At 43.9% G+C, this 230,686-nt stretch carries 211 protein-coding genes, 5 pseudogenes, 1 riboswitch and 1 other annotated feature (1 of these 218 running past the window's edge); of the genes and pseudogenes, 166 read left to right on the top strand and 50 right to left on the bottom strand.

Annotation, left to right across the window (positions count from 1 at the left end):
- On the top strand, nucleotides 1–341 hold the final stretch of the coding sequence (locus tag LRC_RS09200) for a glycosyltransferase family 2 protein (RefSeq protein ID WP_014074154.1). Its footprint begins 676 nt before the window's first position; 341 of the gene's 1,017 nt are visible here — the last part of the coding sequence; the start codon falls outside the window, past its left edge; the stop codon is at nucleotides 339–341.
- A gap of 100 nt (nucleotides 342–441) precedes the next feature.
- On the top strand, nucleotides 442–918 hold the full coding sequence (locus LRC_RS09195) for a flavodoxin (protein ID WP_225354954.1): 477 nt from the start codon (nucleotides 442–444) through the stop codon (nucleotides 916–918).
- A 55-nt stretch (nucleotides 919–973) separates the two neighbouring features.
- Here LRC_RS09195 and celB read toward each other — a convergent pair whose 3' ends face one another.
- From celB to dhaK, 6 genes are all read right to left on the bottom strand, one after another.
- The gene (gene celB, locus LRC_RS09190; RefSeq protein WP_014074152.1) at nucleotides 974–2,329 is read right to left on the bottom strand and encodes a PTS cellobiose transporter subunit IIC; all 1,356 of its coding nucleotides are present in this window, start codon (nucleotides 2,327–2,329) and stop codon (nucleotides 974–976) included.
- Nucleotides 2,330–2,717: 388 nt separating this feature from the next.
- Nucleotides 2,718–3,197 carry a hypothetical protein gene (locus LRC_RS09185; protein ID WP_014074151.1) on the bottom strand — a complete coding sequence of 160 codons (480 nt, stop codon included), beginning with the start codon at nucleotides 3,195–3,197 and terminating at the stop codon, nucleotides 2,718–2,720.
- A 616-nt stretch (nucleotides 3,198–3,813) separates the two neighbouring features.
- On the bottom strand, nucleotides 3,814–4,518 hold the full coding sequence (locus LRC_RS09180; protein ID WP_014074149.1) for an MIP/aquaporin family protein: 705 nt from the start codon (nucleotides 4,516–4,518) through the stop codon (nucleotides 3,814–3,816).
- A gap of 16 nt (nucleotides 4,519–4,534) precedes the next feature.
- Nucleotides 4,535–4,903, bottom strand: coding sequence for a dihydroxyacetone kinase phosphoryl donor subunit DhaM (gene dhaM, locus LRC_RS09175; protein ID WP_014074148.1), 369 nt, complete (start codon nucleotides 4,901–4,903; stop codon nucleotides 4,535–4,537).
- Nucleotides 4,900–5,487, bottom strand: a complete 588-nt coding sequence (gene dhaL / locus LRC_RS09170) for a dihydroxyacetone kinase subunit DhaL (protein ID WP_014074147.1) — start codon at nucleotides 5,485–5,487, stop codon at nucleotides 4,900–4,902. Before dhaL ends, dhaM begins: the two co-directional genes overlap by 4 nt.
- A 5-nt stretch (nucleotides 5,488–5,492) precedes the next feature.
- Nucleotides 5,493–6,497, bottom strand: coding sequence for a dihydroxyacetone kinase subunit DhaK (dhaK, locus tag LRC_RS09165; RefSeq protein ID WP_014074146.1), 1,005 nt, complete (start codon nucleotides 6,495–6,497; stop codon nucleotides 5,493–5,495).
- 161 nt (nucleotides 6,498–6,658) lie between these two features.
- On the opposite strand from dhaK, the gene dhaQ reads away from it, so the two are divergent.
- A complete protein-coding gene (gene dhaQ, locus LRC_RS09160) occupies nucleotides 6,659–7,618 on the top strand; it encodes a DhaKLM operon coactivator DhaQ (protein ID WP_014074145.1) in 960 nt (319 codons plus the stop codon).
- A 57-nt stretch (nucleotides 7,619–7,675) separates the two neighbouring features.
- Here dhaQ and dhaS read toward each other — a convergent pair whose 3' ends face one another.
- Together dhaS and LRC_RS10895 are read right to left on the bottom strand one after the other, a co-directional pair.
- A complete protein-coding gene (dhaS, locus tag LRC_RS09155; protein WP_014074144.1) occupies nucleotides 7,676–8,200 on the bottom strand; it encodes a dihydroxyacetone kinase transcriptional activator DhaS in 525 nt (174 codons plus the stop codon).
- Between the two features lie 226 nt (nucleotides 8,201–8,426).
- Nucleotides 8,427–9,875 carry a flotillin family protein gene (locus LRC_RS10895; RefSeq protein ID WP_258414309.1) on the bottom strand — a complete coding sequence of 483 codons (1,449 nt, stop codon included), beginning with the start codon at nucleotides 9,873–9,875 and terminating at the stop codon, nucleotides 8,427–8,429.
- Between the two features lie 303 nt (nucleotides 9,876–10,178).
- On the opposite strand from LRC_RS10895, the gene adhE reads away from it, so the two are divergent.
- From adhE to glmS, 3 genes are all read left to right on the top strand, one after another.
- Nucleotides 10,179–12,875 (top strand): bifunctional acetaldehyde-CoA/alcohol dehydrogenase, encoded by a 2,697-nt coding sequence (adhE, locus tag LRC_RS09145; protein WP_014074142.1) that lies wholly within the window; start codon nucleotides 10,179–10,181, stop codon nucleotides 12,873–12,875.
- Nucleotides 12,876–13,098: 223 nt separating this feature from the next.
- Nucleotides 13,099–13,803: a glucosamine-6-phosphate deaminase gene (gene nagB / locus LRC_RS09140; protein WP_014074141.1), complete on the top strand. Its 705-nt coding sequence runs from the start codon at nucleotides 13,099–13,101 to the stop codon at nucleotides 13,801–13,803.
- Nucleotides 13,804–15,654: 1,851 nt separating this feature from the next.
- Nucleotides 15,655–17,472 carry a glutamine--fructose-6-phosphate transaminase (isomerizing) gene (glmS, locus tag LRC_RS09125; RefSeq protein WP_014074138.1) on the top strand — a complete coding sequence of 606 codons (1,818 nt, stop codon included), beginning with the start codon at nucleotides 15,655–15,657 and terminating at the stop codon, nucleotides 17,470–17,472.
- Between the two features lie 439 nt (nucleotides 17,473–17,911).
- Here the strand turns inward: glmS and LRC_RS09120 are convergent, their stop codons facing one another.
- Complete coding sequence (locus LRC_RS09120; protein WP_049780082.1) at nucleotides 17,912–18,370, bottom strand: MATE family efflux transporter; 459 nt, start codon at nucleotides 18,368–18,370, stop codon at nucleotides 17,912–17,914.
- Between the two features lie 55 nt (nucleotides 18,371–18,425).
- On the bottom strand, nucleotides 18,426–18,599 hold the full coding sequence (locus LRC_RS12155; protein ID WP_167317016.1) for a hypothetical protein: 174 nt from the start codon (nucleotides 18,597–18,599) through the stop codon (nucleotides 18,426–18,428).
- 123 nt (nucleotides 18,600–18,722) lie between these two features.
- On the opposite strand from LRC_RS12155, the gene LRC_RS12080 reads away from it, so the two are divergent.
- Together LRC_RS12080 and LRC_RS12075 are read left to right on the top strand one after the other, a co-directional pair.
- Complete coding sequence (locus LRC_RS12080; RefSeq protein ID WP_241531276.1) at nucleotides 18,723–19,025, top strand: MerR family transcriptional regulator; 303 nt, start codon at nucleotides 18,723–18,725, stop codon at nucleotides 19,023–19,025.
- A gap of 46 nt (nucleotides 19,026–19,071) precedes the next feature.
- A complete protein-coding gene (locus LRC_RS12075) occupies nucleotides 19,072–19,347 on the top strand; it encodes a hypothetical protein (RefSeq protein WP_046922649.1) in 276 nt (91 codons plus the stop codon).
- Between the two features lie 337 nt (nucleotides 19,348–19,684).
- Here LRC_RS12075 and LRC_RS09105 read toward each other — a convergent pair whose 3' ends face one another.
- Nucleotides 19,685–19,885 carry a hypothetical protein gene (locus LRC_RS09105; RefSeq protein WP_014074136.1) on the bottom strand — a complete coding sequence of 67 codons (201 nt, stop codon included), beginning with the start codon at nucleotides 19,883–19,885 and terminating at the stop codon, nucleotides 19,685–19,687.
- 258 nt (nucleotides 19,886–20,143) lie between these two features.
- Entirely contained in the window at nucleotides 20,144–24,391 is a 4,248-nt protein-coding gene (locus LRC_RS09100) for a 2-hydroxyacyl-CoA dehydratase (protein WP_014074135.1), read from the bottom strand.
- Nucleotides 24,392–24,596: 205 nt separating this feature from the next.
- Between LRC_RS09100 and LRC_RS09095 the strand changes: the two genes are divergently transcribed.
- The 8 genes and pseudogenes from LRC_RS09095 (at nucleotide 24,597) to LRC_RS09060 (ending at nucleotide 33,800) form a co-directional block, all read left to right on the top strand.
- On the top strand, nucleotides 24,597–25,208 hold the full coding sequence (locus tag LRC_RS09095) for a TetR/AcrR family transcriptional regulator (RefSeq protein ID WP_014074134.1): 612 nt from the start codon (nucleotides 24,597–24,599) through the stop codon (nucleotides 25,206–25,208).
- A gap of 486 nt (nucleotides 25,209–25,694) precedes the next feature.
- Complete coding sequence (locus LRC_RS09090) at nucleotides 25,695–26,759, top strand: ABC transporter ATP-binding protein (RefSeq protein WP_046922652.1); 1,065 nt, start codon at nucleotides 25,695–25,697, stop codon at nucleotides 26,757–26,759.
- Entirely contained in the window at nucleotides 26,756–27,712 is a 957-nt protein-coding gene (locus LRC_RS09085; RefSeq protein WP_003692124.1) for an ATP-binding cassette domain-containing protein, read from the top strand. Before LRC_RS09090 ends, LRC_RS09085 begins: the two co-directional genes overlap by 4 nt.
- 2 nt (nucleotides 27,713–27,714) lie before the next feature.
- Nucleotides 27,715–28,674: an oligopeptide ABC transporter permease gene (opp4B, locus tag LRC_RS09080; protein ID WP_014074132.1), complete on the top strand. Its 960-nt coding sequence runs from the start codon at nucleotides 27,715–27,717 to the stop codon at nucleotides 28,672–28,674.
- A 19-nt stretch (nucleotides 28,675–28,693) separates the two neighbouring features.
- Nucleotides 28,694–29,629 carry an ABC transporter permease gene (locus LRC_RS09075; protein WP_003692121.1) on the top strand — a complete coding sequence of 312 codons (936 nt, stop codon included), beginning with the start codon at nucleotides 28,694–28,696 and terminating at the stop codon, nucleotides 29,627–29,629.
- A gap of 70 nt (nucleotides 29,630–29,699) precedes the next feature.
- Complete coding sequence (locus LRC_RS09070; RefSeq protein WP_014074131.1) at nucleotides 29,700–31,472, top strand: oligopeptide ABC transporter substrate-binding protein; 1,773 nt, start codon at nucleotides 29,700–29,702, stop codon at nucleotides 31,470–31,472.
- 237 nt (nucleotides 31,473–31,709) lie between these two features.
- Nucleotides 31,710–31,973, top strand: a pseudogene (locus tag LRC_RS09065) (zinc ribbon domain-containing protein); the annotation flags it as partial.
- Nucleotides 31,974–32,171: 198 nt separating this feature from the next.
- Nucleotides 32,172–33,800, top strand: coding sequence for a putative polysaccharide biosynthesis protein (locus tag LRC_RS09060; RefSeq protein ID WP_014074130.1), 1,629 nt, complete (start codon nucleotides 32,172–32,174; stop codon nucleotides 33,798–33,800).
- Nucleotides 33,801–34,214: 414 nt separating this feature from the next.
- Here LRC_RS09060 and LRC_RS09055 read toward each other — a convergent pair whose 3' ends face one another.
- From LRC_RS09055 to LRC_RS09040, 4 genes are all read right to left on the bottom strand, one after another.
- Nucleotides 34,215–34,808 (bottom strand): histidine phosphatase family protein, encoded by a 594-nt coding sequence (locus tag LRC_RS09055; protein WP_014074129.1) that lies wholly within the window; start codon nucleotides 34,806–34,808, stop codon nucleotides 34,215–34,217.
- 96 nt (nucleotides 34,809–34,904) lie between these two features.
- A complete protein-coding gene (locus LRC_RS09050; RefSeq protein WP_014074128.1) occupies nucleotides 34,905–37,274 on the bottom strand; it encodes a phosphoketolase family protein in 2,370 nt (789 codons plus the stop codon).
- A 335-nt stretch (nucleotides 37,275–37,609) separates the two neighbouring features.
- Nucleotides 37,610–37,738 carry a hypothetical protein gene (locus tag LRC_RS12070; protein WP_258414305.1) on the bottom strand — a complete coding sequence of 43 codons (129 nt, stop codon included), beginning with the start codon at nucleotides 37,736–37,738 and terminating at the stop codon, nucleotides 37,610–37,612.
- Between the two features lie 749 nt (nucleotides 37,739–38,487).
- Nucleotides 38,488–39,216 carry a GntR family transcriptional regulator gene (locus tag LRC_RS09040; RefSeq protein ID WP_041820153.1) on the bottom strand — a complete coding sequence of 243 codons (729 nt, stop codon included), beginning with the start codon at nucleotides 39,214–39,216 and terminating at the stop codon, nucleotides 38,488–38,490.
- Between the two features lie 201 nt (nucleotides 39,217–39,417).
- On the opposite strand from LRC_RS09040, the gene galE reads away from it, so the two are divergent.
- Complete coding sequence (gene galE / locus LRC_RS09035) at nucleotides 39,418–40,416, top strand: UDP-glucose 4-epimerase GalE (protein ID WP_041820150.1); 999 nt, start codon at nucleotides 39,418–39,420, stop codon at nucleotides 40,414–40,416.
- Between the two features lie 202 nt (nucleotides 40,417–40,618).
- Here galE and LRC_RS09030 read toward each other — a convergent pair whose 3' ends face one another.
- Nucleotides 40,619–40,918 carry a hypothetical protein gene (locus LRC_RS09030; protein ID WP_003695014.1) on the bottom strand — a complete coding sequence of 100 codons (300 nt, stop codon included), beginning with the start codon at nucleotides 40,916–40,918 and terminating at the stop codon, nucleotides 40,619–40,621.
- 284 nt (nucleotides 40,919–41,202) lie between these two features.
- Here LRC_RS09030 and LRC_RS09025 point away from each other — a divergent pair, with 284 nt between their 5' ends.
- The 10 genes and pseudogenes from LRC_RS09025 to LRC_RS08980 all read left to right on the top strand — a co-directional run bounded on the left by LRC_RS09025 (nucleotide 41,203) and on the right by LRC_RS08980 (nucleotide 51,650).
- Nucleotides 41,203–42,240, top strand: a complete 1,038-nt coding sequence (locus tag LRC_RS09025) for an aldose epimerase family protein (RefSeq protein ID WP_014074126.1) — start codon at nucleotides 41,203–41,205, stop codon at nucleotides 42,238–42,240.
- Between the two features lie 958 nt (nucleotides 42,241–43,198).
- Nucleotides 43,199–44,266 (top strand): AI-2E family transporter, encoded by a 1,068-nt coding sequence (locus LRC_RS09015; protein WP_014074124.1) that lies wholly within the window; start codon nucleotides 43,199–43,201, stop codon nucleotides 44,264–44,266.
- Nucleotides 44,253–45,446: a MalY/PatB family protein gene (locus tag LRC_RS09010; RefSeq protein ID WP_014074123.1), complete on the top strand. Its 1,194-nt coding sequence runs from the start codon at nucleotides 44,253–44,255 to the stop codon at nucleotides 45,444–45,446. Before LRC_RS09015 ends, LRC_RS09010 begins: the two co-directional genes overlap by 14 nt.
- Before the next feature lie 81 nt (nucleotides 45,447–45,527).
- The gene (locus LRC_RS09005; RefSeq protein ID WP_014074122.1) at nucleotides 45,528–46,214 is read left to right on the top strand and encodes a 2,3-diphosphoglycerate-dependent phosphoglycerate mutase; all 687 of its coding nucleotides are present in this window, start codon (nucleotides 45,528–45,530) and stop codon (nucleotides 46,212–46,214) included.
- Nucleotides 46,215–47,085: 871 nt separating this feature from the next.
- Entirely contained in the window at nucleotides 47,086–48,246 is a 1,161-nt protein-coding gene (locus LRC_RS09000; RefSeq protein WP_014074121.1) for an MFS transporter, read from the top strand.
- The gene (locus LRC_RS12060) at nucleotides 48,243–48,416 is read left to right on the top strand and encodes a hypothetical protein (RefSeq protein WP_241531277.1); all 174 of its coding nucleotides are present in this window, start codon (nucleotides 48,243–48,245) and stop codon (nucleotides 48,414–48,416) included. Before LRC_RS09000 ends, LRC_RS12060 begins: the two co-directional genes overlap by 4 nt.
- A 413-nt stretch (nucleotides 48,417–48,829) precedes the next feature.
- Nucleotides 48,830–49,490: pseudogene (locus LRC_RS08995) on the top strand (amino acid ABC transporter permease).
- Nucleotides 49,471–50,154 (top strand): amino acid ABC transporter permease, encoded by a 684-nt coding sequence (locus LRC_RS08990; protein WP_014074120.1) that lies wholly within the window; start codon nucleotides 49,471–49,473, stop codon nucleotides 50,152–50,154. Before LRC_RS08995 ends, LRC_RS08990 begins: the two are co-directional and overlap by 20 nt.
- Before the next feature lie 9 nt (nucleotides 50,155–50,163).
- Nucleotides 50,164–50,812 (top strand): annotated as a pseudogene (locus LRC_RS08985) (amino acid ABC transporter ATP-binding protein).
- 58 nt (nucleotides 50,813–50,870) lie between these two features.
- Nucleotides 50,871–51,650, top strand: coding sequence for a transporter substrate-binding domain-containing protein (locus LRC_RS08980; protein ID WP_241531283.1), 780 nt, complete (start codon nucleotides 50,871–50,873; stop codon nucleotides 51,648–51,650).
- Nucleotides 51,651–51,738: 88 nt separating this feature from the next.
- Here the strand turns inward: LRC_RS08980 and LRC_RS08975 are convergent, their stop codons facing one another.
- Complete coding sequence (locus LRC_RS08975; RefSeq protein ID WP_014074118.1) at nucleotides 51,739–52,287, bottom strand: TetR/AcrR family transcriptional regulator; 549 nt, start codon at nucleotides 52,285–52,287, stop codon at nucleotides 51,739–51,741.
- Nucleotides 52,288–52,773: 486 nt separating this feature from the next.
- Here LRC_RS08975 and LRC_RS08970 point away from each other — a divergent pair, with 486 nt between their 5' ends.
- The 8 genes from LRC_RS08970 (at nucleotide 52,774) to LRC_RS08935 (ending at nucleotide 59,896) form a co-directional block, all read left to right on the top strand.
- A complete protein-coding gene (locus LRC_RS08970) occupies nucleotides 52,774–53,322 on the top strand; it encodes a SagB/ThcOx family dehydrogenase (protein ID WP_014074117.1) in 549 nt (182 codons plus the stop codon).
- Nucleotides 53,300–54,172: an ABC transporter ATP-binding protein gene (locus LRC_RS08965; protein WP_014074116.1), complete on the top strand. Its 873-nt coding sequence runs from the start codon at nucleotides 53,300–53,302 to the stop codon at nucleotides 54,170–54,172. Before LRC_RS08970 ends, LRC_RS08965 begins: the two co-directional genes overlap by 23 nt.
- A 3-nt stretch (nucleotides 54,173–54,175) precedes the next feature.
- Complete coding sequence (locus tag LRC_RS08960; protein WP_014074115.1) at nucleotides 54,176–54,916, top strand: ABC transporter permease; 741 nt, start codon at nucleotides 54,176–54,178, stop codon at nucleotides 54,914–54,916.
- A 108-nt stretch (nucleotides 54,917–55,024) separates the two neighbouring features.
- Nucleotides 55,025–55,113, top strand: a riboswitch (TPP riboswitch).
- Between the two features lie 99 nt (nucleotides 55,114–55,212).
- Nucleotides 55,213–55,782 (top strand): ECF transporter S component, encoded by a 570-nt coding sequence (locus LRC_RS08955; RefSeq protein ID WP_039121326.1) that lies wholly within the window; start codon nucleotides 55,213–55,215, stop codon nucleotides 55,780–55,782.
- Nucleotides 55,779–57,173 (top strand): ATP-binding cassette domain-containing protein, encoded by a 1,395-nt coding sequence (locus LRC_RS08950; protein ID WP_014074113.1) that lies wholly within the window; start codon nucleotides 55,779–55,781, stop codon nucleotides 57,171–57,173. Before LRC_RS08955 ends, LRC_RS08950 begins: the two co-directional genes overlap by 4 nt.
- Nucleotides 57,170–57,829, top strand: a complete 660-nt coding sequence (locus LRC_RS08945; RefSeq protein WP_014074112.1) for an energy-coupling factor transporter transmembrane component T family protein — start codon at nucleotides 57,170–57,172, stop codon at nucleotides 57,827–57,829. The genes LRC_RS08950 and LRC_RS08945 overlap by 4 nt, the downstream gene beginning before the upstream one ends.
- A gap of 336 nt (nucleotides 57,830–58,165) precedes the next feature.
- Nucleotides 58,166–59,284, top strand: coding sequence for a 5-methyltetrahydropteroyltriglutamate--homocysteine S-methyltransferase (locus tag LRC_RS08940; RefSeq protein ID WP_014074111.1), 1,119 nt, complete (start codon nucleotides 58,166–58,168; stop codon nucleotides 59,282–59,284).
- A gap of 159 nt (nucleotides 59,285–59,443) precedes the next feature.
- A complete protein-coding gene (locus tag LRC_RS08935) occupies nucleotides 59,444–59,896 on the top strand; it encodes an ASCH domain-containing protein (protein ID WP_014074110.1) in 453 nt (150 codons plus the stop codon).
- A gap of 339 nt (nucleotides 59,897–60,235) precedes the next feature.
- Here the strand turns inward: LRC_RS08935 and LRC_RS08930 are convergent, their stop codons facing one another.
- Together LRC_RS08930 and LRC_RS08925 are read right to left on the bottom strand one after the other, a co-directional pair.
- Nucleotides 60,236–61,849, bottom strand: coding sequence for an APC family permease (locus LRC_RS08930; RefSeq protein ID WP_014074108.1), 1,614 nt, complete (start codon nucleotides 61,847–61,849; stop codon nucleotides 60,236–60,238).
- Nucleotides 61,850–61,986: 137 nt separating this feature from the next.
- Nucleotides 61,987–62,967 (bottom strand): NAD(P)-dependent oxidoreductase, encoded by a 981-nt coding sequence (locus LRC_RS08925; protein WP_014074107.1) that lies wholly within the window; start codon nucleotides 62,965–62,967, stop codon nucleotides 61,987–61,989.
- A gap of 237 nt (nucleotides 62,968–63,204) precedes the next feature.
- Between LRC_RS08925 and LRC_RS08920 the strand changes: the two genes are divergently transcribed.
- The 15 genes from LRC_RS08920 to LRC_RS08855 all read left to right on the top strand — a co-directional run bounded on the left by LRC_RS08920 (nucleotide 63,205) and on the right by LRC_RS08855 (nucleotide 77,166).
- Nucleotides 63,205–64,809 carry a M20/M25/M40 family metallo-hydrolase gene (locus LRC_RS08920; RefSeq protein ID WP_241531278.1) on the top strand — a complete coding sequence of 535 codons (1,605 nt, stop codon included), beginning with the start codon at nucleotides 63,205–63,207 and terminating at the stop codon, nucleotides 64,807–64,809.
- Nucleotides 64,810–64,823: 14 nt separating this feature from the next.
- The gene (locus LRC_RS08915) at nucleotides 64,824–65,660 is read left to right on the top strand and encodes a dimethylarginine dimethylaminohydrolase family protein (protein ID WP_041820145.1); all 837 of its coding nucleotides are present in this window, start codon (nucleotides 64,824–64,826) and stop codon (nucleotides 65,658–65,660) included.
- Nucleotides 65,661–65,701: 41 nt separating this feature from the next.
- Nucleotides 65,702–65,899: a hypothetical protein gene (locus tag LRC_RS12210; RefSeq protein ID WP_338034081.1), complete on the top strand. Its 198-nt coding sequence runs from the start codon at nucleotides 65,702–65,704 to the stop codon at nucleotides 65,897–65,899.
- Nucleotides 65,883–66,821: a histidinol-phosphate transaminase gene (gene hisC / locus LRC_RS08910; protein WP_338034080.1), complete on the top strand. Its 939-nt coding sequence runs from the start codon at nucleotides 65,883–65,885 to the stop codon at nucleotides 66,819–66,821. Before LRC_RS12210 ends, hisC begins: the two co-directional genes overlap by 17 nt.
- 404 nt (nucleotides 66,822–67,225) lie before the next feature.
- Nucleotides 67,226–68,047, top strand: coding sequence for a transporter substrate-binding domain-containing protein (locus LRC_RS08905; protein ID WP_014074104.1), 822 nt, complete (start codon nucleotides 67,226–67,228; stop codon nucleotides 68,045–68,047).
- Nucleotides 68,048–68,079: 32 nt separating this feature from the next.
- A complete protein-coding gene (locus LRC_RS08900) occupies nucleotides 68,080–68,769 on the top strand; it encodes an amino acid ABC transporter permease (protein ID WP_014074103.1) in 690 nt (229 codons plus the stop codon).
- 20 nt (nucleotides 68,770–68,789) lie between these two features.
- Nucleotides 68,790–69,521, top strand: coding sequence for an amino acid ABC transporter ATP-binding protein (locus LRC_RS08895; RefSeq protein WP_041820142.1), 732 nt, complete (start codon nucleotides 68,790–68,792; stop codon nucleotides 69,519–69,521).
- A 34-nt stretch (nucleotides 69,522–69,555) separates the two neighbouring features.
- Entirely contained in the window at nucleotides 69,556–70,833 is a 1,278-nt protein-coding gene (locus LRC_RS08890) for an aspartate aminotransferase family protein (protein WP_014074101.1), read from the top strand.
- A 4-nt stretch (nucleotides 70,834–70,837) separates the two neighbouring features.
- Nucleotides 70,838–72,199, top strand: coding sequence for an aldehyde dehydrogenase family protein (locus LRC_RS08885; RefSeq protein ID WP_014074100.1), 1,362 nt, complete (start codon nucleotides 70,838–70,840; stop codon nucleotides 72,197–72,199).
- Nucleotides 72,200–72,357: 158 nt separating this feature from the next.
- The gene (locus LRC_RS08880; RefSeq protein WP_003692063.1) at nucleotides 72,358–72,507 is read left to right on the top strand and encodes a teichoic acid D-Ala incorporation-associated protein DltX; all 150 of its coding nucleotides are present in this window, start codon (nucleotides 72,358–72,360) and stop codon (nucleotides 72,505–72,507) included.
- Nucleotides 72,508–72,518: 11 nt separating this feature from the next.
- The gene (gene dltA, locus LRC_RS08875) at nucleotides 72,519–74,039 is read left to right on the top strand and encodes a D-alanine--poly(phosphoribitol) ligase subunit DltA (RefSeq protein ID WP_014074099.1); all 1,521 of its coding nucleotides are present in this window, start codon (nucleotides 72,519–72,521) and stop codon (nucleotides 74,037–74,039) included.
- On the top strand, nucleotides 74,039–75,235 hold the full coding sequence (gene dltB, locus LRC_RS08870; RefSeq protein ID WP_014074098.1) for a D-alanyl-lipoteichoic acid biosynthesis protein DltB: 1,197 nt from the start codon (nucleotides 74,039–74,041) through the stop codon (nucleotides 75,233–75,235). The genes dltA and dltB overlap by 1 nt, the downstream gene beginning before the upstream one ends.
- Before the next feature lie 16 nt (nucleotides 75,236–75,251).
- Entirely contained in the window at nucleotides 75,252–75,482 is a 231-nt protein-coding gene (dltC, locus tag LRC_RS08865) for a D-alanine--poly(phosphoribitol) ligase subunit DltC (protein ID WP_003692058.1), read from the top strand.
- Nucleotides 75,483–76,748 carry a D-alanyl-lipoteichoic acid biosynthesis protein DltD gene (gene dltD / locus LRC_RS08860; protein WP_014074097.1) on the top strand — a complete coding sequence of 422 codons (1,266 nt, stop codon included), beginning with the start codon at nucleotides 75,483–75,485 and terminating at the stop codon, nucleotides 76,746–76,748.
- A 130-nt stretch (nucleotides 76,749–76,878) separates the two neighbouring features.
- On the top strand, nucleotides 76,879–77,166 hold the full coding sequence (locus LRC_RS08855) for a hypothetical protein (protein ID WP_014074096.1): 288 nt from the start codon (nucleotides 76,879–76,881) through the stop codon (nucleotides 77,164–77,166).
- A gap of 316 nt (nucleotides 77,167–77,482) precedes the next feature.
- On the opposite strand, the gene LRC_RS08850 is transcribed toward LRC_RS08855, so the two are convergent.
- The 4 genes from LRC_RS08850 to LRC_RS08835 form a co-directional block, all read right to left on the bottom strand.
- Nucleotides 77,483–79,606 (bottom strand): peptide cleavage/export ABC transporter, encoded by a 2,124-nt coding sequence (locus tag LRC_RS08850; RefSeq protein ID WP_080876857.1) that lies wholly within the window; start codon nucleotides 79,604–79,606, stop codon nucleotides 77,483–77,485.
- The gene (locus LRC_RS08845) at nucleotides 79,539–80,303 is read right to left on the bottom strand and encodes a LytR/AlgR family response regulator transcription factor (RefSeq protein ID WP_014074092.1); all 765 of its coding nucleotides are present in this window, start codon (nucleotides 80,301–80,303) and stop codon (nucleotides 79,539–79,541) included. Before LRC_RS08845 ends, LRC_RS08850 begins: the two co-directional genes overlap by 68 nt.
- A gap of 4 nt (nucleotides 80,304–80,307) precedes the next feature.
- On the bottom strand, nucleotides 80,308–80,940 hold the full coding sequence (locus tag LRC_RS12055) for a GHKL domain-containing protein (protein ID WP_241531279.1): 633 nt from the start codon (nucleotides 80,938–80,940) through the stop codon (nucleotides 80,308–80,310).
- Between the two features lie 625 nt (nucleotides 80,941–81,565).
- The gene (locus tag LRC_RS08835) at nucleotides 81,566–81,763 is read right to left on the bottom strand and encodes a bacteriocin-like protein (protein WP_041820139.1); all 198 of its coding nucleotides are present in this window, start codon (nucleotides 81,761–81,763) and stop codon (nucleotides 81,566–81,568) included.
- 228 nt (nucleotides 81,764–81,991) lie between these two features.
- Between LRC_RS08835 and LRC_RS08830 the strand changes: the two genes are divergently transcribed.
- Genes LRC_RS08830 through LRC_RS08820 form a run of 3 tightly spaced genes read left to right on the top strand, consistent with a single transcriptional unit; the run spans nucleotide 81,992 to nucleotide 82,977 of the window.
- The gene (locus LRC_RS08830) at nucleotides 81,992–82,171 is read left to right on the top strand and encodes a leucocin A/sakacin P family class II bacteriocin (RefSeq protein WP_014074090.1); all 180 of its coding nucleotides are present in this window, start codon (nucleotides 81,992–81,994) and stop codon (nucleotides 82,169–82,171) included.
- A gap of 22 nt (nucleotides 82,172–82,193) precedes the next feature.
- On the top strand, nucleotides 82,194–82,673 hold the full coding sequence (locus tag LRC_RS08825) for a PedC/BrcD family bacteriocin maturation disulfide isomerase (RefSeq protein ID WP_014074089.1): 480 nt from the start codon (nucleotides 82,194–82,196) through the stop codon (nucleotides 82,671–82,673).
- Nucleotides 82,674–82,689: 16 nt separating this feature from the next.
- Nucleotides 82,690–82,977, top strand: a complete 288-nt coding sequence (locus LRC_RS08820; protein ID WP_014074088.1) for a hypothetical protein — start codon at nucleotides 82,690–82,692, stop codon at nucleotides 82,975–82,977.
- A 767-nt stretch (nucleotides 82,978–83,744) separates the two neighbouring features.
- Here LRC_RS08820 and LRC_RS12050 read toward each other — a convergent pair.
- Nucleotides 83,745–83,867: an ABC transporter transmembrane domain-containing protein gene (locus LRC_RS12050; protein ID WP_338034078.1), complete on the bottom strand. Its 123-nt coding sequence runs from the start codon at nucleotides 83,865–83,867 to the stop codon at nucleotides 83,745–83,747.
- A 123-nt stretch (nucleotides 83,868–83,990) separates the two neighbouring features.
- Nucleotides 83,991–84,245: a binding site (T-box leader), on the top strand.
- A 56-nt stretch (nucleotides 84,246–84,301) separates the two neighbouring features.
- Here LRC_RS12050 and LRC_RS08815 point away from each other — a divergent pair.
- The 13 genes from LRC_RS08815 to LRC_RS08750 all read left to right on the top strand — a co-directional run bounded on the left by LRC_RS08815 (nucleotide 84,302) and on the right by LRC_RS08750 (nucleotide 98,958).
- On the top strand, nucleotides 84,302–85,135 hold the full coding sequence (locus tag LRC_RS08815; RefSeq protein ID WP_014074086.1) for a MetQ/NlpA family ABC transporter substrate-binding protein: 834 nt from the start codon (nucleotides 84,302–84,304) through the stop codon (nucleotides 85,133–85,135).
- A gap of 29 nt (nucleotides 85,136–85,164) precedes the next feature.
- Entirely contained in the window at nucleotides 85,165–86,181 is a 1,017-nt protein-coding gene (locus LRC_RS08810; RefSeq protein ID WP_014074085.1) for a methionine ABC transporter ATP-binding protein, read from the top strand.
- Nucleotides 86,181–86,840 carry a methionine ABC transporter permease gene (locus tag LRC_RS08805; RefSeq protein ID WP_014074084.1) on the top strand — a complete coding sequence of 220 codons (660 nt, stop codon included), beginning with the start codon at nucleotides 86,181–86,183 and terminating at the stop codon, nucleotides 86,838–86,840. The genes LRC_RS08810 and LRC_RS08805 overlap by 1 nt, the downstream gene beginning before the upstream one ends.
- A gap of 30 nt (nucleotides 86,841–86,870) precedes the next feature.
- Nucleotides 86,871–88,055 carry a pyridoxal phosphate-dependent aminotransferase gene (locus LRC_RS08800; protein ID WP_014074083.1) on the top strand — a complete coding sequence of 395 codons (1,185 nt, stop codon included), beginning with the start codon at nucleotides 86,871–86,873 and terminating at the stop codon, nucleotides 88,053–88,055.
- Nucleotides 88,056–88,480: 425 nt separating this feature from the next.
- Nucleotides 88,481–89,719 (top strand): IS256 family transposase, encoded by a 1,239-nt coding sequence (locus LRC_RS08795; RefSeq protein ID WP_014074082.1) that lies wholly within the window; start codon nucleotides 88,481–88,483, stop codon nucleotides 89,717–89,719.
- A 464-nt stretch (nucleotides 89,720–90,183) separates the two neighbouring features.
- Nucleotides 90,184–91,308, top strand: a complete 1,125-nt coding sequence (locus LRC_RS08790) for an ABC transporter ATP-binding protein (protein ID WP_014074081.1) — start codon at nucleotides 90,184–90,186, stop codon at nucleotides 91,306–91,308.
- On the top strand, nucleotides 91,259–92,206 hold the full coding sequence (locus LRC_RS08785) for a carbohydrate ABC transporter permease (RefSeq protein ID WP_014074080.1): 948 nt from the start codon (nucleotides 91,259–91,261) through the stop codon (nucleotides 92,204–92,206). The genes LRC_RS08790 and LRC_RS08785 overlap by 50 nt, the downstream gene beginning before the upstream one ends.
- Entirely contained in the window at nucleotides 92,206–93,030 is an 825-nt protein-coding gene (locus LRC_RS08780) for a carbohydrate ABC transporter permease (RefSeq protein WP_014074079.1), read from the top strand. Before LRC_RS08785 ends, LRC_RS08780 begins: the two co-directional genes overlap by 1 nt.
- Nucleotides 93,030–94,367, top strand: a complete 1,338-nt coding sequence (locus LRC_RS08775) for an ABC transporter substrate-binding protein (protein ID WP_014074078.1) — start codon at nucleotides 93,030–93,032, stop codon at nucleotides 94,365–94,367. Before LRC_RS08780 ends, LRC_RS08775 begins: the two co-directional genes overlap by 1 nt.
- A gap of 11 nt (nucleotides 94,368–94,378) precedes the next feature.
- The gene (locus LRC_RS08770; protein WP_014074077.1) at nucleotides 94,379–95,077 is read left to right on the top strand and encodes a glycerophosphodiester phosphodiesterase family protein; all 699 of its coding nucleotides are present in this window, start codon (nucleotides 94,379–94,381) and stop codon (nucleotides 95,075–95,077) included.
- A gap of 863 nt (nucleotides 95,078–95,940) precedes the next feature.
- Nucleotides 95,941–96,705 (top strand): tyrosine-protein phosphatase, encoded by a 765-nt coding sequence (locus LRC_RS08760; protein ID WP_014074075.1) that lies wholly within the window; start codon nucleotides 95,941–95,943, stop codon nucleotides 96,703–96,705.
- 263 nt (nucleotides 96,706–96,968) lie between these two features.
- Nucleotides 96,969–98,123, top strand: a complete 1,155-nt coding sequence (locus LRC_RS08755) for a hypothetical protein (RefSeq protein ID WP_041820130.1) — start codon at nucleotides 96,969–96,971, stop codon at nucleotides 98,121–98,123.
- A gap of 67 nt (nucleotides 98,124–98,190) precedes the next feature.
- Nucleotides 98,191–98,958, top strand: coding sequence for a DUF6574 domain-containing protein (locus LRC_RS08750; protein WP_041820129.1), 768 nt, complete (start codon nucleotides 98,191–98,193; stop codon nucleotides 98,956–98,958).
- Nucleotides 98,959–99,021: 63 nt separating this feature from the next.
- Here the strand turns inward: LRC_RS08750 and LRC_RS08745 are convergent, their stop codons facing one another.
- Complete coding sequence (locus LRC_RS08745; protein ID WP_014074072.1) at nucleotides 99,022–99,801, bottom strand: carbon-nitrogen family hydrolase; 780 nt, start codon at nucleotides 99,799–99,801, stop codon at nucleotides 99,022–99,024.
- Nucleotides 99,802–100,274: 473 nt separating this feature from the next.
- Here LRC_RS08745 and LRC_RS08740 point away from each other — a divergent pair, with 473 nt between their 5' ends.
- The 5 genes from LRC_RS08740 (at nucleotide 100,275) to LRC_RS08720 (ending at nucleotide 104,863) form a co-directional block, all read left to right on the top strand.
- Nucleotides 100,275–101,462 carry an ABC transporter substrate-binding protein gene (locus tag LRC_RS08740; RefSeq protein ID WP_014074070.1) on the top strand — a complete coding sequence of 396 codons (1,188 nt, stop codon included), beginning with the start codon at nucleotides 100,275–100,277 and terminating at the stop codon, nucleotides 101,460–101,462.
- 71 nt (nucleotides 101,463–101,533) lie between these two features.
- Nucleotides 101,534–102,412, top strand: a complete 879-nt coding sequence (locus LRC_RS08735) for a branched-chain amino acid ABC transporter permease (RefSeq protein WP_014074069.1) — start codon at nucleotides 101,534–101,536, stop codon at nucleotides 102,410–102,412.
- A gap of 9 nt (nucleotides 102,413–102,421) precedes the next feature.
- Nucleotides 102,422–103,387, top strand: coding sequence for a branched-chain amino acid ABC transporter permease (locus LRC_RS08730; RefSeq protein ID WP_014074068.1), 966 nt, complete (start codon nucleotides 102,422–102,424; stop codon nucleotides 103,385–103,387).
- Entirely contained in the window at nucleotides 103,384–104,166 is a 783-nt protein-coding gene (locus LRC_RS08725) for an ABC transporter ATP-binding protein (protein WP_014074067.1), read from the top strand. The genes LRC_RS08730 and LRC_RS08725 overlap by 4 nt, the downstream gene beginning before the upstream one ends.
- Nucleotides 104,159–104,863, top strand: coding sequence for an ABC transporter ATP-binding protein (locus tag LRC_RS08720; protein WP_174519779.1), 705 nt, complete (start codon nucleotides 104,159–104,161; stop codon nucleotides 104,861–104,863). The genes LRC_RS08725 and LRC_RS08720 overlap by 8 nt, the downstream gene beginning before the upstream one ends.
- Before the next feature lie 573 nt (nucleotides 104,864–105,436).
- On the opposite strand, the gene LRC_RS11600 is transcribed toward LRC_RS08720, so the two are convergent.
- Entirely contained in the window at nucleotides 105,437–105,700 is a 264-nt protein-coding gene (locus tag LRC_RS11600; RefSeq protein WP_167317002.1) for a hypothetical protein, read from the bottom strand.
- A 57-nt stretch (nucleotides 105,701–105,757) separates the two neighbouring features.
- Entirely contained in the window at nucleotides 105,758–106,168 is a 411-nt protein-coding gene (locus LRC_RS08715) for a peptide deformylase (protein ID WP_014074062.1), read from the bottom strand.
- A 155-nt stretch (nucleotides 106,169–106,323) separates the two neighbouring features.
- Here LRC_RS08715 and LRC_RS08710 point away from each other — a divergent pair, with 155 nt between their 5' ends.
- From LRC_RS08710 to LRC_RS08690, 5 genes are all read left to right on the top strand, one after another.
- Nucleotides 106,324–106,857: an FIVAR domain-containing protein gene (locus LRC_RS08710; protein WP_014074061.1), complete on the top strand. Its 534-nt coding sequence runs from the start codon at nucleotides 106,324–106,326 to the stop codon at nucleotides 106,855–106,857.
- Between the two features lie 162 nt (nucleotides 106,858–107,019).
- Nucleotides 107,020–107,736 carry a response regulator transcription factor gene (locus LRC_RS08705; protein ID WP_014074060.1) on the top strand — a complete coding sequence of 239 codons (717 nt, stop codon included), beginning with the start codon at nucleotides 107,020–107,022 and terminating at the stop codon, nucleotides 107,734–107,736.
- On the top strand, nucleotides 107,720–109,048 hold the full coding sequence (locus LRC_RS08700) for a HAMP domain-containing sensor histidine kinase (RefSeq protein WP_014074059.1): 1,329 nt from the start codon (nucleotides 107,720–107,722) through the stop codon (nucleotides 109,046–109,048). The genes LRC_RS08705 and LRC_RS08700 overlap by 17 nt, the downstream gene beginning before the upstream one ends.
- Nucleotides 109,049–109,435: 387 nt before the next feature.
- Nucleotides 109,436–110,032: a hypothetical protein gene (locus LRC_RS08695; protein ID WP_014074058.1), complete on the top strand. Its 597-nt coding sequence runs from the start codon at nucleotides 109,436–109,438 to the stop codon at nucleotides 110,030–110,032.
- A 220-nt stretch (nucleotides 110,033–110,252) separates the two neighbouring features.
- Complete coding sequence (locus LRC_RS08690) at nucleotides 110,253–111,629, top strand: aldehyde dehydrogenase family protein (RefSeq protein WP_049780081.1); 1,377 nt, start codon at nucleotides 110,253–110,255, stop codon at nucleotides 111,627–111,629.
- Nucleotides 111,630–112,026: 397 nt separating this feature from the next.
- Here LRC_RS08690 and LRC_RS08680 read toward each other — a convergent pair whose 3' ends face one another.
- The 4 genes from LRC_RS08680 to LRC_RS08670 are packed head-to-tail and all read right to left on the bottom strand — an operon-like array spanning nucleotide 112,027 to nucleotide 114,890.
- The gene (locus LRC_RS08680) at nucleotides 112,027–112,917 is read right to left on the bottom strand and encodes an alpha/beta hydrolase (protein ID WP_014074055.1); all 891 of its coding nucleotides are present in this window, start codon (nucleotides 112,915–112,917) and stop codon (nucleotides 112,027–112,029) included.
- A 41-nt stretch (nucleotides 112,918–112,958) separates the two neighbouring features.
- Nucleotides 112,959–113,372 carry a hypothetical protein gene (locus tag LRC_RS12045; RefSeq protein ID WP_338034077.1) on the bottom strand — a complete coding sequence of 138 codons (414 nt, stop codon included), beginning with the start codon at nucleotides 113,370–113,372 and terminating at the stop codon, nucleotides 112,959–112,961.
- Entirely contained in the window at nucleotides 113,281–113,589 is a 309-nt protein-coding gene (locus tag LRC_RS12305) for an amino acid permease (RefSeq protein ID WP_049780079.1), read from the bottom strand. The genes LRC_RS12045 and LRC_RS12305 overlap by 92 nt, the downstream gene beginning before the upstream one ends.
- A 23-nt stretch (nucleotides 113,590–113,612) precedes the next feature.
- Nucleotides 113,613–114,890: an O-acetylhomoserine aminocarboxypropyltransferase/cysteine synthase family protein gene (locus LRC_RS08670; protein ID WP_014074054.1), complete on the bottom strand. Its 1,278-nt coding sequence runs from the start codon at nucleotides 114,888–114,890 to the stop codon at nucleotides 113,613–113,615.
- A gap of 527 nt (nucleotides 114,891–115,417) precedes the next feature.
- Here LRC_RS08670 and LRC_RS08665 point away from each other — a divergent pair.
- Nucleotides 115,418–116,746, top strand: a complete 1,329-nt coding sequence (locus tag LRC_RS08665; RefSeq protein WP_014074053.1) for a M20/M25/M40 family metallo-hydrolase — start codon at nucleotides 115,418–115,420, stop codon at nucleotides 116,744–116,746.
- Nucleotides 116,747–117,661: 915 nt separating this feature from the next.
- Here LRC_RS08665 and tnpC read toward each other — a convergent pair.
- From tnpC to brnQ, 4 genes are all read right to left on the bottom strand, one after another.
- A complete protein-coding gene (gene tnpC / locus LRC_RS10830) occupies nucleotides 117,662–119,221 on the bottom strand; it encodes an IS66 family transposase (RefSeq protein ID WP_014074052.1) in 1,560 nt (519 codons plus the stop codon).
- Nucleotides 119,222–119,250: 29 nt separating this feature from the next.
- Nucleotides 119,251–119,583: an IS66 family insertion sequence element accessory protein TnpB gene (gene tnpB, locus LRC_RS08650; RefSeq protein WP_014073767.1), complete on the bottom strand. Its 333-nt coding sequence runs from the start codon at nucleotides 119,581–119,583 to the stop codon at nucleotides 119,251–119,253.
- 1 nt (nucleotide 119,584) lies between these two features.
- Nucleotides 119,585–119,785: a hypothetical protein gene (locus LRC_RS08645; protein WP_014073217.1), complete on the bottom strand. Its 201-nt coding sequence runs from the start codon at nucleotides 119,783–119,785 to the stop codon at nucleotides 119,585–119,587.
- A 162-nt stretch (nucleotides 119,786–119,947) separates the two neighbouring features.
- The gene (brnQ, locus tag LRC_RS08640; RefSeq protein ID WP_014074051.1) at nucleotides 119,948–121,312 is read right to left on the bottom strand and encodes a branched-chain amino acid transport system II carrier protein; all 1,365 of its coding nucleotides are present in this window, start codon (nucleotides 121,310–121,312) and stop codon (nucleotides 119,948–119,950) included.
- A 550-nt stretch (nucleotides 121,313–121,862) separates the two neighbouring features.
- On the opposite strand from brnQ, the gene LRC_RS08635 reads away from it, so the two are divergent.
- Together LRC_RS08635 and LRC_RS08630 are read left to right on the top strand one after the other, a co-directional pair.
- Nucleotides 121,863–123,053 (top strand): aminotransferase-like domain-containing protein, encoded by a 1,191-nt coding sequence (locus tag LRC_RS08635; RefSeq protein WP_014074050.1) that lies wholly within the window; start codon nucleotides 121,863–121,865, stop codon nucleotides 123,051–123,053.
- 225 nt (nucleotides 123,054–123,278) lie between these two features.
- The gene (locus LRC_RS08630) at nucleotides 123,279–124,244 is read left to right on the top strand and encodes a ribose-phosphate diphosphokinase (protein WP_014074049.1); all 966 of its coding nucleotides are present in this window, start codon (nucleotides 123,279–123,281) and stop codon (nucleotides 124,242–124,244) included.
- A gap of 1,312 nt (nucleotides 124,245–125,556) precedes the next feature.
- On the opposite strand, the gene LRC_RS11595 is transcribed toward LRC_RS08630, so the two are convergent.
- A complete protein-coding gene (locus tag LRC_RS11595; protein ID WP_041820118.1) occupies nucleotides 125,557–125,736 on the bottom strand; it encodes a hypothetical protein in 180 nt (59 codons plus the stop codon).
- Nucleotides 125,737–126,146: 410 nt separating this feature from the next.
- Here LRC_RS11595 and LRC_RS08620 point away from each other — a divergent pair, with 410 nt between their 5' ends.
- The 7 genes from LRC_RS08620 (at nucleotide 126,147) to LRC_RS08590 (ending at nucleotide 138,895) form a co-directional block, all read left to right on the top strand.
- On the top strand, nucleotides 126,147–127,463 hold the full coding sequence (locus LRC_RS08620; RefSeq protein ID WP_014074048.1) for a C1 family peptidase: 1,317 nt from the start codon (nucleotides 126,147–126,149) through the stop codon (nucleotides 127,461–127,463).
- Between the two features lie 363 nt (nucleotides 127,464–127,826).
- Nucleotides 127,827–131,339, top strand: coding sequence for a PD-(D/E)XK nuclease family protein (locus LRC_RS08615; protein WP_014074047.1), 3,513 nt, complete (start codon nucleotides 127,827–127,829; stop codon nucleotides 131,337–131,339).
- A gap of 1 nt (nucleotide 131,340) precedes the next feature.
- The gene (addA, locus tag LRC_RS08610; RefSeq protein WP_014074046.1) at nucleotides 131,341–135,075 is read left to right on the top strand and encodes a helicase-exonuclease AddAB subunit AddA; all 3,735 of its coding nucleotides are present in this window, start codon (nucleotides 131,341–131,343) and stop codon (nucleotides 135,073–135,075) included.
- Nucleotides 135,076–135,087: 12 nt separating this feature from the next.
- Nucleotides 135,088–135,741: a class A sortase gene (locus tag LRC_RS08605; RefSeq protein WP_014074045.1), complete on the top strand. Its 654-nt coding sequence runs from the start codon at nucleotides 135,088–135,090 to the stop codon at nucleotides 135,739–135,741.
- Nucleotides 135,742–136,433: 692 nt separating this feature from the next.
- Entirely contained in the window at nucleotides 136,434–137,081 is a 648-nt protein-coding gene (locus LRC_RS08600; protein WP_014074044.1) for a ribose-5-phosphate isomerase A, read from the top strand.
- Nucleotides 137,078–138,061 carry a Gfo/Idh/MocA family protein gene (locus tag LRC_RS08595; RefSeq protein ID WP_014074043.1) on the top strand — a complete coding sequence of 328 codons (984 nt, stop codon included), beginning with the start codon at nucleotides 137,078–137,080 and terminating at the stop codon, nucleotides 138,059–138,061. The genes LRC_RS08600 and LRC_RS08595 overlap by 4 nt, the downstream gene beginning before the upstream one ends.
- Before the next feature lie 9 nt (nucleotides 138,062–138,070).
- On the top strand, nucleotides 138,071–138,895 hold the full coding sequence (locus LRC_RS08590; protein ID WP_003691954.1) for a MurR/RpiR family transcriptional regulator: 825 nt from the start codon (nucleotides 138,071–138,073) through the stop codon (nucleotides 138,893–138,895).
- Nucleotides 138,896–139,272: 377 nt separating this feature from the next.
- Here the strand turns inward: LRC_RS08590 and LRC_RS08585 are convergent, their stop codons facing one another.
- Nucleotides 139,273–141,942, bottom strand: coding sequence for a cation-translocating P-type ATPase (locus LRC_RS08585; RefSeq protein WP_014074041.1), 2,670 nt, complete (start codon nucleotides 141,940–141,942; stop codon nucleotides 139,273–139,275).
- A gap of 783 nt (nucleotides 141,943–142,725) precedes the next feature.
- On the opposite strand from LRC_RS08585, the pseudogene LRC_RS12300 reads away from it, so the two are divergent.
- Nucleotides 142,726–142,934 (top strand): annotated as a pseudogene (locus LRC_RS12300) (hypothetical protein).
- 362 nt (nucleotides 142,935–143,296) lie between these two features.
- Here the strand turns inward: LRC_RS12300 and LRC_RS11585 are convergent.
- Both LRC_RS11585 and LRC_RS08580 read right to left on the bottom strand, forming a co-directional pair.
- On the bottom strand, nucleotides 143,297–143,437 hold the full coding sequence (locus LRC_RS11585; protein WP_003697267.1) for a hypothetical protein: 141 nt from the start codon (nucleotides 143,435–143,437) through the stop codon (nucleotides 143,297–143,299).
- A 76-nt stretch (nucleotides 143,438–143,513) separates the two neighbouring features.
- Nucleotides 143,514–144,461, bottom strand: coding sequence for an AEC family transporter (locus LRC_RS08580; protein ID WP_014074039.1), 948 nt, complete (start codon nucleotides 144,459–144,461; stop codon nucleotides 143,514–143,516).
- 102 nt (nucleotides 144,462–144,563) lie between these two features.
- Here LRC_RS08580 and LRC_RS08575 point away from each other — a divergent pair, with 102 nt between their 5' ends.
- The 3 genes from LRC_RS08575 to LRC_RS08565 all read left to right on the top strand — a co-directional run bounded on the left by LRC_RS08575 (nucleotide 144,564) and on the right by LRC_RS08565 (nucleotide 148,386).
- The gene (locus tag LRC_RS08575) at nucleotides 144,564–146,108 is read left to right on the top strand and encodes an ABC-F family ATP-binding cassette domain-containing protein (RefSeq protein WP_014074038.1); all 1,545 of its coding nucleotides are present in this window, start codon (nucleotides 144,564–144,566) and stop codon (nucleotides 146,106–146,108) included.
- A gap of 88 nt (nucleotides 146,109–146,196) precedes the next feature.
- Nucleotides 146,197–146,931, top strand: a complete 735-nt coding sequence (locus LRC_RS08570; protein WP_014074037.1) for a L,D-transpeptidase — start codon at nucleotides 146,197–146,199, stop codon at nucleotides 146,929–146,931.
- A gap of 690 nt (nucleotides 146,932–147,621) precedes the next feature.
- Nucleotides 147,622–148,386, top strand: a complete 765-nt coding sequence (locus tag LRC_RS08565; protein ID WP_014074036.1) for a hypothetical protein — start codon at nucleotides 147,622–147,624, stop codon at nucleotides 148,384–148,386.
- A 417-nt stretch (nucleotides 148,387–148,803) separates the two neighbouring features.
- Here LRC_RS08565 and LRC_RS08560 read toward each other — a convergent pair whose 3' ends face one another.
- Nucleotides 148,804–149,538, bottom strand: coding sequence for a L,D-transpeptidase (locus LRC_RS08560; protein ID WP_014074035.1), 735 nt, complete (start codon nucleotides 149,536–149,538; stop codon nucleotides 148,804–148,806).
- A 154-nt stretch (nucleotides 149,539–149,692) separates the two neighbouring features.
- On the opposite strand from LRC_RS08560, the gene LRC_RS08555 reads away from it, so the two are divergent.
- The 9 genes from LRC_RS08555 to guaB all read left to right on the top strand — a co-directional run bounded on the left by LRC_RS08555 (nucleotide 149,693) and on the right by guaB (nucleotide 160,290).
- Nucleotides 149,693–151,111 (top strand): C69 family dipeptidase, encoded by a 1,419-nt coding sequence (locus LRC_RS08555; protein WP_014074034.1) that lies wholly within the window; start codon nucleotides 149,693–149,695, stop codon nucleotides 151,109–151,111.
- A 20-nt stretch (nucleotides 151,112–151,131) separates the two neighbouring features.
- Nucleotides 151,132–151,605: a hypothetical protein gene (locus LRC_RS08550; RefSeq protein ID WP_041820115.1), complete on the top strand. Its 474-nt coding sequence runs from the start codon at nucleotides 151,132–151,134 to the stop codon at nucleotides 151,603–151,605.
- Nucleotides 151,606–151,607: 2 nt separating this feature from the next.
- A complete protein-coding gene (locus tag LRC_RS08545) occupies nucleotides 151,608–152,402 on the top strand; it encodes a putative ABC transporter permease (RefSeq protein WP_014074032.1) in 795 nt (264 codons plus the stop codon).
- A gap of 1,335 nt (nucleotides 152,403–153,737) precedes the next feature.
- Nucleotides 153,738–154,781: a methionine ABC transporter ATP-binding protein gene (locus LRC_RS08535; protein ID WP_014074031.1), complete on the top strand. Its 1,044-nt coding sequence runs from the start codon at nucleotides 153,738–153,740 to the stop codon at nucleotides 154,779–154,781.
- Nucleotides 154,774–155,460 (top strand): methionine ABC transporter permease, encoded by a 687-nt coding sequence (locus LRC_RS08530; RefSeq protein ID WP_003691919.1) that lies wholly within the window; start codon nucleotides 154,774–154,776, stop codon nucleotides 155,458–155,460. Before LRC_RS08535 ends, LRC_RS08530 begins: the two co-directional genes overlap by 8 nt.
- Before the next feature lie 25 nt (nucleotides 155,461–155,485).
- Nucleotides 155,486–156,307: a MetQ/NlpA family ABC transporter substrate-binding protein gene (locus tag LRC_RS08525; protein WP_014074030.1), complete on the top strand. Its 822-nt coding sequence runs from the start codon at nucleotides 155,486–155,488 to the stop codon at nucleotides 156,305–156,307.
- 140 nt (nucleotides 156,308–156,447) lie between these two features.
- Entirely contained in the window at nucleotides 156,448–157,776 is a 1,329-nt protein-coding gene (locus LRC_RS08520; RefSeq protein WP_014074029.1) for a hemolysin family protein, read from the top strand.
- 39 nt (nucleotides 157,777–157,815) lie between these two features.
- Nucleotides 157,816–158,601, top strand: a complete 786-nt coding sequence (locus tag LRC_RS08515) for a tyrosine-protein phosphatase (protein ID WP_014074028.1) — start codon at nucleotides 157,816–157,818, stop codon at nucleotides 158,599–158,601.
- A 198-nt stretch (nucleotides 158,602–158,799) separates the two neighbouring features.
- On the top strand, nucleotides 158,800–160,290 hold the full coding sequence (gene guaB, locus LRC_RS08510; protein WP_014074027.1) for an IMP dehydrogenase: 1,491 nt from the start codon (nucleotides 158,800–158,802) through the stop codon (nucleotides 160,288–160,290).
- 338 nt (nucleotides 160,291–160,628) lie between these two features.
- Here guaB and LRC_RS08505 read toward each other — a convergent pair whose 3' ends face one another.
- Nucleotides 160,629–161,066 carry a MerR family transcriptional regulator gene (locus LRC_RS08505; RefSeq protein ID WP_014074026.1) on the bottom strand — a complete coding sequence of 146 codons (438 nt, stop codon included), beginning with the start codon at nucleotides 161,064–161,066 and terminating at the stop codon, nucleotides 160,629–160,631.
- 138 nt (nucleotides 161,067–161,204) lie between these two features.
- Here LRC_RS08505 and LRC_RS08500 point away from each other — a divergent pair, with 138 nt between their 5' ends.
- On the top strand, nucleotides 161,205–161,990 hold the full coding sequence (locus LRC_RS08500) for a carboxymuconolactone decarboxylase family protein (protein WP_014074025.1): 786 nt from the start codon (nucleotides 161,205–161,207) through the stop codon (nucleotides 161,988–161,990).
- 520 nt (nucleotides 161,991–162,510) lie between these two features.
- Here LRC_RS08500 and LRC_RS08495 read toward each other — a convergent pair.
- The gene (locus LRC_RS08495; protein WP_014074024.1) at nucleotides 162,511–163,350 is read right to left on the bottom strand and encodes a YitT family protein; all 840 of its coding nucleotides are present in this window, start codon (nucleotides 163,348–163,350) and stop codon (nucleotides 162,511–162,513) included.
- A gap of 98 nt (nucleotides 163,351–163,448) precedes the next feature.
- Here LRC_RS08495 and LRC_RS08490 point away from each other — a divergent pair, with 98 nt between their 5' ends.
- The 8 genes and pseudogenes from LRC_RS08490 (at nucleotide 163,449) to LRC_RS08450 (ending at nucleotide 171,558) form a co-directional block, all read left to right on the top strand.
- Nucleotides 163,449–164,639, top strand: coding sequence for an MFS transporter (locus LRC_RS08490; protein WP_014074023.1), 1,191 nt, complete (start codon nucleotides 163,449–163,451; stop codon nucleotides 164,637–164,639).
- 271 nt (nucleotides 164,640–164,910) lie between these two features.
- Nucleotides 164,911–166,246, top strand: a pseudogene (gdhA, locus tag LRC_RS08485) (NADP-specific glutamate dehydrogenase).
- Nucleotides 166,247–166,829: 583 nt separating this feature from the next.
- The gene (locus tag LRC_RS08475; RefSeq protein WP_258414296.1) at nucleotides 166,830–167,510 is read left to right on the top strand and encodes a TVP38/TMEM64 family protein; all 681 of its coding nucleotides are present in this window, start codon (nucleotides 166,830–166,832) and stop codon (nucleotides 167,508–167,510) included.
- A gap of 443 nt (nucleotides 167,511–167,953) precedes the next feature.
- Nucleotides 167,954–168,520: an aggregation-promoting factor gene (gene apf, locus LRC_RS08470; protein WP_014074018.1), complete on the top strand. Its 567-nt coding sequence runs from the start codon at nucleotides 167,954–167,956 to the stop codon at nucleotides 168,518–168,520.
- A 144-nt stretch (nucleotides 168,521–168,664) separates the two neighbouring features.
- A complete protein-coding gene (locus LRC_RS08465) occupies nucleotides 168,665–168,880 on the top strand; it encodes a hypothetical protein (protein WP_014074016.1) in 216 nt (71 codons plus the stop codon).
- A 54-nt stretch (nucleotides 168,881–168,934) separates the two neighbouring features.
- Nucleotides 168,935–169,408, top strand: coding sequence for a hypothetical protein (locus LRC_RS08460; protein ID WP_014074015.1), 474 nt, complete (start codon nucleotides 168,935–168,937; stop codon nucleotides 169,406–169,408).
- 180 nt (nucleotides 169,409–169,588) lie between these two features.
- The gene (locus LRC_RS08455) at nucleotides 169,589–170,275 is read left to right on the top strand and encodes a C39 family peptidase (RefSeq protein ID WP_225354938.1); all 687 of its coding nucleotides are present in this window, start codon (nucleotides 169,589–169,591) and stop codon (nucleotides 170,273–170,275) included.
- Nucleotides 170,276–170,994: 719 nt separating this feature from the next.
- Nucleotides 170,995–171,558 carry a hypothetical protein gene (locus tag LRC_RS08450; RefSeq protein ID WP_041820109.1) on the top strand — a complete coding sequence of 188 codons (564 nt, stop codon included), beginning with the start codon at nucleotides 170,995–170,997 and terminating at the stop codon, nucleotides 171,556–171,558.
- Nucleotides 171,559–172,281: 723 nt separating this feature from the next.
- Here LRC_RS08450 and rbsR read toward each other — a convergent pair.
- Complete coding sequence (gene rbsR / locus LRC_RS08440) at nucleotides 172,282–173,289, bottom strand: ribose utilization transcriptional repressor RbsR (RefSeq protein ID WP_014074009.1); 1,008 nt, start codon at nucleotides 173,287–173,289, stop codon at nucleotides 172,282–172,284.
- A 200-nt stretch (nucleotides 173,290–173,489) separates the two neighbouring features.
- On the opposite strand from rbsR, the gene LRC_RS08435 reads away from it, so the two are divergent.
- The 42 genes from LRC_RS08435 to flgL all read left to right on the top strand — a co-directional run bounded on the left by LRC_RS08435 (nucleotide 173,490) and on the right by flgL (nucleotide 210,985).
- The gene (locus LRC_RS08435) at nucleotides 173,490–175,595 is read left to right on the top strand and encodes a methyl-accepting chemotaxis protein (RefSeq protein ID WP_041820103.1); all 2,106 of its coding nucleotides are present in this window, start codon (nucleotides 173,490–173,492) and stop codon (nucleotides 175,593–175,595) included.
- Nucleotides 175,596–176,145: 550 nt separating this feature from the next.
- Complete coding sequence (locus tag LRC_RS08430; RefSeq protein ID WP_014074007.1) at nucleotides 176,146–176,913, top strand: MotA/TolQ/ExbB proton channel family protein; 768 nt, start codon at nucleotides 176,146–176,148, stop codon at nucleotides 176,911–176,913.
- 11 nt (nucleotides 176,914–176,924) lie between these two features.
- On the top strand, nucleotides 176,925–177,728 hold the full coding sequence (locus tag LRC_RS08425) for an OmpA/MotB family protein (RefSeq protein ID WP_014074006.1): 804 nt from the start codon (nucleotides 176,925–176,927) through the stop codon (nucleotides 177,726–177,728).
- Nucleotides 177,729–178,546: 818 nt separating this feature from the next.
- Nucleotides 178,547–178,912: a flagellar basal body rod protein FlgB gene (gene flgB / locus LRC_RS08420; protein ID WP_014074004.1), complete on the top strand. Its 366-nt coding sequence runs from the start codon at nucleotides 178,547–178,549 to the stop codon at nucleotides 178,910–178,912.
- Between the two features lie 12 nt (nucleotides 178,913–178,924).
- Entirely contained in the window at nucleotides 178,925–179,344 is a 420-nt protein-coding gene (gene flgC / locus LRC_RS08415) for a flagellar basal body rod protein FlgC (protein ID WP_014074003.1), read from the top strand.
- Between the two features lie 15 nt (nucleotides 179,345–179,359).
- Nucleotides 179,360–179,674: a flagellar hook-basal body complex protein FliE gene (fliE, locus tag LRC_RS08410; protein WP_014074002.1), complete on the top strand. Its 315-nt coding sequence runs from the start codon at nucleotides 179,360–179,362 to the stop codon at nucleotides 179,672–179,674.
- A gap of 24 nt (nucleotides 179,675–179,698) precedes the next feature.
- Nucleotides 179,699–181,309 (top strand): flagellar basal-body MS-ring/collar protein FliF, encoded by a 1,611-nt coding sequence (fliF, locus tag LRC_RS08405; RefSeq protein ID WP_014074001.1) that lies wholly within the window; start codon nucleotides 179,699–179,701, stop codon nucleotides 181,307–181,309.
- A gap of 19 nt (nucleotides 181,310–181,328) precedes the next feature.
- Nucleotides 181,329–182,333 (top strand): flagellar motor switch protein FliG, encoded by a 1,005-nt coding sequence (gene fliG / locus LRC_RS08400; RefSeq protein ID WP_014074000.1) that lies wholly within the window; start codon nucleotides 181,329–181,331, stop codon nucleotides 182,331–182,333.
- The gene (locus LRC_RS08395) at nucleotides 182,317–183,075 is read left to right on the top strand and encodes a FliH/SctL family protein (RefSeq protein ID WP_014073999.1); all 759 of its coding nucleotides are present in this window, start codon (nucleotides 182,317–182,319) and stop codon (nucleotides 183,073–183,075) included. Before fliG ends, LRC_RS08395 begins: the two co-directional genes overlap by 17 nt.
- A complete protein-coding gene (gene fliI, locus LRC_RS08390) occupies nucleotides 183,062–184,417 on the top strand; it encodes a flagellar protein export ATPase FliI (RefSeq protein WP_014073998.1) in 1,356 nt (451 codons plus the stop codon). Before LRC_RS08395 ends, fliI begins: the two co-directional genes overlap by 14 nt.
- 27 nt (nucleotides 184,418–184,444) lie before the next feature.
- Entirely contained in the window at nucleotides 184,445–184,870 is a 426-nt protein-coding gene (gene fliJ / locus LRC_RS08385; RefSeq protein ID WP_014073997.1) for a flagellar export protein FliJ, read from the top strand.
- Nucleotides 184,871–184,899: 29 nt separating this feature from the next.
- Nucleotides 184,900–186,273 (top strand): flagellar hook-length control protein FliK, encoded by a 1,374-nt coding sequence (locus LRC_RS08380; RefSeq protein WP_225354884.1) that lies wholly within the window; start codon nucleotides 184,900–184,902, stop codon nucleotides 186,271–186,273.
- Nucleotides 186,274–186,287: 14 nt separating this feature from the next.
- Nucleotides 186,288–186,761, top strand: a complete 474-nt coding sequence (locus LRC_RS08375) for a flagellar hook capping FlgD N-terminal domain-containing protein (RefSeq protein ID WP_014073995.1) — start codon at nucleotides 186,288–186,290, stop codon at nucleotides 186,759–186,761.
- Nucleotides 186,762–187,115 (top strand): flagellar protein, encoded by a 354-nt coding sequence (locus LRC_RS08370; protein WP_041820101.1) that lies wholly within the window; start codon nucleotides 186,762–186,764, stop codon nucleotides 187,113–187,115.
- 78 nt (nucleotides 187,116–187,193) lie between these two features.
- On the top strand, nucleotides 187,194–188,099 hold the full coding sequence (locus LRC_RS08365; RefSeq protein WP_014073993.1) for a flagellar hook-basal body complex protein: 906 nt from the start codon (nucleotides 187,194–187,196) through the stop codon (nucleotides 188,097–188,099).
- Nucleotides 188,100–188,129: 30 nt separating this feature from the next.
- A complete protein-coding gene (locus LRC_RS08360) occupies nucleotides 188,130–188,387 on the top strand; it encodes a flagellar FlbD family protein (RefSeq protein WP_014073992.1) in 258 nt (85 codons plus the stop codon).
- On the top strand, nucleotides 188,380–188,922 hold the full coding sequence (locus tag LRC_RS08355; protein WP_041820099.1) for a flagellar basal body-associated FliL family protein: 543 nt from the start codon (nucleotides 188,380–188,382) through the stop codon (nucleotides 188,920–188,922). The genes LRC_RS08360 and LRC_RS08355 overlap by 8 nt, the downstream gene beginning before the upstream one ends.
- Nucleotides 188,923–189,039: 117 nt before the next feature.
- The gene (locus LRC_RS08350) at nucleotides 189,040–189,384 is read left to right on the top strand and encodes a flagellar biosynthetic protein FliO (RefSeq protein ID WP_014073990.1); all 345 of its coding nucleotides are present in this window, start codon (nucleotides 189,040–189,042) and stop codon (nucleotides 189,382–189,384) included.
- Nucleotides 189,384–190,190 carry a flagellar type III secretion system pore protein FliP gene (gene fliP / locus LRC_RS08345; protein ID WP_014073989.1) on the top strand — a complete coding sequence of 269 codons (807 nt, stop codon included), beginning with the start codon at nucleotides 189,384–189,386 and terminating at the stop codon, nucleotides 190,188–190,190. Before LRC_RS08350 ends, fliP begins: the two co-directional genes overlap by 1 nt.
- 12 nt (nucleotides 190,191–190,202) lie before the next feature.
- Nucleotides 190,203–190,466: a flagellar biosynthesis protein FliQ gene (gene fliQ, locus LRC_RS08340; protein ID WP_014073988.1), complete on the top strand. Its 264-nt coding sequence runs from the start codon at nucleotides 190,203–190,205 to the stop codon at nucleotides 190,464–190,466.
- A 10-nt stretch (nucleotides 190,467–190,476) separates the two neighbouring features.
- Nucleotides 190,477–191,235 (top strand): flagellar biosynthetic protein FliR, encoded by a 759-nt coding sequence (locus LRC_RS08335; RefSeq protein WP_041820094.1) that lies wholly within the window; start codon nucleotides 190,477–190,479, stop codon nucleotides 191,233–191,235.
- 21 nt (nucleotides 191,236–191,256) lie between these two features.
- Entirely contained in the window at nucleotides 191,257–192,324 is a 1,068-nt protein-coding gene (gene flhB / locus LRC_RS08330) for a flagellar biosynthesis protein FlhB (protein WP_014073986.1), read from the top strand.
- 18 nt (nucleotides 192,325–192,342) lie between these two features.
- Nucleotides 192,343–194,421: a flagellar biosynthesis protein FlhA gene (gene flhA / locus LRC_RS08325; protein ID WP_014073985.1), complete on the top strand. Its 2,079-nt coding sequence runs from the start codon at nucleotides 192,343–192,345 to the stop codon at nucleotides 194,419–194,421.
- A gap of 38 nt (nucleotides 194,422–194,459) precedes the next feature.
- Nucleotides 194,460–195,173: a sigma-70 family RNA polymerase sigma factor gene (locus tag LRC_RS08320; RefSeq protein WP_014073984.1), complete on the top strand. Its 714-nt coding sequence runs from the start codon at nucleotides 194,460–194,462 to the stop codon at nucleotides 195,171–195,173.
- The gene (locus tag LRC_RS08315) at nucleotides 195,170–195,874 is read left to right on the top strand and encodes a flagellar hook-basal body protein (RefSeq protein ID WP_014073983.1); all 705 of its coding nucleotides are present in this window, start codon (nucleotides 195,170–195,172) and stop codon (nucleotides 195,872–195,874) included. The genes LRC_RS08320 and LRC_RS08315 overlap by 4 nt, the downstream gene beginning before the upstream one ends.
- Nucleotides 195,875–195,888: 14 nt before the next feature.
- Nucleotides 195,889–196,659 carry a flagellar hook-basal body protein gene (locus LRC_RS08310; protein ID WP_014073982.1) on the top strand — a complete coding sequence of 257 codons (771 nt, stop codon included), beginning with the start codon at nucleotides 195,889–195,891 and terminating at the stop codon, nucleotides 196,657–196,659.
- A gap of 19 nt (nucleotides 196,660–196,678) precedes the next feature.
- Nucleotides 196,679–197,389 carry a cell division ATP-binding protein FtsE gene (locus tag LRC_RS08305; protein ID WP_014073981.1) on the top strand — a complete coding sequence of 237 codons (711 nt, stop codon included), beginning with the start codon at nucleotides 196,679–196,681 and terminating at the stop codon, nucleotides 197,387–197,389.
- A 348-nt stretch (nucleotides 197,390–197,737) separates the two neighbouring features.
- On the top strand, nucleotides 197,738–199,009 hold the full coding sequence (locus tag LRC_RS08300) for a methyl-accepting chemotaxis protein (RefSeq protein ID WP_014073980.1): 1,272 nt from the start codon (nucleotides 197,738–197,740) through the stop codon (nucleotides 199,007–199,009).
- Between the two features lie 9 nt (nucleotides 199,010–199,018).
- Nucleotides 199,019–199,543: a chemotaxis protein CheW gene (locus LRC_RS08295; RefSeq protein ID WP_049780078.1), complete on the top strand. Its 525-nt coding sequence runs from the start codon at nucleotides 199,019–199,021 to the stop codon at nucleotides 199,541–199,543.
- On the top strand, nucleotides 199,536–200,030 hold the full coding sequence (locus tag LRC_RS08290) for a chemotaxis protein CheD (RefSeq protein WP_014073978.1): 495 nt from the start codon (nucleotides 199,536–199,538) through the stop codon (nucleotides 200,028–200,030). Before LRC_RS08295 ends, LRC_RS08290 begins: the two co-directional genes overlap by 8 nt.
- 16 nt (nucleotides 200,031–200,046) lie before the next feature.
- Entirely contained in the window at nucleotides 200,047–201,087 is a 1,041-nt protein-coding gene (locus tag LRC_RS08285; protein WP_014073977.1) for a protein-glutamate methylesterase/protein-glutamine glutaminase, read from the top strand.
- Nucleotides 201,088–201,092: 5 nt separating this feature from the next.
- Entirely contained in the window at nucleotides 201,093–201,863 is a 771-nt protein-coding gene (locus LRC_RS08280; RefSeq protein ID WP_014073976.1) for a CheR family methyltransferase, read from the top strand.
- Between the two features lie 26 nt (nucleotides 201,864–201,889).
- Nucleotides 201,890–203,941, top strand: a complete 2,052-nt coding sequence (locus LRC_RS08275) for a chemotaxis protein CheA (RefSeq protein ID WP_014073975.1) — start codon at nucleotides 201,890–201,892, stop codon at nucleotides 203,939–203,941.
- A gap of 11 nt (nucleotides 203,942–203,952) precedes the next feature.
- Nucleotides 203,953–204,552, top strand: coding sequence for a chemotaxis protein CheC (locus LRC_RS08270; RefSeq protein WP_014073974.1), 600 nt, complete (start codon nucleotides 203,953–203,955; stop codon nucleotides 204,550–204,552).
- 15 nt (nucleotides 204,553–204,567) lie between these two features.
- Entirely contained in the window at nucleotides 204,568–204,930 is a 363-nt protein-coding gene (locus LRC_RS08265) for a response regulator (protein WP_014073973.1), read from the top strand.
- Nucleotides 204,931–204,948: 18 nt separating this feature from the next.
- On the top strand, nucleotides 204,949–205,374 hold the full coding sequence (locus LRC_RS08260) for a chemotaxis protein CheW (protein WP_003691832.1): 426 nt from the start codon (nucleotides 204,949–204,951) through the stop codon (nucleotides 205,372–205,374).
- 58 nt (nucleotides 205,375–205,432) lie between these two features.
- A complete protein-coding gene (gene fliM, locus LRC_RS08255; RefSeq protein WP_014073972.1) occupies nucleotides 205,433–206,443 on the top strand; it encodes a flagellar motor switch protein FliM in 1,011 nt (336 codons plus the stop codon).
- Nucleotides 206,440–207,681: a flagellar motor switch phosphatase FliY gene (gene fliY / locus LRC_RS08250; RefSeq protein WP_014073971.1), complete on the top strand. Its 1,242-nt coding sequence runs from the start codon at nucleotides 206,440–206,442 to the stop codon at nucleotides 207,679–207,681. The genes fliM and fliY overlap by 4 nt, the downstream gene beginning before the upstream one ends.
- Nucleotides 207,682–207,850: 169 nt before the next feature.
- Nucleotides 207,851–208,138, top strand: coding sequence for a flagellar biosynthesis anti-sigma factor FlgM (gene flgM / locus LRC_RS08245; RefSeq protein WP_014073970.1), 288 nt, complete (start codon nucleotides 207,851–207,853; stop codon nucleotides 208,136–208,138).
- A 2-nt stretch (nucleotides 208,139–208,140) separates the two neighbouring features.
- Entirely contained in the window at nucleotides 208,141–208,500 is a 360-nt protein-coding gene (locus LRC_RS08240) for a flagellar motor switch protein (RefSeq protein ID WP_014073969.1), read from the top strand.
- A gap of 14 nt (nucleotides 208,501–208,514) precedes the next feature.
- Nucleotides 208,515–210,059 (top strand): flagellar hook-associated protein FlgK, encoded by a 1,545-nt coding sequence (flgK, locus tag LRC_RS08235; protein WP_014073968.1) that lies wholly within the window; start codon nucleotides 208,515–208,517, stop codon nucleotides 210,057–210,059.
- A gap of 5 nt (nucleotides 210,060–210,064) precedes the next feature.
- Nucleotides 210,065–210,985 carry a flagellar hook-associated protein FlgL gene (flgL, locus tag LRC_RS08230; protein WP_014073967.1) on the top strand — a complete coding sequence of 307 codons (921 nt, stop codon included), beginning with the start codon at nucleotides 210,065–210,067 and terminating at the stop codon, nucleotides 210,983–210,985.
- A 43-nt stretch (nucleotides 210,986–211,028) separates the two neighbouring features.
- Here the strand turns inward: flgL and LRC_RS08225 are convergent, their stop codons facing one another.
- A complete protein-coding gene (locus LRC_RS08225) occupies nucleotides 211,029–211,826 on the bottom strand; it encodes a hypothetical protein (protein WP_014073966.1) in 798 nt (265 codons plus the stop codon).
- Between the two features lie 292 nt (nucleotides 211,827–212,118).
- On the opposite strand from LRC_RS08225, the gene LRC_RS08220 reads away from it, so the two are divergent.
- The 3 genes from LRC_RS08220 to LRC_RS08210 all read left to right on the top strand — a co-directional run bounded on the left by LRC_RS08220 (nucleotide 212,119) and on the right by LRC_RS08210 (nucleotide 214,163).
- Nucleotides 212,119–212,664, top strand: coding sequence for a sigma-70 RNA polymerase sigma factor region 4 domain-containing protein (locus LRC_RS08220; protein ID WP_041820092.1), 546 nt, complete (start codon nucleotides 212,119–212,121; stop codon nucleotides 212,662–212,664).
- Nucleotides 212,665–212,776: 112 nt separating this feature from the next.
- Nucleotides 212,777–213,160, top strand: a complete 384-nt coding sequence (locus LRC_RS08215) for a hypothetical protein (RefSeq protein WP_014073964.1) — start codon at nucleotides 212,777–212,779, stop codon at nucleotides 213,158–213,160.
- Between the two features lie 166 nt (nucleotides 213,161–213,326).
- Entirely contained in the window at nucleotides 213,327–214,163 is an 837-nt protein-coding gene (locus LRC_RS08210; protein ID WP_014073963.1) for a flagellin N-terminal helical domain-containing protein, read from the top strand.
- Here the strand turns inward: LRC_RS08210 and LRC_RS12025 are convergent.
- From LRC_RS12025 to LRC_RS08195, 4 genes are all read right to left on the bottom strand, one after another.
- Nucleotides 214,160–214,315 carry a winged helix-turn-helix transcriptional regulator gene (locus LRC_RS12025; protein ID WP_241531271.1) on the bottom strand — a complete coding sequence of 52 codons (156 nt, stop codon included), beginning with the start codon at nucleotides 214,313–214,315 and terminating at the stop codon, nucleotides 214,160–214,162. The genes LRC_RS08210 and LRC_RS12025 overlap by 4 nt on opposite strands.
- A gap of 79 nt (nucleotides 214,316–214,394) precedes the next feature.
- Nucleotides 214,395–214,625: a tetratricopeptide repeat protein gene (locus LRC_RS08205; RefSeq protein ID WP_046922116.1), complete on the bottom strand. Its 231-nt coding sequence runs from the start codon at nucleotides 214,623–214,625 to the stop codon at nucleotides 214,395–214,397.
- Nucleotides 214,604–215,101, bottom strand: a complete 498-nt coding sequence (locus LRC_RS08200; protein WP_041820087.1) for a hypothetical protein — start codon at nucleotides 215,099–215,101, stop codon at nucleotides 214,604–214,606. The genes LRC_RS08205 and LRC_RS08200 overlap by 22 nt, the downstream gene beginning before the upstream one ends.
- 70 nt (nucleotides 215,102–215,171) lie before the next feature.
- Nucleotides 215,172–215,432 (bottom strand): glycosyltransferase, encoded by a 261-nt coding sequence (locus LRC_RS08195; RefSeq protein ID WP_049780077.1) that lies wholly within the window; start codon nucleotides 215,430–215,432, stop codon nucleotides 215,172–215,174.
- Between the two features lie 189 nt (nucleotides 215,433–215,621).
- Here LRC_RS08195 and LRC_RS08190 point away from each other — a divergent pair, with 189 nt between their 5' ends.
- The 13 genes from LRC_RS08190 (at nucleotide 215,622) to LRC_RS08125 (ending at nucleotide 229,814) form a co-directional block, all read left to right on the top strand.
- Entirely contained in the window at nucleotides 215,622–216,458 is an 837-nt protein-coding gene (locus LRC_RS08190; RefSeq protein WP_014073962.1) for a flagellin N-terminal helical domain-containing protein, read from the top strand.
- Between the two features lie 86 nt (nucleotides 216,459–216,544).
- Nucleotides 216,545–218,728: a glycosyltransferase gene (locus LRC_RS08185; RefSeq protein WP_241531270.1), complete on the top strand. Its 2,184-nt coding sequence runs from the start codon at nucleotides 216,545–216,547 to the stop codon at nucleotides 218,726–218,728.
- A 164-nt stretch (nucleotides 218,729–218,892) separates the two neighbouring features.
- Complete coding sequence (locus LRC_RS08180; RefSeq protein WP_143454950.1) at nucleotides 218,893–219,351, top strand: flagellar protein FlaG; 459 nt, start codon at nucleotides 218,893–218,895, stop codon at nucleotides 219,349–219,351.
- 8 nt (nucleotides 219,352–219,359) lie between these two features.
- Nucleotides 219,360–220,829 carry a flagellar filament capping protein FliD gene (gene fliD / locus LRC_RS08175; RefSeq protein ID WP_014073959.1) on the top strand — a complete coding sequence of 490 codons (1,470 nt, stop codon included), beginning with the start codon at nucleotides 219,360–219,362 and terminating at the stop codon, nucleotides 220,827–220,829.
- A 21-nt stretch (nucleotides 220,830–220,850) separates the two neighbouring features.
- Nucleotides 220,851–221,183: a hypothetical protein gene (locus LRC_RS08170; RefSeq protein ID WP_014073958.1), complete on the top strand. Its 333-nt coding sequence runs from the start codon at nucleotides 220,851–220,853 to the stop codon at nucleotides 221,181–221,183.
- A gap of 14 nt (nucleotides 221,184–221,197) precedes the next feature.
- Nucleotides 221,198–221,572, top strand: coding sequence for a flagellar export chaperone FliS (fliS, locus tag LRC_RS08165; protein ID WP_014073957.1), 375 nt, complete (start codon nucleotides 221,198–221,200; stop codon nucleotides 221,570–221,572).
- 170 nt (nucleotides 221,573–221,742) lie between these two features.
- The gene (locus tag LRC_RS08160) at nucleotides 221,743–223,293 is read left to right on the top strand and encodes a glycosyltransferase family 2 protein (protein WP_014073956.1); all 1,551 of its coding nucleotides are present in this window, start codon (nucleotides 221,743–221,745) and stop codon (nucleotides 223,291–223,293) included.
- Nucleotides 223,294–223,311: 18 nt separating this feature from the next.
- Entirely contained in the window at nucleotides 223,312–224,373 is a 1,062-nt protein-coding gene (locus LRC_RS11280; protein ID WP_014073955.1) for an NAD/NADP-dependent octopine/nopaline dehydrogenase family protein, read from the top strand.
- A 16-nt stretch (nucleotides 224,374–224,389) separates the two neighbouring features.
- Nucleotides 224,390–225,226: a LicD family protein gene (locus tag LRC_RS08145; protein WP_014073954.1), complete on the top strand. Its 837-nt coding sequence runs from the start codon at nucleotides 224,390–224,392 to the stop codon at nucleotides 225,224–225,226.
- Nucleotides 225,227–225,251: 25 nt separating this feature from the next.
- Nucleotides 225,252–225,875, top strand: coding sequence for a DapH/DapD/GlmU-related protein (locus tag LRC_RS08140; protein WP_041820368.1), 624 nt, complete (start codon nucleotides 225,252–225,254; stop codon nucleotides 225,873–225,875).
- A 14-nt stretch (nucleotides 225,876–225,889) separates the two neighbouring features.
- Nucleotides 225,890–226,963 (top strand): pyridoxal-phosphate-dependent aminotransferase family protein, encoded by a 1,074-nt coding sequence (locus LRC_RS08135; RefSeq protein ID WP_014073952.1) that lies wholly within the window; start codon nucleotides 225,890–225,892, stop codon nucleotides 226,961–226,963.
- An 11-nt stretch (nucleotides 226,964–226,974) separates the two neighbouring features.
- Nucleotides 226,975–228,426, top strand: coding sequence for a hypothetical protein (locus tag LRC_RS08130; RefSeq protein ID WP_014073951.1), 1,452 nt, complete (start codon nucleotides 226,975–226,977; stop codon nucleotides 228,424–228,426).
- A gap of 65 nt (nucleotides 228,427–228,491) precedes the next feature.
- Nucleotides 228,492–229,814: an adenylyltransferase/cytidyltransferase family protein gene (locus LRC_RS08125; protein ID WP_014073950.1), complete on the top strand. Its 1,323-nt coding sequence runs from the start codon at nucleotides 228,492–228,494 to the stop codon at nucleotides 229,812–229,814.
- Nucleotides 229,815–229,951: 137 nt separating this feature from the next.
- Here the strand turns inward: LRC_RS08125 and LRC_RS08120 are convergent, their stop codons facing one another.
- A complete protein-coding gene (locus LRC_RS08120) occupies nucleotides 229,952–230,575 on the bottom strand; it encodes a hypothetical protein (RefSeq protein WP_014073949.1) in 624 nt (207 codons plus the stop codon).
- Between the last annotated feature and the right edge of the window lie 111 nt (nucleotides 230,576–230,686).

Here is a 230,686-nt window from a genome sequence, read left to right as displayed (position 1 = left end):
TCATGATTGGAAGAATCGATCAGCAGATTTTTGTCAACAAGCGAATGATTGATTATTACACGGATAACGTCGAGATGAAGTCGCATATCGGCAAGTATATGGAAAAGTATGTTGAAGTAATTACTTCCGTTTCGTCGATTTTGCTGATCAGAGACGGATCAAGGGAAGCGTTGAATAAGAAAAAGGAGCTTTGGCACTACATCAAAGAAAAGAACCCTAAGCTGTATCATAAACTGATGCGCGGAGCTTTGGGCATGGGATTGCATCTTCCGGGCAAGTTGGGCAGAAGAGCTGCTGTTGACGTTTACCGCATGGCCCGCAAAATCTACGGATTCAATTAAGACAGTATTGAAGAACAGTCTCGCATCGAGGCTGTTTTTAGTTTATTTAAAAAAGAAATTATGCTATCATAATCAATATCTAAGCTATGGAGGGATCGTTTTGGGAAAGTTAGTGCTTTATTTCTCTGAATTCGGGAATACAGAGTCGATAGCCAAGCGTATTGCTGAAAAGACGGGAGCGGACATCTGCAAAATAGAGCCGATTGAACCGTACCCGGAAAATCTCCAGGAAGTGATGGAAATCGGACAAAATGAGACGGACAACGAGACTATGCGGCCGATCAAACAGCTTGAAGTCGATTTGTCAAAGTATGACAAGGTGATTTTGGGGATGCCGACTTGGTGGTATCACGCTCCTCCTTGCGTCGAGTCCTTTTTGAAAAATGCAGCGCTTGAAAGGATAACTGTTTTTGTGACAGATTCAGGAATCCCGCTCAACGTCGATGATGAGATGAAGCGCATATCACCCAATACATATGTTGAAAGTTCCGAAATTATCGAATTTACGCCGCTCGTTGAACCAAGCAGGCTGGTTACACCGCTTGAGGAAATTGATGCATGGATTGAAACTTTATAAAAAAAAGCCTAAGTTCTCAAAAATTGAGATCCTAAGCTTTTTTGGTATTTTGGCGTTAAGCTTCCGTTGCTCCTTCTGCCTCTTTTTTAGCAAGTTTCAAGTCATAGCTGCGGATGAACGGGAACCAGATTGCTGCGGCGACAACTGTGGCAAGAACCGATACAAGTGCACCTTGCCAGCTTTGCGTTGCGATGAAACCGCTCAGACCAACGGGCGTCGGCCATGGTTGTTGGGCAGTAATTTTTGGAACGAAGTGCGTTGCAATTGCAAGGTAGCCGACCATGGCACTTGCCATTGGTGCCAAAACGAACGGAATGACCAAATTAATATTGTAGACGATCGGCAAACCGAAGAGCAAAGGCTCGTTGATGTTGAAAATGCCAGGAACGACTGCCACTTTGCCGAGTTCACGAATTTGGCGCGACCTGGCCATGAAAGCCATGTACAAAGCTGTACCAAGCGTAGCACCTGAACCACCGACCGTGATGAAAGAGTTGATGAAGTCACCGGCAAAGACATGGAAACCACCGTCAACGTTGGAGACCATATTTGCCAAAGCGAATGAGCCCGTGAAGCTCGTAATGATCGTTGCGCCGTGGATACCGAAGAACCAAAGGAAATGAATCAAGAAGACGATGATCAAAACGCCCCACCATGTATCGACCAATCCTGATACGAATGAGAACGGAATGTAAAGCAAGTTGAAGATGTCAGTATGGCACATGATCAAAATGGCATCGATGATCAAAACGACGAATGCAATCACGAAACCTGGAATAAGCGACGTGAACGAATCCGCAACGCCCTTTGGAACAGAGTTTGGCATCTTGATCGACCAGCCCTTTTTTACGCAGAGACGGTAGATCTGAACTGACAAGATGCTGATGATGAGTCCTGTGAAAATACCGGTTGCACCGATGCGCGTAAGACCGGAGCCACTGACCGCGTAGCCGGAGAAAACGGCATTTTTCGTGTCTGTCAAAAATTGTGCAGAGCCGTTTTTCCAAACAAGCTGCGGAACGGTGACGAACAATGCGAACAATGAAAGAAAGGCACCGCTCAACGGTGAAATATCAAGGTTTTCTTCTTGTTGATAGATTTTCGTGTAGCTGTAAGCAAAAGATTCCGTAAAGAAGAGGGCGGTGATTCCTAGCGTAGCATTATAGATAACGGTAAAGAGATTATTGAAGCGCCCAAGCGTGCTGTTGTAAAAATCAACGAAAGCCGGGACCGTGATGACCTGAGTGAGAACGCTCAGGACGAGGAACATCGATCCGACGATCGTGAAGGCGATGATGCTGTAGCCGGCACCCATGACGGCGCGGACAAAACGTGTATTGGCGAATTTGCCGACTTTTGGAAGAATCTTCTCATTAAGCCAGCCTGTGAAGTTGCTTTCTTTTTCAGCCATAATAAAGATCTCCTTAGGACCGGCATCCGCATTTAATGTACGAATGAATAATTGCAGTTTGATACGCACAGACTAACTGCGGATGCAGTGAATGATTGATGATTGTAAATAGTAAGCGCTTCCCTTATTACATTTTCCAGTATAATCGGTTGGAATCATTTTGTAAAGGGCTTCCAACAAGAAATTGTACCAATATTTTCACGAAGATAAGTATATACAATTATTTTGGCTAAAAATATGCAAATACATTAGATTTTTTAGAATCAATTTAAAGTTTGAAAAATATAAATTTGTAAAATGCAGTGTTGGCTGACAATTTAACGGGGAAAATAAAAAGCAGGGCGGAAGTGCTTAAAACGCATTCTGTCCTGCTTTTTTCAAATTTTGTCTAATTTGTTTTCTCAAACATTTTGATGACTTTGAACTGTCGGTCCTGGTCGTTGGCGATTTTTTTGATCTTCAAGAGCACCATGACGGACATCAGAATTCCAAGCAAGGCAATTCCGATGACATAAAACTGGCCCTTACCGTTCAAGAACGGAAGAAACAAAGAATATGCCGGCGTCATCGAAATCAGGATGATTGCAAGGTTGACCGAAATCTGTGCAATGTAATAACCTTTGCTGACTGGAACAGCACTCTTTTTGGTATGAAGCTTGGAAGTCAGTTCCAGTGTTACGGCAATTCCGCCAATCATCAGCAAAAACGGCAGGACTGCTGACCAGCTTCTGCATGTCAGGGCCATTCCGAACCAGTAGAGATTTGTAAAGAACATGAATGCCGTGAAATATCGCAGCATCAGGAAACGATTGAAGTACATAAAGCTCAGGCTCTGTTCCTTTTTAATGTCATCTGCTGTTTTTTTCATAAAATGCCTCCGTTAATTTTGAGTAAACGTTTTCTTTATACGACATTTTAATATATTGGTACTAATTTGTAAAGTGGGTACAATAATTCGGGCTTGGAGACTTGCTATCGTTACCAGCTTGTTCTTTCAAATATCAGATCATAAATTAAAACGTTCTGAAAAGTCGGAACGAAATTTCTTTTTCATATGAAGGTCAACAGACTCTCTGCCATTATATCGAAGCGAGTCTTGAATTGCACATTTTTGAACCAGTGAAACGGGCGCGTTAAAGTGCCCGTTGATACGATTGAATTCGAAAGGTTTCGAGGATGGGAAAACCGTGGCTCAAACCAAAAATGGGAATTGTCCTTAATCTTGCATAGACGTTCTGACTGAGCGAGCGCTGCATTCGACAAAAACACTGTAGTTTACGGACAAAATGGTCAAAAATGGCAGTTTGTCCGTAAAAATTCAGATGTTTCATACCCAGTTTTACGGACAAATGCTCTAAAAAGCCGGCTTTGTCCGTAAATCTGGATGAAATTTTTGCTGAATTGGTTGAGCAGCGTTGCCTTTTTAAAAAGATGCTTTGTTCAAGTTTTTTGTCACAATCTTCGGATTAAGCAGAAAAACATCTTTAAAGAAGCATTTGCAAAAATGCTGCGGCAATTCCGCCCGAAATCGGGCCAAAAACGGGTACCCACGCATATTCCCAATTGGCATCCCCCTTGTTTGGAACGGGAAGAATCGCATATGCCAGCCTTGGCGCAAAATCGCGGGCAGGGTTCAAGGCAAATCCAGTGGTTCCGCCTAAAGCCTGCCCGATGACCATGATTAGCAACCCGACGATCAGTGGCTGGAGCCCCTTTGTAAAATCACCAAGATTAAGCAGACAGAAAACGAACGTAAACGTTGCAATCATTTCGCTCAAGAAATTATAAAGCGGATTTTTGATTGCTGGACCTGTTGCAAAAATACCGACGCTGTTGCCTTCAGCACTGGATTTGGCGGCTTGAAAATGTGGTTCATAGTGAATAATGACGATTGCCGCACCGACAAATGCACCGAGGAATTGACCGAGAAGGTACGGAAGAACCGATTTTATCGGAAAGAATCCAAATGCTGCAAATCCTAAAGTAACGGCGGGGTTGAGATGACCTTGAGAACCGAAGTTTCCGGCAACGTAAACTCCGAAAGTAACGGCCATGCCCCAAGCCAAGCAGACAAACGTCCAGTCTGATCCCTTGGCATAGCTTCCTTTGAGGTTGACGCCTGCACAACATCCAACGCCAAGAATGATTAAAACCATTGTTCCTAAAAACTCACCTGTAAATCCTAACATGATCGACACCCCCAAATTATTTTATTTTCAATTCTTCAAGCTGCTTTTCAATCTCCGGCAATGCAACGTTTGCCTGAAGCAGCGTTGCGGCCGTATATGCTCCTTCGATAAAAGCCGTATCGTAAAGATGAATCTTTTTTGCAGTCATCTCGCTAGCCAATTCAAGATTCATTTTTGAACTGCCTAAATCATAAAATGCCAAAATCTCATCAGCTTCATTGTTTTCAAAAGCCGCAAGAATTTTTTCCATGCTCGTGCCGACGTCTCCGTCAGAGGTCCCGCCGGCAAACGTGATCGGAACTTCTTGTGCGACCTGCTTCAGCAATTTCGGCAATCCATAAGCGATTTCTTCAACGTGCGAAACAAGCGTTATCCCATATTTCATAATGATTCCTCCGCTTCAAGAAGCGCTTCGAAGAGGTATCCGCTTGAAACGGCACCGGGATCGAGGTGCCCGACCGAGCGCTCACCAAGATAAGAAGCGCGTCCTTTTTTGGCCACCATGTCTTTGGTCGATTCTACGGCAGCTTCGATGTCCGCATTTGTCAAAGATGAATCATCAGCCTTTGAAACGACTTTATTCCAAACGTCAACCATCGTCTTGTCGTTTGGCTGTGCTCCGCCGCGCTTTTTGATGCCCGAAAGCGCCTCTTGCAAGAGTTCGCCGAGATCTTTGGTATCGTTGCTTGCCTTGGCCATTTCGAGAAATGCAGTGCCGTAAAGAGGTCCGGAAGCACCGCCGACTTTGCTGATCAAAGACATGGCAATCAGTTTCAGACTCTGAGTCGTATCAGCGGTTTCGTTTTTTTCAAGACTTTCCGTAACGGCCTGCATGCCGCGAGCCATGTTGTTTCCGTGGTCGCCGTCACCGATTGCAGCATCCAGATCGCTCAGATATCCTTTGTTGTTTTGGATTTTTTCAGAAAATCGACTGATCCATTCTGCAAGCAATTCTTTTGTGAGTTCCATCAAAATCATCCTTTCTGCCATGCGATTGTTTCGGCCGGGGCATTCAATGCCTCAAGCCACTTGTCATCCTTAAGTTCAAATAGCGTCAATGAAATGCCCGCCATGTCAAGCGACGTCATAAAGTTTCCAACCTTTGAAAAGACCGGCACGATGCCTTTTTCATTAAGCAAATCTAGCACGTCGTGACTGAAGATGTACTGTTCCATCAAAGGAGTTGCGCCCATGCCGTTGACTAGCATCGCATATTTTTTCTCTTTGTTCAGCGACAGTTTTTCGTCGAGTTTTTCCAAAAGTTCGGCTGCCAATGCGCGCGACGGCTGAATCTTTTCTCTGCGATAGCCAGGTTCGCTGTGGATGCCGACTCCGAATTCGATTTCGTCTTCTGCAAGTTCAAACCCCGGCCGGCCGACTTCCGGAACGGTTGCAGCGGATAGTGCAACTGCGATCGTTTTGATGTTTGGCAAGACAACGTGTGCGATCTTGTCAATTTCATCCAGCGAGGCACCGTTTTGTGCATAGTAGCCGAGAATCTTGTGCATAAAAATCGTACCGGCAACGCCGCGTCTTCCTTGCGTATACAAACTGTTTTCAACAGCGATATCGTCATCTACAACGATTGACTTGACTTTGATGTCGTCCATTTCGGCCATGTCCTTTGCCATGTCGAAGTTCATCACATCACCGGAATAGTTTTTGACGACCATGAAGACTCCGGCTCCGCTATTTGAGGCTTTGATGGCTTCGTAAATCTGATCAGGGGTAGGGGACGTAAAGATTTGACCGCAAACGGCCGCGCTGAGCATCCCTTTTCCGACGAAACCGGCATGAGTCGGCTCGTGCCCGGAACCGCCTCCGCTGACGATGCCGACTTTTCCTTTCATGGATGCCTTGTCGCTTCTGACGACTGCTTCCGTGTCGGAAATTTGTTCAACGATCTGTGGATAAGTTCTGACCAAGCCGTCCACCATTTCGGGGACGCAGTCAGCAGGGTTGTTGATAATTTTTTTCATGTCAATTACCTCCGATGAATGTTCTGATTTATCTATCGCTTATATTCTAAAATGTTCGCGTTTACAAATAAAGCGGACGGTTTTGTAGAATTGTCCGTGAATTTCTCGGTTGGAAATGTATAATTGGGTTAGAGATGCTATTTTCTGAGAAGGTGAGTGTCATGAAATTAACAAATGGGAAAAAAACGATGCTTGACGATCTTCAAGAAGGTATCAAACGGGCGTATCCAATGTTAAAGCACGTCGAAAGCACGCGGGGGTTCATCAATCGAAATTTTAAAGACGAAATCGTGCCGTTGATTTCCGGCGGAGGGTCCGGACATGATCCGGCACATTGGGGATTTGTGGGCGACGGAATGCTGGCAGGGGCAATTTCAGGCGAATTGTTCGTTCCGCCGACCGCAAAAGAAATTGTCGAAGTCACGCAGAAATTGACAAGCAAAAAACGTGTCTTCTACATTGTGAAAAACTTTGAAAAAGATGTGGATGAATTCTGCAAAGCACGTCTTTTTTTGGAAAATGCAGGGTGGAAAGTCGGGGTGGCGATTGTCAAAGACGATATATCGGTGGACGCTGCATCATTTGAAAAAAGACGCAGAGGCGTTGCCGGCACTGTATTTTTCCACAAAATTTTGGGAGATTATGCGAGAAAAGGCGCCTCTGTCGAAGAACTGCAAAAGGTTGCGGACAAACTTTCAGAAAACGTCAAAACGATTGGAGTGGCTTTTTCAGGCGACAATTTTTTGCTCAAAGAAAACGAGATCTATTACGGAATCGGGATTCACGGCGAAGAAGGCTATCGCAAAGAGCGCTTTGAGTCGTCAGAAATGCTTGCACGCGAGCTGATTTCAAAGCTCAAGCTGAGTTTTGGCTTCAAGTCTCAAGACACGTATGCAGTGCTTGTCAACTCTCTTGGAGAAGTGACGAAAATGGAGCAGATTGTTTTCAACAATGACGTTTGCGAACTGTTAGAGGCTGAAGAAATCGGCATCGGGTTCGACAAGGTGGGGACGTTTTTGACTTCGTTCGGTATAAAGGGCATTTCTCTGACTCTTCTCAAAATTAAGGACGAAAATTGGTTGAAGGCATTGAAAACAAAGGTCGATGCACCGGAATGGTAGTTTTTTGGAGGTCAGACCGTTTTGAGGCGGCATGCGTTCCGATTGCAGACATTGATGCTAGGAAACGTTGAAGGAAAACTCCACCGCATAAATGGCTTGCACAACCAAAAGTTCATAATCGACGGGCTCGTTGGAAAGCGTGTTGTGGATAATCGAATTGGAGATCCCAAGGCAGGTTATCCACATACTTGCACGAGCTTTTTTGTTTTTGTTCAGTTTTTTTCGGTCCATGATATGAGCCAGCAAAACCGTCAGATGAAGGGCGAAGAGGTCTGAGACGTCAATTTCATGCTGACTCAGGCATTCAAAATAGTATCTGCGATTAGCATCGACTTCATAGATGAAAAGTTTCATGATGCTTTGCCACGGCAAATAGTCAATGTTGTTGTCGATGACTTCTTCTAGCGTATCGTTGACTTGCCAACGCAGCAGATCGTATTTATCCAAGAAGCATTCGTAAAACGTTTGGCGCCTGATATTTGTTGCGCGCATGATCGAGCTCACGGAGACATGATCGAAGCCGTTTTTTGACACTTGCTTTTTGAAAACATTCGCAATCTTTTTTTGAATTACGTAACTCATGTTAAGTCCCCCTTGCAAATACAGTTTAGCATATGTTTTGTTTGACGTGAAAAATGACTACCCGGCTTTCGTTCGGAACAAATTGAGCGTTTAAACCGATGGACGAAAAAAGCTTCATGTCTTTTTGGGTCGAAAAGACAGTGTAAAGACGAGCTATGCATTTTGCGAGAAAAAAGACGCGACAAAAAATCCGTGCTGCAAAACAAGCACGGATCGCTGATTTTTGTTATTTATCTTCTTCAATGGGAACCGGACGATTCAAAGTCGTCGTGCCATCAGCTCGCTTGTTGACGAGTTCGGCCACGTCGATGCCGGTCGCGTCCTTGATGAATGCCAAAGATTGGGCCAATCCTTCGTTGGTTTGGCCTGAAACTCCGGCAGCACCGTCGAAAACGGTCAGCTGATCGATGCTTGCGACTGCTTGCGCATAGGATGCGGAAATTTCCGGCAGTTTATCGATGATTGCCATGGCAAGAGCGACTTGCCCGTTTTGTTCAAGCGCTTTGGCGATGGCCTCCTGCGCTTTGGCATTTGCCTGACCTTCGACCTGGATCTTGTCAGCGCTGGCCTGACCTTGTTCGCGAATCGAATAGGCGTTGGCATCGGTGCTGAGATTTTGCGCGTCCTTGTCAGCCTGAGCCTTGATGCGCAAAGCATTGGCATCTGCTTCTGCTTTGATCTGGACTGCCTGTGCTTCAGCATTTTGCTGCGCGATTACGGTTGATTTCAACTCGTTTTCGCGAACGACAATCTCCTTTTCCTTAAGCGTCTGCTCCTGGATTGCCTTTTCAATCGCATAGGCCTGCTCTGCCTTGGCTTTTTCGGTTTGAACCTGGGCATCGTTTTGGGCAATTGCCACGTCCGTTTCCTTGGTCTTGTCTGAAATGTAGCGTTTTGACTGCAGCTGTGCTTCCTGTGCTTCCTGCTTGTTTTTGACTTCGACAAGCTGTGCTTCTTTTTCGGCTTCAGCCTTGGCTTGGCGCGCATAAGAACGCTTATCGGCAATTTCCTTGGCGCTCAAAGATTCGTAATAGCCATTTTTGTCGCTGATTTTTGTAATTTGAAGCGCCGTGATTTCAAGGCCGAGATTGGCAAAGGTTTCTTCGATGCTCTGTCTGACCTGATTCTGGAATTCGGCCCGATCATTTGCCTGTTTCGGTGTCAGTCCTGACAAAACTTCGCGAACGCCGCCGCGAACGACTTCGATCATTTGGCTTTGGCGTTCTTCTTCGCTCAAACCGAGCGTTTTTTCAGCAGCTTTGGCGATCAGTTCCGGCGTTGAGCCGACGCGAAGCAAAGCGTTGGCAGACGCATCGACCGGAACCGCATCGATCGTCATGATGTCTTCGACCGAAACGTCGACGTTGAACGTGTCGAGCGTTTGAAATTCGGCTTGCTGAATGAACGGAATGACAAAGGCGCCCCCGCCCTTGACGACTTTGACGCGCGTATGCGTTTCGGGATCTTCAATCAAGTAAGGTCCCTTTTTTCCGAGACATCCACCGGTGATGATCAAGACTTCATTTGGACTGGCTTTCTTATATGAAGCAATCAGGATCGCAAGGATGATGATAATAATAAAGATGGTCAGACCGCTTGACAACAACACATTGAAAAAATCAGAGATAATCATTTTTTCTCCGCTCCTTTCTTTTTGGTAGTTTAATATTAGCATAAATTTTATGGCAAATACAGTATTCATTTTTCATGCTTTTTTGTGAATTTTGCACAATTGGAATGTGATTGATCAAAGTTTTTTTACGATTACAATCAATATAAATAACATTTAAAAATGCTTATATAATCTAAGGTGTTGAGATTATGCCAAAAAGCGCCGATAAAAAAATTGTAAAAAGTTGCCAAAAAGGCTTGAAATCGCTCTCATAAAGATATATTATAATTAGTGAAGTTTTTCACATTGCAAAAATCTTGCATACATGCTGAAAGTGTAACCAGTGATTTTTGGGAGGTATTATAAATGGAAAAAGAAGCTACGAAGCCAAAGAAAAAAGTTTTGACTGAAGAAGAAAAAGCAGCACGAATGGAAGCTGCTCGCAAGTATACCGATACCCTCGTTGATAAAGCAGCAGCTGCTGAAAGCGAATATGCGCATTTTACGCAGGATCAAGTTGACAAAATCGTTGCTGCAGCCGCGCTTGCTGGTTCTGAGGCGGCTTTGATGCTTGCTCATGAAGCGGTTGAGGAAACAAATCGCGGCGTCGTTGAAGATAAGGATACCAAGAATCGTTTTGCAACCGAAAACATCTATAACGCAATCAAGGATGAAAAAACCGTTGGAATCATCGCTGAAGACAAAATCAAAGGAGAAGTTCAAATTGCCGCACCGCTTGGCGTTTTAGCCGGCATCGTCCCAACGACGAATCCGACGTCGACGGCAATGTTCAAATCTCTGATGGCGCTTAAGACGAGAAATGCGATTGTCTTTGCTTTCCATCCGCAGGCTCAAAAATGTTCCGTTCATGCTGCACAAATCGTTTATGAAGCAGCCGTTGAAGCCGGAGCTCCGAAAAACATCATTCAATGGGTCGAGACTCCGTCAATTGAAAATACGACGGCGCTTATTCAAAACAGAAAGATCGCATCGATTCTTGCAACGGGCGGTCCCGGAATGGTCAATGCCGCACTCAAGTCGGGCAACCCGTCAATGGGTGTTGGCGCCGGCAACGGTGCAGTTTTCGTTGATCATACGGCTCATCTTGACCGTGCGGTTGAAGACTTGCTTTTGTCCAAGCGTTTCGACAACGGGATGATTTGTGCAACCGAAAATTCGGTCGTCATCGAAGCACCTGTTTACAAGGATTGGATGAAGAAGATGGAAGAAAAGGGTGCATACTTGCTGCCTAGAAAAGACTACGAGAAGCTGGCTGATTTCGTCTTCAATGACAAGCACGGCGTCAACGGACCGGTTGCCGGCAAGCCCGCTCGTTGGATTGCCGAAAATGCCGGCATTGATTTGCCTGAAGGAAAAGACGTCATCATGTTTGAACTCGATTCGAAGAACATCGGCGAAAAGCTCTCATCAGAAAAGCTTTCTCCGCTCCTTTCGGTTTATAAGGCAAAAGACAGAGAAGACGGCATCAAGATCGTTGCCGCACTGCTCGACTACCAAGGCGCTGGTCACAATGCGGCCATTCAGATTGGTTCTCAGGCAGATCCGTTCTTAAACGAATTTGCCGACAAGACAAAGGCTGCTCGCATCTTGGTAAATCAACCGGATTCAATCGGTGGTATTGGCGACATCTATACGGATGCGTTACGTCCATCTTTGACGCTTGGAACCGGTTCATGGGGGAAGAATTCATTGTCACACAACTTATCAACTTCAGACCTGTTGAATGTCAAGACGGTCGCAAAACGTCGCAATCGTCCTCAATGGGTTCGTTTGCCAGAAAAAATCTACTACGAAAAGAATGCCTTGTCATACTTGACGGACGAAACGGAGCACATTGATCGCGCAATGATCGTTGCCGATCCTGGAATGGTTAAATTCGGCTTCGTTGACAAGGTTTACGATGAGCTTGAAGCACGCGAAAATCCGGTAGAGACATCCCTTTACGGAACTGTTCATCCTGATCCGACGTTGGGACAGACGATGGAAATCGCACGCCAGATGGAAGAATTCCAACCGGATACCGTTATTGCCATCGGTGGCGGTTCCGCAATGGATGCTGCCAAGATTGCGCGCTACATCTATGAATACTCTCTTGAACAAGAACCTGGCTTCCTTGAAAGCTACGAGAAAGTCAGCGAACTGTTCACTCGTCTGCAGCAAAAATTCGTTGATATCCGCAAGAGAATCGTCAAGTTCCATCACGGCACGCACACGAAACTTTTCTGCATCCCGACAACTTCAGGTACCGGTTCCGAAGTTACGCCGTATGCGGTTATTACGGATGACAACACGCACGTTAAGTATCCGTTGACCGACTACGAAATGACGCCTCAGGTTGCAATCGTCGACCCTGAATTTGTCATGACGGTTCCGAAGAGAACAGTTGCATGGTCAGGTCTCGATACACTGTCACATGCGCTTGAGTCATACGTTTCCGTAATGGCTTCAGACTTCACGCGCCCATGGTCGCTTCAGGCAATCAAGCTCGTATTTGAAAACCTTGAAAAATCCTACAATTATGACCCTAAGAATCCTACGCTTGAAGGCGAAACTGCTCGCGAAAACATGCACTATGCGGCTACTCTTGGCGGCATGGCCTTCGCAAATGCTTTCCTTGGCATCAATCACTCGCTTGCTCACAAGACTGGCGGCGAATTCGGACTTCCTCACGGTCTTGCGATTTCGATTGCGATGCAGCACGTGATTCGTTTCAACGGTGTATCTGGCAAAGTCAAGAGAACACCGTTCCCACGCTACGAAGTTTATCGTGCTCAAAAGGATTATGCAGACATTGCGCGTGCGCTTGGATTGAAGGGCAGAACAGATGCTGATTTGGTCGAATCATTGTGCAACAAGATTGAAGAACTGATGAAAGCCGTTGGCGTAAAGCCTAAGCTTTCGGCAAACGGGGTTACTAAAGAAGCCTTTGACGGCGCTTTGGACAAATTGTGCGATTTGGTTTACAACGATCAATGCACGACGGCAAACCCTCGCCAACCAAGCTTGGAAGAGATTCGCCAGTTGTTGATTGATCAATTCTAAAGATAATTTCCATATAAATACTTCCTTGAAAGGACCGAGTTTTGCTCGGTTCTTTTTTTACGTTCCGCGTTATTAAAAAATAAAGTGTGATTAACCCGTTTTCTTCGCGATGAGAGTGCAATTTTTGAAGATGTTATGAAAGCTGTTGCAAGTTTCGAAGTTATGGTATATAATTGGTCTATACCAATATGGGCGTGACAGTTTTTTCGAGGAGGAATTCAAAATGAAAGTTATTATTGTTAAAAATGCAGCAGAAGGCGGAAAGAAAGCGTTTGAAATTTTTAAGAAAAAACTTGACGAAGGAGCAACCGTTTTTGGCCTGGCAACTGGTGGCACGCCTGAAACGACCTATCAGGAATTATGCGATAGTGACCTCGATTTTTCGAACTGCATTTCAATAAACCTTGACGAATATGTCGGCTTACCGGCTGATAATCCACAAAGCTACCATTATTACATGAAAAAGCATCTGTTTGAAAAGAAGCCGTTCGCTCATTCATATCTTCCTGACGGCCAAAATGATGATGCAAAAGTCGAATGTGAACGCTACAGCAGGATTATCGCAGAAAATCCGGTTGACTTGCAGCTGCTTGGAATCGGTCGCAACGGACACATCGGGTTTAATGAGCCGGGGTCTGCTTTTGACGGCAGGACGCAAAAGATTCGCTTGACGGAATCGACGATTGCAGCAAATGCGCGCTACTTCGAAAACGAAAATGACGTTCCGAAGTATGCATATTCGATGGGAATCGGCGAAATCATGCAGGCAAAGACCGTTTTGCTTGAGGCATACGGCAAGGATAAGGCGGATGCAATCAAGAAAATGGTTGAAGGAGAACCGACCGAAGAAGTTCCTGCAAGCGTTCTGCAAACTCATGATGATGCGATTGTTATCGTGGATGAGGATGCGGCGAGCTTGTTAAGGTAAAAGGTGTGGAGCCGAGCGGTCATGACCCCGTACGCAAGCTTTGGGCGACCGAAGGCGAGCTCGTCTCGTCCAGGGAGTCCTTGCTTGCGATAGGGGGAATGCGAGCTGGAACCCGATTATGACAGGGAGTGGAAGCGAGCGGTCATGACCCCGTACGCAAGCTTTGGGCGACCGAAGGCGAGCTCGTCTCGTCCAGGGAGTCCTTGCTTGCGATAGGGGGAATGCGAGCTGGAACCCGATTAGGACAAGGTGTGGAAGCGAGCGGTCATGACCCCGTACGCAAGCTTTGGGCGACCGAAGGCGAGCTCGTCTCGTCCAGGGAGTCCTTGCTTGCGATAGGGGGAATGCGAGCTGGAACCTGATTAGAACAAGGTGTGGAAGCGAGCGGTCATGAGCCCGTACGCAAGCTTTGGGCGACCGAAGGCGAGCTCGTCTCGTCCAGGGAGTCCTGCTTGCGATAGGGGGAATGCGAGTTGGAACCCGGTCCAAAACAAGGTGTGGAAGCGAGCGGTCATGAGCCCGTACGCAAGCTTTGGACGACCGAAGGCGAGCTCGTCTCGTCCAAGGAGTCCTTGCTTGCGATAGGGGGAATGCGAGCTGGAACCCGATTATGCAAGGTGTGAAGACCAGCCGCAACTGAATATTGATTAAAATTCGTGCCGTGATGGCGCGAATTTTTTCTTTTTTGGGCAGCGCCCCAAGATTTCACTCGGATTTACGGACAAAGCCGGCTTTTTGGAGCATTTGTCCGTAAAACCGGGTCCGAAACGTCTGAAGATTTACGGACAAACGGCCATTTTTGACCATTTTGTCCGTAATCGCCATTTTTGGGACAGTCCATTTACGGACAAAGCGTCCATTTTCATCGATGTGTCCGTAAATGACAATGATTTTGCCAAATGCAGTGCTGCGCATCACCTGCTCAATCACTGCATCTGACTTCGATTATGGGCAAAACGTTGATTTCTGAGATTTGCCCGTAATTTTAGTCCACACTGCTTTGACGAAGGTAACCGAGTAGAACATTTTTCAAAATTTTGGATATTTTGTTCTACTTTCGGAGCCGCGCGAGCTGAATTTGGAGTCAGCGGTAGAACATTTTTTCAATTTTTTGATATTTTGTTCTACTTTCGGAGCCGCGCGGGCCGAATTTGGAGTCGGCGGTAGAACATTTTTTCAATTTTTTGAGATTTTGTTCTACTTTCGGAACCGCGCGGGCCGAATTTGGAGGTAGCGGTAGAACATTTTTCAAAATTTTGGATATTTTGTTCTACTTTCGAAGCAGCGCCCCCCGATTTTGGAGAGTCCGGTAGACAAAAATGAGGCATTCATCCCGTTTTTTGTCTACTTTTGTTTCCGCGCACCTCAAATTTGAATGCGGCGGTAGAACATTTTTTCAACCCCTCCGAGCAACAAGGAGTGATTACGGGCAAAATGTCGTTTTTGAAGATTAGCCCGTAAATGCCAGTCGTCGATTATGAGACAAAATGTCGATTCCCGGAATTTGCCCTTAAACGGTAAATATGCTGCAGCGATTTTTCCAAATTCAAGAAGTCGATTGCCATCGGACACCCTGGATTTTACCAAAAGCACGTTGCATCGAAAGATTTAGTGCGTATAACACTTATCATAAGTATATTTAAGGAAATAATGCAGCAACAAAAGGGTGCATATGTTTCATCACAATTATTGGTCTATACCTGTACCAATTTTGATGTTTTTGTTGACATCATTTTATAGAAGCGGTATATTATACATGCTGATTGGGTTTCCGAGAAAAATAATGGAATATACCAATTTTAAATGATAACAACCAATCTAAAGAAAAAGACAAAAGGATGGAAACTTAAAATGTGTGGAATTGTTGGAATTACAGGCAAGGACAATGCGGTTGAAATTTTGATCAACGGCTTGGAAAAACTTGAATATCGCGGTTATGATTCGGCAGGCATCTATGTAAACAACGGCAACGGAAATGATTTTCTCGTTAAGGTCAAAGGACGCATCGCTGATTTAAAGGACAAAGTAACGGCTGACGTAAAGGGAACTGCCGGCATCGGACACACGCGTTGGGCTACGCATGGAGTTCCGAGTGAAACGAATGCGCATCCGCACATTTCGGAAAATGGACGCTTTTATCTCGTCCACAACGGCGTCATCGGCAATTTTAAGGAATTAAGGGCGAAGTATCTGTCGGACGTGCATTTTGCAAGCGAAACGGATACTGAGGTCATCGTTCAGATGGTTGAACATTTTTCAAACGAAGGACTTGAAACGAAGGAAGCTTTCAAAAAGACGATCAGCGTACTTGACGAGTCTTCTTCGTACGCATTTTTGCTGATGGATCGAGAAGATCCCGAAACCTTGTATGTCGCAAAATCAAAAAGTCCGTTGTTGATCGGCGTTGGCGAAGGTTTCAATGCGGTTTGCTCTGATTCGATGGCAATGCTTAAGGAAACGCACGAGTTCATTGAGTTGACGGACGGAGACGTTGTCGTCGTCAAGCCGGACAGCATCGAAATTGAAGACAAGAACGGCAAAAAGATTGAACGAAAGCCTTTTTACGTCGATCAAGATGCAAGTGCTTCTGAAAAAGGCGCTTATGAGCATTATATGTTGAAAGAAATTGATGAGCAACCAGCCGTCATGCGCAAACTTGCAACGGAATATTTCGATGAAAACGGCAATATCAAAATTGAAGCCGACTTGCTGAAGGCAATCGAAGCAAGCGACCGCATCTACATCGTTGCTGCAGGCACGAGCTATCATGCGGGACTTGTTGGTCACGAATTGTTCGAAAAGCTGGCTAAGATTCCGACGGAAGTACACGTTTCGTCAGAGTTCGGCTACAATATGCCTCTTCTTTCCGAAAAACCCTTCTTCATCTATCTGACGCAAAGCGGCGAAACGGCCGACAGCCGTCAGGTCCTTGTTCAAACGAATGAGATGGGTTACCCGAGCCTGACGATTACGAACGTTCCGAACTCAACCTTGTCGCGCGAAGCAAGCTATACGCTGCTTTTGCATGCCGGTCCGGAGATTGCCGTTGCTTCGACAAAGGCATATACGGCCCAAATTGCAGTCGAAGCGATTTTGGCCAAGAAACTGGGTGAAGAGCGCGGAATTGAGGCTGCCAAAGATTTTGACATTCATTTGGAACTTGCCAAAGTTGCAAACGCGATGCAAACGATGGTTGACGAAAAGCATGAGATCGAAGAACTGGCTGAAAAAAATCTCAAGACGACGCGCAATGCATTTTACATCGGACGTTCAATCGACTATGATACGGCAATTGAAGCGGCGCTCAAGCTCAAGGAAGTTTCCTATGTCCAAACTGAAGGTTTTGCGTCCGGTGAACTTAAGCACGGTACGATTGCTTTGATTGAAGAAGGTACTCCGGTGATTGCAATCATTACTGACGAAAAAACCGCAGCGCACACGAGAAGCAACGTTCAGGAAGTGATTGCTCGCGGGGCAAACGTCATCACGATCGTTTCACGATCTCTGTCAAATGCAGGGGATCAAATCGTGTTGCCGGATGTTCATCCGTTGCTGACGCCGCTGGTTTCGATCGTGCCGGCTCAGCTGCTCGCATACTATACGAGCAAACAGCGCGGATATGACGTCGACAAGCCTCGCAACCTCGCAAAGAGCGTGACGGTAGAGTAAAAACGTTTTTTCAAAATATACTTTGCCTTAACGAATTTCTAAATAATAAAAAGAGCGTTTTTTCCTAATTGATGATTCGGAAAAGACGCTCTTTTTCATATCTGTTTTTTATTTCAAATAAGAAACCGGCTTTTTGACCTCGACTTTCGTATGATCGAACTTTTTGCCGACGTATTCATGAATTTCTTTTGAGATGCGAGAAATGTTGTCTCCGGCAAATTTCAGGTAAAGCAGGTGTCTGATTTCGCTCCAATCGTTAAACCGCTTGAGGATTCGCTCAATGGCGATACCAACGTTTGTTGAGCTTTCAATGAAATCTTTAGAAAGAGCGGTCTTTGAATGAAAACTTCGGAAACAGGACCTGCTTCAATGATTTTGCCTGAGTCCATCACGGCCACGTTCTTGCAGATCGATTTGACGACCTGCATCTCGTGGGTAATCAGGACGATCGTGATGCCGAGTTTGCGATTGACTTTTTGAAGCCTGAAAACTGTCTGGCCGAAATGAGCTGGGCCCCGTAAACGGTCAAGGTTTGTGCCAGTCCCACCCAAACGATTCTGAAAAAGTTCATGATGCGAAGAATTGCGACGTAGCCGATGATGACTTCTCGTCCGAACGGATTGACGAGACTTTGAATGAATACGCCGCCAAACGTTACGACGAACTGCTGGAAAGTCGCCGGCAAAGCGATATGAAGAACGTTTTTGATTTGTTTTGCATTGAAAATTCTGCCGCTGTATTTTGCAAAATGAAATTTGTCTTCCAAAAGCTTGAGAGTCAAAAGCGCACCGATGAGCTGGGCCAAAATGGTACCCATGGCGGATCCGGCCACGCCGAGCTTGAGTCCGACAATAAAAAGCAAATTAAAAATAAGATTTATAACAGTCGTCGTCAGCATCAGATAAAAGCTTTTTTTCGTATCTTCTGCAGCGGTCAGAATTGCACGGCCTCCGTCATAGACGTGAATCAGAAAAATAGATTCTGCCGTAAATCAAAGCGTAGCGCATCAGGTTGTCCGGGACGCTGATCAGGCGAAATACAGCGGGCAAACAGAAGATGCCCAAAATGGCGACGATGATGCCGCATATGCCGTCAAAAGCCAGCACCGTTCGCGTCGTTTGTGCCAAAGAGTCCTGATTTTTTGTCCGATAAGCTGCGAAATGATGATTTCAACGGCCATCTCAAGACCGCCGGAAATAGCCAAAAAACCATGATGACGTTGGCGGCATTTCCGACTGCGGCCAGTTCGTTTGCGCCCCAAAAACGGCTATCGCTTCTATGACGTCATGCAGTGCGACAAGATGGCAACGATTAAGATGCTTCAGGAATTGGGGGCATCGCTTGATGAGATCCAGAGTTTTTTCAGAAAGGACGTGCTTGTTGAACAGGCTGAATTCATGCGAGAAAAACGCCTGGCTTTGGATGAAAAAATGAAACTGTTGGAAAAACGGAAATGCGAACTTGATTTTTTTATCAAGCGCATTAACGAATTTATAAAAATCGGCGCAGGGACGGTCTTTTTCGAAACAAACGAAGCGATACGGAATCATTGATCAAAAACTAAAAAAACACTTCGTCGTCAACTCGATTGAGCTCGGGATGCAGTACGGAGTCATAATTGATGAAGAAAAACTTAAGCCTGCAGCGATTTTTTATCGCGACGATGCCGGCGAATTCATAAAAGAAGCGGGCGAGTACGTTTGCATGTTCCAAACGTTGGAAGACGGACGGATGCTTGAAAATCTGGCTGAAACTGCGGCTGCCTTTCAAAAGTTCGGCGGATCGGGCTTTATTTATCATGAAGATTATGCCAATACGATTCCGGAAGCAAACGGAAAACGCGTTATCAAGCTTTTGCAAAAAATCGGTGCCTGAAATCAAGGCTTTTGGCGTTCTGCTTAGCAAGATGAGAAAAAATTGTCTCAAATTGAAAAAAATTATGTTTCAAATTAAAAAATCGGATGCTTTGCATTCAATTGCAAATTGGATCCGGTTTTTTGCGTATGCAGGACGATTGCCTTCCGTGACGGAAATATCCCGAAATAATTTGGCGACAAATTGGCTGAGAGCTTGGTGCGATGATTCATCAGGCGCAGCATTTGGCAAAATATGTATCAAAATCGAAAAATGCCGAACAAAAGCAGCCGACTTGCGTCCGACTTTGTTCGACATTTAATGCAATTCAAGAGGAAAACATTTTTTCGCCTCTTCTTTATTGCAATTCCGTTGTGGCAATCGCCTCTTCGGCAGTTGTTTCAGCTTTGTCTTCGCTCTTTGGATCAATGTTGCAAGCAACTGATGCGATTACGAAATAAAACGCAGCCCATCCCCACATGTTGCTGATCAGAAACATTGCAAAAAGAATCCACAAGAACCATGTTAAACCTGTTAACCAAATCTCAGCAAATTTCATCCGTTCTTAAACCCCCAAATAATTATATTGTCATTTTATCACGTTTTTGAAGAAATTGGGAATATTTTTGTGACTTTTTGAACTAAAGGTGATATAAAATGAAGGGTTTGTAGCAGATTCAGAAATCATTTTCGTCAAAATGAAATTTAAAAAATGCCCCTTACCGTCAAAGCCTGATTTAAGACTTCGACGGTAAGGGGCATTAAAGAAAAAATCCAGCGATATTTTTTGCCTGATCGACGACGAGCGACAATCAGATTATTTAACGATTTCAGTCATGTTTTTCTTGGCCGTTGCCAACATCAACCGGATCCGGTTGAGCTGGTTGACGAATGACAGACTCGGGTCGTAATCAACCAAAGCAATGTTTGCCATCGGGTACTTGGAACGAAGCTCTTTGACGACGCCCTTGCCGACAACGTGGTTTGGCAAGCATCCGAACGGCTGCATGCAGACGATGTTGTTGACGCCGTTTTGCAGGCTTTCGACCATTTCGCCGGTAAGGAACCAGCCTTCACCGGTCTGATTGCCCAGACTTAAAATATCCTGGGCACCGTCTGCGATTTGTTCGATGGCTTCGATGCCATCGAAACGCTCGGAATTTTTCAGTGCTTCGTTCATCGGCTTTTCGCAAAGGCGGATCAACTTGATGGCCAGCTCGGCCAAAACCTTGTTCTTCTTGGAGCCGCCAAGATGGTTATATTTGTAAACCTGGTTGTAAAGAGAGTAGTTCATGAATCCGACGATGTCCGGACAAACGACTTCTGCACCTTCGTTTTCAAGCACGCGAACGATATTGTTGTTTGCAATCGGTGAATATTTGACGAGAATTTCGCCGACGATGGCAACGCGCGGCTTCTTTTCAGCGGTCAACGGAATGTTGTCGAAATCTTCGACGATTTTTGCAACGTTGCGCTTAAATTCGTGGAAACTGCCGTTTTTGACGTTAGGCTGAATTCTGTCAAGCCATTCTTTGTGAAGGGCATCAACTGCTCCTTCTTCCGTTTCATAAGGCCTCGTGCGATATACGACGCGCTCGAACAGGTCTCCGTAAAGGAAGGCCAAAGCAACGCGCTTGACAAGCGGAAGCGTCAGTTTGAAGCCCGGTGACTTTTCGGTGCCCTTGGCGTTAAGCGACATCGAGATGACCGGAACCTGCGGGAAACCGGCATCCTTGAGTGCTTTTCTGATCAAAGGAATGTAGTTTGTCGCACGACATCCGCCGCCTGTCTGTGTCATCATGACGGAAACGTTGTCGAGGTCGTATTTGCCGCTCTTCAGTGCTTCGATCATTTGTCCGATCGTGATGATTGCAGGGTAGCACGCATCATTGTTGACGTACTTGATTCCTTCGTCAACCGAATGCCGTCTTTCAACCGGCAAGTTGACAACGTTGTAGCCGGATGCTCTTAACGCAACGTCAACCAGATTTGATTGGTGAATCGGCGAAAGCATCGGCATCAGCAAGGTATGCTTTTTGCGCATGTCCTTCGTAAACTGCTTCGGACGTTCAAGGTCGTAAAGCTTTTCCGGAATGATGTGGCGTTCGTCGCGTTCCAAAACGGCCGCTTTGAGCGAACGGATTCGGATGCGAATTGCGCCGATGTTCGTTCCTTCGTCGATCTTGAGCACGGTGTACAAACGATTGTAGCGTGAAAGAATTTCTTCGACTTGATCGGTCGTAATGGCATCGATGCCGCAGCCAAAAGAATTAAGCTGAACGAATTCCAGTTCAGGAATCTTTGCGGCAACTCTTGCGGCTGCAAACAAGCGCGAGTGATAAGTCCATTGGTTGACGATGCGCAGTCCTTCGACGTTGCCCATGTGCGAAATACTGTCTTCTGTCAAAACGTTGAACCCTTCTGCACAGATGATCTGCGAAATTCCGCGGTTGATTTGCGGATCGAGGTGGTACGGACGTCCGGCCAAAACGACCCCGTGCTGACCGTTTTGACGCATCATCATCAACGTGTCTTCACCACGATTTTGGATCCAGCGTTTAAAGTTGTCCATTTCTTTAAATCCAGCGCTCAAGGCATCTTCGACTTCTTTTTGCGTCACGCCGAAATCTTTGAATGTTTCGTAGAGGTTCTTTGCGGTTGATGAAAAATCTGCCAGATTCAGGAACGGATTCCTGTAGTCGAACTGGCCGTTGCGAATTTCATCGACGTTCATGCGAATGACGTCAGGATAAGATTGGACGATCGGGCAGTTGAAGTGGTTGTTGGCAGCCTTTGCTTCTTGACGTTCGTAAACGACGCAAGGATAGAAAATAGTCTTAAAACCCTTGTCGATCAGCCATTGAATGTGTCCATGAACCATTTTGGCAGGGTAGCATGCCGTATCCGACGGAATCGTTTCAATCCCTGATTCATACATCTCTTCTGATGAACGGGTTGAAATTTCGGCTCTGATGCCGAGTTCTTTAAAGAACGTTGCCCAAAGAGGATAGTTTTCGTACATGTTGAGCACGCGCGGAATTCCGATCGTGCCGCGCGTTGCGAGCTTCTTTCTTAACGGACGGTACGAGAAGAGCTTATGATATTTTTCTTTAACAAGGTTGACGCGCTGATCTTTTGGAGCAAGTTTGATCCGCAGACCTTTTTCGCAGCGGTTGCCCGTAATGAAGCTGCGACCGTCATTGAAGTGCGTGATGGTCAACAGACAGTTGTTTTCGCAGCGACCGCAGTGTTCAAACGTCTTGTCGCAAGTCAAACCTGCCATTTCTTCCGTCGTCATGATCGTTGAAACGTCGCCTGGTTTTGAGTGTTCTTCGGCAATCAGAGCAGCGCCGTAAGCCCCCATCAAGCCGGCAATGTTTGGCCTGATGACGTTTTGACCGCTAAGCTTTTCAAATGAGCGCAAAACGGCTTCGTTGTAGAAAGTTCCGCCTTGGCAAACGATGTGCTGACCGAGGTCTTCGGCGGAGTGGGCCTTGATGACTTTGAACAAGGCGTTTTTGATGACGGACATTGAAAGTCCGGCAGAAATGTCACCGACAGAGGCGCCCTCTTTTTGAGCCTGCTTGACGCGCGACTGCATGAAAACGGTGCAGCGAGAGCCGAGATCGGCCGGATTTTCAGCGAGCAAGGCTGCTTTGGCGAAGTCCTTGACGTCGTATTTAAGCGACTGCGCGAACGTTTCAATGAAGGAACCGCATCCGGATGAGCATGCTTCGTTTAATTGAATCGTTGAAAGCGCACCGTTTTTAACGTGCATGGCTTTCATGTCTTGTCCGCCGATGTCCAAAATAAAATCGACGTTTGGCTGGAAGTAGTGTGCTGCCTTATAGTGAGCGACCGTTTCGACTTCTCCGAGATCGGCTTTCAAAGCGCTTTTGATCAGATGTTCACCGTATCCGGTCGTGCATGCTTTGGCAATCGTGACGTTTTCCGGAAGATGCTTGTACATTTCCGTCAAAATATCAATCGTCTTTTGAAGAGGATCACCGTCATTGTTGCCGTACCACGTATAAAGAATTTTCTTGTCTTCGCTCATCAAAACGATTTTGGTCGTCGTCGAACCGGCATCGATTCCCAGATAAGCGTTGCCGCAATATGTTTCAATCGGACGAAAGTCAACTTTGGCTTTGGCATGGCGATCGCGAAATTCTTTCAGCTCTTCTTCGTTGTTAAAGAGAGGATCGAGAGATTTTGTCGGTTGAAGAGCAGAACCGATGTGGGCGAGCGAGTCAAGCAGTTTTGCGATGGTCGTCGGTTCTTCTTCGCCTGCGTAAAATGCAGCGCCCTTGGCCACGAAGAGCTGCGGATTTTCAGGAAAGACGACGTTTTCTTCTTTAAGATGCAGCGTCTCGATGAATCTTTGACGAAGTTCGCTCATGAAGTAAAGCGGACCGCCCAAAAAAGCAACGTTGCCCTGAATCTTATGGCCGGATGCAAGACCTGCAATCGTCTGATTGACGACAGCCTGAAAAATCGAAGCAGCGAGGTCTTCTTGACGCGCGCCATCGTTGATCAGCGGCTGAATGTCAGTTTTGGCAAAAACGCCGCAGCGCGAGGCAATCGGATAAATGTGCGTATATCCTTTTGCCAGTTCGTTCAGACCATTGGCATCGGTTTTCAGCAGACTTGCCATCTGATCAATGAAGGCACCGGTTCCGCCGGCACACGATCCGTTCATTTTTTGTTCAAGCGATGCGCCGAAAAACGTGATTTTGGCATCTTCGCCGCCAAGTTCAATGGCAACGTCGGTTTGCGGACAAATGACTTCGACCGTTTTGGTGCAGGCGATAACTTCCTGGATGAATTTGAGGTTCAAGACGTCGGCCAAGCCCATGCCGCCTGAGCCGGTAATCGTAAATGAAATCGGCGTATTCAAACCAACCGCTTCTGCTGCCTCGCGCAAAACTTTTTCACTGGCTTTTTTGACGTCAGAGAAATGGCGCTGATAGGTTTGGTAGACAGAATCATTGTTTTCATCCATGATAACGACTTTGACGGTTGTTGACCCGACGTCAATGCCGCCTCTTAATGATTTTGGCTCCATAAAAAATCTCCTTGATAAAACTCCGAAATAAACAAGCAGTGTTGAATATGCAACACTTGTTGATTATACTAAACATAGTTAATTTTATATCAAATCGAATGAAATTCAATGCTCAAAATCAGCGACATTGTATTTTAAACAACATATCGTAAAAATATGTTGCTGATTTTACGGATTTTTTGATCCTACAAGAGGTACATATAATATGAGAAAAACAAAAAAAGAAGATTTGCGAGTAATCAGAACGAAGAAGCTGATTTTTACTGCATTTATCAATCTGATTCAGGAAAAAGACTATAATTCGATTACGGTTCAGGATATTTCTGACAGAGCAATGATCAATCGATCGACGTTTTATAATCACTTCAAGGATAAGCAGGACGTGTTGGATCAGGTTTTTTCTTATGCCCTGACACCGATGTTTAAAAATATTGAAAGCGATATTTTAGAAGAGGGATGCATTATTAGGAAAGAGCGTCTGGTGAAGATTTTAACCAAGATTTTTAAGATGGTTGCCAAAAATCGGGCTTTTTACGTTATGGCACTCGAGGGACAGAATAATTTCGTCATGGCTGATTGTTTTAGAAATTTCTTGACGGAACATTTTTCGAACATCTTCAGCAGGATGCGCGTCAAAGACGGTGAGGACGTTATTCCGATGGACTTTATCATCCTTTATATCGTGACGACCTTTATGAGTTCTTTGAAATGGTGGATCGATACGAATTGCAGCATGTCTGCGGAAAAGATGGCACGACTTTTGATGAAAATCATTTCCAGCGCAGGACTGCAGGTTTGCGATGTCAAGGTGATCTGAAGCACGACCGGTTTTAATTATAAGAAAAAAACGTTTGCTGCTGAAAAGTATGTAAATTGCCCATTTTATTAAAATGATAAAGTAACATTTAATGTAATAAGTGAAAAACAACTTATACTAGCACTGAAAAATATGATACTATTTTTGAAATAGCTGCAATCTTTTTGAAGAAGAAGCTTTGGCCAGCAACAAAACACAAAAAATAATTCATGAATATTTTTGAATATACGTTAAAAAATGACGTATAATCAATCGTAAATAAGGAATGTTTGTGTTACAACGTGTTTTCTTGATTCATGACAATTGCTAGGGCACGTTTGAAATCTCTTAATGGTATATTTATGCAAAAATAACGCTCACAAAGACTATTTATGAATAAATAATAATGCCTTGAAGTTTGCAGACGGCCTTTTTTCAAAAAAAGTATTTGAAAATTTTGAAAAATAGCATATAATGACAATAAGAATTTTAATAATCATTTAATAAATGGGGTTTGTTATAGTGAGTGAAAATTCCTTGTTAACGATTCAGCATGTAGATACTGCCTTTAAAGTAAACGGTCAGTTCTATAATGCGATCACAGATGTCTCGCTTGATCTCTATCCTGATGAGATTCTCGCTATTGTCGGCGAATCAGGTTGCGGCAAGAGTACTCTTGCCACTAGCGTGATTGGTCTGCACAATATGAGTTCGACTGAGATCAGCGGAAGCATTGTTTATCACCAAAGAGTCGTCAAAGAAGACGGTTCGATTTCGATTAAAGATCATGAACTTGTCGGAATGAGCGCGGATGAGATGAATGCTCTTCGTGGAAACGACATGGGCATGATTTTCCAGGATCCGTTGGCAGCTTTGAATCCGTTGATGCGGATTGGAGACCAGATTAAAGAAAATCTGGATTTCCATACGACGATGTCTGAAGAAGAAAAGCGGGCTCGCGTAATCGAACTGCTTGATCAGGTCGGGATTCCGAAGCCGGAACGCGTTGCCAAGATGTATCCGCATGAGCTTTCCGGAGGGATGCGCCAACGCGTGATCATCGCGATTGCCATTGCCTGCAAGCCGGACGTCATTATCGCTGACGAACCGACTACGGCGCTGGATGTTACGATTCAGGCGCAGATTCTTGATTTGCTTCGCGACATTCAAGAAGAAAAGCATGCCGGCGTAATCTTGATCACGCACGATTTGGGCGTCGTTGCCGAAACGGCCGATCGCGTTGCCGTGATGTATGCCGGACAGATCGTCGAAGTCGGATCAACAAAACAGATTTTTGAAAATCCGAAACATCCATATACTCGTTCGCTTCTTCGTTCAATGCCTCAGGCTGACAGTGAAAACGATGATCTTTACGTGATTGACGGCATGGTTCCTTCTTTGAAGAACATGCCGCAAAAAGGATGCCGATTTGCACCCCGCGTTTCATGGATTCCGGTATCAGAACATGAAGAAGATCCTGTCATGCATGAAGTTGAACCAGGACATGAAGTACGTTGCACGTGCTATAAGAATTTCAAATTTCCGGACGAAGAGCAGGTGGATGAACAATGAGTGAGTCAAAAGATTTAATCACGATTAAAGATCTCTGCGTCCATTATCCAATTCGCTCAGGGTTCTTTAATCGGATCACGGATTACGTTTATGCCGTTGACGGCGTAAACTTTACGATTAAGGCAGGTCAAAGCTACGGAATCATCGGTGAATCCGGTTCCGGCAAATCAACGATCGGCAAAACGATCGTCGGTTTGGAAAAAGCAACGCACGGTCAGATTATTTATGACGGCTATGACGTGACTAAACGAAAGAATCGCAAAAAACATAAATATAACAAAGACGTTCAAATGATTTTCCAAGATTCTCTTTCAAGTTTGAATCCCAGAAAAAAGATTTTGGACATCATCGCTGAGCCGATCAGAAATTTCGAAGATTTCACCGAAGATCAGGTCAAGGCTCGCGTTGCAGAGTTACTTAACATCGTCGGTTTGGAGGAAGAAGCAATGTACAAGTTTCCGCACCAATTTTCCGGCGGTCAGCGGCAGCGCATCGGTGTTGCGCGAGCAGTTGCTTCCAACCCGAAGCTGATTATTGCCGATGAACCCGTTTCTGCGTTGGATCTGTCGGTTCAGGCTCAGGTTTTGAACTATATGAAGAAGATTCAAAAAGATTTGGGCATCAGTTATATGTTTATTTCTCATGACCTCGGGGTCGTTTATCACATGTGCGACAATCTTGCAATCATGCATCGCGGCAAGTTTGTCGAAATCGGTTCAAGAGATGATATTTATAATCATCCTCAGCATATCTACACCAAGCGTTTGCTTGCAGCCATTCCGCAAGTCGACGTTGAACATCGTGATGAGCACCGCGCATACCGCAAACAAGTCGAAAAAGAATTTACCGAAAATCAGGACAAGTGGTATGACAAGGACGGTAAGGTTTATGACCTTCGTCAAATATCCGAAACGCACTGGGTTGCGTTGCCGGACGCAGGGGAGGAGAAGTAATTATGTGGAAAACAGTTTTGCGTCGTGTTCTGATCATGATACCCGAAATAATCATTTTGAGCGTATTCGTGTTTGTTTTAGCCAAAATGATGCCGGGTGATCCGTTTACGGGTTCCATCACGCCTCAGACATCTCCTGCCAGAATTCATGAATTGAAGGTTCAAGCCGGACTTTATGATCCGTGGTACGTTCAGTACGGTCGCTGGATTACGAACCTGTTCCATGGCGACTTGGGCGTTTCTTACCAATTCAAGACACCGGTTGCCGACTTGATTGCATCTCGTGCAGGCAATACGTTATGGTTGTCTCTTGTCATTGTTGTTTTGAGCTATTTGTTTGCGATTCCTTTAGGGATTATCGCTGGCCGTTTTGAAAACAGCAAGTCTGACCGCGTGATTCAATTGTATAACTATATTTCGTATGCAATTCCAGGTTTCGTATTTTACTTGCTTGGCCTGTGGCTTTTTGGCTACGTTTTGGGTATTTTTCCGACATCAGGTTCCGTTTCCATTGGAGCAGGCAGCGGCTTTGGCTACGTTATGAGTCGAATATATCACATGATTTTGCCAGCTTTGCTTGCGGCGCTCATCTCAACTACAAGTACCTGTCAGTATCTGCGAAGCGAAATCATCGATTCGAAGACGCAGGATTACGTGAAAACGGCCCGTGCCAAGGGTGTTCCTGAAAAGACCGTCTTCAATCGACATATCTTGCGCAATTCGCTGCTTCCGATTGCGGCATTTGCTGGATATTCGATTACCGGCCTGCTTGGCGGATCGATTTTTATTGAAACCGTCTTCTCTTATCCTGGGATGGGATTGTTGTTCATTAACTCGCTGACGAACCGTGATTACTCGGTTATTACCGCATTGGTTCTTTTGTTCGGGATACTTAACTTAATCGGAACGCTCCTTTCGGATATTATTTTAAGTATCGTTGATCCGCGTGTCAGAATCGAGTAATTGAAGGGAGCGAAGGTCGATGTTTAAGAAAAAGACAACGGAAAAAGCATACAGCGGACAAGAAGTCGTTGAAAATATTCAAAAAAAGAATGAAGAAGCATCCGGTTTGAAAGTTTTGGCCCGTGAATTTGCCAAAGACCGTGGTGCATTAGGCGCATTGATTTTACTGATTATTTTGTTTCTAGGGATTTTTATTGGAGCTTTGTTCCTCAATACGGACAAGGTTATGACGGTTGACATCTTCAAGCAATACAACCATCCTGGCGCTGACGGAATGTTGCTCGGCGGTGACGAAGGCGGCCGCGACGTGTTCAAGATGCTGATTCTCGGAGCGAGGAACTCGCTTCTGATCGGGATTGCGATTACGGTCTTGATTGAAGTAATCGGAACTGTTTTTGGACTTGTCGCCGGTTACTATGGCGGAAAAGTTGACAATATCATGATGCGTTTTCTTGATTTTATGATGGTTTTGCCGACATTGATGATTATCATCGTCATCGTTACGATTATTCCAAAATATACGATGTGGTCGTTCGTTTTAATCATGTCGGCTTTTTACTGGGTCGGAACGGCACGTTTGATTCGGTCCAAGGCATTGTCAGAATCAAAAAAAGACTATATCAGTGCTTCAAAGACTTCGGGCAGCAGCGATTTGAAGATTATTTTAAAAGAGCTGTTGCCAAATCTGAGTTCAATCATCATCGTTGACGCAACTTTGATGCTTGCCGGCAATATCGGGATTGAAGTTTCGCTGACGTACCTTGGTTTTGGGTTCCCGGACAGTGTTCCAAGTCTTGGGACGCTGGTCGGATATGCTAACGATCCGTCCGTTTTGACCTTGAGGCCATGGGTTTGGCTTCCGGCTGCATTATTGATTTTAGTAATCTGTGTCGGCATCAGCTATGTCGGCAACGTTTTGCGACGCGCAGCCGATGCGCGTCAGCGTCTGGGTTAATTTTTCTGTTTTAATTTAGGGTATAAACTTTTTAAAATATCATACCAATTCAATACTAGGGGGTTTCTTTATGAATACCAAAAAAGTTTTCGTAGGTGCAGCGGCAGGTTTGTCCCTTTCGGCACTTACACTTGCTGGTTGCGGAAATAACAGCAGCAAAGAGGGTAGCAACAGCAGCAGCACTCAAAAGGCTTCGTTGCCGATTGCGTACAACAACAAGAAAGCTAGCGTCAAGGGCGGCACTTTAAAAATCGGAATGGTTTCCGATTCTGCTTTCAAGGGGATTTTTGCACCCGAGCTTTCACAGGATAATTATGATTCTGAAGTTGGCCAATTTGCTTTGCAGTCTTTGTTTAAATGTGATGACAACTATAAGTTCATTAAAGGCGGTGCTGCAGATATTTCCTTTAACGATAAGGCCAAGACGGCTACGATCAAGATCAACAAGAAGGTCAAGTGGTCAAACGGCAAGCCTTTGACTTCAAAAGACGTTGAATTCGCATACGAAATCATCGCCAATCCAAAAGCCAGCGGCGTTCGCTATACTGATTCTTTGAAGAACATCAAAGGCATGGAAGAATACCACAAAGGCAAAGCTGACACGATTTCCGGAATTGAAATGAAGGATGAACACACCGTTGTGCTTCACTTCAAGCAGATGACGCCAGGCATGCGGACGTCAGGTTCCGGTTATATCTGGGAAAGTGCTGAACCATACGAATACTTGAAGGACGTTCCGTTCGACAAGATCGAATCCTGTGACCAAGTGCGCAAGAACCCTGTAACGTTTGGTCCATACAAGTTCAACAAGATTGTTTCCGGTGAATCCGCAGAATTTGTTCCTAATCCATATTACTGGGGCAAGAAGCCATCATTGGATAAGATCACGATTCAAACGGTTTCCTCAGCAACTGCAGGGGCTGCTTTGAAGTCAAAGAAGTATGACATCATGTTTGATGAACCAACGTCTGTTTACGGTGACAACAAGAAGCCAAAGGGCTACACGATGGTCGGCAAGCCTAAACTTGCATACAGCTACATGGGCTTCAAGGTCGGCAAGTTCGACAGCAAGAAGGGCGTAAACGTCGAAAACAAGAATGCCAAGATGAACAACAAATCATTGCGTCAGGCAATGGCATACGCAATGAACGTGCAACAAGTTTCAGACAAGTTCGGTTATGGTTTGAAGACGCGTGCAACCTCCTTGATTCCTGGCGCCTTCAAGGAATACAAGAATACGGAACTTAAAGGCTTCCCTCAAGACGTTGACAAAGCAAATAAGCTGCTCGACAAGGCCGGCTACAAGAAGGGCAAGGACGGCTACCGCAAGACTCCGGACGGCAAGAAGCTTACGATCAACGTTGCCGCAATGTCTGGCAGCGCAAACCAAGAAGCTATCATGAAGAATTACATCCAATGCTGGAAGAAAGTCGGTCTTCGCTGCAAGCTTACGAACGGTCGCCTGCTTGACTTCAACAACTTCTATGACAAGGTTCAAGCCGATTCCAAGGATATCGACGTCTTCTTCGGCGCATGGTCTCTTTCATCAGAACCTTCTCCTGCAGACCTTTACAGTGAAGCAGCTCCGTTCAACATGACGCGCTTCGTTTCCAAGAAGAATACTCAATATTTGAAGAACATCGATTCTCAAAAAGCAGTTACGGACCACAAGTGGCGCGTAAAGCAGTTCAAGGAATGGCAAGCATGGATGAACGAACAAGCCTACGTTGTTCCTTTGCAAGATTACTATGATTCCGTACCTGTCAAGAACAATGTCAAGGGCTTCACGGAACAGACGTCCAAGGGATACACGCTTTGGGAAAACGTTTCTCTTACAAAGTAGTTTCATAAAATGCGAAAAGGTTTGGAATTTGATTCCGAGCCTTTTTTTGTTGCATTTTTTAGACAAAATTTGAAAAAAACAAGCTTAAAGTGTTATATAATTAATTTGTGTTGTCTTTTATTGAAAGTCAAATATATAACTGGAGCAACTTAACTGTTAATTAATTTGTAGAAAAAGACAGAATTGCATGGAATTATATAGCAAAAAGCAAGTCGATAATCCTTTGATAGGTAGTGAAAGCGGTCGTTGTTTGGCTGTTTCAGACAGGTTTTAGCTTATAAATGCCAATGGTACGGCAGAGAATTATTTTTAGCCGACAAATTCTATCCAAGCACGCAACGTTGTTCTCGATGCGGATTCGTCAAGACTGGTGACGATAAAATCAGTCTTGACGGCAACATGAAACATAAAACCAAGTATAACGAATACGTTTGTTATGAATGCGGTGCCATCATGGACAGAGATGAAAATGCGGTCATGAATTTATTGTCATTGATATAAGAAAATCAAAAGGGGCGGGCTACGTCCTTAAGCTGCAAGAGACGGTCACTGTCATTACCCTCACGTTAGGATATGGGAAGACTGGTGCTGACGGCAGCAAATAAAATTAGGAAAGGAAAAGCTATATTCTTTCTGATAATGTGGAAAAATATTTTATGTTTCTATATTATTCTATATTTTATATAGCAGAAATTATGGATGAAAAACAAATTATTATCCGGAGCGTTTTGGATGATGCTTGGGAGTATCCTTTCCCGCATCCTCGGAATCGTTTATTTGATACCATGGCTGATAATGATGGGAAATCCTCAGCATCAAAATGCGGCACAGGCAATCTTTAATACGGCTTACACGCCATATGCGCTGTTTCTTTCGCTTGGAACCGCCGGATTTCCGACCGCAATCGCCAGGCAGGTCGCCGAGTATAACGGCCAAAACAAGTTTAAAAACAGCGTCAGAGTTTTTAAGTTTGCTTCACTGTTCATGCTGTTTACCGGGATCATGTGCGGTGGTCTGTTGTACTTTTTTGCGCCGCTCATTGCGCAAAAGAGCGCCGTCGTGTCGACTGACGTTGCGACGGCAGCGATTCGCGTCATGGTGCCGACGTTGGTGATTTTGCCGCCGATGAGTCTGATGCGCGGCTTTTTCCAAGGAAATGCAGATATGCGTCCTTTTGGTATTTCTCAGCTTTGGGAACAGTTTGCCCGCGTCATTTTTATCCTGGTTTCAACTTTCGTCATTATGTACATGCAAGGCGGTGACTATGTTAAGGCCGTAAACTACAGTACGTTTGCAACGTTTATCGGAGCGATTGCAAGTTATCTGTATTTGTTCTGGTACGCGTCAAAGAAGATTCCGCAATACCGGGAACTGTACCAGGAAAGCGAACCTGTCGACAATCTGCAGATCGTGACGATTTTCAAAAATATCGTCAAGGAAGCTTTGCCGTTTATTTTCGTTGGATCTGCCGTGACGATTTTTCAATTTATCGATCAGCTGACTTTTAAGGACATTATGGTTGATTTGACAGGGATGCCGACCGTCAAGGCACAAAATCTGTATACTTATTTTTCGGCCAATCCAAACAAAATTACGACGGTCGTGATTTCCTTGACGATTGCGATTTCTGAAACGTCATTGCCATTGTTGGCATCGCTTGCCAAAAAGAACGATCGACGACAAATTGGAACGACGATTGCCCAAAACATTGAACTGATGCTGCTTGCGCTGATTCCAAGCGCAGGTCTGCTCTCGATTCTTGCTTGGGAAGTAAACGGCGTCTTCTTTCCGTTTGACAAGGAAGCTGCCGGTTTGATGGGCTTTGCTTTGATCAGCTGCATGGCGCTTGCGATTTTTACTGACTTCTTTACGGTGATTCAGTCGCTTGGCAAGCACGAATATGCCGTCAAAAAACTTGCTTTGGGAATTATTTTAAAACTTGTGCTGCAAGTGCCTTTGACCTATCTTTTTGGGCCATACGGAACGATTCTTGCCACAACATTTGCATTCGGCATTATTTCTTTGATGGTTTACGCGCACATCAAGCATAATTATCTGAAAGGCATTCGCTTGCGCAACATCAAGAAGATTTTGGTGATCAATGTTTTGGTCTTGGGAGTTGCATTTATTTCAAATGCAGTAATCAAAATGGCGTACGTTCCCCAAGGAAAGCTTTCAGCATTTGTTTATGCTGCACTGTTCGGCGGCATGTTCATGCTGTTGTATCTGCTGCTTCTCAATAAGTCAGGAGTAATGAAGGCAGTCTTTGGAGTCAACGTGAAGATTCCCGTTTCCCAAAAAGAAAGGGGAAAACACTTCAAAGCTTAGAACAAGAGATTAGGAAAAATATTCCTCAATAAAAAAACGGATGCTTTGCGATTTATTGCGAATCAACGGTGGATGTCACGCAAAGTTAGACGGAAACGAAGGTGGGAATGATAGATTCAGCTGCATTTGTATAGTTTCATTTTATAGCATTGCGAAGATATTTTGTGAATACAAAAAATGGTGTTGAAAAATCATCATCAACACCATTTAGTATAGACCCGGAAAAAAGGGGCGGGACTACCCGTAACCGAGGGCTGGCATTTACGGGCAAATTTCAAAAACGTCATTTTGCCGTAATCCAATCCTGGCGCGCTGATTGTGAATGCGATGCGCAGCACTGCATTTGGCAAAAAAGTCATCCGTAAAAAAACAGGACTCTTGAAACGTTGTTGGTTTCTAAAGTCCTGTTTTCGACTATCTGTTGAAATAAACCAGCGTGCGAGCACCGTTTTTAAGGATGAATTTCGTAATGCCGGCATTTGTCGGTTCATTGAGATTAACAAGATTTCCGATATTTAAGAACAGATCGAGAATCAGTTTGATCGTAAAGCCGTGGCTGACGACAAGGACGTTTTCATCAGGATGTTTATCCGTCAATTCATTGAAGAATTGCTGCAATCTTTCTTTGACTTCGTCATAGGTTTCTCCGCCGGTAACTTCCCATGAATTCGGAAGAAGATTTTCTGAAGCATCGAAAAATTCACTGTATCTTTCAAGGATGTCTTGCCAATACATGCCGTCCCACATGCCGTAATCGAATTCTTTAAGCCGCGAATCAAACGTAATGTTTTGATTTGGAGCAATGATCCCGGCCGTTTCTCCGGCACGAAGTAGGGGACTTGAATAAACTGCAGAAAATACTGCGCCTTCTTCTTCAAGGTGCTTTTTGGTATTTTGAGCCTGAGTTCGACCGAGTTCGGTCAACGGCGTATCGATTTGCGCGCCTTGCCAGATTCCCTTGGCATTGGCCTGACTTTGACCATGGCGAACAAGATAAATCACAGTCATAAATAGTTCCTCCGTTAAATTCGTTAATTCAACTTAATCATTTTGAATATCAAAAGTCAAGCAAAAAAGAGCCCGAAAATTCGGGCTCCGCGTCAATTATTCAAGGGGTTTCCATGTCCAGTTTTCGACTTCCGGAAGATCTGCGCCCTCGTCTCTGATATATTGATTGTGTTTGGCAATGATGCTGTCCATCTCAGCAGCGATCTGACCATATTTGTCAGCATCCGGCAGATTCAAGACAACGTCTTTGACAAGATCGAAACGATCCATCTGATTTAAAACGCGCATGTCAAACGGTGTCGTGATGTCACCGTTTTCGCGGTAGCCGTGAATCATGACGTTGTGGTTGTGACGATCGAAGAACAGGTCGCGAACGAGACCTTCATAGCCGTGGAAGGCAAAGAGAATCGGCTTATCTTTCGTGAAGAAGGCATCAAATTCTTCGTCGCTCAAACCGCGAGGATCATGTTTTGGCGATCGTAATTTGAGCAGATCGACGATGTTGATGAAACGAATCTTCAAATCAGGCAGCTTTTCGTGCAGAATCGAAACGGCAGCCAATGATTCAAGGTTCGGTTCGGTTCCGCAAGCAGCAATGACGACGTCAGGTTCAGCATTGTGATCCGTCGAAGCCCAATCGATGATTTTGAGACCCTTGTCAACAAGTTCTTTGGCTTCAGCGGCCGTATAGAATTGCGGACGCGGATGCTTGGAAGAAACGATCAGATTGATTTTTTCGCGATCGTTCAGGACTTTGTCAAAAACAGCGAGCAAGGTGTTGGCATCGGCCGGCAAATATTCGCGGATAAATTCAGGCTTTTTATCTGCCAAGTGTCCCAAAATTCCAGGGTCCTGGTGCGTATAGCCGTTGTGATCCTGTTGGAACACGGTTGACGTCGAAACGACGTTGAGTGAAGGAATTTCGCTGCGCCAAGGCTGTCCCTTTGCTTTCCTGAGCCATTTGAAATGCTGCGTCAGCATTGAATCGACAACGCGCAGAAAAGCTTCATACGATGCGAAGAAACCGTGGCGACCGGTCAAGACGTAGCCTTCAAGGAAACCTTCATCCTGGTGTTCGGACAGCTGCGAATCAATGACGCGACCAGAATGTGCCAAAAATTCGTCATTTGGTTCTTTGATATCTTGCATCCATTGACGTTTTGTTTCGTCAAAAATCGGTGCCAAGCGGTTAGACATTGTTTCGTCAGGTCCAAAAATTCTGAAGTTGCGATTTTTGGCGTTAAGCTCGATTACGCGTTCGAGGTATTTGCCAAGAACGGTCATGTCTTGAGCGACAGTCTTTCCGTGCTCTGCATTTTCCAAAGCAAATTCTCTGAAGTCAGGAAGGATAAGATCGCGAATCAGGTTGCCGGGGTTCGTGTGCGGGTTTGCCGCCATGCGCTTGTCGCCTTTTGGAGCGATTTCGGCAAATTCAGGCTTCAGCTTGCCGCTTTCGTCAAATAGTTCTTCCGGACGGTAGCTCTTGAGCCAAGCGACCAGTTTGTCGGCATGCTCCATGTCGTTTTGGTCAACCGGGATTGGAATCTGGTGAGCTCTGAATGAGCCTTCGATCGGCTTGCCGTCCCATTCCTTCGGACCCGTCCAGCCCTTTGGCGCACGGAAGATGATCATTGGCCATGTCGGCAGCGAATCATCACCGGTTTCTCTTGCATGCTTTTGAATCGCCTTGATTTCTTCGATTGCTTCGTCCATTGCCCGGGCAAGTTCCGGATGGAGTTTTTCAGGGTCTTCTCCTTCAACGATAATCGGATGCCATCCGAGACCTTCGAAGTACTTCGTCAGCGTTTCGTTTGATTCGCGCGAAAGGATCGTCGGGTTCGAAATCTTGAAGCCGTTCAGGTCAAGAATCGGCAAAACGGCCCCGTCATGAATCGGATTAATGAACTTGTTTGACTGCCAGGAAGTTGCCAACGGTCCAGTTTCTGCTTCACCGTCGCCGACGACGGCTGCTGCAATCAAATCGGGGTTGTCAAGGATGGCGCCCGTAGCGTGTGAAAGCGAATATCCGAGTTCCCCGCCTTCATGAATGGATCCCGGCGTCTCTGGAGCAGCGTGAGAAGCAACGCCGCCAGGGAACGAGAAACGCTTGAAGAGCTTCTTCATGCCTTCTTCATCTTCAGTGATTTCAGGGTAGATTTCAGTATAGCTTCCGTCAAGGTAGGAATTTGAAACCATTACTTGTCCGCCGTGACCAGGACCTTCGATGTAAAGCATGTTCAGGTCATATTTGTTGATGACGCGGTTAAGGTGTGCATAGATGAAGTTTTGTCCGGCAATTGTGCCCCAGTGTCCGATTGGCTTTGCCTTGACGTCGGATGATTCAAGCGTACGTCTCAGCAGCGGATTGTCTTTCAAATAAAGCTGCCCCACCGAAATATAGTTGGCAGCGCGCCAGTAAGCATCAAGTTTTGCGAAATATTCTTTTGATGAGTAATCTTTGGCCATGTTGACGATGACTCCTTTACGATTTGTCTTTATAGTTATATTCTATCAATTTTTTCTTTGGAGTCAACTAATTTGATAATTGGAACGGTCCAAAACAAGGTGTGGAAGCGAGCGGTCATGAGCCCGTACGCAAGCTTTGGACGACCGAAGGCGAGCTTGCCTCGTCTAGGGAGTCCTTGCTTGCGATAGGGGGAATGCGAGCTGGAACATGATTATGCAAGGTGTGGAAGCGAGCGGTCATGAGCCCGTACGCAACTGAATAATGATTAAAATCATTGCCGTGATGGCGCGAATTTTTCTTATTCTGGGCGGTGCACCGAGATTTTACTCAAATTTTACGGACAAAGTGCCCATTTTGGCCCGATTTGTCCGTAATCAAAACGCATTTTACGGACAAACTCCCAATTTTCATCGATTTGTCCGTAAACGGCAGTGATTTTGACAAATGCAGTGCTGCGCATCATCTGCTCAATTACTGCACCTGATCTCAGTTACGGGCAAAACGTTGATTTCTGAGATTTGCTCGTAATCTGAGGACACACTGCTTTGGCAAAGGTAACTGAGTAGAACATTTTCTCAATTTTGGATGATTTTGTTCTACTCTCAGGGCAGTGCGGGCCGAATTTGGAGTCAGCGGTAGAACATTTTTCAAAATTTTGGAGATTCTGTTCTACTTTCTGAGCCACGAGGGCCGAATTTGGAGTCAGTGGTAGAACATTTTCTCAATTTTGGATGATTTTGTTCTACTCTCAGGGCAGCGAGGGCCGAATTTGGAGTCAGTGGTAGAACATTTTCTCAAAATTTTGGAGATTTTGTTCTACTTTCTGAGCCGCGCGGGCCGAATTTGGAGTCAGCGGTAGAGCATTTTTTCAATTTTGGTGAATTTTGTTCTACTTTCGAGCCCGCACGCCCTGAATTTGGACCAGCCGGTAGACAAAAATCACATATTTTTCTCGGTTTTTGTCTACTTTCGAGCCCGCACGAGCCGATTCAGACGTACTGCAGAGATTCCGACAAAGCAGGAGACTTTGAGACGATGTTTGATGACAGCGGCTCTGCATTTTAATGCGTTTTGAAAATTTTTGAATCCTTATCACGGAAGCTTTCTCGTTTCGTTGCCGTCCGCGCTTTATCCAAAGCATTGCATTATCAACGATAGAAAAGCGACCCGCCACTTGCCGTTTCGGACTTGGACGCGTCGCTAAAACAATATCTAATTTTCCACGCTGACGAACGTGTTGAATTTCAAGTAGCGGTAGTGGAACCTCATGCTGGAGAATTCGAACGGAGTACCGTTGTCAAGAAAGAAAATGCCTTCCATGATGCCGGCCGGCTCCGTATCTTTCAGACCAAGAAGTTCCTGGTCACGGGTTGTGGACGGCTCGGCAAAAACGGAGAGAAATGATTTGGTTACGGAAAGGTTTTGTTCGTTTTGCATATAGTTGAAGATTGAGCCGGAAATAATCTTGGGCGTGAGATCCGGCACGAGTTTGATGGGTATGTACCCCGTTTCGATCATGAAAGGCTCGTTTTCGAAGAGTCGCAACCGGACGATTTTGTAAACGAAATCTGTGGGTTTCAAGAAGAGGTCGCGCTGAAGTTCTTCAGTCGGCTTTTCAACTTCGAATTCGAGGACTTTGATTTGAGGCTTTTGACCGTTCATTTTGAAGTTGTCGGTGACTCCGAGATTCTTTCCTTCTTCATAGTTAAAAACTGATTCGTTTTTCAAATACAGGGGATTGATGAAGGTGCCTGACCCTCGCTTCTTGAAGATGATGCCATCGCTTGCCATGCGTGTCAATGCGCGTTTGATCGAACTGCGGCTGACTTCGTATTCAAGTGCCAGCGTGCGTTCGTCAGGGAGACGCATTTCCTTGAATTCGCCGGAGAAGATTCGTTTCTTGAGATCGGCGATGATTTGTTTATAGATGAGTTCTGCCATGGGAACACCTCTTTTCGCTTGAATCATACTTACTCAATTTAAGCATACTGTAGCGTTTTAAGCAAGAAAAGGTTAAAATGAAAGGGACGGGGAAAAACGTTTAGGAAATATTACTATTTTTCAGTAAATTTTAGTTACATTCCCGTCAATCTATAGTAAAATATAAAAGGAGAAATTTTAATTCCTGAACAGGAGGAAAGAATATGGCAGGTTTTAGTATTAGGCGGTGCCGGCTACATCGGTTCCCACACAGTTGATCGTCTGGTCGAACAAGGCCAAGACGTCGTCGTTGTTGACAGCCTGGTAACGGGGCACAGGGCAGCCGTTAGACCGGAGGCAAAGTTTTATCAAGGGGATTTGGCTGACAAGCCGTTCATGCGCAAAGTCTTTTCTGAAAATCCAGAGATTGATGCGGTGATTCATTTTGCTGCATTTTCATTGGTTGCAGAATCAATGAAGGATCCGTTGAAATATTTCGACAACAATACTGCCGGAATGGTCAAGCTGCTTGAAGTCATGCATGAATTCAACGTCAACTACATTGTCTTCTCATCAACGGCTGCAACGTACGGAATTCCCGAAAAGATGCCAATCAAAGAAGACGATCCGCAAAATCCGATCAATCCATACGGCGAAAGCAAGCTGATGATGGAAAAAATCATGCGTTGGGCGGATCAGGCATACGGTGTCAAATTCGTTGCTTTGCGCTATTTCAACGTTGCCGGTGCCAAGCCGGACGGCTCGATCGGCGAAGATCACCATCCTGAAACGCACTTGCTTCCGATTGTTTTGCAAGTTGCTCAAGGAAAGCGCGAAAAGCTTCAAATTTTCGGCAACGACTATAACACGCCTGATGGCACGAACGTTCGCGATTACGTTCATCCGTTCGATTTGGCGGATGCGCATATTTTGGCCGTCGACTATTTGCGCAAGGGCAATGAATCAAATGCCTTCAACCTTGGTTCTTCGACTGGATTTTCCAACCTTGAAATCGTTGAAGCTGCACGAGACGTTACGGGCAAACCGATTCCGGCCGAAATGGCACCTCGTCGCGGCGGTGATCCGGACTCGTTGATCGCATGCTCCGACAAGGCTCGCGAAGTTTTGGGATGGAAACCGCAATTTGACGATATTCACAAGATCATCGAAACGGCCTGGGCATGGCATTCCACGCATCCGAACGGCTACGATGACAAATAATAATTAAAAATGCAGTGCTTTGAATCGTCACGTGGCGGAACGAAGCCCTGCATTTTTTAATGTCATTTTGTTTTTGAACTTTGCTCTGCAACGCAGGGAAAAATCTGCTTTGTTTCATATGCTGTGAAACGAAGCTCTGCATTTTTCAGCATGCAAAAACTTCTGAATCTTGATCTGCAACCGTGCATGGAAAGAAACATAATCAGACCAATTTCATCAATGGTTGCGCCTCTTCTGACCCAATCGGCAGGAAGGCCAGTCCGACGGCTTCCTCGTCAATCGTCAGACGGTAGTCGTCTTGCAATGAAGGGATGATGCTGCTGAGTTTGTTAAGCTGTTCTGATTCAAAACGCGCAAATGAGAAGTTTCTGTGCGAGCGTAATCTGTTTTCGAGATCGATGCTGAAGATTACGTCGAGGAAATGGCCGTTTCCGTTTGACATTCTCCACTCTTTGCTTTTGCTTGAACGCGATTCGCGTTTTTCAATAACCGTATCATTCATAATAAATTGACCTCCTTGATTTGCTTATGGATATACCATACTCTTGAAAAAAGAGAATTGCAAGCGTTTAATTGTAAAAAATAAGCAAATAATTAAAAATAGGTGTTTATAATGCTTATATAAGCACAAAACCCATAAGGATATGCAAAAATAAGGATTGAAACCGGAATATACCAATTTGTTATGATAAAAAAATATTAATTTATTTGATTGCAAGCGCTTTTATTTTCGGACTTGATGAGATAAAATAAAAAGGTAGGAAAAAGCATCTGGAGGGAAAAAGCATGGATATCATAAAAAAAGAACTCGATAGCTACGATGGTCATAAGGTAACGAAAATTACGCTTATCAACGATAACGGCGTTGAAATTTCGTGCCTGACGATGGGCGCAATCTGGCAAGAATTTCTTGTTCCGGCTGGAAATTCCAAAAAGAACATGCTCTTGGGGTTTGAACATACTGAAGAGTATTATAAGAATGAGCAATGCGTCTGCAAATCGATCGGACGCGTCGGCGGTCGAATTGCCAATGCTAAGTGCGTCATCAACGGCAAGCAGGTTTCTCTTCCTGCAAATGATCATGGAAATACGCTTCACGGCGGCTTCCATGGATTTACTGAATGGAATTGGAACTACACGACTTCACAGAATAAAAACAGCGTGAGCGTCATTTTCCAAAAGAAAATCACGGAAGAAATGGATGGTTTCCCAGGTGATATTTTGGCAACTATTATTTACACGTTGAACAATAATAACAAAGTAACGATTGCATACAGTGCTTTGGGCGGGGAAGTCGACACGCTCTTTAACCCAACGATGCACGTTTACTTCAATCCGAGCGATCGACCCGATTTGAGCACGCTTTCTCTAAAAATCAACAGCCACGAATTTCTTGATCTTGGCGAGAACAACATTCCGACGGGACGCATTCGCGAAGTGGAAGGAACGCCATGTGATTTCAGAGACTTCAGAAATCTTAAGGATGCTGATGAAGAAAAAGGCGGGTTTGACGATGTTTTCGTTGTAAACGAACCGGGACACGCAGCTTTGCCGATTGCCGTCTTGCGCGATGAGGAAAGCGGCCGTCAGATTACGATCAATTCTGAAAGAAACGGTCTTGTAATGTATACGATGCCAGAACTTGATGCCGAAATGCGCTTTACCCGCGATAAGGGTGCGCTTGCCAAGCCTGGGGAAGGCGTTGCGCTTGAAGCTCAGACTCTTCCGGACGCAATCAATCAGGAAAACTTCGGTGACATCATCTTGCCACGTCAAGGAAAGCGCACGTATCGGATTCAGTATGCGTATGACAAGATAAAGTAAGGGTGTGAAGACCAGCCGCCTAACAAGGCGGTAGATAAGGAGGGGCGCTCATGACACCGTACGCAAGATTTGGACAACCGAAGGCCACAACTGAATGATGATTTTAAATCCGTGCCAGTGATGGCGCGGATTTTTTATTCGTTCTGGGTGGTGCACCGAGATTTCACTCAAAATTTACGGACAAAGCCGGCTTTTTGGAACATCTGTCCGTAAAACAAGGTCCGAAACACCTTAATTTTTACGGATAACCGGCCGTTTTTGACCATTTTGTCCGTAATCGCCATTTTTCGAGCAGGCCATTTACGGACAAACGGCCCATTTTCATCGATGTGTCCGTAAATGACAATGATTTTGCCAAATGCAGTGCTGCTCATCACCTGCTCAATCGCTGCACCTGACCTCGGTTACGGGCAAAACGTTGATTTCTGAGATTTGCCCGTAATCTGAGTCCAAACTGCTTTGGCGAAGGTAACCGAGTAGAATATTTTTTCAATTTTTCGAGATTTTGTTCTACTTTCAGGGCAGCTCGGGCCGAATTTGGACTAGCCGGTAGACAAAAATCAGACGTTTCACCGGTTTTTGTCTACTTTCGGAACCGTGCTCCCCAATTTCAGAGTGTCCGGTAGACAAAAATCACACATTTATCCCGTTTTTTGTCTACTTTCGGTTTCGCACGCCCCGAATTTGGAGAGTCCGGTAGACAAAAATGAGGCATTTGTCCTGTTTTTTGCCTACTTTTGGTTCCGCACGCCCTGAATTTGGACCCAGCCAGTAGACAAAAATCAGACATTCACCCCGGTTTTTGTCTACTCGCGTGACCAGATTCGACGCGCGCACACAAAATCAGAGTCTGCCTCATCAAAACCAGCCCTCATTTCTGTCTTTCTCTAAATTCTTAAATATAGTAAAATTGACGTATCGACTTGTTGTTGCTGGAATATTTAGGGAGGTATTTCCTTTGAACTTATGGAATAAATTTTTGGAAAACGTCCGCTTGAGACGTTTCGTCGTCTTACTTGGGATTATCGGAATCCTGTACGTTTCACGAAGCATCATCAGCGTGATTTTGCTGACGTTCATCTTCACGTTTTTGATCACGCGCCTGATAATGTCGATTCATCGACACGTCAAAATTCCGTCACAGCTGATTGTGATTGCCGTATATCTGGCGCTGATCGGACTAATATATTTGGCAGTGACCGTTTACGTGCCGAAACTGATCAGTCAGTCGGAAGCGATGGTTGCTTCAGTGCTTCAGTTTTACCAAAATCCTCCAAAAGGGGCAAATGAGGTCATCAACTTCATCAGCGGATACGTTGGCAAGCTTGACGTCATGAATCAGGTCAAAGGAAGTTTTGGAATCGTGATGAAGTATGTTACGAGCATTGGTTCGATGGGATTCACGCTGTTCATGTCACTTCTTTTGAGTTTCTTCTTTACGATTGAGGAACGTCAGATGGCGGAATTTTCGAAAAGCTTTTTGACGAGCGGACCGTTTGCATGGATTTTCCAGGATATTTATTATTTTGCAAAGATTTTCGTGAATACGTTCGGCGTCGTGATGGAAGCGCAGTTCATGATAGCAATCATAAATACAGTGATTACGACCACATTTCTCGGATTCATGAAGATGCCGCAGCTTTTCAGTTTGAGCCTGATGATTTTCGTGCTCAGTCTGGTTCCCGTTGCCGGCGTTATCGTTTCTGCAGTTCCGCTTTGCTTCATTGGCTATACCGTTGGCGGTTTAAGAGATGTTTTTTACATCATTATTTTGTTGATCGTGGTTCATGCAATCGAGTCTTACGTGCTTAATCCGAAACTGATGTCCAGCCGAACCGAATTGCCGATTTTTTACACGTTCGTCGTTTTGTTCATTTCGGAACATCTTTTTGGAACGTGGGGCTTGATCGTCGGCATCCCGATTTTCACGTTCATGCTTGATGTTTTAGGAGTTAAACCCGTTCACACGAAACACAATAAACTTGAAAAATTAAGAAAGCAGGAAAAACAAAATGAACAAGGATGAGTTTTTAAGCGAATATGCCGTTGACAGACGCAACACTTGCTGCGTCAAGTGGGATGATTTAAAAGAAAGCTTCGGCGAAGATGGCTTATTGCCTTTTTGGATTGCTGATACGGAATTCAAGATTCCGAAACAGGCTCAAAAGGCGTTGGAAGAACGCGTCAAGCATGGTGTTTTCGGTTATTCGCTGACACCGAAGGAATATTATGAAGCATACATGAATTGGCAAAAGAAACGTTACGGCACTGAACTTCATCAAGAGTGGATGCGCTTCGGTTCGGGCGTTGTTCAGTCAATCAGCACATTTGTGCAAATTTTGACGCAGCCAGGGGATTCCGTAATGATTCTGCAACCGGTCTACAATCCGTTTGCTGAAGTTGTCAAAAATACCGGACGCAGGCTCGTTGTTTCTGAGCTTAAAAACGAAAACGAGGTTTACTCGCTCGATTTGGCGGACATGGAACGAAAAATCGGTGAAGAAAATGTCAAATTATTGATTTTCTGTAGTCCTCACAATCCTGTCGGAAGAGTCTGGAGCGCAGAAGAACTCGAAGAAATGCTTGAGCTTTGCAGAAACAAGCAGGTCCGCGTGATTTTTGACGAGATTCATCACGATCTGATTGTCGGGAAAAAACCGTTCGTGTCCGGACTTTCAATCAGAGACGGTTATTATCGCGACAATCTCGTCGTGCTTGATTCGACTTCAAAAACATTCAACATGGCGGCCTTTGACAACAGTCACGTGATCGTGCCGAATCCGCAGATCATGAGAAAGTACGATCGTTTTGTCGAAATGCAGAAAACGCCGAATGGAAATCTGCTTGGAAAAGTTGCCGGGGAGGCCGCTTACCGGAACGGTGAAGAATGGCTTGAAGGCTTGCTCGAAGTCGTGCGCTCAAACTATGCATACGTCAAGGAGCAATTAAGGTCTGCATTTCCTGAAATCATCTGTTCAGAACTCGAGGGAACATATCTCATGTGGATCAATCTTGAACCGGTCGTTTCAAGCGCAGACGTTGAGGACGTCATCAAGCGCGATGCAAAACTTGCCGTTGATTTTGGCGATTGGTTCGGAAAAGGCGGGGCAGGACACATCAGATTCAATTTGGCAACGACGCCTGAAAACGTCAAAAAGGCGACTGAAGCCATGATTTCTGCAATCAGACGCTATAAGCAACAATAATTTTTGTAAAAAGCTACCAATTTTCGCGTTTTCAGTGTAAAATATGGTTGTATCATATTCTAAGAAAGAGGTTTGTACTAAATGGCAAAATTAGTATTTATCCGTCACGGTCAAAGTGAATGGAACTTGAAGAACTTGTTCACTGGCTGGGTTGACGTTAATTTGAGCGAAAAAGGCGAACAAGAAGCAAAAGAAGCAGGTCGCAAGCTTAAAGAAGCTGGCATCGAATTTGACCAAGCTTACACGTCAGTTTTGACGCGTGCTATCAAGACGCTTCACTTCGCACTTGAAGAATCAGGCCAACTTTGGGTTCCTGAAACAAAGACATGGCGTTTGAACGAACGTCATTACGGCGCATTGCAAGGCCAAAACAAGGCTGAAGCAGCTGAAAAGTTCGGTGAAGAACAAGTTCACATCTGGCGTCGTTCATACGATGTATTGCCTCCGCTCTTGAGCGCAGACGATGAAGGTTCTGCAGCAAACGATCGTCGTTATGCAAACCTTGACCCACGCATCATTCCTGGTGGCGAAAACTTGAAGGTTACGTTGGAACGCGTTATCCCATTCTGGGAAGATCATATCGCTCCAGATTTGTTGGCCGGCAAGAACGTTATCGTTGCTGCACACGGCAACTCATTGCGTGCTTTGACGAAGTACATCGAACAAATCTCTGACGAAGACATCATGAACGTTGAAATGGCAACTGGTCAACCAGTTGTTTACGACTTGGATGACAAGTTGAACATCGTTTCAAAGGAAAAGCTTTAAGATAAAGCCTTTCGATAAAGCCTTTCGATAAAAGCGTGATCTCCTGAGTGAGGACCACGCTTTTTTTTTACATATCGTGACGATTCATGACGAATACATGACGACTTGTGCCAAATGTTAGATGAGTTGAAATATATACCCTAAACTCCCCAATACCCCTATTATCTTCTTAATGAATATAACAAAAGAATCAGTAAAGATGAGGCTCAAAATATAATAACAGAATCAAGTAAATTACTGAGAAAAGAAATTAGTTTAGTTGTTAAACAAGTTTTTGACGATAACTGGATTAATTGGGAAAATTCTGGACATTATGGGCAAAGATCATTTTCCAGCTACACTACCCATCCATATATAAAAATATCATGGGATGGAACCTTAGACAGTCTGTTTAACTTAGCACATGAAATATTAGGAGCCGTTAATCAATACTATAATGGCCTAACTGAGTCTTTTTTTACTCAGAGTTATCAATCTTAAAAACCGAGTTTGTTTCTTATTTAGGTACATGGTCTCTATATGAATATCTAAGAAAACATCCAGAAATAATCGATCTAAATTTATTGATTTTATTAAAGATGTGTTTATATCCTCATATTCTTACACATATATAGAATACACATTGTTTTTAGAAAGTCAATTTGAAAAGTTATCAAATGTGCGAATATCCGACATATGGTATGAATTTATATATGACTATCATGATTGTAATCAGTTTAAATATTTAGAAATAAATAGATATAACTGGGCTAGAAATGAACATTTTTATTTAAAGGGATATGATTTTGATTATATTATCGCATTTGCTCTAAGTTTAAATTATTACTTACTCTATAGAATTTTGTAGTAAGTTTTTGCACAGGGAGGTACTATGAAAAGAATATTTTTCTATAACAGTTTTTCAAATATAATGTTGGAACTAGTTGTTTGGATGATTTATCTCAAAGAACAAGGTTGGTCACTGGCCGAAATTGCGATGTTAGAAGGTATTTTTACTATTTCACAAGTTATTTTTGAGTTTCCTTCAGGTGTGATCTCAGATAAATTGGGACACAAAAAAACTTTGCTACTAGGTGAAATATTTTGCATACTCTACTTACTAACATACTTTTTTCCTCATACTCATATTATCGTATACTTGGGTTTTATTATGTTTGCGCTTGGTTTGGCGTTTATTTCAGGGACGGACATCTCCCTGCTTTATGAATCTATTTCCGAAGAAGAAAAAAATAGCTATTTAAAATATTCAGGTTATTTTAATGCAATTGCAGCTTTTTCAGTTGCGATTGGCAATATCCTTGGCGGTTGGATTGCACAAGTTTCTTGGAATTTACTATTTATTTTAGCAATTCTTTTTAGAACTACTGCACTCATCATCGACTTTAAAATTAAAGAACCTGATATCAAAAAGCAAGTTGATACATTATCTCTAAAATCAATTATTATTGAGCTATTTAATTTTATCAAGCATCAAAAAAATTATATTTGCCTCGTCGCTGGACTAGGTTTTTCTACTGCTGCAGTTGACTTAAGCTATCAGTATGGGCCATTAATAATGCAAAAATTTTCCTTTGATACTGGAATGATATCAACTGTTTTTGGAAGTCTATCCTTATTGGGCGCAGTTGCGGGGTTACTAACTTATAAGCTCACTCAAAAGGTATCTGAAAATATATTGTTAATTATCTTGTTGTTATTTGGTTTAACACTACTCTTAAGTCTATTCATCCATAATATGTTAATTGTACTGTTTAGCCTTATCACAGTGAACGTTATTTTTGAGATGTGGAATATTATCTTTGAAAATAAAATCCAAGAAGTAGCATATGCTGACATTAGAGCAACTGTTATTTCGACGGGAAATGTTTTCATTTCAGGTTTACTAGCTCTTAGTTCTGGTTTAATCAGTCTTGTTGGTGAAAAAATATCTCTTGTCTGGATAATTGGAAGTATTGGAAGTATATTTTTAATTATTGCATTGATAAGCACTCTTTTCTACATTAATAACAAAAATAAGGAGATTATATTATGAATAAAGATATCCAAAATGAAAACTATGATTTGAATTTTTCGGAATTTTATGAGTTGTATTTAAATGCAGTGGATATTCCGAAAGGCGTCAAAAAAAGTCGGACGGACTTTCAGACTATACGCAGTATAAAGCAATTATCAATCTTGACGATCAATGCTATTATTTTATGAAATATGGCGATGCGGCCTTTATGAAAGCGTGTCTTGACAGCAACAGTGATGAAGTCGAGGAATTTTAGCATTAAAAACTTTTTCGACGATTTTAGGAAAACATTTGACAAACTCTAATGATAAGCGTGTGTCATAGCACATAAACAAATTTCGGGAAAAGGAGATACGATCATATGTCAATCAGCAATTTCAAAATGATGAATATTGCTTGCTGCTGCGCATGTCCATGCTGCGGCCTTTTTGACATACGCATAAATAAGATTCGTATCACTATTGCTAGCTAGGATTCTTTTTTGAAACCTTAAGGAAACCAGGTCTTGTGATTCGTGCGAATCAAAGGGCCTGTTTTTTTGTTTATTGATTTAAGAATTTTCCAAGGCGCCTGGAAAATTTTCATGAGGGAGTTGTTTGAAATGAGTTTTGAAGTCGTCAAAGCAAGCCTGCCGATGTTTTTTAGCGGGTTGAAACTGACGCTGCTGTATTCGTTTTTTGGAATTTCGGGTTCAATCGTCGTCGGTTTGGCATGCAGCCTGGTGAAGTATTTTAAAATTGCCGTCTTGAAACGGATCGTTTCGGCGTACGTCGAGCTTGCGCGCAATACGCCGCTTTTGATTCAGCTGTTTTTTTCTTTATTACGCCTTTCCCGTCATTGGGCTAAAAATGAGTGCCTCAACTTGCGGTATCGTCGGCTTGATTTTTCTTGGCGGAGCATATATGGCGGAAGGGTTTAACGGCGGGCTTGATGCGGTTCCCAAAAGCCAGATCGATTCGGGAAAAGCAATCGGAATGTCGAAAGCACAACTTGCATTTTACGTCGTTTTTCCACAGGGACTTGCGTTGAGCGTTCCTGCACTGTCGGCAAACATCTTTTTTTTGATCAAGGAAACGTCGATTTTTTCCGTGATCGCCATTCCGGAACTGACGAATACGGCGCTTGATCTCATCGGACTCTATTACAGATCAAACGAGTATTTGCTCATGTTGGTCGTCTTTTATGCGTTGATTCTGATTCCGTTGATATTGCTGCTTGATTGGCTTGAAAGGAGGGTTCGTTATGGCACATTCGGGAATTGAGGTCTTGTTTCAGGGGAAAAATTTTCTCAGACTGATGGGAGGCCTTTGGACGTCCGTTTGGATTGCCGGCGTATCGCTTGGGTTCGGACTTTTGCTGGGGACTTTTCTTGGCGTTTGGCGGACTTTGAAAAATGCAGTGCTTCGAGTCGTCCTGCGCTTGTATCTGGAATTTTTCAGAATCGTTCCGACGATCGTGCTGCTCTTTTTGGTTTATTACATTTTGCCGCGGCAGTTTCATGTCGAAGCTTCGGCTGAGTGGATGGCCGTTTTGGCATTTTCGCTTTGGATTTCGGCAGAATTTTCGGACATTGTTCGCGGAGCGATGGAATCAGTTCCGAAACACCAAAGAGAAGCCGGACTCGCGCTTGGATTGACCAAAGGCCAGCTGTTCGTTCATGTCTTGATGCCGCAAGCATTCATGCTTGAACTTCCCGCTGCCATCAACCTTGCGACGCGCGTCGTCAAAACGACGTCCCTGCTGATGATCATCATCGTGATGGACGTCATCAACGTTGGTCAGCAGATCATCGAGGCAAACAATCAGCAATATCCGAGCGGAGTTTTTTGGATCTACGGATTTATTTTCATGCTGTATTTCATCGTTGACTATCCGTTGTCTTTAATCTCAAAGATGCTGCAGCAAAAATTTTCAGCGAACCTTTAGGAGGAGAATATGGCAGAAGAAATTTTACGAGTTGATATTCTTGACAAGTTTTACGGAGACTGGCAGGCATTGCACGAAATCAGTTTTTCGATTGAATGCGGTGAAGTTTTGACGCTTCTTGGTCAGTCCGGATCCGGCAAAAGCACGCTGATTCGCCAAAAAATCGGGATGGTGTTTCAAAGCTATGATCTGTTTCCGAATCTGACGGTAATGGGCAATATTTTGCTCGGACCGACAAAGGTTCAAAAAAGGCCCGAATCAGAAGTGAAAAAAGAAGTGCTTGATCTGCTTGAAAGGGTAGGGCTGAAAGAATATGCGGATGCCTATCCGAGACAGCTTTCCCGGTGGTCAAAAGCAGCGCATCGCAATCGTCAGGGCGCTGGCTTTGAAACCGGAACTGATGCTTTTTGACGAAGTCACGGCCTCGCTTGATCCGGAAATGGTTCGCGGAGTTTTGGAAATTATCAGGGAATTAGCAGAAGAAGACGACATGACGATGATTATCGTGACGCACGAGATGAATTTTGCGGAAAAAATTGCCGACAAGGTCTTGTTTTTAGAAGATGGCAAGATTTTAGAGCAAACGGACGGCAAAACGTTCTTCAGAAATCCGCAAACTGATCGTGCCAAAGAATTTTTGGAATCAATGGACTTTTAACGGGGAAATTTATCATGAAAAAACAATTATTAAAGGATTGACGGTTTTAGGCGTAGCATTGACATTTGCAGCGTTTGGACAAAACACGACGGTCAAGGCGGATTCTTCGGTCACGACCATTAAGAAACGCGGAACCGTCAGAATCGCAACCTTTGGCGATTTGCCGCCATACGGATGGGTCAACAAGGACGGAAAGCGCGTGGGGTATGACGTGGCACTCGGCCGCAAAATTGCAAAAGATCTTGGCGTCAAAGCCAAATTCATCCAGGTAAATGCCAATAATCGCGTCGATGCCTTGAATTCGGACAAAGCAGACATCGTGCTTGCCAATTTCACGGTGACGCCTGAAAGAAAACAGGTCATCGATTTTGCCAAGCCGTACATGAAGGTTTCGATTGGTGTCGTTTCCAAGAAATCTGCACCGATTACGAAAGTTTCGCAGCTCAAGGGAAAGAAACTGATCGTCAATAAAGGGACGACTGCCGAAATCTATTTTACGACGAAACAAAAAGGCGTGGATCTTTTGAAATTTGACTCCAAAACACAACAGTTCAACGCTTTGAAGAATGACCGCGGCGTGGCCTTGGCAGACGATAATTCATACCTTTATGCATGGGTCAAGAACCATCCAAAGTATACGGTCGGCATCAAGACGCTTGGACCGAACCAGTTTATCGCTCCAGAAATCAAGAAAGGCAACAAGTCTTTGCTGAAGTGGACGAACAGGGAAATAACGAAACTCACGAAGAAGGGTTTCTTCAAGGATGACTTCAATAAGGAGCTCAAGCCTTACTTTGGCAAGGAAATCAAGGCATCCGACATCGTCATCGACAAATAGGCGCAGGTCATCACGGGGCCGTCCGGTAATGGGCGGCCTCTTTTTGCATTCATATCAGTAATTACACAGGAGGTGACTGTCTTTAATGTCACAATAGTTGACTGATTGGAACGGAAAACAATGAATGAAAGATTTTCATGAATTCTGCTGGTGTTTCCGGAACCGGCTTTGAAACCCATAGTTCGATTATTGAAAAAAAGAACAGATAGGTTAAGTTCTCAGCGTAGTATGATGGAACAGTTCGACAATCATATTCTGACTTGAAGGATGAAACCCATTTGCTGTAGTTTGCCTTCAAGTAATCAATCCAGTATGGCTGCAAGGGGCTGGTATATAGTATTTTCAGAATTTCACGATTCTCGTAGATTAAGGGAAGTATCTCATTGGAAATGACATCAATGAGTCCAATCCCTTTGGTAACGCCATTGGGATGGTTATTGATGCATTCCAATATCTTTGCATCGACACTTTCTTCTATGCAGGAAATAACATCTCCGACAGAATTGAAGTGATTATAGAAGGTGGCTCTTGATACGCCGGCAACATTGGTTATGTCACTGACGGAAATTTCAAGCGAGTTGTGCAGGTCCACAAGATATAAATATGAATCCATGATTTTCTTTACTGACTTGTTCATGTGCTTCTCCTGAAAACTTTTTAGTTCATTATACACCCAGTTGTGACACCGATGGTAAAAGTGTCGTCAAAGGTGATTTTATTATCGTAAACGGTAGATTAGTTGACTTTTACTTTAATAGATTCGGGCCACCCTTGGTTAATAGTTATATCATGATTTTTTAACGTATTCATCATATACAGAAAAAATGATATATTTGTGAAATTGACACAAAAAACTTAAAAGTAATAGTTATATTTCGCCAAATTGCTATTGAAAAATATGTTTACACTGCATATGATGGATCGTTATGATTTGTGATCTGGAAAAATATTTAAGAAATCATTGAAAAATATTTAAGAAAGCATTAAATTAATACATTCTTTTTTGACACAAGAGTATAGAATACAAACGGGATGTAGTATGTTAGCAAGGAAATGCTTTTGGCGCTTAGACAAAGTGTCCAAATTGAATTAATTAGGAAAAGTAGTTAGTATATGCTACATAGTGTGGGTCACTAATAAAATTAAAGTCGAAAATGGTACGCTGGATGTCAGGGCGTATCCATCAGCGGGTGCTCTATATCCTATCAAGGTTTATGTAGTAGCAAATAATGTTGAATATTTGAAAAAAGGGGTTTACCACTATAACGTGACAGAGAATTGTTTAGAGTATATTTTAAATTTAAGTGAAAATGATTTGACAAATAAATTTAATATTCGCGATCAGTCAATTGATTGTGCACCTATTACAATTCTCTTAACAGCAATGTTTCGTAGAACTATATATAAGTACGGAAATCGTGGTTACCGTTTCATACTCACTGAATCAGGACATCTATTACAAAATATTGCGCTGTTGTCAACTTCATATGGAATGGGAACGTGTGATATCGGTGGATATGAGTATGACGAAATTAATGAAATGCTTGGTATTGATGGCATGACTGAATCCGTGATAGGTGAAGTGGCATTAGGATTATGTGGAGATAATGGTAATGAAATGCCGGGTATTTATGGAAAGGGAAATGAAGATGGCGGATTTAGTAAAAGTTGAAGACGTTTCCTTCAGGTATGGGAGAGATGAAGAATATGCATTGCAAAACATCACCTTTTCCGTTCGTGAAGGAGAGATATTAGGGATTGTAGGTCCAAACGGAGCTGGAAAAACGACACTGTTGTCCTTGTTGGAGGGATTACATCAGCCTGAAAGCGGCCGGATAATTGCCGCTCCGAATTTAAGGACAGGGATTCTCTTTCAAGTCAATGGTTATTTTGATAATTTGTCTGTTTTTGAAAATATTGATATGTTTCAATCCATGTATCACAATGCTTATGATTTTGAAGAGCTTGACAGGATTGTTGATCTGGAGGATATAAAGGGCAAGAAGGTAACGGAATTGTCTGGTGGTCAGCGCCAGAGATTTTTTTTGGCGCTGAGTGTTTTAAATCGGCCGGATATTCTCATTTTGGATGAACCGACTACAGGGCTCGATCCCAATGCTCGATTGATGTTGTGGAATCTTATTCGGAAAGTGACCGGGACGGTAATTGTAACTTCTCATTATATGGATGAGGTGGAGAATCTATGTGATCGAGTCTGTTTTGTTGACAAGGGAAGACTCTTTGCTGTAGATAGCCCGAAGAAGCTGATTAAGCTGAGTCATGTCAAAGGATATGTTACTTTTTCCTGCAAGGATAGGGATGTTATTGATGAATTGTCTGAAAGTGAGGAAATCTCCCGTTTGGACGTCGATACCTATCGCATAGGTACTGAACGGGTTGATGACCTGATTGAGACTTTGGTCGGTAAATATGGTGGTAATGTTTATAATATCAATTCCAGGAAACCCGGATTGGCAGACGCTTATTGTGAAATAACCGGCGGAGTCATCGAGGAGGGATGACAAGTGAAGACATTGAAAATAGTGGTATATATTTTAAAAAATGAATTTCGCAACAAGCAGGCAGTGATATTCTCGCTGATGCTGCCGATTGTTCTTTTGATACTGATGGGAACTACCGATAAAGCTCAAGTTGGTTATTTTTATCCGGGGATAGTGGCAATTGCATTTGGAACCATGGGGTTAGTAGGCATTTCGTCTCAGATTACCGGATATTTGGAACGGGGCGTGTTCAAGCGCATAATTGTAACTGATCAGCGGATAGGAAGCTTCATTCTTATGGATTGTATGGCCCAGGTTCTGTTCATGAGCATTCAATTCATATTGATTACGGTAGTGGCCAGGTTGGGATATAACGCTAAGTTTGACATTGATGCAAGGTATTTTTCGCTTATGATAGTAGAAATTGTCCTGGGAATGATTTCGTTGATGTCCATAGGGGTGATTATTGGAGGAATAGCTAAAAACACCAAGACAGCTTCAACTATAGGCAATGCAGTTATGGTGGTAATGCTCTTTGTCGGAAATACTCTTTTCCCATCCGATGGTTGGCCGAAAATCATACGTGTTGCCGCCAAATATCTTCCGATGAACAATTTAACGGATGCAATGCGAAGAACATTGATTTTACACACGCAGTCCGTTCATCAGGCATTTTTCCAAATATCATGTCTCTCAGTCTGCGCCATAGTCGGACTTTCGTTAGGCATCCTTCTGACAGGCAGGAATGCAGTTGCGACGCATTGAATCCAGCGTGGCTCCGGGTGTCGGATGCCGGCGCCGGTGATTATCGTGAGGCTTATTTTTTCACCAAGTCTTTTCTTTTCATTCTCATTTTGCTATAATTGGACCGAATAATAAAAGCTGGGGTGCCGTTTGGCTGAGATGATACCCATTGACCTGATCTGGACAGTGCCAGCGTAGGGAGCTTTGACGATCAAGAATTGGTGCGCTTATTGGCGTTTATTTGAATTGCTGATTTGTCGAAAAAAGTCGAAGTCAACCCCCTTGCTTTTATTTTAAAAGACAAGGGGGATTTTTTTATGCAAACCTATGATGCAAAGAAGAAAAAGAAGACTTGGGCGCTTAAGGACGTCATTTTTTTGGCAGTCATCGGAATATTTTTCGGAATTATTTACCAAGTGTGGAGCTACGCATATTACGCAATGGCCGCAACTCCGCTCAAACCGTTCGCAAATGACGCAACGCTTGGCGTCTGGATCATGGCTGGCCCTTTGGCCGGTGTTTTGATTCAAAAAATCGGCTCGTCGGTCATCGGCGAAATGCTTGCTGCCGCAGTTGAGATGCTGCTGTTCTCAAGCTGGGGCGCTTCGACTTTGATTTCAGGATTTGTTCAAGGCATCGGCAGCGAACTTGGCTTTGCGGCAACCGGCTATCGCGATTGGGGCAAGCGCAGTCTGTTCCTTTCGACGCTGTTTACGACGATCATCACTTTTGTATGGGATCTTGCCCAGTCAGGATACATGGAATATCATTTGCCGCTCTTGACGGTGCTGTTTGTCGTCCGCTTCATTTCAATCGGCTTTTTTGCCGGCGTTTTGGTTGCAATGATTGCCAAAATGGTTGACAAGGCTGGTGTCTTGAAGAAATGACGAGCCTCAGACTTGCTGACGTGACGTTTTCGTATGATGATTGCGAAGGCCCGATCGTGGAAAATTTTTCATATGAGCTCGACGAAGGCACGATCAGTCTGATCAGCGGACCGTCCGGCTGCGGCAAGTCAACGGTTTTCAAGCTGATGGCCGGACTTTTGCCGCAGTACGGCGGCAAGATCTTATCCGGCAAGGTTCTTTTGGAAAATGCAGAGATCGAATCCGTCGTGCCGTTTGAACGTGCCAAACGAGTTGCGATGCTGTTTCAAAATCCGAATCGTCAATTTGCGATGAAAACCGTCTTTTCACAATTCGTCTTTGCGTTGGAAAATCTTCAGCTTGATCATCAGGAAATCGAAGAACGAATCAACGATGCTTTGAAGCGTTTTGAGCTTGAAGATTTCAAAGACCGAAATCTGCAGGAATTATCCGGCGGAGAACAGCAAAGAATTGCTTTGGCATTGGTCTATTCGCTTAAAAGCCCAGTTATTTTGCTTGACGAGCCGTTTGCAAACGTTGATCCCGAAAACAGGAGCAAACTTCTTGAAGATTTGAAAAGACTGCAAAAAGAACAACGAAAGACGATCCTGATTTCCGATCATGATTCGAGCGGATATTTTGGAATAGTCGATCATTGGTATCGTTTCAGTTCACAAGGCTTTGTCGAAAAAGACGTCAACGAGCTGAAAACAAGAGAACAACAGCCAAAAGTAATTGGAATGCCGAAGAATGACGCAAGACTTTTCTGGGATGACCTTGGCTTTGAAGTTTCCAAAAGAAAATTGCTCAGCAATTCTTCTTTTTGCCTGCCGACTGGTCAGATCGGACTTCTCTCCGGAAAAAACGGCTGCGGCAAATCAACGCTTTTTGCCTGTCTGTGTAAGCTGCATGAAAAAACTGGCAAAATAACGTTTGATCAAAAAGATTCAGATAAAATCAAGATCTCAAAATGGGCGAAAAACGTCGGCTGCGCATTTCAAAACAGTCTTGATCAGTTCATCAAACTGACCGTTGAAGAAGAAATTTTGGCTTCAAGGAAAAATACGCGGCATAAGGATTATTGGAGCGAAGAAAGAATACAAAAGGCAATCAAAGCTCTGAATTTGACAGGCATCATGAAACATTCGGTCTATCGGATTTCCGGCGGACAGCAAAAGAAACTGCAGCTGTTGGTCATGCTGATCATGGCTCAGCCGATTCTGTTGATTGATGAGCCTTTTGCGGGACTCGATCAGGAGTCGCTTGAAGTTTCGTGCTCATTGCTGAAAGAAACGGTCAAAAATCTGCAGCTGAGCGTGCTGTTGATTTCGCACCAGCGCGTAAGAGTCGTTTCATTCATGGATTATGAAATTTCTTTGGAAAACGGAATTTTGAAAGAGGTGAGCGCATGAATCCGGCAGCAGTTTTTATTTTGATGCTTGGCATCGGCATTCCGTTGACGTTCATCAAAAGCGTGATCTTAAACGTTGTCGTCAGCAGCGTTTGTCTGGCTTATCTTTTATTTTGCAAGGTCAAGCCCAAAACTTTGCTGACCATGCTGCTGGTGGCATTGCCGCTTGCTTTTGGCAGCTACGTTTCACAACGCTTTTACGCATCGCACGATCAGGTTCACATGGCCTGGATCTATGCTACGAGAATCATTGCTTATCTGACCCTTGGAGCAACGCTGACTTTGCCGAATTCGGTCGAAAATATTTTGTTTAATTTGGCGGATCACCTGCATTTTTCAGAAACGTTCGTTTATGGGATGCTGTCATCGTTCAATATGATTCATACCATCAAAGTTCAATGGAAAAGAATCAGGTATTCTGCTTTGGTCAGAGGGGAGCGATACCGTCTTTTTCAGCCGGCGCTTTATTTGCGGATCATCGTCGTTTCGCTGAATCTTTCCGGTGACCTGGCACAAGCGATGACGTCGCAGGGATTTTCGGAAGGTTTTTCCAGATCACGCTATGAAAAAGATGAACTGCCTGTTTGGCAGTGGCTTTTGGTTTCAATATTGACTGTCTCATACGTGGCATGCGCAATTATTTTCAAGCCCTGGTAATTTGTTATTGACAAATGCAAATCATGAGCATAAAATGAGGACAATTAATAAATGATGATAACGTTGAAGAGAAGAGTAGGCGAAACGCGACACGAAGAGAGTCCCGCATGGTGAGAAGGGATTGTCGGCGTCAGCTGAAGATGAGCTCTGAGTCAGACTGGCGGTGCAAGCCAACAGTCCGTTTGGATACGATATAATCCTAGGCATGTCAGTGCTGAATTGAGGCCTTTTTGGCAAAAAATGGGTGGTACCGCGAATGACTTTCGCCCCTGAACGAAGCTAAGCTTTGTTCAGGGGTTTTTTTGACGCTATCGAAATATCAGGAGGAAAATTATTATGACAGAATTAAAATCACCGTTTCGTTATGACTATGTGGGAAGTTTTTTACGTCCGGCCGCTGTTAAAGAAGCTCGTGCCAAATTCGCAAAGAACGAAATCACGAAAGAACAGCTGACTGAAGTTGAAAATGAAGAAATCAAAAAATTGGTTGAAAAACAAAAAGCAGCAGGTTTTCATGGCCTGACTGACGGCGAATTCCGTCGCAGCTACTGGCATCTTGATTTTATGTGGGGGTTTGGCGGCATTGAGCATATCGAATTGGATCACGGATACTTCTTCCATGGTGAAGAAACTACTCATGGTTCAATCAAGGTAACGGGCAAAATTACGGGCGAAAATCATCCGTTCGTCGAACACTACAAGTTCGTAAAACAGTTTGAAGACGAAAAAACGGTTGCGCGCCAGACTTTCCCGGCACCTGCGCAATTGTTGGCAGAACTTTTCCGCGAAGACAACGGCAAAGATACCGTTGCGGTCTACCCTGATGAAGACAAGCTGATTGAAGACATTGCTGCCGCATATCGTCAGGTCATCAAAGATCTTTATGATGCCGGATGTCGCAACATCCAATTTGACGACTGTACATGGGGCATGTTTTGTGACAGGAAGTACTGGGAAGCTCGTCAAAAAGACGCAAGCGTCACGTTTGAGTCAGAAGCTGAAAAGTATCTGCGCGTAAACAATCTTGCGCTTCAGAATCGACCGGAAGGGCTGACGATTACGACGCACGTTTGTCGCGGAAATTATCATTCCACATGGGCCAGTCGTGGCGGCTATGCGCCTGTTGCACCGTATCTTTTTGCCAAGGAAAACGTTGATGCGTTTTATTTGGAATTCGATGATGAACGTTCCGGTAATTTCGAACCGCTCAAGTATGTTCCAGAAGACAAGAAAGTCGTTTTGGGTCTGATTACGACCAAGTCTCCTGAACTTGAAGATGAAGAAGAAGTCAAGAATAGAATCAATGAAGCTGCGCAATACCATCCATTGGACAAGCTGTGCCTGAGTCCTCAATGCGGTTTTGCTTCATGCGAAATCGGCAATAAGCTCACTGAAGAAGAACAATGGGCAAAACTTGCTTTGGTCAAGAAAATCGCAGAAGAAGTCTGGGGCTGATTTTCAGTCACTGGAAAAACTGAAGGTCATTGAAGTCAAGGATCCGGGGTATGGTGAATTCTCCGGATCTTTTCTTTGACTGAGCAGATTAATGGCAGAAGCCAGTGGAAAATGATATTCTGTCAGAAGAAGTAAAAATCAGAGAAGGGGAATTTTGAAATGGATAAAGAGGTCAGAGAATATTGGGAAGATTTTTGTGCAGAACACGGAATTGAAAAGGATGTCCCGGTTGAGGCATGGGCTTTTGGCATCGGCGGAAAACAGGCGAATTACCTGGCTGAGCTGGTCAATCGGGGAAAAAAGACGGCCACGACTTCTGCATATGAGCCTTACGGTCTTGACGGAGAAGAGATTCCCAGGCCGGGTGAGTACAATATTATTCTGGACGGACGGGGCAATCCGGTTTGCGTCACGCAGACCAAGGTCGTCGAAGTCATTCCGTTTGCGCAGATTTCTGCCGAACATGCATGGCATGAAGGCGAAGATGACCGCTCGTATGAAAGCTGGCGCAAGGTGCATGTTGAATTCCTGAGTGAGCAGCTTAAACAATATCGGCTCGAATTAACCGATGATACGCCATGCGTCTGTGAGGTGTTTGAAAAAATCGGGTGACGATGAAAGTAAAAAATCTGCCGAAGTCAGGCGAGAACGGAAAAAGTACTTTTCCCGCTTGAATTAAATGAAATGTGACTGGGAAAAAACTATGGCTCTAACAAAAGTCACGGATGAAATTTGCAGTTAACTGCAAATCATCTGGGACTTTGTTTGTGTATGCGGCGCTAAATGTGTGCTTTGACCGCAACCGAGGGCTGCCATTTACGGGCAAATCCCAAAAATCGTCGTTTTGCCCGTAAATTCCAGTCTTCGTTAAAAATCATCTGGGGCTTTTGTTCGAGACATATTTTTTGCACAAAAAACCAGCATCCGCACGTTGCAGATACTGGACAAAAGTTAATTCGATTCAGGTTTCCTGCGTCCGATCAAGAAGACCAGGCAAAGCGCAACGGCGGATTCGATGATGATCATGAGTCCGCGCCATGCAATCTTTGTTCCTCCGAGCCAGACGTTTAAAATGATTGAGCCGATGATGAGAGCGAAAATTGCGGTCCATTGCTTTTTATCAAAGGCAATGCCGTATTTTTCTTCACGCCGCCTGATCGATGGCAAAATTGTGCCAAGTCCGATTAAGACAACAATGGCGACGATGTTGATGATTAATTCGTACCACCACGTGTGGCTGAACTCTTTGACGTCTTGCGGAGCAATTCCGAGCATGGTTGCAAGAGCCGTGACGAGCAAAAGCAAAAGCCCGGCAAGGTAAGCAAGCTTGTCGTTTTTGATGAAGACGTACTCTGACGGATACTTCTTCGAATTTTTACGAATCTGCATGAAAGCAAAGAAGATCCAGCAGGTAACTCCTGGAGAGATGATGCCGTTCAGGTTGAGCAGCCAGTTGAAGATGTCATTCATCTCAGGCAAGAAGACGCCAAGCAGCATGATGAATGCCGAAAGTCCGCAAGTCAGCAGGTAACCGTTGATTGGAAGCCCGTCTTTGTTCGTTTTGCGCAAAAACTTCGGCATGTATTTTTCACCGGTATCAGAAATCAGCATGCGCGTCATCGCATCCAGCAAAACTGCCAGCAAAGCACACATGTAAAGGACGGACGTCCAAGCGTAAATGTACATGAACAGGTTGCCGACGCCGAATTGCTTTCCAAGCGCGCTGAAGGCATAATAAGAACCGTTCATCTTCAAGTCGTTCGGCAAGTGGTAAGCATTGAAATAGATTCCGAGCGCAAAAGATCCAAAAATCGTCAAGAAAGCAGTCATGACGGACAAAGCAATCATTGCTTTAGGAAATTCACGGCGCGGATTCTTCATTTGAGTAACGTACGGTGCGATCAGCTCGCAGCCGTTGACGGCATAAATCAGCATTCCGACCGTTGACCAATACTTAAGATCAAATTTAGGTATGATCGTGTGCCACGTCATTGGCTGCGTTGCCATGTGACCGCCGGATTTGGCCAGACCGAAGAAAGCCAGAATAACGAAAAGGATGGTCATGATGAACATCATGCCGCCGCCGATCGTGCTTAAGATTTCCATTGAATTCTTTAAATGATGCTGAATGAAAATGAAGATGACGAAAGTAACGAATGTCCAGAAAGTGAAACTGGCATTTGACATCGTGTCTTGGAATTTATTTGAACCGGTAAAGGCCCAACCGAAACCAACGACAACGGAGTTAGCGGAATCGACAACATAGGGAACTGAAGCGGCCCAGTAGGTCCAGGCGGTGAAGTATCCCAGGAATTCGCCCTTCGTACCGCGAATCCAGGAACTGAGTCCGCCGCCTTCCTGATTGAAGACGCTGCCCAAGTGGCCGACCATCAAAGAATAGGGAATAACATATAAAAAGAGCATCAGGATCCAAGAGGTGATCACCGTCATCCCTTGGTTTTGAAAATTGTACATGATGTCATCGAATCCGATAACCGTAACAAATGCCATTAATGTCAAGATTGGCCAAGTAATATACTTGCCATGCGTTTGCATATCATCCATGGTAAAAAGTCCTCCTAAAAATAAATCAATACAACAGATACTAGATTAGCCCAAATTGAAAATTTTTTCAATGAATATTTAATCAAATGTAATATAGGAAAATACGAAGATTCGCACTGAATTTTTCATGAAAAAAATTAATCAACGAACCAATCGACGTCATCGAGTCTTTTTTCAAAGAAACTGACGATGTTTTGGCAGGCGATTTCTTCAAGCATTACCATGGACGTTTGTGAATAAAAGGCGGCATGGGGGCTTAAAAGCACGTTTTTGCGTCCGACGAAAGGACAGCTTTCAAGATCCGGATGTTCGCTTTGGAGCACGTCCAGGGCGCACCCTTTGATAAATCCTTTGTCAAGTGCTTCGAGCAGTGCTTTTTCGTCAACTGATTCGCCCCTTGCAACGTTGATGAAATAAGGCTTTTTTTCTTTCATCATGAAAAATTCAGAGCTTGAAAAAAAGTTCTTGGTTTCAGCGGTCAAGCGCATGTGATTGATCAAAAGATCGCATTTTTTGAGCGTCTCTTCTTTTGAAAGCAGCTTGACGTCAAGATTTTTGGCGACTTCTTTTGGAAGATAAGGATCGTAGGCGACGACTTTCATGCCTAAGCCGCGTGCGAGCCTGAGCGTTTTTTGCCCGATTCTGCCCAGTCCGAAAATGCCCAAAACGTGTTCCGACAAGCGTTTTTGCGGGGATGCTTTTGAGTAGTCCCAGATTTTTTGGTCATCGATTTGGCAATTGTAGGTCTTGATGTTTTTGACGAGCGCACAAGCCAAAGAAATCGCAAATTCTGCCACATCGTCAGAGCAATAATCACGCACGGCGCAGACTCTGACGCCGTGGTTCTTGGCGGCATCAAGATCGATTGCGTTGTAGCCCGTGGCATCAACGGAGATGATTTTAAGTTTTTTCGCATGATTCAGGACTTCATCATCGATTTTGAGAAATGCAGTGACCAAGGCATCGGCGTCTTCCAAAACTCGGTAAAATTCCGTTTGGTTGTCATCGTATTCAAAAAAGACGGTCTCCCAGTCCGGGTGATTCTTTTTTAAGACTTCTTCTTCATGTTTGCGGCCGGCCAACAAGCCCGTTTCATAATCGGCAAAGAGGATTTTCATGAGATCCAGCTCCTTTTAAATAAGTGTGTTATAAAATATAACATAAATTTCGCGAATAATCTCTGTTGTAAGATACGATGCTGGACGTGATGGTATGCGATTTTTGAATATTCACTCAAAAAAACGCTCTGTAACAAGGTTGATAGTCCATGTTAGAAATGTTGACATGAATTCAAAGTGAAGGTAAACTTTGATTAAAAGTTTCAAATGATTCGCCAAGAGAGGAAGCTGATGTTCATGAGTGAATTTGATGAAGCAAAATATATCGAAAAAACTGCAATCGAACTCGTTGAAACCAAAAGCGTCAACGGAACGTCGGGCGAAGTTGACGAAGCAGAAAAAATCGTTGAGATTTTACGACGGATTCCTTACTTTCAAAAACACCGGGATGCAGTTTGGACAAAAGAACTGCCAAACGACCCTCTTGGACGCAAAAACGTCTTTGCGTTTTTGAAAAAGAAAGGCACGCAAAAAACAGTGCTGTACCATTCTCATTTTGATACCGTCGGAACCAAGGATTTCGGGCCGCTTGAAAGCGATGCGACTCATCCGGACGTGCTGGCAGAGCGGTTCAAATCTTTTGAAGATGACGAAGGAGTCAGAAACGATGCAAAGTCAGGCGACTGGGTTTTCGGACGCGGAGCATTGGACATGAAGAGCGGGGATGCGGTCAACATCGCAAATATTCGTTACTTTGCCGAGCATCAGGATGAGCTTGAGGGCAACCTTTTGTTTATGGGAAATTGCGTTGAAGAAAACGATCATCTGGGGGTCATTGCCGCGCTTGATGAGCTGGAGCGTCTGAAAGATGAAGAAGGACTTGAATATACGGTTGCGATCAATACCGATTTTATCAGTCCGAAGTATCCTGGAGACAGACAAAAATACATCTATTACGGTGCTGCCGGCAAAATTTTGACCTGTGTCTATGTTCGCGGAATCGAGACCCATGTCGGAAATACATATGACGGACTGAATTCGACGGTGATTGCCAGCCGGCTTAATTGTCTGCTCGACAACAATCCGGAATTGGTCGAAAAATTTCCGGGAGAAGAAATTTTGCCATCGACCTGTTTGATGATCAGAGATCAAAAAGATTTCTACAACGTGCAGACTCCCAAAACGACGCACATGTACTTTAATACGTTTACTTATCAAAAGCCTGCATGCGAACTGTTGGATTCGTTTAAAAAAGAAATCAAGGCAGAATGCCTTAAAATGACTGATCTTGCCAAAAGAAGAAGGTCCGCTTACCTTTCAGGACTTGGCTTTCCGAAAGACAAGGATGATCGTGCGATCGACGTTTACACTTTTGCGGAATATGCCGAAATGATGAAAAAACGGATGGACTTTGAAGCAGAATGTAAACGTTTTGCGGAGCAACGCTCTGAATTTGACAAGCGCACCGCCGGGTTTGAACTTCTTGATCATCTTGAAGAACTTGCCGGTGACGGGCGGGCCAAAATCGTCTTGTTCATTGCTCCGCCGTTTTGCCCGCACAATGCGATTTCTGAGGATTCAAAAGCGTACCGTGCTTTAAAGAAAACGTTTTTTGAACCGGAATACGTCTTGAAAAAATATTTCCCGTACTTGTCGGATTCAAGCTACATCGCGGTCGATGAAACGACGGAAGAGCTTGAGCGGATGAAAGACGACTTCCCTTTGGAAGATTTTTTGTATCCTTTGCCATACGAGACGATGAGAAAACTGTCGATTCCTGCCGTTGATCTTGGTGTTTTTGGCAAGGGAGCTCATACGTTCAAGGAACGGGTCTATAAACCTTATTCATACGGGGTTTTGCCTGAAAAAATCAGAACATATACCAAACTGATGTGGAAATAATGGAGGAATTGAAAATGTATGTAAAAGATGGAACTTCAACCTTGAAACGCGTTTTGACGTGCCCGCCGACCTTTTTGAAAAAGGCGGCTCCGATCAACGAAATTTCAAAGCTTCATCCGGAACCGCTCAATTCGGAACTGCTTGCTTCCGAATATCAACGCGTGCTTGATGCTTATGAAGAAGCAGGGGTGAAAGTCGAAAAGCTGACGCCTGATGCTTCGATGACGAATTCGATTTTTGCCCGCGATTTTGGAGGATGCGTCAAGGAAGGCTATATTTTGGGACGTTTCAAAAAAGAACTGCGCTTCCCGGAACGAAAGGCTTATGAAGACAAGATGAAGGAACTGGGCATTCCGAAGATTGCGGAAGTGGAAGACGGTTATTTCGAAGGCGGCGATTTTGCCTTCTTAAGAGAAAACGTGATTGCAGTCGGCATGCTTGACAGAACCGATGAAAAAGGATTTGAGACGATCAAAAACGCGCTTGAACCGCTTGGATACGAGGTTCATCCGGTGCCGGCCGATCCAAGGTATCTGCACCTTGACATGTGTTTCAATCTGGTGGACGAAAATCTGGCGGTTGCTTATCTTGACGGTCTTCCTGATGATTTTAAGGCTTTGCTCAAGCGTTTGGAAATTGAAGTCATCGAAGTTCCTGAGGATGCGATTTTTCATCATGGCTGCAACCTTGAAAGTTTGGGCGATCACCGCGTGCTTTCGCTCAAGCAAAATGAAGAGGTCAATCAAAAATTGCGGGAACACGGAATGGACGTCATTGAGCTTGACGTCGTTGAAACACTTAAAGCAGGCGGCGGTCCGCACTGCATGACGTTCCCGCTTGCGCGCGGCTGAAAAGCTCTGCATTTGAAAAAGACGATGGAGGAATTAAGATAATGGAAGATTTGAGATTTCGCAGACAGGTAGACGATTGTCAGCCGTACGTTGCGGGCGAATCGGAAGCGTCCGTTTTGCGCCGCTATGATTTGGAAAAAGTCGTCAAACTGGGTTCAAACGAAAATCCGTTTGCGCCATATCCACATGAAAAAGAGGCGATGCAGGAAAGCTTGAACTTTTTTGAATCGCTATCCTGAAGATGATTATCTTGAACTGACGAAAACGATCGCAAAACAAAACGGGGTCGAACCGGAAAACGTTGCGCTGGGGAGCGGGGCAGGCAACGTCATTGAGACGGTCTCGCGCCTTTTTCTGGACGAAGACGATGAAGCGATGATTGCCAGACCGACCTATCGGCTTTACCGCGAAGTTTCCAGACTGATGGGCGCAAAGGTAATCGAAGTTCCGGTCAGAGATGACTTTTCGTACGATTTTGATGCGATGAAAGCTGCGATTACCGAAAAAACCAAGATGATTTGGCTGTGCAACCCCAACAACCCGACCGGTGCAATCAACGATCCTGCTGAGATTGAAGAATTTATTGACAAAGTCGGCGATAATGTCTGGATCGTGGTTGACGAAGCGTATGCTGATTTTATCGAAGATGGGATGCGTCCTGACCTTGTTTCGAGGATCAAACACAAAAAAGTAGCGATCATCCGGACATTCTCAAAATTTTACGGCTTGGCCGGAGCTCGCGTCGGCTACGTGATTGCGCGTAAAGAAGCAATCAGAAGATACGACACCATCACCGAGCCGTTTTGTGTCAATCGAACGGGACTGTTTGCCGCAATTGCCGCTTTGACGAAAGACGTTGAATACTGTCGTGAAATCAAGGAAGTCATTTCGGCAGAACGCCATCGCGTTGAAAACGAGCTGCTCGGATTATCGCTGGAATTTGTGCCGTCGCATTCTAATTTTATTTTTGCTAAGCTGCCGGATGGGCACGATTCTGACGTCGTTTGTGAGAAGATGATGTCAAAAGGCGTCATCATTCGTTCCTGCAGTGCCTGGGGATATCGAGACTGCGTGCGCATTACGGTCGGAAAACCATCAGAAAATACGGAAATGGTACGCGTTTTGGGGAATGTTTTGGAAGAAGAAAAGGTTAGAAGCTGAGATTCGAATCAGAAAGCAAGGATTTTCATTTTTGGAAATTCTTGCTTTTTTAGATACTTTTTTTGTCAAATGCAGAGCAAAATATTCAAAGTGGAACTGGTTGTGTCACAAAAAGTAACAATTGAAATCTGTTTGAGTTGTTTTTGTGATTAATAAAAGAAAGAAATTTTTGCAATTTGTTTGAAAAAGAAAAGTAATGCAATGATATTCATTGAATAACGAATATAAAAGGCTTATTTTGAATAAATATCGTGTTATAAAATTTGACATTAAAAACAACCTAGAGTAGACTTACATTAACTTTTGATTTTCTAATTGAAACATAGGCAAGCAGAAAGCTTGCAAATAAAGGATATCCTGAATGTCACAAAAGGTTACGCAAAGAAAGGGCAGGTTGATGAATTATGAAGAACAGATTAGCAAAAATCTTTTATTCGCTCGCAGCGGTTGGTGCAGCGATTTTTCTGATAAGCGGCTGCGGTTCAAAGAAAACGGGCGCAGTTGACACGATCAAGGACAAGGGAACCTTGGTTGTCGGAACAAGTGCTGATTATGCACCGTTCGAATTTCCAATCGTAAAAGACGGCAAGAAGGAAATAGTTGGTTATGACATGATGGTTGCTCAAAAAATCGCAGACGACATGGGCGTTAAGCTGAAAATCGTCAATACGGAATTTCCGTCTCTGATTTCGGAACTCAAAAACAAGAAAATCGACCTGATCATGGCCGGGATGGTTTCGACGCCGGAACGTCGCAAGGTAATTGCATTTTCCAAGCCGTACTACAAAGTGTATAACGTTGTCTTGGTTCAAAAAAAGGATGCCAAGAATTTTCCGACAAAGGCAAGTCTTGCCGGCAAGCAGATCGGCGTTCAGCAAAGCACGACTCAAGAAGCTATTGCTAGAAAACAACTCAAGTCAAGCAAGCTCGTAACAGAGTCGCAATTAACGAGTCTGACGACGGAACTCAAGGAAGGCAAGCTTTCAGGCGTTGTTTGCGAAAAGGCGATTGCCGACAACTATCTGGCGACATATCCTGACAAGTATGCTGTTGCCAAAGTCAAGCTCGTTACTCCTGAAGAAAACAAAAATATCGACATTGGCATTCGCAAAGATGACAAGGACTTGAAAAAACGCATAGACAAAGTTTTGACTAAACTTGAAAAGTCGGGTCAGCTTGACAAGATGTTCAAAAAAGCTCAGAAGATTCAAGCAGAAAATAAGTAAAAACGTTGATTTGACTGTCTGGAGTGAAGGTTATGTTTGATTTTTTAAGCAAGTACTACCCGCTGTTCTTCTGCGGAACGGCACAAACGGTAATAATATCGCTGATCGGCGTTGCAATCGGAATTTTGCTCGGATTGATCGTCGTTTCGATGCGGATGTCTGATTTTAAGGTTCTCTCATGGCTCGCGCGCTGCTACGTGTCGATCGTGCGCGGGACGCCCGCGATGATTCAGGTGATGCTGATCTACTATTCGCTTTCGAAACTGTTGGAACTGCCGGACGTTTCGATTCTTGGCTCAAGCATTGCGCGCATTATTCCAGGATCGATTGCTTTGGGAATAAATTCCGGAGCCTATACCGCCGAAATTTTTCGTTCCGGAATCATTTCCGTCCCAAAAGGTCAAACCGAGGCCGGACTTAGTTTGGGCTTGGATGAATTGACGACGATGACGAGCATCGTTTTGCCGCAAGCCGTCAGAAACGTTTTGCCTGCTCTGTGCAATGAATTCATTTCGCTGATCAAGGAATCCTCGGTGCTTTTTTACATCGGGGTTCAGGATTTGACGGCTCAAGCGCTCGGAATCGGCGGAACGCTTTATGATTTCGTGCCGCCTTTGATCGTTGCCGCAATCATCTACTTCATCTTGACGTTCCTTTTGTCGCAAGGCGTCAGCGTTCTTGAAAAGAAAATGGGCAAGAAGTACAGCAACGGAATCGTTTGATTTGGAAAGGTGTGGATAAGATGGAACCTTTGATCAATGTTGTCGGATTAAAGAAATCGTACGGGTCAAATTCTGTTTTAAAAAATATCGAATTCAAAGTCTACCCAAAAGAAAAAGTCGTTTTGATCGGACCGTCAGGCGGCGGCAAAAGCACTTTGCTGCGCTGTTTGAATCGGTTGGAAGAGTGTGAAGGAGAAATCGAATTTGAAGGGAAAAACATCGTCAGCGTCAGCTCAAAGGAACTGCAGGTTTTGCGGCGCAAGATGGGAATGGTCTTCCAACAGTTCAATTTGTTTCCGAACATGACGGTGCTTGAAAACATTACGTTTGCACCCGTCAAGCTGAAGGTTTCAGAGCCAAAGGAAGCGGAAAGATATGCGCATGAGCTGTTAAGACAGGTCGGGCTGGACGATAAGGCCGATGCTTACCCGCAGTCGCTTTCTGGCGGGCAGCAGCAGCGCGTTGCGATTGCAAGGGCGCTTGCGATGAAACCTGAAGTCATGCTGTTTGACGAACCGACGAGCGCTCTTGATCCCGAAATGGTCGGTGACGTTTTGGACGTCATGCGAAGACTCGCCAAAAGCGGGATGACGATGATCATCGTCACGCATGAAATGTCGTTTGCAAGGGATGTGGCAGACAAGGTGTTGTTTATGGATCAAGGCAGAATTGCTGATGTCGGAGATGCCGACTATATCTTTTACAAGTCTGAAAACAAGCGGACGCGCGAATTTTTGTCGAAGGTCATGTAAAAATGCAAAAGTATCGAGTAAAGGATGGATTAAAATGGAAAGTTTATATGAAAGGTCGCTCAAAGTTTTTCCGCCGGTCGCCGGTCGTGCGACGAAAATCGGAGCAGTTTCCGGACAAGGATCATGGCTGATTGACGAAAGCGGCAAAAAATATTTGGACTTTGCGTCAGGGGTTGCAGTCGTCAATTGCGGACATAATCATCCAAAAGTCGTCGAAGCAGTCGAAAAGCAGCTGCATGAGCTGGTTCACGGCGGACACAACGTCGTGTATTATCCAAAATACGTGGAGCTTGCAGAAAAGCTCGTTGCAAGAGTCGGAAAACCCGGCGAGTACAAAGTCTATTTTTCAAACAGCGGTGCAGAAGCAAACGAAGGCGCAGTCAAACTGGCGCTCAAAGCGACGGGACGACCGGGGATAATCGCGTTTAACGGCTCGTTTCACGGGCGGACGCTGCTTTGTGCTTCGATGACGGCTTCAAGCGCATTATATCGAGAAAATTACGAACCGGAGCTGCCGCAGGTTTATCACGCTGATTTTCCTGATGTTTGGAATACGGATTTGACGGAACAAGAAGAAATTGAGCGGTGTTTAAATTCCGTACATAAAATTTTTACGAATCTGATTTTGCCTGAAAGAGTCGCCTGCATGGTGATCGAACCGGTTCAGGGCGAAGGCGGATACTTGCCGGCACCGAAGCGTTTTATCGCAGAATTGCGTAAAATCTGCGATGAGCACGGTATTTTGCTGATTTTTGACGAGGTTCAGTCCGGCTACGGCAGAACGGGTTATCTTTTTGCCAAAGACTATTATGGCGTTCAGCCGGACATTTTCACGTCTGCCAAAGCAATTGCAAACGGGATCCCGCTCAGTGCCGTCATCGGAAAAACCGAATACATGGATAAATGGCTTGCAGGATCGCATGGCGGAACTTTTGGCGGCAATCCGTTGGCTTGTGCGGCGGGATGTGCAGTCCTTGACGTCATTGATGAAGATTTTTTGGAAGACGTTCGAAAAAAGGGCGCATTCATCAGAGAAAGGCTTGAAGATTTGAAGGTAACACATTCAAACGTCATCTCAAGCATTCGCGGAATCGGCATGATGAACGGCGTTGAATTCAGAAAAGACGGCAAGCCGTTGCCAAAAATCGTTTCAAAAGTTCAAGAGATTGCGCTTTCCAAGGGACTGATTCTGCTCAATTGCGGGACTTTCCACAACGTGATTCGGCTGATTCCGCCTTTGACCGCAACTAAAGAAGAGATTGAACAGGCAATTGGGATTATTGATGAATGTTTGAAAGAAATCGAGGGGTGAAAACATGAGCTATACTGCAATCAATCCGGCGACCGGAGAGATTGTCCGCGATTTTCCGACGGCAACCGATCAAGAGGTCAAGCAGGCGCTGGAAGCGGGATCTGCATTTTACGAAAGCCAAAAAAGCGTATCAGTCGCAAAACGGGCAAAGCTTTTATTGAAACTTGCCGACGTCATGGACGAAAACGTCGAAGAACTGGCACGCGAAGCTGCCGAAAACATGGGCAAGCTTTTGCGTGAAGGTCGCGGAGAAGTCGGACTTTGTACCGGTATTTTGCGATATTACGGAACAAAGGGCATCGAGTTGATGCGGCCGAAGACTTATGAATACGGAAACGGCAAAAAAGCCAGGCTTTATCATCAGGCGCTCGGAATCGTTTTGAGCGTTGAACCGTGGAATTTTCCCTATTCACAGGCAATCAGAGTGCTGGCGCCGTGTTTTTTGCTGGGAAATGCAGTGATTTTAAAGCACGCAGGCATTGTTTGCGGATGTGCCGATCTGCTCGAAAAACTGACGGTCGAGGCCGGTTTTCCGAAAGGCGCGTTCAAGAATCTCTTTTTAACTCATGAACAGACTGCAAATATTATGGAAGATCCTTGCATTTGCGGCGTAGCGCTGACCGGGTCGGAAAAGGCCGGCAGGATAATTGCCGAACAAGCCGGTAAGAATCTGATCAAAGCAACGATGGAACTTGGAGGAACCGACGTCTTCGCCGTGCTGGACGATGCCGATTTGGAAAAGGCCGTCAAGGACGCGGTCCAGGCCAGACTCAGAAATTGCGGGCAGGTCTGCACGTCTGCAAAGCGGTTCATCGTCGAAGAAAGCATCTATGACAAGTTCGTTGACGGTCTGAAAACTGAATTTTCCAAGCTTGAATTGAAAAATCCGCTCGATGAAACCGCAGACCTTGGCCCGCTCAGTTCAAGGGATGCAGTGCTGACGCTGACAAATCAGGTTAATGAAGCAATCAGTCATGGAGCAAAAGTCGAGCTTGAAGGCGGGGCGATTCCCGGCGGGTGCTACTTCAAGCCGATGATTTTAAGCGAAATCGAAAAAGGAAATCCCGCCTATGATGCCGAATTCTTCGGTCCGGTTGCTCAAATCTACGCAGCAAAAGACGATGCGGACGTAATCAGAATCGCCAATGATTCCGAACACGGCCTGGCCGGTGCCGTCTATTCAAAAGATGCGGAGCGTGCCAAAAAAGTGGCGCTTGCAATCGAAACGGGGCAGATTTTCATCAATCAGCCTTCAAGCGCGCATCCGGAATTGCCGTTTGGCGGCATTAAGAACTCTGGATTTGGCAGGGAGATGAGCGACATCGGGTTGTTCGAGTTTGCAAACGAAAAAATCGTTGTCGACTGATTACTTTTAAATATTTTCTTAAGAAATCCTTAACGTTCTTAGTGATGTTAAGGTTTTTTTATGCTATGGCGGCTGATTTAAGAATTGGTTTCAGAATCTATTAAGAAATTGACTCTAGAATCTTTGTTATAAACGTTAGAAGCGTAGGAGGAACTGCAATGAAAGAAGCATTTCGGAAAATCAGAAACAATGCGTACGTTGTTTTCGTTTCAAAAACAATTTTTTACTTTTTGATTCTGCTTGCGCTTGTCTACCTGTACAACTACAGCGGAATGAGTCAGTCGCACTTTATTTACAACGAATTCTAAGGAGCAGAACAATGGAAAACATTATCAGCAGAATCGATCGGATCGCAACGGAAAATCCCGATCGAATCGCCTATGATTATTTGGGGAGAACGAATACTTACGGGGAATTGAAGGAAAAGTCAGATGCCCTGGCAGCATATCTTAAAGCTTCGAATCTGCCAGAAAAGGCTCCGCTGATCGTTTTTGGGGGTCAGGATTTTCAAATGATCGCAACCTTTTTAGGCATTGTCAAATCCGGTCGGGCCTATATTCCGGTCGACGTTCATTCATCTGAAGATCGCGTCAAAGTCATTGAAGAAATCGCAAAGCCTGCAGCCTGCATCGCGTTAAGCGAGCTTCCCGAAACGGGGCGGGAAGTTCCTGTAATTTCCAGGGAACGCCTGGACGAAATCATGGCTGAAGAAGGCAAGTCAGTTAGCGAAGAAGATTACGTCAAGGGAGACGATGACTTTTACGTCATTTTCACTTCAGGGACGACCGGCAAGCCAAAGGGCGTCCGGATTGCGCATGACGATCTGGCAAGTTTCGTTGACTGGATGGACAGGGATTTCGGGCTGGAAAAGGAGCAGACGGCCTTATCGCAGGCACCGTACTCGTTTGACCTGTCAGTGATGGATCTTTATCCGACTTTGACAAATGGCGGCAAGCTCGAAGTCTTGCCTAAGGAAACAACTGATAATTTCAAGCAGCTGTTTTCGCGCCTGCCGGAGATGAAAGTCAATACGTGGGTTTCAACGCCTTCGTTTGCCGATATCTGTCTTTTGTCAAAGGAATTTGACGAAAAACATCTTCCTGACTTGAAACGATTCATGTTTTGCGGTGAAGAGCTGACGCATCAAACGGCTCAGAGATTGAGGGAACGTTTCCCGAACGCTCAAGTTTTCAATACTTATGGTCCGACTGAAGCAACCGTTGCCGTTACTCAAACGGAAATTACGGATGAAGTTTTGGAAAACTATCAGCGTCTGCCGATTGGTGTCTGCAAGGAAGACGCAAAAATCATTTTGCTGGATGAAAACGGCAATGAAGCTGAAGCGGGAAAGGCCGGGGAAATCACGATCGTCGGTGCCGGCGTTTCAAAGGGCTATTTGAACAATCCTGAAAAAACTAATCAGGCATTCTTTGAATATGAAGGCAAACGTGCATATCGAACGGGTGATCTTGGACGTTTTGATTCAAACGGTCAATTGATGTATATGGGTCGTTTGGATTTTCAAGTCAAGCTTCACGGCTACCGCATCGAACTTGAAGACGTCGATCAATGCCTGTCGCACGTAAGTCTGGTTGAACGTGCCGCAACCGTTCCGCGTTATGACGGAAATCATAAGGTGAGCCAGCTGATTGCATATGTCGTTTTGAAAAATGCAGAGTTTGAAAATGAATTTAAGATGACTCAGGCAATCAAGGAAGAGCTCAAAGAAACGATGATGCCTTACATGATGCCGCAACGTTTCGTTTATGTCGAGACGCTGCCGTTGACCCAAAACGGCAAGGTCGATCGCAAATCCTTGATTAAGGAGGTTAATCGCTGATGATCAATCTGCAGCCGTATCAGAATCCAACCTACTTCGTTCTGTTGGCAGTTGCACTTTTGCCGCTTGCAATCGGGCTGCTCTATGGCAAGCGGTTTAAAGTATATGAAATGATTGTTTCATTTGCTTTCTTGCTGTTGACGTTTGGCGGCGTCAAGCTGAATGAGGGCTTGGCCCTGTTGGGATACGTTATTTTTGAAACGCTGTTGGTCTGCGGATATCATGCCTATCGAAAGAAACAAAACTCAGGATACGTTTTTGTTTTGGCAGTTGTTTTGGCAATTGCTCCGCTTTTGATTTTTAAACTGACGCCTTTTGTTACCGGCAAGCCTTCCATTTTGGGATTTTTGGGCATCAGCTACTTGACGTTTAAGGTCGTTGGAACGGTGATGGAAACGCGTGACGGAATGATCAAGGAATTAAAGTGGTATCACGTGCTACATTTTCTGTTGTTCTTTCCGACGATTTCGTCAGGGCCGATTGACAGGTACAGACGATTCAGAAAGGACTATGAAAAGGTTCCTTCAAGAGAAAAATATCTGGAACTTCTGGGCAAGGGCGTCTGGAACATCTTTTTGGGATTTTTCTACAAGTTCATCCTGGCTTATGCCTTCGGAACGCTGATTCTGCCCGTTGTCAGCAAATATGCGCTTGGACATGGCGGAATCTCCTGGTGGCTTGTCGCCTATATGTACGTTTACGCAATGGACCTGTTCTTTGACTTTGCGGGCTACAGTCTGTTTGCGGTCGGCATCAGCTACATCATGGGCGTTGAAACACCGGTGAACTTCAACAAGCCGTTTATCTCAAAGAACATCAAGGAATTTTGGAACAGATGGCACATGTCGCTTTCATTTTGGTTCAGAGATTATATCTACATGCGTTTCGTCTTTTTCATCATGAAGAACAAGCTGATGAAGAATCGAGTTCACATCGCATCAGTCGGATATCTGCTCTTGTTTTTGATCATGGGCTTCTGGCACGGACTGACCTGGTATTACATCGTGTACGGGTTGTACCATGCCTGCGCGATTATTTTGTGCGATGCCTGGCTCAGGTTCAAGAAGAAACACAAAGACAAGCTTCCGCATAACAAATTTACGGAATGTTTGGCAATTTTCGTGACGTTCAACGTCGTTTGCTTCTCATTTTTGATATTCTCAGGTTTTTTGGATACGTTGTTTTTTGCTAAATAAGAAAGAGGTTTTATAAATGAAAGATACAGTTTTGGGTATTTTGGAAGATTTGACGGGTTCGGATGAAGTTTCAAAAGATCTGGACGTAAATTTGTTTGAAACGGGTCTGCTTGATTCGATGGCAACGGTTCAATTGCTGCTTGAACTTCAGGCACAGTGCGGAATTGACGTTCCCGTTTCTGAATTTGAACGCAGCGAATGGGATACGCCGAACAAAATCATTGCCAAAGTCGAGAGTATGCAATAAATGAAAAAAGAGTTGTTTAAAATCTTTGGCCCGTTGATCTGCGCATTTTTGCTGCTGGGGATTTTCCTTGGGCTTCCGCTTTTCAACCGGGGCAAGATTTCAAAGGAAAAGATGCGCGAAATTTCATATTCGCAATCGACAAATATTTTCAAGGGCAGATACGTCAAAAATCAGGCATTTTCGGGCAAGTACGTCCCGTTTTTCGGATCGTCCGAACTTTCAAGACTCGATGCGCTCCATCCTTCGATTTTAGCTGAGAAGTATCATCGAAATTATCAGCCGTTTTTGCTTGGAAATGCAGGGTCGCAATCGCTTGCGCATTTTTATTCGATGCAGCCGGTCAATTCGGCTTTGCACGGCAAAAAAGCCGTGTTCATCATTTCGCCGCAATGGTTCGTAAAAGACGGCACAAATGCTGAAGCGTTCAGTTTGTATTATTCAAATCTTGAGGGCGTGAACTGGATCTTGAATTCAAAAGATTCGCGTGCAACGCGCTATGCTGCAAGCAGATTGCTTGCGATGCCGACGGGGTCAAGCGACGAGCTGATGAAAATGGCATTGAAGAAAAAAGAAAAGGGCAAGCCTTTGGGCAAGACGTTGCGCTGGTATCTTGAATATCGTCGCAATGCGCTTGAAAATGAAGATCATTTGTTTTCAATGTTCAAGCTGAATGACCGGACTCAAAAAGTCGACAGGGCCATGAAGAAGCTTCCTGAAAGATACAGTGTCGGAAAACTTGATGCCGTTGCGACAAAACTCGGCGAAAATGCAACGGGCAATAACCCGTTTGACGTTTCAAAAAAATTTTGGAACAAGCGTTTAAAGGGCAGTTACAAGGAACTCAAGGGCAAGCAGGCTGATTATGACTATACTCAGTCGCCTGAATTTGCCGACTTCCAGCTTGTTTTGCAGCAGTTTAAAGATAATAATATGGACGTCATGTTCATTATTCCGCCTGTCAACAGAAAATGGATGGAATATACCGGACTTTCGCAAAAAATGCTTGATCGATTCGATAAGAAAATTATTTATCAGTTGCACTCTCAAGGTTTCAACAACATCTGCGACATGACAAACGTCAAGGAAGAACCGTACTTCATGCAGGATACGATTCACCTTGGCTGGCGCGGATGGCTTGCGGCCGATACCTATATCAGTCCGTTTATGGCCTCCAAATTTGAGGCGCCTCATTACAAGATGAATGACATGTTTTACAGCAAAGGCTGGCAGAATTTGTCAGGCAGCGGAATTGACGATTTGAAGTAGCAAAAAGCTCTCGTTTATGCGAGGGCTTTTTGTTTGGCAATTGTGTAAAATGCAGTGTGCGAATTTAGTGATTCGGTCTATGATTTTAGTAGTATAATAAAGCCAGATTATATAAAAGGAAGTCCTCAAGATGAGCGATAAACAAGAATTAGTGCTTGCTTTGGAACGTTTTGACAAAGCATGCCAAAATGATTACGTCAACGATACCGTCAACAAGACGGCAGTCAGTCTGAAGAAAAATGAAAATGCGGCTCAAGAAGCAAAATGGGCATATCAGCGCTTGAATCAAACGATGCTTGCGGAACATCTAAAATTGGATGACGAAGCTAAAACAGCACTCGCAACGATCAAGAAGATTGCCGAATCTGATGGTGCTTTGGGCGGATTAAATACGTTTAACGCAACGAACGTTTGGTGAAAAAATCCCTTTTATTTCTTGAATCAAATGAAATGCCGAACAAATTCGGTCGATTTTCGACTGGTTTTGTCCGGCATTTTCTTAATTTGGATGCGTGAAGTTCTTTTTGTCAAATGCAGTGTCCGCTTAATCAATGAACCAAGACGGGATTACGGGCAAAACGGCGATTTTGGTGATTTGCCTGTAAAAGCCAGGCTCCGATTACGGGCAAAATCCAGATTTGTTTCTGTATATCCAAAAAATGGGATGAAATTTGCGATTGATTGTGAATCATCCTGTCTTTTAGTTTGAGACATAGGGTTCCTTAGCATCTATTTCACATATTATATATTCTTTTAAAATAAGGTAAGGTTTCTTTATCGTGAGTAATTGAGATTATCGTCAGATCAGGTTTTTCAGTCAGAAATTTCAGTATTTTATTTCTACTTTTTGAATCGATGGCTGATAATGATTCATCGAGTATAATAACTTGCGGGTTTCTAACCATTACGCGAATTAAAGCAAGCTTTTGCTTTTGACCTCCTGATAATCCTGAACCGTTTGAGTTCACTTGAGTGTTAATACCATTTGGAAGTTCCCTAATGTCTTTGGAGAAGTCGATTAAATCACAAAGGTGCTGTATTTTCTTTGAAGAATAAAAAGAATCATTGAGCCCGATTGTGATGTTATCTGAAATGGTTCCAGGAAATAGAGTCGTTTCTTGAGGAATATAAATTATCTTATGCCTGTAACTTTTTATGTTGTACTCTTCTGTACAAATTCCGTTTACGAGAATATTACCATAATCTGGAAGTATTTCGCGTGCAAGCAATTTGGCCAAAGTAGATTTGCCAGTCCCGCTTTCACCGCAAATAGCAATTTTATCCCCTTTATTTATGATCATCGTTAAGTTATTTATCGTATTATCGCCGTAGTCATAGCTGTAGCACAGATTGTTGACTTCTATTGATTCAACATTTCCTAGATATTCGTTTCCATAGTTGTCTTCTTGCTCGACAGAATATACTTCGTTTAAACGGATATTAGCTATATTGGCGGCCTGTATTTTGGTTTGCAATGATATTATTCCTTCGAGATGCGACACTAGGTATCCTAGCAAAGCATTGAAAGTCATCAGTTTTCCGATTGTCAGCGAAGTGGTATGTATCATCCTTGCACCAATCAATAGTATGATGACGTTAAAAATCAGCTGTATCAAATTTTTTAAGCAATTTTGCATGTTGACATGATTCGTGTAGTTAACATATTTTTGGATATAATTTGTGTATTTAAATTTTGCATGAGAATAGGAAAAATCTTCCAAGCAAAGCGATTTTATCGTTTCTATTCCAGTAATATTATCGATGATTGATGAGTCTACTTCTGAGTAAGATTGCATGAGATTGTAATTTTCTTTTTTGAAGTACGTTGAGAAAGCATATATCAGCAAAATATAGAGCGGAATGATACACAAAGATATGCAAAAAAGAGTGACGTTTTGATGAAATATGAAAAAAAGAATCGATATTACGATTATTGAATCCAAGCAAATAGTTACGATAGTTTCCCCCAATACCTCTATAAGAGTATTTGCATCAGAAAATCTTGAAGTGATTTCGCCTGTTTTTCTTGTTTCAAAAAAAGACATTGGCAATTTGATTATGTACCCCCAATATTTCAAAACGATTGATTTGGAAAGTGAATTACTCAGTTTTAAAAGAAGTTTTTGTTGAAAAAACAGAGTAATTTGTTGAAATATGTAGCATATTATCAACCCTGCAGAAACAATATCAAGAAGGTTGATGTTTTGTTTTGGAATATAATAATCTATCAATTCTTGTAGAAAATATGAGCTGATAATATTAACCGTCGCGATAAATATTGCGGTAACGAAAATTTTCACAATTGTTTGGTGCTCTTCCATCAAAACGGGAATAAATGATAATAAATTTTTAGAATTTACATGGTTTATTTTGAAATCATCACCTTTATGGCATGTAATGATGACACCGGTCCATATTTTTTCAAAAGAACGTTTGGAAATTTTGACCATCTTTACCGTTGGATCAGGGTCAGCTACTAGAACATATGATTCAGTGACTTGATATATTACGCAAAAATGACTGATTCCTCCTTCTTTTACTACGAAGGCAATTAAAGGAAGTTCTGGAAAGTTGCAGAGATTATCATAATCAAGCTCAAAAGAATCTGTCGTTAAGCCTATTTTTTCTGCTGCCTTCATTAACCCCCAAGCACTTGCACCGTTTTTTGTTATTTTGGCGAGATTTCGCAAGTATGAAAGATGATATTCAGAACCGTAATATTTAGCTATCATTGAAAGGCAGGCAATGCCACAGTCCATTTCATCAACTTGTGGAATATAAGGGTATTTTTTACTGAATATCATTGCAATATTGCTCCATTGTCTTCTTGACATTTTTTGCGTTTCTGCGTGAAACATCGACCGAAATGCCGTTTTCAAAGAAAATCTTTCTTTGTTTTGAATCAAAACTGACGATGTTTTGCGGATTAACTATGCAGGAACGGTCAACTTGAAGCAATTCGGGGTATCGTTTTGAAATTTCGTAAATCGTTCCATAAAATTCGGATTGTTCATCCTTGGCTACGACGACCAGACGATGGATAACGTCAGAAACTTTGATGTACAACAATTTGTTAAAATTGATAAAATGTTCCTCTCTGCCGATTTTAAAAGATAACTGTTTTTGGTTGGTCTTCTCAATAGCATCGATGCGTTTTTGTGCTTCGCTCAAACTATAATTGATTTCATTGTGAATGTTTGTGATGTCGTCATCTTTATAAATAAATGACAAGCATTCGAGGTGTTCTTTGATAACTTTTGAAACCATTTCATCGTGTGTCGTAATAAACGAAATTTTTGCTTCGGCATCATGTTCTCTGATCCATTTGGCTAATTCGATGCCGTTAATATGTTTTTTTCCAAGGTCGATGTCAAGAAAGTAAATCCCGCCTCTTACATCAAACGTCTCGATGAACTGCTTTATTTCTTCAGGCAACTGTGTTGCCAAGCTGATACTAAAGTCGTGCTCGTGAAATGCAGAATAGTTGGCTACATACTGTTTTAAAGATAACAATTGGATAGGGTTGTCTTCGCATATAAAAATTCTATGAAACATTTTTTCACTCCTGAACTATTATTGTTGCAACAAACAAGTTTTTTTCATACTTGTAGGAAACAAACAAGTTGCTGTTGTTTGTTTGAATCTCGTTGATGTTTTTAAGACCCAATCCAGAATGGTTGTCCTTTGAGGTATATCCTTCGCTTATTAATTGCTGGATAGGTTTTTGTGTCGCAAACATCGTGTTGGAAATGACGAATTTTGTAGCGTCGTCATTTTTCGAAATATTCATCAAAATTCGGCCGTCTTCATGGCCGCAGACCGCCTCGATTGAATTGTCAAGCGTTATCCCGATAACTCGTACAAAGTCAAAAATAGGGATATTGATGTTTTCGATTATTTGAGGACAGGAGAATTCAGCAATGATTTTCTGTTCTCGCATATCTTGAACCTTTCTGATGAAGATGCTTTTAAGATAGGGATTTTTCAGATTTTCAAAATCGTTGAAACCCCAGATTTGGTTTGACGCAAACTTGATATTAAAGTATTCTTCGAGCTTTAAGACGCCTTCTTTAAATTTCTCTTTGTTTTCAAAATCAGCCAATTCTTTTAGACTGAGCAGCATGTTTTGATAATCATGTTTGAATTTTCGAAGTTTTCGCTCCTCTTTTTCAAGTTTTTCGGTATATTTCAATAATCCTTCTATCTCAGTTTGTTTGATTTTTTGCTCATTTAGCTTGTCATGTCGCGACAACTCGAAGTTGAACAAAATGATGACAAAGATGCACTGAATGATTAGAAAAGTGATTATGAGCGGGATAATACGGCCGAATATATTAATTTTATGCGATATAACATCAAGAAAGGTAACTGAAATATAAGCGTATAATGCAACAGTTAAGCTGGCTCTTTTGTACAGTATAGCGCTGTATTTTTTTATTATTTTACCTAAAATGTTATATATAATTAAAGAACTAAACGTTTCAATTATCCATATAATTATCATTAAAAATAAAGGTTTGTTATCATAACTAACAGGGATGTTAGTCAGAACGGATGAACCAATAAGGGTTGACAAGTCAATGATTGAAAAAGAAATCAAGATATTCATAATATTAGTTGATAAATTTTGGGGGTCAATCATTAACGAAAGAAATAGCATTCCTAAAATCATAACGTAATCTGCAATATCATAAAAATATGTATTTGAAATAAATGCAATAGATGACAATACGACATAGCAAAGGGTGAACGTCTTGCTTTTTTTAGATGATATTTTGAAAAAGCAGATTGATGAAAGAAACAAATATATGATATCGCTAAGAATAAAATAATCTGCGCCAAAAGTGTGCATAGTGATTATCTCCAACATATTTTTTTAAAAGGATTATATAGTCAATAGCTTTGAGAGTTTTTTGGCTTAGCATGATATAGCCTGTTATGTTGAACCTTGCCCCCTTTATTTTTTTCAATTCCTCTTCGGACAATTTTTTGAGATTATGTTTTGCATTTTCCATGATATGTGCCTCTTTGATAAGTTTTTACATTTTCAAATATAGCACCAAAAAATCATGAATGGTAGAAAAAGTCGCCAGCGGTTGTTTTAGTGTAATGAACGGCCAATTTTGCCGTTTACGAATTCAAATTGACCATTTGTGATTAAAAAGCCAAAAAATGCACAGCGAATGCTATGATGATGTTGTTGATCAAATGGTCAGCAAATTAAACAAAGCGAGGCAGAAATTATGAGACAACTTTCCGAAAAAGAACTCAAGAAGATTATGGGCGGCAAGTATTATGGAAACGGCGTTTACTGCGGCAAGCACAAGTGCCGCGTGGACTGGGGACAGGCATGGGGATGCAGTGTCAACAGATGGGGCGCCGCAGTAGGAACCGGCGGCAAGGCTACAATCGGCCATTGCTAGGTTCCGGGCGGGGTTATTGATTATGCATGTCAGAAAGCGTATTATATTGTTGGTACTGTTTAGCGCCTTAGCTGCATTTTCAGCACTGAATTTTACAAGAGTGTCAGCAGACGTGATGACGAACGTCGATGCGGGTGAATATCGTGCCAACATTACAGGAACGATTCCAATGGGCGTAAGGGAACTTGAGAATGGAATCGAAAGCAGGAGGACCTTCGTGGTCTTCTTCGGACGTGAAAGCTGTCCGTATTGCAGGGAGTTTTCCAGAACTCTGAGGACGTTTCTTGATGAGACCGGAGTTCCTGTGGGCTATTTTGACACTTCGAAGGTTTCGCCACAGGATGTTGACGGGAAGTTTCTTGACATGATGAACAACGTCATCGGACTTCAGTACACGCCGACCGTTGTCCTGATCAAGCACGGGAAGGTCGTGCACCGGTACGTCGGACCGGATGCAACGCTTGAAAGACTCATGACGCTTACTAAGTACAGATATCAATGAAAAGGAAGTAATTCTGATGAATGAGAAGCAGGAACTTGCTCTTGCTTTGGAACGTTTTGCCAAAGCATGCCAAAATGATTACGTCAACGAAGCCGTCAACAAGACGGCAGTCAATCTGAAGAAAAATGAAAATGTCGCCCAGGAGGCAAAGTGGGCATATCAGCGCCTGAACCAGGTGATGCTTGCGGAACATCTCAAATTGGATGACGAAGCTAAGGAAGCACTTGCGACAATCAAGAAGATTGCCGGATCTGACGGTGCTTTTGGCGGATTGAACACGTTGAACGCAACGAACGTTTGGTGAAAAAAATGAGGCTGGAAAAATATGCCTTAAATAAAAAACCGGATGATTTGCAATTAATTACAAATCTGATCCGGTTTTTTTTATTATGAATGACAATCTCCTGGTATGATGGAAATAAGTAAAAAAGTCTACGGCCCAAAAGCGGACGTTGTATGTAACCGAGGACTGCCATTTACGGGCAAATCCTAGAAATCGCCGTTTTGCCCGTAACCGAGGACTGCCATTTACGGGCAAATCCTAGAAATCGTCGTTTTGCCCGTAACCGAGGACTGCCATTTACGGGCAAATCCTAGAAATCGCCGTTTTGCCCGTAACCGAGGACTGCCATTTACGGGCAAATCCTAGAAATCGCCGTTTTGCCCGTAACCGAGGATTGACATTTACGGGCAAATCCTAGAAATCGTCGTTTTGCCCGTAACCTAGGATTGCCATTTACGGGCAAATCCTAGAAATCGCCGTTTTGCCCGTAACCTAGGACTTGACATTTACGGGCAAATCCTAGAAATCGTCGTTTTGCCCGTAACCGAGGACTTGCCATTTACGGGCAGATCTCAAAAAACGGCATTTTGCCCGTAAGTAGGTCTTGGCAGGCAATGCCGCAGTCCGTTTCATCAACTTGTGGAATATAAGGGTATTTTTTACTGAATATCATTGCAATATTTCTCCATTGTTTTCTTGACATTTTTGCGTTACTGCGTGAAACGTCGACCGAAATGCCATTTTCAAAGAAAATCTTTCTTTTTTGTGAATCAAAACTGACGATGAGTTTAAGTTTCCCCCAGTACCTCTATAAGAGTATTTGCATCAGAAAATTTTGAAGTAATTTCGCCTGTTTTTCTTGTTTCAAAAAAAGACATTGGCAATTTGATTATGTACCCCCAATATTTCAAAACGATTGATTTGGAAAGTGGATTACTAAGTTTTAATGGATACAGAAAATCTGATGAAAAAAATTAAAAAACAATTGACAATTGGTGATAACGGTATTAAACTAACATACATAAAAACAAACGGAAAACATGATGAAGAGCAGAGTAGGTTTGCGGACGCTTGAAGAGAGCCCCTGGTTGGTGTGAAGAGGCAGTACGAAGCAGACTGAAGATGGGCTTGGAATGGTATCGGTGAGCGAGGTGAGCCGATAACGTGGTTGCGGACGTTACCACCGCAAGACTTTACGCATGTGCGCAGTGTGTCGAAGTTTTTGAGGCAGCATCTGAGAAGATGTTGCGAATTAAGGTGGTAACACGGTCTTGGTACCCGTCCTTTTTTGGAGGACGGGTACTTTTTGTTTATCCGTATTAATTGAAAGAGGAGAAGATGTCTTATGAAAAAGAACGTAATTAAATCAATCTTAGGCTTTTCAGCCGTTTTGTTGTTTGCCGGTACGGTGCTTTCAGGTTGCGGCAAAAAGGATTCAAAGGAACTGAGCAAAAAGGAAATTACGGTTGGCGTAACTGCAGGACCTCATCAACAGATCATGGAAGAAGTCGCAAAACAAGCCAAAAAAGACGGCTTAAACATCAAGATAAAGTCGTTCACGGACTACAATACGCCGAATTCGGCCTTGAGTTCAGGTGACCTTGACGCAAACAGCTATCAGACGATTCCGTTTCTGAAGGATCAGATCAAGAACAAGGGCTACAAGTTCGATCAGGCGTTCAAGACGGTGGCATATCCGATGGGTGTCTACTCAAAGAAAATCAAGAATCTGAAGGATTTGAAGGACGGCGATTCGATTGCTGTTCCAAATGATGCAAGCAACGAAACGCGCGGACTGCAGCTGTTCGAAAAGGCAGGCATCATCAAGCTTAAGAAAGGCGCCGGGCAGACGGCAACTAAAAAGGATGTAGTCTCAAATCCCAAGCATTTGAAGATTGTTGAACTTGAGGCTTCGCAGCTTCCAAAGCAGCTCGGTGAAGTAAATGCGGCGGCAATCAATACGAACTTTGCAATGGGTGCCGGACTTTCAATCAACGAAAATGCCATTTTCCATGAACCGTTGAAGAACAACCCGTACCCAAACGTTTTTGTCGTTCAATCAGGACACAAGAACGATGCGGTCATAAAGAAGATCGACAAGTACTATCACTCAAAGCAGACCGCTGCATTCATCAAGAAGGAATTCAAGGGTTCGGTAGTGCTTTCATCAAGCAAGTAAGAAGCAGGCAGCAGTAAGGAGCGATTTTAATGATTGAAATCAAGAACGTCACTAAAATTTACAAGGATAAGGAACGGGAAGTCAAGGCCGTGGACGACGTTTCTTTAAACATCAAGGAAGGAGAAATCTTTGGCGTCATTGGCTATTCGGGTGCCGGGAAAAGCACGTTGATTCGCATGATCAACGGACTTGAAGTTCCGACGACGGGAGAAGTCATCGTTGACGGCGAAAAGATCGATCCGACGGACAAGAAGAAACTGCAGCGGCAACGGTCAAGAATAGGAATGATTTTCCAAGGATACAATCTTTTAAAAACGGCGACGGTTCTTGAAAACGTGATGCTGCCGTTAAAGCTTGAAGGACTTGAAAAAGAACTTGCCGAACAGCGATCGGAAAAGTATCTCAGAATCGTGGATTTGTGGGAACAAAAAGATCGCTATCCGGCAGAACTTTCAGGCGGTCAAAGGCAGCGCGTCGCAATCGCGCGTGCTTTGGCACATGAGCCGAAGATTTTATTGTCCGATGAGGCAACGAGTGCGCTTGATCCTGAAACGACGGAATCGATTTTAAAACTGCTGCTCAAAATCAATCAGGAACTGCATATCACGATCTTTTTGATTACGCATGAACTGGACGTCATTCAACGCGTCTGTGACCGCGTGGCCGTTTTGGCGAAGGGGAAGCTGATTGAACAGGGCAATGTACTGGATGTTTTTACAAATCCAGAAAAGGAAGCTACGAAGAAGTTCATCGGCATCACGGACACAATGGGTGTTCCGCTTGAAATTCTCAAACCGTATACGACAAACGGACAGCTTGTTGTCTTGAAGTTTATCGGTCAAACGGCCAATGAACCGATTATTGCCGATCTTTCGGCAAAATACGGCGTGTCGCCCAACATTCTCGGCGGCGGAATCGGTTATCTCAAGAAGAAGGCCTACGGACGTCTGCTGGTTCATTTTGATTTTCAAAGCGAAAAAGAGTTTGACGATGCAATGGCAGGTCTGCGGACTCAGGATATTTATTACGAAAGGGTTGAGATTTAATGTCTTTTATCAATGAATGGGGTCCGACGATTTGGACCGGATTTTTAGAAACGCTGACGATGACGTCGATTACTCTGGTCATCTCAGTAATTTTGGGCATCCCTCTTGGGGTTTTGCTTGTCAACTCAAGCAATCAGGGACTTCATCCGAACAAGTCGCTTTATACGGTCGTCAACTGGTTGGTGAATATTTTCCGTTCGTTGCCTTTCATTATCCTGCTGTTTTTGATTTTGCCTCTTACAAAAATCATTGCCGGTACGACGATCGGAATCCGCGGGGTGATTTTGCCGCTTGTCTTCTATTGTGTTCCGTACCTGGCTCGTTTGGTCGAATCTTCAATTCTTGAAGTCGATTCCGGGATTATTGAAGCATATCAGTCAATGGGCATTTCCAACGGAAAAATCATCGTCAACGTCGTCTTGAGAGAAGCGCGATCAGGTCTTGTTCGCGGGTTGACGATTACGACGATCGGGCTTGTCGGCGCAACCGCAATGGCAGGTCTGGTCGGTGCCGGCGGCTTGGGCGACATTGCCTATCAGTACGGATTCCAACGCTACCAACCGTCAGTCATGTATGCGACGATCGTTGTTTTGATTGTTTTGGTTCAAATCGTTCAGACTGTGGGCGACATTTGTGCCAAAAAATTGCAGCGTGACTAATTTTACTGTATTTGAAAGAAGGATCATTAAATGGAATTTCCAGAATCAGATTTAATGCAAACATTGCCAAAGCAATTTTTTGCAGCACTTGTTGCCAAGGTTAACAAAAAAATTGCCGAAGGATACGACGTCATCAATCTCGGCCAGGGCAATCCTGACCAGCCGACGTTCGACTACATCATTGAAGGATTGAAAGAAGCGGCGGAAAGACCAGTCAACAACAAGTACTCGCAGTTTCGCGGCCAGCCGACTTTCAAGAAAGCCTGTGCAGCGTTTTATCAGGAGAAATACGGCGTCGAACTCGACAGCGAAAAGGAAATCTGCGTTCTCGGCGGTTCCAAAATCGGGCTGGTCGAACTGCCGTGGGCTTTGATGAATCCGGGCGACACGATTATTTTGCCCGATCCAGGCTATCCTGACTACCTTTCAGGCGTTGCGCTCGGTCAGGTCAAGCTTGAAACGGTGCCGTTGAAGGCTGAAAACGACTTCTTGCCGGATTATGACGATATTCCGGAAGATGTTGCCAAAAAAGCCAAGTTCATCTATCTCAACTATCCGAATAATCCGACCGGTGCCGTTGCGACGCGCGAGTTTTGGGAGAAGACGGTTGCTTTTGCTAAAAAATACAATGTCGGCGTCGTCAGCGACTTTGCATACGGTGCGCTCGGCTTTGACGGCTATAAAAATCCGAGTTTCCTTGAAACTCCTGGTGCAAAGGACGTCGGGATCGAACTTTACACGTTCTCAAAGACGTTTAACATGGCCGGTTGGCGCCTGGCCTTTGCTGCCGGCAATCAGGAGATGATTGAAGCTTTGAACCTCATTCAGGACCACCTTTTCGTCAGCGTCTATCCGGCAGTCCAGGATGCCGGTATCGTGGCCCTGGAGTCTTCGGAGCGCGACCCTGAAATTGTAAAGCTCGTTGCTCTTTACCAGAGCCGCCGTGACGCATTCGTCAATGCAGCTGAAAAAATCGGCTGGCATGCGTTTAAGTCGGGAGGGACCTTCTACGCCTGGATGCCCGTTCCGAAGGGATATACCAGTGAACAGTTCGCCGATGTCCTGCTGAACGAAGCACATGTGGCCGTTGCGCCAGGCAAGGGCTTCGGTGAGGCAGGCGACGGGTACGTTCGCATCGGCTTGCTCGTTTCGCCCGAAAGACTGGTTGAGGCAGTGGAACGAATCGATAAGCTGAATTTATTTGAGAGAAAATAGGAAAATGGAATGGAGGCTTGGAAAAGTCTCTTTTCTCTCTTGAATTAAACGAAAAGTCGAACGAAGGCGGTCTTGTTGCAGCTGACTTCGTCCGGCTTTTTTAATTTCCGATGAATAAAAGCCACTTTCTTCAAGCAGCGGCACTGCTCAACCAATCTTAGCCAAGATCTCACTCAAATTTACGGACAAACGGCCATTTTTGCCCATTTTGTCCGTAATCGCCTTTCTTCGAGCAGGTCATTTACGGACAGAAGACCCATTTCCATCGATTTTTCCGTAAACGGCATTATTTTGACAAATGCAGCGCTTGATATATCGGTTATGCCCGTATAATGGTGTAAATTGATAAAAAAAAGAGAGCCAAGTGCTCAGCTCCCAGGTATAATTAAATCAACAAACAACAATAATACTAGGAGGATGAACAAATGGCCCAATTAAATATTACCTTAAATCAAGAGGAAATTCTACAACTTCTTTCAAAGGATCACAATCAGGCATTTCGCGAACTGCTGCGTAAAAGTCTCAATAGTATTCTGATGGCGGAATCCACTGCTCAACTCAAGGCTGAGCCTTACGAACGGTCAGAAGAACGCACGGACAGCCGCAACGGCACTCGAGAACGCGAGCTCAAGACACGGATAGGCAAAATCACCTTAACCGTGCCGAGACATCGCAATGTTCCTTTTAAGACTCTTGTTTTCGAGAACTATTCCCGAAGCGAAGCTGCCTTGATCGCCAGTATGGCGGAGATGGTTGTCAGCGGAGTAGCGACGCGTAAAGTGTCGAATATCATGGAAACTTTGTGCGGAACGACATTTTCTAAGTCCTCAGTTTCAGAAGTATGCAAGGATCTGATTGAAAAGGTCAATGAGTTCAAGGACAGACCCTTGACCGGAGACTACCCTTTTTTAATAGTGGATGCAACCTACTTCAAGGTCAGGGACAAACACAGAATTGTTTCCAAAGCGTTTATGATCGCTTATGGTACGAATCAGGAAGGACATCGTGAAATCCTTGGATTTGAAGTATATGACAACGAATCCAAAGAAACTTGGAATTCCTTTCTCCAAAAACTGAAAAAACGTGGCCTCCAAGGGCTTTTGATGATCACTTCTGATGCTCATGAAGGTATTCAGGATGCCGTCAGTAAGGTATTTCCTGAGGTTCCATGGCAAAGGTGCCAGTTTCATTTTGCCAGGAACATTTCGGGAAAATCACCAAAAAAATATCAGGCAGGCATCAGAGCCGAACTTCAGGAAATGTGGAACTGCGAAACTATAGAAGATGCACGTAAAAAACGTGATGAAATCATCGCTGATTACAGAGATGTTGCTGAATCTGCCATGTCATGCCTCGATGAAGGCTTTGAAAGTGCCATGACCGTCATGGCGCTTCCTAAGAATTTGCGGAGATATTTCAGAACATCAAACCATATAGAACGACTGAACAAAGAGCTGAAGCGACGTTCTTCCGTCATCGGAATCTTCCCAAACGAGAACTCGCTGATGCGGCTGATGGGTTCCGTTCTGTTGGAAAGAAACGATGTCGTTAGCTCCAAGAAAGCCATATTCAGTCCGGCAACCTACGCAAAAATGATCAAGTCTAAGACGGTTGCTGAACTAAAAGAATTGGCAGAGGAACAACAAAAACTAAGAGCTGCGTAAGGTGTATCACTCTTTCCGGAGCTGTCAAGGGAACCTTTTCGAGGTGCGCAGATGGCGCACCCTTGACAGCTCCTTCAAGAGTGATAGTGGACAGACATGGATGCATTCGCATCCCCTGCACAACTTGTGCCTGGGAAAAAATATTTTACACACAAATTAGGACTTGACTGATAAATCAACGTGCCAAGCTATTTTGGGTTATTTCCATCATGGAAGGCGGTTGTCACGTATACGCAAAAACCGGATCAAATTTGCAATCAATCGCAAATCTGATCCGGTTTCTCGATTTGAGGCAGAGTTTTTTCCGACCTCTTTTTTGTGCCTTGAGCTGAAGTTTGTAATGAAAAATGCAGCGCTTTCACAAAATGTTAACTTAACTGTTACATGACCGTTACGTTAAACTGATTATTCCCTTACATTCATCAGATAAGATTTACCCATAAACACATAGGGGTGAGCTTTAAATGACAATTGAACTGAAAAACATCGGCAAGAGTTACGATGGCAACTCTTGGACTTTGAACGGTATCACGACGGAAATCGAATCCGGTGAATTCTTTGCGATCGTTGGTCCGTCCGGATGCGGCAAGAGTACGCTTTTGAGAATGATTGCAGGATTGATTTCGATTTCTGAAGGCGAAATTGAAATTGACGGCAAAGACGTTACGAATTTGCCTCCGCAAGATCGCAACCTGACAATGGTTTTCCAAAATTATGCGTTGTTCCCGTTTTTAAGCGTGCGAGACAACGTTGCTTTCGGACTCAAGGAACACAAAATGGATGCGGAAGAAATCAAGCGCCGCGTTGACGAAGCATTGGACATGGTCAATCTGACCGAGTACGGCGACCGCAAGCCACGCGACCTTTCAGGCGGTCAGCGCCAACGCGTGGCCGTTGCGCGCGCGATTGCGAGCGATGCAGAAATTTGCCTGATGGACGAGCCGTTGTCAAACCTTGATGCGCAGCTTCGCGGCAAGATGCGTTCCGAAATTCGCATGCTGCAGCAAAAACTTGGCCTGACCATGATTTACGTAACGCATGATCAAGTCGAAGCCATGACGATGGCCGATCGCATCATGGTTTTGCACGACAGCAAGATTCAGCAAATCGGCACTCCGCTTGAAATCTATAATCATCCGGCAAATACGTTCGTTGCCGAATTTTTCGGCACGCCGCGCATGAATCTGCTTGAAGCGACGTATGACGCTCGTTTGAATAAGCTGGTCGTTGATGAAAGTTTGGAATTTGACTGCGAAGACGGCATGGATCGCGATGATTACATCGTCGGCGTTCGCCCTTCTGGATTTTCCGTTGAAAAAGCAGCCGGCCGGTCAAATGCCAGAGTCGTCAATGCTGAATATCTCGGCAACATGTCGATTGTTGAGCTTGAACTTGACGGCGGTGACGAAATCAGAGTGACAGTTGATGACGACATGAATCATGACTGGATGATCAATCAGCGCATGCTCGTCAAGCCGCAGGGGATTTTCTACATCTTTGACAAAACAGGGAAATTATTCGCAAAGGGAGGTTCTTCAAATGGAACAAGTCGATCAGAAGAAGAGTTTGTCGCAACAGCTGCACGATAAGGCTTCAAAAATCAGCATCGGGTACGATATCGAGGCACATGACAAGCATTATGCGCTGCTTTTTCTTGGACCTTCCCTCTTGATTTTATCGGTCTTTGTTTTTTATCCGATGATCAAGACGGTTTGGATGAGCTTCTTTTTGACGAACAGTTTGGGCAAGCCGACCGTATTCGTCGGGTTGCAGAATTATATAGATCTGTTTACGTCAAGTGCTTATCTTAACAGCATGAAAGCCACGTTCATTTACGTTTTGTTCGTGTCGATTCTGACGATTGTCTTGGGATTGCTTTTGGCACAAACCGCAAGTTCCAAACTGAAGGGCATCGGCTTTTTCAGAACCGCCTTTTCTTCCACGATGGGCGTGTCCGTTTCCGTTGCCGCCATTTTTTGGCTGTTCATTTTCAATCCTTCGGTCGGATTAGTGAACAAGATTGCCGAATTTCTCCATCTGCCGGTGGTCAACTGGCTGACTCAGCCTGGCTGGGCAATGTTTGCCATCATTGTTTCGACCGTTTGGATGAATCTCGGGTTTACGTTTTTGATCTTGTTCGGAGCATTGCAGTCGGTGCCGGTGACGCTTTATGAGGCAGCGCGAATTGCTGGTGTTTCCAAGCGTTATCAGTTCTTTAAGATTACGATTCCGATGATTTCGCCAACGCTGTTTTTTGCGGCAATCATTACTTTGATCGATGCTTTCAAAAGTTTCGGACTGATCGACATGATGACGGCCGGCGGACCGAACAACACTACGAATCTTTTGGTCTATCGCATTTATCAAGATGCGTTCTTGAACGGCAACTATGCTCTTGCAAGCACGGAATCGGTTGTTTTGGCAATCATCATCGCCGTCTTTACGCTGATTCAATTTAAATTCCTGGAAAAGAAGGTGACATACTGATGGAAGAAGTAATGTCGAAAAAAGAGCGCATCAGTCGCTACGTGGTTTTATGCCTGCTTTCGGTCTTTATCCTGACGCCATTTGTTCTGGGACTTTGGACGAGTTTCTTGCCGACGGCAGACATTTCGTCAGGCAGCTTGTTCAGCACTCATATTTCGCTTGACAACTACGTCAATGCCATGAAAAACACGGCAATTATCCGCTATTTGCTGAACAGTCTGGTGATTTCGGTTTTAACCACTGCATTTCAATTGATTTTCTGCTCAATGAGTGCCTATGCGTTTGTCTTTTTGAAATTCAGAGGCCGCAATTTCCTGTTCGGCCTGTTCCTTGCCACGATGATGCTGCCGTTTGAAGCAGAAGTCATTCCGAACTTTGCGACGATGCGCCAGCTGAATCTGCTTAACACTTATTCCGTAATGGTCGTGCCGTTTTTGACGTCTGCTTTCGGCACGTTCATGCTGCGGCAAAATTTCAAGCAGATCCCTGCTGAACTGAAGGAAGCTTCCGACGTTTGCGGACTTTCCCATTGGAAATTTTACACGAAAGTCACGTTGCCGTATGCCAAGATCAGTCTGCTGACCCTTGCCTCATACAGTTTTTTGAGCAGTTGGAATCAGTATCTTTGGCCAATGCTGACGACTTTTTCTGACAAATACAGACCGGTGCAGGACGGTTTGCGTCAGTTGCAATCCCAGGAAACGTTCAATGACTGGGGAATGATTCAGGCAAGTGCGGCAATTGTCGTGATTCCGACGCTGATTGTCTTGTTTATTGGTCAAAAGTCGTTTAAATCAGGCATTAATGAAGGGGCGGTCAAATAATGAAGATCAAAAGGATCGCAGTGGCATTGGGCGCTGCATTTTCCATCATGGCGTTTGCGGCAAATCCGGTGAACGTTTCTGCTTCCGAGCGCACGAAAATCGTGTTTTGGCATGAAATGACCGGTCCGGCGCAGGTCGAACTCAAGCGCTTGGTAAACGAATTCAACAAGCATCAGGACAAATATGAAGTTGAAGCGGAATTTGAAGGCGACTATAATGAAGCTGTGCAAAAAATTTTGAACACTCACGGAACGGATGCTTCGCCGGCGGTTTTCCAGGCAATGGATATCTCGAGCGCGCAGATGTACTACAGCAAGCATACGACGCCGGTTCAAAAGTTCATTGACGAGGACGGTTATGACGTCAGTCAGATTTCATCAGTGGCACGTGCCTTTTACTCAAAGGACGGCAAGCAGCTTTCGATGCCGTTCAACTCTTCGCAGCCCGTGCTCTACTATAACAAGACGCTGCTTAAAAAGCTCGGCATCACGCCGCCTCCGCTTGATCCGTCATATTCTGACGTCACGCGCGTTGCAAACAAAATCTATAAGAAATCAAATCATAAGATCAAGGGCATGAGCATCGAAATCTACGGCTGGTTCTTCGAACAGTTCTTGGCAAATGCAGGGGCGTGCATGGCAAACAAAGCTGATGGCCATAACGGCGTTCCGACTGCGGTTGATTTCACGTCAAGCACTGCCGTCAACACGATGAAGTGGATTCAAAAAGGACTCAAGCAGGGCAGTTTCATGAACTACGGCGCCGGGTCAAATGCCGGAACGAACGAAACGGCGGCATTTTTGTCACGGCGTTTAGGTATGTTTTTGCAATCGTCCGGGTCGATCACGCAGCTGACAACGGGAACGAAGGATGAAATCGGCGTTTGCTACTATCCGCATGAAGACGGCAAAAAAGCCAACGGAGTCTCCATTGGCGGGGCTTCGCTCTGGATTTCAAATGACAAGTCCAAAGATGTTCAACGCGGCGCCTGGGAACTCGTCAAATATCTCTTGACGCCAGAATCACAGGCAAGCTGGCAGGCGCAAACCGGATATCTTGCCTTGAACAAGAAATCGGCAGATCAGGATGTTTTGAAGAAGCTTTACAAGAAGATGTCGCAGGCAAAGATCCCGAGTCAGCAGCTTAACCGTACGATGCCAAACAAGGCAAACTCCGGCATTTTCATGCAGAATTTGGTTCAGAACCGTCTGTTGATTCAAACCGCAATGGAACAGATTTATGACGGAAAAGATGCCAAAACTGCCTTGACTGAGGCGCAGACTTCAATGAACAAATACGTTGCATCAAATAACAAGGCTAACGGCTTTGACAAGTAAGAAGGGTTTTTATGAAAATTGAAACGAAAATTTTTGGACACCGCGGCTATCCCGCAAAATTTGCGGAAAACTCGCTTGAAGGTTTTGAATACGCCTTGGAAAACGGTGCTGACGGAATCGAATTTGACGTTCACTTGACAAGGGATCAGGTTCCGGTCGTGATGCACGATGAAAAAATCAACCGCACCACCGACGGCAAGGGAAACATCAAGGATTACACGCATGAGGAGCTGCAGCAGTTTCATCTGGAAAACGGCGAAACGATTCCGGATTTAAAGGACGTGTTTGAGTTGATTGAAAAACATGATGCTTTGGCAAACCTTGAATTCAAGACGGACAAATACGAGTACCGGGGGATTGAGGAGATCGTTCTCAACATGGCCCGGGAATACGAGTTCAGACATCCGCTCATCTATTCATCGTTTAATCTGCAGACAATGCTGAGATGCCTTGCGATTGATAAAGATCTTGATTGCAACTGGCTTGTGTACAGGAAAATTGCCGACCCGGAAAAAGTCGTTTCGGACAACGGACTTTCCGGAATCCATCCCAATGAATATCATGATTTTGACGGCGTTCAGCGCATTTGGACGATTGATGATGAAAAAGAAGCAAAAGAATTGATGGAAAAAAATGTTGCCGGCATTTTCACGAATGATTTTGTTAAAATGAATGAGCTAAGAACAAGGTGTGAAGCCGAGCGGTCATGACCCCGTACGCAACTAAATAATGATAAAAATACGTGCCGTGATGGCACGTATTTTTTATTTTTGGGGAAGTCCGCCAATATTTCACTCAAATTTACGGACAAAATACTCTTTTCGGAACATTTGTCCGTAAAACCGAGGTCAAAATCTTACGGACAAATAGCTGTTTTTTCCTATTTTGTCCGTAATTGACAGTGATTTTGCCAAATGCAGTGCTGCGCGGCAACTGCTCAAGCACTGTACCTGACTTCGATTACGGGCAAAACGTTCTTTTTGGAATTTGCTTGTAATCTGAGATCACACTGCTTTGGCGAAGGTACCCTAATAGAACATTTTTCCGATTTTGGAGGATTTTGTTCTACTTTCGAGGCCACGCGAGTCGATTTTGGAGCCGGCGGTAGACAAAAACCACACATTTCCCCCGTTTTTTGTCTACTTTCGAGGCCGCGCGACTCGATTTTGGATCAGCCGGTAGACAAAAAACAGGCATTTCTCCCAGTTTTTGTCTACTTTCGAGGCCGCGCGACTCGATTTTGGATCAGCCGGTAGACAAAAATCAGAAATTTCCCCCGGTTTTTGTCTACTTCCAGGTCCGCGCACCCCAATTTTGGATCAGCCTGTATACAAAAATCAAACATTTCTCCCGTTTTTTGTCTACTTTTGGTTCCGTGCGCCCTGAATTTGGACCAGCAGGTAGAAAAAATCATACTGTCCCTCGAGATTCAAAGTGGATTACGGTCAAAAAGCCGCTTTTTGAGATCTGCCCGTAAAATCCTGCCGCCGCCAAAATCAGAACATAATTCTTTGCAATGTCGTCAAAACTGGCTTATAATTTCTTAGAATAAGACGAAAGCGAGGAACAAGCGATGCTGACGAATTGTGACAATTTCCGCGACATGGGCGGAATCAAAACGCACGATGGTCATGTCTTAAAGGAGAAGAAAATCATCAGAAGCGGGAAACTCAGCAATCTGAACGATGATGATGTTGTTTTTCTTGAAAAATACGGTTTGAAACATGACGTTGATTTCAGATCCATGTCTGAACGAAAAAATGAGCCCGATCGAATTCCGGCAAGCGTAAGATATCACTTCGCACCGGTTTTTCCCGTTGACGAAACGAGGAGCGGAAACGACAAATGGGAATCAAGGCGTAATTACTACGTTGATGAGCAGGCGGCATTCAAAGATATGCTGGATGCATACAACGATATTGTTTTGCAGGATTGCGCCAAAAAAGCGTATCGCGAATTTTTCGATGTTTTGCTTGCAAACGACAAAGACGACGAATCGGTTTTGTTTCATTGTTCTGCCGGAAAGGACAGAACAGGGATGGGGGCCGTCTATCTGTTAACGGTGCTTGGCGTTGATGAAACGGTGATTCGAGCTGATTACCTGGCATCCAACAAGTATCTGAGAGGACAGCAGAAAAAAGAAGAGGTCCGTGCCTTGCAAAAAGGCGAAATTTTTGCCAAGAATATTTTTAATTTGGGCTCTGTTTCCGAGCATTATTTGGATTGTGCGCTCGGTACGATGACTCGTGAATACGGAAGCATTGGCGAATATTTGGAAAAAGAGCTGAAGCTTAGCGCAAATGAGCAAGAAGATTTGAGAAAAATTTATTTGAAGTAGGCTTTTGCCCGTTGAATGTGACGTTCAGCGGGTCTTTTTTATTTAAATGCAGAGGATGATTTTTATAAATGCAGAGCTTACTTACGACAGTGAAAACCTGGATGCTTTTCCGAAATAACCGTGTCCGACAGAGAATTCTTAAATCTGAATATTATGGAAAGATTACATTCGACTAATGGAAATTAGGGTGGAAACTTTTGAGTTTAAAATTGCTATCATGTAAATATCTAGCGTAATTACATAAAAATTGGAGGAATTGTTCCATGAGAAAGGGTATGAAACTAAGAAAGCTGTTGCTAATTGCGGTAATGGCTTTGTCAGTTGTCATGATCAGCGCATGTTCACAAAAAAAGAGCGTGTTGGATGACGTCAAAGTCAAGTATGAAGGCTACAGTGGGCACGGCATTGCTGATTTGGACAGCAAAAAACTCAATTCGAACATGGTTGACGTCTTTGCCAAAAAACTCAAGCTTGATGATTATCTGACGGAAAAGCTCAAGTCGAACGAACTTAATGCTGAAGCACTTGAAAGCGAAGCAACGTCTGATGAAAGAGATAAACTTGTCAAAGTTGAGCGTTGGGTCAAAGACACGCGTGTCAGAGTAAACAAAGCACAGAACTTAAAAAACGGCGATAAGTATGTCGTAACGATTAAGACCGGTGATAAGGAAAACCCGATTAAGAGCGAATCTAAGACGTATACCGTAAAAGGTCTCAAAAAGACGAAAAAGGTTACCGCCAAAGATATTGCCAAGGATTTGAACGTTCAGGCATACGGATATAACGGCAAAGGTCTGATTGCCATCACAAGCAAGAAGTACAAGGGCGAAGTCATGTTCCACATCAAGAAGAACGGCTCGTTAAGCAACGGCGACAAGGTGACAATCAAGCTTCCTTCCGAATTTACCGATTATGAAAAGTTCGACTTCCGGGGCAAAAAAGAATTCACGTACACGGTTCAAGGTTTAAAGGAACTTGCTGCAACAAAAGATCTTGATGAAATCAAGAAGGTCACTGATTCAATGGTTAACGATGAATACCCGTACGGCGAAATCGAAAAGTACGTCAACACGTTCATCAATATGTATTTCGTGCCGACGTCCGCCTATTCTGATTACAGCGATGAAAAAGATATGTCTGTTGAATTGAACGATAAGTCAGGCCTTGAGGCATCAAGAAAGGACAAGATCACGATTGCGGTTCTTTACACTGTCAAAGATGATTATGATGAAGACGATGAAGCAGACGACAGCAACACCAGGGTGGTTGAAGTTACCGTCGGCAATGTTTCGATTGAAGGAGATCATACGAACATTGACAGCATCGATACGGAAGACGATGGTAAGGTGTCGATGCAAGACAGTTCGCTTGAGGTGCTTCAGCACAACCTTGCCGCAAATGGCATCAAAGTCAAGTAGTGTTGGTTAAAATACAGAGCTTCGGATTGGATATGCATTTTTTATGCATGAGAGGGGGAAATATAAAATGGAAGAAAACAAGCAAACGGAAGAAGCAAAAGAAGTCAAAAATGAGCAGACTGCTGAAACGCCTAAAAAAGACGTGGCATCAAAGGTGACGGAAGCCGTTTCTCAAATCGATACCGATGAACTTAAGAAAAATGCCGCAAGCTATTGGAATTGGCTGGTTACTTCGTGGAAGAACCCGACTGAAGTCAAGCAGACGAACAAGTATGCGGGCTTGATTTCGCTTGCTTTGGAATCATTGTTTTTGATCGTCGGCATTGGCAAGTATGTCAATGCGATTGTTGAGGTTGCTTCAAGCTCGGTTGCAAGTTTCTTTGGTGATTCGTCCTACGAATCCTCAGGCATGGGCTTTGGTTTTTATCTGACGGGGTTCATCGTCTTTTTCTGCGCAGCTTTGGCGATGGTCGGTATTGCCTATCTTTTTTGCGGACGAGATGAAAAGACGAATTTTTTGACGTTTTCAAACAAGGTTGCTCATTACAGCAACGTTATTTTGATTGCAGATGCGTTGTTTATTCTGTCCGGGTTTGTCGTTGCAAGCTCGTCGTCAGTCATTTTGCTTGCGATGCTTTTGCTTGCGGCTTCATGGCTTGAATGGAACGTTTCGCTCGTTTATGCTGCCCAAAATGAAAACAGGATGAACAAAATTTATTCGGGGACGCTGGTCATGATTGCCAATATTGTCGTGCTCGTGATCACGTTCAGAGTTATCTGCAGCATTTCGGGCGACAAGCTGCAGGAGCTGATTCAAAGCATTTTTAGCAACTGATTTTGAAACGAAAAACAGGACCATTGAAGCAGTTAAGTGCGACAAGGTCCTGTTTTTTAGTATCTAATAAAGGTCCAGGCGCCGATCTTTAAAGACCGGGATGTTTCCTCTCGCCTTGTCGACGAGCGAAAGGTCAAGGATTGCCGAAACGATTTCTTCTTGTCCGCTGCATCCGTTTGCGATTATTTCTCCAAACGGATCGATGATCAGGCTGTGTCCGTTAAAATGGTCGTTTGGAGCATCACCGACTCGATTGGCTGCGACAACAAAGGACTGATTTTCGATTGCGCGCGCACGAAGCAGAATCTCCCATTGCTTGATGCGAACGTCAGGCCACTGAGCGGAAACGAACAGGATTTTTGCACCGGAAGACATCAGTTTGCGCTCCCATTCTGGAAAACGAATGTCGTAGCAGATGACGCAGCTCGATTTTATGCCATCGATTTCAAAACTGCTCTCAGAATTTCCCTGAGCGATAAACCGGTCTTCCTGCATGAGTCCAAAAAGATGAACCTTGTCGTATTCGTTGATCAGCTGTCCTTTTCTGTCAAAATCATAAGCGGTGTTCCAAAATTTGCCTTGGCGTTTGACGGCACAAGAGCCTCCGACGATATTGACGTCATGTTTTTTGGCAAATGCAGAAAGGAAATTCTTTGTCCGCTCGCCGTTTTCGTCTGCCAGTTCGTCAAGTTTGTCCAACGCATAGCCTGTATTCCACATTTCTGGCAAAACGATGACGTCCGGATGATTGGCCAGGGCTTTTTGCAGAGCATTTGCCGTTCGTTCATAGTTTTTAGAAACATTTCCATAAGCAATATCGATTTGTGCAATGCTTACTTTCACTTCGAGACCTCATTTCATTCTAATTTATGTAATAATCATAGCATATCAACGTTTCAAAGGAACAATCTTTCTTAAAAAAATTTTGAGACAATGGGGACAGAGTGAATAATCTCAAAAAAGCATTGCAAAAAAATTAGAAAAAATGTTGACAATTAATTTTTTTATAAATATAATAGCATTAATCAAACCGACAAAGGGAATAAAGTACAAAGGAGTGGTTGAAATGAATTGTGACATGAATAAAAGACATAAATCGTTTCAGTGCGCTTCGCTATTTGCCCGTCTAATTATTATCAAGGATTCAGGAACGTAAAAATTAAGATTTTTATGTTGCTGAGTCCTTGTTTGAGTGTAGTTGGATGAGGGCTCCCGGGATTAAAAAGCCTTCATCCATTTAGGATGAAGGCTTAATTTTTTTCTTAATCGGCGAGAATCAATATCAGGATCATCAAACGAAGGGATTGGGATTTTTTATGAAAATTAAGAAAATGGCAGGCTTTGCGGCTGCAGCAATGATGTGTTCCGCATTTATGGCAGGATGTACGGTCAAATCAGCAGCTTCCAAAGGAAATCAAGCAGGCGACACGATTAAAATCGGCGTCAACATGGAACTTTCCGGTGCTGCGGCAGGTTATGGCCAACAAGAAAAGAACGGGATTGAATTGGCCGTTCAAGAAATCAATGCAAAAGGCGGCGTCAACGTCAACGGCAAAAAGAAGAAAATCAAAGCAATCTATCGCGATAACAAGAGTTCGACTTCAACCAGCGCTTCCGTTGCGGCTCAATTGACTTCTCAGGACAAGGCTGTCGCATTGATTGGACCGGCAACGACAAATGCCGGCACGGCAACGATTCCAACGGCAAACAAAGCAAACGTGCCATTCCTTTCGGCATCGGCAACGGCACCAGACTTTACGCTTGACAAGAAAGGCAAGGTTCAGCCTTATGTCTTCCGTGCATGCTTTAAAGACGACTACCAAGGGATTACGGCTGCCAAGTTTGCTTACGATACGCTGAAAGCAAAGAAAGTGGCAATTTTGGCAGACAATTCCAGTGATTACGGCACTGGCATTACAAAGGCCTTTAAGAAAGCATTCAAGGGCCAAGTCGTTGCTGCACAGTACTTCCAAGCAGGCGACAAGGACTTCAATTCGATTTTGACGTCCATCAAGAGCAAGAATTTTGATGCGCTTTACATTCCTGCATACTATACGGAATGTGGCACGATCATCAAGCAGGCTCGCGAAGCCGGCATCAAGCAGCCGATTCTGGGGGCTGACGGCATGTCCGACGACAAGATGATCAAGATTGCCGGAAACGCAAATTCATCAGACATTTACTACACGACACCGTTCACGGCTCTTTCGGCCGCAACTAATCCGCTTGTTTCCAAGTTCAACAAGGCATACAATGCAAAATTCGGTGAAGATGCACCGACGTTTGCCGCTTTGGCATATGATTCGGTTTACATGGTCAAGAAAGCCATCGAGACTGAAAAATCAGCTGATTCCGTCAAGATTCGGGAAGGTCTTGCAAAGCTCAAGAACTTCAAGGGCGTTACGGGCAACACGACAATGGATGCCAAGCACAATCCTCAAAAATCGATTACGATTGTTAAGTTGGAAAACGGCAAGTCAGTTAAGGGTTATGTAGTCAAGTAAAAGACGCAGGGCCGCAGGTGAATTTCTTGCGGCCTTTTGTCAATAATTCAGAAATTAGGGAGGAATAGCTGATGTCGACATTTTTGCAACAGCTGATCAACGGCCTTTCTCTCGGAAGCATTTATGCCCTGCTGGCTTTGGGTTATACGATGGTTTACGGGATTATCAAGCTGTTGAATTTTGCTCACGGTGACGTATACATGCTGGGGGCGTTTTTCGGATATTATACGATTAAGTGCTTGCACTTTGGTTTCTTTGGCGCGCTTATCTCATCGATGGTCTTTTGCGCACTGGCCGGTGTTTTGGTTGAAATCATCGCCTATAAGCCACTGTTGAATTCTCCGCGGATTACGATGCTGATCACCGCAATCGGCGTTTCATATTTCCTTGAAAACGGAATGACTTATCTTTTTACTGCGAACACGAGAAACTTTCCGCAGGTAATCAAGCGCGTCTCGTATGATTTGGGACCGGTTCAGGTTTCAAACGTTCAGCTTTTAATTTTTATCACGACGATCATTTTGCTGATTTTGCTTCAGGTGATCGTTCAAAAAACCAAGATGGGTCGTGCCATGAGAGCCATGGCCGTTGATCCTGATGCGGCAGCTTTGATGGGAATCAATGTCAGCGGAACGATTGCATTTACGTTTGCAATCGGTTCAGCGCTTGCGGGCGCTGCCGGTGTTTTGATTGGGATGTACTATAATTCGATTGATCCGATGATGGGACTTACTCCTGGCATCAAAGCCTTCGTTGCGGCTGTTTTGGGCGGCATTGGATCAATTCCCGGCGCCGCAATCGGTGGCATCGTCATTGGTTTCTTGGAAACGATGTTCCAAAGCATCGGTCTTTCAGCATATAAGGATGCGGCCGTATACGCCGTTTTGATCATCATTTTGCTGGTTTTGCCGTCAGGGTTGTTCGGCAAGAGAACGATTGAGAAAGTGTAGGTGATTATCATGAAAGCAAATTTGAAATCAAATCTCAGCTGGCTTTTGCTCATGGTAGTCGGCTTTGTTCTAATCAATTTTTTGGTTGTGATCGGAGTAATCGATTCTTTTACTGAGAATATGCTCGTGACGATCGGAATCAACATCATTTTGGCAGTAGGCTTGAACCTTGTCATCGGTTTTTCAGGTCAATTTTCGCTCGGACACGCTGGATTCATGGCAATCGGCGCATATGCGACAGGAATCATGACGCTTGGAGGTTTTGACAGTTTCGGCGGTTGGATCGTTTCGGTTCTCGTCGGGATGGCGATTGCGGCCGTTGTTGCGATTATCGTCGGAATTCCTTGTTTTAGGCTCAGCGGAGACTACCTTGCGATTGCAACGATGGGTGCGGCTGAAATCGTGCGAATTGTTTTAAATAACATGAAGATTACGAACGGTCCTGCCGGCCTGTTCAATATTCCTCAGTATACGACCTGGCCGCTGGTTTACGTGTTGACTTGTCTGACGACGATCGTAACGGTAAACTTTATTCATAGTCGCGGCGGACGTGCGGTCATGTCTGTTCGTGACAACGAAATTGCCGCAGAAGCAATGGGAATCAACACGACTCGCTGGAAGCTGGCTGCCTTTGTTTTGGGTGCGGTCACGGCCGCCATTGCCGGCTCGCTAAGTGCCAGCTATATTCAGACGATTGCTCCTTCCAATTATGGCATCATGCAGTCCGTTTCGATTTTGATCATCGTTGTTTTAGGCGGAATGGGAAGCATGACCGGGACGTTTGTTGCCGCAGTCGTTTTGGGAATTTTGGACACCGTTTTGCAAAGTTTCGGCGTATTGCGCATGGTGATTTATGCCATTGTTTTGATTTTGATGATGGTCTTCAAGCCAAGCGGCCTGATGGGAACGAACGAATTATCGTTTGCCAGAATCTTCAATCATAAAAAAGCTGACAAAGGGGAGGCGAAGGCATGACGACACCTATTTTGGAAGCAAAGGAACTTACGCAAAAATTTGGTGGCCTGACAGCCGTTGACAACGTCAGTCTTCATGTCGGCGTTGACGAATTGGTTGCTTTGATCGGGCCGAACGGTGCCGGCAAGACGACGCTTTTCAACATGCTGACGGGTGTGAATGCGCCGACTGAAGGAGACGTTTATCTTGCCGGAGAAAAAATTACCGGCAAAAAGGCTTATGCCGTGGCTCAAATGGGAATTTCCAGAACGTTTCAAAATATTCGTCTGTTTTCTGACATGACGGTTTTGGAAAACGTATTGACTGCTTTGACGAATCACTATAAGGAAAGTTTTGTTTCGTCCGTTCTTCGTTTGCCGAGCTATTATAAAACAGAAGCTGCAATGAAAGAAGAAGCAATGAAATTATTGAACGATTTTGGGTTGGCTTCTGTGGCCGAAAATCGTGCCGGCAATCTGCCTTACGGTGCTCAGCGCAGGGTTGAAATCGTTCGGGCGCTTGCAACGCGTCCGAAAGTTATCTTCTTGGATGAGCCTGCTGCCGGAATGAATCCGGAAGAAACGGCGGATCTGACTCGTTTGATCAAAAAGATCCAATCAGAATATCATACCGCGGTTTTGCTGATTGAACACGACATGTCGCTTGTCATGAATATCGCAGAGCGAATCTACGTGCTTGATCATGGTCATCTTTTGGCAGAAGGAACGCCAAAGGAAATTCAGGATAATCCTGAAGTTATCAAAGCTTACTTGGGAGGTGACGCTGATGCCGATGCTTGAAGTTAAAAATCTGTCAGTGAATTATGGAGCGATTCAAGCTGTCAGAAACGTCAGCTTTCAAATCAACAAAGGCGAAATAGTGACCTTGATCGGTGCAAACGGTGCCGGAAAATCAACGATTGTCAAAACGATTTCCGGAATTTTAAAGCCTAAGAGCGGTGAACTAGTTTATGAGGGCACTCATCTTGAAAAATTAAAGCCGAATAAAGTCGTGGCGAAGGGCATTTCTCAAGTTCCGGAAGGACGACACGTGTTTGAGGAAATGACCGTTCGCGAAAATCTTTTGATGGGGGCTTACCTGCGCAAGGACAGAGACGGAATCCAAGAAGATTTTGAAAAGATGTATCAGCGCTTTCCCGTCCTAAAGGAACGTGAAAAACAGGACGCTGCTACGCTTTCCGGGGGCGAACAGCAGATGCTCGTAATGGCCAGGGCTTTGATGGCACGTCCCAAGCTGATTTTGTTGGACGAACCTTCAATGGGACTTTCTCCGATTTACATTCAGGAAGTCTTTAAAATCATCGAAACGATTCGTGATCAGGGGACAACTGTTCTTTTGATCGAACAAAATGCCAAACAGGCATTGTCAATTGCCGATCGTGGGTATGTTTTGGCTTCCGGCGAGGTCAAGATGACCGGAACTGGTAAAGATCTGCTTGACGATCCAAGCGTTCAAAAAGCATATTTGGGCGGCTGATTGCAGATTGGTGAAATTGGCAAAAAACTGTGCTTAAAATTTAAAAAACGGATGAGGTTTGGAAAAATATGCCTCAATTGAAAAACCGGATGATTTGCAATCAAGTGCAAATCTAATCCGGTTTTTTCGTATATATGACGATCGCCTTCCATGAAAATAGTTTGGAAGTAAATTTGACTGAGAGTGTGGCGCGCTGATTTAGCGAGCACTGCATTTGTTAAAATCACTGCCGTTTACGGACAAATCAGCAAAAAATGGCATTTTGTCCGTAAAATTGAGTGAGATCTTGGTTGAGCAGCACTATTTTTTAAAAGATGTTTTTTTACGTGCAAAAAGGGATGTTGCCTTTAATCGGGGGCTGTCATTTACGGGCAAATCCTAGAAATCGCCGTTTTGCCCGTAACGGGTGACTGGATTTTACGGGCAGATTCCAAGAATCAGCGTTTTGCCCGTAACGGGTGACTGGATTTTACGGGCAGATTCCAGAAATCGCCATTTTGCCCGTAACGGGTGACTGGATTTTACGGGCAGATCCCAAGAATCAGCGATTTGCCCGTAACGGGTGACTGGATTTTACGGGCAGATTCCAGAAATCGCCGTTTTGCCCGTAACGGGTGACTGGATTTTACGGGCAGATTCCAGAAATCGCCATTTTGCCCGTAACGGGTGACTGGATTTTACGGGCAGATTCCAGAAATCGTTGTTTTGCCCGTACTTCCGTTTTGGCGCATTGATTGAGCGATGCGAAGCACTGCATTTTTCAAAAAGAGTTTCATGCATCAAAACTAAGAAAATGCCGGACAAACCTGCCAAAAGTCGACAGTATTTGTTAGGCATTTAAATTAATTCAAGAGGGACCTGGGAATTTTTCAAAGGCCTTGAATCAATGGTTAATCAAATCAAAATTCCATTACAATGATCAATCTCATGCTGAACGATTTGAGCATTGAAGTCGTCGAGTTTTTGTCGCTGTTTGGCGAAATTCTTATCCAGATAAGTTACTTCGATATGTTTGAAACGTTTAGCAACGCGTTTTCCTTCAAGGCTCAAGCAACCTTCTTCAGCAGTATAAGGCCCGAATTTCTTGGTTATTTCGGGATTGATCATTAAAACGGGAAAAGGTCCGAAGAAACAGGCAATGATGCGCTTGTTGATACCGATCATATTGGCGGCCATTCCGACGCAGGCATTTTGGTGGGCCTTGAGCGTATCAATCAGATCTGATGCCGTCTGAAGGTCTTTTTTTGAAGCTGTTGTCGATTTTTTGCGGAGAATTCCAACATCCTTGTTGATAGGCTTTATCAAGATAAGATCATCCTTTCTTGTTCAATATGAAAAAAATGTTTGAAATAAAGTTGTTTTTTTTGTTTTTATATACAATTGTTAATTATATGTAACTATACTATAATCTAATAGTGATTGTTGTTAATGTCAATTAGTTGTTTTTTGGGGGGCTTGAGATGATTAAAGCCGGCTTTAAGAGAATGGGAATTCTTTTAGCTGTGATTGCAGCTGTTTTTGCAATGATAAATGGCAGCGCCTTAGCAGATGAGACATCTTCTTCAAACACGGTCGTGTATTCTGCGCTTGAAAATGCGGTTTCTGAAGATGCGCAACAGGAATATCATAACAGGGATGCATATGGCAAAGCATCTGATGAAAAGAAGAAAGCTTTGCAAGATGCAATCGACTATGGAAAGCAGGTTCTTGAAAACAAAGGATCGCAACAAGATGTTGACGTTGCATTGGAACAAATCAATACTTGTCTGAACAATTTGGGAGGAAAACCCGAAAGTTTGCCGCATACAGGGGCGGGCAAATCTAAATCGGGCAAGAAACAAGTCTTGAAATCAGCTGCAAAACCTGCAGCTATATCAAGTGGCAAGTCGGTTTTTAAAATGATTGTTTGGGGAGCCATAACGCTTGGTGCTTTGGGGGTAATTGCTTTCAGCATTATAAAACAGCTTCGCGTGAAAAGGGAATCAAATAATTAGGTAGACGAACGGTTCTGAGGGAGAACGGTTCGTTTTTTATTGTGATTAAGAAATGCTTTCAGAATCTGTTAAGGATTGACTGTCAAAATAAAAGTCGTTATAACTTGCAAGATTGAATGATGGTGTATAAAATACAGTAAAAGAAATATGAGGTTTGAAAAAATGCACAAAGGAAAAATTTTGGTTGTTGAAGATGACAGCGACATCAGAGAAGGCGTCAGGATTCTGCTTGAAAGCGAAGAGTATGAAGTCATCGAAGCCGAAAATGGCGTTGTCGGGCTAAAATTGCTCGATGAGACGATTGATTTGGTTATTTTGGATATCATGATGCCTAAATTGAATGGTCTCAAAGTCTGCGAAGAAATCCGCAAAACTTCCAACGTGCCCGTACTTTTTTTAACTGCAAAGTCACAAGAATCAGATAAGCTGCTTGGATTGATGGTTGGAGGAGACGACTATCTTGCAAAGCCTTTTTCATATGCCGAACTGCTCGGAAGAGTCAAGGCCTTGCTCAGACGTTACCAAGTTTATCAAGGAAAGAGCACGAACGAAAACGAAGTGGAAAAAATTATCGAGATTGGTTCGATCAAACTCAACACTGCATTTAATGAAATCTTTGCGGACGGAAATAAAGTTGAAGTTTCTGATTTGGAGTACAAGATTTTACGTTTGATGATGCAGCATCCGGGCAAGATTTTTTCGACACAAAACATCTATGAAAGCGTTTGGCGCGAACCTTATTTTTATACCTGCGGAAATACGGTAATGGTTCACATCAGAAAGCTGAGGACAAAAATCGAGCCTGATCCTCAAAAACCGCAGTATATCAAGACGGTTTGGGGAAAGGGGTATCGCTTTGAAGATGCGACAGTGGATTAGAAGGCAGCTGGAAAACAGAAAAAACAAAAAAACGACGATTTATATGGAACTGCTTAAACTGTTGATTCTTTCATTTGTCATTTCGTTCGCTTTTTTAATCGTTGTTGACAGAGTAACCGACAATCTTGTTGACGAATATTATGACAGCATTGATTACGAGGAGCGTGAAACGAATCGCTATGCTCGGCAGTTCCAGAATTATATTGAAAAAAAAGATTTGAAGTCGACCGACAAAAAGAAACTTGACAAATGGGTGCTGAAAAAAAGAGTGCTGTTGATTGCAATCTATAAGAAAAACCGCATCGTGTACAATTGCAGCGGCGTCAGTGCCTTTGCGCTTGAAGACCAGGATAATTTGTCGGCCAAGCCGTATAAGCTGAAATTTGCCGATGGCAAGGCCTCGGTATATATTCAAGGTGTTTATTCTTACGAATTGTATTATTATGCCGAAATCTTTTCGATTATTTTGACGTTCATCGTTTTTTTCAGCATCGTCATGATCGGAATCAGGCGCCGGATGAAATATATTCGTCAGCTTAGCAATGACATCAAAATTTTGGAAGCAGGGAACCTCGACTACGAGATTCAAGCCAAAGGCAAAGATGAGCTTTATGAACTGGCGTTAGGACTGGATGACATGCGAAAATCGCTGAAAAAACAGTTTGAAGTCAAAAATGAAGTCATGAAGGCCAATTCGAAGATGGTCACGGAGATGTCGCATGATATCAGGACGCCTTTGACGTCAATCATGCTTTATTCAGAGATTATTCGTTCTGGAAAATGCAGGGATGAAGACCAGTTTCAAGGCTATCTCGAAAAAATAGACCAAAAGACCAAACAGCTCAAAGTCATGTCTGACAGATTATTTAATTATTCCTTGATCAACGTTGATCAGGAAATTCAGCTTGAAAAGCGCGGTACGCTGGAGCAGATTTTCTTCGATCCGTTGTCTGAGATGTGCGGTTATTTAGAGCAGCAAGGTTATCAGATCAAACCGGTTTTTTTATTTAAAGATACGGAAATAAAAGTTCATGATGCCTATATTTCAAGAATTATCGACAACGTTACTTCAAACATCGTCAAATATGCCGATCCTGAATTTCCAATCATAATTCGTTCTTTGTATGTGGAAGACGATTGCGGCATCGTATTGGAAAACGTCGTTAAGGAACATACCGAAAACGAAGAAAGCACGAAGATCGGTCTTTCGAATATCAAAAAGATGATGGGCAAGATGTGCGGAGAGTGCCGAATAGAAGAAAGAGACGATTTGTTTATAATGACTTTGTTGTTTAAAAAAGAAAAAAAATAGAAGAGGTTGGGAAGATTATCTTTTCTCGAAACCTCTTCTTTTTCTTTGCTTTTTGAAGATTGAACGTCAAATTTATTGATGAATCAGCAAAGGAAATTCTGAATTTCAGGGTAAATGGGGAAAATGTTTAAAATAGATAAAATTATTTTGATTTAAAGAAACTGCACCGGACAAAATAGTTTTGTGATATGCATTTAATGCATAGAATTATTAGCAAATATATTACTAATTTTAGATAATATTCCCGTTTTGTTTTGAATATTTTTGAATGAAAAGTGAATTATTTTTTGCAAGAAGGTTAAAAACAATTAACACGAAACCGATATAGGATAGGTGTTGAATAAAGGTGCTTTTATTTAGCAAATTAATTGATATGGAGTTATAAATATGCATGAAGATGTTAAAAGAATACGCTTTCGTTTGATGGGGCTGGCAATTATCGTCGTAACGTTGCTGCAGCTTTTGCTGATTGCTCTTAATCGAGTTGCAATTGTTGAAAACGAATGGAATCGACTTGAAAATTATGCCTGGAATGTCAAGATTAAAAGCATCGACTATAACGTCAAGGACGGTAAGACGATCATTTCGATCGATAAGAACAAGGCTGACATGATGCAAAGCGAAGCTAACGGCGTGTCATTGGGGATAGTGCAACGAAGGGAAAAATATAATGAAACGCTGTTTGATGGGTTCGACGCAAAAGATAAGCAAAAAATTCTTGACGGAAAATTTGTCAGGAAAACGAGCTTGGCAGATGACCGGCATATTTTTAAGCTGTATCAGCCGTTGTACAGCCTTAAGGGCGATGTAATCGGAATCATCAGCGCAAGGGATCAATCCGGATATTATGACGAACTTTTAGGTGAGATAATTTTGAACATATTCAAAGTTGATTTTACGGCGATCTTTATTTTCGGAATCGTTTTTGCAGTATACGTTCAAAAAAAGAGGGCACGAATCAGAAAATTTCAATATTTGCACTAAATTCTTTGCAGTTTTGGGGCTGTCATGGAATTTTTTTGTATAGTTAAAATGTTTGATGTATCAAACATTTTGATAATTTATGACGATAAAGTATCGAAGAAAACGCTTTCTTTAATATTTTTTTAATAAAAAGCATTTATTATGAAGAGTAAAAATATTATACTAGAGTTGTATTCAATTATAAAGATCAATTTGTGGATAGAAAGAGATGGATTTGTTTATGGCTGAAGAAATACAACAAGTTGCAGAGATGGTAAATGGATTAATCAAGCGTTCACAACATGCTCAAGCAATTTTATCAACGTTTACTCAGGAACAAGTTGACAAAATTTGTGAGGCAATCGCAAAAGCCGGTAAAGAACACGCTCAAGAACTTGCGCAGGCTGCCGTTCAAGAAACGCGTCGTGGCGTCGTGGCTGACAAGGTTACGAAGAATATTTTTGCCAGCGAATGCATTTGGGAAAGCTTAAAGGATGTAAAGACAGTCGGCGTCGTCAGCGAAGACGAAGACAAGGGTCTTGTTTCAATCGCTGAACCAATGGGCGTCATTGCCGGCGTGACTCCTGTGACGAACCCGACTTCAACCGTTATTTTCAAATCTATGATTGCTCTTAAGACACGCAATACGATTGTCTTTGGGTTCCATCCGCAGGCTCAAAAGAGCTGCGTAATGGCAGGCAAGTTGGTTGAAGCTGCTGCTGAGGCTGCAGGTGCGCCAAAAGACAGCGTTTTATGGATTGAAGAACCTAGTCTTGAAGCAACGACGGCTTTGATGCATAATCCAAACGTCAGCTTGATTCTCGCAACGGGCGGTCCAAGCATGGTCAGTGCCGCATATTCTTCCGGCAAGCCTGCTTTGGGCGTCGGCCCCGGCAACGGTCCGGCTTATGTTGCCGAAAGTGCAAACGTTACAAAGGCAATCGATGACATCGTGACGTCAAAGACCTTTGACAACGGCATGATTTGTGCTTCCGAAAACTCAATCGTCGTTGATGCTTCAATCTATGATGAGGTCAAGAAATTGCTCAAGGGTCATGGGGCATACTTCTTGAATGATGAACAAGTGCCTGAATTCAGCAAGGCATTTATCGATGAAAAGCGCGGCACTGTTCGCGGTATGTTGGCCGGCAAGAGCGCCAAGGAAATCGCAACGTTGTGCAGCCTTGAAGTTCCGGCTGACACGCGCATCATCGTTGCAGAACTTGACGGCGTCGGCAGAGAATACCCGCTTTCAGCTGAAAAGCTGTCACCTGTTTTGAGCATGTACAAGGCAAAAGATGCCAAGGAAGCTTTCTTCATTTGTCAGCAATTGCTTGATTACGGCGGACGCGGTCATACTGCTGCTATCCATTCCGAAGATCATAACCTGATCGTTAAATTTGCCATCGAAATGACGGCTTGCCGCATCCTGGTCAACACGCCGTCAGCACTTGGCGGCGTTGGCGGTCTTTACAACAACTTGACGCCATCGTTGACGCTTGGCACCGGGACATACGGCGGCAATGCCGTTTCTCACAACATTACGGCAACGGATCTGCTCAACATGAAGACGGTCGCATTCCGTCACGAAACGGACTTTTTAAAGAGCTTGAACTAAAATAACGAGGGACTGGGAAAAAACTCTGTCTTAAATTTGAAACACGTATGATTCATAGTTGTGGTCATACGTGTTTTTGTTTTGGACAAACATCTGTCAGGAACTCAAACTCAGAATATAATGGGGAAAGTAGACCGGAATTCTGGATTTTGTCGAAAATAGTCTACCTTGTCACCCAGATCCAGTGCACGCTCCTTCAGAGCCACGCACTGAAAAAATGAAGCCCGTATGAATTGATGATCATACGGGCAGCGTCCATTTTTTGACGGACTCTTTTTGATTATTTCCATTACATCAGCAGATTGACATGTATACAAAAAAACGGATGATTGCAATTGATTGCTAATCATCCGAGGTTCAATTTGAGGCATATGGTTTCTCTCATCCTCTTTTTGAGCTAGTCAAGATATTTTCTGAAGAAGGAGAGTTCGTCAAGATTGCACCGTTCACCGACGGGATTGCGTACGTCGCAATGGAAGCAATGCTTTTGAGGAGCTTCTTTCGTACCGTAATCATGGAATTCATAGAGAACATTTCTGGCCTTCAGATATCTGGCGAATGCGAGACTGCAGTCGCGGATGAAGTCTTCATTGGAAGTCATGAGAAAAATCGGTGGCCATGCTGGTGTGATGTAGCTTTCTGTCTGAAGCATGTCGAGATGATTTTTCAAGATATCCTCCGTAAAGTAGGCTTTGCTTGAATCGTAAAGCATCCCCGGCGTGTCTAAAAATGCAGGGGCGCAGTTCAACGCGGCGGCCTTGACCGTCATTTGTGGCTTGCTGTATCCGAATTTTTCTCTGAAAACGTCATTTGTCAGAATCGTCAGGTACTGACTGACCATCTGTCCTCCGGCACTGTCTCCGATGAGAAATGCGTTTTTGAGATCCAGATCGTACTTCTTGGCGTGGTTGCATGTCCAGTGAATTGCCTGGTCGACGTCATCGAGGCTTCCTGGGAAAACAACGTCAGGCGGGAGACGGTAACTGATGTTGACGAATGCAAACCCGTGCTTGGCAAGACTCATTCCGTAAAACTGCGCATTTTCCTTGATTCCGGAAATCCAGCTTCCGCCATGAAAATAAAAGATGACAGGGACTTTTTTTGCGTGTTCTTCTGGCAGATAGATATCCAAAAGATTCCACTTGGAATCAGGACCATATTGCAGGTCGTCAATGCGCGTGACTTCCGGAATTTTGCGATCAAGTCCTGCATTTTGTTCTTCAGCGCATTTCATGGCTTTTTGGGCAAGTTCCAGTGCCAGTCTGACGTTTTCTTGATGTGTTCCCAAAATAATTCCTCCAGTGATTTTTTTCTTCTATTATAAACTAACTATTCGCTGATTGCGATTTCATCTTGGGGCTGATTGCGAATTTTTTGAATCAGCCTGAAACAAACGAACCACAAAACTGCACCGAGTGCTGGTCCAAAGGAAGAGCGGTTCAAGAAAAGCAACAGGAAAATAAAGATAAAGAATATGTTGGTGGCCGGATTCGTGCATTTATAAGCAGGAAGCTTGAAGCCTTCCTCTAAAAACGCATCCGATCTGCGGTAGCGATAATGCGCAATCATGGTCAGGATGCAAACGAGAATATAAATATCGCACGAAACCGAAGCAACGAAGGAAAACGCATCGCTCAAAGCTTTAAAACAGCTAAGCATTGGCGCAAACAGCATGAATGAAGCAGAAAACAAAACGCTGTTGACGGGAATGCCTCGATTTGAAACTTTCGTCAAAAACTTCATCTTTTGGCTGTGAGATTCGCGTGCCGATTGCCCGGAGCATGAAGAAGAAAAGGATTCCGACGATCAGATATACGAACAGAATTGATGGACCGGTTCTGTGAATCGTACTGCCGGACCCAAGGAACAGTCCCGTGCCGATGCTCCCTCCAAGGGCAATCATCTGAACGTTCAGATTCTTCAGTTTTCGTCTTGTTCCGTCTTTGTTGATTTCTGCCATTCGTGTCACTTCCCGGTTCCAAGTTAGATTCTGGCCAATGCCTGGTCAAGATCCGCAATCAGATCGTCAACGTTTTCGATGCCAACGGAAACGCGAATCAGATCAGGCGTGATGCCTGATTCTTTCAATTCTTCTTCTGAAAGCTGCGCATGAGTCGTTGAAGCGGGGTGAATGATCAAAGATTTTGCATCTCCGACGTTTGCGAGCAGCGTAAACAGTTCGAGATTTTCAATCAGTTTCTTGCCGGCTTCTTCGCCGCCCGTAAGCCCCAACGTGAAGATGGAACCGACGCCTTTTGGAAAATCGCGCACTGCCAAGTCGTGATACTTGCTTGATTCAAGCCCGGGGTATTTGATCCATGCGACTTTTGGATGCTTGGAGAGGTAATCAATGATTTTTTCGGCATTTGAAACGTGGCGTTCAACGCGAAGGGACAGCGTTTCAAGGCCTTGAAGCAGGAGGAAGGAGTTAAACGGAGAGATGGCAGCGCCCATGTCGCGCAGAGCACCGGAGCGAATCTTCGTGACAAATGCAGCGCCTTTGAGATCCGCATAGACAAGACCGTTGTATTGCGGGTTCGGTGTCGTGAATCCAGGGTAGCGGCCGCTCTTTGCGTAATCGAAGTCGCCTTTTTCGACAACTACGCCGCCCAGGGTCGTTCCGTGACCGCCGATGAATTTCGTTGCCGATTCAACGACGACGTCTGCGCCGTGTTCGAGCGGACGATAAAGATATGGAGAAGCAAACGTGTTGTCGACAATCAGTAAAAGACCGTTTGAGTGAGCGATTTCTGCCAGGGCATCGATATCGACGAGGTTGATGTCAGGATTGCCGATCGTTTCAACGTAGATGGCCTTCGTCTTGTCGTTGATTTCCTTTTCAAAATTGGAAAGATCGTCAGGGTCGACGAAGTGCGTCTTGATGCCAAGCGCATCAAGCGTCGTGTTGAAAAGGTTGAACGTGCCGCCGTAAACCGTTGATGAAGAAATGATTTCATCGCCTGCTTCCGCAATGTTCGTAATTGCCGCCGTAACTGCGGCGAGTCCTGTGGCAAGCGTGATGCCGGCCGTGCCATGTTCCAGCTTTGCGATGCGTTCATCGAGAACTGCCGTCGTCGGATTGGTCAAACGCGAATAAATGTTGCCCGGACGCTGCAGAGCGAATTTGGCAGCTGCATCATTTGCGTCCTTGAAGACGTAGGAAGTTGCCTGATAAATCGGCGTCGTGCAGGCACCCGTTTCATCGATGACCTGACCTGCGTGAAGTTGCAGCGTTTCAAATTTGTAATCTTGATTGCTCATAAAAGAGACCCTCCTGTATTTTTTCAGAGACGTTGAATCGGACAAGCAGCAAAAACAAAAACGCCCCCGTGAAAGAACATCTTTCACAGGGACGCATTCCTCGCGGTACCACCCATCTTCACTGCAAGCTGCAGCCTTTTCCGGCACTATCATGCCTGGGATTGTATCGTATCCTCACGAACCTCGAGCTTGCACCCTCGGTTAAACTCAGAGCTCATCTTCAGTCTGTCCAATCCGCCTTCTCTCACCGCTTGAAGGCTCTCTGTCGGATTGAAGGCCACTTACTCTTCTCTTCAACGTTTCTTGTTATTTGATTTGTTGACTGAAGTTTAAACTCATTTTTAAATCTTGTCAACACTTTAGTTTAATTTTTTTACAATTTTATGCTAATGTCCTCATCAGATACCAAGTGCTTTTGACTAAATAAAACAAGACCTCATCGTCGCGTTGCATGTTTTCTTCATGCGACATGGCAGCGATTTTTTTGCAACTTTATGATAAGATATTTTTTTGAAAGGGTGATACGGATGGAAAGACAAGAATTTGACGAAATCATCTTAAAAAATGCAGAGTCTTTTTTCGACTATTTTCGCTTGGCATGCATCGCCGTCAGAAATGAAAAAGTTGCTGAAACAAGCGCTTTTTTAGAAAAAACATTTGAAAAACTCGGTGCCAAAAAGGTTGAACAGTTCAGGGAAGAAGGAGCCAATCCGGTCGTCATTGCTGAATTTTCCGGAAAAAGCAAAGAAACGATTCTGTTTTACAATCATTATGACGTTCAGCCGCCTGAACCCGTCGAAGAGTGGAATTCTGATCCGTTCGAACCGACGGTTGAAGACGAAAGACTCATCGTTCGCGGAGCTTGCGACGACAAGGGAGAACTCGTCATGCGCCTGGCCTTGCTCAAATATTTCAACGAACACGGAGGATTGCCGGTAAACGTCAAGTTCTTCGTTGAGGGCGAAGAAGAGGTCGGAAGTCCGAACGTTGAAAAATATATCCAAGCCCATCTTGATGAATTAAAGTGTGACGCCTGCATTTGGGAAGGGGGGCAAAAAGATGCAAACGAACGTTTTGAAATCGTCGGCGGCTTGAAAGGAATCGTTGCTTTTGAGGCCGAGGTCAAAACTTCAAACGGTGATCTGCATTCTTCAAAGTCATGTTATGCTCCAAATGCGGCAGTCCGTCTGACAAAAGGGCTTGCGTCTTTATTTGATGATTCGGGGAAGATTTTGGTCGAAGGATTGAACCTCACCGAAGATTCTTTGGATCGAACCGAACGAGCACTCGTCAAAAAGATGCGGTGCAATCAAAAAGAACTCAAAGAAAATGACGGCATCATTGAGGATCTGATAACGGACGACGTGTCCTCAGCTCTTGTCTGTGAACCGTCGCTTTCGATCAACGGCTTGTCTGCCGGATATGAAGCAGACGGAATCAAAACCATCATTCCGGGCTTTGCCAAAGCAAAACTTGATTGTCGCCTGGCACCTTGTCAAGATCCTGAGGAATCTTTTGAAAAAATCCAAGCTCAGCTTGAAAAAAACGGCTACCCCGACATCCGACTGACGTATCTGACGGGACAGCCCGGCTATCGCTCTGACGTTCACTCGCCTTTTATCAAAATGGTTTTGAAGCAGGCAGAAGAAATTTTTGGAGCAGAAGGCACTTCCTACGTTTTGAACAGCCCGATTGCCGGTCCGGCTTATGCGTTCGGAAGAAATCTGAAAGTTCCGATTGCCGGTTTTGGCATCGGTTATCCGGGGCAGAAGATGCATGCGCCAAACGAAAATATCCGTTTAAGCGATTTTTGCGATGCGGCGTGGTATTTGAAATGTCTGCTTGAAAAATATTGATGAAACGCTGAATTTCGTGTCGGCGCTGCATTTTGCCCGTAATCGGTGACTGGATTTTACGGGCAGATCCCAAGAATCAGCGATTTGCCCGTAACCGCGGACTGCATTTTACGGGCAGAATTCAAAAATCAGTGTTTTGCCCGTAACCGCGGACTGCATTTTACGGGCAGATCCCAAGAATCAGCATTTTGCCCGTAACCGCGGACTGCATTTTACGGGCAGAATTCAAAAATCAGTGTTTTGCCCGTAACCGCGGGCTGTCATTTACGGGCAGAATTCAAAAATCAGTGTTTTGCCCGTAACCGAGGGCTGTCATTTACGGGCAAATCTCAAGAATCAGCGATTTGCCCGTAACCGCGGACTGGATTTTACGGGCAGAATTCAAAAATCAGTGTTTTGCCCGTAACCGCGGACTGGATTTTACGGGCAAAATTCAAAAATCGCCGTTTTGCCCGTAATCAAGAACTGGGTTTTACGGGCAAATCTCAAGAATCAGCGATTTGCCCGTAACGGGTGACTGGATTTTACGGGCAGAATTCAAAAATCAGCGATTTGCCCGTAATCGGTGACTAGATTTTACGGGCAGATCCCAAGAATCAGCGATTTGCCCGTAACGGGTGACTGGGTTTTACGGGCAAATCTCAAGAAGCGGCATTTTGCCCGTAACCGCGGACTGCATTTTACGGGCAGAATTCAAAAATCAGCGATTTGCCCGTAAGCCAGTCCTGACGCATTGATTGAGCAGGCAATGAGCAGCACTGTATTTTAAAAAAATAAAGAATGCCGGGCAAAATCAGTCGAATTACGACAGCTTTTGTTCGTAAGCGGTCGTTAAAACAGCGGTGTGTACACAAATAGCCTGAGATAGTATTATTATCTCAGGTTATTGCGTATGCATCGTTTTTATTTTCTTATTTATGAGGTAAGATCGATGTTCCATGGGAGAAGTTGGCGGAACCTTTCAGGATCAAATACCTCAATGTTGGTAATCTCCGTTAATACTTTTCTCAAGTATTTTTCAGGATCCAACTGATTAAGTTTGGCCGTATATATCAGCGACAACCCAGCGGCATTAGCCCTTGCGCCTTCAAAAGTTGATGAAAACAGCCAGTTTTTTCTCCCCATCACGCTCTCTTTGACAGCACGTTCTGCGCTGTTGTTGGACAATTCAAAATATCCTTTTTCAAAGATGTTCAGAATATTCTTTTCTTGACCCAGGGCGTAGTTTTTGGCTCTTCCCAATGCTGACTTGGCAGATGCGGTAACTGAAGCTATCTTGGAAAATACCCGCTTGACTACAGGAAGGAGTTTTCTTCTTCGATAGTTCAAGCGTTCGTCATCATTGAATTTGGTTGAGAGTTTTCTTTCCAATTCAAAGACTTCATCGATGTCTTTGACTATTTCTCCGCTAAAAGATTTTGAGGCTTTGTAGCTGCTGTTTTTCAAAGAATCGACAAAATAGCGACGAACATGAGCCAGGCACCCCAGGTGTCTGGTCCTGTCGAGAAAATTATATCCGGCATAGCCGTCAGTTTGGACATAACCATTAAAATCGCTCAACAATTTCTTGGCAGTATCGGATGATCTTCCGTCACTGTGAGTAAATGCGGCAATATTTTTTTCTTCAAATTTTCCACTTGTGACAACCCAATAATAAGTGTTTGCTTTTTCTGAAGCCAAAGTATTATAAGGTGTTTCATCCACATGAAGAAATCGCTGCCTTTTCAGCTCTTTCAATAAAAGATCATACAGCGGCGAAAGCTGATTGTTGAAGACGTCGATCATCCATTTTGACATTTGTTGACGAGTCAACGGCAATCCCCTAAGCTTCCACATTGCCTCCTGGCGATAGCAAGGAACTTTGTAGACGTACTTCATCGCGGCAATATGCGCAATGATCGAAGGAGATCCTGTCTTACTGTGACTGATGAGCGAACGGGGCATCGGAGCTTTTGAAATTTTCGAATGATCGTCCGAAGAACATTCAGGGCACTTGTATACTGCCTGATGATGTTCGAGAAGCCTGAGTTTTGCCGGTATGAACTTCACCTCTTCACGAATCTTAGGATTCGCGACCTGAACGAGACGGGCACAACACTTAGGGCAGGAACATTTTTCATCAGGCATCACATGATTCACAATTTCGACCGGAATTTTTGAAGTATCAATCTTCCGGTTTTTTTTGCGAATCTTTTTGGTATACGATTTTACCGAAGCCTCTTTGGAATCTTCAGTCTTTTCGCTTTGTTCTTCTTCCAGATCAAACAGGTCTAATTGTCTGTCATCTTCTTGAAGACGGCGCGTTTTTTCAGTTTTTTTTCCAAAAAGTTTGCTTGTCAGAAAAGCAATTCGTTCATTCAGTTCAGCGACTTGTTGTTCCAGCTCTTTGATACGCTTATCTTTTTCGTCCATCTCGTTCACCTCCGTTCCGTATGCATGAATTGAATTATACATGAAAACTCCTGCCAAATCCATATAAAAATGTAAGGCAGGAGTATCAATATTTAACAAAGCAGCCCTTTTTCACAAGGAAGAATGGTTTTCTTTTCCTCTACGGAAAATCCGGCCAAGAGTCTGCGCAATTGATGCGCGTTTATCTTTTTGACCTCGCTCTGATTTCTCGGCCACTGAAAGCGTCCGTTTTCGATGCGCTTGTAATACAGCACGAATCCTGTTTTGTCCCAGTAAAGAGCCTTGAAACGATCGGAACGTGTACCGCAAAACAGAAAAATCGCATTATCATAGGCGTCCAAACTGAACGCCTCGGTAACAAGAGCAGCCAATCCGTCTATCCCTTTGCGAAGATCGGTCTTACCGCAAATGAGATAGATTTTCATATTATTTATATTTGGAAACATTTTGATCACGATACCAAAGATAGTTGTTCAAATTTTTGAGAATCTCTCTCGAAGCTCCGTTGTAGATTCGGATTTCAACATCTTCCGTAATAATTTTCGCAGCCATTTCCCTGACCGGTCGATATGTTTCTTTAGGGCTTAGGTCAACAAGGTTGACTTCCACGACGTCATCCAATTTCATAATTAAACCTCCGATATACTTGATGTCTAAAGCATACCAAGATATCGGAGGTTTATGAAGAACGCTATTTTAACGACCGCTTACTTTTGTTCGGCATTTCATTTAATTCGGGAGTGAAAAATAAGCCGGGGTTTCCCCGGCCTCTTTATTGATATGCGGATGTCAGGCTTCCTCGGCTGCCGTGGCCGTTTCTCTTCTGGCGATGAAGTGACAGATCAGACCGATGATGAAGCCGCAGAGGGCAAATGAGATCCAGCCGAATCCGATTGAGAAGAACGGAAAGTAGGATGATGCGAAGGTAACTGCGGCCTTGGCGAATCCCGTTTCGGCAAGGACAGGCGGAAAGTTTCTGATCATGTCGAAGACGGCTGGAATCAGCGTGAAGATTGTCGTCATGCGGTAAACGCGGTTGTCATGACCGAACAGGGGCGACGTGATGCCGAGGATGATCAGCGAGATTGCAAGCGGATAGAGGAACATCAGGACAGGCGTTGACCAGGTGATGATCGTCGTCAGGCCGAGATTTGCAATCAGGAATGAAATCAGGCAGTTGAACGTCAGGAATGTACGGTAGGAAATCTTCGGGAAACGGTGATGGAAGTCCTGCGCGAAGGCAACGACGAGTCCCATGGCGGTCGTCAGGCATGTGACCGTTGCAAGTGTTGCAAGCAGGGCGTCGCCGGCCGCGCCGAGATAGTGGTGTGACAGCTGTGCCAGGGCAATGCCCCCGTTTTCAGAGATCTTGTAGTTGTTGAGACTCATCGCACCGAGATAGATGGATGCAAGGTAGATGATGCCGATCAGGGCCACTCCGATGATGCCGGACTTGGCGAGAAAGACGGATGTCTCGCGCTGCTTTCTGATGCCGAGCGCATGGATGGCGGTGATGACGGTGATGCCGAATGCCAGTCCTGCGAGGGCGTCCATGGTGTTGTATCCTTCAAGGAAGCCGCTTGTCATTGCCTGTGTCGTGTATCCTGCCGCTGCATGCTGTCCGGACGTGCTTCCGAGCGGGCTGATGAAGGCGAGAAGGAAGATGATGAAGAGCATGACTAGAAATGCAGGGTTGAGCAGCTTGCCGATGGTATTGACGATGCCGTTTTCATGAACTGAGAAATAATAAACGATGCCAAAGAAAATGGCTGAGTAGATCAAAAGACCGATTGTCTGATAGCGTGCCGGAATATGAGGCGCAAAACCCATTGCAAACGGAACGGTTGCCGTTCTTGGTGTTGCAAACAACGGTCCAAGCGTTGCGTGAACCAAAATCAGAAAAATCAATGCATATTTTGGACTGATCGGTTTTGCAAGATCATAAATGCCGTTTGAACGCGTGATGCTGATTGCCAAAAGAGAAAGCAAAGGAAGCAAAACGCCCGAAAGAAGGAAGCCGATTGCGGCTTTTCCCCAGTTTGCACCGGCCAATTGGCCCAAATGAATCGGGAAAATCAGGTTGCCCGCACCGAAGAACATGCCGAAAATCAGCGATCCGATCAAGAAGTAGTAGCGTTTGGATATTTTTTTCATAATGTGATCTCCTTAATAATTCAAATTCGTTATTTTGAGATCTTAGCTAAGATGTCGTTTTTTGAAGTAAAAAAAAATCCCTCCAGATAAAAATCTGAAAGGACGCCTCAGCGTGTTACCACCTTTGTTTCAACAAGCCATTGCTGACTTGAACTCACCCCGTGCTGCATTTTTTGACAAATGCAATACGTTGACGCTGTAAAGGGCGCTCCCATTCGAAACTTCGCTGTGACGTCGCATCGACCGCTCGGAGGCTACTTTCGCATCATTTGCGTCTTGTCCCCTCGCACTAACTGGGACTCGCTGCAAAGACGATTGAATGAGCTACTCTCCTCTTCATCGCGTTTTTAATACTTTTTTAACATGCACCTAATTTAACTTATTTTTGAAAGAAAGTCAACCTTTTTCAATTAGATGAATTTGTTTCATTTAAAAATGAATAAGTTGAATTTTACTTAATTGATAAAAGAGTGTAAGATAGTGATTGTAAAGAAAAATGAATTATTAGCTTATAAGAATCGAATTATAATTATAACAGGAGGCAGAGCATATGATTCCACGTTTTTCAAAGCGTTTTGAACGCGATTCGTCCGGACTTGAAAGTTTGTTTACATTATCAGAAAAGAAAGATGCGATTTCGTTTGCGGGCGGATATCCGGCAGAAGAACTTTTCCCTAAGGAAGAACTTGATGCGGCCTTCTTAAAGCGCAGCGAATTGACCGACAATTCCGTTTATCAGTACTCGTCTGCTTTGGGATATGAACCGTTGCGCGCAAAAATTAGAACATATGCGAAAAGAAACGGCATTGACTGCGAAATTGAAAATATCATGATCACTCAAGGAGCGCAGCAGGGTATTAATTTTTTGGCCGATCTGTTCCTTGACGTCGGTGACGGCATGGCAGTTGAGGCACCGACGTATATCGGTGCTTTGGAAGCATTTGCGGCCAGAAGCCCTGAATTTTACGAAATCGAAATGCAAGATGACGGTTTGAACCTCGATCAGTTGGAAGAAGTCTGCAAGCATCACCAATTGAAGATGCTCTATACCGTGCCGAATTTTCAAAATCCGACGGGTATCTGCATGTCGCTTGCAAAACGCAAGCGTTTGGCTAAGATGGCTTCACAATATGACTTTTTGGTAATTGAAGACGATCCTTATCGCGAATTGCGTTATGAAGGGGTCGGGCTTCCGTCGATCAAGGCCTTCGACATGTCGGGCAACGTCGTGACGCTCGGAAGCTGCTCAAAGATTTTGTCGCCGGCGCTTCGGACAGGGTGGCTAATAGCCGATGAAACGCTGATGAATGCCTTGAAAAATCTGCGACTCGCAAGCGACTGCAATCCTTCTTCCGTTGTCGGTCAGATGATTGACGAATACCTTGAAGACAACGATATCAACGAACACATCGAAGAAATCAACGACCTGTACCGTGATCGTCGCGATGCGATGATTGAAGGACTCAAGCGCTATCTGCCTGAGGAGTGCGATTTCACTGAGCCTCTTGGAGGTTTCTTCATTTGGTTGGAACTTCCAGAAGACGTCGTTGCGCAAGAAATTCTTGACAATTACGGCGACGTGACGTTTATTGAAAGCTCGACTTTGTTCCCGGTATCGCATCGCAGAAACTGCATGCGTCTGAATTTCACAGGCGTCAACGATGAAGAAATCGAAGAAGGTTGCCGGCGCCTTGGTGATGCCATCAAGGAAACTTTGTATGAGAGAATTTCAGTTAAATAACATCAAAGCAGTCTTTCTGGCTGCTTTTTTCAATACTGTGAACGATTACAAGAGTGACGGCGGAGATACTTCGTAATTTTCGGATAATTCTTTGACAAAATTCAGAGTTGAAACACAAATGCGCATTTTTGCATGGTATAATAACTTTGTAAGTGCGCAGCTGAAAATTCGATCCGAAGAGAATGTTTGTGCCGACAATTTTAAATTCCAATAGATGGGGGAAGTATGAAAGACATGCAAGAAAATGCTGGAATCAAGCTTTTTGCGCTTAATTCAAATCAAGAATTGGCTGAAAAGATTGCTGAAGAAATGGGCGTTGAACTTTGCGATGCATCCGTCAAGCACTTTAGCGACGGCGAGATTCAGATTAATATCAATGAAAGCGTGCGTGGTGATGACGTATTCATCATCCAATCAATTTCTGATCCGGTTAACGAAAACTTTATGGAACTGATGGTCATGATGGATGCTTTGCGTCGTGCCAGCGCGGGTTCGATTAATGCCGTTATTCCGTATTACGGCTATGCTCGTGCCGATCGCAAAGCAAGAAGTCGTGAACCGATTACTGCCAAGCTCATTGCCAACTTTATTTCCCTGGCAGGTGCAGATCGAGTCGTGACATTGGATCTTCATGCCGGCCAATTGCAAGGGTTCTTCAATATTCCGGTCGACCATCTTTTAGCGATTTATACGCAAGCTCATTACTTTAAAGAAAGCGGCATTGCTGATGACGTGGTTGTCGTTGCACCGGATCATAACAGCGTTAAATTGGCGCGCAATTTGGCGGAACTTTTGAAAGCACCGATTGCGATCGTTGACAAACGTGATGCTGCGCGTGTTGATGAAGCAGACATCATCGGTGACGTCAAAGGACACAAGTGCATCGTTTTTGACGACTTGATCGATACCGGCGGCAAGATGGTCGATGCCGCAACCGCTCTCTATGCTGCCGGTGCTACAAAAATTTATGCATGCGCAACGCATCCGATTTTCTCCGGAAATGTCGTAAAAGAATTGGAAGCTTCAGCCTATGACGAGGTCATTGTTACGGACACGATTGCCATTTCTGAAGAAAAGCAGTTTGACAAGCTTCGCGTCCTTTCTGTCGCACCGATTTTTGCAAAGGCAATTTCTCTCATCTATCACAATCAATCGGTGGACGCGTTGTTTGACAAGAGCGATAGTATTTAGACAAGGTGTGAAGCCGAACGGTCATGACCCCGTACGCAAGCTTTGGACGACCGAAGGCGAGCTTGCCTCGTCTAGGGAGTCCTTGCTTGCGATAGGGGGAATGTGAGGCGAAACCCGATTAAGACAAGGTGTGAAGACCAGCCGCTTAACAAGGCGGTAGATAAGGAGGGGCGCGAGTGATCAGCGCAAGCGCAGTCACGACGCGGCACGAACTTATCATGAGCCTTGTTGCTGGTCTGAACCCGATTAAGACAAGATGTGAAGCCGAACGGTCAACTGAATAATGATTAAAATACGTGCCATGATGGCGCGTATTTTTTATTTTTGGGGCAGTCCGCCAAGATTTCACTCAAATTTTACGGACAAAGCGTCATTTTTTTACTGATTTGTCCGTAATTGACAGTGATTTTGCCAAATGCAGTGCTGCGCAGCATCTGCTCAATCGCTGCACCTGACCTCGGTTACGGGCAAAACGTTGTTTTTGGAATTTGCTTGTAATCTGAGATCACACTGCTTTGGCGAAGGTACCCGAGTAGAACATTTTTCCGATTTTGGAGGATTTTTTTTACTTTCGAGGCCGCGCGAGTCGATTTGGAATCAGCCGGTAGACAAAAATCAGACATTCCCACCGGTTTTTGTCTACTTTCGGTTCAGCGCACCCCGTTTTTGGAGCAGGCGGTAGACAAAAATCAGACATTCCCACCGGTTTTTGTCTACTTTCGGAGCCGCATGCCCCAATTTTGGAGGCGGTGGTAGACAAAAAAGAGTCATTTCCCCCGTTTTTTGTCTACTTTCGGTTTCGCACGCCTGAATTTGGACCAGCAGGTAGAAAAAATCATACTGTCCCTCGAGATTCAAAGTGGATTACGGGCAAAACGGCGATTTTTAAGATCTGCCTGTAATCGAAAGGATGACAGCAGGATTTTGCTGAGACAAATGGACTAATGGATATGAAGGTGGCTGACGATACTGGATTTCTCATAGAAAAATGCTTTATGAAGACTTGTAGACAAAAGTCACGCTATTTTAACAATTTTTGTTGCCGTCACGTTCGCTCCTGTCACTTGCGTTTTTGAAAGTAGAACAAAATTCTCAAAAATTGAGAAAATGTTCTACTACTTCCGCCAAAAGCACACAAAAAATGGTACCGATAACAATCAACGTCAATTAAAATTAATTAATGTTTCATCGCTTTGCCGATTTATAAAAAAACCATGATTAACGAGATTAACGTAATCAGCAAGGCAAGCATCAAAAGCAGATGGTTGTTCGTAATAGTGTAGGATTGCCAATTATCAAATGCGATAATCGCTCAGAGCAGTGACGAAATAAATTGTGAAGCGGCAGTAAGTTGGTGATCTTCATAATTTTTGAACAACATCGCAGCATCAAAAAATCTGCAGTTAGGACGAAAAACAACCTCTCCTTTTTTAAGAGGCTGAAAAAACTCTGTCTCAAATTGAAAAACCGGATGATTTGCAATCAATTGCAAATCTGATCCGTTTTTTTGCGTATACGTGACAATCGCCTTCCATGATGGAAATAACCCAAAATAGTTTGGCGGTAAATTTGACTGAGAGATCGGCGCGCTGATTTATCAGGCGATGCATTTGTTAAAATCACTGCCGTTTACGGACACATCGATGAAAACGGGTCTTCTGTCCGTAAATTTGAGTGAAATCTTGGATAGATTGGTTGAGCAGTACTGCATTTAAAAGTGTCGGACAAAGTCAGTCGCAACCCGATCGCCTTTGTTCGGCATTTCATCTAATTCAAGTAAGAAACGGGACTTTTTTCAAAGCCTCTCCTAAAGTCTCGATCCATCAATCAGAACGCTTGTTTAAGCATCAAAATAATGATAAGATTGAGATTAATTGATAGTAACAAAGGGATGATTTTAAGATGACAAAAGATTTAACAAAGGAAGATTTGGAAAATTTCCAAAGTGCCTATGAAAAAACTCCGTGTGCCGACGTAATCGCACGGACGGTTCAGGAAAACGGCGTGACGGCAGCAAGCAAGAATTTTTCTGCCAAAGCCAATCACGATCACGTTTTTTCTGTTGAAGTCGAAACCGGAAAAATTACGAATCAAAAGAAGAGCGGACGCTGCTGGCTGTTTTCAACGCTCAATACGCTTCGTCAGCAGGTGGCAAAAGATTTGAAGGTTAAAGACTTTGAATTTTCGCAAAATTACGATTCCTTTTATGATCGTTTGGAAAAGGCCAATATGTTCTACGAAAAGATGATCAGACTTGCTGAAAGAGACGACGATGATCGCGAATATTTGTTTGAGCTTGAATGGGGCGATGAAGACGGCGGCCAGTTTGCCAATGCGGCGACTTTGATCAACAAGTACGGCCTTGTGCCGAAGAGCGTGATGCCCGAAACGTTCGTCAGCGAAAATACGAGCGAATTGAACGATGTTTTGAATCTTAAAATCAAAAAAGATGCGCTTGAGATCCGCAAGATGAAAAAAGCCGGCAAGACTGAAGAAGAAATGCGTGCTTTCAAGCTTGAGAAGATGAAGGAAGTTTACCGCATGCTGGTTTACGCATTCGGCAAGCCACCGGTTAAGTTCGACTTCGAATATCGTGATGACGACAATCAGTATCACATTGACAGAAATCTGACTCCAAAAGAATTCTTCGACAAGTATGTGCACGTCGATTTCAGCGATTACATCGATTTGACGAATGCGCCTGATCACGAAATGTACAAGCATTACAGTCTTTCAAATCAGGATTATCTTTTTGAAGGCGAGCACGTCACGTACGTCAACGTTCCGATTGAAGAACTCAAAGCTGCCGTTATTGCCCAACTCAAGAGTGGCAAGGCTGTGTGGTTCGGATGCGACGTCTCAAAAGACATGGACAGAGAAAACGGCGTGCTTGACACGGATTTGTTCAAGAAGGGAGAGTTGTTCGATATCGATCTGAACCTCGACAAGGCCGGTCGTCTGGCCACGCGCGTCGGCGAATGCTCGCATGCGATGGCGATTACCGGAGTTGACCTTGTAGACGACAAGCCGGTCAAGTGGAAGGTCGAAAACTCATGGGGCGAAAAGAACGGCAACAAGGGCTACTTCATCATGACGGATGCCTGGTTTGATGCTTACGTCTATCAAGCCGTCGTTTTAAAGCAATTTGCAACCGACAAGCAAAAAGAAATTGCTCAAACGAAGCCAGAGCCGCTTAAGCCGTGGGATTCGTTGGGCTAAAAGATGCTCTTAGCTTAAAATTGGCAACGTTCTTGCTGATTTTAAGCTTTTTTTGCTTTAAAATGCAGAGCTTGAATCGACTTTGCCAATTTAAACGAATTCTGAGCAACGTTGACGGCAAGGCATTATTGATTGGCAAAACGATCAGCTTCTTTTGATATTTGAACAGTGTCTTTCAAGAAAAAGCAGCATGCCTTTTAATTTTAAAACTTTTGATTTAGCTGCGTCCGGAATAATCGAAAGCAAATTTCAACATTGTCTCGCTCAAACAAAGGCAGCGTGAATTTTAAGCCGATGAATTTCATTGTCGGCTCAGTTTAGGCTATAATGTAATTACCATTAAATTGAATCGGGGGGATCAAGTTGGGTTTAGGATTTATTTTAGGCAATGCCTCAAAAGATCATCAGCAAAAAGATTTTGAACAGCTTGCCAAGTGGCGAAAAGAAAACCCGAACCGGATGGTTTATTATATTGTTCCGAACCACATCAAATTTGAATCTGAAGTCAATGCGTTAAAGTACATGCGGCAAATTTTTTCTCAAGATGAAAAAATATTTGCGGCGCATGATTTGCAGGTCTTTTCGTTTACGCGTCTGGCTTGGTATTTTATGAAAGATATGCCTGCATATCAGATTCCAAGAATTTCTTCAGCGGGATCAAACATGATTATTTACAGAATTTTGCGTGATTTGAAAGATGAATTGCAGGTTTTTTCCGGTGAAGAGTCACAACCCGGATTTATTACCCAGCTTGCCAAACAGATGACGGAGCTTCAAAACGGATGCATCATGCCGGAAGACGTCACGCGGATGGTCGAAAAGCTTCCGAAAGAATCTTTGGGATCCAAAGCATTATTGAGGTCCAAACTGCATGATCTGGCGCTTGTCTATACACGTTTTATCAAAATGACTTCCGGCCGCTACCTGGCCAATACGGAAATTTTGGCCGAACTTACGCAATATCTGGAGAAGATCGACCTTCAAAACAGCTGTTTTTTGATCAGCGGCTTTAACCAAATGACCGCAAGAGAAATGCTGTTGGTTGAAAAGCTGATTAAAAACGCAGAAAGCGTCGTCGTCGATCTGGTTTTGAATCATCCTTACGTTGACGAACCGCCAAAGTCAGGCGACTTGTTTTATCGTGCCGGAAATTTGTATTATCAGCTTTATGCCCATGCTCACAAGTCCAAAAGCCCCGTCATGCTTGATACCTATGCCAAAAAAACAAGGGTTTCGCAAGATTTGTGCAAGCTTGAAGACTACTGGATCGATTCCGTTGCCGGATTCTCGGCAAAAGAAAGAGCAACGTTTGAAAATGATTCGGTCAAAATCTATGGTGCCAAAACGCGGACGGAAGAAATCAGGTTTGCTGCGGCAAAAATTCGCCAAATGGTTGCCGTTGAAGGCTATCGATACAAGGATTTTTTAATTTTAACGAGACACTTGGACTTGTATAAAAACGTGTTGGAACCGATTTTTGCCAAAGCCGAAGTGCCGATTTTCGTTGATTTGCAAAAAAAGGTTTCTGATCATCCCCTGGTCGAACTGCTGAATGCGTTATTTGCGGTCAAGCGACGTCATTATCGCTATAATGACATGATGCGACTGCTTAAGACCGAATTGTTGATTCCAAAAGATTTAAAGGTTGAAACCTATCGCAGGATGCTCGATCAAACAGAAAATCTGATTTTGAAATTCGGCTACGAAGGAAGTGCCTGGCTGAAAGAAAAAGATTGGATCTACTATCGTTTTGGCGAAAGCGACTTTGGAACGAGAACCGATGCCGAAGATCGCATTACAAAAGAAGTAAACGTTATCAGACGCTATGTCAAAGAAATTTTGCCGCCGTTTTTCAAGCAGATTGACGAAGCCGAAAACGGGCGAAAAGCCGCAGTTTGCCTGGTAAATTTCCTGGTTGACAACGGAGTCAAAAAAAGACTTGAAGATTGGCGGCAAAATCTGATGGAACAAGGCCTTTTACAGGAATCGGAACGTCCGGAGCAGGTTTGGAATCTCTTTTGTCAGATGATGGATGAATTTGTCGAAAATCTCGGTGATCTGCCGTTTGAAGAAGAAGATTTCCTGAACTTGCTTCAGACCGGGTTTGATGCTGGCGAATACAGAAGGGTTCCGGCCTCGCTTGATGAAGTGGCGATTTCTGAAACAGGGATGGTTCAGCCGACTGACCGCAAAGTCGTTTTCATGATCGGATCAACCGATCTGGTTATGCCGGACAGGATTCAAAACAAGTCGCTGCTTTCTGACGGCGATCGCAGTCTGATGCTTGAAAATGCGCTTCTTTCTGAGGATCAGGTGCTTGATGAGACTTCGGAAAAAAGCATGCTGTCGGAACCGTTGCTGAATTATCTGGCATTCCTTTCTCCAACTGAAAAACTGATTTTCACGTATCCTCACGGAAACGATGCGGACGGCGGAATAAAAATGTCGCCTTACGTTGAGCGAATCAAGCAGCATTTTTTGCTCGAAGAGCTTGAAATCTCTGAATTTGACAAACTCAGCACGCCGAAGGGCACGATTGAAGATTTGATTTTCGAAATCAGACGTCATGCCGATGAAAAGAATTCCGTGCCGGCTTTTTGGAAGCAGGTTTATGCGAAAATGAAGACGGTTGACGCCGAAATGACTGAAAAAGTCATGAGCAGCTTGCGCTATCGCAATATTCCGGAACAGCTGACCGCACAAAATGCACGCAAGCTTTATGGCAAAGAATTGAACACGTCGATTTCAAAACTTGAGACTTTCTACAAAAATCCGTATGAATACTTCTTGAGATACGGGTTGGGGCTGATGGAACGCGACGTGTTTGAGATGTCCGCAGCCAGTACGGGGAGCTACTTTCATGCCGTGCTTGACGCGTTTTTCCGGCTTCTTTTTAAAAACAACCTGACTCTAAAGAATTTGTCATCAGAGCAGTTTAACGAGATTTTTGAAGAAACGACCAGTCTGGTTTCGAAGGATCCGCAGTTCATGATTTTAAAAAGCTCCAATCGCATGGGATTTATCGAGCGGCTTTTGAACGACACGCTGTCACAAACGCTTTGGGCCGTGCGCAATCAAAGAAACTATGGTCACGTCAGGACGCTCAGAACCGAGGCATTGTTTGGCCACGTCGGCGTCGAAGAAGGACTCAAAGGGCTTTTGATCAAGACGCCTAAAGGTAATCAGGTCAACGTTCGCGGCAAGATTGACCGAATCGACGAAACGATCGGTGCGGGAGATAAGTATTTGGGCGTCATCGATTACAAATCGGGGGCAAGAAAATTCAATTATGCTCAGGCATATTATGGAATCGCGCTGCAGCTTTTGACGTATCTGGATGCGTTGGAACAAAACGCTGAGCTGGTTTTGCCAAACGAACAGTCCAAATTGGCCGGGGCCTTGTACCTTCACCTTCAAAATCCGCGGCTGAAGCCTTCCGAGGTAAAAGCAGATGAGCAAAAAACGCTCATTGCAAGTCACGGATATCAGGGTCTGTTGGTGTCTGATCCTGATTTGTTGAGCACGCTTGACGAAACGGTCGAAGAAAAAAGCTCATCGCTGTTCTTGCCTTTCAAGCGTCTGTCCGGCGGGACCTACCGAACGACCAATTATGCGCAGGAAACTTTGATTGAGCCGGATAATCTGGAATTTTTGCTCAAGCATAATCGCAAGATGATCGCCAATGCCTGCGACATGATTTTTGACGGCAGAATTGATCTTTATCCTGCCAAATGGTCTTCAAGCGTTACGGCCTTGCAGTATTCTCCGTTCAAATCGATCATGCAGTTTGACGCAATGCTTCCGGAAAATCGTTATTTCGTGATTCCTTCCGTTGGCGCAACGGAAATTTTGAAATCAATCAAAGAGGGGGATTAAGATGGCTTTTAAATTCACTCAAGGGCAATCGCAGGCGATTCATGCAAGCGGACATGACATTTTGGTTTCGGCTTCTGCCGGTTCCGGGAAAACCAGGGTTTTGGTTGAACGGGTGGTTGACAAGATCAAGCACGGCATCGACGTTGATCGTCTGTTGATTTTGACTTTCACCGAAGCGGCCGCCAAGGAAATGAAGGAACGAATTCAAAAGGCATTGAGGGAAGCTTGCAATCAAACGGAAGATGAGCATCAAAAAGGTTTTTTGATCAATCAGCTCGTTAAGCTCAATACGGCAGACATCAGAACGATCGATGCCTTTTGTCTCAAATTCATTCAAAATTACTACTACAAAGCATCCCTGGATCCGTCTTTTCGACTTTTGACCGATCAGACTGAAAAAAGATTGCTGAGAGAAGACGTCTTAAACGATCTGCTTGAAAAATTATACGGTCAAGATGACGCAGACTTTATCGAACTGGCAGAAAACTTCTCAAACGATCGCAGCGATGACGGCTTAACGGAACTCATCATGAGGGTTTTTGATTTCGCAAACGTCAATCCTGATCCGGAAAATTGGATCAAAAGCTTGCCTCAAACGTATCAGATTGGCACGAAAGACTTTACCGAGAGTGCATTTTTCAAGGAAAAGCTTTTGCCGATGCTCGTTGAAAAATTGAGGATGCTTGCGATCAACATGGAAAAAGCACGCGTCACGATGCAGGAACAAGATGAAAGTTTTTTTGCAAAGCAGATCGCGCTTTTTGAAGATGAAGGCAACCGGTACGAAAATTATGCGAAAATGCTGGAAGATGGCGCAGACTATGCCACGCTGCAGAAAACTTTTGCTGAAATGAGCTATGCGCGTTTTCCGAGCACGAAAAGAACCGACGATTCACTGCTTACGGAAACAAAAGCAAACGTCAAGCTGATTCGCGATGAAGCCAAAAAAATCTTTACGGAAAAAATCGTTCCGGAATATTTCGCCGTTTCAAGCACCGATTTGGAACAGGCCTTGAAGCAAGCATACAGGCTCGTCAAAAAGCTCAGCGAAGTTGTTTTTAAGTTTGTCGCTGCCTATCAAACGGAAAAAAGAAGCAGACGGGTGCTTGAATTCAGTGATCTGGAGCACTATACGCTTTCGATTCTGCAAAAAAACGATGACATCAGGCAAGATCTGGAAGAGCGCTATGCAGAAATCATGGTTGACGAATACCAGGATACAAATCAGCTGCAGGAAACGATTTTAACGACGATTGCAAGAAAATCTCCCGGCAACATGTTCATGGTGGGCGACGTCAAACAGTCGATTTATGGTTTCCGTCTGGCCGATCCGGGATTGTTCCTTGAAAAATACAGGCGCTACGCAAATGACGATTCGGATGGGCAACGCATTATTCTGGCGGAAAATTTCCGCTCCGTCAAAAACGTGGCTTCAATTACCAACCTGATTTTCAGTCAGATCATGAGTCGAGAAGTCGGCGAAATGGATTATGACGACAATGCGCAGCTTGTGTACGGTTCGAGCGATTATCCGGAAAAACAAACGACGGCGGAAATTTTGCTGTATTTTGACAAAAGAAACGAAACCGCGGAAAAGACAACCGGAAAGATGCGCTGGGACATGACGTCAGAAAATCACGAGTCGATGGATGCGGACTTCACGATCGAAAGCGCAGCGCAAGGACAAATGCTGGCGACGGCCGAAAAAATCAAGCAGTTGGTTGATTCCGGATTTGAAATCTATGATCGCAAGCAAAAGAAAATGAGAAAAATCAGCTACGGCGACATCGCCGTGCTGTCCGGAACTCACGGCAATCATTTGATTTTGTCGGAAGAATTCAAGCGTTTGGGAATCCCTTACAAGGTCCAAAAATCCGAAAACTATTTTCAGACGACGGAGCTTCGAATCATGCTGGCGTTGCTCAACGTGATCGACAATCCGCGCCAGGACATTCCGCTTGTTGCCGTGCTTCGCTCACCAATCGTCGGGCTGAATGAAAATGAGCTGGCGCTTCTTCGAATCAATGACCGCTCAGGCGACTATTACCAGGCATTATTGAAATTTTACGAAGAATCTCCCGGTCAAAACCAGGAATTGCATAATAAAGTCAAAAAATTCATGGAAATGCTTGAAAGATTCCGAACGTTGGCTCGTCAAAACGAGCTGTCGACTTTGATCTGGAAAATTTACGATGAAACGCATTTTTTGGAATACGTTTCCGGAATGCCTGGGGGAAGCCAGCGCGCGGCCAATCTTCATGCATTGTACGAGCGTGCTGCAGCATACGAAAAGACGAGTTTCAAAGGACTGTTTCAGTTCATTCGCTTCATCAACAAGATGCAGGATCAAAACGAAGATTTGGCGTCCGCGTTAAACGAAGCAAGTGATGACGTTGTCAGCGTCATGACGATTCACGGCAGCAAGGGCCTGGAGTTTCCGGTGGTCTTTTTGGTTGATGCGACAAAGCGTTTCAACACTGACAGTCTGAAAGGAAAGTATCTGCTGAATGAAAAGGACGGCGTGTCGATCACGTGCCTCAATCGCAAAACGCGTGTCGAAACCGTCACTCCGATGCAGTCGTACGCAAAGGAAAAAGTGGCAAGAAAGCTTTGCGCAGAGCAGATGCGCTTGCTTTACGTCGCTTTGACGCGTGCCGAACAAAAACTCTTCATCGTGGCCGGATACAAAAACGAAGATGATGCCTTGAGCAAGTGGAAACAGGCGAAAAAAAGCGAGGATCTGCTTTTGAGTGCTGACGTGCGCGAAAATGCCGTTTGCTTTATGGACTGGATCGGTGCTGCCTTTTATCGCGAACGGAATTTTTGCAAGAGGTTCGATTGTGTTGATGACGTCAGACCGTGTCATTATCTTGACAAATTCAGTGCCGAGTATGAATTTGAAAAAATCAGCTTCGATGAGCTGTCGAAAAATGCCGACAATCAGCCGCTTGATTTAAAGAAATGGCTGAAAGATCAGGCTAAAGAAGAATTGGATGCGGATGATGCCGACTTCATCAACAAAGTGCTGACGTATCGCTATGATCATGAAGGCCTTGTCAAAACTGCGGCATACCAGTCGGTTTCTGAGATCAAATCGGCATTTGCGGATCCTGACGAAAAGGTGATGAGCAACCTTGACACAAGCGAAAATGAAAAGGAAAATGCCAATCGATTCGTTTCAAAGATGGAATTGCCAAAATTCATGGTGCATGAAGAAAAAATCAGCGGCGCAGCAATCGGGTCTGCCGTTCACTTGGTGATGGAAAAACTTGATCTGACAAAAAAGCCGAGCGAATCTTCAGTCAAAGAAGAAATTTCCGAATTGGTCAAGGACGGAATTTTGAATGATGAGGTCGCAAAAAGAATCCGAATCAGCGATATCTGCCGCTTTTTTGAAACCGATCTGGGCAAGACGATTCTTGAAAAACATGAATTCGTCAAAAGAGAAGTTCCGTTTTCCTTGCTGATTCCTGCAAATGAGATTTTTGTCGGCTTGAGCGAATCGGATCCGGTGCTTGTGCACGGAATCATCGACGGCTATGTCGATGACGGGAAGAAGGTCATCTTGTTTGACTACAAGACGGATCATGCTGCTGAAGAAAACGTTCCCGAAGTCAAAAAACGCTATGCTGGACAAATTGAGCTTTATTCAATGGCGCTAAAGAGCATCTTGAACAAGCCTGTTGATGAAAAATATCTGTATTTGACGCAACTGGGCAAAGCAGTGGACTTGTAAAGAGGTGAAGAAATGAAAAAACTTAAAATTACGGGCGCAGTCATCTTGCTTCTGGCAGGTCTCGTGATGATTTTTAATGAGCAGATCAAGTGCTTAATCGTTGACTGGATGACGAATTCGTCGCTTAAACAGCCTGTAAAAGATGATGATTCAAAAGGAAACTTTGATTTCGAAAAGGTAAAGGCCGTTGACAGCAAAATGGTTGCCAAGGCGGCTTTTTCAAAAAATCATGATGCGATCGGCAAGTTGTCAGTTCCAAGTATCAAGGTCAAGCTCCCGATTTTCAAGGGATTAGACAACTATAACCTTGTTCGCGGTGCCGGAACCATGAAGGAAACCGAGCGGATGGGAATCGGTAATTATGCTTTGGCGGGTCATCACATGAAAGACGGTTCGCTTTTGTTTGGGCCATTGGAAAACGTGAAGAAAGGCGACAAGATTTATTTGGCCGACAAGCATCACGTCTACGTTTACGAAACGACGCTGAAGACCGTCGTTGACAAGCATGATACCAATTATATTGACGACGTTCAGGGGCAAAAACTCGTCACGCTGATTACCTGTGCTTCCGGGATGACCGGTGAAAGCAGGCGCGTCATCGTTCAGGGCGAGCTGCTTTTCAAAAAGTCGGCAAACAAGAAAAATCTCAAAGTTTTCAATAAATAGAATTTTTTGGGGAGGCTGGGAAAAAATCTTCCTCAAATTGAAAAACCGGATGGTTTGCCATCAATTGCAAATCTGATCCGGTTTTTTTGCGTATGCATGACGATTCTCATGCTTATGATCGAAACAAGCAAAAATAGTTTGGAGGTAAATTTGACTGAGAGCCTGGTGCGCTGATTTATCAGGGCTGCATTTGGCAAAAGCTCTGCCGTTTATATGGACACAGCGATGAAAATTGAGCCTTTGTCGTGAACGGCCTGTTCGAAAAATGGCGATTACGGACAAAATGGATAAAAATGGCCGTTTGTCCGTAAAATTTCAGCTCGCGCAGCCTCGGAAGCAGAACAAAATCACTAAAATTTGAAAAAATGTTCTACCGCCGACTCCAAATCCGGCTCGCGCGGCTCCGAAAGTAGAACAAAATCTCCAAAATTTGGAAAAATAGTCTACATCCCGGTCCAAAATGGGAGCGTGCGGCCCTGAAAGCAGACCAAACCGCTGACCGGAGCATCGTTGCTTTATATTTCGGAATATAACAAAATCTTTGCTGCCAGTCAAAACTGCATTTTTCGAAAATTCCGCGAAGAGGGCGAAAGAGCAGATTGACGGTTGTTGGAAAATGCTTTATACTAAAATTATTTTCATGAGTATTGGATGAAAGAAAATAATTTTCGCAGCGGAAGCGAGGTTTCGACATGCTGCAGGAAGCAATGAAGATGATCAAGCCTGAGATGACCGTGAGTTTTGGCGGTGGCAGCACGGTTGTCAGGCTTGCAAAATACTTGTGCGATGAAGATGAAACTTTAAGGAAAACGCTGAAGGTAACGACTCCTTCGCTTGAAACGATGGAAATTTTGAATAATCTGAACTACCAGATCGTGGCGTTGGACGATGTTGAAAAAATTGACGTGGCGTTTGACGGTTGCGACTATGCGACGCAAAATTTGAATGCCCAAAAGTGCATGGGCGGCATCCACGTTGATGAAAAGAAGGCGGCCAAAAAAGCCTTGCGGTACGTCTTGCTGACAAAGCCTGAGCGTATCGGAAAAACGTACAATGCCAAACTGCCGATTTGTGCAGAGGTTGAACAAGACAAGGCGGATCTTTTTTTGAAAATGGCAGATCAAGCGGGTTTTGAGGCTAAAAACCGTCCTGGAATCAAGACGAGTCGCGGCAATCTGTTGTTTGATCTGCATAATGAAAAATGTACTCAAGCAGACGCCAAAGATGTTGAAACATGGCCGGGAGTTGTTGGCACGTCATCTTTTTTTGATCTGTGCACGGACGTGATTTATGAGGAAAAAGGCAAAACGATTCACTTAAGAAAGGAAGAGCTCAAATGACAAAATATAATTGGGGAATTATCGGAACCGGCTGGATTGCGCACGACATGGCAGATGCCTTGAATAAGACAAATGGCGAAATTTATGCGGCTGCCAATCCGAATGAGGCGCATTTGACGGAATTTGTCAAAGAAAAAAACGTCAAGCATGCCTACGTCAATCCTTACGACATGATTGCAGACGAAAACATCGACATCATCTACGTGGCATCGCCCAACAACACGCATTACGAATTCGTCAAGAAAGCGCTTGAAGCGGGCAAGAACGTTTTTTGCGAAAAATCGCTGACGGTCAACGCTAAAGAATTTGATGAACTGGAATCAGTGGCAAAAGAAAAAGGCGTCATCCTGACGGAAGGATTTACGCTTTATCACATGCCGCTTTATGACAAAGTCAAAGAATTGATCAGTGCGGGAAAACTTGGCGAGATCAAGCTCGTTCAAGTCAACTTCGGAAGCCTGAAGGATCCCGATCCTACCAAGCGCTATTTTTCAAAAGAGCTTGCCGGTGGGGCGTTGCTTGACATTGGTTGTTACGCAACTGCATTTTCCAGAATGTTCCTTGATGAACAGCCGAATTCGATTACGACGTCCGTCAAATTTTATGAAACGGGCGTTGATGAGCAGTCGGGCATTATTTTGAAAACCCCGTCTGAGCAGATGGTCGTCATGGCGCTGTCGTTTAGGGCCAAGCAGCCGAAGCGCGGCGTGATTTCCGGAACGAAAGGATATGTTGAAATTTCGAACTATCCGCGTGCGGAAGAGGCAGTCGTCACTTATACGGAGGATGCGCACACGCAGACTTCTGAAACGATTGCTGCAGGAGATACGAAGCAGGCGCTTGAATATGAGATTTTGGACATGCAGCGTTACGTTGAACAGGGAAACGATGAAGGACGTCTTGGCTGGAGTCGAGACGTGGCCCATATTATGGACGGGGTTCGCAGTTCATGGGGAATGAGATTTCCGTTTGAGAAATAAGGTGTCGTGATGACGATTGTCGATAAAATTTACGATAAGCAGCCAGAGTTGTCCACATGTGATCAAAAAATTGCGCACGTGATTTTGAAGAATCCAATCGAGGTTGTGGATAAGACGATTTCTGAATTGGCGGAAGAAGCGGGTGTCAGTTTGGCCTCAATTTCGCGCTTTTGCAAGACGCTTGGGTTGGCGGGATTCCACCAGCTGAAAATTGAGCTGGCGAGGGTCAGTGAGGAAAATACGACGCAGGCTGTGGAAAAGGAAAACTTTGGCGGTCAGTTGAGTGAATTTGTCAAAGACAAGGAAATTGAGCTTGAAAAGACTTTTTCACAGATTTCACAAGAAACGTGTGAAAAAATTTGTGGAAAACTGCTGCATGCTCGGGCGATTCAGGTGATTGCAGAGGGAAATACCTATGCCAACGCCGAAGATGCCGTGTATAAATTCAGTCAGATCGGCCTCTTCGCTTTTAGTTCAGCGTCGTGGGAGACGGCATTGGCACAGACGATGAACCTGCAAAAAGAAGACGTACTGCTTGTTTTCAGCAATTCCGGCGAAGCGAAAAGCCTGCTGGTTCAGATTGACGAGGCCAAAAAGAGGGGGATAACGGTGATTTCGCTCACCAACCATGAGAATTCGCCGATTGCGCAAAAGTCAGATCTCCACTGGCGTACCGTTGCCCGGCCGAAAGTTTTAATGTCCGAGTACTATTATTCGCGGCTTGCGCTTGTTTCCGCAATTGAGGCGATGTTTATTCTGATTTTGAAGAAAGAGCCAAAAAGACTTGAACGAATCAAGTTTCATGAATTGCTGATGGCGGATAAGAAGATTTAAAAAAACGACCAGGGTTTCCGATTTTAGGATCCTTGGTCGTTTTCAGTTCATTTTGAGATTGCAAAATTTTTGGGGGTTACGGGCAAAATGGTGATTCTTGGAATTTGCCCGTAAAATGCAGATCCCCGTTACGGGCAAAATGGTGATTTCTGAGATTTGCCCGTAAAATCCAGTCATCCGTTACGGGCAAAATGATGATTTCTGAGATTTGCCCGTAAAAGCTAGCCCGCTGTTACGGGCAAAATGGTGATTTCTGAGATTTGCCCGTAAAATGCAGATCCCGGTTACGGGTAAAACGGCGCTTTTTGAGATTTGCCCGTAAAATGCAGTCTTCGGTTACGGGCAAATCCTCGATTTTTAAAATATGCCCGTAAAAATCATTTGCTTCCTTCATCAGAGTTGACCGACATTTTTTGTCGCGTGAATAATTTAACCGTTTCGACGATGACAATCATCAAAACTCCGGCCATCAAAACGATGCTCCACTGCATCCATGAAAGAGAAGAGACGTGGAAAATCGAGTTCAATCCCGGAATAAAAATCGTTGAAGCAAGCAAAACTGCCGAAACGAGGACGGCGAGATTGAAAAATTTATTTTCGAACGTTTTCTTGGTAAAAATCGTTTCGTGAATCGATTTTGAATTGAACGCATGGAACAGCTGAATCATCCCAAGCGTCGCATAAGCCATCGTCAACGCATCGGCATGAATTGCGACGGAACCTGAATGGACCGGGAACGTGACGGCCCAAAGGTAGACGCCAAGCGTCAGCAGGCCTTCAAGAAGTCCCTGGTAGATAATGGCGAATCCAACGCCGTTTGACAAAAAGTTTGATTTTGATCCGCGTGGTTTTTGAGTCATGACGTTTTTTTCAGACTTTTCAATGCCAAGGGCGATTGCCGGAAAAGTATCGGTCACGAGATTGATCCAAAGAATTTGGACCGGCGCAAAAATCGACCAGTTGAGCATCGTCATCATAAACAGCGTCAGCACTTCGCCCAGATTGGCAGACAAAAGGTACTGAACGGCTTTTTGAATGTTGGCAAAAACTTTGCGACCTTCTTTGACAGCGACGATGATGGTTGCAAAATTGTCATCCGCAAGAACGATGTCTGCCGCATTTTTGGAAGCCTCTGTTCCGGTGATGCCCATGCCGACGCCGATATCTGCCTGTTTCAATGCTGGTGCGTCATTGACGCCGTCGCCCGTCATGGCTACGATTTTTCCACGTGCCTGCCAAGCTTTGACGATTCGGACTTTGTGTTCCGGGGCAACGCGGGCGTAAACCGAGTACTTTTCAATGTTTTTTTGCAACTCTGAATCGCTCAATTCGTCAAGTTCGCTTCCGGTAATCACGCCGTTCAAGTCGCTTTCTGCGATAATTCCGAGCCTGATTGCGATTGCTCTTGCCGTCTCCTTGTGATCACCGGTAATCATGATTGTTTTGATGCCGGCATTTTTGGCTTCAAACACTGCATTTTCGACTTCGGGACGCTGCGGATCGATCATTCCGGTCATTCCGGTAAAAATCAGGTCTTTTTCATAGTTCTCAGACGTCAGTTCGTCAAGTTCGTCAAGCGGTCTGTAGGCGTATCCGAGGACGCGCAGTGCCTGAAAGGCCAGTTGTTTGTTCATTTCAAGAATTTGCTGCTTGTCGCTTGCGTTAATCGGGCGAACGTCCCCGTTTTCTTCAATTTTGGTGACGCGTTTGAGCAATTCGTCAACAGCGCCTTTGGTGAAAAGAATTTTTTGCCCTTTGTGTTCAACAACTGCCGACATCAGTTTTCGGTTTGAGTCAAAAGGAAGCGATGCAAGACGCGGATAGTCGTGCTGAACCGTTTGGATTTTTGCTGAAGCTCCGTTTTCAACAAAGAAATCAAGGAGCGCCGTTTCGGTTGGATCACCGATCGGTCCGTTTTCAGATTCTTTGGCATCGTTTGCAAGAATCATGGCTAACTGAAGGTTGGGGGCATTTTTTTTGTCAAAATCCAGAGCCTTTTGCAGCGTCTGATCTGCATAGAATTGTTCAACTCTCATCTTGTTTTGAGTCAGTGTGCCCGTTTTGTCTGAGCAGATGATTTCACAAGTTCCAAGCGTTTCAACGGCCGGAAGCTTTCTGACGAGGGCATTTTTCCTGGACATTGCCTGCGTTCCGAGCGCAAGCGTAATGGTGACGATTGCTGGAAGACCTTCGGGAATTGCGGCAACGGCCAGAGAAATTGATGTCAAAAGCATGTCGAGGATTGATTCTCGTTTCGTCAAAGCACCGAAAACAAAGATGACAACTGCGATAATCAAGATCAAAACGGTTAAAACCTTGCTCAGGTGAGTGATGTTTTTTTGAAGCGGAGTGACTGAATCTTCCGCAGAATCAAGCATTTTGGCGACGTGTCCGACCTCAGTTCTCATGCCGGTTGCGACCACGACCGCTTCTGCAGTTCCGTTGGCGATGACAGTATTCATGAAAAGCATGTTGCTTCGTTCTCCAAGCGGCGGATTTTCGTCAGTCAAGGGACGAATGTCCTTTGAAACGGGAACTGATTCGCCAGTCAGGGCTGCTTCTTCTGCTCTGAGCGCATTTTGTGAGATGATTCTGGCATCGGCAGGAACGATATCGCCTGCTTCAAGCAAGATAATGTCTCCGGAAACGAGTTCCGTGCTTTTGATCTGTGAAATGATGCCGTCTCTTTTCACCCTTGAAAACGGCGTGGTCATTTCCTTGAGCGAATCGATTGCGTTTTCGGCTTTTGTTTCCTGAAAGACGCCAAAAACGGCGTTCAGGAACACGACGATAAAAATGATGATGGAATCTGAAACCTCGCCTGCCAGCATGGAAATCAGCGCCGCAATCATCAAGATGATGATCATCAGGTCTTTGAACTGTGCAACAAATTTTTCAAGCAGTGTGGAATGCTTTTTCGCTTCCAAAACGTTTGCTCCATCTTTTTCTCGTCTTGTCAAAACTTCCTTGCTGCTTAGACCATTTGTGGACGAATGAAGCTTGCGGAGCGTTTCTTCGACCGTCAAACTAAAGAATTTTGTTTCCATGTAAAAGCCCCCTTTTTGTAAATTTGTGATTTACTTAACAAAAGCATTGTATCACGGAAACAAGGATAATTTCAAAAGATAAACGTTGCGATGGAATCATTATAATTGTTGCTTGATTCATTGAAAATGCAGAGCTAAAAAAGAAATTGCAAAAATATGTCCAAAAAAAATGTTACAAATTTATGAAATTTGACTGTAAACCGTTTTCTTTTCGAGATAATATGCTAAAATATCACTTGTAACTTTAATTGGTATATGAAAGCGAGGCTTTTTAATGGAAGGGCTTAAAAAATTTGCCTGGGGTATGGCATTGATTACGCCATTTTGGTTAATATTAGGTGGATGCGTGCTTCTTTTGAATTTGGTATGATGAATAAAATAAGCAATGAATGTAGCATCAAATATTGCTAAGTGCTAAAAAAGTTGACCTGTCGCGATTGGCAGGCCTTTTTTGTTTTTTATCAGCATATGCATCGAATGTATAAATACTTTTTTGTAGAATGTAGTTTACTAATTTTTAAAAAGAATATTCATTAAAATAATGTACAAAAAATATTTTTAAAATTAAAATGAAAGTGTAATTTTAAAAGAAAGATGGCTTGATGTGTAATTGGTATAGGTGAAGATGCTGAAAAAAACTATGTCTCAAATTGCAAATCATCCTGTTTTTTTGCGTATGCATGACAATCGCCTTCCATGATGGAAATAACCCGAAGCAAAACGTATCGGTAATTTTGACTGATGGCTTTGCGTGCTGACTGAATGAGCACTGTATTTTGAAAAATCACTGCCGTTTACGGACATATCGAGAAAAATGGAGTCTTTGTCCGTGGAGCGACCTGCTCGAAAAATGTCGATTACGGACAAAATGGGCAAAAACGGCCGCTTGTCCGTAGAATTTCAGACGTTTTGTCCGTAAAATGCGTTTTGTTTACGGACAAATCATCAGAAATGGAGGTTTTGTCCGTAAATCCGGATTAAATTTTAGCTGAATGGTTGAACAACATCATTTTAAAGAAAGATAGTTTTTTTATGCAAAAAATCAAAGAAACGCCTTGGAAAGTCAATCAAAAGCAGACTGCCTCTGTTCGACTTTTCATTTAATTCGAGCAAGAAACGGGACTTTTTTCCCAGTCTTTTCGTTGGGACAAATCAAGTGAACAATTTCGTGAAAAACGATACGCAATTTTAAGCGTTGGCTGAAATTTTGAGCAAAATAAATCCACATGTGCGCACTTGAAAGCGGCTCATGTGGAGCTATCTTTATCCAATTATAATTGAACTTTCCCGTTGCAGTGCTCTCGAGTCAGCATGATTGAAACGGTCGAGCTCCACGCATGCGCGCTTCGCTCAATTATTTTGCAGCCTTGTCAGCTTCTTCGCGTTCCTTCAAGAATGACAAAACAGCTTGGTGTTGTGCACGACGCTTTTTGATATTCTTTTGGTTTACGGGGCGGCGATCGTTAGCAACGCCTACGTGTACGTTTTGTGACATGTTTTTCACTCCTTTCATCATTCATGCATTTATCCATTGTAGCCGAAAATGACGAAGAATGCAAGTTTTTCTGAATTTAACCGCCATAACCAAGGCTTTGGGCGACCAAAACAATCAACGGCAGCGTGAAAATCGTGCAAAGCGTTGAAAGACAAAGGTAGCTTGTCGGAACTTCCGCATCAAAATTGTTCAGCAATGAAAATAAAACAACAACGGCAGGAACCGGACAGGAAGCCATGATAAGAATCGCCCAGGCAGCCTGACCGGAAATCGGCACGCTAAGCAAAATAAACAGGCAGATCAGCGGAATCAGGATGTTTCTGGCAAAAGTTCCGAACACGACCGTCTTGAGATTTTTTTTGCTTGAAAAAGAAATTGCGCCGAGATTTGTTCCGACGACGATCATGCTGAGCGGGGTGTTGACCGAAACAAGCGACTTGATCGGCGTCAAAACGAGTTCGGGCAGTTTGATGCCTGAAACGAAGATGACAAAACCGATAAATGCGGCAATGACGTTGGGATTTTTCAAAGCATCCAAGAATCTGAGACGCAAGGAACGCTTGCGTTCGATTGAAAACAAAGCAACGCCGTGCGTCCACATGAAAAAGTTGCAAACAACAAGGTAAGGCACTGAAAAAAAGACCGCGCTTTCGCCAAGAATGGCAGAAACGAGCGGGATGCCCATAAACCCTGCATTTGAATAGGCCGAACCATAAAGCAGCACTGAGCGCGTTTCCTGGTCTTTGAAAAATTTTTTGTTGATTATCAGGTGAGAAACGATGATGCTGATGATATAGACCAGTGTGACTGCCATGATTGCCTGAAAGAATTCAATCAGCCGTTTCATGGAAAAGCCGACGAGATACGCGTTGACGATCAGGCACGGCGAAATTATGTACAACAGGAAATTGGTCAGATCCTTAGCCGTTTCTTTATGAATCATGCCAAGTCTGCCGGTTAAAAAGCCAAGCAGCATCAAGAGGAACATGATCACGATTTGTTTTGCGGAAACTATGAAAGTCATATGAAATACACTCCCTTACATTACATTATGAAGCCTTTGCTTTCAGAAAATCAAGCATTGATGATATAATCTAATTGACGAAAAGGGGAGGACGCTAGAGAGATGAGTATTTTAGAAGTTGAGGGACTGTCGATGTCGTTTGACGACAAGCAGCTTTATAAGGATGCCTCGTTCAGACTGAATAAGGAAGATCACATGGGAATCATCGGTCAAAACGGTGCCGGCAAATCCACCTTGATCAAAATTCTGACGGGTTCCAGGCTGCCTGACGAGGGCCGGATCAAATGGCAGAGGGGCGTCAGAATCGGCTATCTCGACCAGTATGCCGAGTCGGCGCACGACCTGACGATCGGAGCTTTTTTGCAAAGTGCTTTCAAAGAGCTGTTTGAAGTTCAGGAAAGACAAACGAGGTATTATGAAGAATATGCCAAAAAAATAGACGATTCTCTGCTTGAAAAGGCCGGACGCTGTCAGGAAATTCTTGAAGCAAATGACTTTTACGGGATTCAGACGAAAATCGATCAGGTCATGAGCGGACTTGGAATCGATGCGTTGGGAAGCAATCGGCAAGTCAGCGAATGTTCCGGCGGACAGCGTTCAAAAATCATTTTGGCCAAACTCCTGCTTGAAAAGCCGGATGTCCTGCTGCTTGACGAACCGACGAACTACCTTGATACGGAGCATATAGAGTGGCTGATCGATTATCTGAATGGTTTTGAAGGATGTTTCATGGTCATTTCGCACGACTATGATTTTTTAGAGAGAATCACCAATACGATCGTCGACGTTGCATTTGGCAAGATCACAAAATACACTGGCAGCTTCAGGAAAGCAATCAAGCAAAAAGAAGAAAAAAAGGCCGTGCAGCTCAAAGCCTATGAGAAACAGCGACGCCAGATCGAAAAGGACGAGGCCTATATCAGAAAGAACAAGGCCGGAACGCGGTCGACGATGGCCAAATCGCGCCAGAAACGTTTGGATAAGCTTGAACGAATCACCCCTCCGTCCGACAATCTGCAGGCACATTTCAAATTCCCGTATATTGAGCTTTTGTCAGCATCGACCTTGACCGTCAGCGGACTTTCGGTCGGATATGAGACACCGTTGCTTTCTCCAGTGACGTTTTCGATGAGTCACGGTCAAAAAGTTGTTTTGAAAGGCTTTAACGGTGTCGGCAAATCCACTCTGATCAAGTCGATTCTGGGAATCATTCCGAGTTTTTCCGGATCCGTTCACTTTGTCGATTCCTGCATCGTCAATTATTTCGATCAGAATCTCGAATGGGACGATCCGACGAAAACACCGCTCCAAACGCTGCAGGACATTTACCCGAGACTTGAACCGAAAACAATCAGGCAGCGCCTTGCCCGTGCCGGAATAAATGCCTCGAATACGATGAAGCCGATGAATCTCTTGAGCGGCGGCGAGCAGACGAAGGTCAAGCTCTGCATCATGGAATTAAAGCCAAGCAACTTTCTGATTTTGGATGAACCGACGAATCACCTCGATGACGAAACGAAAAACGCCTTGCGGGATGCTCTGATCAGTTATCCCGGCAACGTTTTGCTGGTTACGCACGAAGCATCGTTTTACGACGGTTGGACAGACAGGATCTTTGATGTCGAGCAGATTCGCCTCAACAAGTAAAGGTTCGGTGCATCCGTGTTCTTGACATTCGCTGATTCGACACGTATATTTGAATTGTACGCAATTGTAAAGGGGTTGCAACCTTAAAATGAAAAAGAAGAATATCATCTACTGGGCCGTTGCGCTCGTTTTGGTTCTGGTGACGGCATACAGCACGATTCATGTCCACAACGCAAGACAGGTGAATGACGTCAAGATGCAGTCCGAATCACGAAAACAAGCCGAAGAAGATGCACAGCAAAAGCGCCTTTTGGCCGATCAAAAGAAACGTCTGATCAAACCGGCATCCTGGGACAAGCCGACTTTAAGCGGCGGTTATCCTGATATCAGCAAATATGCCCATGCCAAAAAGAAGGAAGAACGTATCTGGATCGAGGTCAACTTGCGCAAGCAGCGTGTTTATATCAGAAGAGGGCCGTACACGCTCTATACGATGTACGCATCCGTTGGTAAAAATTACAAGAAAACCAAAGCTTATCAGTGCACGCCGATCGGACATTTCAAAATTGAAAAGCGGCGCGGGGTTTCGTATTATGATCCAACGCGCGGTTATGGTGCCAGATATTGGACGGCATTCAAGGATGACGGACTCTATCGGTTTGAATCGGTTCCTTTTGACGAAAACGGCAAGGTAATCAAAGCAGAAGCCGAAAAACTTGGGCAAAAGGTAACTAAAAAGCACAACATCAAAGCCTATGGCTCAATTCGCCTGTCGGTTCCGGATGCTCAGTGGATCGAAGAAAACATCCCGGCAAAAACGCGCGTCGTGATTGATTCGCAAGATGACAAGCGGGATGCATGGGAATATCTCAAAGTAGACTAAATCAAGGGCAGGTTAGAAAACCAGGCCTCGAACTAAAACCCGGATGATTTGCATTAATTGTAAATCTCATCCGGGTTTTTGCGTATGCGGGACAAATTCCCCGTTATGATGGGAATAAGCAAAAATTTACGGGCAAATCTCAAGAATCACCATTTTGCCCGTAACGTGTGACTGGCTTTTACGGGCAAATTTCAAAAATCGAGATTTTGCCCGTAACGGGGATCTGCATTTTACGGGCAAATCTCAAAAATCGCCATTTTGCCCGTAACGTGTGACTGGCTTTTACGGGCAAATCTCAAAAATCGCCATTTTGCCCGTAACGTGTGACTGGCTTTTACGGGCAAATTTAAGAAATCGACGTTTTGCCCGTAACGGGGATCTGCATTTTACGGGCAAATCTCAAAAATCGCCATTTTGCCCGTAACGGGGATCTGCATTTTACGGGCAGATTTAAAAAATCGCCATTTTGCCCGTAACGCGAGAACTGGGTTTTACGGGCAAATCCCCAAAAGCGCCATTTTGCCCGTAACCGAGGATCTGCATTTTACGGGCAGATTTGGAAAAACGAGGATTTTCCCGTAATCATGGCTTGTGTACTGATTTAGCAGACGATGCGCAGCACTGCGTTTGATAGCGCTGTAAAAAAATGTTACTATACTATTGTGATTAATGCTAGAAAGGGTTTTAGAAATGATATTTTTAGCTATATTATTTGCATTATCAATTTTGGTTATTGAATATACAATTGCACAAAAATTTCTCGAAAAAGATGCCTCGATTCTGGTTTATGCCGGCGGAATCGTTGTCGTTTTATTCATTGCAATCATTGATGGATTGTTGTTTACGATGGGACTGACTAAAAAAGTCGACGTTACGGCAACCTATCTTGGTCTTTGTCTGCCAAGCGGTCTTTTGCTTCTGGCCTTTGCCAGGATGCTTTTTGGCGTCATCAAGAAGATGGCGCAAGAAAACCCGAAGAAAATCATCGAAATCGGCAATGAAAAGAAGCCGCGCATGCTGCCGACGAATATCTGGGGCGTTTCCATGGCGGCGATTTTTTATGGATTCTTTGCGACCGCGGCCGGAATCTGCATGTTTTTGGCCGTTGCCTTGAAGTTCAATGGCGGAATATCATCACTGGCCGGTGCCGCCGTAGCTTTGATTGCGGTTTTGCTGATCAATTCGCAGTATCCGAAAAGACTGCGTTCCGAACTGATCGAAGGCAACGTTATTTCTGAAGATACGCAGACTTATCAAGGAGAAGAACGAAGAAACGGCTCGATCAGCGCCAGGGACAAGGGCGATATTTTGTGCTATGGCGGCGTGCTGTTGGCGTTTTTGATCTATTGCTTTTCAAGAAACACGACGATTGCTGCGGTAGTGCTCTTTTTGGGCGTGATGGCCAGTCTGCCGTATTATCGAAAGGATACGAAAGAAAGAAAAAATCGTTTATAGTAACGTGATTCTCGCTCGTTTTCGGGCGAGTTTTTTTATGCATGAAAATGCAGTGCAGTTGGCTGCGTTTGTGTCATTAAGTCTCAAATTGCAAATCTGATCCGGTTTTTTTCGTATGCATGACAATCGCTTGCTATGACGGAAATAACAAAAAATAGTCTGGCGGTAAATTTGACTGAAAGCTTGACGCACTGATTTAGCGCGTGCTGCATTTGGCAAAATGACTGCCGTTTACGGACAAATCATCAAAAATTACACTTTGACCGTAAATCCGAATGAGATCTTGCTTGAAACAGTTGTGCATTACTGCTGCTAAAAAATAGTTTTTATGTATTAAAAATGCCGGACAAAAGCAGTCGCAAATCGACCGCCATCGTTCGGCAAGTGATAACAGGGACTTTTTCCAGTCTTCTGTGATTATTTGTTGTTGATGACGACTTTCGTTCCGACTGGCAGATTATTGTAAAGCCAGATCGCATCGGGAACGGAAAGTCTGATGCAGCCGTGGGATGCGGGCTGTTTGCCAAGCTTTTTGCACTCTTCGACGTCATACTCGCCTTGGATGTTCGTCGGGACGGTGTGGAAAAGATACTCGCCATGGTTGAGCCATGAAATGTAGTATCTGGCGCCTTCGTTGAGGTTGTTGTTGAAGAAGCTTTTTCCGCGCTCGTTTTCGATGTAATACGTGCCCGTCGGAGTGTAGCTGACCTGCTTGCCGTCAACATCGTGGTACTTTCCGCCCGATGAATACATGGTATAGATAGTTTTGTCACCGTCTTTTAAAAGCGTTCGGTTTGATCTGAGTCGGACTTCGATCCATAGGTTTTCGACCTTGTTTAAATCGGGATAATCGACCGTCTCGGACGATTTTTGCCAATCAATCGGAGTACGCATGACTGATTTTTCAGTTGTGGAGCTGCTTTTGATTTTTGAAGTCGAACTGCTTTTCCTTTTGACGAACAAGTTTTGATGAGAAGAACTTGTCGATTTCTTTTTTAACGAAGCTTTGGATTCGAGTTTTTGCAGGTTTGCATCGTCTAAGTGCTGAACATAGGCAATGCCTGTTGCCCCAATGACAAGAACCAGTGCAAGAAATGCGAAAAAATTCCTGTTTGAGTTCTTGCCATGCTTTGGGAGTTGTTTGTTATTCATGCTGAATGCTTCCTTTGTTCCATATAATCTCCAAAATCAATCATACATAATTTTGAAGGGAGAGTGCAATAAATAATTGAAAAATTATAAAATATTTGCTAATTTTTAGAAATGGCGTAAACTGTAAAATGTAGAAAATATTGAGGTGATTCAAATGATGGAACAGGCATGCACGACGATCTTGGTCGGCAAGAAGGCAACAATTGACGGTTCGACCATGATTGCGCGCAATGACGATACGTTTTTGCCGCTTACCCCGCAGCGCTTTGAAATGCAACAGGCATATTCTGGCAAAAAAGAAATTTGGAAATCAAACAAGAACGGCTTTCAGGCCCCGTTGCCTGAGAACGGTTATAAAACGACGATGACGCCGAATGCCGACGTGGACAAGTGCGGTGTGTTCGGCGAAAGCTCGATCAATGAAAAAAACGTTGCGATGTCTGCAACTGAATCAGTCTACGGAAACGAGCATGCATTGGCATATGATCCGTGGGTCAAGGACGGCTTGGCTGAAGACTCGCTCCAAAACATGGTGGCTCCGTACATCAACTCCGCAAAAGAAGGCGTCGAATATCTTGGACGTTTGATTAAAAAGTACGGTTCTCCTGAGGGAAACGGAGTCCTGTTTTCTGACAGAGACGATGTTTGGTACATGGAAATCGTCACCGGACATCATTGGGCAGCAACGAGAATTCCGGACGATTCTTATGCGATAGCCGCAAACCAAGTGGCACAGGATTTCATCGATTTTGACGATCCGAAAAACTACATGTGGTCTGATGGTCTGCAGGAATTCGTAGAAGAGCATCACTTGAATCCGCATCCTGAAACGTTCAATTTCAGAAAAATTTTTGGCACCGACAACGAAAAAGATCGCCATTACAACACGCCGCGTGTTTGGTATGGTCAAAGATGCTTTACGCCTGACGTTTTGCAGGATCCGCAGTCAAGCGACCTGCCGTTTATCTGCAAGGCCAATCGTCTGCTTTCGGTTGAAGATTTGGAATACGTGCTTGCATCGCATTATAATGAAACGAAGTATGATCCGCTGGGACACGGTTCGGATGAGGATAAATTAAAGTTCAGACCGATTTCGCTCAACAGAACGCAAAATTCTCACGTTCTTCAGATCAGAAACGACGTGCCGGAAGAAGTTTCCGCACTCATGTGGATCTGCTTTGGCATCCCGTCGTTTACACCGTATGTGCCGTTCTTTACAAATGCAGAGGATACGGACGACAGCTACAGTCAAACGCCGCTTGAGTATGACATCAACAGCGCATACTGGATGTATCGCACGTTATCAATGCTGGCGGAATCTCACTATAGCAAATTTGTCCAGGAATGTCGCGATTATTTGACTCAGGCAAGAGAACAGCAGCACCGCTTGGTAGAAGAAACGATTCAGGATGCCAGGAATTACTCCGGAGCTGAACTCACTGCATTTTTAACGAAGAGAAATCACGAAATGGTTGCCGACATGAAGGCACGCACGATGAGTCAAATCGGCAATTTCATTACTGAAGGCTTGACGCTTTCCAAATTGACATTTAATATGGATATTAATCTTTGATGTTATTAGGAAGTGAAGTCATGCAGATTAAAGTCAAGGACTTTATTGAAAAAATTGAAAATCAGGCTTATCGGCACGAAACTATTTTGGCCGATAAGGAAGAAGACGTGCTCCAAAACGTCGATCAAGCGGTTTTCCCGCTGATTGACAAGATGGTTGATGCGATCAGTAAAGAAGAGCTTGCCGAAACGGAATTGGTGATCGGAGATGGTGAAGATCGCATCAGCATCATGCTTGAGACCGGAATTATCAACTTGCCGTTTGAAAATATCAAGCGCGTGGACAATTTCTTCGATGATCTTGAAGCAGAAGTGCCTGTCATCGTGTATTTTATCGCAAAGGGACGTTTGCTAAACGAGTCCGACTTCAAGATCATGCGCGTCTCTCCTGCTTCCGAGTTCATCAAAGACCACGGCCAAAAAACGGTGGCTTTGGCCGCAAGCGACGCATTGAATCGGATTCTTGCCAATCGTGAATCCGCAAAAGAGGAATAGGCATGTATACGATAAATGATCTTATTTTGCTGTTTTTTATCTATTCGTTCGTTGGTTGGCTTTGGGAAACGGTATATTGTTCAAGTAAAGAAGGTCATTTTGTCTATCGCGGCTTTTTGTTTGGACCGTATTGCCCGGTATACGGCTTTGCAGTCAGTTCGGTGCTTCTTTTTACGCAGAAATTTGCCGACGATTTTGTGCTGCTGTTTTTGGTCGGCACTGTTGTTTCAACCGTGTTCGAGTATCTTGCCGGTGCTTTTTTGGAAAACATCTTTCATCTCAAGCTTTGGGACTATTCTAAATATCCCGGCAACGTCAAAGGACGCATTGCCCCGTTCATCTCATTGTTTTGGGGCATCAGCACGGTTGTTTTGACTGCCTTCGTTCAGCCGCACGTTATGAGCTTCGTTGATTTTCTGGAGGCTAAGATGGGCATGCTCGCTGATTTGTTCGTAATCGTCGTCATGGGCAGCGATGCGGCAATTACTATTTTCAATATGCAAAAATTCAGAGCCCATGCCCTCGTGCTTGAGCAAATGATTCAGATTGAGCGCCTGCGTTTGAAAAATGAAGCTGAGCGCATCATTGAAGAACGCCCATACTTCAAACTTGCCAGTTTTGAAAGCAAGAGTTTGGCCATTCAAAATTATATTGAAAAATGGCACGAAACGATTTTGCATCGACTCGATGCTTCATTTAATTTCAATGAGCGCCGTATGCTCAAAAGCTTCCCTAAGATGAAACTTCTGGAAGCACCGAACCTGGATGAAATCAGAGAAAAACTTTTGAAAAAATAACCCGTTTGATTGCGGGATGATCAAGCAAAAACGCAGAACTTTTGGGAAAATTTGAATGCTCCAAAAGTTCTGTTTTTGTGTTTGCGGATGAGAATTTGGGGGATTTTTGTGATGAGCTTAAATGGCTGCCGCGGATTACGGGCAAAATGCCGCTTCTTGAGATTTGCCCGTAAAATGCAGATCCCCGTTACGGGCAAAATGTTGATTTTTTAAATCTGCCCGTAAAATCCAGTCACCCGTTACGGGCAAAACGGTGATTCTTGAGATTTGCCCGTAAAATGCAGCACTCCGTTACGGGCAAAACTTCGATTTCTGGGATTTGCCCGTAAAATGCAGCACTCCGTTACGGGCAAAATCCTCGATTTTTGAAATCTGCCCGTAAAACCCAGTCACCCGTTACGGGCAAAACGGCGATTCTTGAGATTTGCCCGTAAAAGCCAGTCACACGTTACGGGCAAAATGGCGATTTTTTGATATGCCCGTAAAATGCAGCCCCCCGTTACGGGCAAAATGTCGATTTTTGAAATATGCCCGTAAAATGCAGCCCCCCCGTTACGGGCAAAACTTCGATTTCTTAAATTTGCCCGTAAAATGCAGATTCTCGTTACGGGCAAAACGTTGATTTCTGGGATATGGCCGTAATCGAAAGGATGACGGCAGGAGTTTGCTTAGTCAAAAGGATTGATGGGTCCGAATGCGGCTGACGACACTGGATTTTTCAAGGAAAAAGAGCCAATGAAGAATCGTAGACAAAATTTCCGCTGTTTCACCAATTTTTGTCTACCGTCACGTTGAGCGCCTTCGAAAGTAGAAAAAATCTCAAAAAATGAAAAAATGTTCTACCGCGTGCAACCAAATCACGTCGCGTACCTCCGAAAGTCGATCAAACCGGAGCATTTGCTAACCGCCGCTCCCCCTCAGAAGCCTATCACTGCCAAGAGACTTCAAGCTCTGCATTTTGCCGGAAGATTCTTACGGATTAAGAATTGTAGAATGGAAAATTAGAAAAGGTGTTGACAAATTTCATAAATAATTGTAGTATCTAAGACAACAGTATAATGACGTTGAAGAGAAGAGTAGGCATGGTGAGTACTTCTACAGAGAACTTCCGGGAGTTGAGAAGGAAGGTCGGAAAGCCATGCTGAAGATGAACTCCGAGTTAGATCGTCGGTGCAAGCTTGCGGTCCGCAGAAATGCGATAAAGTTTAAGGCTATGTCAGTAGTCAGTGAGGTCTGGATCGAAAGGTTCGGGCAAATTAAGGTGGTACCGCGAGTTTTCGTCCTTTTTTCGGATGAGAGCTTTTTTTTTACGATTTTTTAGGAAGTGGTAACGGAATGATTGAATTTAAGAATATCTCAAAGACGTTTGAAACAGATGACGGACCCGTGCGAGCGGTTCAAAACGTCAACTTAAAAATTAATGACGGCGAAGTTTTCGGAATTGTCGGTTTTTCAGGCGCCGGGAAGAGTACCTTGGTCAGAATGCTGAATGGACTTGAAACGCCAACTTCAGGCGAAGTCATCATCAACGGTAAAAAGATTAACGGACTCAAGGGAGCCGAACTTCGCGAGCAGCGCAAAAAAATCGGCACGATTTTTCAACATTTCAATTTGTTGTGGTCGCGAACTGTTCTGCAAAACATCGAATTTCCGTTGGAACTTGCGGGCGTCGATAAAAAAACGCGCGAAAAGAAGGCTAAGCATTTGGCAGAAGTCGTTGGATTGGGCGAGCGCATTCATGCTTATCCCGCACAGCTTTCCGGAGGTCAAAAGCAGCGCGTCGGAATTGCCAGAGCATTGGCGAATGATCCCGATATTTTGATTTCTGACGAAGCAACGAGCGCCCTTGATCCGCAAACAACGGACGAAGTGCTTGATCTGCTTGAAAGGATCAACGAGAAACTCAACTTGACGATCGTGATCATCACGCATGAGATGCACGTCATTCGTAAACTTGCCGACACGGTTGCCGTGATGGAAAACGGACAGGTAATCGAAGAAGGACCGGTTGCAGAAGTCTTTACGCATCCGAAGGAAGATTTGACGAAACGCTTCGTAAATGCGGAGGTTGACGCAAACCAGACCAAGGATACGCAAAGCGTTGTCAAAGATCTGCTTGAGCGCTACCCGAACGGACAGTTGATTCAGCTCAGATTTCACGGCGGCCAGGTGGAAACGCCGGTTGTCGGGAGCGTCATCAGGCAGTTCCCGGGACTTGAACTGAGCATTTTGGAAGGATCGATTCATCAGCTGGCCGATTCCAATTCGACGATCGGGACACTGTTCATTCAGCTTTTGGGGACAAAAGAAGACATTGACGGAGCGATTCGGCTGTTCCATGAATTGCGCGTAGAAACGAAGGTGATTGATCATGAATAACAACGGTTTGGCATCATATTTTCAATTTAAGAACGTCAATTGGCCTAATCTTTGGTCTGCAGCGTTTGAAACGATTTGGATGACGATTGTTTCGATTCTGATCGTTGCGGTTTTCGGACTTTTGCTTGGACTGCTGCTGTATGAAACTTCAGGTTCAAACAGCAAGGCCGTCAAGGCGCTGAACTGGGTCGTTGCCTTGTTCGTCAACGTGTTTCGGTCGATCCCGTTCATTATCCTGATCGTGCTGCTTTTGCCCGTAACACAGGTGCTTGTCGGTGCAATTACCGGAGCAAAGGCAGCAATTCCGTCGCTTGTTTTCTCAGCTGCGCCGTTTTACGCCAGACTGGTCGAAATCGCATTTCACGAAGTCGACGGCGGAGTGCTTGAAGCAGCCGAATCAATGGGGGCCACCAAATGGCAGCTCGTTTTTAAAGTGCTGATTCCGGAAAGTCTGCCGGCGCTTGTTTCGGGAATTACCGTCACGGCGATTTCCTTGATCGGGTATACCGCAATGGCCGGTGCAATCGGTGCCGGTGGTCTCGGGCAGTTGGCATACACGGACGGTTTTCAGTCCTACAACAACGCAATTACGCTGACGGCAACGGTCGTTATCGTCATTATCGTGTTTGCTTTCCAGTATCTTGGCGATTTTGCCGTTAAACGAATTGATAAACGTTAATAAAAATCTTATGAGGTGAGAAATTATGAAAAAACTTGCAGGTATTTTGACTACGACAATCGCAGCAGCAGCTCTTTTTCTTGGTGCAAATACAGTAGCGAACGCCGATACGACGATTACTGTCGGTGCTTCGGCAGCACCGCACGCTGAAATCTTGCGTCACGTTCAGCCAAAATTGAAAAAAGAAGGCATCAACCTTAAAATCAAGGTTTTCGATGATTACATCATGCCAAACAAGGCGCTTGCAAACGGTGAAATCGATGCCAATTACTTCCAGCATATTCCGTTTTTGAAAGACTGGAACAAAAAGAATCACGGTACTTTGGTCGATGCCGGCAACATCCACTTGGAACCGATCGGTGTTTACTCCAAGAAGTACAAGAGTCTGAAGAAACTGCCAAAGAATGCCAAGGTCTACGTTTCAAGCAACGTTTCCGATTACGGTCGCGTTCTCAAACTGTTCAAGGATGCCGGCCTGATCACGCTTAAGAAGGGTACGAAACTTGAAACGGCAACGTTCAATGACATCAAGAAGAATAAGAGAAACATCACGTTCAAGCATACGTTTGAAGCAAAATTGATGCCTAAGCTTTACGAATCAAACGAAGCCGACGCAACGGTCATCAACTCCAACTATGCCGTTCAAGCAGGCCTCAAGCCAGCCAAAGACGCAATTGCGCTTGAAAAGAAGTCTTCGCCGTATGCAAATCTGATTGCCGTTCAAAAGGGCGACCAAAAGAAGCCTGCAATCAAGAAGCTTGTCAAGGTCTTGAAGTCCAAGTCGACTCAAAAGTGGATCAACAACAAGTATAATGGTGCAGTTCTTCCTGTCGGCAACAAAAAATAACTTTTAAAAAGAAAGTCTCTGCTGTTTTTTTGAATCATGCAGGGGCTTTTTGCTTAAGCAACTTTTATATATCAACTCTTCTAAAATATGATAAGATATTAATAGAGATAAATTAACTAAAGAAATGAGGAATGTGATATATGTCTAATGGTCAGGCGTTAACCAATCTGATCATAATTCTCGTTGTTTTTTATTTTGCTGCATTTTTCGTTGCGGCAGAATTTGCAATTGTTTCAGTCCGCAAGAGTGCGCTCGAAAGTGCGCTTGAAGCCGGTGAAGGGAACAGGCGCAAGCTAAAGCTCGCACTCAACATGGTGTCGAATATGAACGAGTATCTTTCCACAACGCAGGTTGGTGTCACGACAACTGGGATTATTTTGGGGTGGCTCGGCGCCGATACGCTGGCTACGCTGTTGACCGATCTGCTTGGCTTCATGCCTCTGAACAAGACGAGCATCGTGGCAATCAGTGCCGTTTTGGGCGTTGTTATTTTGACGTACCTTGAAGTCGTCATTACTGAAATCGTGCCGAAAAACATCAGCATCGACATGCCGATGAAGGTCATGATGTTTATTGTGACGCCGCTGCACTATTTTCACGTCGTCTTTTACCCGTTCGTATGGCTTTTGAATGTTTCGGCATCAGGAATCGTCAAGCTTGTCGGACTGAAGCCGGCAGGAGAAGAAGAAGACGTTTTGTCGCAAAATGAAATTCTTAATATTTCGAAAAATGCAGTGCACGGCGGCGCAATCGACAAGGACGATTTCGTTTATATGCAGCGCGCATTTGATTTCAATGACAAAGTTGCCAAGGATATCATGATTGACCGCACGAGCCTTGAAGTCGTCGACGTGACCGACACGGTTCGCGGCGTAATCAACAAATATCTGCAAAAGAAGTTTACGCGTTTTCCGGTGGTTGCCAACAACGATAAGGACAAGATTTTAGGCTATGTCTACATTTACGATATGATTCGTCAGGCTCAGGTTGATGACTCCGTTCGGGTAAGCAAGGTCATGCGGACGATTATTACGGTGCCTGAAGTGACGCCGATTCAAAAACTGCTGCAGAGCATGGTCCAAAAGCAAACGCCGATCGTGGTTGTTTTGGATGAGTATGGCGGCACGAGCGGAATCGTGACGGATCGCGATATCTATGAAGAACTTTTTGGAACCGTCAAGGATGAGGCCGACGATGTTTCGCTTGAAGACATTATCGACAACGGAGACGGAACTTACAAAGTTTCAGGCAAAACGACTCTTTACGATTTTGAGCGCTACTTCAAGTTCCGCGATAAGGATTTCCAGGAGTCGGAAAGCGTCACGATTGCAGGTTATTTGCTTGAAAATTACAAGATTAAGCTCGGTTTGGTCATTACGATCGGCCAGTTTGACATTAAAATCACTGAATTTAATCGCAATTATATCGAATGGTTGGAAGTTTCGCATCATCAAGAAGAAAAAGAGTAAGCAAAACGGGGCAGTCTGCCCCGTTTTTTTGCAAGGAAGGTGAAATTTTTGGAACGCTTTTTAAATTTGGAAAGCGGCGTTAATTTCCGCGAGCTTGGCGGCTATCAAACGCTTGACGGCCATACGACGAAGTGGCACAAGGCGTTGCGGTGCGGCAGCATGTCTTATTTGAGCACATCCGATCTCAGAAAACTTGCTGAATATGGGCTGAGCTGTGTCGTTGATCTGCGGTCTGAGAGCGAGCGCAATTATGGCCCGGATAAGCTTCCTGAAGGGACCAAGCATGTTTTGGCATCGGTCTATCCGCTTGAGCATTCGCTTCTGGAAGACGTTGGTATTGCCAAATACAGTGCGTTGTCCAAAAATGGTCTCGGGTTTGCCGAAGAAACATACGTCAAAATGCTGGTCGATCCGCATGCAAGAGAAGCTTACGGCAAAATGTTTCAAGCACTTGTCGAAAATGATGAAGAAGGAAAAAGCCTGGCCTTTCACTGTGTTGCCGGCAAGGATCGAACCGGAATCGGTGCCTTTTTGTTTTTGGGGCTGCTTGGCGTGAAGAGGCAGACCGTGCTTGAAGATTTTATGTTGACCAACCTGGCTTTTTCAGAAAAAACCGCCAAAGAGCAAAATGCCATTGTGCAAAATGCTCAGGGCGACGAGCTGGCTGAACGGCTCAATTCGTATTTGGGCGTGAGAAAAGAACATTTTTTGATTTTGGAGAAGACGGTTGAGATACTTTCGGGCAGCGTCCGTGATTTTTGTTTCGAATATCTGAACGTCAGCAAAGATGATTATGAAAAAATGCGGTTGAATTATTTGGAATGATTGCATATAACGAATGATTGAGTGTATTTCCAGACAGTTTAAGCCGTTAAAGAGAGTAAATTACGAACTATTCCCAAAGCGAATGATGTAATTTTGATGATAATGCTAAGAATTCACTAAGATTCCTTGCAATCCTTAGAAATTTTTTGTACATTATAAGACAAACAAAAATAACTATATTAAAGGAGAGTTCTTAAAATGTCCAATTGGGATACCAAATTTGTCAAAAAAGGTCTGACCTTTGACGATGTCTTATTAATTCCGGCTGAAAGCCATGTTTTACCAAATGATGTTGACCTCAGCGTTCAACTTGCAGATAATTTGAAGCTCAATATCCCAATCATCAGTGCCGGCATGGATACGGTCACGGAATCGGCCATGGCAATCGCAATGGCGCGTCAGGGCGGTCTTGGCGTTATCCACAAAAATATGTCGATTGAACAGCAGGCTGATGAAGTGCGCAAAGTAAAACGTTCCGAAAGCGGCGTTATCATCGATCCGTTCTACCTTACGCCGGAAAACTCCGTGCTTGAAGCAGACGGTTTGATGCGCAAATACAGAATCAGTGGTGTTCCAATCGTTGAAACTCTCGAAAATCGCAAATTCTGCGGCATTATTACGAACCGCGACATCCGCTTTGTTGAAGATCATACCGTTGAAATCGGCAAGGTCATGACAAAGGAAAACTTGATTACTGCGCCAGAAGGCACTTCATTGGAAAAGGCAGAAGAAATCTTGCAGCAGAACAAGATTGAAAAGCTTCCTTTGGTCAATGCCGAAGGTCAGCTTGTTGGTCTTATCACGATCAAGGATATCGAAAAGGTCGTTGAATTCCCGAATGCCGCCAAAGACAAGCATGGCCGCCTTTTGGCTGCAGCTGCAGTCGGTGTTACGAGCGACACGTTTGAACGTGCGGCCGCATTGCTTGATGCAGGCGCTGATGCGCTCGTAATCGATACGGCACATGGACATTCCGCAGGCGTTTTGCGAAAAATCAAAGAAATCAGAGAACATTTCCCGGATGCGACATTGATTGCCGGAAACGTCGCAACGGCCGAAGCAACTCGCGCTTTGTATGAAGCAGGCGTTGACGTTGTCAAAGTCGGCATCGGACCTGGTTCGATCTGCACGACCCGCATCATCGCGGGCGTTGGCGTTCCGCAGCTTACGGCCATTTACGATGCAGCAAGCGTTGCGCGCGAATATGGCAAGACGATCATTGCCGATGGCGGCATCAAGTACTCCGGCGATATCGTCAAAGCACTTGCAGCCGGTGGCTATGCAGTCATGCTTGGTTCAATGCTGGCCGGCACGGACGAAGCCCCTGGCGAAACGATCATTTATGAAGGACGTCGTTTCAAGACATATCGCGGCATGGGCAGTCTTGGCGCCATGGATTCGACGCATGGTTCAGCAGACCGCTACTTCCAAAGCGGCGTCAACGAAGCAAACAAGCTCGTTCCTGAAGGAATCGAAGGTCGTGTTGCTTACAAGGGCAGCGTAGCCGACATCGTTTACCAAATGGACGGCGGTCTTCGCTCCGGCATGGGCTACGTTGGCGCACCAGATTTGAAGGCTCTTCGCGAAAATGCTCAATTCGTTCAGATTACGGGAGCTGGCTTGCGTGAATCGCACCCGCATGACGTTCAAATCACAAAAGAAGCACCTAACTATTCAGCAAAGGCTTAGCAGCAATTAAAAAATCCTCGTTTTTTTGGAACGAGGATTTTTTTGTCGAATCAGTTTTAGGAAAATGCAGCGCAGACGGCAGCAATTGGCTTCGTGAATCACTTTCTTTGATTAGATTTGCAGCAGATCTTCCGATTACGGGCAGATCCCAGAAAATTGCCGTTTTGCCCGTAACGGGTGACTGGATTTTACGGGCAAATCCCAGGAAATGCCGTTTTGCCCGTAACGGGTGACTGGATTTTACGGGTAAATCCCAGGAATCACCGTTTTGCCCGTAACGGGTGACTGGATTTTACGGGCAAATCTCAAGAAATCGACCATTTTGCCCGTAATCGGCATTACTCATGAGCCTTGTCATAGATTTTTTGAATCTCTTCTGGCAGCTTGTCTGGCAGCATTTGATGCAATTTATCCTCATTTCCGTCTAGAAGAGCCTTGTCATAGTACCAGCACTTGAATTCGAGCATGGCCATTGTTTTTTCAAGTGATTCGATTTTTTTTTGAATGACTTTTTTTTGATTAGCGAAAAGTTCGCGACGTTTTTTGTAGGTGCTGCTGCCTTCGGAAACCCACTGGAAAAATTGACGAATATCTTTGATTTCAAGCCCCGATTTTTTGAGGCATTCAATGATTTTGACTTCTTCCAATTCCGTATCGCTGAATTTTCTGACATATCCTTTTCGTTCCAAGTGAGGAAAGAGACCTTCTTTGTCATAGTAGCGCAAGGTTGAAACGGGCAGACCGGTTGCTTTCGAAACTTGTCCAATCGTGTACATGCAAAAATCCTCCAAAAAAATGTTGACTTAAAGTTAGCTTTAGGTTGTATGATAATCTCAAGTATAAGACTGCTCTAAATAATTTTCAAGAAGAAAAGGCGAGCTTTAGAAAAAACAAGTAACAGGAGGAATTTTATCATGTCAAAAATAGTTCAAACAGCAGGCAGAAACGCACTTGGCAAATTCGCCCCTGAATTTGCCCATTATAATGACGACGTTCTTTTTGGTGAAAACTGGAACAATCAAGACATCGACGTCAAGACGAGAAGCATTATCACGGTTGTCGCTTTGATGTCTTCTGGAATCACGGACTCTTCGCTGAAGTTCCACCTTGAAAATGCCAAGGCACACGGCGTGACGCAAAAAGAGATTGCCGCAATCATCACGCACGTTGCATTTTACGCAGGCTGGCCAAAAGGCTGGGCAGTGTTTAACTTGACTAAGGAAGTCTGGAATGACGGCGAAGGAGATCTTCCTTATGAAGATCCGGCGATGAGAGCACATGCCAAAGAGATGGTTTTCCCGATTGGCGAACCAAACGGTGGGTTTGCAAAGTATTTTGTCGGCAAAAGCTATCTTGCTCCGGTTTCGACGAGTCAAGTCAGCGTCTACAACGTCACATTTGAACCAGGATGCCGCAACAATTGGCACATTCATCATGCCAAAAAAGGTGGCGGTCAAATCATTATTTGCATTGCCGGGCGCGGTTATTATCAAGAAGAAGGCAAGCCTGCGATTGAAATGAAACCGGGCGATTGCATCAATATTCCGGCTGAGGTCAAGCACTGGCATGGTGCGGCTTCGGACAGTTGGTTCAGCCATTTGGCAATCGAAGTTCCGGGCGAGCAGACTTCAAACGAGTGGTGTGAACCAGTAACGGATGCACAGTATGATGCGGTCCAAAATCAGCAGCACAAAAAATAGAATTTAAAAAACGATGCATCAAATCGAAAAGCCAAATGATTTGCAATTGATTGCAAATCATTTGGCTTTTTTGTATGCATGACGCCTTATGATGGAAATGACCAAAAATAGTTTGGCGGTAAATTGAATGAGAGCTTGGCGCGCTGATTTATCAGGCACTGCATTTTGCAAAATCACTGCCGTTTACGGACATGTTTATAAAATGGGTCTTCTGTCCGTAAATGGCTTGCTCGAAAAAAGTCGATTACGGACAAAATGGTCAGAAACAGCCGTTTGTCCGTAAAAATTCAGACGTTTCGGACCCGATTTTACGGACAAATGCTCCAAAAAGCGGCTTGTGTCCGTAAATCCTCAGCATAATGGCCAAAAATTTACGGACAAATCGCTGGGAAATGCATGTTTGTCCGTAAAATGCGCTTTGCTTACGGACAAATCGGCCAAAATGGGCACTTTGTCCGTAAAATTTGAGTGAATTGGTTGAGCAGCACTGTATTTAAAAAAATCGTCGACCTTTTCTAATCTAGATGCCAAACGTTCCACCGTGGACCTTGACGACGTTTGAGGCAACGATAAAAGCGTTCGGGTCGATATCGTGGATTCTGCTTAAAAGTTTGCCATACGAATCATTGTCGACGACAGCCATGATCAGCTTTTTGTCGTTGAGTGAGTATCCGCCGCGAACGTCAAAAATCGTCAGTGAATTGTCCGCGTCCTCAAGCATTTTGCGGATTTCCGGCAGCTTGTCGTTGCTCATGACCTGAATCTGATATTTGTGATCGAGACCTGATTCCATGTAGCGCATGACGAACAGGGAAACGAACAATGAAAAAGCGGCCATAAAGAAAGCATCAATGCCTGAAACGGGAATATTGAACAGCGTCACGATCATGTCGATGACGAGCAAAGAAACGGCCGGATTGACGTGGAAGTAGCGTTCAATGATGAGCGGAGGAACGGTCGTCCCACCGCTGGCCGCATTGATGCGGTACAGCGCAGCCACGCCGATTGCTGAGAAAACGCCGCCCAAGATGACGGCCAAAAGCTTGTCCGAAACAATCTCGAAGCTTGGCGTGACATAAATCAAAACGGGCAGGAGGTAGCTCCCGATGATGAACTTTTTAACGGTCTTCCAATCGATAAATATCCAGGCCAAAATCAGCATGAGGGTATTGATGACGAGCACGCAAAGCGAACGGTTGAACCCAAAGGCTGCTTCGAGCAGGACGGCCATGCCCGTTGCGCCGCCGGCAGCGATATTGATCGGTGCATAGAAAAAGTTGATTGAGATTGCGACGAGCTCAAGGGCGAATAGGAAGATGAGGGCCCTAAAAAACGGATTTTTGACAAGTCTTTTTTTCATAAAAAATTCCTCCTGAATAAAAAAGTATGGAAAATTAATACCAATCAATATAAACTAGTAGTTGGTTCATTAATTTTTGAAAGGATTTTATTATAACCATGAAATACAGTGCTAAAAAACTGACTGCTCAATATGCCCTGACGCAAGCTGCATATTGGATGGTTTTTTGCGGTCTTTATACTTTTGCGACGGTCTATTTATTGAGCAAGGGATTGACAAGTTCTAAAATCGGCATCATCGTTGCTTGCGGCAACTTGATTGGTTTCGTGCTGCAGCCTTATATCAGCGGGCTGGCCGATCGCTTTCAAAATCTGACGCTGCACTATCTTGTCGAAGTGCTGATCGGTATCATGGTTTTGGCAATTCTTTTGTTGCTGCTTTTGCCGGACGTGTTCGTTTTGATTTTTTTGCTTTACGTGATAGCGGATGCGCTTTTGCAGGTCTTGCAGCCGTTGCTTAATTCGCTCAGCATCTATTATGTAAATGCAGGGATCAACGTCGACTTCGGAATTGCTCGCGGCATGGGCTCGCTTTCGTTTGCAGTCATGTCGTCCGTTTTGGGATTCATGTGCGACAAATTCGGCGCGAACGTTTCGATGATTTCAGCCATCCTGCTTTTGCTCGCGGTCTTTTGCCTGGTTTTTTCGATGCCGGTCATCAAAGCCTGCGATGAGCAAAAACGGGATAAGGCTCAAAGCAGCAAGCAAAAGATGGGTATCGTTTCTTTTTTGATGCACTACAAACGTTTCTCGATGGTACTTTTTTCTTCCGTTTTGGTGTTTATTTTCCATAACATGTACAACACTTACCTGATTCAGGTCGTGAAGGGAATCGGCGGAACGTCGACCCAAATGGGAACGGCGCTTACGATTGCTGCTGTTTGCGAGCTTCCGGCAATGTTTGGCTTTTCGCTGATTGCCAGAAAGTTTTCAAGTGCCAAACTGATGATTTTTGCGACGATTGTTTTTTCGATCAAGGCTTTTGCGACTTATTTTGCAGGCAATATCTTCGAACTCTATGCTTCAATGGTGTTGCAGATGTTTTCATTTGCAATCATCACGCCCGCTTCAGTTTATTACGTGAACGAAGTCATGAACGAAGAACATCGTTATACCGGGCAGGCACTGATGGTTGGAACGACGACCGTCAGCGGCGTGATTGGCAGTCTTTTGGGCGGATTCGTTTTGGAAGCAACGAATTTTCACGTGATGCTGCTCGTCGGATGTTTCATTTCCGTTTCAGGAACGATTTTGATGATGACGTTTGCACGAAATGAAAAAGAAGATTAAAATAAAATTGGAATCGGATTAGTCGTTTGCTGATCCGGTTTTTTGCTTCTTTTGTAGACAAAATCGTCAAATTTGTTTGATTAAAGTTTCCTGATGCTTGAAAATAAAGAGTTGCAAAACTAAAAAAATGATTATTTAAAAATAAATCACAAAAATAAATACTGCAAAATTAAAGAGATGACGATATGAAACTTGATTTCATTAACATTCTTAGTTTACAATAAAAAACGTCGAATAGCAAACCTCACACAACATGGAAGGATGGATGTTAATGTCTTATGTAGATGACGTTTTAACCAGAGTCGCAAGTCAGAATCCGGATCAGCCGGAATTCAATCAGGCCGTTACCGAGGTTTTGGAGTCCTTGCGCCCGGTAATCGAGCAAAATGAAGAGCGTTATCGGAAGGAAGCACTGCTTGAACGTTTGACGACGCCGGACCGTCAGATTTTATTCCGTGTCTCCTGGGTCGATGACAAAGGCCAGACTCAGGTCAACAACGCATACCGCGTGCAGTTCAACAATGCGATTGGACCGTATAAGGGCGGGCTTCGCTTACACCCTTCGGTCACGTTGAGCATCATTAAGTTCTTAGGTTTTGAACAAATTTTTAAAAATTCGCTGACCGGACTTCCAATCGGCGGAGGCAAAGGCGGATCCGACTTTGATCCAAAGGGCAAGTCCGATCGCGAAATCATGGCCTTTTGCCAAGCATTCATGACGGAACTTTACAAGCATATCGGTGCAGACGTCGACGTGCCGGCCGGAGACATCGGAACCGGCGGTCGTGAAATCGGCTATCTGTACGGACAGTACAAACGTCTGACCGGCAGATACGAAGGCGTTTTAACCGGCAAGGGGCTGACGTTTGGCGGCTCTTTGGCCAGAACGGAAGCGACCGGATACGGATTGCTGTATTTGACGGACGAACTATTGAAAGCTCATGGAAAGAGCCTCGAAGGCAAAACGGTCACCGTTTCGGGAGCAGGAAACGTTGCGATTTATGCAATCGAAAAAGCCGAACAGCTTGGTGGCAAAGTCGTAACGTGTTCTGATTCAACGGGCTGGATCTATGACCCGGACGGAATCGACGTTGAACTTTTAAAAGAAGTCAAAGAAGTCAAGCGTGTGCGCTTGACTGAATATAAAAAAGCACGTCCAAATGCTGAATATAATGAAGGAAGAGGCGTTTGGAGCGTCAAGTCAGACGTTGCATTGCCATGCGCAACGCAAAACGAGCTCAACCTGGACGATGCCAAAAAACTTGTTTCAAACGGCGTCATCGCGGTTTGCGAAGGTGCCAACATGCCGACAACGCTCGAGGCAACGAATTATCTGCAAGAACAAGGCGTGCTCTTTGTTCCGGGCAAAGCATCAAATGCTGGCGGCGTGGCCGTTTCAGCACTTGAGATGAGTCAAAATTCTGAAAGACTCAGCTGGACGTTTGAAGAAGTCGATCAAAAATTAAAAGACATAATGACAAATATCTATCAAAAACATCAGCCAGGCCGCAAAAGAATACGGTCACGAAGATGATTTTGTGCTTGGCGCAAACGTTGCTGGCTTTAAAAAAGTTGCAGAGGCGATGGAAGCGCAAGGGATTTATTAATAAAGAACGTGTTTTTTGTAAAAAGAAATTTTTGAACAGAAGAAGAGGCTGGGTAAAAAGTCCTTTTTCCCGCTTTAATTAAACGAAATACCGAACGAAGGATGTCTTGTTGCGACTGAATTTGTTCGGTTTTTTTAAATGCAGTGCTGCTCAACTAATCTTGACAAGATCTCACTCAAATTTACGGACAAAGTGCCCTTTTTTGCCGGTTTTTCCGTAAGCAAAACGCATTTTACGGACAAACCTGCATTTTCCAGCGATGTGTCCGTAAACGGCAGTGATTTTGCCAAATGCAGCGACTGATAAATCAACGCTGAGACATCAGGCAAATTTACCGCAAACTATTTTTGGTTATTTCCATCATAAGGCGTCATGCATACAAAAAACGGATCAGATTTGCAATTAATTCCAAATCATCCTGGTTTTAGATTTGAGACAGATTTTTTCCAAGCCTCATCCTTTAATTTGAAGCATAGTTTTTCCCGTCATCTTCTTTTGATTTTCATCCGTGCATGATTTGGGATATACTTAATAGGTAGAAAATTTTCAAAAGCAGGTGATTATTTTGGCGATGAGAAGGAAATTGAAACACAAAAGATTAATCTATGTGCTTTGTCTGGTCGACCTGATAATCTTGATTGCAGCCTTTGGGTTCGTTTTCCATGATTACATCGGTCAGTTGCTTGCTTTTTTGAATCCGGACGTCAATCGCCAATTGCTCAAGACTGTTTTTCGCGATCATGGGATAGAAGATGCGTTCTTTCTATTATTGCTGACGATAACGACTAATGCAATTCCGTTTTTTTCCAGTTCTGTCGTTTGCATTTTCAACGGTGCATGTTTCGGACCGTGCATCGGATTTTTGATGAACCTTTGCGGCACTTCGCTCGGAAATCTGTGCATGTGGCTGTTTTTTACGCGCTACGATCTGCCAAAACGTTCTCAAAAGCTCGAAGAGTTCATTGCGGAAATCGAACAGCACAAGCAAAAAATTTATGGAATCATCGCAGGATACATGATGCCGATGTTTCCTTCGTTTATCGTCAACTATGTGAGCGTTCATCTGAAACTTTCTGTTTCAACCGCAATTTCATGTATCGTAATCGGGATGGTTCCGACGTCTTTCATCTATGCTTTTGGCGGAAACGCAATCTTTGAAGGGAGCAAAACCCTTGCAATCGTGGCTTTGGCAGGATTTGTAATCTTATTTTCAGTTGTTTTCATCTATCGAAAATGGCGTAAGCAAAGGAAAAATAACGTTTAACGCGAACTAATGTTCAAATTGGATTTTACAATATTTCAAAAATATTACAAATTTCGGTTTCTTTACTGTATTTTAGCAAAAGAAAGCCGGGATTATTTTTTTCAAAAAAAATTTCGGGAATTTCGCAAAAATATCGTGGAAACGGATTGTTAGTAATTTAGTATAAGGATAGATTTATTTTTAAGCTAAAAAATTCAGTGCTGTCAAGGCTTCAAGGTAAATATATTTAAAAAAATCACATTATAAATATTACAGAATGTAACAAAAATTTCAAGGAAACGCTTTCTTGTAATTGTCCTGGTACTTGATTGTTACATTGCTCCCATATAATGTTCCATGTTAGCTCGTGAGGCAAGCGAGCGTGAGGATCTTCACCAGAGTAAGAATAATGCTTACTACAGACGCAATAGGTTTGATATAAAACACAGGAGTGAAATTTATTTATGAAATTTAACAAAGTTGCTTTATCAATCGCATGTGCTGCAGGTTTTACCGTTGCAGGCGCAGCCGCAGCAAACGCTGATACGGTTACGGTCAAAGCTGGCGATACTTTATCTCAAATTGCCGATGAGAATAATACGACTGTTTCTTCAATTCAATCATTGAATTCGTTGCAAAACATTCATTTGATTTTCCCAGGTCAAAAACTCGTGATCAATGCGAATAATGGCGATGCTGCCGTTTCAACGCAACAAAGCGCTCAAACGACGCAACAAAGCGCTCAAACGACGCAACAAGCATCACAGCAACAAACGATGCAGACAACACAGCAAGCAGTTGCTTCATCAAGCGAACAGGCTGCGCGCGATTGGATTGCTTCACGCGAATCAGGCGGTTCATATACTGCTCAAAACGGCAACTATTATGGCAAGTATCAGCTTTCAAGCGCATACTTGGGTGGCGACTATTCTGCTGAAAACCAAGAACGCGTTGCCAACAGCTACGTGCTTAACCGCTATGGTTCATGGGCAAATGCCAAGTCGCACTGGTTGCAAAACGGTTGGTACTAAAAAACGAAGATTAATGAACAAAACGGTCGAGTCTAACTGATTGTTTCGGCCGAAATATTAAAACGCTGCACGGCTTTTTTGAAAGCATTGCGGCGTTTTTTGCATTCAGGAATAGCATTACAAGCCACGCGTTTTATGCTATAATTGTTGAATGATAATACTTTAACTGAGGTGGAAGAGGTGCGGCTGTCAATAATACTGATTATCCTGCTTTTTGCCTTTTTCGGATTGCTGATGATCGTCAGCGCAATCGGGATGCACGAACGCGATTCATGGATGACAAGATTGATCTTGTTCGTAATCGGCCTGTGTTGCATGAGCTTAGGAGGATATTTATTTTACGTTTACGTATTTGCTTAATAATGAAGAAAAATGCAGAGTTTTGAAACAATGAACTTTTAGGGAGAAATTTTAATGAAATACGATATTGAAAAAGAAGAACAGCAATTCATGAATTTTATCAATGATCAATACAACGTTTATAAAGAAATTGACAATATTTATCGCGACTATGTCAAGTTGCCATTGCTGCTGTCAGATGCTTTATTCACGCTCTCAAAGCATGCGGGCATGTATGCGATGATGCGTTTGACCAATGAAGAGCTTGAAAACGGTCAGGAAGAGGTCGATTACAACGATGAGGGCAATTGGGAATTGGTCGTTGCCGTTCACAATAAGCTGATCGATTTTCTGTCAGATACCGTTGGACCGCACTACGATCAGCGTGCAGTCGACATTGATGCGGAAGATGATGAGGATTTTGCCAAAAACGTCATTGCAATCGTTGATGCGACCTTCTCGCAAGCGCTTGGCATCGGTCCTGCAGAAGAAGACGATTCTGAACAAAATGGCGGCATGTCGCTTGTAAAGCATGACGACGAAAACTAATCGATAAATGTTCTTGATTTGGAAAGGTGACAAATTATGCCTAATACTTCTAGGAGAAGTAATAATCGGGGGAAATATTCTGGTTCAAGAAAAAAAGGCAGGCGTAAAGTTTATCGCAAAAGATCCAAGGCACCTTTCTTTTTAGCGGTTGCCGGCATCTTATTAATCGGAGCAGTTGTGGTGATTTGTAAACATAACCCGGGAAATATTGTAGATCAAGCATCAGAACTGCTTAACGAAGAAGATGCCGAAAGTGCCATAAAGGTTGTTCATAAAAAACGCATGGTGTTGAATGTTCCGTTGATTGATCAGATGGACGATCCCAAGCTTTATAACGGGTGTGAAGTAACGTCCTTGGCGATGGTTTTGAATTATAACGGAATTGGCGTTACCAAGTCAGAACTTGCAGACAATATTGAAACGGTTCCGTTTCAATATGATAACGGGGAACACGGTAACCCTAATGACGGATTCGTCGGTTCCGTTTCCGGGGGCACGTCCCCTGGACTTGGCGTTTATCATGGGCCCATCTATAATCTTGCAAAACAATATGCTGATAACGTTTATGATTTGACAGGTTCAAATTTTGATACTGTCGTCAATAAGGTCGAAGAAGGTCATCCGGTTTGGACGATTACGACGACTGCATTTGCTCCGGTCAGTGATTTTGAGTCCTGGGATACTCCTGACGGGGAAATCGACGTGACCTACAGCGAGCATAGCGTTTGCATCACGGGATTTGATCGAGACAAGAGAGTAATCTATGTCAATGATCCTTATGGTTATAAAAATCGTGAGGTCGATTGGAATGATTTTGCTGCCGCCTATAAGCAGATGGGCAACCAGGCAGTATACGTAACGAAATAAGAATGCAGAAACAGGACTTCTTATGCGTGATTTAAAAAGTCCTGTTTTTTGCATGTCTATGGCGTCGGGATTTTGATCAATCTGATGTTTGGATTGGCGAGCGTGAGGATTACGGGCAAAACATCGAAAACAGGGATTTGCCCGTAAAACAAGACGGGAGGTTACGGGCAAAATGACGAAAACAGGGAATTGCCCGTAAAACAATGCGTGCGGTTACGGGCAAAACGTGGAAAACAGGAATTTGCCCGTAAAACAATGGGGGCGGTTACGGGCAAAACGTGGAAAACAGGGATTTGCCCGTAAAACAAGACGGGCAGTTACGGGCAAAATGACGAAAACAGGGATTTGCCCGTAAAACAATGCGTGCGGTTACGGGTTGTTGTTCCAAAAATATAGGTAGTACGTGCACTGTATTTTATATTAAAAACAATTGAAAAAAATCGAAATAAATGTTAAAGTTAAGTAATTTTAAAAAAAGGGAGGAAATCATATGGATGCAATCCATCGTCGTATGTCGGAAGAATTTGAAAAAAGACGACAGTTAGCCGCCATTTTGGAGGGAAGACTCGCGAGGCGCGCCTGATGGTCATGTCTACACTTCTAATTCTCATGGAAAGTTGCAGTATTACATTCGGGATGACTTCGGAAATAAAACGTATCTAGCTAGAGATTCTGAGATAGTTGCATCGTTATTGCAAAAAAATTATGATGAAAAATGCATGAAGGCTAATGAGAAAAGGCTCAAGGCTACCAAGTCATTTTTGAAATTTGACAGTGATAAAGATTTTGATGATATCTATAATGATTTCGATTCGCGGATTCAAAAGATGATTAGTCCTGTGACCGAAACCAAGGAGCAGTTGATTGAGCGTATTAGAAATGAGAAGTACGAAGGACTAGGATTTCCTTTGGGTTATCCTGTGTTTTTGACAAGCGATGGAAGAAGAGTTCGCTCCAAATCGGAGATGATGATAGGCGATGTTTTGGAGAACTCGAATGTTTTAAATCAATATGAAAAGCCGTTAGATCTTGGAAGATATGGCAAGGTCTATCCTGATTATACGATTTACGATCTTAATCGTAATCGTATAGTTTATTGGGAACATTTTGGGATGATTGATAATCCTAAATATGCTAACAAATGCGTTGAAAAGTATAGAAAATATATACTTAGTGGGATAACCCCATTTGTAACTTTTGAAACGGCGATAAAACCTCTCAGTATTGACTTGATCAAGAAAATTGCGTGGAATTTTTCACTGGATAATTATGATGATCAATAAAAATGCAGAGCGTATTTTGTACTTTTGAATATAAAATGAAGTCTGGACATTTTGTCCGGGCTTTTTTTGTGTGGGTGCGTGGACTTTTTGCTGCAGTGGATGGCAGTGTTGTTATGTCCGTAAAAAATGCGTGCGGTTACGGGCAAAACGTGGAAAACAGGAATTTGCCCGTAAAACAATGGGGGCGGTTACGGGCAAAATGACGAAAACAGGGAATTGCCCGTAAAACAATGCGTGCGGTTACGGGCAAAACATCGAAAACAGGGAATTGCCCGTAAAACAATGGGAGCGGTTACGGGCAAAATGACGAAAACAGGGATTTGCCCGTAAAACAATGCGGGAGGTTACGGGCAAAATGACGAAAACAGGGATTTGCCCGTAAAACAAGACGGGCAGTTACGGGCAAAATGACGAAAACAGGGATTTGCCCGTAAAACAAGACGGGAGGTTACGGGCAAAATGACGAAACCAGGGATTTGCCCGTAAAACAAGACGGGCGGTTACGGGCAAAACATCGAAAACAGGGAATTGCCCGTAAAACAATGCGTGCGGTTACGGGCAAAATGACGAAACCAGGGAATTGCCCGTAAAAAGCCCCAACACGCTGCACGTTCATCTTGCTTTAGCTGAATTTTCCAAAAAATGAGACGAAAAAATCCGCGCAAAAAAAAGCGCGGATTTTTCAAGCAAGTCGTTGCCTCGTGCTCTGCATTTTTAAAAATTCTAAGATAATTTTTTTGTGCTGTTGCGCTTAACCAGTTTGACCGGAAGCATGATCTCGGTTTGCGGCAGATCAGGGTTCTTGATGCGTTCGATGAGTTTTTTAAAAACAGTTGCGCCAAGCTCATGAATCGGCTGAGAAATCGAAGTCAAAGGCGGTGCAAGATATTCGTCAAGGTCAATGTTGTCGTAGCCGACGACCGAGTAGTCGTCCGGAACGCTTTTGCCTAAAAGATTCAACCCGTGATAAAGTCCGATGGCTACCTCGTCGTTGACCGTCAAAACGGCGGTGGCATCAGTTTTGATCAGCTTGTTTGCAGCGTTCATCCCGCCGATTTTGCTCATCTCGGTCGAAATGACGAGCTTTTCGTCAAACTCAAGCCCGTTTGAATTAAGTGCCTGCTTGTACCCTAAAAACCTTCGCTTGAGGTTGTCCGAAGGCTTCTTTGCCATAATCATGGCAATTTTGCGATGACCCAATTGAGCGAGATGATTGACGGCAAGCTCGGCACCGTTAAAATCGTCCGTCATGACGCGATCGCCGTCTGCAATCGGATTTTGATCGATCAGAAGATATGGAATGCGGTTTTTCTTCAGCTGATTGTCAATTTCGGTCTGTCCAATCGAAGGACTGGCAATGATGATGCCGTCGATTGAGCGATTGATCAGTTGTTCAAGGTGCTTGCGCTCGAGTTCCTGATTGTCGTTTGAGCTCAGAATCAGCGAGATGCAGTTTTGTTCCATTGCCAAAAACTCGATGCTTTTGATGAACGTGCTGAAGAACGGATTGCCAATGTCAGGAACGATCACGCCGATGGTTTTGACCGAATTAGTAATCAAATTTCGCGCATTGAAGTCAGGAACGTAGCCCAAAGCATCACGCGCATAAAGTACTTTTTGGCGCGTATCGTTCGAAAAACGGTTGGCTTTTCCGTTTAAAATCTGCGAAACGGTTGACATTGAAACGTCAGCGTAACGTGCGACGTCCCTGATCGTAACTCTGTTGGTCATGGCAAAAAATCCTTCTCATAACTTTGATTAAATCCGAATGAAATACAGTAAAGCTGATAAATTGTACCCCATATAGTTAACATTATATCATATTTTTATGATGTTTTAAGATGTTTTGGAAAATTATACTATTTATCTGTTTAAAACTAGGTAAAACATCCGATTGTTAAGAATATATGCATCTTGCGGAGGAATGAGAATTGAAAAAAAACATACATACATTGTTTAAAAAAAAGGGCAAAGTCGAAAGCAGCAAGAAAAAGGAGCATCGCAAATCATTAGGACGATTTGTGGGGTTATTTATGATTATCGCAGCATTGTTGTCGATCGTTGTGATGTTTTCGTCATCATATATTCAGACTAAGCATCTGTTGAATGAGCGCAACCGGCTTTCCAAAGAAACGGCTGCTCAAGTGATGGAAAAAACGTTGTCAGACATCGCATCCGATGCTGAAGCAAAGGTCAATGCCGGAACTTCGCTCTCTGGATTTACGCAGGGAAAATTCACGGGAAATAAGATACTTGATACGATGAAGACTTCATTTTCCGGAGACGACGTTTATTCTAACGTCTATTTCGGAACGCAAAGCGGAAAGCTTTACGCATTGAACAGCTTGTCGGAAAAAATCGATCCTAGAACTCAGGATTGGTATCGAGGTGCCATGAGCGACACGTCCAACGTCTACTGGACGAAACCGGAATATGACGAATCAACCGGACAGTATTATTCGATCGTGTCAGGCGCAGTTGAAAACAGCGGCAATCAGCGCGGTGTTTTGGCATTGCGTGTCGAATATGACGAGGTCGAAGCTGCCATCGGGCCTTTGAACGTTGGTAAAAAAGGGACGATTGCCATGATTTCAAAGCAAGGGGCCGTAATGGGAACCAAGTCTTGCGATACGAAAGAAATGTACAAGAAGGGCCAGGATATTTCATCAAGCGATGTGTACAAGAAAATCAAGGCAGCAAAGGGAACGAAAGGGACTTTGAAGGTTTCAGGAATCAAGGGAGTTTCCGAAATCTACTACAACAAGGGCGGTGCAAACAGTCAGGCATGGGCCTTTGCGTTTGTTCCTCAAAACGACCTCAGCGCAGAATTGGGCAAGCTTGCCACGACATCTTTGATTGTTTCGATCGTGATGGTCGTGTTGGTTGTGCTTGCATCGATGTTTGTGATCGAGGCAGTCAAAATCATGCTCGGCGGTTTTACGGAAGCATTCAATAGCGGCAAGGACGGTTATTTGGAACGTATTAACACGGATGATTTTGGAAACGGTCTTCAGGCCAGGGTTGCCAAAATGGCAGTTGAGCCAAGAAAAGATCGCAGCGAATTAAATGAGATGTCGCTTGCTTACAACGAAATGATCGATGCAATCTCTGCATTGACCGAAAGCGTGAAATCAAGTGCCGTCAAGACGGCTAAAAATGCCGAGAAACTGCGCGAAACTTCTGAACAGACGGCAAGCGCAGTTGACGAAGTGTCGCAAACAATCACTGACGTGGCAAGCGTCACCGAGAACCAGGCGCGGGAAACCGTTCATGGCGATGAGCAGATGAAAGAACTTTCAAGAATTGCCAATGAGCTTGCAAAGGACGTCGACGTGTTGGACAACGTTTCGACACAGACGGCTTCTTTGAATCAGCAAAACATGGCAACGATGACCGAAGTAAGCACCAACTGGGACAGCTCGCAAGAACAAACGGAACGCCTCGTTAACGAGATGCAGAATTTGAGTGACAGCATTCAAAACATCACGCAGGTTATCGGCGTAATCAATGAAGTTTCGCGCCAGATCAACCTGTTGGCTTTGAACGCATCCATTGAAGCGGAAAGTGCCGGTGATTCCGGCAAGGGATTTGCGGTCGTTGCACAGGAAATCAGAAAGCTTGCGGTCAGAAGCAAGGAGTCGACCAATCAGATTGTCGGTATCATTGAAGAAATCAAACAGAAGTCGGATCGCTTGTCGGATGAAGTCGAAATTTCAAAAGAAGTCGGCAAGCGCCAGACGCAACTGATTGATTCTGCAATCAAGTCGACGGAGGCCGTTTACAAGAATACCGAGCAGCTTATTTCAACATCTGAGCGAATCAAGCACAGCAATGATTCGTTAAACGAAATCGAAACCAAGGTAAGCGAAAGCCTCGACAAAATTTCAGCTTCGTCTGAAGAAAATGCTGCAGGAACGGAACAAGTTTCCGCAAATGCGGAAGAAGTTTCGGCTTCGATGTCAGAACTTGCAGTCGCAATTAGCGAACTGAGCGATACGGCTGATGAGCTGGCCAAGCATTCGAAACTTTTCAAGTAATATTTAGCATGAGGATTTTTCCCGGAAGAGATGAGGGGGAAGATCCTCTTTTTTGTCAAATGCAGATCGTGCGTGCTGCCGCGTCAATTGATGGCTACGACTTAGCAGCGTTCGCCGGGATGTTGGAGCTTTTTTCCAGCGTGGTTTGAGTTTTGCCTTTGCGGTAGAACATTTTTCCAAATTTTGGAGATTTTGTTTTGCTTCTGGATCCGTGCGATCCGGATTTTGAGGGGCAGGTAGACAAAAAAGAGGCATTCACCCAGTTTTTTGTCTACTTTCGGATCCGTGCGGTCCGAATTCGGAGGCGGCGGTAGACTATTGGATGTTTTGTCCTGCTTTCACCAACGAGCGCTCTGCACTTTCCGAACTAACCGGCCACATCTTCAAATCATTGTCAAATGTAGTGCTGTCCCTCGCATTTTCATAAATATTCAAGAATTACTCTCAAAAAGGTCAACTATACATCTTAATCGGACGGCTTAATTTTAAACATATTTTACCGATATAACAGATGTGTACATATATAGCAGTTAGTTACGGAGGGAACGAAATGGATATATTTTTGATAATAGGGCTTGTTCTTGGAGCAATCTGTATCGTGATGGCCCTGATTTTGAAGGGTGCCAGCATAGCGATGCTTTTGAACGGTGAAGTTGCCGTAATCATCTTTGGCGGTATGATTGCTGCTGTTTTGTCTTCTTATACGATGGCGGACATCAAGCGACTTCCGAAGGTCATGAAAGTGTTGATGTCAAATGAAGAGCCTGATTTGAACGGGACAATCGAGAAAATGGTCGAACTTTCAAACATTGCTCGTCGCGAAGGACTGCTTGCTCTTGAAGCACCTGTTAACGAACTTGACGATCCTTTTATGAAACAAGGTCTGGAGCTCGTCGTTGACGGGGCCGAGGCAGAACAGATCAGAGATTTGATGGAATCAGAAGTTGATGCGATGGAAACGAGACATCACCGCATGTCGGGCTTGTTCAAAACAGCCGGTGCAACGTCGCCGACATTGGGCGTTATGGGTGCCGCAATCGGTCTGATCGGTGCCCTGGGCAATCTTTCCGACATCAACAAATTAGGACCGATGATTGCTTCGGCCTTTGTTGCGACGATCTTTGGTATCTTCATGGGTTATTTGGTCATGATTCCGTTCGCAACGCGTTTGGAAGCCAAAAACGAAGAAGAAGTTTTGCTTAAGACGCTGATTATCGAAGGCGTCATGGACATTCAGGCGGGACATTCCGCAAAAGTTATCGAACAAAAGCTTTACGCTCAAATTCCGCCAGAAAAGCGCAAAGTTTCTGAAGAATAGGAGGGGAGCACGTGGCTAGAAGAAAGAAAGAACGAAAAGAAGAAGAGGCCAGTGAAGCTTGGCTTCTGCCGTATTCGGACATGCTGACCTTGCTGCTGGGTCTGTTCATCGTTGTTTCTGCCATGTCCAACGTTGATTCGAACAAATTCAATGCTTTGAAAAACGAATTCAGTCAAGTCATGTCGCTTAACCCGATCAAGAACGATTCAGCCGTTGACAACGTGATTGACATGGGTGAAACAGCCGCGAAGGGCAAGGGCGCATCATCCGCCTCGACCAAAAATCAGGCCGCGGCAAGCGAGCAGCGCGTTCAAAACAGTCTCAGCAAACAGCAGGCGCGTGTTCAAGAACGGCAGCAGTTAAAAGAAGTTGCTGAAAAACTTAAGCAAGACATCCAAAATACCGGACGTGCCGGCAATACGACCGTCAGCTATGAGAGCGACGGCGTGCACTTGAATCTTGATTCAAGCATTATGTTCAATTCGGGTTCGGCAGATCTTTCCGATGCGGTCAAGCAAATGTTGGACAAGCTTGTTCCGGATCTTAAGCAGGTCAGCAGCAATCCCGTCATCGTTGCCGGCTATACCGACAACGTTCCGGTTTCAAAACGAAGCAAGTACGCATCAAACTGGGAATTAAGTTCCGCTCGTGCCGTAACCGTGATGCGCTACTTCGTCTCAAAAGGCGCCATCAGCGAAAGCAACGTTTCCGTTCAGGCTTATGCCGAAAATAAGCCCAAAGCCTCAAACGATACTGACGAGGGCAAGGCGCAAAACCGTCGCGTTGAGATTATAATTCGAAAAATAAACAGTTAATCAAACGAAATGCCGAACGAAGGCGGTCGATTTGCGATTGCTTTTGTCCGGCTTTTTTAAGTGCAGTGCTGCTCAACCAATCTATCAAAGATCTCATTCAAATTTACGGACAAACGGCCATTTTTGACCATTTTGTCCGTAATCGCCTTTTTTGGAGCAGGACATTTACGGACAGAAAACTCATTTTCATCGATGTGTCCGTAATTTTGCCAAATGCGGGGCCTGATAAATCAGCGTACCAAGCTATTTCGGGTTATTTCCACCATAGCAAGCGTCATGTATGCAAAACTGATCCGTTTTTTCAATTTGCGACAGAGTTTTTTCCAGCCGCTTTTTGAAGCAATCGTTTTTTTGAGATGAGTGAATATCAATTCATTTGAATATTGTTGGACAAGCATAACAAAAACTATTCGTATCATTAAAAATATGAAAGAAACGAGAAATGCAGCTTATGGCAAAATACAGTGAAGAAAGCCTATATTGAAACGTTTGCAACACAACTAAATTGAACCGAAAAGAGATGAAAATGCTGCGATCGGTCTCGATATAATAAATGTGTGGATTTTTTTTGAAATTATTGTTTTTAAAAATCGAACAAAATTCACTAAATTAACAAAAAAAATAATTTTAAATATAATTATTTTAGGTAATATTTCAAGCAATAGACGAATGAATTTATAATCGCTATGTCATAATTTAACTATAAAGTAAGAAAATAGTCAGTTTAAGCAGTTAGTTGCAATTGAATAAGCTGGATGCAGTCAACGTTAGGCAATTGCTTGGCTTTTTTCGTATTCTGATTGAGGAGGGGATAGAAAATGGATACATACAACTTGTTAAAAACGGCAATGGACGTATCGCAAACGCGTTCAGAGCTTATTTCAAACAATATCGCAAATGTCAATACGCCAAATTACAAGGCAAAACGCGTCGTTTTCGAAAGTCAGCTGAGTCAAGCGATGGGCAATCTGAATCTGACGGAAACTCATAAGAATCACATGCAAATCGGTGGAACGAGCGGTCCTTACATCACATCTCGCAATACTGGATTTCAAAAGAACGGAAATAACGTTGACGTTGATACCGAAATGGTAAATCAAGCACAAAACGGTTTGTATTACAGTGCGATTACTTCTCAACTGAACGGACGATATAAAATGATGAATTATGTAATTAATCACTGAGGGGAGTAGATTATGAGTATTTTTAACGGACTTCAGATCAACGCAAGCGGACTTTCGCTTGAAAGAATGAAACTTGACGTGGCATCAACAAACATTGCAAACGTTAATACGACAAGAACGGCCGAGGGCGGTCCCTATAAGAAAAAAAAGGTTGAGTTTTCCGAAAATCTTCGCCAGGCTCAAGGAACGAACAAGATTACAAGTGCAGGCGTCAAGGTAACGAACATTGCTGAAGACAATACGACCAAATTGACGTATGATCCGACGAATCCAGATGCTGACGCAAACGGATACGTTGAAATGCCAAACGTCAACATGGCTGATGAAATGGTCGACATGATTCAAGCGATGCGTACTTATGAAGCAAACGTTTCGTCAACTGAAGCAAACAAGAACATTTTGAAGAAAGCACTTGAGATTTCAAAGGACTAATTTAGGAGATAAGCTATGAATTCAATTTCAGGATTAGGGAACTATCAGAATCAGTTGTCCAAGATTACCGGATTGTCTGATGGACAAAATCAAATATCAAAAACTGATGCAAAGTCTTTTGGATCGGTTCTTGAAAAAGCCATTGCAGGCTTGAACAGCAACATGAACACCCTGGATCAGGGAACGAACGGAATGATTTCCGGAACCGAAAGCGATTTGGGAAAAGTCATGATCAACATGACGGAAGCTCAATTATCATTGGAAACCGCAGTCCAGGTGCGCAACAAGGTGATTGAAGCATACAACGATATCAAGAACATGCAGTTTTAGTTAGTAGCAGGGGGTTAAAATCAAGTGGATAAAGTAAAGGACGCTTTAGAAGCCTTGAAGGCAAAATGGAGTGAATTAAGCCGCCTTGTCAAGATTGCCATCGTTCTTGGAATCATCAGCCTTTTTGCGATAATCGGCACGGTTTACTACATGAACACGCGCGTTGAATACAGCGTGCTGTTTTCAAATTTGAGCGAAGCAGACGCTGGGACGATTTCTCAGGATCTTGATTCGCAAAACATCAAATATAAGCTGGCAGACGACGGCAAAACGATCATGGTCGACAAGACGAAGGTCGATCAGTATCGAATCAATCTGGCCGTCGACAACAAGCTTCCAAGCAGTTCAAAAGGGTTTGAGCTGTTTGACTCGGCGAACATGATGACGACTGATGAAGATCGCAAAATCATGTATCAAAGGGCTTTGACAGGAGAATTGGAAAAATCGATTGCTGCTTTGGATGACGTTGACAAGGCAAAAGTCAATTTGACGATTCCAAAATCAGACAACGTGTTTGACAATTCGACTTCAAAAAAAGCCAAGGCATCAATCGTATTAACGCTTAAGGGGACTTCGATTTCGAAGGATGCGGTTCAGGGAATCGTTGCTTTGACGACCGGTGCGGTTCAGGGACTTGACAAAAAGAACGTCAAAGTCGTCGATCAGACCGGAAAAATTTTGAATAAAAATGAAGAAGACGATGATTCCGACAGTTCCAGCGCGACAAGCAAGTACATGAAACTCAAGAGTCAGTATGAAAAACAGATGGAAAAGAAGATTACGGGCTTGATCGAACCGGTTGTCGGCAAGGGCAAAGTCAAGGCCTCCGTAAACGTTGATCTGAATTTTGACGCAGTGGAAAAGAAGATTACGAATTACAGCAATCCTCAGATCAGAAGCGAAAACGTTCAGGCAAGCGGCAAGCAGGCCGAAATCAAGCAGGCACAAACCGGTCAGGTAAACGACAACGTTGATAACGTTACTGGCGATGCCAACAATGACAATGCTTCGTACAACAGAACGGTCAACAACGAGCTGAATACTGAGACGACGAAGATCATCAATGCACCGGGATCGATCAACCGTATGACGAGCTCAGTCGTCATCAACGGGGACCTTTCGGCAGGAGATTCCAAAAACATCCGCAAGCTGATTCAAGGAGCTCTCGGGTACGACAAGCAGCGCGGTGATACCGTTTCCGTTCAGGCAGTCAACTTTGCAAGAGCGAAGTCGACGAAGAAGACGGTTGCCAAGAAACCGGCCAAGAAGACGAACTGGGTATTGATTGGAGCATTGATTGCAGCAGGCGTTCTTACGCTTGGAACGATCATTTTCCTCGTAATCCGTCGCCGCCGTCGTTTGGCTGAAGAGGAAGAAGAATACTATGATGATGATTATGACGTTGACGTAACCGATGAAGGAGAAGAAGAGGAGGAGGCAAAAGAAGGCGCTGAGGAACTCGATCCGGAAATTTTGGCAGAACAGGAACGTCAAAGAAAAGAAACAGAAACCAAGCGTAAAATCGCCGTTTCAACCGAACAAAGGGCAAAAGAATACGCTACGAAGCATCCTGATGTCGTTGCTGACTTGATTTCAGCATGGGTCAAGGAAGGCGGAAAAGGGAAAAAGCAGTAGATTGGGGTGTTTTGAGTAAATGGCAGAATTAAGCGGAATAAAAAGGGCAGCAATCTTAATGATTGCACTTGGCTCGGAAACTTCTTCAAAAATCATGAAGCAACTTCCTGAATCAATGATTCAGCAGGTCAGTTACGAAATCGCCAACACCGATTACGTTTCTCCCGAAGAACGCGATGAGGTAATGAACGAATTCGTCAACACTGCTCAGGCACGTCAATACGTGCTTGACGGCGGGATTGAATACGCCAGAAACTTGCTCAATCAGGCGTTGGGACCGCAAAAAGCAAAAGAAGTCATCGATGTTTTGAATCAGATTCAGCTGCGCGAGCGTCCGTTCGACATCGCGCGCAAGGCTGATGAAAAGCAGCTGCTGAATCTTTTGCTTGAAGAACAGCCGCAAACGATCGCGCTGATCATGTGCTATCTTCAGCCGGATAAGGCGGCAAGCGTTTTGGCGGAGCTTCCGACAGAGCTTCAAGCAGAAGTTGCAGAGCGAATCGGATCGATTTCATCAACGTCGCCTTGGGTCATCAAGGCAATCGAACGTGTAATGAAAAGCAAGTTCACGAGCTTCGACGAATCCGAAACGGAAAAGGTCGGCGGCGTCAACGCGTTGGTCAATATTCTCAACTCTGCAAGTCGCAGCACGGAAAAGAATATTATCGACGATTTGGAAAAACGTCAGCCAGAACTTGGCGCAGAAGTCAAGGCCAACCTCTTCACGTTCGACGACATTATCACGTTGGAAGGTCGCGACGTGCAAAAGGTCTTGCGCGATGTGCCTAACGACGTTTTGGAACTTGCGCTCAAAGGTTCTGCAGAAGATATCAAAGAGTTCATTTTCAAGAACCTGTCGACACGTGCAGCCGACAACATCAGAGAAGATCTCGAGTACATGGGACCGGTTCGTTTGTCGTCCGTCGAAGAGGCACAGCAAAAAGTCGTTGCAGTTATCCGTCGCTTAGACGATGCAGGAGAGATTTACATCGGAAGAGGCGAGCAAGATGCAGTGGTCAAGTAAAAGAGGCAGCATAGTCAAATTATCGTCCGTAACCAAAGGAGAAGAAAAGGAAATCGTCACGAAGATTGTTGAGAAAAAAGAACCTGAGGACAATTTGCCAAATGAAGAACAGCTCCTGATCAGTCGGACGGAAAGAAAACTTGCCAAAGAACGTGAAGAGCATCGCAAAAAGCTTGAGCAGATGGAACAAGAGATCATCGCGAAGGCAAATGCAGAGGCTGAACAAATTAGAGAAGATGCTCAAAAAAAAGGCTATGACGACGGTCAGCAATCAGGCTACCAGGATGGTTATCAAGCGGGATTGAAGATTGCGCAAAAAGTCATCGAGCAGGAAAAAAGCAATTTGAATCAGGCAAATGAAGATTGTCAAAAGTTCGCCAAAGAAAAAGAAGAAGATTTGCGAAAGTTTGCGATCAAGCTAGCGGAGATTCTGATCAAAAAGCAGCTTGATGTCGATGCTTCGACGATTACCAACATTTTGGCTCCCGTCTTCATTGAACTGGAAAAACCTGATGAAATGATTATCGTCAGAGCAAACGCTTGCTACAAGCAGCCGTTGATTGATCGGTTGGACAAAATGCACAAAGAAGTTCCGAATCTGCGTTATTCGGTGTTGGAAGATGAAGGCCTTGAGCCGTACACGGTGAAAATCGAGTCAAACGAGTCGTTTATCACGGTTGATATCAAAGAAGATTTGGAAAAGTTCTTAAAGAGTTTGGGTGAGCAGAATGAGCATGATTGATTTGAGTTTTTCGGCCGAAGATTACTTATATCAAGCCGAACATCACAAATTTTATACGACTTATGGCAAAGTCAGCGAAGTCGTCGGATTGGTCATTAAGGCTGAAGGACTCAGCGTGTTCGTCGGTGAAATCTGCGAAGTGGCCATCAAAGGTTCTGACAAGGTCGCTTTGGCAGAGGTTGTCGGCTTCGTTAAAGAAACGGTGCTTTTGATGCCTTTGGACGAACTTGAAGGAATCGGACCAGGGTGCGTCGTCAAACCGACAGGCAAGACTCTGCAGGTCAGAGTCGGACCTCAGCTTTTGGGTCACACGCTTGACGGCTTGGGCAGACCACTTGACGATTCGGACATCGATACCGACAAGCTGGTCGATTATCCCGTTATTCAAGATTCACCGGATCCTTTCAGAAGAAAGCGGATTTCAAACGTCATGCCGACCGGGGTCAGAACGATTGACGGACTCTTGACCGTTGGCGAAGGTCAGCGCATGGGCATCTTTGCCGGCTCGGGTGTTGGCAAAAGTACTTTGCTTGGGATGATTGCGAGATATTGTCAGGCAGACGTGATCGTGATCGGACTGATCGGTGAACGTGGTCGCGAAGTGATGGAATTTATTGAAAAAGATTTGGGAAAAGAAGGCTACGCCAAATCGGTTGTGGTTTGCGCAACGTCCGATACGCCGCCGCTTGTCAGATTAAAAGGCGCGCATACGGCAACTGCAATTGCTGAATATTTCAGGGATCAGGGCAAAAAAGTCGTGTTGATGATGGATTCCGTGACTCGCTTTGCGATGGCACAGCGCGAAATCGGGCTTTCGACCGGTGAGCCGCCGACAACCAAAGGCTATACGCCGTCAGTGTTTGCTGAATTGCCAAAGCTTTTGGAACGAAGCGGGATGTCTGAGAAAGGTTCGATCACTGCATTTTATACGGTGCTGGTCGAAGGTGACGACATGAACGAGCCGATTGCCGATGCCGTTCGCGGTATCTTGGACGGACACATCGTTCTTTCAAGAAAAATCGCTTCGCAAAATCACTATCCGGCAATCGACGTCCAAGTCAGTCTGAGTCGTCTGATGAAGGAGCTCGTTTCGGAAGAACATACGAAAGATGCCGGCGAGTTACGCGAAAACATGGGCGTTTACAACGATTCAAAGGATCTGATCGATATTGGGGCCTACAAGAAAGGGTCGAATGCAGTGATTGATTACGCGGTCTCGCTGCACGTGCCGATTGAAGATTTTTTGAAGCAGCGCGTTGAAGAATATTCGAGTTTTGAAGAAACGGAAAGCAGATTGCACGGGTTGTTTGAAGAAGTTCCGAGCGGGCAATGGTCCGGCTGACAAGCCAAAGGAGAGGGGCATTTTTAAATGAAGAAATTTCAATTTTCTTTGCAAAGAGTTTTGGAGTATCGAATGACGCTGGAAGATCAGGCAAAGGCCAAATTTGCAAACGTTCAAAGGATAATCAATCAGACCGAACAGGAAATCGTTGAGCTTGGTCATGAAAAACGCGATATGATGGACGTTCGCGAATTCAATCTTGGCAGACTTCAAGTGCAAAGAAGGTATCTGGCCGAGCTTGATAATGAAATAATGGCGGCACAGAGCCGTTTGAGAGATCTTCATGCCGAACATCAAAAAGCTTTGAACGAATACGTCGAAGCGCAAAAAGAGCGCAAAGTCTTGGAAAAGCTGCGCGATAAGCAAAAAGAAGACTATCAGCTTGAAGCAAATCATGAAGAACAAAAACAACTTGATGAGATGGCCAATCGCCCCAAGTATAAAATGGCGTAAGAATCATGAAATTGAAGGGAGGTGAAAAAATGGAAAAGGTAATGCCGAACGTCGGTTCAGTCACGGTCGAATCCGTTTCAATCACATCGCAAAAAACAGTCAAAGCAAGCGACAAAAACGAATTCAGCAAGCTTGTCAACAAGAGCAAGTCGAAAACGCAGGCAAAAGTCAATCAAGAAAATGCCGATCAAAACAATGACGGAAAAGATGACGGGAAAAAAGTTTCCGACAATTCCAAGCAAGATGCCGATGACAAAAAAGTTGCGGTCAAAGATCAGCAGTCTGATGAAAAGCAAACGGAAAAAGATCAAACTGCGACTGTTCAGGCTGAGATTCAGCCGGTCCAGGTACAAGAAGTCAAAGCAATTTCTGAAACTGACGTGAAGCCTTCAGTGACTGAAAACCAACCGTCTGATGCAGTGACGGTTTCAGAAGTTTCGAAATCGGATTCCAATCAAAAGTTGGCAACGATTCAGCAAACGGTCACGATTGATGTTCAAACTGACGAAGCTCAAGCGCAGCCGTCGGAAAATGCAGACGAAAAAAAGCAAGCGTCCGCTGCAACGACACAGAATGGGCAAACCGTTGACGTTCAAACAAAAGACAATGTTCAAACGTCTCGGGAGCAAACGCAAGCGGTTCAGACCACAAGCGTCGCACAGACTCAGCAGACGAGTCAAAATCAGGTTCAGCAAGCGACGAATCAGCCGCAACAGACTCAATCGACCGTCAAAGTCGAAGAGGTCGGCACGGTTCAAAACGTTGAGACTCAAGCAAGCGATGCGAAGGTCGATTTGAACGAGCTTGCAACGCTCAACAATCAGGCACAGGCGATTCAAACAGCCCCAGCAGATACGAAGGCTGCATTTTCAGCTAAGATGAACGTTGCGACAACGAGAGCAGCTGAAAAACTCGCTCAGCCGATCGTTGAAAAAGTTTCGACGTCGGTCGCCCCAAACGGCGGACTCAAAACGATCACGTTGCAGCTGACACCGGCCAAGCTCGGAAACGTGCGCATCGTGATGCACGTCAGCGAGCAGGGCATTTCGCTCAAGTTCAACGTTCAAACCGATCAGGCAAAACAGCTGCTGCAGTCGGTTACAGGCAAGCTTGAGCAGATTTTGAAAAATGCAGAGGTCAACGCGACGCAGCGCACAACGCAAAGTTTCAATCTTCAAAAAGCCGATCAGCCTGAAACCGTGACGAAGGCGCCGCAATTTGAACAGGATACGAGCAGTCTGCTGAATTCGAATCAAAACGGATCTCAACAGTTCAATCAAAACGGCATGCGTCAGATGAGAACGGTCAACGGCTATCGCAAAGCCCCGGTTCTTGAGACAAAGCAGGAAGACGAGGACAAAAAAGAACAAGTGCCGACGAGCACGATCAGCATTTTGGCATAGGAAAGGAGAAAGAGATGACAGAAGTAGTTAACAATACGGCCATCAGTCAAGCGTTGAGAACGGCCGACGTTTCCAAGGCGGTTGCCGGTGCGGCTAATTCCCAGACGTTAAAAAACATCGGGAACAACAACTCGACGATCAAGATTGACGACTTCTTGAAAATTATTTCGACTGCTATGAGCAATCCTTCGATTTCCGGCGATTCGTCATCGTCAGGTTCAAGCGGGACTGACTACATTTCGCAGATGGCTCAATTTTCAACGATGGAAACTTTAAATGAGCTGAACAAGACCGTTACGACGGCAATGATGATTTCACAACAGCAACAGGCATTTTCATTGATCGGCAAAACGGTTGACATGGTTGATGAGAAGAATCAGCCTTTTACCGGCAAGGTCGAACGCGTTTCGTTCAAAAACGGGTTTGCTCAGATCAGCGTCAACGGCAAGTATTATGACATGAGTTCTCTTAGCGGGGTTGGTGAATAAATGATGCGCATTTCCCAAGTTGGCTTGGAAAATCAAAATCACGCAACGATCCAGGCGCAAAAAAAGAGGAATCAGCAAGATTTTGGAAATGAACTTGAAAAAGCGCAATTGAAAATTTCTAATCACGCTCAAAAGAGAATGAGTGCCAGAAAATTAAATCTTGCGGATGACGATTATGTTCAAATTTCAAAAGCAGTCTCTGAGCTTCAAGAAAAAGGAAGTCGGGAGTCTTTGCTCTTGTACAAAGATATGGGACTCATCGCAAACGTTCAGAACAGAACGATTATTACGGCGATGGACATGAACGAAATCGGGACTGTCACGAACATCGACAGTACCAAGTTTATCAAATAGCAGCCGGACCGAAAGGAAGCTGCTGCATCTTTTGAACGACTGAAAAAGATGCAATCATTTAACAGGAGGAATTTTTAAATGTTAAGATCTCTTTACTCAGGCGTTAGCGGCATGAAAGGTTTTCAGACTCAAATGGACGTTATCGCCAACAACGTTTCAAATGTTAATACGCACGGTTTCAAAGCAGGTCGTGTTTTATTCCAAGACATGGTCAGCCAAAATACGACGTCAGCCTCAGAGCCCGGCTTGGGCCTTGGCGGTGTCAACGGCAAGCAGGTCGGACTTGGGATGCAGACAGGTGCCATTGATACGATGACGGGCCGTGGCAACATGGAATCTACCGGTCAGGACATGGACCTTTACATTCGAGGCGAAGGCTACTTCGTCGTGCGCAAGGAAGCAACGGCCGATTCCGATGCCGTGACATACTACACGCGTGACGGTGCCTTCAAGCGCGACAGCCAAGGGTTGTTAGTCAACTCCAATGGTTATCACGTCAAGGGGCAACCGACAAAGGGAAACATCCCTGCCCCTATGGACAACAATTTCAAGAGTGAAAACTATTTCGGTAATCCGAACGCTACGGGTTCAAATCTCGCTGACATCAATATTCCTGAAAAGGTCAACGGTCAGCGTTTCGAATCAGTCACGATCGATAATTCAGGTCTTGTCGTTGCAAAATACGGTGATACGCGCTATGCAATGGGCAAGATTGAACTTGCCAAGTTTAACAACCCGTCCGGTTTGCAAAAATCAGGCAGCAACAACTTCTCCGTCACGAACAACTCGGGCGATCCGAACTTTGCAACTCCAGGTCTTGGCGGTACCGGTACTTTGGAATCAGGATTTTTGGAAATGTCAAACGTCGATTTGGCCGATCAGTTCTCGCAAATGATCATCGCAAGTCGTGCATACCAGGCAAACTCGCGCAGTATTACGACTTCGGACGAAATGTTGCAGGAGTTGCTGAACCTGAAGCACTAATTGCGAAATGAATAAAAAGTGAGTGGTAGCGTGATTGAATTAACAGCATGGAGCGGCGAAAAATTTTATCTCAATCCGGACATGATCGTCAGAATCGACGAACGACCGGACACGGTGATTACTTTGACGGACGGGACGCCGATCGTCGTCAAAAATACCGCAAAAGAAGCGGTTGAAAAAATCACTGCATATCGCCGCCTTGTTTTTAGCGGATTGTTAGACGCAAATGCAACGGAGGATGACTACAAATCCTCAGAAAACGATAGAGAGTTGGGTGAAAATGGATAATAAAAAAGAAGCACCAAAGGCAAAGACAAAAAAGCCTGCGGCAATTGAAGAAACAGAAGTTAAAAAAGGTCCAAAGTGGGGAATCCTGATTCCTTTGATCGTGATCTTGACGATTTGCGGCAGTGTCGGTGGTACGGTTCTCGCAACGCATTTCCTTGCGCCTAAGACCGAACAGGCAGGTTCTTCCGTCAAGCGCAACGCCGGAACAGGCAAGATTTCCGATGACGAAAAACTGGTCAGCGTGCCGAAGTTCGTTGTCAACCTTGCAACGGACGATTCGGCCAATACGCAGTATGCGCGCCTGAAGATTTCAATCTTGGTCGAAAATGGCGACAAGGCCGCTGAAGCCAAGAAAAACATGGCTGTGATTCGTGACGCCGTTATCAATGTCATGAAGAAGAAAAAGGCCACGGATATTTTGAGCAATTCCGGTAGCGTAACGGCTTTGAAGAACGAATTAAAAGACGGAATCAACGAAGAGCTCGGCGAAACGCTGGCAATTCAGGTTTACGTAACGGATTTGGTTGTTCAATAAAACTTCTTAAAAAGTTAGATGTAATTCTGTTGATTGAGTTTTAAGCATTATGTAAAATACACTCAATTAATGAATTCTGCGGTTTAGTCCGCGTCAGTTAGTTGGAGGTTTTGTTGTATGGACGGGATTTTGGCCTTGGTCAAAATGATTGCCGGATTGGCGGCGGTTTTATTGCTGATCGTTTTGACGCTGAAGTATCTGAATCGCTTCACAAGTCAGGCGAATGAAAATTTTCGCGTCATGAAAAAGATTGCGGTCACGAAATCGTCATCTTTGGCAATCGTGTTGATTATCGATAAATATTACGTGATGAGTTTTTCGGAACAGGAAAACAAGATCATAAGGGAATTGTCAAAGGAAGAAGCAGAAAAGCTGATTCAGGAAAACAGGCAAAATGAAGAAAGGCAGCTCGAAATGGCTGAAAACTTCAAAAAAATTTTCGAGAAAGCAAAGAGGAAGTAATGATGAAGTTCAATAAAAAGAATATCAAAATTGCGGCACTGGTACTTTTCGGAATGATGGCCTGTTTTTTGATCGTGGTCAGGATGCCTGACCACGTTGCCGCAGTGAGCACGAGCGACGTGACGAATACGGTCAATAAGCTGATTAACGGAAATAATCAGGGCTCATCGAGCAAGATTGTCGATACGTTCGTCATCATGACGCTGTTGTCGATCATTCCGCTGATCTTGATCATGACGACTTCGTTTACGCGAATCATCGTCGTCTTGTCGTTTGTCAGGTCATCGCTTGGAACTCAGCAAAATCCTCCCAATCAGGTTCTGATCGGGCTGGCGCTGTTCTTGACGCTGTTTACGATGCGCCCCGTCTATAACGATATTTATCATAATGCGATTCAGCCATACAATGAAAACAAGATTACTCAGCAAGAAGTGTTCGACAGGTCTGAAAACCGCATGAAGGAATTCATGTATAAGCAGGCCAACAAAAAAGACGTCAAGCTGTTCAAAGATCTGGATCAAAAAAACGAACGAAAGAAGATCAAATATCGTACATATAAGGACATTCCGTTTACGGTAATGGCACCGGCATTTATCTTAAGCGAGTTGAAAACCGCATTCAGCATCGGCTTTTTGCTGTTCATACCGTTTATGATCATCGACCTGGTCGTGGCTAGCGTCCTGATGTCGATGGGGATGATCATGTTGTCCCCGGTCATGATTTCGCTTCCGTTCAAGATTTTGCTGTTTGTTTTGGTCGACGGTTGGTACCTTTTGGTCGAATCGCTCGTTCAAAGTTTCAATTAAGGGGGCAGGCAAATGAGTATTGAAGTCGTAACAGATGTGATGCGTGACGCGTTGATTCGCGTTTTGATCGTCTCGGCACCTGTCATTTTAGTTGCAATGATCGTCGGCTTGATCATCAGTATTTTTCAGGCAACAACGCAGATTCAGGAACAGACGTTGAGTTTTGTTCCCAAGCTTGCAGCAATCTTCGTCACGCTGATTATAGCGGGAAATTTCATGATTAACATTTTGCTTGAATTTACTCGGCATATTTTCAGAATGATCAGCAACTTGTGAGGTGAAAAGCATGAGCATGGTGCAGATCCAAATATTAGGTTTGATTGCATGCCGCGTGTTTTCGTTCATGTCAGTTGCCCCGATTCTTTCTGAAAAGAATTTTCCGAATCTTTGCAAGCTGATTCTTGGAGGCGGTTTGATTCTGTCGGCATTTTCGCTTGCAGCAGCCTTTGAAAAAGAAGTTGCCTTGGCCGTCTTCATTTTGATGGCAGTCAAGGAAACGATTTTTGGCTTGGCGATGGGATATTTATGCCGACTGGTTTTTTTCGGGGTCATGATTACGGGCCAGTTCATTGATTTTCAGGACGGTTTCATCATGGCTCAGGCATACGATCCAACGATGCAGTCATCAACCTCGCAATTTGGCAAAATGTACTATTGGCTTGCAATCATGGTCTTTTTTGCCAGCGGGTTGTACAGGCAGATGATCAGAGGTCTGATGACATCGTTTGACATCGTCAGTCTCGGATATCCGACTTTGACGGATGAATCGATCGGAGGAATCGTCAAGCTGTTTGCCAAGACGTTTGAGATGGCCTTCAACATGGGAGCACCGATTATTATTTCGATTCTCGTAATCGATATCGTGCTTGGAATTTTATCGCGTTCGATTCCGCAGCTGAACGTTTTGATGCTGTCGTTGAACGTGAAGACGACAGTCAGTTTTATTGTCTGTGTGCTGGTTTTGCCGAACATGGTCGATTTTTTGGCAAGCAACTTTTCAGAGATGATTCAAAATATGGCCGACTTTATCAAATCAATCGCTTAGGAGAGGCAGGTGAGAAGTGATATGGGAGACAAGGATGGAAAAACAGAAAAACCCACCCCGAAGCGGATTCGTGATTCACGGAAACGCGGTGAGGTAGCAAAGAGCCCGGATGTCGTTGCGGCAGTCGCGTTGTTTGTCTTTGCGATGCTATTTGTTCCACTTTGCGAATTTTCCATAAACCACTTCTCACCTTATTTTGTCAATTATCTTGAGATGCTGGCAAATCCCGATCAGATGATTGGAAGCTTGGGAAAAATTGCGTTTCAGGCAATTTTGATGATTTTTATCATGACGGGGCCGTTCATGCTGATTGCGATCGTGATCGGCATCGTCGGAAACATCGTTCAAGTCGGACTGCTCTTTACGGCGACTCCGATCAAGCCGGATTTCAAAAAACTCAATCCGCTGAACGGCCTTAAGCAGATGTTCAGTCTGAGAGCATTGCAGAATCTGGCCAAGTCGTTGGTCAAGCTGATTATCGTCGGATACCTTTGCTACAAGAAATACGTTGAAACGATTCCGACTCTGACGAGCCTGTCTGAAGTCGGAACGGGTAAGGTCTTGTTGTTCATGCTGAACATTTGCAAGGATCTTGCGATGCAGATCGGCATCCTGCTTGTCGTTGTTTCTGTTTTTGACTATGCTTTTCAACGCTACACGCATATGAAGAGCTTGAAGATGTCAAAACAAGAAATCAAAGATGAAATGAAGCAAATGGAAGGCGATCCTCAGGTCAAGGCCCAACGCAAAGCCAAGCACCGCGAAATGATTCGAAATGCGGTCGCACAGGTCAAAGATGCCACGGTTGTTTTAGCCAACCCGACGCACTTGGCAATCGCGATCAAATATGATGCGGAAGGTGCCGGCGTTCCCCAGGTTTTGGCCAAAGGGGCCGATGACGTGGCAATGAGAATCAAGGAAGAAGCCAAAAAGCAAAACGTGCCGATCATCGAAAACAAACCGTTGGCACGAGCGCTTTATCCTAAAGTCGATGCCGGCGATTTTATTCCGGTCGAATTTTATGAAGCCATCGCAGAAGTCATTGCTCTTGTTTACAAGCTTGAGCAAGAAGCAAAAGGAAAGATTTAATCAGGAGGAGAAAGTAAGTTGGACAATAAAGCGAAAGCAAAAAAGGGCGGGTTGACGCCCGCTGAAATTGTAATCTCTTTTCTTGTCATAGGCATCGTCGGATTGATCATCATTCCGCTCCCGACGTCATTGCTTGATATTTTTATCGTTACGAACTTGACGATTGCAATTAATATTTTGCTAATTACGTTGTTTACCAAATCAGTTTTGGAGTTTTCGACGTTTCCGACTGTTTTGCTGATTACGACGATGTTTAAACTCGGTTTGAACATGTCGTCGACGCGCTCCATCCTGACGACGGGAAACGGCGGACACGTGATTGAGGCCTTTGCCGATGTCGTGGCCGGCGAAAATTACATCGTCGGCATTATCTTGTTCGTGATCATCATGATCGTTCAGCTGGTCGTCGTGACAAACGGTTCAGGTCGTGTCTCCGAAGTTTCTGCTCGTTTTACTTTGGATGCGATGCCCGGCAAGCAAATGGCGATCGACTCTGATTTGAATTCAGGGGCGATTACTGAAGAACAAGCAAGACAGCGTCGCAAGGATCTACAGCGCGAAGCTGATTTCTACGGATCGATGGATGGTGCTTCAAAGTTCGTTAAAGGTGATGCAATCGCCGGCATCATCATCGTGCTGGTCAATCTGATCGGCGGAACCATCATTTTCACTGCCAAAGGAGATTTGTCGATTACAGATGCGCTCAGCCAGTTCGGAAAATTGGCGATCGGTGACGGTTTGGTAAGTTCCGTCCCGTCGCTTCTGATTTCCCTGGCAACCGGCGTGATCGTAACGCGTTCTGAAGACAACAGCACTTTTGGGACTGATATCGCAAGCGACGCATTGAGAAATCCGCAGCTTTTCAAAGTCGTCGGGATCATCCTGCTGGTTTTGGCGCTCGTCCCTGGATTTCCCAAGATTCCTTTCATCGTCCTGTCAATGGCAATGTTTGCCGCCAACGTTTTGGTCAAGCAAAAAGAAGAACAAAGAATCAAAGAAAGAATCAAAGAAGAACAGACGCTTGCATTGCAGCGCAAAAAAGAAGAGCAGGAAGAAGACGACGACGTGGCATCGTTTCAGGTCGAGCCGTTGTCAATTGAAATCGGCTATGGCCTGATTCCGCTAGTCGACAGCACGATCGACAACAGTCTGATGAACAGAATTTCTGCCATCAGACGGCAAACGGCTCATGAGCTCGGAATTTTGGTCAGTCCAGTCCGCATTCGCGACAACCTGTATCTGAATGCCAATGACTATTCGATCAAAATTCGCGGCAATGAAGTCGGGCACGGAGACATCTATCCTGACAAATACATGATCATCAGCCAGTCTGATGACGGAAGCTTCCCGTTCCAAGGAATTCCGACCAAGGAACCGGCCTTTCAGCTCGATGCGCTTTGGATTGATGAAAAGGATAAGGAAAATGCAGATCTGCAAGGCTTCACGGTGATAGAACCGCTGACGGTCATTGCAACGCACCTTAAAGAAATCATTCATGCGCATGCGCCGGAGCTTCTTGGCAGACAGGAAGTGCAAAAGCTTCTTGAAGGCATCAAGGCCAACAACAACGTCGTCATCGATGAATTGATTCCTGACATCATGCGTTTGGGCGAAGTCGAAAAGGTTCTTCAAAATCTGCTTGAAGAAAACGTTCCGATCAACGACTTGGCCACGATTCTTGAAACTTTGGCCGATTACGGAACAGTTACGAAAGATACCGAAGTTTTGACCGAGTATGTCCGTCAAGGACTCAGGCGAACGATTGCCAATAAATATGCGGATGAAAACGATCGTATCAATGTGGTCACGATTCATCCGAAAGTCGAAGAGATGGTTTCGCAAAGCATTCAAAAGACTGCAACCGGATCATATCCGGTAATGAAGCCTGATTCCGTCAACAAGATTTTGACCGCAATCGGCGACATTTCACAACAAATGGCGGCACAAAACATGAACTACGTCATTTTGACGTCGCCAAAGATTCGTTTGGCCTTCAGAAAACTGATTGCATTCAACTTTCCTGACGTTGCAGTGCTTTCATTGAATGAAATTCCAAATGAAATTACAATTGAATCAATCGGGAACATTGAAATCTGATGCAGCGGATTAATCAAAGAAAGGGGCAGTGCCGTTTCATGTACGAGGTTGATCGAGAACAAGAAATATTGAAATACTTGCCCTTGGTAGAACGTGTTGCCAACCGCATCTCCATCAAAAATACTGAATATGAATATGATGATCTGTATAACATCGGCGTTATTGGTTTGATTGATGCAATGCAGAAGTTTGATTCGTCAAAGAAAGTTCCGTTTGAAAACTATGCGACCATCAGAATTCGCGGGGCCATCATCGATGAAGTCAGACGCCATTCAAAAATATCTCGTTACAAAATGGGGAACGTCAACAGCTTCTATCAGGCTAAGCAAGAACTTGAACAGGAAATGAAACGCGAAGTGACCGACAAGGAAATCATGAAGAAGATGGGAATCACCTCATCCCAGTTGGGCGACATTTATGACAGCATTCAATACCTTTCATCGGTTTCGCTTGAAAGCACGCTTTATTCAAATAACGACGAAACGGTCATGGTTCAAGACACGCTAAGGGATTCCAAGGCTCCGAGCGGAGAGAAGGAATTAATGAAGCAAGAGAGAAAAAAAGAACTGGTTGAAGCAATCAAGCGTCTCTCGGAACGTGAACAGCTCGTTTTGAGTCTGTATTACGAAGAAGATGCGACATTAAAAGAAATAGCCGCGATTTTGGATGTTTCGATTGCCCGCGTTTCACAGATTCACGGCCGGGCGATTGCCAAGATCAGAGGCTATATTGAGGAGGCAAATCAGGAATGATCAGATCAATTGATACCTTGAAAAGCAATTTTGAAGTACTGCAAAAGAGGCAGGAAGCAATTTCTGCAAATATTGCCAACGTAAATACGAACGGTTATCAAGAAAAGAAACTGTTCCAGTCGACGCTGAAAAACGTTCAGCTGCACAACTTCATGGGCGGATTAAAAAATGAACAACGAGTCAACGTCGGAAATTTCACGTTCGGAAATCAGATAGACGGTTCATATTTGAATACCCAATCCGGTTCGATGCATGAAACGGACTTGAAAACTGATTTTGCAATCAACGGAGCAGGCTACTTCACGGTTCGCATGAACAACGGTCAGATCGGCTATACGAGAAACGGCAACTTTACCGAAAATCGTCAAGGACAGCTGGTAACTCAGGAAGGATATGCTGTTCTTGGGGCAAACGGCCAGGCGATCCAAGCAAATGAAGCCAATCCGAATTTTATGATCGTTTCGTTCAACAATGCGTCCGCTTTGCAAAACCAAGGCAATACAATCTATACGAGCAATACCGCAGGAACGCAGATCAGAAGCGAAGTCGTGCAGGGTATGCTTGAAGGATCGAATACGGATACGGCACAAAACATGGTGGATCTGATTCAGACTTCACGTGAATTTGAGGCCAACCAAAAAGTTTTAAGCACTGCCAACCAAACGCTCGGCAAAGCCGTAAATGAGCTTGGCAAGATTTAGCGGAGGATTTAACAATGAACATGAGTCAGATTTTGTCCATCAGTCGTTCGGGGCTTAATGCCTATCAACGCGAAATGGACGTCGTTGCAAACAACCTTGCGAACGTCGATACGCTTGGATACAAGGACAAACGAACAACGTTTCAGGAACTTTTGAACAACGGAACCAACGCAAACGAGGTCGGTCTGTCGCAAAATGCCGGCAACGTTGCCATCAATGCCGGACTCAACGTGCAACAGGTCAACGAAAATTTAAGTCAGGGAGTGTTCAAATCGACTGCCGGAACTTATGATTTGGCAATTGACGGCGAAGGATACTTCGGGGTCAGGGACGGTGCAAACAATCTGTACCTGACAAGAGACGGCAGCTTCAGACGCGATGCCGACGGAAACCTTGTGACGAGCAAAGGAATGAAGGTTGAGGTTCAATCAAACGTTCCTTCAAGTCAGTGGCCGAAAGACGGCGAGGTCAGCATTTCGACATCCGGTTACGTTTCGATCGGAAACGTCAGGGTCGGGCGCATCTTGCTGTTTCGTCCGCAAAATTCGATCGATATGAACGACATCGGGAACAATCTTTACCGTTGCGACGGGAACTTGATTTCGTCGGCAAATAACAACGCCGGGTTCGGTCAGATCAATCAAGGCTTGGTCGAACTGTCAAACGTTGACGTTGCTGATACGATGTCTAAAATGATCATCACCCAGCGCGCTTATCAGATGAACAGCAAGGCCCTGCAGTCGACGGATGAAATGCTGCAGACGATCAACAAGTTTACGGAATAATAATGGGGAATGATGTCTCGTGATTAAATTTACGCATATCAGCAAAAAATATGACAACGGAAATTATGGTCTAAAAGATGTTTCCTTTAAGATTGAACAAGGGGAATTTGTCTACGTCGTCGGAAAAAGCGGCGCAGGCAAGTCGACTCTGCTCAAAATGTTCAATCGTGAAGAAATGCCGACGTCCGGCGAAATCTTGATGGGAAACGTCAAGATTTCGAGATTGAAGAACAATCAGGTCTATAAGTTGAGACGCCAGGTCGGCGTAATTCGGCAAAAGGATTTGTTCTTGCCTAATCGAAGCGCATATGAAAACGTCGAATATGTTCTGAGTGCGTGCGATGTTCCAAAAGAAGAATGGGACAAGCGGATTTTGGATGCATTTACGACCGTTGGCATGTGGAATTTTCGCGAGCATCGTACATATGAGTTGTCAATCGGACAACAGAAGAAAATTGCGATTGCAAGGGCAATCGTGACTTCGCCTCCGGTTTTGATCGCAGATGAGGCAACGGCCAATCTGGACAACCGGTCGGCGATGGACATAATGAAACTTTTTAACAAGATCAACCGGCAAGGAATGACGGTCGTGTTTGCGACGCATGATTCGACGATGGTGAATACGCTGCGTCGGCGAACGTTGGAGCTTTCTTACGGCAACTTGATCAGGGATGACAGAAAAGGCGGGTATTCGGCAACGAATGATCCTAAAAACGTGTATGTATGGTAGACGCGATCGGAAGGTTAAGAGACTGACCGATATTTGAAATAATCATAGCATTATACCGGAGTTACAAATTGATTTTAAATTCAGTTCAAAATATAAGCTCTGCATTTTAAAGAAAAAGTCACAAAAATTACAAATTTCAGATAAATCGTTCTATATTTTAGGCTAAAAATCACAGAAACTCCGCATAGTAACCCGCGTAGTTTACTTAAAATCGCTTCATTATCAACCGATATGAATAGCATGGGATCGCTGTCAGGTTAATATGTTTTTGTGAGGTGAAAGTGGTTTTTTTGCTTAATCTACACAGAGGTCAATTAGGATTAATTTCAGTTTGAAAGGAAAATTATCATGAATAACAAGACAAAGAATATTGTACAAAAACTAGTGCCGGTATTTGTTACGATCATAGCGGCAATTGTCGGATATTTCCTGTGCGCGCCGGCAAACGTTGTCGCATACTGGGTATTAGCAGTTATTTTGATTGTTGCGCAAGTTGTTTATCTCGTTTTCGGCGGCAAGATTGCCGGCCAAACGGGCGTCGGCAAGAACCTGAAGTTCATTGAAGAACACATGGAACAAATTGCCAACGGTGATTTGAGAAGCGTTGACGAATTGGCCGATACAGAAGACGACATTACGGACATGGGTCGAATCGCAACGGCTCTTCATGCGGTCGGTAATACGTTCAAAGGCTTTGCCGTTCAATGGGGCGAAGATACGAAGGAGAACGAAAAGAGGATTGCAACGCTGTCATCTGCTTGCGACAAGGCCAAAACCTCAACAGAAGACGTCGGCGACACGCTTGAAAAGCTTTCCGATACTTCACAGGTTTTGGCACAGCATGCGCAAACGGCAACGGAAGACATCGACTCGCTTTCTTCAGACATTGAAAATATCAATGACGTGATCGGACGTCTCGGAGAATCTGCCGACAAGTCCCAGGAAACGAATCAGCGCAACACTGAAATCATGGGTGCCGTATCCAAGTCATGGAGCGCAGAACGCGAAAACCAGGCACGTCTCGTCAAGGAAATGGGCGAAATGAACAAGGACATCCAAAACATCGGCAACATCGTTTCTTTGATCAACGACATTTCGGAACAAACAAACCTGCTTGCCTTGAACGCTTCCATTGAAGCTGCACGAGCGGGTGAAGCCGGCAAGGGCTTTGCAATCGTTGCCGAAGAAGTTCGTTCTTTGGCTGAACAGTCAGGCAATTCCACGAAGAGCATTCGTGAAATCATCGAACAAATCAGAAACAAGTCTGAAAGAATCACGAGCGATCTGAACGCTGCTTATGACAACGGCGAAGAACAAAACGAAGAACTCGGTCAAGCAATGGTTGCTTCACGCGACATTTCTGACATCGTTTACGAATTCGCGCAAGGTATCAAAGAGATGCAGACAAGCATTCAAGGCGTTGTTGACGTCAAGAATCGAGTAACGGATGCTTATATGAACATCGCAGAAGAAATCAGCCAAACTTCAGCCGGAACGCAACAGGTTGCCGCAAGCTTCGAAGACGTGCGCAATCTGATCTCTGAATTTGAAAAGAGCGTTGATGAGTTGCAAGAAGATGCTGACATCAAGAAACTTCAACAGGAAGCTTTTAAACTGTAAAACTAAACGATGAAAGGGATTGGCGGCAAAATGGAACAATATGTAGTATTTAAAAGTCATGATCAGCTTTTCGGATTGCCTGTAACTATTGTTCGTCGTGTTGTTGAGACAAACAAATTCATTCCGCTTCCGGAAGTTGCAGATTATGTTTTGGGCGTTTACGAATATGAAGAACAAATGCTTCCGATTATTGATCTGGGACGCAAGCTTTTCAATGATTTTACGGAACAGACGCAAGAGGCCAAGGTCATCTTGTGCAACTGGAAAGAACAAGCGCTTGGAATCTACGTTGAAAAGATTGTCGGAATCGTTTATCTCGAAACGAATGATAATGAAAAAGAACTTGAAAAGGCAAAATTAAAGCGGGGCTATGTCGGCAAGTTCCTCAAGATGAAAGACGACGTCGTCATTTCACTTGAACTTGATTATTTATTCGATAACAATGAAGCTGATGGACTTGTGGAGTCACTTGATGATTTGGAAGCTGATCAGGCTTTGAAATCCAGTGATTCTGAGGACGGGGAAAATGAGTAGCGACGATATCAGGGTCGGAATTGCCGATTACAAAATCGGACAGGCTCCGCATCGCATCATGACGGTCGGGCTTGGTTCCTGCATCGGAACAATCATCTATGATGAAAAAAGCAAAGTCGGCGGATTGAGCCACATCATGCTGCCGGATAGCAAGCCGTTTTCTGCCAAGTCTGACGTCAATCCGGCCAAATTTGCCGATACGGCAATTCCCTTGATGTATCAGCAGCTAAAAAGAAGGGTGCCAAACGGACGTTTTAAGGCAAAAGTCGTTGGCGGGGCAAATATGTTTTCTTTCAAATCCGCAACGTCAGGAACCGGCAATATCGGACAGCGAAATGCCGAAGCCGTCATGGAGGTTTTAAAGGAACTGCGTATTCCGGTCGTGGCATCGCATACAGGAGGAAATTCGGGGAGGACGATGATTGTTGACCTCGATGACTTCACCTGCATGGTGAGGATCGTGCATCAAGATGTGATTTATATTTAGAAGGGAAGATACCTCGTTGATAAGAGTATTAATAGTTGATGATTCAGCTTTCATGCGCAAAGTAATCACTGACCTTTTGAAAAAGATGAATGGCGTTGAACCGGCTGATATCGCCAGAAACGGCAAGGCTGCGGTTGATTACTTGGCAGCCCACGATGACATCGATCTTGTGCTGATGGACATTGAAATGCCAATCATGAATGGTATCGAAGCCTTAAAACAAATCAAGCAGAAATACTCAACTCCGGTTATTATGCTTAGCGCATTGAGCAACAAGGAAATTACGATCGAAGCTTTGGAACTTGGTGCAACGGATTTCGTAACGAAGCCCGTTAACCTGACTGCAATCGAAAGAGATTGGACGCGAGATCTGGAAAGAAAGATCAAAGGCTCGCAGATGAAAAAAAACGAGCGTCTTCATCCGACGATTGAACGAGACAAAAAACTTCGTCGGGAAGTTGCGCTCAAAGAAAAGAAGACGGATGTGGAACTCAACCGCGGAGTCCATGCTTTGGTGATTGGTTCTTCAACCGGCGGACCAAGATCGCTTTTGACTGTGGCAAAGGCTTTGCCGAGAAAATCCAAGGTTCCGATTTTTATTGTTCAGCATATGCCGAAAGGATTTACGAAATCATTTGCTGAAAGGCTCGATGCCGAATGCGGACCGCACGTCGTTGAAGCACAGGACGGAATGATGGTCGAGCCGAATACGGTTTATCTGGCTCCTGGCGACTATCATATGACGACGGACGGCATCAAGATTTACTTGAATCAGGAACCAAAGCTTCACGGAACCAGACCTGCAGTTGACTATCTGTTCAAAAGCGCAGCTAAGGCTTATCACAAGTATTTGGTCGCGGTCATCTTGACCGGCATGGGTCATGACGGTGCTGACGGAATGGTCGAGATTGCTAAAAACGGTGGTTATAATTTTGCGCAAAACAAAGAAACGTGCGTCGTCTTCGGAATGCCGAGGGCCGCAATTGAAAAAGACGTCGTAAACGAAGTCCTCGGACTAGATGAGATTGCAACTAAAGTAAATCGGATTGTTAGGTGATCAAGATGGCAATGAACTTTGATTTTTTCAACAAATGGGTGCAGGATAATTTGGGCATTCGTTTGGAAGCATATAAGGAACGTCAAATGCAGCGTCGAATCGGAAATATTATGCAGACGACGGGAGCCAAGACTTTGGAAGAATATGCGAAGATTCTTTCAAAAGACAGCAAGGCTCGCGAAGAGTTTATCGAGCATTTGACAATCAATGTGACTGAATTCTACAGAAACAAAGACATTTTCGACGAGTTCGAAGACGTTTTGAACAAAATTGTGGTAAAGAATACGTCAAGACCAAAGATTTGGAGCGCAGCCTGCTCTACCGGGGCTGAACCGTACACGCTCGCAATGATTCTTGACAAAAACAAAATCAACGGTTCGATCGTCGCAACGGATATCGACAAGGTTATCCTGGACAAGGCGAAAAGCGGAAGATATTCTTTGCACGAGCTTAAGAACGTTTCAAAAACAGATATCAGCAATTATTTTTCAAAAAAAGAAGATGGCGATTACGAAGTAAAGCCTAGTTTGAAACAAAAAATTACTTTCAAACGACACGATTTGCTGAAGGATCGCTACGAAAGTCGTTGCGACGTGATCGTGTGTCGGAACGTGACAATCTACTTCAAGCCTGATGCCCGTGACGAAGTTTATCAAAATTTTGCTGATGCGCTCAACAAGGGCGGAATTTTCTTCACCGGTGCAACGGAAACGATTAATAATCCCGAACAGTTTGGATTGAAGAAAGTTGCTTCATTCATCTATCAAAAGGCATAAGCTGAAGAGAAGGAGGAAAAAAATTCATGGCTGATGACAACAGTGTTTATCGCGATCTCTTCTTTGAAGAAAGTGATGATAATTTACAAACATTAAACGACAGTATTCTTGAACTTGAACAGGAACCGGACAACATTGACCTGATCAACAGCATCTTCCGCGTTGCACATACCTTAAAAGGCATGTCCGCAACGATGGGATATGACGTTATGACCAAACTTACGCATAAAATGGAAGACATGCTCGACCTTTTCAAAACTGGCAAAATGAAGGTCAACACGGATCATATCTCGCTTGTTTTCAAGTGCTTGGACAAGTTGCAGGAACTTGTTGACGATTTGCGCGACGATAAAGAGCTTGAAGAAAGCCAAATTACGGATCTTTGGAACGAGCTTGACCGCGTCGAGTCATCTGCGGGCGCAGGCGAACCCGAAGCCGAATCACCTGCTCCGGTTGAGAAACATGACGAAGGAGCCTTGTCAACGAAATTCGAATATTATGACGATGCCGATACGGACGTTGTCAATGGTGCCAAAGCCGATGGGATGAACGCTTATGCGATCGCGATCCGTCTCGACAAGGATACGATGCTCAAAGGTCCGCGCGTGTTCTTGATTACGGAACATCTCGAAAAAGACGGCGAGATCATCAGGACGGAACCTTCAGCTGACTTGCTTGAAGACGGAGATTTCGATACTGATTTCAGAATGATCTATCTGACCAAGGACAGCGTTGACGACGTCAAGCATATCATCGAATCAAATACGGAAATCGACAGCTATATCGTTGAGGAATTCAAGGAACCCGCTGCTGAAGAAGAAAAAGCCGAAGAAAAGTCTGAAACAGAAGAAAAGAAGGCAGAAGCAAAACCTGCCGAAGAAAAGAAGCCGGCTGCAGGGAAGCCTGCAGCCAAAACTCAGGCAACGGCGCACAAGGCCAAGAATCAGATGATTCGTGTCGATCTGACAAGGCTTGACCGTTTCCTGAACCTCGTTTCAGAAATCGTGGTCTACCGCAATCAACTGGAAGATGCAACGAACCGCGAAAGCATCGACGAGATTCGCGATTCCCTGGAACAGGTTTCACGACTGACTTCAGAACTGCAGGATCTTGTGCTGAAGATCCGCATGCAGCAAGTCAGCGTCGTCTTCTCTCGCTTCCCGCGCATGGTGCGCGACTTGTCCAACCAGTTGAATAAGGAAATGAAGCTTGAAATCATCGGTGAAGAAACGGAATTGGACAAGACGGTCGTTTCTGAACTTTCAGAACCGTTGATTCACTTGCTAAGGAATTCAGCGGATCACGGCATTGAAGATCCTGAAACAAGAAAGAAGCTCGGTAAGCCTGAAGTCGGGACGATTACCCTTGCAGCTTATCAAGAAGGCAACAAGGTTTTGATCACGCTGTCTGACGATGGCAAGGGATTGAAACCTGAAATCATCAAGGCAAGTGCTGAAAAGAAGGGCATCGATACGACGGGAATGACCGATCGTGAGATTCAGATGCTTGTCTTCCACCCGGGATTCTCGACTGCCAAGAAGATTACGAACATTTCAGGACGCGGTGTTGGTCTTGATGCCGTTCAGGCAAAGATTGCTGAACTTGGCGGATCCATCGAAATGGACAGCAAAGTTGATGTCGGAACGACATTTATCATAAAATTACCATTAACTTTATCAATTATTCAAGCTTTAATGGTACAAATTGGTAAGGAGAGTTTTGCGATTCCGCTGGATGTTGTTGAACGAGTTGTAATGGTTCGCGAAAAAGACATCATGCAAACCTCCAATCAAGAAGTATGCAAGTTCCAGGAAGGCTTGATTCCGATCATCAGAACGGACAAGCTGCTTCAGGTGCCGTCTTCTTCATCCAACAAGAAGTATGCGATCATCGTCAAGATCGGCAAGCAATACTACGGCGTGCTGGTTGACAAAATGATCGGACAGCAAGAAATCGTGATCAAAAAGATCGATCCGATGCTTCAAAAGATCAAGAAGTATCAGGGCGCAACGATTCTTGGAAACGGCTCAATTGCTTTGATTCTTGACGTAAATGCAATTTGCAACAGTCGACAGTAAGGGGCATTGCCATGGATAAGAGATACACTGATTTAGAACTTGACGGACTGAAAGAAATCATGAATATCGGCGGCGGAAATGCTGCAACGAGCATTTCGCAAATGGTGAACAGCAAAATCGACATGAAGGTTCCGAGCGTGGAAATTTTGTCATACGGAGATTTATACAAGCGCGTGATAGCCGATGATGTCGAAGTGCATGCGATTTTAAGCCGATTCGTGGGCGATTTTGAAGGAGCATTGTTGTTCGTGCTTTCTGACGCTGCAGCAGACAAGCTTGCCGGACTGATGATGGGAAGCGATGTCGAAGGAGTTTCTAGAGAAGTCAAGGCTTCAGCCGTAAGCGAACTGACGAACATCGTGGCAAACTCGTTTCTTCGGGCAATCGGGACGATGCTTAACATCCAGCTGATTACTTCGTTGCCTGCAACCTCATATGATTATTTCGGTGCCGTAATTTCAAGCGCATATATGGCGTTGGATCAGTATGACGAGCAGGTGATGGTAATCAGAAACGAGTTCTTGTATATGGATGACAAGTTGGATGCATCGTTGTTTTTGATACCTGAAGTCGGCATGCTTGACAGAATGTTTAAGTCATTAGGAATTTGAGAGGAGATAACTACAGTGGCAAAAAGAATTTTAATCGTAGACGACGCGGTCTTCATGCGTATGAAATTGAAGGACATTTTGGAAAAGAACGGCTATGAAGTAGCCGGCGAAGCACAAAACGGTCAAGAAGCTTTTGACAAGTATCAAGCTGAAAAGCCGGATCTTGTCACGATGGACATCACGATGCCTGAAGTTGACGGACTTCAAGCTTTGAAGATGATCAAGCAGGCAGATGCCAACGCCAAAGTCGTTATGTGCAGTGCCATGGGTCAGCAAGGTATGGTTATGGATGCAATCAAGTCCGGTGCCGTTGACTTCATCGTTAAGCCGTTCGATACGGAACGCGTTATCCAGGCCTTGGACAAAGCACTTTCTTAATAATTTGGAGATGATATTATGCAGATGATCATGTTCAAAATGAGCGATGAGTATTATCTGATTTCAGCTAAGTCGGTTGAAGAAATCATCGATACGGTTCCGATTACATACGTTCCGCTTGCTCCGAACTGGGTCAAGGGGTTGATCAACCTTCGTGGCAACGTGATGACCGTAATCGGATTATCCGAGCTGATCGGGATTCCTTCTCCTGAAAAATGCATGAACATCCTCATTATGAAAAATGAAGAAAATGAAGAAGAGCGAAAAGGACTTCTGATCGAAGAAGTCAGCGAAGTCGTCGACATCAACGAAGAAGACATCGAGCTTCCGCCTGAGAAGTCGGATCAGACGTCTTACGTCGGAGTCGTTTCGTTCGAAGACAAGGTTGCCAATGTCGTCAACGTTTCAAAAATGATTTTTGAAGAAAACACGGCAAAGGCATAAAAACAGTCAGCAGTTAGTTGTTTGATCAGGAATTTAAATCGGAAAAGGAAGGATACATGTGGATCAGGTACTGTCGCAAGAAGAAATCGACGCTCTTCTCAACGCAATGAACACCGGTGAGATCAGCGAAGATACAATCGAAGAGGAAAAAAACGATGCGCCTAAAGTCAGAGAATACGACTTCAGACGCCCAACGCGCCTTTCAAAAGAATATATCAATACCTTGCACATGATCTTCGAGGACTTTTCCAAGATGACCGGTAATGTATTGTCAACTCAGCTCAGGACGAATGTGTCCGTTGATCTGGCCGCAATCGAACAAATCAGCTACGACGAATTCATGCATTCGATTCCAAGAGTGACCTTGCTTGGGATGTTCCACTCCGAGCCTTTAAAAGGTACGCAGCTGTTGGAAATTAATCCCCAGTTATGCAGCTTGATGGTTGAACTTTTATGCGGGGGACTCGACGTCAGGACGCAGCATCCGGACGAAAAGATTCCTTCGCTTGAATCGTTTTCGGATATTGATTTGGCATTGATGCGTGAACTGTTCAAGGAAATTGTGAATGTTTACAAGACGTCATGGAAAGATATCGTTGAGCTCAATTCGAAGTTTGACACGATCGATACGAATCCGCAGCTTTCACAGGCAATGTCGCCAAATGAACCAGTCGTGTTAGTAACCTTTACAGTCAAGGTGTTTGAAATCAGCACTTTCATCAACTTATGCATTCCATATGTCTTCTTTGAAGGTATTTTGGACAAATTAAGTATCCGTAATTGGTTTGATTCCAGCAAAGACGACAATGAAGATGATTCACTTGAAATCAAACGCGGATTGAACAACGTCGAGATGGTGATCGAGACGAAACTTGGCGATGCGCAAATGAGTTTTGCGGACTTCTTGAACTTGGAAGCAGGGGATGTCATTCGACTGGATAAGAAGACGACTTCACCGCTGGAAACTTATATTGAAGGTGAACCATTCTTTTATGTCAAGCCAGGTCAAAAGGATGGACAGTTGGCAATCGAATTACTGGATAAGATGGAAGGAGAAGAAGATCAATGAGCGACGGTTTATCACAAGCAGAAATTGATGCATTGATGAATGGCGGTTCAGCCGCAGCAGAAGATGACAGCAAAGAAGAAAAAGTAGAAGAAAAGACGGAACAATCTGAAGCAGAGATTGAAAAAGAAGCCGTGGAAGATGCAACGCTTGACGTTGACGATGAGATCATCGCCGGCATGGACGAACAGTCTCGAATGGACCTGATCGGGGAAGTCGGCAACATCTCGATGTCGCAGGCGGCAACGACGCTTTCTTCGATTCTTAATCACCGCGTTTCGATTACGACGCCAAGAGTAACGAAGATCAGATTCGCTTCTTTGATGGAAGGAATCAAAACGCCTAAGGTCGCAACGACGGTTGAATATAAGGAAGGCGTGATCGGGACGAACCTGATGCTTTTACAGGTCAGAGATGCTTCGATCATTGCCGACCTGATGATGGGCGGTCCCGGAAATGCCAAAGATGATGCCGAATTCGGGGATCTGGAATTAAGCGCCGTTGCCGAAGCCATGAACCAGATGATTGGTTCTGCTTCAACTTCCATGGCAACGATGATCAATCGCAAGGTCGATATTTTGCCGCCAACGGTCAAACTTTGGGGAGAACCGGACAACATCAGCTATGACGGCATCAATCCCGACAGCATCGTCTATCGAATTTCGTTCAATCTGGACGTTGAAGGACTGATTGAAAGTGAAATCATGCAGATTTTCACGAAGAAAATGGTCAACGATATTGCGGCCGCAATGATGGCCGACAAGGCAACGGTCGTTAACGATCGCGAGGTTCCTGCAGAAGAGCAGAAGGCACCGGCCGCACCGCAACCTGAAACGGCACCGGCTGCTGCTCCGACCCCTCAACCGCAGCCGCAAGCTCAGCCTCAGCCAGCACCACAGCCGGCACCGCAACCGAAGCAGCCGCCTGTTGAAGTCAGTCAGCCTTCGTTCCAAACGCTCGATGGTCATGCACAGGGCGAAGGCGACAATCTTGACCTGTTGATGGATATTCCGCTTAACTTGAGCGTCGTGCTCGGAACAAGCAAGAAGTCCGTGCGTGAGATTCTCAGTTTCAACACCGGTTCGGTTATCGAACTTGAGAAACTGACCGATGAGCCGCTTGATATTTTGCTCAACGGCAAATTGATCGCTCAAGGCGAAGTCGTCGTCATCAATGACAACTTTGGCGTTCGCATCACGAATATTTTGTCACAGAGCCAAAGAATCAATAACATGCGCTAAATAAAAAAGGAGCCTGTCAGCGGCTTCTTTTTTATTTAAGGATTTTATTTCGCTTTGCCTCCCCAAAAAATTCATTATTTTGAAAAAATCGAATTTTGAGGTTTAACTTTTTTTCTACCTGTCGATATAATGTATTGAGCAGAAAAATCGTTTAAGGAGGCGAACTTCCATGAAGATCCAAAGAAGTTATACAGAATATACGAACTTACCGACCGTTAAGGGTTCTAAGAATGTTGCCAAGCAAAGTCAAGCAATCAATGCTTCAAATGACAAGATCAATCTTTCATACACGGCAAAGAAGCTTCTTTGCCGTGCTGAAGTCCAGTCTTCTCATTCAGGCATCGATACCGACAAGGTTGCGCGTTTGAAGGCCGCTATTAACGACGGCTCATACCAAGTATCAGCTGAAAAGATTGCTGATAAAATGCTTGATGCCGTCGATGAAGAGAGGGCATAAACATGAACGAGGCCGAATTTCAACGCAATTTAACGAGATTCAAAGCTGTTTTGAAGCGCGAAAAGCGCTATCTGATTAAAAATGACGGTGAAAAGGTGACCGAAACGGTTTCTCAAAAAGAGAAGTTCATTCCGATTTTTGAAAACTATGACGGTCCCGTTTCTGATAAAACAAAAGCAATGATTGATGAGATTCAGGAATTACAATCAGTCAACCTGATGCTGACGAATCAAGCAATTGCTTTTCAAAAGACATTGATGGATGCGATTCAAGCCAATCTGAAACAGCCGAGCGGAACGTATTCGAAGTACAATCAGATGCCAAAGGAAAGTTCGGTGTCTCTGGTTGATCAGCAGGCTTAAGAGGAGGAGAAAACATGTCAGGTTTATTTGGCACATTGGGCACGGCCACGAGCGGCATCACTGCCAATCAGGTTGCCCTTCAGACAACTGCACATAATATTGCGAACACGAATACGGATGGCTATTCAAGACAACGTGTCCACATGACGACGAAGCCTCCATACGTGATTGCGGGAACCGGAACAATCGGAACGGGCGTTAACGTTACCGGCGTAGAACGCGTGGTTGACGATTTCGTTCGTTCTCAGATTCGTGAAGCAAATTCTAAATATACTTACAATACGCAAAAATCAGACACGCTCGGTCAGTTGGAAGATATTTTGCATGAACCGTCAAACGACGGCGTGATCAAGGCACTCAACACTTTGACCGACAGTTGGCAAAAATTGGCAGAAAACCCTGAACTTGGGACTTCCAAGACTTTGGTCGTTGAAAATGCCAACTCGTTTGCTGATTCGATTCACCAAATGGCAACGCAGATTAATCAGTTGTACAAGGATTCGATTTCGAATCTGCAAAAATCAGTGCTTGATTTCAATGAAAAGATTGATCAATTGGCAGACATCAACAAGAAAGTGTTCACGTTGACGTCTCGTGGCGAAACGCCAAACGATTTGCTTGATCAGCGCGATACCCTGTTGAAGGATATTTCCGGTCTCGTCAACATCAATACCGAATTTGACGGATACGGACGCACGACGCTTTCCGTTGACGGTCAAACGATTCTTGACTTCAAGAATGAAACGCACAACACGCTCAGCGTCGTTGTCGGAACTGATGCCAACGGCAATGCGCTCGTTTCCGATCGCGGCGATTCATCAAAGTCAAACGTTGCTTTGGGTCGTCAGGCCGAAGTCGGCACGGTCATGCTGACGAAGAAAGATGATGCTGGCAACACGGCTTATTCCGAAATCAAGACGTCAGAAGGCGACATGGGCGGCTATCAGGAATCTGCCAAGGAAATCCTTGAACACTTGGACGAATTGAACGACTTCATCGCAAAAATCGGCAAGGTCACCAACATGGTCATGACTGGTGGGCAAAACAAGCTTGATGGATTCTTCACGTTGGGAAATGATCCTTCAAGATATGCGCTTGATTTCAAGGTCAACGATGCGATTGCGAAGGATCCTTCAAAGATTCCGGCCGGAAAGGCGCTTGACGGCACGGGCAGTGCCGGCGACGGCTCCAGAGCGTTGGCCGTTTCCTGGGCAATGAAGACGAAGTTCAAGACACCGGTCAGGGATGCCGATCTTGATGCTTACAACGAATCAACGATGAAATTTAACGAAAGCCAGGACGGTCAGACTTTTGCCGAAACGTTCAACAATATCGTGACGAAAAACGGGATTTCAAAGCAAAAGGCAGACAACATGGCTGCTGCACAGAAGGTTGTCCTGAACAACTTGGAAAACAAGAACGAATCAATATCAGGCGTCAACATCAACGAAGAAATGTCCGACGTGATCAAGTTCCAACAAGGTTTCCAGGCAAATACCAGAGTGCTGAGCGTAATTGCAGAAATGCTCGATACGCTTGTCAACAAGACGGGGGTGTGATTTAGATGCGAATTTCGACTAATATGGTTAATGCCGATTTCTTGAATAATCTGGCAACAACGACAAACAAGGTTCAAAGTACGATGAATCAGCTGGCAAGTCTGAAGGAAGTCAACAAGGCTTCCGACAATCCGTTGCTTGTTTCGAAGATTCTTGACTTGAACGTGTCTATTTCACAAAACAGTTCATATGCAACGACAATCAGCGATGCCAAGGACTGGACAACGACTCAGGACGGTGCTTTGCAGCTGGTTGAGAAGTCAATGAACAACATTCGAAACATTATCGTTGCCGTCAACAACTCGGGGACTTTGACCGATGCCGAATTTAAGGCATACAGATCTGAGCTTCAGCAGGAGATCGGCACGATCGTCGACGCAATGAACACTAATTACGACGGTCGCTACATCTTTGGCGGATCGAAGACGACGGAACCGCCGTTTGAAATTACTAAGGATGCAAACGGCGAAGTCAACGGCTTGAAGTATAACGGCGATGAAACCAATCTTGCGCGTGAAATTTCCAACGGTGTTTCGATCAACTTGCTGACTAACGGCAATTCGGTCATGAACGCCCAAGGTGCCGGAAAAGATTTGGGAACGTTCTTTAACGAACTCGTTGCCGACTTTGACAAGCATGACGAAGCAGCAATTGCAGACTTGTCGAAGAAGCTCGGCGAAGTTGACGTGTTCAAGAACAACATCGTCAACTACAATACTCGCATCGGGGCTATCGAAAAACGAATCGATGCGGCCAAAGATCGCAATGACAGCGAGAAGATAACGCTGAAGAACACGTTGTCGACGCGCCAGGACGTTGATATTGCGCAAAAGTACATGGAATATCAAAACCAGATGCTTGCTTACAAGTCAACGCTTGCGATGGGCACGAAGATTATGCAGACGACGGTACTTGATTATATGTAAGAAAAAACTTGGGACTCAAGCGAGTTCCAAGTTTTTTTCATTTCTACGAATTAAGCTTATCGTACCTGCTGCTGATTCCGTTCATGACGTCAGCAAACAGCATCTCAGTGATTTCTTCTTCATTAAAAAGCATTTTTAAAATCGAATCCGTCAAAAGCTTGCGTGCGCTTTGCTTGAGCGCAGCAATCGGAGTATCATCTTTGTTAAATTCCGTTTGGCAAAATTTCTCATAGATTTCAATCGTTTTGTTCAAATTAAACACGTTCAAAACTTCACCGATGACCTGGTGTTCTTTTTCATAGATATATCTGCAGTTTTTCTTGTTTTCAAAGTACATTTGCGGTGAAGTTGGCAAGAGATAGCATGTTTGACTGTCGCAAAACGTGACGGCCATCGTTTTTTCACCGGAACGCAGGTCGAGTTTGACCTTGTTCAGCATGATCCAGTTCGTTGAATGACGATATGTTCCGCCAAGCGGCATAAGCTCAATTTCCCCCCACACGTAGCTCAAAGGAGCGATGCGCTTTTTTTGCTTAAGCCCAAGGCAGGCACGGTCGACGAAAAGCCCGATTCCTTGCGCTTCGATCAATTCGTTGATCAGGCGCTTGGTCTGTTTTTGAGTAACGATCACGCGGTCAGCTTCAACGAGCATGGCATTGATCCTGGCAAATTCAGGGTATTCATCCTCGTTTGGTTTGAAGTTCAGGATCAGATTGGTTTTGTAAATATCGATCTTTGCTTCTCTTTCAAATACGGCATGTCGCATCAAATGCTTGAAGCCGTCTTTTGAAAAATCAACTACCTGACAACAAGCGCAGTTTGATTCCTGTTTTTTGTTCATATAATTCCCCCAGTAACAGTTAAATTTTGGCGTTCTTTTGGAAAAAGAACAATTTCAGTTTAAAATGTAATTTAAATTAAATCAAGTTTTTTCTTTATTTTAACATAAATGTAATATTAGTTTTTGGTGCGTTTCAAGCAAAGTGGACTAAAGGCCTCTTTTTAACACAAATGACAACCGTTTTCGTTTAAAGACAGCTTGTTTAAAAAAATGCGCCAAAATGAGATTACAGGTTTATTCAGATCAAAGAGTCCCTTAAAATAACAACTATCTTGAAAAACGGGGGATGTTTATGGGAGAACATGAAGAAGAAGCAGTCGAATATATGAAAGAAAAAAATCATGAAGGGATGATCTACGGAATCATCAAGCGCTTCGGCATAAGCAGGTATTCAAGCAGCTATGATGATTACGTCGTGTTGGGGATGATTTTGTTCGTCAAAGGCTACGTCGAATTAATTAACAGGGATCCTGACGCAGAAGAAAACAGGATCAACGCATATTTGTATCAAAAGATAAAATGGGGTATTTTGGACGAATTGAGAAGAAAAAAGCGTGAAGAAGAACACAGAACGGATGTCGTCGATGAAACATCCAATGATTATTTTGCCAAGCTTCCGGACAATGACGTTGATGCTGAAACACTGGTCACCATCAGGGATCAGTTAAGCGAACTGTTCAGAAGATGCAATGATTTTGAACGCGAATATCTTGAATATAAATTGAAAGGATACACCGAAATGGAGATTTCGCGGCATCTGAAACAGACGCACACCAAAGTTTATCGTGCGCGCAACAGCATCAGACGGATAGCTTGTGAAATATTTGATAAAAGCTAGAATGAAATGTGAAAAAATACTGGAATTTTTTAATTAAATTATGTAAAATATTAGATGAGCAGCGATGGGGGTCTCTGCTCAATAATCATCAAAAGGAAATGAGGTCAAAGGTATGAAAACGGGTACAAAAGTTAAGGAGAGCGTTCTGGCGCAGGCATGCGATTTATGTTTCGGACGCTATTACTTCATCTCGCATCCAGCCGTTTCAATCTTCGGAGCGGAACGGGAAGATGCTGCTTTCTTCTCCGTAATTGCAGATAATAAGGAAAACTTCAATTATCGCTTGGTCGAAGAATACGATGAAGAAAAGCGTCTCAGTCGTCTGGACATTCTTTTGACTGTTGGCGACAGCCGACCCGTCGTCTTGGATCTGCTCCGCGAATCCGGGATTGAAAATCCGAACGCCTCATCTTTCGAATATAAGATGCTTATGAAAGAATCCTCTTTAATCATGCGCTGGTTCAGACGTCGCTTCAAGCGCGAAGATTCGTTTTGATCAGGCATGAATGTTATTAACTGATTACGCTAAAGCTGCCGTCCGTTTTGGACGGCGTTTTTTTTTTTTGCGAAAAATTTTAATAAATAGCTTAAAAGATCTGAGATGCTGACGATATATAATCATGTAATCAGTTAATGATACAAAAGAAATGGAGGAATTTAACATGCGTATTAACACAAACGTCGCAGCTATGAACACATACAGCCGTTTGACAGCTGCAAATACCGCAAAATCAAACTCATTGGCAAAACTTTCATCAGGTTTGCGTATCAACAAGGCCGGCGATGACGCTGCAGGTTTGGCAATTTCAGAAAAGATGAAGTCACAAATCGGTGGTTTGACACAGGCAAAGCGCAATGCCCAAGACGGCATCTCTTTGGTACAAACAGCCGAAGGTGCTTTGAACGAAACTCACAGCATTCTTGGACGTATGCGTGATTTGGCAGTTCAAGGCGCAAACGATACGTTGACAGAAACAGATCGTGGTTCCATCAACAAGGAATTAAAGGCTCTTCATCAAGAACTTACTCGTATTGCTAGCACAACTGAATTCAACACGAAGAACTTGTTGGGTAAAGCAAACAATGCATTCACATTCCAAATTGGTGCAAATGAAAATCAAACGTTGACGGTTACAATTGGTGCGATGGATGGTACGACGTTGCTTGGATCGACAGATGCAACGTTCCAAATCAATGCCGCTGCTACAAATGTTCGTATGGCAAATGGTATGATTAGCGCAATCGATAAAGCTATTGCAACTGTTTCAAATCAACGTGCCGACCTTGGTGCCGTTCAAAACCGTTTGGAACATACGATCAACAACCTGACGGCAACGAACGAAAACTTGTCAGATGCCAACTCACGTATCCGTGACGTTGACATGGCTGAAGAAATGATGACGTTCACGAAGAGCAACATTCTTTCTCAAGCTGCAACATCAATGCTTGCGCAAGCAAACGCAATGCCAAACTCAGTTTTGAGCTTGCTTCAAGGCTAAAAAAAAGTTTGCTGATAAAAAAGCGACAATCGATTCGGTTGTCGCTTTTTTATTATTTTAAGAAATTTTTGGCATCTTTCAGAAATCTGACGCTGCGTAAGTTTTGAATCTTTCAATAACAATTCTAAAATGTCCGACTTATGTTTGTTCATAAAAATACTCATCTCCTTTTTTCGTGAACGTGATATTTATATCGAACTATTTTGAAAGGATTTAAATAAAAATCATCGATTACCTTAGATTTTTCAATCGTTCTTTTGCTGGATCGTAATCATTGCACTTTTTATATGCTTTGATTGCTTTTTCTTTAAAGCCTAAAACTTCATAAATGACGCCGATGTTAAACCAAGCAGCAAAGCTGTTTGCGCCAGGACGGCTTGAATCAGCGAATTCAGTGGCTTTTTTAAAGCATCTGACAGCTTCGTCAAAATTTCCGAGATTCATGTAGACATGGCCAAACATAAAGTATCCATCGGCATCTTCGTAGGGCAGCCGTAAAAGTTAATTATTTCAGCTGCTTTTTTTGCTTCATTTAAGTTGAGATAGTCAAAACATAAATCGTCAAGTGCAGACCAAAAATATTCAAAATCATGCCTGGGAGAAGTCTGCAATGATTTCAGATAGGCTTCAGAAGCGTTGACAAAGTCCTTTTGAATATCGTATGTTCGGCCGAGTTGATATAAAAGATAACTGTCATCTGGAGTTTCTTTGAGCTTTTTTTCAATCATTTCTCGATATATCTGTGCTTTTTTTTGATTGAGGTTTTCATTTGCATAGCCATGATGAATGATTGAAACTTCCAAATCGACCATTGAACGGTTGATTTGACTTGCTGAAACGAGCTGTTCATGAACTGATCCTTCAAAGTGAAAAAATTTGCGGTTGAAGATTCTTGAAACGTATCCCTTTTCAAAGGAATGATTGCTTTGAAGATTCAAAATTTCGATTCTGCCGATATTTTCCGCACTTTTTTTGAAAAATCAAGCAGTTGTCGGCAATTTATTTTGCTTATTTCCTCATCTGAATCCAGCGAAAAGATAAAATCATTTGTTGCTTTTTTATGGCAAAGTTTCTTGCATCCGCAAAATTATTGTTCCACGTAAAGTCAAAGATCCGGTTCGTATAGCAACGTGCGATTTCTTTGGTTGAATCGCTTGGTCCAGTGTCCGCTATGACGATTTCATCAAAGTAATTTGATGATGATTGTCTTTCAAGCGTTTTGGCGTTGTTTTTTGTAATTATGCAAACTGAAAACGGTAATTTTTTCATTAAGATTTGAAACCTCCATTATTGATGATTCGATTATAACAATGCAATATGGAAGATTTATAAAGAAACATTATGTAAAATGAAAATTTCTCTGAATAAATCACCGAAAGATGCTTAAACAAATTGTCGTGTTGCCGATATATAATCATGTAATCAGTTAATGATACAAGAGAAATGGAGGAATTTAACATGCGTATTAACACAAACGTCGCAGCTATGAACACATACAGCCGTTTGACAGCTGCAAATACCGCAAAATCAAACTCATTGGCAAAACTTTCATCAGGTTTGCGTATCAACAAGGCCGGCGATGACGCTGCAGGTTTGGCAATTTCAGAAAAGATGAAGTCACAAATCGGTGGTTTGACACAAGCAAAGCGCAATGCCCAAGACGGCATCTCTTTGGTTCAAACAGCCGAAGGTGCTTTGAACGAAACTCACAGCATTCTTGGACGTATGCGTGATTTGGTAGTTCAAGGCGCAAACGATACGTTGACGGCAGAGGATCGTGGCTCCATCAACAAGGAATTAAAGGCTCTTCATCAAGAACTTACTCGTATTGCTAGCACAACTGAATTCAACACGAAGAACTTGTTGGGTAAAGCAAACAATGCATTCACATTCCAAATTGGTGCAAATGAAAATCAAACGTTGACGGTTACAATTGGTGCGATGGATGGTACGACGTTGCTTGGATCGACAGATGCAACGTTCCAAATCAATGCCGCTGCTACAAATGTTCGTATGGCAAATGGTATGATTAGCGCAATCGATAAAGCTATTGCAACTGTTTCAGATCAACGTGCCGATCTTGGTGCCGTTCAAAACCGTTTGGAACATACGATCAACAACTTGACGGCAACGAACGAAAACTTGGCAGATGCCAACTCACGTATCCGTGACGTTGACATGGCTGAAGAAATGATGACGTTCACGAAGAGCAACATTCTTTCTCAAGCTGCAACATCAATGCTTGCGCAAGCAAACGCAATGCCAAACTCAGTTTTGAGCTTGCTTCAAGGCTAAAATTGAAGATAACTTGAAATAACTTAGAAAAAGCTGGTATCCTCCTTTAAGGATGCCGGCTTTTTTTCGATACAGTAAGAGAAGAGGTGATTAGTTTGGAGACATGGGTTGAAGAATTACCTAAGAAAAAGTTCTTTTCCAGAGTAAATACGACAGAATGTCTGGTAACGATTTCGATGCTGGTTTCGAACCGAATCGATACGGTTGAAAAGTGCTTTGAATCGTTCAGACCATTGTTGGAACAAATTCCAAGTGAGTTTATTGCTGTTGATACCGTAGGTGATGAAAAATCTGACGGTTCGGTTGACGTTGCAAGAAAATATGCTGATAAGATAGTTCATTTCGAATGGTGTGACGACTTTGCGGCGGCAAGAAATGCCGGCCTTAAGGAAGCACGTGGAAAGTGGCTGATATATCTGGATGATGATGAATGGTTTGATGATGCAGGTCCGCTGATCGATTTTTTCTCCAAACCAGAGCTTTACGAAAATTATGATCGCATTTCAATGATGGAACATAGTTATACTTCTGCATCCCAAATTGATTATGTCAGCAATAAATTCTCAAGAATCAGTGCAATAGTTCCAGGGTCTAAATTCGTTGATCCAGTTCATGAGCTGTTAAAGGGGATTGTCTACAGAAACGAATATTATCTCAAAGAAACGTTTGTGCATCACGTCGGCTATATCGGAAAGCTAAGCAATAAGAAAGCCAAACGCAATCAGCAAATTATGAATAAAGAGCTTGAAAAAAATCCTGGGAACTTCCATCTGTGGCTTCAACAAATAGCTGGTGCAGGTGATGATGAAAAAGAAATGCTTAAATTTTCAGAAAGGGCTATTTCTACTCTAAAAAGCCGTGAGCTTGATGATTGGAATATTACTGATTGGATCGAAATTTTTCTTTACAGAATGCGTGGATATGCTCGTCTAAAAATGTGGTCTGATCTAGATGTTAATGTGGATGTGTTTTTGGAACATGTTAAGAATCCCTTTTTCAGAGGGGTAGCAGCTAAATTTGAACTCAGTCGAGATTTAAATGAAATCGGCATTGAAAAAGCAAGCAAATGGATTCACATTTACTTTGATGCGGTTGAGTATTGCGAGAAAAATAACCGAAATTCGGAAGAAATGTCCTATTTCTTTGGCCATGATATCAGCAAGGATACAATGTATGATGCTGTCGAGATGTATTTTAATCTTTGTTCAAAAGAAAGTCAGGATGCGTATGAAGAAATCAAGAAGATGATTCTGGATGTTCCTTGGAATATTTTTGATGAAAAAAGGAGCAATGTTTTAGCTTCAAGTTTGAAATATGCGATTAATGAGGAAGATAATGCAATTGTAGAATTTTTGAGTGAAAATTTCGTGACTGACGGAATCTTAAGTGATGAATTTGTAAAACAACTTGATCGAATCGATATCGGAATTGAATCCGATACTGCTCAAGAGAAATTTGATCAGATGATTGAGATGATAGATGCCAAAAGCGACTCTCTTTGGATTAAGCAGCATGCCAGAAAAGAAGTTTCAGATGATGAATTGAAGAACTCATTGTGCGATGGAATAACATTCAAGTATCCGAATGAAGATCTTATCAGAATTTGCGTTGAAAACGGACATTCCCCACAAAGGTATGTTGAAAATGTTTCATTTGAAGATGTTTCAAAATCGGTCAGTGCAATTGTCACGAAAGAATCGATGCATCTTGATGGAATTCCTGGATTTGCATCAAGGATCGAATCCGTTTGGGAAAGTACAGTGCAAAGAAACTATCTGTTGGCTAATCTTAGAAAACGTTATATTTTTCAAGAATCAATGGCTTTGTCCAAAGTTATGGACGAAAGCGAGAAATATTGCCAAAATATGCTTGAATACGCTAACAATATTTATTTGCCCGAACTTTGTGACTCCGCATCAGAATTGCTGCCATCGGAAGTAAGATTTGCCATTTTATTTGGAAAGGCATTGAAACTTAAGAAAGATAATCATTTGAAAGAATGCTTGACGTATCTTCAGGAAGCTCTTGAAGTTTTCAAATATTCCGAATCTTTGATTAAGCGGATAATTCAATCAATTGAACTCGAGCAAAGAAAGCGTGTAGCGGTAAATAATGAAATGGCAAGACTTGGCAATCAGGTCAAATCACAGATCGTAGCATTGATTTCCCAAGGTCAAAATGAAGTTGCAGCTGGCTTATTGAATGAATTGAAACAAATAACTCCGGAAGATCCTGACTTGGCAACGCTTGAAAAATTATGTCAGTCATAAATCACAATTATGTAAACTTTCCTCGCTTGTTTTTTGGCGTTTTTGTGAAAATTTAAAAAATCAAGCATTAAAAATCCCTCATGTTTTGTCGATATAAAAGAGTGGTAAAAGGATTCGGAGTCGTGTCCAGCACTGCTCAGGTTATGTTGAAAGAGGGTAAGAATATGAACTTAGATGGAACGCAAGGAATTCAGCCGCTTCAACCAATGTCCGGGGTTGATCGTGTTCAAAAAATAAATACCAACGTCTATAATCCTGCTGAGAATTCAATCAAAACGAATGTCAGTCGCGATCAAGAACATTTGAACGGCTATGAAACATCCAAGCAGAAACAACAAGCCAAAAACGTTCAGTCAGATAGTTCTGATGATATGAATCTGGATGAGGAAATGGACTTGTTCAAGGAACAAATCAGCGAAGAACTTGAGAAAATGAATGACAGATTGACGAATAAAAATATCAATCTGGAATTCAAGATGCATCAAAGAACGCATCGAATTTACGTTGAAATGGTAGATAAGACAACTAAAAAAGTCATCAAGGAAATTCCTTCCAAAAAGATGCTTGACATGATCGGCAGAATTTGGGATGAAATGGGAATTGCAATAGATAAGAAAGGATAGTGAATATCATGAGCAGCATTACGACTTCTACAACGGCAGGATCCATCAGTTCTTCAAGCTACATGGGTCAATATACCGGGATTACTTCTGATACAATTGATCAATTGCTTCAATCAGACGAACTCAGAAAGACCGTTATTCAAAACAAGATTGACAAGATTAATACCAAGTCTCAAGCATGGACCGACATCAGTACGCGTTTAAGCAATTTAACAAGCAAGCTTGATGTTTTGCAGGATGAAGCTACTTATCAAACGAAAAAGGTCACTTCAAGCGATGATACGATAGCAACTATTTCAGGAACTTCAGATTCAATGGAAGGTTCATACGACCTTGTTGTTAAGCAGCTTGCAACTGCAAGTAAAATTACGGGCGACGTTGTTTCAAAGGCAGACGGGACGACTAAAATTTCGACTAAAGATGCGTTAGGTTATAGCGGCAAGCTGACGATTACGAATGCGTCAGCCGACGGAAGCGAATCTAAGACGATTGAATTAGATATTAAAGCTACGGATTCTTTAAAAGACATCGCAAATGCCATCAATAATGCCAAGGATCCTTCAGACAAGGAAGGAACAAAGAGTGCCGGGCTCAAGGCTACGATTGTCAACAACCAGCTTGTCGTCACATCGGAGGAGATGGGTGACAGGAAATTGACAATCGGCGGTGACCTCAAGGACAAGCTAGGATTCGCTGATAATGTCGTGAAGAGGACGAAGGGACAGAGTGCAGAGTTCACGCTGGATGGCATTGACATGACAAGAAACAGCAACAGTCCGACTGACGTTGTCGATGGTGTTACGCTTAATTTCAAAAAAGCTGATGCCTCTAAAACGATTACGCTTGGTTTGACGAATGATACGGATAAGGAATTATCTGCCGTCAAAGATTTCGTCAGCCAGTATAACAGCGTTATGAGTTTTCTTAGCGAGAAGATGGACGTTGGCGATCCTTCCAAATCTGATAATACGACCGGTGCTTTGGCCGGGGATTCAACTTTGATTTCGCTTCAATCGAAGCTGCAAAGTACGGTTCTAGGCGGTAAGTCAGTCAATGGCGTCAGTGCATCAACGCTAGGACTGAGCGTTGATCGTAACGGCACGCTTTCGCTTGATGAAACGAAATTCAAGGCACAGCTTGCCAAGAATCCTAATGCCGTCAAAGATTTCTTCTTTGTTGATACTTCAAGCAAGTATTCGACTGAAAAAACCGGGACAGGTTATACGGCTGATTTCAAAGCAGTAATTGATCGGTATACTTCAACCAAGTCAGGCAGCGAAGGAGTCATTTCTTTGCGCAAGTCATCGTATCAAAGTGAAATCAAGGACTACAACAAGCAGATTGAACGAATCACGGAACAGATTGCAACAAAGCGTGCACGCTACGTCACGATGTTTACCAATCTGGATGCAGCAATCGGAAACTTGCAGTCGCAATTTTCTTACTTCCAGTCTCAAAACTCATCAAGAAATAGTTAGTCAGTCAGAGGGTGTTGATTTATGGCGGATAAAAAAGAAACGATGGCTTTTCTTCAAGCAGTCCTTGACAATCTTGAAGAATGCGACAAAAAGCTTTCTTCAATTGAAGATGTTATTCAAAAGAATGCAAAACTTCTTGAGAGAAGAGAAGCGCTTGATTTTTCTGCATTAAGTTCCGACGAAGCTCAATTAGTTGACAAAATTAATGCCAAATATCAGGAATTAATGATTTGGACTGAAGATCAAAAAGTTGACGTATCGCGTGAAATCGGAAGATTAACCCAAGTAGAAAAGTTGGCAAAGGGTTACGTTGACGATAAAGAACTTTCTTCAAGAATTGAACTTTACTATTAAACAAGGAGGAAGAGATGACAAATCCTTACGCTAGTCATAAAAATGATTATCTGAGAAATCAGGTGATGAGTGCTTCTCCTAATAAGCTGATCGAAATGCTGATTGAGGGTGCGATCAAAAGCATCAAGAAAGCTGAGATGGCAATCGAGGATAAAAAAATCGAAGCAGCAAACAATGAAATCGTTCATGCGCAAGACATTGTGGATGAATTAAAGTTCAGCGTTAATAAAGAAATTGAAGGTGACATTCCGCAACAGCTGATTTCAACATATGATGTTGTTGAGCAGGAATTGATTCAGGCTAACATTCATAAAGACAAAAATCATCTTGAAATTGCGTTGACGATGTTGAACGAGCTGCTCGATGCTTGGAAGCAGATTACTAAATAAGAGAAGGGCGGAAGATTTTTTTCTTCCGTCTTTTGTTTAGATTATGTTTGAATTCTTAATGATTTAATTTACATAAAATGGTTAAGAGTTTTACATAAACAGGGATTAGAAAATTAACAATTTTATCAGACAATATAGTTAACGCAAACTGATGGTACGGAGGAAATCAAATGATCAAAGACAAAGAGATGGGGAAAAAACTGTTAGAAAGCATCGAGACATTGAACGAAGCAGCTTACGAGCTTTATTCGATGGTTTTAAATGATAACGAAAGGTTAGATGATTTCGTTAAAACGATGCAGGCACTGTTGATCGGAATCAAGGGAAACGTCACCGGTTTGGTTGTCGAAGAACCAGCACTAAAATGTAATCTGTTAGTTGACAACGCTTTGGACACGTTGGAAAAACTTGGTGAAATCAGCGAAAAAAAGAGAAAACTCGGAATAATCAAAAATGAACTGATTCCTGAAATCGGTGAAACATACGTTGATTTGTTGTTTTGGGGCGGATGCTTCCCTGACCCTGACGCAATGTTTGAATATTACAACAATCAGATGAAAGAGTTTTATCCTTCACCAGAAACAGATAAAGGTCGCTATCGTTATGATTTGTCTGTTGCAGTGATGGCAAATACCGAGGTCGAACAAGTTGAAAAATGCCTAAAATCCTTAAATGCCGCAGTTCCTGAAGAATTGAGATGCGAATACGTTTTGTTCAATGACGGTGCAGGGGAAAAAGTTGCAAAGTATTTCGATGGACTTGCGGATAAGAATGTCAAGGTCATTAACTATAAGTATCAAACAAACGCTCCGAGCGTAATATATCAGCTGGTTGAAGGCAAAGACGTCTTGTTTTTGACGACAGAAAATATTTTGTCGAAAACGGCAGTTTCCAACATGATGAAATGCTTGACATCGGATAAAAAAATCGGTGCCGTCTGTCCTGCATTCGTTGAAGAAGACAAACTTGATGATACCGAAAGCAATGAGTATCTGTGGCATCAAAAATCAGAATTGAACACGGACGTTGTTTTAGCCCCATCAAGCGAAATCTTGATGCCGACGATGCTTGGAGCATATTTCCCGTTTATGGCAAAACGATATACGGAATTTTCAAGCAAGGCAATGTCTTTGATTGGTCGAAGAAACGGGAAAATTCTGTATGAGGCTGGGGATGCTTTGGCATACAGAGTTCATAAGGAAAAGGACGAAGACATCGTTTTGGAAGGAATCAAGCAATTTGAGCGAATCATGGGAATCAACCCGATGCTTGAACAAGATGTTGATCAAGATTTGCTGTCTGGACTTGATTTTAAAAATAAGGAAAAAAGAGTCGATATTTTAGGAATCAACAGCAGCTTCGGAATCAATCTGTTAGCGATTCAAGATCGTGTCAGAGAAGAATCAAAAAATCTTCGGACAAATATCTATAGTCTCAATGAAGAAGAAGCCTATGAGCGCGATCTTGAGACAATTTCCAAAAAGAGTCGATTCATTTCTGATTGGGATAAAGACTTTGACAAATGTTTCCCGAATGCTCGCTTTGATTATATCGTGATGGAAAAGACCAACGATAAATTGCTTGATTTAATGTTGTTGCTCAAGCTGCTTGAACGTTTAAAAGATGGCGGTTCCCTGGCAATTCATACGGCAGAGGAAATGCCGCTCAGCGATTATGAGCCGAGAAAAGTTGTGGGAGACTGGCAGATTTTGTATAAATAGATTTGTGGGGTGACATTAATGAATGTTACGATTATTGGTGGGGGAAATATCGGAACCTTGATGGCAGCAGAGGCTGCTGATAAGGGTCATACTGTTACGGTTTGTACATCAAAGCCTGATTTATGGAAGAAAGAAATAGAAGTGTATGATTCAGACGATAATCTGTTAATTAGTACACAAATTTCAAAAATTACCAGTTCGATGAAAGATGCAGTAAGCGGCGCTGATCATATTTGGGTGACCGTTCCGGGGGAAGCATTCATGGATATTGCTGCCAGAATGCTTCCTTATGCGATAAAAGGGCAGAAGATAGGAATTATTCCTGGATTTGGCGGAGCGGAATTTGCATTTAAGAAGTTGATAGACAAGGGATGTATATTGTATGGATTCCAGCGTGTTCATAGTATTGCCAGACTAAAGGAATACGGTAAGGCGGTGTATCAGTTGGGACGGAAACATAAAATCGAAATAGGTTCGATACCCGCCTCCAATGTTTCAGATATTTGTGATTTTATAGAAGAAATCTTCAATATTCCATGTGTTTCCTTGCCTAATTATCTTTCAGTTTCTCTTACACCATCAAATCCAATATTGCACACTTCCAGATTATATTCCATGTTCAAAGATTATACACCTGGTAAAAAATACGACAGGAACTTTCTTTTCTATAAGGAATGGTCACTAGAAGCATCAAAACTGATGATATCATGTGATGACGAGTTACAGCTATTATGTAAGACAATTCCGATGAATCTTGATAATGTACACTCTTTGAAGGATTACTATGAGAGTTATACAGCAGAAGATATGCAAAGAAAAATCAGCAGTTTGGATGCCGTAAAGAATTTGAAGTCACCAATGACAGAGGTTGAAGGAGGATGGATTCCCAATTTTAATTCAAGATATTTTAGAACCGATTTTCCTTATGGTATTAACGTAATCATCAAGATTGCAGACATCTTTAATGTAGATACTCCAACGATGGACGAAATATGGAGCTGGTATCGCGATTTGGTTTCAAATGAAGAGACCGTTGATATGGATATGTCTGTAAATGAATTCTTGAAATTATATCAATAATCGGGGGCTGTTTGACTTGGATAAATTAATTTTGACTGATGATCAAATAGAGAAACTGCACAAGGTTGGATTGGAAATGCTGATTGAATTTGACCGTATTTGCCGAAAAGAGAATATAAAATATTCAATAGAATCGGGTACTCTATTGGGAGCAGTCAGGGATGGCAGGTTCATTCCATGGGATGATGATGTGGATGTATCCATGACGCGTGCTGAATATAATAAGTTTTTCGCTGCTTGTGATAAATATCTCGATAAATCGAGGTTTTTCCTGGATTGTCATGAAAATGATTCGGAATATATTTTCGGGTATAGTAAGTTGAGGAGATTAGGAACTGTTTTCAGACAGATCGGTCACGAGACTCTGACTCAACGTAATGAGATATTCATGGACATAATTATCTTGGATAATATCCCCGATCATCATATTAGCAGGATTATTCATTCAAAGATATGCAATATTATTAAAACCATTTTGAATGCACAGTTGAATATTAAAAGCAATAATCCAATAGTGAGGCTGAGAAGTAAACTTCTGATGCTCATTCCACGAAATGCAGTTTTTTCCATATTATATTCATTTGAGAGAATTAATAACAGGAAAGATACTGAATTATGCAGAGTGTATACATATACCCCTGCAAGTGGATGGGGAGTACCAACCAAATGCTATAAAAAATATCGCGATATAAAATTTGAAAATCATAAATTCATGTGCTTTGATGACTATGATTCATATTTGAAGTATGCATATGGAAATCACTACATGGAATTGCCATCTGTGGAAAAGAGAAAACCGCATATTAACGTTTCCGAATTGTCATTTGGGGACATATTTGGGAAGGAAGAGTGATTTGAAGGATTTTGATTATGAGCAGATGAAACTTGGAAAGTTATATCTGCAAAAAGGTATAAAGAAGGAAAACAGTTCATTGAAAGGCAAGAAAAAAGCAGAAGAAATTAATAATACTGCCATTGAAAACCGAGATGAGATAGTCAGGTTTGAAAGGGAAATGATCGGAAAATCAGGCGATGAGTTATATATTACGCCCCCTGTATATGTGTCATATGGATCCAATATTGAAGTTGGAGAAAATTTTTATGCTAACAAGGACTGTATCTTTATGGATACCAGCTCCATTAAGTTCGGGGACAATGTAATCGTGGGGCCAAGGTGTTGTTTCTATTGTGCAGGACACCCGATTTATGGTGGTGTGAGATCTCAGGATAACGATTATTTCGAATTTACGTTACCTATTACAGTTGGTAATGATGTTTGGATAGGAGGCAATGTAATTGTTCTCCCCGGTATTACAATAGGCGATGGGTCTGTTATAGGGGCTGGTTCTGTCATTACTGATGACGTACCATCCAATGTCATAGTTGCAGGAAATCCTGCAAGAGTATTGAGAGAAATAAACAAGGAAGATGAAATAAAGTGGAAGTCTCTGAGAGAAGAATATTATAAGGAAAAAAAGAGATTTGAAGAATTTGGTATTTAATGGGAGATGTCACTATGCTTAATTTTACAGTAGGCCCCGTAATGAGCAATCAGGAGATTCTGAGTATCGGTGCGCAACAGGTACCATACTTCAGGACACCTGAGTTTTCCAGGATAATGTGTGAAAACGAAAATCTGATGAAGAAGTTTTCCAAGGCCCCCGATAATTCGCGTGCAGTTTTCATTACAGGGTCTGGTACGGCTTCCATGGAAGCTGTTGTCATGAATGTCTTCGATGAAAATGACAAGGTTCTGATTGTGGATGGCGGCAGTTTCGGACATCGTTTTGTTCAGTTGTGTAATATACACCAAGTACCATATGAAACGATTGTTCCTGAAGAAGGATGCAGCGTGACGCCTGAACAGCTAGCAGAATATGACGGTATGGGATTCACGGGCTTTTTGGTCAATCTTGATGAAACCTCAAGGGGCGTTCTGTACGACATTGATGCCATCAGTGATTTCTGTAATCGTAACGGCCTGTTTCTGGTCGTGGATTCAATCAGTTCATTTCTTTGCGATGAATTCGATATGGAAAAACTGAATGTGCAGGTCATGATTACGGGATCTCAGAAGGCACTTGCATGTCCTCCGGGGATTTCCGTGATTGTACTGAGTCCGGAAGCTATGGAACGTGTTTGTTCAAGACAAGTTCGCAGCATGTATCTTGACTTGAAGTCGGCGCTGAAGAATGGTGAACGGGGACAAACACCCTTTACACCTGCAGTTGGAATACTGTTGCAGATTAATGCCAGGTTGAAGCAGATTGAAAGTGAGGGTGGCGTAGAAGCGGAAATTGCTCATACTGCAGAAATAGCAGGAGATTTCAGAAGAAAAATCAGACATCTTCCGTTTGAGATAGTTTCCAAATCACTTTCCAATGCAGTTACCCCCCTTCATCCGCTGAACGTGTCGGCCTACGATATTTTCACTTGTCTTAAGGATGAATACGGAATCTGGGTATGCCCGAATGGTGGAGAAATGGCCGACAGGGTATTTCGTGTCGGGCATATCGGTTGTCTGACAATTGAAGATAATGACAGGCTTATTGGGGCTTTTGAAGATATGCAGAAAAGAAATCTGCTCTAAGGAGTTGTGTTATGCGAAAGAGAACAGCAAAGAAACTAGTTAAATGTGTTGATGATATTCTGTCCAGTATGGAAATGCTAACGAAATTTAAAGAGAACAGTTACATGGTTTCTAAGGTCAAGAATGTTTACAGCGATAATATGGCAGTTTTAGAAAACGAAAAAGATGCGGGACAGAGGTATTCTGAATTGTTAGATGAATTCAAGAAGAAAATTGAATCTTCTGAGATTGAGGGTGCAAAGAAAACAGCTGATGATTTCAAGAATTTGATTTCAGGTAGCATTGTTTACAAAGTTGTCTTCATGCCGTACAAGGCATCAATGTGGGATTCTTTGGAAAGTGTCTGGATGGCTGCAGACAAGGATGAGCGTTGTGAGGCACTTGTCGTTCCGATTACATATTATGAATTGGACAGCAACAGGAATCCCGCCAAAAAGGTCAATGAGCGTGAAGGATTCCCTGAATATGTCCCGGTTGTCAATGATGAAGAATATGACTTGGAGAACGACCGGCCAGACATTATTTACATCCATAACCCTTATGATGATACCAATCTTGTTACACGTGTTGAAAGTAGATATTACTCCTGGAATCTGAAGAAGTACTGTGAAAGACTTGTATATATTCCGTATTATAAGTGGATTGACGGTGTCTCATCGACCGTTTTCAGGTCTGCAATGTATTATGCTGACTACACAGTTCAGAGTTCAGATGACGCGGTTAAGAGATGCATTGAGGCTTCACCGGATTATGCCAGGTTACTCGGTATGGAAAACGTTGAAGTCAGAAATGCAATGGAAGAAAAACTGATTAATCTTGGAAGTCCTGAGGTTGACAAAATTGTCTCATTGGATGAGGAAACGGCAAAAATGCCTGAGGAATGGAAGAAAAGGGTCATTAAATCACGTGTCAATGTCTTGTATAACACAACCATTGATGAAATCTTTGTTGCAAAAAGTCTTGATAAAGTAAAGGAAACTTTGGAAATATTCAAGAGGCAGAAGAACCGTGCTTTTGTTATCTGGCGACCACATCCTTTATTGAGGCAGACTCTGCAATCAATGTTGCCACACCTTCTGGATGAGTATGATGAAATCATGCGTGCGTTCATGGATGATGATTACGGTGTTCTGGATATTAATGCAAGTATGAATCACTCCATTTTCTGGTCGGATGCATACTACGGGTTCAGAAGTTCAAGCTTAACGGAATTGTACAAGTATACTGGAAAGATTGTCTTGAAAGATTCACCAAAGATTGTACGAGTTGAATCAAATATGTCTGAGAATACATTGTTGGCAAGATTAAGGGAAACGAATGTTGTTAATGAGCCTGAGGTTTCCCTTGAGAATATGATAGATGTTATTTATGGTAATGGTGAATTGAAGAATGGGAGCTGTGTCAAAGCGACAAATAGCGGAATAAAGATTAATGATTATATGTTAAATGAAATTTCATTTTGATAATGAATTTTATGTGATTGTGTAATTTTGTTAATCATGCCTTTTAAGAAGGGAGGGGCACTATTTTGAAAAAGGTTATAACATACGGAACTTTTGATATGCTCCATCAGGGACATTTGAATATCCTGAAACGTGCCAAGGAGCTTGGTGATTATCTCATTGTCGGTGTGACAAGCGATGACTTTGATTCAAGAAGAGGAAAAATCAATGTCCAGCAGTCCATGATGGAACGCGTCGAGGGAGTCAAGGAAACGGGACTTGCCGATCAGATTATCATCGAAGAATATGAAGGTCAGAAGATTGATGACATCAACAGATTGGGCGTTGATGTCTTTGCAATCGGATCGGACTGGAAAGGGAAATTTGACTACCTGTCAGAATTCTGCCAGGTTGTGTATCTTGAGCGTACCAAGGGAATATCAAGCACGCAGATCAGGACGCAGCATAATCACCTTAATCTGGGACTTGTGGGTAATGTAAAACGTCTGTGGAAAGTGGCCAATGAGGCTGTTGCCATCAATGGAATCAATATTGTTGGTACGAGCGGTGAAGGTCATGACAATCGACTTGATGAACTTCCCGGTTATTCATTTGAAGAGATTATTGATAAATCTGATGCGGTCTTCATTGAATCTGACGTGAAGGACAGGTATGAACAGGTTAATTATGCCCTTAATCACGGACGGCACGTCCTGTGTGATTTGCCGATGGCAATTGGCGCAAAAAAGCAACGTGAACTTCTGAAAAACGCCAGAAAGAATGACTGCGTTTTAATGTCAGGTATAAAGACAGCCTATTCTACGGCATATTACCGTTTGTTGCTTATGGTCAAGAGCGGTGAAATAGGGGATGTGGTTTCCGTTGAAACGACATGTACAAGTCTTGATGAGATTTCAAAACTTTCGGAGTATGCATCAAACAATATCTGGAACTCCATGGATGCCTGGGGGGCAACGGCTCTGATGCCTGTTTTTCAGATTCTGGGGACGGATTATGTTGACAAGAAGATAATTACGAGGAAAACCGACAGCTACTTTGACCTTTTCACCAGAATGGACTTTGTTTACGGTAATGCCGTTGCTACAGCCAAGGTAGGAAAAGGTGTAAAGTCCGAAGGAGAGATGATAATCTCTGGTACAAAGGGTTATGTATACGTTCCGTCTCCCTGGTGGAAGACGGACTATTTTGAGATAAGATACGAGGACCAGAACAGAAACAAGCGGTTTTTCTATGAACTTGAAGGAGAAGGATTCAAGTATGAACTGGTCAACTTCCAACGGGCAATAAATCGTGGCAAGACAATCAACTATACCAGTGACAAGGTGCTGGAGGAGATAAGCAAGGTGTATGATGACTTCTATGGTGGCAATGGTGTGAAGAGGATATAGGAGCGATTACTTCCTTGTGTCAGAGCACTATACAATATTTTTTATAGCGCAAGCACTTCCTTACTTTGAATTTAGCAGTTAAGTTGTAATGCAGTGGTGACTTGCGTTTCCTGTTTTTCATGGGAGAAAGTCAGAAATCAGATATTTTGACTTGATTTCGGTTTCTCAATTGCGGTTTTATCAATTAACCTATCGTAAATTTTTTCATGCTCTAATTTTTCAAAGTCGTTGTCAAGTGATTTAATCAACTCGGGCAATTTTGGATTTGTTTTTATAGGTGTATAATATCTTTTAGATTGTCGTCTCAGGCAATAAATGTATGCACTAAAAACAATATCAACAACCTCGACATATTTAGTCATGAATGATATAACTGTATCGATATATTTATCTGAGAAAGCAAGCCTGATATCTGTAGAAAGTTTTTCATTGCTCTGATGTATCTTTGGTATGCATTCTAACCTAATGCTATGAATGTCTGAAAGATTGAAGTAGTTGTTTTTTTCGGTTAAAGCGACAAGAAGGTAATCAGGTGCATAGTATATATTATCAGATTCGATGTCTCTCTTGAGGGCATTCCGGTTATTGCTATAAGCTTCCAACATTTCACGTAGGGTAATCAGAATTGCTTTTCGGTCCCCATATAAGAAACGTTTATTTTGTGATTTGCGGTTTATAGAAGCAGATGAAAAGTTGGATGTAATACTTATAATGCTGGTAAATAATGTTGGTAAAAAATTGATTTTTTCTAGTAAGTTCATTTAAGAACAATCCTTTCATAGATATTTTGTTAAAATAAGATGATGCAGAACGAAGCTCGGCTATATCTTAATCTTGTTAAATTATACACCTTATTTCGAGCATGTCAACTA

The organism is Ligilactobacillus ruminis ATCC 27782, assembly GCF_000224985.1.
Lineage (GTDB): Bacteria > Bacillota > Bacilli > Lactobacillales > Lactobacillaceae > Ligilactobacillus > Ligilactobacillus ruminis.
The sequence above is the reverse complement of the archived record's forward strand: the minus strand, read 5'-3'. Positions and strand labels throughout refer to the sequence as shown.

What these genes read in the sequence shown, in the direction of transcription:
- LRC_RS09030 (WP_003695014.1), bottom strand. Translation starts at nt 40,918, where the DNA reads ATGAATGATACGGTTATTGAAAAACGCGAATCGCGTTCAAGCAAAAGC.
- LRC_RS08350 (WP_014073990.1), top strand. Translation starts at nt 189,040, where the DNA reads ATGGACGGGATTTTGGCCTTGGTCAAAATGATTGCCGGATTGGCGGCG.
- LRC_RS08695 (WP_014074058.1), top strand. Translation starts at nt 109,436, where the DNA reads ATGCATGAAGATGTTAAAAGAATACGCTTTCGTTTGATGGGGCTGGCA.
- LRC_RS08850 (WP_080876857.1), bottom strand. Translation starts at nt 79,606, where the DNA reads ATGTTTCACGCAGAAACGCAAAAAATGTCAAGAAGACAATGGAGCAAT.
- LRC_RS12025 (WP_241531271.1), bottom strand. Translation starts at nt 214,315, where the DNA reads ATGAACAAACATAAGTCGGACATTTTAGAATTGTTATTGAAAGATTCA.
- dltA (WP_014074099.1), top strand. Translation starts at nt 72,519, where the DNA reads ATGGAAAACATTATCAGCAGAATCGATCGGATCGCAACGGAAAATCCC.
- LRC_RS08205 (WP_046922116.1), bottom strand. Translation starts at nt 214,625, where the DNA reads ATGTTTGGCCATGTCTACATGAATCTCGGAAATTTTGACGAAGCTGTC.
- LRC_RS09120 (WP_049780082.1), bottom strand. Translation starts at nt 18,370, where the DNA reads ATGCTGACGACGACTGTTATAAATCTTATTTTTAATTTGCTTTTTATT.
- LRC_RS08190 (WP_014073962.1), top strand. Translation starts at nt 215,622, where the DNA reads ATGCGTATTAACACAAACGTCGCAGCTATGAACACATACAGCCGTTTG.
- LRC_RS08215 (WP_014073964.1), top strand. Translation starts at nt 212,777, where the DNA reads ATGAAAACGGGTACAAAAGTTAAGGAGAGCGTTCTGGCGCAGGCATGC.
- LRC_RS08620 (WP_014074048.1), top strand. Translation starts at nt 126,147, where the DNA reads ATGACAAAAGATTTAACAAAGGAAGATTTGGAAAATTTCCAAAGTGCC.
- LRC_RS08160 (WP_014073956.1), top strand. Translation starts at nt 221,743, where the DNA reads ATGATCAAAGACAAAGAGATGGGGAAAAAACTGTTAGAAAGCATCGAG.
- LRC_RS08210 (WP_014073963.1), top strand. Translation starts at nt 213,327, where the DNA reads ATGCGTATTAACACAAACGTCGCAGCTATGAACACATACAGCCGTTTG.
- LRC_RS08590 (WP_003691954.1), top strand. Translation starts at nt 138,071, where the DNA reads ATGACGATTGTCGATAAAATTTACGATAAGCAGCCAGAGTTGTCCACA.
- fliG (WP_014074000.1), top strand. Translation starts at nt 181,329, where the DNA reads ATGGCAGAATTAAGCGGAATAAAAAGGGCAGCAATCTTAATGATTGCA.
- LRC_RS08945 (WP_014074112.1), top strand. Translation starts at nt 57,170, where the DNA reads ATGAATCCGGCAGCAGTTTTTATTTTGATGCTTGGCATCGGCATTCCG.
- LRC_RS08920 (WP_241531278.1), top strand. Translation starts at nt 63,205, where the DNA reads ATGAGTGAATTTGATGAAGCAAAATATATCGAAAAAACTGCAATCGAA.
- LRC_RS09060 (WP_014074130.1), top strand. Translation starts at nt 32,172, where the DNA reads ATGAAAAACAAATTATTATCCGGAGCGTTTTGGATGATGCTTGGGAGT.
- LRC_RS08430 (WP_014074007.1), top strand. Translation starts at nt 176,146, where the DNA reads ATGGATATATTTTTGATAATAGGGCTTGTTCTTGGAGCAATCTGTATC.
- LRC_RS08815 (WP_014074086.1), top strand. Translation starts at nt 84,302, where the DNA reads ATGAAAAAGAACGTAATTAAATCAATCTTAGGCTTTTCAGCCGTTTTG.
- LRC_RS09180 (WP_014074149.1), bottom strand. Translation starts at nt 4,518, where the DNA reads ATGTTAGGATTTACAGGTGAGTTTTTAGGAACAATGGTTTTAATCATT.
- LRC_RS09100 (WP_014074135.1), bottom strand. Translation starts at nt 24,391, where the DNA reads ATGGAGCCAAAATCATTAAGAGGCGGCATTGACGTCGGGTCAACAACC.
- LRC_RS09185 (WP_014074151.1), bottom strand. Translation starts at nt 3,197, where the DNA reads ATGAAAAAAACAGCAGATGACATTAAAAAGGAACAGAGCCTGAGCTTT.
- fliS (WP_014073957.1), top strand. Translation starts at nt 221,198, where the DNA reads ATGACAAATCCTTACGCTAGTCATAAAAATGATTATCTGAGAAATCAG.
- LRC_RS08880 (WP_003692063.1), top strand. Translation starts at nt 72,358, where the DNA reads ATGAAAGAAGCATTTCGGAAAATCAGAAACAATGCGTACGTTGTTTTC.
- LRC_RS12070 (WP_258414305.1), bottom strand. Translation starts at nt 37,738, where the DNA reads ATGATGCGCAGCACTGCATTTGTCAAAATCACTGCCGTTTACGGACAA.
- LRC_RS09055 (WP_014074129.1), bottom strand. Translation starts at nt 34,808, where the DNA reads ATGACTGTGATTTATCTTGTTCGCCATGGTCAAAGTCAGGCCAATGCC.
- LRC_RS08580 (WP_014074039.1), bottom strand. Translation starts at nt 144,461, where the DNA reads ATGACTTTCATAGTTTCCGCAAAACAAATCGTGATCATGTTCCTCTTG.
- LRC_RS08830 (WP_014074090.1), top strand. Translation starts at nt 81,992, where the DNA reads ATGAGACAACTTTCCGAAAAAGAACTCAAGAAGATTATGGGCGGCAAG.
- LRC_RS08270 (WP_014073974.1), top strand. Translation starts at nt 203,953, where the DNA reads ATGGATAAGAGATACACTGATTTAGAACTTGACGGACTGAAAGAAATC.
- LRC_RS09085 (WP_003692124.1), top strand. Translation starts at nt 26,756, where the DNA reads ATGAGTGAGTCAAAAGATTTAATCACGATTAAAGATCTCTGCGTCCAT.
- LRC_RS09075 (WP_003692121.1), top strand. Translation starts at nt 28,694, where the DNA reads ATGTTTAAGAAAAAGACAACGGAAAAAGCATACAGCGGACAAGAAGTC.
- LRC_RS08905 (WP_014074104.1), top strand. Translation starts at nt 67,226, where the DNA reads ATGAAGAACAGATTAGCAAAAATCTTTTATTCGCTCGCAGCGGTTGGT.
- LRC_RS09000 (WP_014074121.1), top strand. Translation starts at nt 47,086, where the DNA reads ATGAAAAGAATATTTTTCTATAACAGTTTTTCAAATATAATGTTGGAA.
- LRC_RS08120 (WP_014073949.1), bottom strand. Translation starts at nt 230,575, where the DNA reads ATGAACTTACTAGAAAAAATCAATTTTTTACCAACATTATTTACCAGC.
- LRC_RS08605 (WP_014074045.1), top strand. Translation starts at nt 135,088, where the DNA reads ATGAAAAAACTTAAAATTACGGGCGCAGTCATCTTGCTTCTGGCAGGT.
- LRC_RS08170 (WP_014073958.1), top strand. Translation starts at nt 220,851, where the DNA reads ATGGCGGATAAAAAAGAAACGATGGCTTTTCTTCAAGCAGTCCTTGAC.
- LRC_RS09070 (WP_014074131.1), top strand. Translation starts at nt 29,700, where the DNA reads ATGAATACCAAAAAAGTTTTCGTAGGTGCAGCGGCAGGTTTGTCCCTT.
- LRC_RS08600 (WP_014074044.1), top strand. Translation starts at nt 136,434, where the DNA reads ATGCTGCAGGAAGCAATGAAGATGATCAAGCCTGAGATGACCGTGAGT.
- celB (WP_014074152.1), bottom strand. Translation starts at nt 2,329, where the DNA reads ATGGCTGAAAAAGAAAGCAACTTCACAGGCTGGCTTAATGAGAAGATT.
- adhE (WP_014074142.1), top strand. Translation starts at nt 10,179, where the DNA reads ATGGAAAAAGAAGCTACGAAGCCAAAGAAAAAAGTTTTGACTGAAGAA.
- LRC_RS08280 (WP_014073976.1), top strand. Translation starts at nt 201,093, where the DNA reads ATGGCAATGAACTTTGATTTTTTCAACAAATGGGTGCAGGATAATTTG.
- LRC_RS08805 (WP_014074084.1), top strand. Translation starts at nt 86,181, where the DNA reads ATGTCTTTTATCAATGAATGGGGTCCGACGATTTGGACCGGATTTTTA.
- LRC_RS08835 (WP_041820139.1), bottom strand. Translation starts at nt 81,763, where the DNA reads ATGGAAAATGCAAAACATAATCTCAAAAAATTGTCCGAAGAGGAATTG.
- LRC_RS11600 (WP_167317002.1), bottom strand. Translation starts at nt 105,700, where the DNA reads ATGCCTAACAAATACTGTCGACTTTTGGCAGGTTTGTCCGGCATTTTC.
- LRC_RS08780 (WP_014074079.1), top strand. Translation starts at nt 92,206, where the DNA reads ATGGAAGAAGTAATGTCGAAAAAAGAGCGCATCAGTCGCTACGTGGTT.
- LRC_RS08495 (WP_014074024.1), bottom strand. Translation starts at nt 163,350, where the DNA reads ATGAAAAAAAGACTTGTCAAAAATCCGTTTTTTAGGGCCCTCATCTTC.
- LRC_RS08895 (WP_041820142.1), top strand. Translation starts at nt 68,790, where the DNA reads ATGGAACCTTTGATCAATGTTGTCGGATTAAAGAAATCGTACGGGTCA.
- dhaL (WP_014074147.1), bottom strand. Translation starts at nt 5,487, where the DNA reads ATGGAACTCACAAAAGAATTGCTTGCAGAATGGATCAGTCGATTTTCT.
- tnpB (WP_014073767.1), bottom strand. Translation starts at nt 119,583, where the DNA reads ATGAAAATCTATCTCATTTGCGGTAAGACCGATCTTCGCAAAGGGATA.
- LRC_RS08450 (WP_041820109.1), top strand. Translation starts at nt 170,995, where the DNA reads ATGAAGGCTAATGAGAAAAGGCTCAAGGCTACCAAGTCATTTTTGAAA.
- guaB (WP_014074027.1), top strand. Translation starts at nt 158,800, where the DNA reads ATGTCCAATTGGGATACCAAATTTGTCAAAAAAGGTCTGACCTTTGAC.
- LRC_RS08555 (WP_014074034.1), top strand. Translation starts at nt 149,693, where the DNA reads ATGATGGAACAGGCATGCACGACGATCTTGGTCGGCAAGAAGGCAACA.
- LRC_RS08760 (WP_014074075.1), top strand. Translation starts at nt 95,941, where the DNA reads ATGCTGACGAATTGTGACAATTTCCGCGACATGGGCGGAATCAAAACG.
- LRC_RS08785 (WP_014074080.1), top strand. Translation starts at nt 91,259, where the DNA reads ATGGAACAAGTCGATCAGAAGAAGAGTTTGTCGCAACAGCTGCACGAT.
- LRC_RS08240 (WP_014073969.1), top strand. Translation starts at nt 208,141, where the DNA reads ATGAACGAGGCCGAATTTCAACGCAATTTAACGAGATTCAAAGCTGTT.
- nagB (WP_014074141.1), top strand. Translation starts at nt 13,099, where the DNA reads ATGAAAGTTATTATTGTTAAAAATGCAGCAGAAGGCGGAAAGAAAGCG.
- dhaM (WP_014074148.1), bottom strand. Translation starts at nt 4,903, where the DNA reads ATGAAATATGGGATAACGCTTGTTTCGCACGTTGAAGAAATCGCTTAT.
- LRC_RS08500 (WP_014074025.1), top strand. Translation starts at nt 161,205, where the DNA reads ATGTCAAAAATAGTTCAAACAGCAGGCAGAAACGCACTTGGCAAATTC.
- dhaQ (WP_014074145.1), top strand. Translation starts at nt 6,659, where the DNA reads ATGAAATTAACAAATGGGAAAAAAACGATGCTTGACGATCTTCAAGAA.
- LRC_RS08720 (WP_174519779.1), top strand. Translation starts at nt 104,159, where the DNA reads ATGCTTGAAGTTAAAAATCTGTCAGTGAATTATGGAGCGATTCAAGCT.
- LRC_RS09005 (WP_014074122.1), top strand. Translation starts at nt 45,528, where the DNA reads ATGGCAAAATTAGTATTTATCCGTCACGGTCAAAGTGAATGGAACTTG.
- LRC_RS08570 (WP_014074037.1), top strand. Translation starts at nt 146,197, where the DNA reads ATGAAAAAGAAGAATATCATCTACTGGGCCGTTGCGCTCGTTTTGGTT.
- LRC_RS08260 (WP_003691832.1), top strand. Translation starts at nt 204,949, where the DNA reads ATGCAGATGATCATGTTCAAAATGAGCGATGAGTATTATCTGATTTCA.
- LRC_RS08195 (WP_049780077.1), bottom strand. Translation starts at nt 215,432, where the DNA reads ATGAAAAAATTACCGTTTTCAGTTTGCATAATTACAAAAAACAACGCC.
- LRC_RS08550 (WP_041820115.1), top strand. Translation starts at nt 151,132, where the DNA reads ATGCAGATTAAAGTCAAGGACTTTATTGAAAAAATTGAAAATCAGGCT.
- opp4B (WP_014074132.1), top strand. Translation starts at nt 27,715, where the DNA reads ATGTGGAAAACAGTTTTGCGTCGTGTTCTGATCATGATACCCGAAATA.
- LRC_RS08565 (WP_014074036.1), top strand. Translation starts at nt 147,622, where the DNA reads ATGATATTTTTAGCTATATTATTTGCATTATCAATTTTGGTTATTGAA.
- LRC_RS08395 (WP_014073999.1), top strand. Translation starts at nt 182,317, where the DNA reads ATGCAGTGGTCAAGTAAAAGAGGCAGCATAGTCAAATTATCGTCCGTA.
- LRC_RS08700 (WP_014074059.1), top strand. Translation starts at nt 107,720, where the DNA reads ATGCGACAGTGGATTAGAAGGCAGCTGGAAAACAGAAAAAACAAAAAA.
- LRC_RS08505 (WP_014074026.1), bottom strand. Translation starts at nt 161,066, where the DNA reads ATGTACACGATTGGACAAGTTTCGAAAGCAACCGGTCTGCCCGTTTCA.
- LRC_RS08795 (WP_014074082.1), top strand. Translation starts at nt 88,481, where the DNA reads ATGGCCCAATTAAATATTACCTTAAATCAAGAGGAAATTCTACAACTT.
- LRC_RS08740 (WP_014074070.1), top strand. Translation starts at nt 100,275, where the DNA reads ATGAAAATTAAGAAAATGGCAGGCTTTGCGGCTGCAGCAATGATGTGT.
- LRC_RS09105 (WP_014074136.1), bottom strand. Translation starts at nt 19,885, where the DNA reads ATGAAATTTGCTGAGATTTGGTTAACAGGTTTAACATGGTTCTTGTGG.
- fliJ (WP_014073997.1), top strand. Translation starts at nt 184,445, where the DNA reads ATGAAGAAATTTCAATTTTCTTTGCAAAGAGTTTTGGAGTATCGAATG.
- LRC_RS08940 (WP_014074111.1), top strand. Translation starts at nt 58,166, where the DNA reads ATGACAGAATTAAAATCACCGTTTCGTTATGACTATGTGGGAAGTTTT.
- LRC_RS12210 (WP_338034081.1), top strand. Translation starts at nt 65,702, where the DNA reads ATGGAAGATTTGAGATTTCGCAGACAGGTAGACGATTGTCAGCCGTAC.
- LRC_RS08935 (WP_014074110.1), top strand. Translation starts at nt 59,444, where the DNA reads ATGGATAAAGAGGTCAGAGAATATTGGGAAGATTTTTGTGCAGAACAC.
- LRC_RS08370 (WP_041820101.1), top strand. Translation starts at nt 186,762, where the DNA reads ATGATGCGCATTTCCCAAGTTGGCTTGGAAAATCAAAATCACGCAACG.
- brnQ (WP_014074051.1), bottom strand. Translation starts at nt 121,312, where the DNA reads ATGAAAAAAATATCCAAACGCTACTACTTCTTGATCGGATCGCTGATT.
- dltB (WP_014074098.1), top strand. Translation starts at nt 74,039, where the DNA reads ATGATCAATCTGCAGCCGTATCAGAATCCAACCTACTTCGTTCTGTTG.
- fliP (WP_014073989.1), top strand. Translation starts at nt 189,384, where the DNA reads ATGATGAAGTTCAATAAAAAGAATATCAAAATTGCGGCACTGGTACTT.
- dltC (WP_003692058.1), top strand. Translation starts at nt 75,252, where the DNA reads ATGAAAGATACAGTTTTGGGTATTTTGGAAGATTTGACGGGTTCGGAT.
- LRC_RS08705 (WP_014074060.1), top strand. Translation starts at nt 107,020, where the DNA reads ATGCACAAAGGAAAAATTTTGGTTGTTGAAGATGACAGCGACATCAGA.
- LRC_RS08900 (WP_014074103.1), top strand. Translation starts at nt 68,080, where the DNA reads ATGTTTGATTTTTTAAGCAAGTACTACCCGCTGTTCTTCTGCGGAACG.
- LRC_RS09095 (WP_014074134.1), top strand. Translation starts at nt 24,597, where the DNA reads ATGAGAAAAACAAAAAAAGAAGATTTGCGAGTAATCAGAACGAAGAAG.
- LRC_RS08925 (WP_014074107.1), bottom strand. Translation starts at nt 62,967, where the DNA reads ATGAAAATCCTCTTTGCCGATTATGAAACGGGCTTGTTGGCCGGCCGC.
- fliE (WP_014074002.1), top strand. Translation starts at nt 179,360, where the DNA reads ATGAATTCAATTTCAGGATTAGGGAACTATCAGAATCAGTTGTCCAAG.
- LRC_RS09050 (WP_014074128.1), bottom strand. Translation starts at nt 37,274, where the DNA reads ATGGCCAAAGATTACTCATCAAAAGAATATTTCGCAAAACTTGATGCT.
- LRC_RS12305 (WP_049780079.1), bottom strand. Translation starts at nt 113,589, where the DNA reads ATGGCAGAAATCAACAAAGACGGAACAAGACGAAAACTGAAGAATCTG.
- LRC_RS08710 (WP_014074061.1), top strand. Translation starts at nt 106,324, where the DNA reads ATGATTAAAGCCGGCTTTAAGAGAATGGGAATTCTTTTAGCTGTGATT.
- LRC_RS08180 (WP_143454950.1), top strand. Translation starts at nt 218,893, where the DNA reads ATGAACTTAGATGGAACGCAAGGAATTCAGCCGCTTCAACCAATGTCC.
- LRC_RS08885 (WP_014074100.1), top strand. Translation starts at nt 70,838, where the DNA reads ATGAGCTATACTGCAATCAATCCGGCGACCGGAGAGATTGTCCGCGAT.
- LRC_RS08735 (WP_014074069.1), top strand. Translation starts at nt 101,534, where the DNA reads ATGTCGACATTTTTGCAACAGCTGATCAACGGCCTTTCTCTCGGAAGC.
- LRC_RS12060 (WP_241531277.1), top strand. Translation starts at nt 48,243, where the DNA reads ATGAATAAAGATATCCAAAATGAAAACTATGATTTGAATTTTTCGGAA.
- flgL (WP_014073967.1), top strand. Translation starts at nt 210,065, where the DNA reads ATGCGAATTTCGACTAATATGGTTAATGCCGATTTCTTGAATAATCTG.
- LRC_RS08530 (WP_003691919.1), top strand. Translation starts at nt 154,774, where the DNA reads ATGAATAACAACGGTTTGGCATCATATTTTCAATTTAAGAACGTCAAT.
- LRC_RS08380 (WP_225354884.1), top strand. Translation starts at nt 184,900, where the DNA reads ATGGAAAAGGTAATGCCGAACGTCGGTTCAGTCACGGTCGAATCCGTT.
- LRC_RS08490 (WP_014074023.1), top strand. Translation starts at nt 163,449, where the DNA reads ATGAAATACAGTGCTAAAAAACTGACTGCTCAATATGCCCTGACGCAA.
- LRC_RS08295 (WP_049780078.1), top strand. Translation starts at nt 199,019, where the DNA reads ATGAAAGGGATTGGCGGCAAAATGGAACAATATGTAGTATTTAAAAGT.
- LRC_RS08520 (WP_014074029.1), top strand. Translation starts at nt 156,448, where the DNA reads ATGTCTAATGGTCAGGCGTTAACCAATCTGATCATAATTCTCGTTGTT.
- LRC_RS08585 (WP_014074041.1), bottom strand. Translation starts at nt 141,942, where the DNA reads ATGGAAACAAAATTCTTTAGTTTGACGGTCGAAGAAACGCTCCGCAAG.
- LRC_RS08665 (WP_014074053.1), top strand. Translation starts at nt 115,418, where the DNA reads ATGGAAAGACAAGAATTTGACGAAATCATCTTAAAAAATGCAGAGTCT.
- LRC_RS08755 (WP_041820130.1), top strand. Translation starts at nt 96,969, where the DNA reads ATGAGAAAGGGTATGAAACTAAGAAAGCTGTTGCTAATTGCGGTAATG.
- LRC_RS08275 (WP_014073975.1), top strand. Translation starts at nt 201,890, where the DNA reads ATGGCTGATGACAACAGTGTTTATCGCGATCTCTTCTTTGAAGAAAGT.
- LRC_RS08535 (WP_014074031.1), top strand. Translation starts at nt 153,738, where the DNA reads ATGATTGAATTTAAGAATATCTCAAAGACGTTTGAAACAGATGACGGA.
- LRC_RS08845 (WP_014074092.1), bottom strand. Translation starts at nt 80,303, where the DNA reads ATGTTTCATAGAATTTTTATATGCGAAGACAACCCTATCCAATTGTTA.
- dhaK (WP_014074146.1), bottom strand. Translation starts at nt 6,497, where the DNA reads ATGAAAAAAATTATCAACAACCCTGCTGACTGCGTCCCCGAAATGGTG.
- LRC_RS08630 (WP_014074049.1), top strand. Translation starts at nt 123,279, where the DNA reads ATGAAAGACATGCAAGAAAATGCTGGAATCAAGCTTTTTGCGCTTAAT.
- LRC_RS12075 (WP_046922649.1), top strand. Translation starts at nt 19,072, where the DNA reads ATGCAGTACGGAGTCATAATTGATGAAGAAAAACTTAAGCCTGCAGCG.
- LRC_RS08890 (WP_014074101.1), top strand. Translation starts at nt 69,556, where the DNA reads ATGGAAAGTTTATATGAAAGGTCGCTCAAAGTTTTTCCGCCGGTCGCC.
- LRC_RS08375 (WP_014073995.1), top strand. Translation starts at nt 186,288, where the DNA reads ATGACAGAAGTAGTTAACAATACGGCCATCAGTCAAGCGTTGAGAACG.
- LRC_RS08220 (WP_041820092.1), top strand. Translation starts at nt 212,119, where the DNA reads ATGGGAGAACATGAAGAAGAAGCAGTCGAATATATGAAAGAAAAAAAT.
- LRC_RS08690 (WP_049780081.1), top strand. Translation starts at nt 110,253, where the DNA reads ATGGCTGAAGAAATACAACAAGTTGCAGAGATGGTAAATGGATTAATC.
- LRC_RS08775 (WP_014074078.1), top strand. Translation starts at nt 93,030, where the DNA reads ATGAAGATCAAAAGGATCGCAGTGGCATTGGGCGCTGCATTTTCCATC.
- LRC_RS12045 (WP_338034077.1), bottom strand. Translation starts at nt 113,372, where the DNA reads ATGAAGTTTTTGACGAAAGTTTCAAATCGAGGCATTCCCGTCAACAGC.
- tnpC (WP_014074052.1), bottom strand. Translation starts at nt 119,221, where the DNA reads ATGGATTTGGCAGGAGTTTTCATGTATAATTCAATTCATGCATACGGA.
- LRC_RS08790 (WP_014074081.1), top strand. Translation starts at nt 90,184, where the DNA reads ATGACAATTGAACTGAAAAACATCGGCAAGAGTTACGATGGCAACTCT.
- fliQ (WP_014073988.1), top strand. Translation starts at nt 190,203, where the DNA reads ATGAGTATTGAAGTCGTAACAGATGTGATGCGTGACGCGTTGATTCGC.
- flgB (WP_014074004.1), top strand. Translation starts at nt 178,547, where the DNA reads ATGGATACATACAACTTGTTAAAAACGGCAATGGACGTATCGCAAACG.
- LRC_RS08460 (WP_014074015.1), top strand. Translation starts at nt 168,935, where the DNA reads ATGAAATACGATATTGAAAAAGAAGAACAGCAATTCATGAATTTTATC.
- LRC_RS09010 (WP_014074123.1), top strand. Translation starts at nt 44,253, where the DNA reads ATGAACAAGGATGAGTTTTTAAGCGAATATGCCGTTGACAGACGCAAC.
- LRC_RS08800 (WP_014074083.1), top strand. Translation starts at nt 86,871, where the DNA reads ATGGAATTTCCAGAATCAGATTTAATGCAAACATTGCCAAAGCAATTT.
- flgC (WP_014074003.1), top strand. Translation starts at nt 178,925, where the DNA reads ATGAGTATTTTTAACGGACTTCAGATCAACGCAAGCGGACTTTCGCTT.
- flhB (WP_014073986.1), top strand. Translation starts at nt 191,257, where the DNA reads ATGGGAGACAAGGATGGAAAAACAGAAAAACCCACCCCGAAGCGGATT.
- LRC_RS09090 (WP_046922652.1), top strand. Translation starts at nt 25,695, where the DNA reads ATGGGGTTTGTTATAGTGAGTGAAAATTCCTTGTTAACGATTCAGCAT.
- LRC_RS08725 (WP_014074067.1), top strand. Translation starts at nt 103,384, where the DNA reads ATGACGACACCTATTTTGGAAGCAAAGGAACTTACGCAAAAATTTGGT.
- LRC_RS08320 (WP_014073984.1), top strand. Translation starts at nt 194,460, where the DNA reads ATGTACGAGGTTGATCGAGAACAAGAAATATTGAAATACTTGCCCTTG.
- LRC_RS08355 (WP_041820099.1), top strand. Translation starts at nt 188,380, where the DNA reads ATGGATAATAAAAAAGAAGCACCAAAGGCAAAGACAAAAAAGCCTGCG.
- LRC_RS08635 (WP_014074050.1), top strand. Translation starts at nt 121,863, where the DNA reads ATGATTCCACGTTTTTCAAAGCGTTTTGAACGCGATTCGTCCGGACTT.
- LRC_RS09040 (WP_041820153.1), bottom strand. Translation starts at nt 39,216, where the DNA reads ATGGCAGAACTCATCTATAAACAAATCATCGCCGATCTCAAGAAACGA.
- LRC_RS08130 (WP_014073951.1), top strand. Translation starts at nt 226,975, where the DNA reads ATGCGAAAGAGAACAGCAAAGAAACTAGTTAAATGTGTTGATGATATT.
- fliY (WP_014073971.1), top strand. Translation starts at nt 206,440, where the DNA reads ATGAGCGACGGTTTATCACAAGCAGAAATTGATGCATTGATGAATGGC.
- LRC_RS08950 (WP_014074113.1), top strand. Translation starts at nt 55,779, where the DNA reads ATGACGAGCCTCAGACTTGCTGACGTGACGTTTTCGTATGATGATTGC.
- LRC_RS10895 (WP_258414309.1), bottom strand. Translation starts at nt 9,875, where the DNA reads ATGCTAATATTAAACTACCAAAAAGAAAGGAGCGGAGAAAAAATGATT.
- dltD (WP_014074097.1), top strand. Translation starts at nt 75,483, where the DNA reads ATGAAAAAAGAGTTGTTTAAAATCTTTGGCCCGTTGATCTGCGCATTT.
- addA (WP_014074046.1), top strand. Translation starts at nt 131,341, where the DNA reads ATGGCTTTTAAATTCACTCAAGGGCAATCGCAGGCGATTCATGCAAGC.
- LRC_RS11280 (WP_014073955.1), top strand. Translation starts at nt 223,312, where the DNA reads ATGAATGTTACGATTATTGGTGGGGGAAATATCGGAACCTTGATGGCA.
- LRC_RS08310 (WP_014073982.1), top strand. Translation starts at nt 195,889, where the DNA reads ATGAACATGAGTCAGATTTTGTCCATCAGTCGTTCGGGGCTTAATGCC.
- LRC_RS08595 (WP_014074043.1), top strand. Translation starts at nt 137,078, where the DNA reads ATGACAAAATATAATTGGGGAATTATCGGAACCGGCTGGATTGCGCAC.
- LRC_RS08300 (WP_014073980.1), top strand. Translation starts at nt 197,738, where the DNA reads ATGAATAACAAGACAAAGAATATTGTACAAAAACTAGTGCCGGTATTT.
- LRC_RS08820 (WP_014074088.1), top strand. Translation starts at nt 82,690, where the DNA reads ATGAATGAGAAGCAGGAACTTGCTCTTGCTTTGGAACGTTTTGCCAAA.
- LRC_RS08825 (WP_014074089.1), top strand. Translation starts at nt 82,194, where the DNA reads ATGCATGTCAGAAAGCGTATTATATTGTTGGTACTGTTTAGCGCCTTA.
- LRC_RS08225 (WP_014073966.1), bottom strand. Translation starts at nt 211,826, where the DNA reads ATGAACAAAAAACAGGAATCAAACTGCGCTTGTTGTCAGGTAGTTGAT.
- flgM (WP_014073970.1), top strand. Translation starts at nt 207,851, where the DNA reads ATGAAGATCCAAAGAAGTTATACAGAATATACGAACTTACCGACCGTT.
- LRC_RS08915 (WP_041820145.1), top strand. Translation starts at nt 64,824, where the DNA reads ATGTATGTAAAAGATGGAACTTCAACCTTGAAACGCGTTTTGACGTGC.
- LRC_RS08855 (WP_014074096.1), top strand. Translation starts at nt 76,879, where the DNA reads ATGAGCGATAAACAAGAATTAGTGCTTGCTTTGGAACGTTTTGACAAA.
- LRC_RS08525 (WP_014074030.1), top strand. Translation starts at nt 155,486, where the DNA reads ATGAAAAAACTTGCAGGTATTTTGACTACGACAATCGCAGCAGCAGCT.
- LRC_RS08135 (WP_014073952.1), top strand. Translation starts at nt 225,890, where the DNA reads ATGCTTAATTTTACAGTAGGCCCCGTAATGAGCAATCAGGAGATTCTG.
- LRC_RS08730 (WP_014074068.1), top strand. Translation starts at nt 102,422, where the DNA reads ATGAAAGCAAATTTGAAATCAAATCTCAGCTGGCTTTTGCTCATGGTA.
- apf (WP_014074018.1), top strand. Translation starts at nt 167,954, where the DNA reads ATGAAATTTAACAAAGTTGCTTTATCAATCGCATGTGCTGCAGGTTTT.
- LRC_RS08560 (WP_014074035.1), bottom strand. Translation starts at nt 149,538, where the DNA reads ATGAATAACAAACAACTCCCAAAGCATGGCAAGAACTCAAACAGGAAT.
- glmS (WP_014074138.1), top strand. Translation starts at nt 15,655, where the DNA reads ATGTGTGGAATTGTTGGAATTACAGGCAAGGACAATGCGGTTGAAATT.
- LRC_RS08750 (WP_041820129.1), top strand. Translation starts at nt 98,191, where the DNA reads ATGGAAGAAAACAAGCAAACGGAAGAAGCAAAAGAAGTCAAAAATGAG.
- rbsR (WP_014074009.1), bottom strand. Translation starts at nt 173,289, where the DNA reads ATGACCAACAGAGTTACGATCAGGGACGTCGCACGTTACGCTGACGTT.
- LRC_RS08965 (WP_014074116.1), top strand. Translation starts at nt 53,300, where the DNA reads ATGGCGGATTTAGTAAAAGTTGAAGACGTTTCCTTCAGGTATGGGAGA.
- LRC_RS08290 (WP_014073978.1), top strand. Translation starts at nt 199,536, where the DNA reads ATGAGTAGCGACGATATCAGGGTCGGAATTGCCGATTACAAAATCGGA.
- fliI (WP_014073998.1), top strand. Translation starts at nt 183,062, where the DNA reads ATGAGCATGATTGATTTGAGTTTTTCGGCCGAAGATTACTTATATCAA.
- LRC_RS08990 (WP_014074120.1), top strand. Translation starts at nt 49,471, where the DNA reads ATGGCACATTCGGGAATTGAGGTCTTGTTTCAGGGGAAAAATTTTCTC.
- LRC_RS08335 (WP_041820094.1), top strand. Translation starts at nt 190,477, where the DNA reads ATGAGCATGGTGCAGATCCAAATATTAGGTTTGATTGCATGCCGCGTG.
- LRC_RS08545 (WP_014074032.1), top strand. Translation starts at nt 151,608, where the DNA reads ATGTATACGATAAATGATCTTATTTTGCTGTTTTTTATCTATTCGTTC.
- LRC_RS09025 (WP_014074126.1), top strand. Translation starts at nt 41,203, where the DNA reads ATGGATATCATAAAAAAAGAACTCGATAGCTACGATGGTCATAAGGTA.
- LRC_RS08810 (WP_014074085.1), top strand. Translation starts at nt 85,165, where the DNA reads ATGATTGAAATCAAGAACGTCACTAAAATTTACAAGGATAAGGAACGG.
- LRC_RS08670 (WP_014074054.1), bottom strand. Translation starts at nt 114,890, where the DNA reads ATGAGCAATCAAGATTACAAATTTGAAACGCTGCAACTTCACGCAGGT.
- LRC_RS08770 (WP_014074077.1), top strand. Translation starts at nt 94,379, where the DNA reads ATGAAAATTGAAACGAAAATTTTTGGACACCGCGGCTATCCCGCAAAA.
- LRC_RS08315 (WP_014073983.1), top strand. Translation starts at nt 195,170, where the DNA reads ATGATCAGATCAATTGATACCTTGAAAAGCAATTTTGAAGTACTGCAA.
- LRC_RS08930 (WP_014074108.1), bottom strand. Translation starts at nt 61,849, where the DNA reads ATGGATGATATGCAAACGCATGGCAAGTATATTACTTGGCCAATCTTG.
- LRC_RS08975 (WP_014074118.1), bottom strand. Translation starts at nt 52,287, where the DNA reads ATGAACAAGTCAGTAAAGAAAATCATGGATTCATATTTATATCTTGTG.
- LRC_RS08955 (WP_039121326.1), top strand. Translation starts at nt 55,213, where the DNA reads ATGCAAACCTATGATGCAAAGAAGAAAAAGAAGACTTGGGCGCTTAAG.
- fliD (WP_014073959.1), top strand. Translation starts at nt 219,360, where the DNA reads ATGAGCAGCATTACGACTTCTACAACGGCAGGATCCATCAGTTCTTCA.
- LRC_RS11585 (WP_003697267.1), bottom strand. Translation starts at nt 143,437, where the DNA reads ATGTCACAAAACGTACACGTAGGCGTTGCTAACGATCGCCGCCCCGTA.
- flgK (WP_014073968.1), top strand. Translation starts at nt 208,515, where the DNA reads ATGTCAGGTTTATTTGGCACATTGGGCACGGCCACGAGCGGCATCACT.
- LRC_RS08645 (WP_014073217.1), bottom strand. Translation starts at nt 119,785, where the DNA reads ATGAAATTGGATGACGTCGTGGAAGTCAACCTTGTTGACCTAAGCCCT.
- LRC_RS08140 (WP_041820368.1), top strand. Translation starts at nt 225,252, where the DNA reads ATGAAACTTGGAAAGTTATATCTGCAAAAAGGTATAAAGAAGGAAAAC.
- LRC_RS08575 (WP_014074038.1), top strand. Translation starts at nt 144,564, where the DNA reads ATGAGTATTTTAGAAGTTGAGGGACTGTCGATGTCGTTTGACGACAAG.
- dhaS (WP_014074144.1), bottom strand. Translation starts at nt 8,200, where the DNA reads ATGAGTTACGTAATTCAAAAAAAGATTGCGAATGTTTTCAAAAAGCAA.
- LRC_RS08365 (WP_014073993.1), top strand. Translation starts at nt 187,194, where the DNA reads ATGTTAAGATCTCTTTACTCAGGCGTTAGCGGCATGAAAGGTTTTCAG.